This is a genomic window from Agrobacterium sp. DE0009, from assembly GCF_007680755.1.
GTDB lineage: Bacteria > Pseudomonadota > Alphaproteobacteria > Rhizobiales > Rhizobiaceae > Agrobacterium > Agrobacterium tumefaciens_B.
In genome coordinates, this window is sequence record NZ_VEIU01000005.1 from 1 (window position 1) to 230,686 (window position 230,686).

Here is a 230,686-nt window from a genome sequence, read left to right on the forward strand (position 1 = left end):
CGGCTCGCGCTCTTTCTCTTTCAATGGCTTCTGGCCATGGGATATGCGCTCCGCCTCGATCGCCCGATCCAGATCGGCCCAGTAATCCGCGCGCGACTTCTGGAGCAGGGCGAGATCGTATTTGCCCTTGTTGGCGTTGGCCTTCAGGTGGGTGGAATCCGTGTAGAGTACAGTCCCATCCACCAAGCCGTGCTTGATCGCCTGCTCGACAATCGCATCGAAGATGTCCTGGGCAACGGATGTGTCGTTGAAGCGGCGGCGGCGGTTCTGCGACAGCGTCGAGGCATCGAAGACCCGGTCAGTCAACTTCAGGCGCAAAAACCAGCGATAGGCGACGTTCACCTCGATCTCGCGCACCAACTGACGCTCCGAGCGCACTCCAAACAGGTAGCCGATGAACAGCGCCTTGAACATCAAGGTCGGGTCGAGCGGCGGACGACCATTGTCGGCGCAGTAAAGGCCTGCAACGCGGTCATGAATGAAGGAGAAGTCGATCACCGCGTCGATCTTGCGGAGCAGGTGATCTTGCGGGACCAGGCTATCGAGCGTCACCATCTCGAGAGCAGTCTGTTCGGGAGCAGGTTTCTTCAACATGTCCCAATGAATCACAAACCCCCAGCTCACGCCAGGGGTTTGTCAGCAGTCTGAGGCCGCGTAAACGCGGCCCAAAAGTCTTCGATCCAGAAACCGGCCTTACGCCACCGCACGCGCCAGCGCGCAGTGCGACCAAAGCTGGTGCAGTGCGCCAACCAGGTTTTCGATATCCGCATCGCTATGCAGCGGGGTCGGGGTGATGCGCAGGCGCTCGGTCTTGCGCGGAACGGTCGGGTAGTTGATCGGCTGCACATAAACACCGTGGCTATCGAGCAGGATATCCGAAATCCATTTGCACTTTGCAGCATCGCCAACCATGACCGGCACGATGTGGCTGGGATTGTCCATATGCGGAATGCCGCGAGCGTCGAGAAGCCCGCGCAGCTTGCGCACGCGGTCCTGATGACGGGCCCGCTCGAAAGGGCTCGCCTTCAGGTGCTGGATCGAAGCAATCGCGCCGGCGGCGAGCGACGGCGGCAGTGCCGTCGTGAAGATGAAACCGGAAGCGAAGGAGCGGATGAAATCGCAGACCGCGGCGGAGCCGGTAATGTACCCGCCCATGACGCCGAAGGCCTTGCCGAGCGTTCCCTCGATGATCGTCAGGCGATCCATCAGGCCTTCGCGCTCGGCAATGCCGCCGCCGCGCGGGCCGTACATGCCCACAGCGTGGACTTCGTCGAGATAGGTCATGGCGCCATAACGATCGGCGAGATCGCAGATTTCCCTGATCGGCGCGATATCGCCGTCCATGGAGTAAACGGATTCGAAAGCGATCAGCTTCGGCGCGTTCGGATCAGCGGCTTGGAGCTTGGCCTCGAGGTCCTCCAGATCATTGTGCTTCCAGATCACCCGCTCACAACGGCCATACCGGATGCCCTCGATCATCGAGGCATGGTTGAGCGCGTCCGAAAAAATGATCAGGCCAGGTATCTTCTGGCCGAGCGTGCCGAGGGTGGCCCAGTTCGAAACATAACCTGAGGTGAAGATCAGCGCCGATTCCTTGCCATGGAGGTCAGCAAGCTCGCGCTCGAGCAGGACGTGATAATGGTTGGTGCCAGAAATATTCCGGGTGCCTCCCGCACCCGCGCCACAGTGATCAATGGCGGCTTTCATGGCTTCGATGACTTTCGGGTTCTGGCCCATGCCGAGGTAGTCGTTGGAGCACCAGACGGTAACGTCCTTCCGCTCGCCATCGGCGTTGTAGCGTGTCGCGCGGGGAAAGTTGCCCTGCTGCCGCTCTATATCCGCAAAAACGCGATAACGTCCCTCAGAATGCAGGCTTTGCAGTTCCGTCGTGAAAAATGCCTCGAAGTCCATGCCATGCTCCAGAATTGACCAGATCGTTCTCTGCCTCGTTGCCGGGACCGTCAACCCTTGCGGGTCATTTTAGCCGCCACTGCGTCAATTCGCCGTTGTTTTGAACCATTCCAATAAACCGTTTATAGCCGCTCATGAAAAGCGCAAAATTGATTCACATCAAAAAAGCGGATTTTTGGAACCTTTTTTGCGCCGCGCCGTTGTTTGGGGCACAATCGATTTACGCTCGGAGGAATGCCTTGGTGGAGGCTTCCCTAAACGACATCGAATTGTTAGTTATCTGTGGCGGTCGGAGGTAGCAGTCGCCGCAGATAAATATGGGACGCCTACCGAGCCAAAGAGCTCATTGTAACGTTGGAGAGAGTTTCATGAAAAAGGCAATCATATTTGCGCTGGTCGGCCTGTCGCTCGCAAGCTGCACGCAGACTGAAAAGGGTGCTTCGATTGGTGCCGTTTCCGGCGCTGTCATCGGTGGCGCGGTCACTGGTAACGTTCGTGGTGCGGCTGTTGGCGCAGCGATCGGTGGCGTCGGTGGTGCTCTGATCGGCAACGCTTCCGAGCCTGGCTATTGCTATTATCGCGACCAGTACGGCCAGCGTTACACGGCACGTTGCCGCTAATCGCTTCGCGAATAACAGTTGCACAGAAGCCCCGGTCACCCGGGGCTTTTTGCGTTATTGGCTGCAAAACAGCTGCCCGAGGGTCCTCAAAGCCGTTTATTTATGATTAAATTGCAACGTTAACGGACAGGAAACGGGTTAGGGCGACAATAAAGCCTCAACCATAAAGCAGCTTATGCGAAGAACACGAACTAACCCGAAGACAGGTATTGCGTATCGGAAAGCTGGCACCGCTCTTGCGGTTGCTTTCACGTTCGTCCTGTATCCGGCGTTTGCGCGTGATGCCTTTGCCTTCAAGCTCTTCGGCGTCCGCCTCTGGGGTTCCGAGGAACCGGAGGTCGAAGTCATCAATCCCGTCGCTTTTTCCGTCACCCTGAATGCCCCGGACGCCGATGCATCCTTGAAGGAAAGCCTGGAAAACAGCTCTCTTCTTCTGTCAGACAAGGACAAGCCAGCCTCCGGCGACCTCGGCCTATTGATAAAGGCGAGGGACGACCGGGACAGGCTGATCGCGTCGCTCTACGAAACCGCCCGTTACGGCGGCCTCGTGAACGTGACGGTCGCCGGCAAAAATGTCGATGACCTGCCGCCCAACCCTGTATTCGATCATCGTGCGCCCGTTCCCGTTGTCATAACCGTAACGGCGGGCCCGAAATTCACGCTTGGGAACGTTCGCCTGGAAGGCGATGTCGCGGGCCGCAATCTCGAAGAATATGGCCTCGTCACCGGTGGCGATGCCGGATCGCTCGCGATCATCCGCGCCGGCAACAAGCTTATCGACGACCTGAAGGCCGAAGGAAGGCCGCTTGCCAAGTTGACGAAACGGGAAGCGGTGGCCAACCACGCGACGAACACGGTCGATATCACCATGGCGGCCGAAGGTGGCCCCGTCGCACCGCTCGGCACCGTTACCGTGACCGGCGAAAAGACCGTCGACGGCGATTTCATCCGCCGTTATTCCCGCCTCAATGGCGGCGAGCCCTATTCGCCTGAGAAGCTGCGAAAGGCTGCGGACCGTTTGCGTCAGCTTGGCGTCTTTTCCAGTCTGACGATCAAGGAAGCGGGAACCCTCGCGCGCGACGGCACCATTCCGCTGACAATCGAAGTGTCCGAAGGCAAACACCGTTATTTTGGGGCTGGCGCGCAATATTCCACCACGGAAGGCATCGGGCTTCAGGGATACTGGGGCCACCGAAACCTGTTCGGCCAGGCGGAATCACTGCGTATCGAAGGGTCCGTTTCCCGCATCGCCGAAGCATCAAGCGTCGACGGCATGGATTATTCGGCTGGCATCACCTTCACCAAGCCCGGCATGTTCAACCCGCGTACCACCTTCAAGACGAGCCTGATCGCGAAGACCGAGCACCCCGACACCTATGACGCGAAGACCGTGACGGGCACGGCCGGCTTTGCCTATGAACTGAACGATACCGATACGGCCGCAGCCGGCCTCGAGGTCCAATGGGCGGATACGGAAGATGCCTTCGGCAAGAACCAGTATCTGACGACATCCATACCTCTGGAGTTCGTGCGCGACGCACGTGACGACAAGCTGAATCCGACGGAGGGTTTTCGGGCATCGGTCGCCGCGAAGCCGAGCTACGAGGCACTCAACGGCACGTTCTTCTCCTCCTTCGAAGGCTCGATCACCGGCTACAAGGGCCTCGGCGCCGAAGACCGGCTGATCATGGCGGGAAAACTTGCCGGCGGCGTGCTGGTTGGCGGTAGCGATCTGCAGGACATTCCCACCACCAGACGCTTTTATGCTGGCGGCGGCGGCTCCGTCCGCGGCTACAGCTACCAGGAAATATCACCCTACAATACCGCTGGCGACGCAACCGGCGGCCGCTCGTATGTCGTGGGCTCCGTTGAAGCCCGCATCAAGATCACCGATACGATTGGCATCGTGCCTTTCATCGATGCGGGCGTTGTTTCAGACGAGGTAACCCCGGATTTTTCCGATATCCGGGCTGGTGCCGGTATCGGTTTGCGTTACGCAACACCGTTCGGGCCTCTGCGTCTCGATGTCGCCATGCCGCTTGAAAAATATGATGGCGGTAACAGTTTCGGCATTTATGCGGGCATTGGCCAGTCATTTTAAAAGCCGCAGTCGAACACCCTTACAATAGAGTGTAGTTTACTTTTGATGAGAACTTTGATTCGATTGCTGAAATGGTTGGGCTACGCTGCGCTCTGCGGCGTCGCGCTGGTCTTGCTTGCGGTTTTATTCATCGGCTTTACCCCGATGGGGGCGAGAATCGCAGCAAAACAGATTTCGTCGCTCATCTCGACGCCGGATCAAATGATCGCACTCTCGACACCGAGCGGTCTTCTGACAGGGCGACTGCGGCTCGACAATGTCACGCTCTCGGACCGGCAGGGCCCCTATGCCCGCATCAACGAGATCGCCGTCGACTGGTCGCCGCTTTCGCTGCTGGCCGGAACCTTCCATGCCGACCGGGTATCGGCCGGATCGATCAGTGTTGAGCGCAAACCGCTGCCACCTGAGCAGAATAACAGCAGCAAGAGTTCCAGCAGTTCATCGTTGCCCATCGAGATCACGGTCGATAGTTTCAGCTTCCCGGAGATCAGCCTCGGCGAACCGCTTCTCGGTCGCGCCTTCGATCTCTCCGCGGAAGGCAATCTCAAGGCTGCCCCGGATGACATGCGCCTTTCGCTTGCCGCACACAGACGAAATGCCGTCGATGCGGAAGTCAACGCCGACATCGCCTTCCTGCCGAACGAAAATGTCCTGAAGCTGAAGGCAGAGATGAAGGAGCCGGAAGGCGGCCTCCTCGCAACGCTGCTGTCGCTGCCGGGCACGCCTGCCGTAGCGCTGGACCTGAACGGCGACGGCCCTCTTTCCAGCTGGACGGGTACGCTGCGCGGCAGTGTCGCCGGCAACGCCGTCGTCAACGTGACCGGCCGCCACCTCCTCGGAGATGACGGCACGCGGCGGATCGAGATTGCCGGCGGCGGTCAGCCGGATATGCTTCTGCCTCCCGCCTTCCGCCAGCTTTTTGCTGGCGAGACGAAGCTCGATGCAAATGCAACGCTTTTCCCGCAGGGGCGCATCGAAATCGGCAGCAGCACCCTTGAAACCGGCACCCTGCTGTTGACGGCATCGGGCTCTGTCGATCCGAACGGTCAGAACGATCTTGCCGCGAACCTTATCGGCACTGCCGGCCCTGTGGATTTCCGCTGGCCGCTCGAGAATGGCGAAGTCCAGGCGCTGATTAACGGCCTCGATCTCTCTCTCAAGGGAAACGCTGACGCCGCGCATCTCGACACGACCGCTTCCTTGCGGAGCTTATCCCTGCCGCAGGGCAGGCTCGACGATGTCAAGCTGACAGCCGAGAGCGCCGATCTCAACATCGCCAACCGTAGCGGCACGATTGCAACCGTTCTGTCCATTGCGCAGTCGTCCTTCGTGAGTGCGGATATCGACCGGCTCGTGCGCGCTCCCCTCACCATAAAGGCGCCACTTGGCCTCACCTCCTCGGCCGTCAGCTTCAGTGGTGCAACGCTTGAGAGTGCAAGCGTCGGCGGCACGCTGAATGGCAGTTTTGATTTTGCCGGTAACCGCCTCACCTCCAGCGTTCAACTCTTCGCATTGCCTGCGACGCTTCCTCCAGCGCTCGCCGAAAAATTCGACAGCACCATCGCCCTTCAGGGTGATGTCGACGTGACGATCGGCGGGCGCACCAGTGTCGAGAACCTGGCTATCAAGTCCGGAACGATCGAGGCGGAAGGTAATGTCAGTCTCGAAAATGATGCGCTGAGCGCCAACCTCAAGGGCAAATTCCCGGCGCTGGAAAAGCTGACGCCCCAGGCGAAGGGTGTCGCCGATTTCACCATCGAAGCGAGCGGCGCGCTCGCCGCCCCTGACTTCAATGTGAGCCTGACGTCCGAAAGTGCGCTGCTTGCGGGACGGCGGCTAGAGGCCCTGACCGTCAACGCCTCCGGCAAGGCTGACCCGGCCGCGCCGCAGGCCAAGCTGACGGCGAGCGGAAGTCTTGACCGGCAGAAGATCGACGCCAATGCCAATGTGGTGCAGACCGAAAAAGGCACGGCAATACCGGAACTCAATATCACCGTTGGCCGTAACGTCCTGAACGGAAAGCTGGAATTTTCGCAGCAATTCCTGCCGACGGGCAATCTTTCCTTTAATTTTCCCGATCTTTCCCTGCTGGCGGCTCTCGCGGCTCAGCAGGCGGATGGCGACATCGCCGGCGATATCGCGCTAAGCAATATCGACGGCAAGATCGCCGCAACGATCAAGGCTAACGGCGGCAGCATTCGCCAGGGCACGACAACGATTTCAAAACTGGCCGCCGATATCGCCATCGACGACCTCAAGGCGCTCGCCATCAATGGCAGGATCAGTGCCGACAGCATCAATGCCGGTGCCGCCGCAATATCCGGCCTGAGCGCCACCATTGGTCATTCCGGCACGACGACGCAATTTGATGTCAACGGCCGGTATGACAATGCGCCGCTGGTGGTGAAAGGCAGTGCCGAAACCGGCGGATCGCCGATGACGGTCCGGCTCGACGCTTTCTCGGCGGCGCCAAGGGGCATTCCGGTGCGTCTGGACAAACCCAGCACCATCGCTATTCAGAACGGCACTGCCCGAATCTCCGGTTTGACCATCGTGACCGGCGACGGACGCATCGAGGTCAACGGATCGGCTGGATCGACGCTCGACATCAACGCCGAGATCAGTTCGCTGCCGGCCAGCCTCGCCAATGCCTTCGCCACCGGCCTGGATGCAGCAGGCAGCATTTCCGGCACGGTCAGTGCCAAGGGCGCAGCGTCCAACCCCTCCGTCGATTATAATCTGAACTGGGCCAATGCGGAGGTCGCGCAGACCCGCGCTGCAGGGCTTGCTGCGCTCGGCATCAAGGCCAATGGCCGTTTTACTGGCGGAAACCTTCAGATCGACACCAACGTCTCAGGCCAGGGCGGCATGTTGCTCTCCGGAGGGGGCTCGCTCGGCATCGCTGGCAACCGCCCGCTTTCTATGTCGTTTTCAGGCAGGTTGCCCTTCTCCGCCGTCGCAGCGCAGACCGCAGCGCAAGGGCTTGATGTCGACGGCACCGCAGCCATTGACGTGAAAATTTCCGGCAATGCTTCGGCTCCTGTTGTGACCGGCACCATCACCACGGACGGTGCGCGCCTGACCGACGTGCGCAGGAACCTCACCGTCAACGACCTTGGCGCGACCATCACTTTCGACCGCGACCGCGCCGTCATTTCCCGGTTGAGCGGCAGGCTGGCCGGTGGCGGAACGATCTCGGGAACGGGCAGCGTCGGCATATCAGGCGGCGGATTCCCGGCAGATATATCGATCAGGCTGGATCGTGCCGGTTACAATGACGGCACGCTGGTGACGACAGTGGTCAGCGGCACGCTGACGCTGAAGGGCCCTTTGCTGAATTCCCCTGTGCTTGGCGGTAATCTGACGCTGGACAGGAGTGCCATCACCATTCCGGAAAAACTTCCGGCCTCGCTGACGGAAATCGACGTCAAACACAAGAATGCGTCGCCAAAGGTGCGTGCACAGGCCAAGGCGCTTGGCGCTGATCAGGGTGGCAGCGGCAGTTCCTCGACGATCAATCTCGACTTGCAAGTGAACGCCCCGAGCGGAATCTTCGTTCGCGGACGTGGCATCGATGCAGAACTCACCGGTAACCTCACCATTCGCGGCACCGCTGCCGCTCCCGCCATTTCCGGCGGATTCGAAATGCGTCGCGGCCGGCTGGAAATCCTCACCCGTCGCCTGGATTTCACAACGGGCAATATCACCTTCGGTGGCGGGCTTGTTCCCGTTCTGGACATGAAGGCGGATTCGACGGTTGGATCGACAACCGTTACGGTGTCGGTGTCAGGCAATGCCAACGATCCAACCTTTGCCTTCTCTTCCGCCCCTGCCCTGCCGCAGGATGAAGTGATGGCACAGCTGATCTTCGGCCAGTCCATGTCGAAGCTATCGGCGCTGCAGATCGCGCGGCTGGCCGATGCCGCCGCTCAGCTGGCGGGCGGGCGCTCCACCTCCCTGTTCGATAAGCTCAGAAGTAATCTTGGCGTCGATGATCTCGATATTTCCACCGATTCCCAGGGACAGGCTCGCGTTTCCGCCGGCAAGTATCTCAATGAAAGAACCTATCTGGAACTGCAGCAGAGCGGCGATTCCGGTGCAAAGGCCATCATCAATCTTGATGTTGGCCGTGGTGTAAAACTGCGCGGGGAGGCCGGCGGCAACGGTGAAGGCGCGGCGGGCATTTTTTACGAGAAGGAATATTAGCCTTTCTAGTAAAACTGTGAAGCGGTTTTACGCAAGGACGCTGCGTAATATAAAAAAGGCTTTTTCCTGATCTGAAAAAGCGAAAAGTCTGCTTGACCGCTTCGCATTTAGGTTTGCGAAACCATCTCGTGCTACGACTCTGCCATTGAAGACGGAAATATTTTTTCCGGCTGTTCAGGCACCAGGCAGAACGCCAAATTCGCATTGCAAGTGTCGGTGCACTTGCGCCGGCCTCCACAGCGAGCATTGGGAAGAATTCTGATGGCAATGATTAACTCTACCAATTTTGGCGGTGAGACGCTCGAAATCATCGCATTCCGCCTGCATGATCAGGAATTCTGCGTGAAGACGACGACCATTCGCGAAATCCGCGGCTGGGCGCCTTCCACGCCCATTCCACACGCGCCGAAAGACGTCATCGGCGTCATGAACCTGCGCGGGTCGGTTATTCCGATCATCGATCTTGCACACAAGCTCGGCATGAAGAGCACCGTTGCCAACGAACGCAGTGCCATCGTGGTAGCAGAAGTGCACAACATGGTCATTGGCATGCTTGTAGACCGGGTGTCGGACATCCTCACGATCCCGGCAAACCAGGTTCAGCCGGTTCCGGAAATCTCGGCCTCTTTCGACAAGTCTTATTCTGAAGGCATCATTGCCAACGAACACGGCATGATCTGCTTCCTGAACCTTGCGAAGATGTTCAAGGGCACAGAGGCAGAAGACCTCGCAGCATAAGCGCACCTTGCCCGCTGGCAGCATCAAGTGTGACGACTGACCAATCCACACCGCCGGAGCCGCCGCCCGGCGGTTTAGTTTTATGCTGTCGAGGGCAACATTAAAATAAGAACATTTTAATATTATAGATATCTAATATTAAAAGCCATAGATCAGAACCGCGCCGACTTGTAATCGTATACGGACGATACCTGACCCAGGGCCGACATAGAGAAGTGCCTGCATCGCCGCTTCGCGGCAAACCTGTTCGTTGTTCAACGTGATATGGCGTGGCGCGCACCCGGGTGTGCAGCTTGCCGCGCCCTAGGGCTGATTTTGGGGGACGTGTAATGCTGGGTTTAGGGAAAAGTGCCGACAATAAAAACATGCTCGACGCCATTTCGCGATCGCAGGCGGTTATTGAATTCGATCTTAAAGGAAACATCCTGACGGCGAATAAGAACTTCTGTGCGGCGCTCGGTTATGAGCTCACCGAGATCGTCGGCAAACACCATCGCATCTTCTGCGACAACACGCTTGCCACGTCGCGCGCCTACGACGAATTCTGGGCATCTCTCGCCCGCGGCGAGTTTCAGGCCAAAGAGTATCGCCGTGTCCGCAAGGACGGCAGCGTTATCTGGATCGAGGCCTCCTACAACCCGGTTTTCCGCTCCGGCAAACCATACAAGGTCATCAAGATCGCCACCGATATCACCGCCAAGAAGATCAAGGCGGTGGACGATGCCGGCAAGCTTGAGGCACTGTCCCGCTCGCAGGCAACCATCGAGTTTCTGCCCGACGGCACCATCATCACCGCCAATCCCAACTTCTGCGCAACGGTGAATTACGATCTGAAGGAAATCGAAGGCAAGCACCATCGGATGTTCTGCGATCCTGCCTATGCCGCCTCTACAGACTACGCGAATTTCTGGCCGCGTCTGGCAAGCGGAGAGTTCATTTCCGACGAATTTGTTCGTTACGGCAAGAATGGCAAGGAAATATGGATTCAGGCGGCTTATAATCCCGTTGTCGATGATGCCGGAAAGGTTGTGAAGGTGGTGAAATTCGCCACCGATGTCACGCCGCGCATGAGCGCCATCAGCGCTCTCGCTGGAGCGCTGCGATCACTCGCCGAGGGCGATCTTGTCCAGCGCCTCGACACCAGTTTCGTGCCAAGCATGGAGAAGCTCAGAGCCGACTTCAACGAAGTAGTCGGCAAATTGCAGGCCACGATGCAGACCATCGCTCACAATGCCTCGACAATCGCCTCAGGCTCCGGTGAAATCAGGATCGCCGCCGATCAGCTCTCCCAGCGGACCGAGCAACAGGCGGCGTCACTGGAAGAGACCGCTGCCGCCCTTGAAGAAATCACCACCACCGTTGCCGATGCCAGCCAGCGTGCTGGTGAAGCGGGTAAGCTGGTGCTGCGGACAAGGGAACATGCCGAACATTCCGGCGATGTCGTGCAGCAGGCCATATCCGCCATGGATGCGATTTCGCGCTCGTCAGGCGAGATCACCAATATCATCGGCGTCATCGATGACATTGCTTTCCAAACCAACCTGCTGGCATTGAACGCAGGCGTTGAAGCGGCCCGTGCCGGTGAAGCGGGCAAGGGCTTTGCGGTGGTCGCGCAGGAAGTCCGGGAGTTGGCCCAGCGCTCTGCCGTCGCCGCCAAGGAGATCAAGTCGCTGATCAACACTTCCCGTCAGCAGGTTGCGAGCGGCGTCGATCTCGTCGGCAAGACGGGCGACGCGTTGCGCGATATTCAGTCGCAGATGGGAGAAATAGACGCCAACGTTTCAGCCATTGTTGAAGCATCGCGCGAGCAGGCAAACGGGCTGAAGGAAATTAACCAAGCTGTCAACATCATGGATCAGGCGACCCAGAAAAACGCGGCCATGGTTGAAGAAACCACGGCCGCCAGCCACGGCCTCGCCAATGAGGCAGACAATCTCTACGAGCTGCTGCGACAGTTCAAGATTTCCCGCGAGGCTGCAGCGTCATCTCATCAGCCTCTCGACAGAAAGGCCGCCACCGTTACACGCCTGCCGGCCCCCCAGCAACCACGATTCGCTCCGGCAAAAACATATGCAAACGCGGCTGCGGAATGGGCCGAATTCTAGAATATTTGCAGCCGCAGCGTATTCGCTTCGGCGTCGAACAATGCGGCAAAACAGGAAAGAGCATTTTCGGTAATCGCGTGATCAGCGGACATAATATGAGTCACCGACCTCACCAACGCACGGATCTTAAAAAATGATCCGGTCTAGACGGGTGAAGATTTCAAAATCTTCACCCCGGACCAGCGCGACAAGAGTAATCCCGGCTCTTTCCGCGGTCTCAATCGCCAGTCCGGTGGGCGCAGAAATGGCGGCCACCACGGGGCAGCCCAGGAGTGCGGTTTTCTGGACCATTTCCACTGAGAGGCGGCTGGTGACCACCACAATCCCGCTCGCTGCGGAGATGCCCGCATTCATGACGGCGCCCGCAAGCTTGTCGAGCGCGTTGTGGCGCCCGACATCCTCACGCGCGGCCCGCAGGCCGCTTCCCGGCTGGTAAAAGCCAGCGCCATGAACCGCTCTCGTCTCACGGTTCAATGCTTGAGCGTCATTCAAGGCTCTCATGGCGGCGACGATGTGCTCACTTCCAACCGACATCGAGATACCGCTGACATTGGGCACGAGGCGGACCGCCTGCTCTATCGACTCGATGCCGCAAAGACCGCAGCCAACGGGGCCAGCCATGTGCCGGCGGCGCGCGCGCAGCGCATCCGCCTCCGCGTCCATGAGATCCACCTGGACGTCGAATCCCTCTCCGGCTTCAACGACCTCGATGGCGTTGATATCGCCGCGCGCCGATATGATGCCCTCGGTCAGGCTAAAACCCACCGCGAAGTCTTCCAGATCTGCCGGGCTCGCCATCATTACGGCGTGGGTGCTGCCACCATAAGAAAACGCGATCGGCACTTCCTCAGGGACCGCACGGTCGCCTTCGGCCAGAATGCCGTCGCGCATGGCGGTTCTCGAAACGACCCGAAAGCTTGTTTGTGCCGACACCGGGACTCATCCTCCGTAAACATGAAGCGCCGCTTCATTCTGCGGTGGCAGCCACAGTGCCACCTGACCCTCGCTACAACATCTAACCCATAGTGCAGAAATTCGGAATCGATTTGGGAAGATTTACGCTGGTTCAATTTGTATCGGACTGATCCGGCCGCTGCCTCCCCAACTGCGCGGCGCTTGAAACAAAAAAGCGACCCTGAAGGCCGCTTTCTGCTTTATCTCTTTTGTGGGCAGTCATTCCGAAGAACCCGCCCGGTGCTTTCAAGCAGCAACGAGAACCTCATGCAGGTTCGTCAGTTCGTAAAGGTGCTTCTCAAGCTTTGTCAGATGCTCGTGGTGATGATTGCCTTCTTCGATTTCCGCCTTAGCCGCGTCGATGCGCCGCTGCAGCGTGTCGGGAGACATATCATCGGCCGAAACGGCGGATTCGGCAAGAAGCGTGCAGCCCGTCGGGAGAATATCGGCGAATCCACCGAAAACGACATATTTGTGCGTTTCACCGGAGGCGAACTTCACCGTTACCAGACCCGGCTTGATCGTGGTCATCGTCGGCGCATGGTTGGCCAGAACGGTCATTTCACCCAGCGTAGCCGGGATGACGACTTCCGTAACCGTTTCGGAAACGAGCAGACGCTCCGGGGAAACGAGATCGAATTTGAAACTGTCAGCCATGGCTATTCACTTCTTTTCAATTACGCGGGCGTCACGGACTTGTCTGTTACAATGCCGACAAAGCCTTTTTGGTTTCGCCATCATTGCCGGCAAGGCGCGCGGTTAAACCACGCGCCCGCCAATTCATCATCAGGCAGCTTCGCCAGCCAGCTTCTTTGCCTTTTCGATGGCTTCTTCCATCGAACCGACCATGTAGAAGGCAGCTTCCGGCAGATTGTCGTATTCGCCGTTGACCAGGCCCTTGAAGCCCTTGATCGTGTCTTCGAGAGCAACGAGCTTACCCGGAGAACCCGTGAAGACTTCAGCGACGAAGAACGGCTGCGACAGGAAGCGCTCGATCTTGCGGGCGCGGGCAACCGTCAGCTTGTCTTCTTCCGACAGTTCATCCATGCCGAGGATGGCGATGATGTCCTGAAGAGACTTGTAGCGCTGCAGGGTCGACTGAACCTTACGAGCCACTTCATAGTGCTCTTCGCCGACGATCATCGGGTCCAGCATACGCGAGGTGGAGTCGAGCGGGTCAACAGCCGGGTAGATGCCCTTTTCAGCGATCGAGCGCGACAGAACCGTCGTTGCGTCCAGGTGGGCGAACGAGGTGGCCGGTGCCGGGTCGGTCAAGTCGTCGGCGGGAACGTAAATGGCCTGAACCGAGGTGATCGAGCCCTTGGTCGTCGTGGTGATGCGTTCCTGCATCTGACCCATGTCGGTTGCGAGCGTCGGCTGATAACCAACGGCCGAAGGAATACGACCGAGAAGAGCCGACACTTCCGAACCAGCCTGCGTGAAGCGGAAAATGTTGTCCACGAAGAACAGAACGTCCTGGCCTTCGTCACGGAAGTTTTCAGCGATCGTCAGACCGGTCAGAGCGACGCGAGCGCGAGCGCCCGGCGGTTCGTTCATCTGTCCGTAAACCAGCGCAGCCTTGGAGCCTTCGCCACCGCCGAGCTTGTTGACGTTCGATTCGATCATTTCGTGGTAAAGGTCGTTACCTTCACGGGTACGCTCACCAACGCCGGCGAATACGGAGTAACCGCCGTGTGCCTTGGCAACGTTGTTGATGAGTTCCATGATGAGAACGGTCTTGCCAACGCCAGCGCCACCGAACAGACCGATCTTGCCGCCCTTGGCGTAAGGAGCCAGAAGGTCGACGACCTTGATGCCGGTGACGAGGATCTGTGCCTCGGTCGACTGTTCGACATAAGCAGGGGCGTCCTGGTGGATGGCGCGCTTGGAAGCGGTCACGATCGGACCAGCTTCGTCAACCGGCTCGCCGATGACGTTCATGATACGGCCGAGCGTTTCCGGACCAACCGGAACGGAGATCGGAGCGCCGGTGTTCGAAACGCTCTGACCGCGAACCAGACCTTCGGTCGAGTCCATGGCGATCGTGCGAACGACGTTTTCACCGAGGTGCTGCGCGACTTCCAGAACCAGGCGGTTACCGTTGTTCTCGGTTTCGAGCGCGTTCAGGATCGGAGGCAGTTCGCCTTCGAACGCCACGTCGACAACAGCGCCGATAACCTGGGTAACCTTGCCCGCGCCGTTCACCGCTGCGGTTTTCTTGGGGGTAGCTGCCTTAGCCATTATCCTTACCCTCTTTCCTTACCTCAGAGCGCTTCCGCGCCCGAAATGATTTCAATGAGTTCCTTGGTGATCTGAGCCTGACGCTGACGGTTGTAGGACAGCGTCAGCTTGTTGATCATCTCACCGGCATTGCGCGTTGCGTTATCCATCGCGCTCATCTTGGCGCCCATTTCGCCGGCAACGTTTTCGAGCAGAGCCCGGAAAACCTGAACCGAAATGTTGCGCGGAATAAGGTCTTCCAGAATAGAAGCCGCATCCGGCTCATATTCGTAGACGGCGTTCTGCGTTGCGGCATCCTCTTCCACAACGGGCGTTGCGGCGGGAATGAGCTGCAGGCCGGTCGGGATCTGGCTGATGACGGACTTGAATTCCGAATAGATCAGCGTGCAGACATCGAACTCACCGGCGTTGAAGAGCGAAATCACCTTCTTGGCGATCTGGTCGGCGTTTTCAAAACCGACCTTCTTCACGTCGCGCAACTCGATGCGCTCGATGATGTTGGCTGCAAATTCGCGACGCAGCGCGTCGTAACCCTTCTTGCCGACCGTGATGATCTTGACCGTCTTGCCTTCCGAAATCAGCTTGCGGGCGTGATCGCGGGCAAAACGGGCGATTTGCGAGTTGAAACCGCCGCAAAGGCCACGCTCAGCCGTGCAGACGACGAGCAGATGCACATCGTCCTTGCCGGTGCCGGTCATCAGCGCCGGAGCAACGTCCGCCTCAACCGCATTCGCGATATTGGCAAGAACGGCGCTCATGCGCTGAGAATAAGGCCGGGCGGCCTCCGCAGCTTCCTGGGCGCGCCGAAGCTTCGCCGCGGCGACCATTTTCATCGCCTTGGTAATCTTCTGCGTCGCCTTTACGGAGGCAATGCGGTTTTTCAGATCCTTTAGTGAAGGCATCCGTTATCCGTCCGAGTAAAAGAGCCCTGATTTAAGAGAAAGACTTGGCGAAATTATCAAGAGCGGCCTTGAGCTTGCCCTTGGTATCGTCGCTGATAGCCTTTTCCGTGCGGATGGTGTCGAGGATCGCCTTGCCTTCCGACCGGAGGTAGGAGAGCAGACCCTGCTCGAACTTGCCGACCTGTGCGACTGCAACCTTGTCGAGGTAACCGTTGACGCCGGCGAAGATCACCGCAACCTGCTCTTCCGTCTTGAGCGGCGAGAACTGCGGCTGCTTCAGAAGCTCGGTCAGGCGAGCACCGCGGTTCAGGAGGCGCTGCGTGGAAGCATCGAGGTCCGAACCGAACTGGGCAAAAGCGGCCATTTCGCGATACTGAGCAAGTTCACCCTTGATCGAGCCGGCAACCTGCTTCATCGCCTTGATCTGGGCGGCAGAGCCAACACGCGAAACCGACAGACCGACGTTAACAGCCGGGCGGATACCCTGATAGAACAGGTCGGTTTCGAGGAAGATCTGGCCATCGGTGATCGAGATCACGTTGGTCGGAATGAACGCCGAAACGTCGTTACCCTGGGTTTCGATGACAGGCAGAGCCGTCAGCGAGCCAGCGCCCATTTCGTCGGAGAGCTTTGCAGCGCGCTCGAGAAGACGCGAGTGGAGGTAGAAAACGTCGCCCGGATAAGCTTCGCGGCCCGGAGGACGGCGCAGCAGCAGCGACATCTGACGGTAGGCAACGGCCTGCTTGGAAAGGTCGTCGTAGCCGATGAGGGCATGCTTGCCGTTGTCACGGAAGTACTCGCCCATGGCGCAACCGGCAAACGGTGCCAGGTACTGCATCGGGGCCGGATCGGAAGCTGTCGCAGCAACGATGATCGAATACTGCAGCGCGCCGCGCTCTTCCAGAACCTTCACGAACTGGGCAACGGTCGACCGCTTTTGGCCGATAGCGACGTAGACGCAATAAAGCTTGTCGCCGTCAGGACCATTGTCGTGAATGGCCTTCTGGTTCAGGATCGTGTCGAGAATGATCGCGGTCTTGCCGGTCTGGCGGTCGCCGATGACGAGCTCGCGCTGGCCACGGCCAACCGGGATGAGGGCGTCGATGGCCTTGAGGCCGGTCGACATCGGCTCATGAACCGACTTGCGCGGAATGATGCCGGGAGCCTTGACGTCAACGCGCGAACGCTTGGCGGCATTGATAGGGCCCTTGCCGTCGATCGGGTTGCCGAGCGCGTCAACGACGCGGCCGAGCAGTTCCGGGCCAACGGGGACGTCAACGATAGCGCCAGTCCGCTTTACGGTGTCGCCTTCCTTGATGTCACGGTCGGAACCGAAGATAACCACGCCGACATTGTCGGCTTCGAGGTTGAGCGCCATGCCGCGGATGCCGCCCGGAAACTCGACCATTTCACCAGCCTGAACATTGTCGAGACCGTAAACGCGAGCAATACCGTCACCGACGGAAAGCACCTGGCCGACTTCCGAGACTTCCGCCTCGTTGCCGAAATTTTTGATTTGATCTTTCAGAATTGCGGAAATTTCCGCGGCGCGGATATCCATCAGCCAACCTCTTTCAGTGCAAGCTTAAGGGTGGAAAGTTTGGTGCGAAGAGACGTATCGATCTGGCGGGAGCCGACCTTGACGATCAGACCACCGAGGATCGAGGGATCGACGGTAACGGAAACCGCCACATCCTTGCCGGTAACGCTCTTCAGCGCCGCCTTCAGTTCAGTTTCCTGCGCCTCGTCGAGCGCATGTGCCGAGGTAACCTCGGCGGTGATTTCGCCGCGGTGGGCGGCAGCAATGGTGCGGTAGGCGTGGATCATGCCGGGAACGGCAAAGAGACGGCGATTATTCGCAACGACCTTGAGGAAATTCAGCGCGAGACCGTTGATGCCGGCCTTTTCGCAGATTGCGGTGATTGCCTTGAACTGGTCCTCGGCGGAAAATACCGGGCTCGCAACCAGACGCTTCAAATCATCGCTTTCGTCGAGAAGAGCGCCAAACTTGTCCAGTTCGGCCTGAACCGCTTCGACCGTACCCGCTTCCAAAGCAAGCTCGAAAAGCGACGACGCATACCTTTCCGCTACACCGGATGTTCCCTGGGAGGTCTCTGCCACGGGCACTTTTTCCCTGCTAATCGTCCAAGACCATCAGCGATGGGGCTCCACCGCATCAAATTCTTGAAATCGTTTCAATTTCCCCGAAAAAGACCGGAATTCCCCCCTGCCTTTTCCCAATTTCGCGGTCCGTCTAGCATAGGACGCCGGGACTCGCAACACGCGTAATAGCGGAAAGCGCCGTTTGGGCAAGGGGGAATGCGTTTTAATTTTCCGATTTCGCTCAGGATCAAGCGCCTGTGAGGCGCAAAAGCCAAAAAGCCGGTTTCAGACCAGCCCGAAGACGTAGCTCAACGAGAGTGCGGCGAGCAGAAAGTGCACAACCAGAAGTAAGAGATTCCGCATGCTTGCGCCACCATCAGAGAGGATGGAGAGTATCCCGCCGAACACGCTGAGGCCGAATGCCGCACCGAAGGCGAGATAGACCATGGGCTGGGCGAGAAGCAGGGCGGCGGCGCCGAGGCCGAGATAAAAGCCGGAAAGCGACGAGCGCACCAGCGCATAGCCATCCCGTCGTTCGCCGGCGGGCAGCAGACCGAAAGCCCGAAGCGTCAAGCCGGGTGCAAACATGAAAAACAGCCCGATGATGGCCGATACCAACGCCGCGCCGAAAGCCAACTGTTCGCCGAATTCGGCCGGAAAATAAAACTCCATATCGTTCCCCAATCGATTCTGTTGTTCGCTCGCCTTATGCCACGGTCGCGACAGCGGGAAAACGCCTGCGCCCGCAAAGTTCAGAGGAAACTTTGCGGATCGATATCCAGCTGCACATGCACGCTGCCGCGCTCCTTCGGACCATTGGCCAGAAGCGTGCGCAGAAACGACTGCATGTCGGAATTGCGCCGCCCGTGTACCAGCAACCGAAAACGGTGCCGACCGCGGATCAGCGCCAGCGGCGCTTCCGCCGGGCCAAGCAGCATGATGCCGGTTACCTGCGGGGCCGCAGCCCTCAGACCTCTCGCATGCGTTTCCGCTTCTCCGCGCGTATCGGCCGATACAATGATCGAGGCAAGCCGTCCGAAGGGCGGTAGCACGGCCTTTTCGCGCTCCACGATCTCCCTTTCGTAGAATGCAGAGGCATCACCGGAAACGATGGCCTGCATGACCGGATGTTGTGGCTGATAGGTTTGCAGCAAACCATGGCTCTTGCGCCCCGTTCTCCCGGCGCGCCCCGTTACCTGCGAAAGCAGCTGAAAGGTTCGCTCCGCCGCACGCGGATCGCCATTGGCAAGGCCGAGATCGGCATCAACGATGCCAACAAGCGTCATCAGCGGAAAGTTATGGCCCTTGGCAACGAGCTGCGTGCCGATAACGATGTCTGCTTCCCCTTTAACGATGGCCTCCAACTCCAGCCGCAGCCGCTTGACGCCCATCAGATCGGAGGAGAGCACGATGGTGCGGGCCTCGGGGAAATGTTTCTCCACTTCTTCGGCGATGCGCTCCACACCCGGCCCGCAAGCCACGAGATGATCAAAAGTGCCGCATTCCGGGCAATGATCGGGCGTTGGCTCGTTATGGCCGCACTGATGGCACTGCAACTGATTGCGGAACCGGTGCTCCACCAGCCAGCTGGAACATTGCGGACACTGGAAACGGTGGCCGCAGACCCGGCAAAGCGTCAGCGGCGCATAGCCGCGTCGATTGAGGAACAGCAGCGCCTGTTCACCCTTTTCGATCGTCTTGCCGATCCCACGCAGCAGGACGGGTGACAGAAACCCTCCGCGCTCCGGCGGGTGTCGGCGCATATCAACGAGATGAAGGTCCGGCATGGCCGCATCGCCAAAACGCGTGTGCAGGTGAATCGTGTTGTAACGGCCGGAACTGCCGTTCACCTGGCTTTCGACAGATGGCGTGGCCGAGACCAGCACGACCGGGAATTCGGCGATCCGCGCCCTCACAACCGCCATGTCGCGGGCATTATAGAAAACACGGTCTTCCTGCTTGTAAGCCGGATCATGCTCCTCATCGACAATGATGAGACCAAGATTATTGAAGGGAAGGAAAAGCGCCGAGCGCGCGCCGGCTACCACCTTCACCTCGCCGGTGACAGCCTGCCGCCAGACTTTTTCACGCATTCGGGGTGAGACGTCGGAATGCCATTCCGCCGGTTTTGCACCGAACCGATCCTGAAAGCGCTCCAGAAAGGCCGCTGTCAGGGCAATTTCCGGCAACAGGATGAGCACCTGCTTGCCTTGCCTGAGCGTTTCGGCCACGGCCTCGAAATAGACCTCGGTCTTTCCGGAGCCCGTCACGCCGTCGATCAACGAGACATGAAAACCGCCCCTGCGCACATCCTCCAGTATCTCCGAAGCGGCCTGTCTCTGCGGGCCCTCCAGACGCGGTTCGACATAATCAGGGTCAGGCTCGGGCACCACTGGCGGCGCGGGCAGGAAGATCGTCTCGAACACGCCCTGTTTCACAAGGCCGTCGATGACGCTGGTCGAAACGCCGGCGGCATGAGCAAGCCCGCTCTTCGTCCAGCCGTGCCCTTCGGCCGCCAGCTCCATCACCCGCTCGCGGGCGGGGGTCAGGCGCTCCGGCTTGCCTTCCGTCAGCCGCAGCCCCTCGATCATCGGCTCGGGATCGAAGGCGGCCGGCGCGCGCAATGCCATGCGCGCCACGAGACCGGGCGGAGACAGCGTATAGGCGGCAACCCAGTCCACGAAGCGGCGCATTTCCGTCTTCATGGGCGGGCACTCGAAACTCTTGGTAATGGGCCGCAACTTCTTCGGATCGACAGCTTTCTCTCCGGTTTCGTCCCACACCACGCCGAACACCTGCCGGGGGCCGAGCGGCACCTGAACGACGGAACCAGTTTCCACCACCATATCTTCAGGCACAGCGTAACTATAGGGCCCGGGCGCCGGCATGGGCACAAGAACGGGCACCGTGCGCGTGGGCGACGGCGGGTCGAACAGAGCCCCAAACAGATCGGACGAATCTTTTGCCATGATGTGGCGACCATGCCCCGGCGACAGGAAAAAGGAAACCGCCCGGATGTAGGGCGCTCGCCCCGCAAAGTCCACCTCTTAACCAAATGCTGACCATAGGCGCATATATTCACGCTGTGGAATGGAGCGCCGCGTGACCGAAATCCTGACATTTGCCGACCCCGATCTGCTCACCGAGCGCCAGGCCTGGCTGACGGCGCTTGGCGGTGAGCGCCGCCTTTCCGACAATACCGTCGAAGCCTATGAGCGCGATACGCGTCAGTTCCTGACCTTCCTGACAGGCTATATCGGCAAACCAGCCTCCATTGCGGATATTGCCGATCTTCGTCCTGTCGATCTGCGCGCCTTCTTGGCTAACAGGCGCAAGGAGGGCGTTGGTGCGCGTTCCCTCGGCAGGCATCTGGCGGGTCTGCGCTCCCTGCTCCACCACCTTCAGCGAAAAGGCCTTGTCAATGCCGCCGGCGCCACCGCCATGCGCGCGCCAAAACAACCGAAATCCCTGCCGAAACCGCTGACCGATCGGCAGGCGCTGAAGATCACGACATCAGAGGCACAGTTAAATGAAGAGCCATGGATCGCAGCCCGCAATGCGGCCGTCCTCTCGCTGCTCTATGGCTGCGGGCTGCGCATTTCAGAGGCACTCAGCCTCACGCCAACAGATTTTCCGCCCGGCGCACGCAGCCTGCGTATAACAGGCAAAGGCAACAAGACACGGATCGTGCCGCTTTTGGCCGTGGTCACCGAAGCGGTCGATACCTACAGGAAGCTCTGCCCCTATGCCCTGTCGGCGAGTGAACCGCTGTTCCTCGGCGCACGCGGCGGCAAGCTGCAGCCCGCCATCATCCAACGGGAAATGCAGAAGCTGCGCGGCGCGTTCGGCCTTCCGGAAAATGCCACGCCGCATGCGCTGCGCCACTCCTTCGCCACTCATCTTCTGGCCGGCGGCGGTGATCTGCGCACCATTCAGGAACTGCTCGGCCATGCGAGCCTCTCCACCACACAGGTCTATACCGGCGTCGATTCGGCAAGATTATTGGAAATCTACGACAACGCGCACCCTCGCGCATGACACAGGAAATGGTTAACCATAAACATTAACCAGACGTCCAAACGGCCGTTCTATAAGCGAGCGAGAACCGGATTGGACCGATGCAAAGCCTGATGAAACCTGAAAATCTGACCGCCACCCTCATGGGCAAAACCGGCGATGCCCTGCTCTGGCTGCTGGCCGCCCTGCATGTCACAGCCGTTGCCATCCTCCTCATGACCCTGCTGTCACTGGGCGAGGCGGAGGCCGCCGAGCAGAAGGTCACCTGCACGGGCAGCGATATTCTCGTAGACATGCGTAAAACCGATCCGCAAGCTTTCGCAAAGATCGAGCAGGAAGCGGCAGCGATCCCGAACGGCAAGGGCAACTTCTGGCGCATCGAAAAGGCAGGTACCCTCCCATCCTATCTTCTCGGCACCATGCATGTCACCGATCCGCGTGTTCTGGAGATGCCGGCCGCCGCCAGACCCGCCTTTGAGAAGGCAGCGACTGTCATCGTGGAGTCGGACGAAATCGTTGACGACAAGAAGGTCGCGGCGTCGCTGCTGAGCAAGCCTGAACTCACCATGTTTCTGGATGGCAAATCAATCACCGACATCCTGTCGCCCGAAAATGTTTCGCGTCTCGAAAAGGGCTTGAAAGAGCGGGGCATTCCGCTGAATGCGGTTTCGCGGATGAAGCCCTGGATGCTCTCGAGCTTCGTCGCCCTTCCTGCCTGCGAGTTCGCCCGCAAGGCAACGGGCCTCTCCTTTCTCGACAAGAAGCTTGCCGAAGACGCGGTTGCGAACGGAAAGCGCCTCGTCGGGCTGGAGACGATGGTCGAACAGCTGACGGCCATGTCCGAGCTGCCGATGGAATTTCATCTTCAGGCACTGATCGAAACGCTGGAACTGGGCGACCGCATGGATGACGTGATGACGACCATGACCGATCTCTACGTCGCCGGCGATATCGGCATGACCATGCCCATGCTGAAAAGCATCGACCCCAAAAAGACAGCGGCGGAAAGCGAACAGGGCTACGCCGCCTTCGAACAGCGCATTATCACCGACCGCAATCACGTCATGGCAGACCGCGCCACACCTGAGCTTGCCAAGGGCAATGTCTTCATGGCCGTCGGCGCGCTGCATCTGCCGGGCCAAGAAGGCCTTGTCGAACTGCTGCGCGCAGAGGGCTTCACCCTCACGCGGGTCGATTGACCCACTCACTTCCGGTGCTGACAGGCCGGACATTGGCGCAAAACGGTCGCATCGTCGCCGGCACAATACGACGGTGAAACGGCCCGACAGCAAGAAGATAGAGCCGTCCGAACAGATTCTTGCGCCTGACGATGGTGGTGACACTCACCAGCTGGTGGCTTCCTTTTTCTTCGAGATCAACGACGATCCGGAAATCGAGATGACGGTCATCGAAACCCAGCACGGTCCGCTCCCGGCTTGAGGAAAGAACCGGAAATCCACCCGCCGAAGCGCCGGCCACCAACTGGACCGTTTTTAAGCCGAAGAGCGAAACGACACGGTTTCGAAGCGCCATCAGCGCGCTAATCCATCCCGGGGGATGATCGAGGAGGAGCCTGCTCACATCGAGCGAGGTCGTTCCCGGCGTCATCATTTCGCCCTGAAAACAATCGCACCAATCGGCGCCCGCCAATATCTCTTCGATGTTTCGCATCCCTGAACCCCAGCCGCACGGTGCGGCAGGGGCCAGCATCTTCTTTTTCCAGCGGGGAGGAAACGCGACAAACCGCCGCTTGGACCCTAGCCGTGCGTCATGCGCCTCAGGAGATTGGTGCGCCAATAGAACTGGTGCACAAGGACAGCCACGACATGGCCCGCGATCAAAACCCACATCAGCACCTTGAACGGGCCGGAATGCAGATCGCCTGCCGCGCCCACGCCAAAGTAATAGGCAGCGATGCCGGAGAGTGGCAGGATGAAGAACAGCGCGTAAAGCGTAAAATGCGCCACTTTCGCGGCAATCTGCGCGACACGCGGCTCCTCAGGCGGATGTGGCGGCACGCCCTGCATCAGCCGCAGACAGAGGCGCACGACCGCAAGGAAAAGAACGGTGAAACCCACATAGGCGTGAATATTCGCCGATGACAGCTGATCCGGCGTCAATGCCTCTCCACGCCGCATCAGACGGTAGGCATGTTCCATGCCATCGGGAAACAGGAGGTTGAAGAGGATCAGAAGCGCCATCGCCCAATGGATGATGCGCTGTGGAACCGTGAAGGAAACTTGAGTGCGATACGCCATTTTATTGCCTTTTATCAAAAGGTTAGACAGGCTGTGTCGCGAGTATGAGAAACCCCGGCCTGCGTGGCAAGCCGGGGTTTAACAGATGACTGAAATTTAATATTTGAGCGTCAGGCTCAAACGTCGATCACATGTGGATCGGCTTGAAGAAGGTTGCGAGCGCCGCTTCCTTCACGGCTTCCGACATGGTGGGATGTGCATGGCAGGTGCGGCCGAGGTCTTCCGAAGAACCGCCGAATTCCATTAGCACCGCGATTTCGTGGATCATTTCACCCGCGCCGAAGCCGATGATGTGACCACCCAGAACCCGGTCCGTTTCCTTGTCGGCTAGGATCTTCACGAAACCGTCCGTCACCTGCATGGCGCGGGCGCGGCCATTGGCTGTGAAGGGAAACTTGCCGACCTTGTAAGCGACGCCCGCGGCCTTCAACTCTTCTTCCGTCTTGCCGACGGAAGCGACTTCCGGCTGGGTGTAAACGACACCGGGAATGACGTCGTAATTGACGTGGCCGTGCTGACCCGCAAGGATTTCAGCGAGCGCCACGCCCTCGTCTTCCGCCTTGTGCGCCAGCATCGGGCCCTTCACCACGTCACCGATGGCGTAGATGCCGTCGACATTGGTCTTGAAGTGGCCGTCGATTTCGACACGCCCGCGGCTGTCGAGCGTCACACCGGCCTCAGCGAGCCGGAGTCCCTCCGTGAAGGGCTTGCGACCGGTGGAGATCAGAACGACATCCGCTTCCAGGGTTTCGGCAGCGCCGCCCTTGACCGGTTCGAACACAACCTTCGCACCGGCGGCGGTCTTTTCAACCGCCGTTACCTTCGCGCCGAGCTTGAAATCGAGACCCTGCTTGGCAAGCAGACGCTGCGCCTGCTTGGACACTTCGGCATCCATGCCGCCGAGAATGGTGTCGAGATATTCGACGACGGTCACCTTGGCGCCGAGACGCGACCAGACCGAACCAAGCTCGAGGCCGATAACGCCACCGCCAACGACGATGAGCTTTTCCGGAACCTTGGAAAGAGCGATTGCGCCGGTAGACGACACGATGACGCTCTCATCGATATTAACCTGAACGCCTGGAATGCCGGCAACGTCAGAACCTGTGGCAATGACGATGTTCTTTGCTTCGATTTCCTGTGTCTCGCCCTTGTCGTTTGTGACGGAAACCTTGCCGGCGGAAACGACCTTGCCGGTGCCCTGGAAGGCATCGATCTTGTTCTTCTTGAACAGGAAGGACACGCCGTCGACATTGGCCTTCACCACGCTGTCCTTGTGGCCCATCATCTTTTCAAGGTTCAGTTTCGGGGCGGCAACTTCGATACCGAGCGAATCCACACCATGGGCGACATGCGCGAAGGTTTCGGACGCGTGCAGCAGTGCCTTGGAGGGAATGCAGCCGACATTGAGGCAGGTGCCGCCATAGGTCGCGCGCTTTTCGATGACAGCGACCTTCAGGCCGAGCTGTGCCGCCTTGACCGCGCAAACATAACCGCCGGGGCCGGTGCCGATTACAACTACATCATATGCCATGTTCTGGTTCCTGCTTTATAGGGGCAAGATATCGGATCATTGCCCAGCTTCCATTTGACCTGAAACTCAGGCCGCTTTTTCCGTTGCGAGTTTTATGCCGAGAGCGATGAAGACCACGCCACTGGTGCGGTCGATCCATTGGCTGGCGCGTTGAAATGCGGCGCGCATGCGCGGCGTCGTCATGAACAGGCTGACGCCGACGAACCACAGGATAAGGCAGCTTGCCATGACGAGCCCGTATCCGAACTTGATGCCAACGGGCGTATGCGCGTGAACCACCGTCGAAAAGATCGACAGAAAGAAAAACACCGGTTTTGGGTTGAGCGCATTGGCGGCGAAACCGAGCGTGAAGGCCTTGAGCCCGGTCTGGCTGCTTTTCGCCTGAACAGCCTCACCCTCGACGCCCGGCAACTCGGTCTTGCCGGCACGCAGCGCCTTGATGCCGATATAGATCAGATAGGCGACACCCAGCCATTTGACGATGTTAAAGAGATAGACCGACTGGTAAATGATGAGGCCAAGTCCGAGGATCGTATAGGTAACGTGGAACATCAGCGACGTTCCGACGCCAAAGCTGGTGATGATGGCCTGCCTGCGTCCATGAACCATTGCCTGGCGCATGACCATCGCAAGGTCGGCGCCCGGCGATACGATTGCGAAAGCGAAGATCGCCATCAGGGATGCAAGTTCGATAAGATATTGGTGCATCACATCAAGCCTCAGAACATCAACACGACAAACATCAGCGCAAGTCCGAGCATTGAACCCAACCAGACGAAAGACCGGATATAGGGCACACCTGCCAGATAGAGCGGAATATAGATGATGCGGCAGATCAACCACAACCACGCGCCGATAAGCGCAATTCCGGCCGGGTCACCCGCCATGATAACGCCGAAAGCCAGTGCCAGAAAAGCCGGATAGGTCTCCCGGAAATTGGCCGATGCGCGCGAAGCGCGACCGGACAGCTTGCCCTGTGGCTTCTGCTCGCCGTCTCTCGGACCGGCATTCCATTCGCGCCCCAACTCTCTGGTCGCCATCATCCCTTGCAACAGGACATGCGCCACGAGAAGAAGAACGCTTAGACCGATGAGCGGCAGAAAGGGGGAAGCGGCGAGAAATGTCGGCTGCACGTCTGCTCTCCAAGGTAGTGTTCCAGCGGAGTTTCACTTGAAACCCCGCTGAAACGAAAAGCAAGACCGATTAAAGATCGAGAACCAGACGTTCCGGGTCTTCGAGGCTTTCCTTGACGCGGACGAGGAAGGTCACGGCTTCCTTGCCGTCAACGATACGGTGATCGTAGGAGAGCGCCAGATACATCATCGGACGGATGACAACCTGACCGCCAATGGCGACCGGACGCTCCTGGATCTTGTGCATGCCGAGGATGCCGGACTGCGGGGCATTGAGGATCGGCGAGGACATCAGCGAACCGTAAACGCCACCGTTAGTGATGGTGAAGGTGCCGCCCTGCATGTCGGCCATGCCGAGCGAACCGTCGCGTGCTGCCTTGGCAAGACGGCCGAGTTCCTTTTCGACGCCAGCGATGGAAAGCTGGTCGGCATCGCGAATGACCGGAACGACAAGACCCTTGTCGGTGCCGACAGCCATGCCGACGTGACAATAGTTCTTGTAGATGATGTCAGTGCCGTCGATTTCAGCGTTGACGGCAGGCAGTTCCTTCAGCGCGTGCGTCACGGCCTTGGTGAAGAAGCCCATGAACCCGAGCTTGACGCCATGCTTCTTCTCGAACACGTCCTTGTAACGGTTGCGCAGGTCCATGACCGCGCTCATGTCCACTTCATTGTAAGTGGTGAGCATGGCGGCGGTGTTCTGAGCATCCTTGAGGCGCTTGGCGATCGTCTGGCGCAGGCGCGTCATCTTCACGCGCTCTTCGCGAACCTGATCCTGCTCAGCGGAAACGGGACGGGGAGCCGCAGCAACCGGAGCCGGAGCAGCGGCAGGGGCCGAAACGCCCTTCGCGACGGCAGCAAGCACATCGCCCTTGAGAACCTGACCACGCTTGCCCGAACCGTCAACCTGATCGGCAGACAGGTTGTTTTCAGCGAGCAGCTTGCCAGCGGCAGGTGCCGGCGGCATGGCGCTGGCGGCAGAAGCAGCGGGAGCCGGCGCGGCGGCTGCGGCAGGAGCTGGCTTTGCCGGTTCGGCAGCCGGTGCAGAGGTTGCAGCGCCCGCAGCGCCTTCGGCGATCTGGCCGAGAAGCGCGTCGAGACCGACAGTTTCGCCGTTCTGCGCCACGATTTCGGTGAGAACGCCGGACGCGGGCGCTGGGACCTCGACGGTAACCTTGTCGGTTTCCAGTTCAACGAGAGGTTCGTCGGCCTTGACGGTGTCGCCGACCTTCTTGAACCAGGTGCCGACGGTCGCTTCGCTGACGGATTCGCCGAGGGTTGGTACGCGGATTTCAGTGGCCATGATCTAGTTCCGTTATTCGGGTGTCTTTTATACGGGGCGATGCGGGAGAGTTCTCACTCTCCCAGCGCGTCTTCCAGGAACGCAGCAAGCTGCGCCAGATGCTTGGACATCAGGCCGGTCGCCGGAGAGGCGGCAGCCGGACGGCCCGTGTAACGGACCTTCTGGTACTTGGCGTCGATATGGGCCAGGACCCATTCCAGGTAAGGATCGATGAACGACCACGCACCCATGTTCTTCGGCTCTTCCTGGCACCAGACCATCTCCGCATTGCGGAAACGCGACAGCTCGTTGATGAGCGCCTTGGCCGGGAACGGATAGAGCTGTTCGACGCGCAGCAGATAGATATCGTCAATACCGCGCTTTTCACGCTCTTCGAGCAGATCGTAATAAACCTTGCCCGTGCACATGACGACGCGGCGAATCTTCGAATCCTTCTGCAGCTTGATCGGGCCGTCCTTGATGACCTCGGCATCGTCCCACAGGAGACGGTGGAAGGAGGACTCGCCTGCAAGCTCGGCCAGCGAAGACGTGGCGCGCTTGTGGCGCAGCAGCGACTTCGGCGTCATCAGGATCAGCGGCTTGCGGAAGTCGCGCTTCACCTGGCGGCGCAGGATGTGGAAGTAGTTTGCCGGCGTCGTGCAGTTGGCAACCTGCATGTTGTCTTCGGCGCACATCTGCAGCCAGCGCTCCAGACGGGCGGACGAATGTTCCGGACCCTGACCTTCATAGCCATGCGGCAGAAGGCAGACCAGACCGGACATGCGCAGCCACTTGCGTTCACCCGACGAGATGAACTGGTCGAACACGACCTGAGCACCGTTGGCGAAGTCGCCGAACTGGGCTTCCCAGAGCGTCAGCGCATTCGGACGGGCCAGCGAGTAACCGTATTCGAAACCGAGGACCGCCTCTTCCGAAAGCATCGAGTTGATGACTTCGTAACGGGCCTGCGTCGGCGCAAGGTTTGCCAGCGGGATGTAGCGTTCCTCGGATTCCTGATCGTAGAGAACCGAGTGCCGCTGCGAGAAGGTGCCGCGTTCGCAATCCTGACCGGAAAGGCGGATCTTGTGGCCCTCCACGACGAGCGAACCGAAGGCCAGTGCTTCCGCCATCGCCCAGTCGATGCCTTCGCCGGTCTCGACCATCTGCGAGCGGTTTTCCATGAAGCGCTGGATCGTGCGGTGGGCGTTGAAGCCTTCCGGAATGGTCGACAGCTTCTTGCCGATTTCCTTCAGCTGCTTCATCGGCACGCCGGTCTTGCCGCGACGCTGCTCATCGGCATTGTCGGCGGCGCGCAGGCCGGACCACTGACCGTCCAGCCAGTCGGCCTTGTTGGGCTTGTAGGACTGGCCCGCCTCGAATTCCTGCTCGAGATGAGCGCGCCAGTCGGCCTTCATCTTCTCGAATTCGCCCTCGTTGATCAAGCCTTCGGCGATCAGACGGTCGGCATAGATGCGCGCGACGGTCTTGTGGCCGCGGATGACCTTGTACATCTTCGGCTGCGTGAACGCCGGCTCGTCGCCTTCATTGTGGCCGAAGCGGCGGTAGCAGAACATGTCCACGACCACAGGCTTGTGGAACTTCATGCGGTATTCGGTTGCAACCTTGGCCGCATAGGTCACAGCTTCCGGATCGTCACCGTTGACGTGGAAGATCGGCGCTTCGATCATCTTGGCAACGTCGGATGGATAGGGCGACGAACGGGAGAAGGCCGGGTTCGTCGTGAAGCCGATCTGGTTGTTGATGATGAAGTGCATGGTTCCGGCAACGCGGTGACCGCGCAGACCGGAAAGACCGAGAATTTCAGCAACCACGCCCTGACCGGCAAAAGCGGCATCGCCATGCAGAAGCAGCGGCAGGACCTTGGCGCGTTCAGACAGCGGAATGATGTCCCCGTCCCACTGCTTGGCCAGCTGGTCCTGCTTGGCGCGGGCCTTGCCCATGACCACAGGGTTGACGATTTCAAGGTGCGACGGGTTGGCCGTCAGCGACAGGTGAACCTTGTTGCCGTCGAATTCGCGGTCGGAGGAGGCGCCGAGGTGATACTTCACGTCGCCCGAGCCTTCGACGTCGTCAGGCTTGAACGAGCCGCCCTTGAACTCGTGGAACACGGCGCGGTGCGGCTTGCCCATGACGTTCGTCAGAACGTTCAGGCGGCCCCGGTGAGCCATGCCGAGAACGACTTCCTCGAGCCCTTCCTGGCCGCCGCGCTTGATAATCTGCTCGAGCGCCGGGATGAGCGATTCACCGCCATCGAGACCGAAACGCTTGGTGCCCTTGAAGCGGACGTCGAGGAACTGTTCGTAACCTTCGGCTTCGACCAGCTTCGACAAGATTGCCTTCTTGCCTTCGGCTGTGAAGGCAACGCCCTTATCCGGACCTTCGATGCGTTCCTGAATCCAGGCCTTTTCTTCCGGGCTGGACATATGCATGAATTCGACGCCGATGGTGGAGCAGTAGGTGCGCTCCAGAATATCGATCATCTCGCGCACGGTCGCATATTCGAGGCCGAGCACGTTATCGATAAAGATCTTGCGGTCGTAATCGCTTTCCTCGAAGCCGTAGGACTTCGGCGAGAGCTCGTTGTAATCCTCGACGGCAACGGCAATGCCGAGCGGGTCGAGCTTGGCATGCAGGTGGCCGCGCATGCGGTAGGCGCGGATCATCATGATGGCGCGAACGCTGTCACGGGTCGCCTGCAGCACTTCGGCTTCGCTGACGGGCTTGCCGGTGTCGGCGCTCTTGGCCTCAGCCTTTGCCTGAACCTTCTTTTCGATGGCCTTTTCGACCGTGGCCCAATTGCCGTCCAGTGCGGAAACCAGGTCACCATTCGCCGGGATCGGCCAGTTGGCGCGCTTCCAGGAGGCGCCCTTGGCCGCCTTCTTCACATCTTCCGGATTATCGGACAGCGCTTTGAAGAAGCTCTGCCACTCCGGCGACACGGAAGAGGGATCCTCTTCGTACCGGGCATAGAGCTGCTCGATATAGGCTGCATTCGCGCCGTCCAGAAACGACGTGATCTGAAACTGCTCGTTCGCTTCTTGCCTTGCCATTGTGTTCTTGCGGACTTATCCGTCCGCCTCCTCGATGCCGTTAGGGCCGTTCGACCGGCCTGCCGCTTTGATAATTGCTGTCTGCCGCCGGGGCGGTATGCCGTCTGTCTGTCGTTCTTGCGGCATCGGGCAGCGCGAGCTTGAAGCCGCGCCGCCCGTCACCGTTTCATGTGGTCTCAGCCCTTGAGGACTTCAACCAGCGTCTTGCCGAGGCGCGCCGGGGAAGGCGATACCTTGATGCCCGCTGCTTCCATGGCAGCGATCTTGGATTCCGCATCGCCCTTGCCGCCGGAAACGACAGCGCCGGCGTGGCCCATGGTGCGGCCCTTCGGAGCCGTACGGCCCGCGATGAAGCCAGCCATCGGCTTCTTGCGGCCCTTCTTGGCTTCGTCGATCAGGAACTGTGCCGCGTCTTCTTCCGCCGAACCGCCGATTTCGCCGATCATGATGATCGACTGCGTGGCGTCGTCAGCGAGGAACATTTCCAGGACGTCGATGAACTCGGTGCCCTTGACCGGGTCGCCGCCGATGCCGACAGCCGTCGTCTGGCCGAGGCCCTCGTTGGAGGTCTGGAACACGGCTTCATAGGTCAGCGTGCCGGAGCGCGATACGATACCGACCGAACCCTTGCGGAAGATGGAGCCCGGCATGATGCCGATCTTGCATTCTTCCGGCGTCAGGATGCCGGGGCAGTTCGGGCCGAGAAGACGAGACTTGGAGCGGTCGAGGCGAGCCTTGACGCGCACCATGTCCATGACCGGAATGCCTTCGGTGATGCAGGTGATGAACGGAATCTCCGCATCGATGGCTTCGATGATCGCGTCTGCTGCACCTGCCGGCGGAACATAGATCACGGATGCATCCGCACCGGTCTTTTCCTTGGCTTCGGCAACCGTTGCGAAAATCGGCAGGCTTTCGCCCTTGGAACCGGTCCAGGTTTCGCCACCCTTCTTCGGATGAATACCGCCGACCATCTGCGTGCCGTAATAGGCAAGCGCCTGTTCGGTGTGGAAGGTACCGGTCTTGCCGGTCAGACCCTGAACGAGGATCTTGGTGTCTTTATTAACGAGAATAGACATTATTTCCGGTCCCTCAATTAGCCGTTGATCGCCGCGACGATCTTCTTGGCTGCGTCGTCCAGATCGTCAGCAGCCGTAATCGCAAGGCCAGATTCGTTCAGGAGCTTCTTGCCGAGCTCGACGTTGGTGCCTTCGAGGCGAACAACGAGCGGAACCTGCAAACCGACTTCCTTCACCGCGGCGATGACGCCTTCGGCGATGACGTCGCACTTCATGATGCCGCCGAAGATGTTGACGAGGATGCCCTCGACCTTCGGGTCAGCCGTGATGATCTTGAAGGCTGCCGCAACCTTCTCCTTGCCGGCGCCGCCGCCGACGTCGCAGAAGTTAGCCGGCTCCTTGCCGTAAAGCTTGATGATGTCCATCGTCGCCATGGCAAGGCCAGCGCCGTTGACCATGCAGCCAATGTTGCCGTCGAGCGCCACGTAAGCGAGGTCCCACTTGGAGGCTTCGATTTCCTTGGCGTCTTCTTCGGTCTCGTCGCGCAGCGCCTTGACGTCGTCATGGCGGAACATGGCGTTGCCGTCGAAGGAAACCTTGGCGTCGAGAACGCGCAGATGGCCGTTTTCCATGACGATCAGCGGGTTGATCTCGAGGAGAGCCATGTCCTTTTCGCTGAAGGCCTTGTAGAGGATCGGGAAGAGCGACTTGGCATCTTCGGCTGCAACGCCGTCAAGCTCAAGCGCCTTGGAGATCGCAGCAACGTCGGCATCGGAAACACCCTTTTCAGGGTTGATGGCGATGGTGTGGATCTTCTCGGGCGTGTCGTGGGCGACAGCTTCGATATCCATGCCGCCTTCGGTGGAAACCACGAAAGCCACCTGGCCGACCGAACGGTCTACCAACAGCGAGCAATAGAGTTCGCGGGCAATGTCGGCGCCGTCTTCGATGTAGAGGCGGTTAACCTGCTTGCCGGCATCGCCCGTCTGCGCCGTTACCAGCGTGTTGCCGAGCATGTCCTTGGCGTGGGAAACGACCTCTTCAATCGACTTCGCCAGACGAACGCCGCCCTTGGCATCCGGGCCGAGTTCCTTGAACTTGCCTTTGCCGCGACCACCAGCATGGATCTGGCTCTTGACGACGTAGAGCGGGCCGGGAAGCTGCTTTGCAGCAGCTTCGGCTTCTTCGACCTTGAGAATGGCAACGCCTTCTGCAACCGGCGCGCCGTAGCCCTTCAGAAGAGCCTTGGCCTGATATTCGTGAATATTCATGGAATAATCCCTGTTTGGAGCCGCTTGAGGCTATTACTTCAGCGACGGAGCGATGTTGACGCAGGCTTCGCAAAGCCCGGCGACGGCACCGACGGATTTCTGGAAGGCGGCTTCTTCTTCCTTGTTGAGTTCGATCTCGATGATGCGCTCGATACCGCCTGCACCAATGATGGTGGGAACGCCGACATACATGTCGTCCACGCCATACTGGCCCGACAGGTGGGCAGCGGCTGGCAGGACGCGCTTCTTGTCCTTGAGATAGGATTCAGCCATTTCGATTGCCGAGGCAGCTGGCGCATAATAGGCCGAGCCGGTCTTCAAGAGGCCGACGATTTCGGCGCCGCCGTCACGGGTGCGCTGGATGATCTGCTCGAGACGCTCGGCCGTCAGCCAGCCCATCTTGACCAGGTCGGTCAGCGGAACGCCGGCAACGGTGGAGTAACGGGCGAGCGGCACCATGGTGTCGCCGTGACCGCCGAGAACGAAGGCAGTGACGTCTTCCACCGAAACATTGAATTCTTCAGCAAGGAAGAGGCGGAAGCGCGCGCTGTCGAGAACGCCGGCCATGCCGACGACCTTGTTCTTCGGCAGGCCGGAGAACTTCTGCAGCGCCCAGACCATGGCGTCGAGCGGGTTGGTGATGCAGATGACGAAAGCGTTCGGCGCATATTTCTTGATGCCGGCGCCGACCTGCTCCATGACCTTGAGGTTGATGCCGAGAAGATCGTCGCGGCTCATGCCGGGCTTGCGGGCAACGCCCGCGGTCACGATGCAGACGTCAGCGCCTTCGATGGCAGCATAATCGGAAGCGCCGGTGAGCTTTGCATTGAAGCCTTCAACCGGGCCCGACTGGGCAATATCCAGGCCCTTGCCCTGTGGGATGCCGTCAGCAATATCGAAGAGGACGATATCGCCCAGTTCCTTCAGGCTGGCCAGATGCGCCAGCGTGCCGCCGATCATACCAGAACCAATAAGTGCAATCTTTTTGCGAGCCATCGAATGCTTCCTCTTGAGCTTCAATTCAATTTCACCGCGCCAAACCGGCAGCCAAATTGTCGCACTCCGATTAGACCCATTGACCAAAATAGGCAACAGATTCTTTTCTGCTTAGTATTTTCAATCGTTTAGATCATTATTTTCTTACGTAAACGTAAGACAATGCGTCACGAAAGTGTCAAACTTTCTGCCGTTTTTCTTGATGTAGTGCTAGATAATCGGCGCTACGCATCTCAAAAAGCCGCGACGCTGTGCGATCGAACTCAAAACCCTCGGTACCCTTGCGCTTTCCAAGGAGATCTTCCGGCATGGCAGCGGCAGAGGCGAAAAGCCTGACGCTATGATCATAGAGCGCATCGATGAGGATGATAAAGCGCTTGGTTTCGTTGCGCTTGTCGGCATTCAGCAACGGAATGTGATCTATGAAGATCGTATCGAACCTGTTGGCGATGGCAAGGAAGTCGGAAGCTCCCAGCGGCTTTTCACAGAGATCGGAAAAGGAAAAACGCGCGACCCGGCCGCTGGCGCGCGGCACGAGAATGGAGCGGCCCTTCATTGGGATTTCAGTTGGAGCGACGAGATGGCCGCCAGTCATATGCCGCCAAGCCATGTCCATGGCCTGATCCGCTGCGCCATCGAGCGGAGTCACGTAGACCGGCAGGCTTTCCAGCTTCTCCATCCGATAATCGGTTGGGCTGTCCAGCGTCACCACGTCAACATATTTCTTCAGCAGATCAACAAAGGGCAGGAACAGGCCGCGATTGAGGCCGTCCTTGTAGAGATTGTCAGGCACGACGTTTGAGGTTGTTACCAATGTACAGCCATGAGCGAACAATTCGGTGAACAGCCGCGCAAGGATCATTGCGTCGGCGATATCAGTGACGGAAAATTCGTCGAAGCACAGGAGTTCCGCCTCCGCCAGAAGCTGGGCAGCAACCGGCGGAATGGGATCGGCCTGCTTGGTTTCACCATTTTTCAGCTTCTGCCGGTGTGCATACACGCGATTATGCACGTCGGCCATGAATTCATGAAAATGGCAACGCCGCTTGGAAGAGACGGGCGCCATCTCGTAGAACATGTCCATCAGCATGGTCTTGCCGCGGCCGACGCTGCCATAGACATACAATCCCTTGACCGTCGTTGCCGGGCCGGACTTGCGTGCGAACATCCAGCCAAGGGCGCTCTTTTTCTTGGCGGGCTTGCGGGCCTTCAGATCGGCGAGAATTCTGTCGAGATGGGCCGCAACGCCAAGCTGTGCGGTATCAGCCTGCAGGGTGCCAGCTGCCGTCAATGCGTTGAGCTGTTCAACGACACTATGATTATAATCAGGCAATGGCTTCATGGAAAAGCACCTCGATCGCGGGCGCAACGAGGCACCCGCGACGAATGGAATGGCTTAGAGCAAAATGAACATTCCGGCCACACCGGACATGCTCATCGGCTGAGGCTGAGTGGCTGGCCGCTATTGGTCGTGCCGTCAAAGCGCGCATCGGCGCTCTTGTAGACGCGGCCGATCGTGTCACCAGAGCGGTTCTTGAAGACGACCATCTTGCCGGACACTTCCCAGGACCCCATCGCCGTCAGCTCGCCGGAGCAACCACGCGTGCCGCCACGCGAACCACCACCGAGGTTGGTGAGCGTCAGGAACATGTCGCAATTGGCGCCGCCATTGGAGACGCGCCAGTTGCCGACCATGGATTCCTTCGTGACGTCGAGGGCAGTTGCCGGAGGTGCGGCGGACGCGACATTGGTGCCGCCAGGGGCTGCCGAGGCAGGCGCCGACGGGAACTGGCCACCATTCGCGCCGCCGGGTGGCGGCAGGGCGCCAGACTGAACGGAGGGCACCGGCTGCGCCTGCAATGGTGGCGTATAGCCTGGATTGTTGCTCGCGTTGTTGTTGTAATCGTAGGAGGTACGTTGGCAACCGGCAAGGCCCATCACAACGGCAAGGCCCGTCACCACATATCTGAATTGCATATCAAGCTCCCGATTCTCTCGCTTCAGGAAAGACGATGATCAAACAAGAAGGCTGAATTATTACCAAAGCCTTATCTTGCGCAAGCGATGGCCGGGATAATTACCATTTCGGTCAATTTTTACCGAATTTTCCCACGCCGGGTTGAAAAAAGGGCCGCGGTCGAGACCGCGGCCCGCTAGATTTCTGGCCTCGGGCATCCGCCTTTAGACGCGGCGTTCGACCATCATCTTCTTGATTTCCGCGATCGCCTTGGCCGGGTTCAAGCCCTTCGGGCAAGCCTGCGCGCAGTTCATGATGGTGTGGCAGCGATAAAGACGGAACGGATCCTCGAGATTGTCGAGACGCTCGCCCGTCGCCTCATCGCGACTGTCGATCAGCCATCGATAGGCCTGCAGCAGAACGGCGGGACCGAGGTAACGGTCGCCATTCCACCAGTAGCTGGGACAGGAGGTGGAGCAGCAGGCGCAGAGAATGCACTCATAAAGACCGTCAAGCTTCAGGCGGTCCTCATGGCTCTGCTTCCATTCCTTGGCCGGCGTCGGCGAAACCGTCTTCAGCCAGGGCTCGATCGAGCGGTGCTGGGCGTAGAAGTTCGACAGGTCAGGAACAAGATCCTTCACGACAGGCATATGCGGCAGCGGATAAACCTTCACCGTCCCGTTGATCTCTTCCATGCCCTTGGTGCAGGCGAGCGTATTGGTACCGTCGATATTCATCGCGCAGGAACCACAAATGCCTTCGCGGCAGGAACGGCGCAGCGTCAGCGTCGGGTCGATATTGTTCTTGATGTAGAGAAGCGCATCGAGAACCATCGGCCCGCAATCATCGACATCGATGTAAAAGGTGTCGATACGCGGGTTCTGGCCGTCATCCGGGTTCCAGCGATAGATGCGGTATTCGCGCACATTCTTGGCGCCATCAGGCTTCGGCCAGACCTTGCCTTCGTTGATCTGGGAATTCTTGGGGAGAGCGAGTTCAACCATTTTTCGCCATGCCTTTCGCCATGAGCGCCAGTTCAATAGCAGGCGTCAGGTCGTTATTGTCTTCAATGCGCAGCATCCGAATATCCGTGACGGAAGGTGCGAACCAATCATACTCAAGTGTGAGACGCTGGACCGCGGTCTGGCATCTCACGCTATCGATCGTCTCATCGCCGAAATACACACTGCCTTGCTGACGGTCGAAACCCTGAGCGCGCAGAAATTTCGCAATATCATTATAAGCGTTTTGCCACGACGAGTTGTGATAGCTCTTTTTAAGAGTATCCGTATCGAGGTCGAACGAGATCGCATACATGGGGCCAAACCGCCTTCTATTATGTCCAATCATGTTCATGGCGATATCCTTTCACCGCCAAATTAACACAGTTTCGATTAGTAGACGCGCGCCTTCGGCTCGATCTTTTTCGGATCGATGCCGTCGGCGATGAGGTCGGTGTGAACCGGACGATAATCGAGCTTCACGTCGCCTTCCGGGTTAACCCACGCAAGCGTATGCTTACGCCAGTTCACATCGTCACGACCGCCGAACGGACCGTCGACGAAATCCTCGCGGGCGTGCGAACCACGGCTCTCCTTGCGCGCTTCCGCGCCGTAGACCGTGGTGATGGCATTGGCCATGAGGTTATGCAGCTCGAGCGTTTCGACCAGATCGGAATTCCAGACCATCGAGCGGTCGGTGACCTTGACGTCGGGCAGTTCCTTCCAGATCGCGGACAGACGGCGGCATCCGCTTTCGAGCGATTCCTGGGTGCGGAACACGGCCGCGTCGTCCTGCATGGCGCGCTGCATCTTGTCGCGCAGCACCGCCGTCGGCGTCGAGCCGTTGGCGTAACGCAGGCTGTCGAAGCGCTCCATGATCCTGTCGCAGGCAGCCGTATCGAGAGCGGGAATCGCCTCGTCACGATTGATGACCTGGGCGGCACGAATGGCGGCGGCACGACCGAAGACCACGAGGTCGATCAGCGAGTTGGAGCCGAGGCGGTTTGCGCCGTGAACCGAGGCGCAACCGGCTTCGCCTACCGCCATCAGGCCGGGCGCGATACGCTCCGGGTTGTCAGCATTGGCGTTCAGCACTTCACCCCAGTAGTTCGTGGGAATGCCGCCCATATTGTAGTGAACAGTCGGCAGAACCGGGATTGGCTCGCGCGTAACATCCACGCCTGCAAAAATCTTCGCGCTTTCGGAAATGCCCGGAAGACGCTCATGCAGGATCGCCGGATCGAGGTGATCGAGATGCAGGAAGATGTGATCCTTGTTCTTGCCGACGCCGCGGCCTTCACGGATTTCCATCGTCATGCAGCGGGAGACAACGTCACGCGAGGCAAGGTCCTTCGCGGAAGGCGCATAACGCTCCATGAAGCGCTCGCCTTCGGAGTTGACGAGATAACCGCCTTCGCCGCGCGCGCCTTCGGTAATGAGGCAGCCTGCGCCATAAATTCCGGTCGGATGGAACTGCACAAATTCCATGTCCTGAAGCGGCAGTCCCGCACGGGCGATCATGCCGCCACCGTCGCCGGTGCAGGTGTGGGCAGACGTCGCCGAGAAATAGGCGCGGCCGTAACCACCAGTTGCCAGCACCACCATCTTGGCGGCGAAGCGGTGAATGGTGCCGTCATCGAGGTTCCAGGCAACGACGCCGGTGCAGCGGCCATCCGGCGCCATGATGAGGTCGAGCGCGAAATATTCGATGAAGAATTCCGCGTTGTTGCGCAGCGACTGGCCATAAAGCGTATGCAGAATGGCGTGACCGGTACGGTCGGCGGCGGCACAGGTGCGCTGCACCGGCGGGCCTTCACCGTAATTCTGCATGTGGCCACCGAACGGGCGCTGGTAGATCTTACCTTCTTCGTTACGCGAGAAGGGCACGCCGTAATGCTCCAGCTCATAGACCGCCTTCGGCGCTTCCATGGCGAGATATTGCATCGCGTCAACGTCACCGAGCCAGTCGGAGCCCTTCACGGTGTCGTAAAGGTGCCACTGCCAACAGTCGGGCGTCATATTGGTGAGCGATGCGGCAATACCGCCCTGTGCCGCGACCGTATGGGAGCGCGTCGGGAAAACCTTGGTGATGCAGGCGGTCTTGAAACCCTGCTCGGCCATGCCGAGCGTGGCGCGCAGACCGGCACCACCGGCGCCCACCACGATCACGTCATAGGAGTGATCGACATAGGTATAGGCCTTGCCATTCTGGGAAGGTGAACTGATCGAAGCCATGGCGAACTTATCCTACGAATGCGATTTTCAGGATGGCGAAGATCGACAGGCCACCGATGAGGATCGCGAAAAATGTATTCAGCATCAGAAGAACGAGTTTCGAAACTTCGGCGTGAATATAGTCTTCGATGATCACCTGCATGCCGAGCTTCATGTGGATGAGGCCGGAAACCAGCACCAGAGCCATGATCACCGCGACCAGCGGATTGGAGAGTGCCGCGACAACTTCCGGATAGGGCGCGCCGGCATATTTGATCAGGAAGACAACAAAAAAGGTCAACAGCGGAATGTTCGAAACAGCCGTCAGGCGCTGGCGCCAGAAATGGTCGGTGCCTTCCTTGGCGGAGCCGAGACCGCGAACCTTACCGAGAGGTGTACGCATATCCATAAAAGTATCTCCTCAGCGCACGATCAGGACGATGATCCAGATCAGCGCGGTCAGACAGATCGACGCCACGAAGGAGGCCTTCGCCAGCTTGGTGGTGAAGTGCTTCTCGAAGCCGTGCCCGAGGTCCCACATCAGGTGGCGCAGGCCGCCGATCATGTGGTGGACCAGCGCCCATGTATAACCGATCAGGATGATCTTGCCGATGATCGTGCCCATCGCCCAGCTCACCCAGTCGTAATAGGCGGGACCGGACGCAAGCGCGATCAGCCACCAGGCAACAAGGAGCGTGCCGAAATACAGCGCACCGCCGGTGACACGGTGGATGATGGAGGCCACCATCGTCGGAATCGGCTTGTAAATTTGAAGATGCGGCGACAGAGGCCGGTTATTTGTCACATTCGCCATCAGAACCTCGCGGCGTTTTCCCGTGCGCCCGAAGGGCGCCCCCAAGCAACAGCACATGACGAAGGAATGTGCATTGCACCAACCGCGACGTTTAATCACATGGGCGCGTCACCACAAGCATATTTCATGGCCGTTTCCAATTTAATCGATTGGTGCGTTCACTTTTTTAGGAAATTTTTTGCGTCAAAATAAAAAATCCAACATTTCCAAGATTTACACCCCGAAAATATTTACCTTTACGTAATTCCGAAAAGGTGTAATTTACCATTTCTTAACGCGTAAATCCGGAGCATGACGCTCATGTTACAGCATCGAATCGCAGCCCTGATCATGATGGTCGCAGGCGGGATTTCAGTCTCCCTGCAACCCGCCGCGGCAGGCGATTTTCATAGCCGGAACTATACCACATATCGTCAGTCGCAGGTAAGTTTTTCGACCGATGGCCTCCCCTCCACGCTCCCCGGCGGCACCTACGTCGGAGGCATTTCCGCCCTGAGGGTCAGAGGCAATGGCAATTATTTCGCGGTCGGCAGCGGGATATCCGGGCAGATCGCCACAGACGGCTACCGCTCTTTGTTGGCACCCAAAGCAAAGATTATGACCATCGGCGCTGAAGCCGCGCGGGATGCCTGCGTCTACGAACACGGCGTCTGCGTCATCAGGCCCTGATCAAATGAAACGCCACACCGTCGTCTTCTTCACTTCACTGTCCTCAAGGGCGCGGCTGACGGCCACCTGGTAGGTGGCAAGCGCCTCAAGCCGCTGTTTCGGCAGGTAGGCCCTGCCCGGGTCGCCGACGATAACGCTGACGCCCGCTTCAGTGAGCTCGACGAACCAGGGCACAAGAAGATCGGCGAAGGTCCGGTCATAGAAGACATCTCCCGCCAGCAGAACATCGGCCTCGATGCGTCGACCGATCAGATCGGCACCCGTAAAGCCGATATCAACGCCGTTCAGCCCTGCATTCATCCGAACAGCCGTTTCCGTCCACGGATCTATATCGGCGGCAAGCACCGTCGCCGCACCGGCCTTCGCAGCCGCAATGGCAACCAGCCCGGAGCCGCTGGCAAAATCCACTACACGCCTGCCGCTCACGCATTCAGGATGATCGAGCACATACCGGGCAAGCCCCTGCCCGCCTGCCCAGGCAAAGGCCCAGAAGGGCGGCGGCAGACCGATCTCTTCCAGTTCCTCCTCCGTCTTCAGCCAGAGGTCGTGCGCTTCGGTGGCGAGATGAAGGGAGAGTTCCGGCACATGCGGGGGATGCATGATGCCGGTATTGTCGAGGATGAAGCGTTCGGGATCGGTCCTCACCGAGGCGTCAATCCGGGGATTTCGGAGGGTTGTTCAGCCCGCCCATGCGGCAGACCTCAAGATATTCCTCTTCCGTAACCGGCTGGACGGAAAGCCGCATTGAGGTGACCAGGGACATCTGCGCCAGTTTCGGATTGGCTTTGACATCCTTGAGGGACACCGGCTGCGGCATGTCGCAGACGGCGCGAATATCCACGCAGTCCCACTTCGGGTCGCCTTCGGCCGTTGAGTCCGGGTGCGACAGCGCGCAGACTTCGACGATGCCGACGACATCCAGCCCTTCATTGGAATGATAAAAGAAGCCTTTGTCGCCAATCTTCATGGCGCGCATGTTGTTGCGGGCCTGATAATTGCGCACACCGGTCCATTCTTCGCCGGCCTCGCCCTTGGCCTTCTGCATTTCCCAGGACCATTTGAACGGCTCGGACTTATAAAGCCAATAATTCGCCATGCCAGATCACGCTCCCGGGTTATTGAAGACCCAATTGTAAGGCTTTACATCAACGCTCTCGAACAGGCCGGCCTTGGCATAGGGATCGGCATCGGCGAGCGCCTTCGCCGCCTCGATATCGGCCGCCTCCACGATGACGAGGCTGCCATTCGGCTTTCCTTCGGCATCCAGAAACGGTCCGGCAATCTTCAGGGTGCCTTCCGCATTGAGTTTGTTCAGATGCTCCAGATGCGCCGGGCGGGTCTCCATGCGCACGTTCAGATGGCCGGGCTTGTCCTTGCAGATAAAGGCAAACAGCATTTTCGTCTCCTTGCTAGAGCATGTTTCCCAAAGCGATTGGCGTTTCGGGAGCGTAACATGCGTGAATCCTATGCGACCGCCCCACGCTCACTCGGTGGTGATGGGCCGCGTCATCAATTGTTGCATGGCGCTCGCCACATCGAGATTGCCGTCGATAATGGCAGCCACGGCTTCGGTGACGGGCATCTCGACACCGTACTGATGTGCAAGCCGGGCAGCGACGGCTGCCGCATAAGCGCCCTCGACCAGCCCGCCGGACATATCCTTGCCCTTGCCCTCGCCCAGGGCGATCCCGAAGCGAAGATTACGGGACTGATGGCTCGTCGCGGTCAGAACCAGATCGCCCAAACCCGAGAGCCCGCGCACCGTATCCGCCTTGCCGCCCATCGCAACGACCAGCCGCGACATTTCCGCGAGCCCACGCGAAATCAGCGCCGCGCGGGCAGAATCGCCAAGGCCCGCCCCTTCGACAATGCCAGCGGCAATGGCAAGCACGTTCTTCAGCGCCCCGCCAAGCTGCACGCCGATACGGTCGGTCGAGGCATAAAGCCGGAAGGTCCGGCCGGAAATCGATGTTGCCAGCCGTTCCGCGATCGCGGCGTCGTCAGCTGCAATGGCCATGGCCGTCGGCAGGCCGCGGGCAATATCAGCAGCAAAGCCCGGCCCCGAAAGCACGCCAATAGGATGATGCGGCAATTCCGCTTCGAGCAATGCCGTCAACAGGCGACCAGAACTGCGGTCGATGCCCTTGGCGCAGGTGACAATAAGCGACTGATCAGCCAGATAGGGGCCGTAATGACGGGCCGCATCCGCGTGAGATTGGGAAGGCATGGCGAAAAGCACGATGCCGGCATCGGCGAGGACATCCGGCTCGGCGGAAAATTGAAGCGTGTCCGGCAGCTCGACGCCTGGCAGCGCCGCATCGTGCACGCGGTCGCTCGTCAGGTCAGCCATCAGTGACGGGTCTCGGCCAAGCAGGGTCACATCGTGCCGGTTCTCCAGAGCGATGACGACGGCGAGAGCGGTTCCGAAGGCCCCGGCACCTATGACGACGATGTTTTCGCGCTGCATCACGCCTTGGCTCCCCTTTTACCGAAACCGATCAATGTCTCCGCGCGGCCATCAAGCGGCCAGCGCGAGCGTGGCGCGATTTCCAGCGGATCAGCGTCTCGACCATCAGCCATTCGCTCAAGCCCAGCCCAGGCGATCATCGCGGCATTGTCCGTGCACAGCCGGTGGGGCGGCGCGATGAAGCGGAAGCCGTTGCTATCGCACAGCGACTGCAAGGTCTGGCGGATTTCGGTATTCGCCGCGACGCCGCCAGCGACAACAAGCGCAGGCATCGTCTCGAGCTGCGGAAACTCCTGTTTGAACCGCAGGAGACCTCGGCCGATCCGGTCTTTCAAAGTGCGTGAGACAGCCTTCTGAAAGGACGCGCATATATCGGCGATATCCTGTTCGGACAACGGTGCGATAGCCGTCGCCGCCTGCCTCACCGCCGTCTTCAAACCGGAGAATGAGAAGTCGAGACGTGTTTCGCCGACCATGGGACGCGGAAGCGGAAAGCGGTTCGGGTCCCCTTTCGCGGCCGCCTTTTCAACCGCAGGCCCGCCCGGATAGGGCAGCCCCAGAAGTTTCGCGGTTTTGTCGAAGGCTTCCCCGAGCGCGTCATCGATGGTGGTGCCCCAGCGCTCATAGTCGCCCACGCCCCGCACCAGCACCAGTTGTGTGTGGCCCCCGGAGACCAGGAGCATCAGGTAAGGGAAAGAAAGACCGTCGGTCAGCCGCGCCGTCAGCGCATGCCCCTCCAGATGATTGATGGCGTAGAGCGGCTTGCCTGCCGCCTTGGCAATCGCCTTGCCCGTCATCAACCCAACCAACAGGCCACCTATCAGACCGGGACCGGAGGTGGCGGCGATGGCATCGACATCGGCGAGTGTGACTCCCGCTTTTTCCAGCGCCTCTTCGACGAGGGCGTCAAGCGCCTCGACATGGGCGCGCGCCGCGATTTCAGGGACGACGCCGCCATAGGCGCGGTGTTCCTCAAGCTGCGACAAAACGACGTCGGAGACGATCTCGCCACGCCCATCAGCGTGCCGAACCACAACGGATGCAGCGGTTTCGTCACAGCTTGTCTCTATGCCGAGAATACGAAGAAAGGGGGTCATCAGATCTGTTCGTTCATTGCGATCATGCGCTGAGTTGGTCTAAGACAACTCCGGTAACAATGGATAGACGCGGATGCAAACAAAACCTTTCCGAATCGGCACGCGCGGCAGCCCGCTGGCGCTTGCACAGGCATATGAGACGCGCAGCCGGCTCATGGCCGCGCACGGCCTGCCGGAAGAGATGTTCGAAATCGTCGTTCTCTCTACGAAGGGTGACCGGATCACCGACCGCGCCCTGTCGGAGATCGGCGGCAAGGGCCTGTTCACCGAGGAGCTGGAAAGCCAGCTTCTGTCGGAAGAACTTGATATCGCGGTCCACTCCTCCAAGGACATGCCCACCGTTCTGCCGGAAGGCCTCCATCTCTCCGCTTTCCTGCCGCGTGAGGACATGCGCGATGCCTTTATCGGCCGCACCGCGCCAAAGCTTCTGGAACTGCCGCATGGAGCCGTCGTCGGCTCAGCATCCCTGCGCCGTCAGGCACTGATCCGCCGCCTACGGCCGGACCTGAACGTCATCATTTTCCGCGGTCTGGTGGACACGCGCCTGCGGAAGCTCGAAGAAGGCCAGGCCGATGCGACCCTGCTTGCCTTCGCCGGCCTGAAACGGCTCGGTAAGGAGCATGTGCCGACAGAAATTCTCGATCCGAAAGAATTCCCACCGGCGCCGGCACAGGGTGCAATCTGCGTCGAAAGCCGGATCGGGGACAAACGCATGGACGCGCTGCTAGCGTCGATAAACGACCTGCCGACATTTGATGCCGTGACCTGTGAGCGCGCCTTCCTCGCAGCGCTGGATGGTTCCTGTCGCACGCCCATTGCCGGCTATGCCACCTGCGATGGCGAAGCCCTGCATTTTTACGGGCTTATTCTCACGCCCGACGGCCAGACGAGCCACGGCGTCGAGATTTCTGGCAATCGCGCCGATGCGGTGAAGCTCGGAAGCCAGGCTGGCGAAAAGGTGCGCGCGAGGGCCGGCAGCAGTTTCTTCGAAGGCTGGAGCTGAACGATGCGGATCGTCGTCACCCGGCCGCAGCGTTCGGGCGAAAGGACGGCCGCAAAACTCGAAGCGCTTGGCCACCGGCCCGTGCTTCTGCCGCTGTTTTATCCAGCCCACCATGGAACCCGCGCCGTCCCGGCCCTTTCGGATTCGCTGGGGGCAATTGCCGTAACCAGCGCAGAAGCAGTACGTGCATTAAATCCTTTCGCGGAACAATTGGCGCCCCACCTGTCGAAACCGCTTTTTGCGGTTGGCGGAGCTACCGCCGAGGCTGCGGAAAAAAGTGGCTTTCGGCAGATATTCACCGCCGCCGGAGATGCCGTATCGCTCGCCGCGCTCGTAAAAGCGCACCATTCACTTTTCTCTAAAGGGCAGCCACTGCTTTATCTCGCTGGCAGGCCCCGTGGCAAAGTCTTCGAAGAAAGCCTGGCTGCAGCGGGCATTCCGTTCAACTCCATAGACTGTTATGAAATGTTGCCCTCAACGATATCTGAAGAGGACCTCGAGACCGCGCTTGTGACGACGCCCGCCGATGTGGTGATGCTCTATTCTTCCGAGGCGGCACGGACCTTCTTTCATCACGTATCGGCGAAAGAATTGACGACCGCGCTCGCCGCGACACGCTTTATCTGCATCAGCCGCAACGTGCTTTCTCTGGTTCCGGCCATCTTCCGCTCGCAATCCTTTGCTGCCGAAGAGCCGAGCCAGGCGGCGATGTTTCAGCTTCTGGGCCGTCAGCCTGGAACCTAATTGGAGCTCACCTCTTTCCTTTGCCGCCGTCACTGACTAGGTTTAGATTACTGCAGGCAGAAATGAGGTTGTCATGGTATCGGGAAAGCCGCCACGCCACTCCAAGTCCAAAGCCGAACCGGTCACCATCGACCTGGACGCCAAAGACGTGAAAGCAATTTCCGCCGATGGGGACGCTGCGAAGGCGGACGAAAAGCCCGAGGAGGGCACGCCCGCTGCGACGACTGGAGCGAGCGCCTCCGAATCCAAGACCGATACAGCCGCAACTGCCACGACGGCACCGCTGTGGGAGACGAAGAAAACCAGCATCGAACCCGAGCCTAACGTGGGCAAACCGGCACCGGCAGCCGCTGCGGAACAGAAGGCGGAAACCGCTTCGGAAAAGCGGAAAGAGCCGCTGTCATCAGCTTCGACCGCGCCGAAAATCGACGCAAAACCTGAGGCGACCAGTGCAGCCGCGGCCGCAACGGCAGCGGCGGCTTCGAAACCAGCTTTTGGTCCGACATCGTCTTCCAGCACAGAGGGCAGCGCCTCTGCAAAGACATCAAGCGCCAACTCGTCGTCAGGACCAACCAAGCCGTCGGCTCCCCCGCAGACGGAACGCCGCCAGGCGGCAACCTCTGGTCTTATCGCCGCCGGTATCGTTGGTGGGCTTGTGGCGCTCGCCGCCGCCGGCAGCATGCAATATGCAGGCATCCTTCCCTCCGCCAACTCTGGACGGGCTGGTAACGATGAAATTGCATCCCTGAAAACGGATATAGCCAACCTTCGCCAGCAAATCGCCAATGCGCCAGCAGCGGACAGCTCGGCGCTTGAACAGCGTCTTGCCGCTCTCGAGGCGGCGAAAGGCGAGGCGCCGCAGGCGGACGGGCTTGCCGAAAAAATTGCCGCGTTGGAATCCACCCTTCAGTCCGAGCGTTCCGCGCAGGCCTCCGCGACTGCAGACCTGACGCGCCGCCTTTCGGATGCGGAAGCCAAGATCAACGAACCGAGAGACGATATTGAAGTGGCACGCGCCATTGCCTCGGCGGGGCTGAAAGCTGCGATCGACCGTGGCGGCCCTTTCCTGACCGAACTCGACACCCTTTCAAAGGTAACGCCTGACGATCCCGCAATCGCTTCCCTGCAATCGTTTGCCGCTACCGGTGTGCCGTCGCGCTCGGAACTGATGCAGAAATTTCCCGATGTCGCCAATGCCATGCTGTCCGCCATCAATCAGCCGGACCCCAATCAGGGCATCATGGAACGGCTGACCGAAAGCGCCTTGTCGCTCGTCAAGGTTCGCCCGGTCGGAAATATCGAGGGAGAGACGCCGGAAGCGATGATCGCACGCATGGAGAACAAGTTGCGCAATGGCGATCTGCAAGGCGCGGCCCTCGAGTGGAACGGGCTGCCCGAGGCCGCCAAGTCGGCCTCGGCCGACTATAAGAAGTCGCTTGATGCGCGTATCGAGGTTGAAAACCTGGTCGGCGGCACGTTGAACCGTGCCATCACCAGCACCGGCAAGCAGGGGTAAGGACATGACAAAAATCCTGACGTTTGTCCTTATCGTCCTGGCGCTTGGTTTCGGTTTCTCCTGGCTTGCCGACAGACCCGGCGTCCTTTCGATCGTCTGGCAGGGGCAGTTGATCGAAATGAGCCTGATGGTTGCCGCCGCCATGATCGCGGCCCTGGTTGCCGTCGTGATGCTTGTCTGGTGGGTTATCAACGCCATCTGGACATCGCCCAACGCCGCCCGTCGCTATTTCCGCGCCCGCAAACGCGACCGCGGTTATCAGGCGCTATCCACCGGATTGATTGCCGCCGGCGCTGGCAACGCCCTTCTCGCCCGCAAGATGACGGCCCGCACGCAGGGGCTGCTCAGCGCCGATCAGGAGCCGCTGATTCACCTGCTGGATGCGCAAGCCGATCTCATCGAAGGCAAATACGACGACGCCCGGCGCAAATTCGAGGCGATGGCCCGTGATCCAGAAACACGTGAGCTTGGGCTTCGTGGCCTTTATATCGAAGCCCGCCGGCAGGGCGCCTATGAGGCGGCCCAGCAATATGCAGAGGATGCCGCGGAAAAAGCACCTTACCTGCCGTGGGCAGCGCAGGCGACACTGGAAAATCGCTGCCGCACCGGTCAGTGGGATGACGCGATCCGTCTGCTTGACCAACAGAAGGCTGCACGCGTTATCGAGCGCGGTGAGGCGGAACGGTTAAAGGCGGTGCTTCTTACAGCAAAAGCCAGTGAAAAGCTTGAAAGCGATCCGGTCGGCGCACGCGAGGACGCAAAGCACGCCCTGAAACTTGCCAAAGGCCTCGTTCCGGCCGCGCTGGTTGCAGCAAAATCCTATCTGCGTGAAGACAATCTGCGCAAAGCAGCAGCTGTTCTCGAGCCTGTCTGGAAGAATGATCCTCATCCGCAGATCGCGGAGCTATATGTCCGCGCGCGCAGCGGCGACACCGCTATCGACCGCCTCAAACGCGCTGAGCGGCTCGAAAGTCTGAAGCCGAATAATATCGAGTCGCTGTTTGCGGTGGCGCAGGCAGCGCTTGACGCAAAAGAATTCGGGCGGGCGCGGGAAAAGGCCGAAGCCGCCGCCCGCATCGAGCCACGTGAAAGCATTTTCCTGTTGATGGCCGATATTGAGGAAGCCGAAACCGGGGACCAGGGACGCGTGCGGTATTGGATGGCGCAGGCACTGCGCGCGCCGCGTGATCCGGCTTGGGTCGCCGATGGCGTCGTATCGGAAAAATGGCTCCCTGTCTCGCCTGTCACGGGGCGTCTCGATGCCTTCGAATGGAAAGCACCTTTCGGCCAGCTCGAAGGGCCGGTTGAAGATATGACGATTGAAAATGCGCTTGCGGCAGCGCCGGCCAAGACCGAACCGGCTGCGAGAACAATCGTCGTTGAAAGCCCGCCAGAAACCAGAGCTGAGCCGAAGCCCGTACCCACGACAACGGTCGAGGTGAAGCCGGCCGCCGCTGCGGTAAAAGAGAAAAAACCTGCGACCATCGACGCACCGCCGCAGAACGGCGGGGCGGCCGCGAAGGCGGAACCCGTGCCGTTTTTCGGTGGGGCGCCGGACGACCCCGGCGTCAAGAAATCAGGTACGGAAGCCGAACCCAAAACCCGGCTTAAACTCTTCTGAGCGGCAGGCAATCGATGTTCCAGCAATTTCAGTCTTTCATCCAGAACCTCGTCGGCCCGAATGCAGGAGATTTCAGCCCGGATGATTTGCGGGTGGCCGTCGCCGCCCTCTGTTTTCAGGTGATGGAAGCTGACGGCACCGTCTCTAAAAGCGAGCGTGAGCGCCTGCGGGAAATCCTGCACGATTATTATCATCTCGATGGCGGCAAACTCGATGCTCTTCTCGCGGCCGGGCAGGAGGCGGGTAAGGAAGCCGTCGATTATTATCGCTTCACGGCCGATATTCGCCGCCACCTCGATGAGGATCAGCGTGTCGAGCTTATTGGCATATTATGGGATATTGTTTACGCTGACGGCGAACGAAGCGAAATGGAAGATCACGTGATCTGGCGCGTTGCCGATCTGCTTGGTGTTTCCGTGCGCGACAGGGTTCTGCAACGTCAGCAGGCCGCCACGAGGTCCGGCCCTGCTGAAGAAAGCGAAAACGAAGACGATGCTGTTTGACCCCTCCAGGCAACAGAAACAACAACCCTCGCTGCTTATTGTCCTGCACCAGGAACGCTCAACGCCCGGCCGCGTCGGCCAGATGCTGGTGGAGAAGGGATATCGTCTGGATATAAGGCGCCCGGCACTTGGCGACGACCTGCCGCCGACGCTGGCGCACCATGCAGGTGCCATCATCTTCGGCGGCCCGATGAGCGCCAACGACCCGCATGATTACATCAAAGCCGAAATCGACTGGCTGAAGGTGCCGCTGAAGGAAGACAAGCCCTTTCTCGGCATCTGTCTCGGTGCACAGATGCTGTCAAAACATCTGGGCGGCAAGGTTGAGGCAGACAGGGAAGGCAAGGTAGAGATCGGCTGGTATCCGCTCCATGCCACCGAACATGGCCGGCTTCTGATGCCGCACTGGCCGAAGATGGTCTATCATTTTCACAAGGAGGGGTTCGAGCTACCGCGCGGCGCCGAATTGCTGGCATCGGGCGAAACCTACCCTAACCAGGCCTATCGTTACGGAAAAAACGCCTGGGGCCTGCAGTTTCACGCCGAACTGACCCGTGCCATGATGCACAGCTGGGTGGTGCGCGGCGCGCAACGCTTTGGCATGCCGAATGCGCAGGTGGGCAGCCAGCATCTAGAAGGCCGCATGTTGTTCGACACGCCGCTGAGGGCCTGGCTCGGCAATTTTCTCGATCTGGTATTTGAGGGCAAGGCGCAGCGCTGATTCCTTATGGAATCAATGCGGCGCGTCCAGATTGTCGATCTTGCGCAGCTTGGAAAAACCAAGCGCCCAGATGACCGCCACCGCAAGCGTGCCAGCCCCGCCGATGACAACGGCCGGTACCGCGCCTACGACATGCGCCATGGTACCGGCGCGGAACTCGCCAAGCTCGTTCGATGCGCCAACGAAGACCATGTTCACCGCATTGACGCGTCCACGCACCTCATCCGGCGTCCAGAGCGCAATGAGGGTCTCGCGCACATAAACCGACACCATGTCTGAAGCGCCCATGACAACCAGCGCGGCGATGGACAGCCATGCGGTTTGTGACAGGCCGAAGACGACGGTCGAAACGCCGAAAAGGCCAACGCCGGCAAACATCAGCAGGCCCGCATGGTGGCGAATAGGCTTGAATGCGAGGATGACGGCGACGGTAATGGCCCCGATCCCGGGCGCTGCGCGCAGAAGACCCAGACCCCATGGGCCAAGCGTCAGCACTTCCTTGGCAAAGATCGGCATCAACGCAACCGCGCCACCCAGGAGCACCGCAAAGAGATCGAGCGATATCGCGCCGAGGACGATCTTCTCCTGCGAGATGAACTTGAAGCCGGCGAGCATGGTTTCGAGGCTGATCGCTTTTGCCGGACCGCGTTGTTCCGGCTTGCGGATCGCTATCGCAAGGGCTGCGGAGATCATGAAGAGCACAAGCGCAACGCTATAAGCAACCGAAGCGCCGAGGCCATAAAGCAGACCGCCGGCAACAGGCCCCATAATGGACGCCATCTGCCAGGACGAAGAATTCCAGGCGATCGCATTCGGCAAGTCCTCAACGGGCACGAGATTGGGCGCCAGCGACTGCACCGCCGGTCCCATGAAGGCGCGCTCGATGCCGAAGACGACAAGAATTGCGAAGACCGGCCATGGGGAAAAGCTGTGCGTCAGCGTCAGCGCCAGCAGAGCGACCGCGCAAAGCGCCGCAACCAGCAAGCATACGGACATGATGCGGCGGCGATTGTGCCGGTCGGCAACCGTTCCCGTCACAAGGATCAAGAGCAGCGAAGGCAGAAACTGGAAAAGACCGATCAGACCTAGATAAAAGGCATTACCGGTCACCTCATACATCTGCCAGCCGACGGAAACGCTGACGATCTGAATGGCGAAGGCCGAAAAAAACCGGGCGCTGAAGAAACGGCGATAAGATGAATGCCGGAATGCACCGAAACGGTTTTCGGCAGAAGGGAGAGACATCGGCTGGGTGCTCGCGAGGGAATATGGAGATGGCAATAAAGCGATATGACAGGAATGACCAGCCCTCATCGGCGGGAGAGCTGACAGTCCGAGCGGTTCCAGCCCGAAATCCGCCGGGGAGTCGTCGGTCAGATCACGATCATCGCCGGTGGGATTCGACCAATGATGATTACGATCTGGCGCAACACTTGCCGGTTCAGCGCCGAATGTCTAAATGTCTTGCAACCAAGATACGGAGATATTGATGCTTGCCCTGTTTCAGACCATCGATCTGGCCTTGAACCTCTACACCTGGGTGCTGATCGGCAGCGCCATCTTTTCCTGGCTTTACGCCTTCAATGTCATCAATTCCCGCAACCAGTTTGTCAACGCCATCGGCAGCTTTCTGTACAATGTCACGGAACCGGTTCTGCGCCCCATCCGCCGCGTTCTGCCCAATCTCGGTGGCATCGATATTTCGCCGATCATTGTGTTGCTGATCATCTTCTTCATCCGCTCCTTCATGTGGAACACGCTATACCCGATGGTCGCTTGAGCGGCTGCTGGCAAAAGCAGAATGATCATGTCCGCCTGACGGTGCGCCTCACGCCGAATGGCGGGCGTGACGCCATCGAGGGTGTGGATCGGGATGCAAACGGAAACGCGCATCTCAAGGCCCGCGTCAGCGCCGCCCCGGAAGGCGGCAAGGCGAACAAGGCGCTGATTGTTTTGCTGGCGAAAAAATTCGGCCTGCCCAAATCCGCCATCAGCCTCCTCTCAGGCGAAACAGCACGAAAAAAAACCCTCCGGATCGACGCCGACCCGGAGGATTTTGAAGAGCTGTTCAAAGAGCTTTAGCCGGGATCAACCCTGGGTCTTGTAGCGCTCGATGGCTTCGACGATCAGCTTCTTGGCGACGTCGACATCCTGCCAGCCGCCCATCTTCACCCACTTGCCGGGCTCCAGATCCTTGTAGTGCTCGAAGAAGTGCTCGATCTGCTTCAGCGTGATTTCCGGCAGATCGGTGTAGTTGTTGACCTTGTCGTAACGACGCGTCAGTTTCGGAACCGGAACAGCGAGGATTTTCTCGTCCTTGCCACCGTCGTCTTCCATGATCATCACGCCGATGGGGCGGACATTGATCACACAGCCCGGAACGAGAGGGCGGGTATTGCAGATGAGCACGTCGATCGGGTCACCGTCGTCGGACAGGGTGTGCGGCACGAAGCCGTAGTTGCCCGGGTAGGTCATCGGCGTGTAGAGAAAGCGATCAACGATCAGCGCGCCGGCATCCTTGTCCATCTCGTACTTGATCGGATGTCCGCCGACCGGCACTTCAACGATAACATTAACGTCTTCCGGCGGATTTTTGCCTACGGAGATTGCATCGATACGCATTCGCTTCCCTCATTCGACGGGTTGGATTTGGTTTTCGATACTGGGAAAGTCTGCGCATTGCAACACGGCTGTAGGCAGATAAGGCATAATGGATAAATTGGGTGCTAGCGGCACGCCATCATCGGACGCGAAACGAGGATCCCGGGAATTTGCATCGTCAGTTCCAGACGAAACCGACCTTGCGCAGGGATTTGCCACCGAAGTCTTCCATGCCTTCGGCAACATCCCGCCCGCCATGCGAACGGAAAAATCGGTTGGCGACATCGCTGTCCTCAAGGCACCAGACAACGATGCCGTTGCAGCCAAGCGACGTCAGCAGCCGGCGTGCTTCGGTGAAGAGCAGCGAACCCAGGCCGATGCCCTGATATTCCGGGCGGAGATAAAGTTCATAGATTTCGCCGTCATGCGGCAACCCGCGCGCCCGGCTGAGGCCGAGTGTCGCATATCCGGCAACCACACCGGCCACTTCCACTACCAGCATCGTCGCCGAACCCTTGGTGGCCTTTTTCCACCAGCCCTCGCCCCGGCGCTCAAGCATCTGCGTCAGCGGGCGATGCGGAATGAGCCCCGCATAGGCCTGCTGCCACGACAGACGATGCGCCTCGGATATGGCGCGCGCATCATGCGGCTCGGCACGGCGAACATCGATGGATAACGTTTTCATAACGCGATTCTGGCCCCGGCCACGGAAACTTACCAGTCATAAAGGTTAACGCCGGCAAGCTTACCCACAGCCTATTCATGTGGACGACCAGGAAAAATTAACGCATCCTTAACCTTTGGCAAAGCGCCTTTCGACTCATGCACACATAAAAAAAATCCAACAAAAAACCCGGCACGGGGCCGGGTTTTTCAAAAGCAGTCGATTTCGCCGATCAGCCGGCGGCAAGCTTGGCCTTTTCGAAGCGCTTACGGTCATTCGCATCGAGGAACATCTTGCGCAGACGGATCGACTTCGGCGTCACTTCCATCAGCTCGTCGTCCTGGATCCAGGAAAGAGCGCGGTCGAGCGTCATGCGGATCGGTGGCGTCAGCTTGACAGCTTCGTCCTTGCCGGCGGCACGAATGTTGGTCAGCTGCTTGCCCTTCAGCACGTTCACTTCCAGATCGTTGTCGCGGGAGTGAATGCCGATGATCATACCGGCATAAACCTTTTCACCCGGCTCGATGATCATCGGGCCGCGATCTTCCAGGTTGAACATGGCATAGGCAACAGCCTCGCCCGAGCCGTTGGACAGGAGAACGCCGTTCACGCGACCGGCAATCTGGCCCTTGAAGGGCTGATAGTCGTGGAACAGGCGGTTCATGATCGCCGTGCCGCGCGTGTCGGTCAGGAGTTCCGACTGGTAGCCGATCAGGCCGCGGGTCGGTGCGTAGAACTTCAGACGAACGCGGTTGCCGCCGGAAGGACGAAGCTCGGCCATTTCAGCCTTGCGCTCGGACATCTTCTGAACGACGACGCCCGAATGTTCTTCATCCACGTCGATCACGACTTCCTCGATCGGCTCCAGCAGGGCGCCGCTCTCATCCTTGTGCATCACGACGCGGGGACGCGAAACGGCAAGCTCGAAGCCTTCTCGGCGCATGGTCTCGATTAGAACTGCCAGCTGCAACTCGCCTCGGCCGGAAACGAAGAACGAATCCTTGCCTTCGGCTTCTTCGATCTTCAGCGCGACGTTGCCTTCGGCTTCCTTGAACAGGCGGTCACGGATGACGCGCGAGGTAACCTTGTCGCCTTCGGTGCCGGCCAGCGGGCTGTCGTTAACGATGAAGGACATCGTAACGGTCGGCGGGTCGATCGGCTGTGCCTGCATCGCCTCGGTAACGGACGGATCGCAAAAGGTGTCGGCGACGGTGCCTTTGGAAAGACCGGCAATGGCGACGATGTCACCCGCATGGGCCTCTTCAATTGCGGTGCGCTCGATACCGCGGAAGGCGAGGATCTTGGAAATTCGGCCAGTTTCGATTGTCTTGCCGTCCTGGCCGAGCACCTTCACGGCCTGGTTCGGCTTGATCGAACCGGACGCGATGCGGCCGGTGATGATGCGGCCGAGGAAGTTGTTGGCTTCAAGGATCGTGCCGATCATGCGGAACGGGCCCTCTTCAACCTTGGGCTCCGGAACGTGCTCAAGAACCAGATCGAGCAGCGGTGCGAGACCCTGATCCTTCGGACCTTCCGGGTTGACGTTCATCCAGCCATCGCGGCCAGAACCGTAGAGGATCGGGAAGTCGAGCTGTTCGTCGGTCGCATCGAGGTTTGCGAAGAGGTCGAAGACTTCATTGATGACTTCTTCATGGCGGCCATCGGGGCGGTCGATCTTGTTGATCGCAACGATCGGACGAAGACCAACCTTAAGCGCCTTGGAGACCACGAACTTGGTCTGCGGCATGGGGCCTTCGGAACTGTCGACCAGAACGATCGCGCCATCCACCATCGACAGGATACGCTCGACTTCACCGCCGAAGTCGGCGTGGCCGGGGGTGTCGACGATGTTGATGCGAACGCCCTTCCACTCCACCGATGTCGCCTTGGCGAGAATGGTGATGCCGCGTTCCTTTTCGAGGTCGTTGCTGTCCATGACGCGCTCTGCAACGCGCTGGTTATCGCGGAACGAACCGGATTGCTTCAGAAGCTCGTCAACAAGCGTCGTTTTTCCATGGTCAACGTGCGCGATGATCGCGATGTTGCGTAGTGCCATTGTTTAAAATCTCTGAGGTTGGGCGCTAAAATGATGAGAAGCGCCAATTTAGTTTGGCGCGCTCATAACCTTTTTTTTGCAAATGCGAAAGGGGGGCTCATGTCATAAGCCCCCTGCACCCAGCTTCTAGCTCAGAATTATGACAGTGTCTTATACGAGACCGCGCTTTGCGAGCATCGCATCGGGATTTGGCATCTTGCCACGGAAGGCGAGGTAGGCTTCCTCCGGATCAATCGAACCACCGACGGAATAGATATTCTCCTTCAGCCGACGCGCCATCTCGCCATCAAACGCATTGCCGGTTTCCTCAAAAGCGGCAAAGGCGTCCGCATCGAGCACTTCCGACCACATGTAGGAGTAATAGCCGGCTGAATAACCATCACCCGAAAATACATGCTGGAAGTGTGGCGTTGCATGGCGCATGACGATGGACCTGGGCATATTGAGGCGCGAAAGCACTTCATCCTGCACCGCCATCGGATCACCCACGCCGTCGCGGGTGTGGAACGCCATATCGACGATCGCAGACGAGGTGAACTCCACCGTGTTGAAGCCGGCGTTGAAAGTCTGCGCCGCCAGCACCTTGTCGAGCAAGGCCTTCGGCATAGGCGCACCGGTTTCATAATGCAGCGCGTATTTTTCCAGAATTTCCGGCACCGTCAGCCAATGTTCGTAAAGCTGCGACGGCAATTCCACGAAATCACGCGACACGCCCGTGCCCGAAACCGAGGGATAGGTAACATCCGACAACATGCCATGCAGGGCGTGACCAAACTCGTGGAACAAGGTACGCGCATCGTCGAGCGAGAGCAGCGCCGGCTTGCCTTCCGCTGGTTTTGCAAAGTTGCAGACGTTGTAGATGATCGGGATTTCCCCAACCTTGCCATTTTTCAGCGGCAACTTGTGCTGCGACTGGAAAGAGCTCATCCACGCCCCGGACCGCTTTGAAGGGCGGGCGAAATAATCACCGAGGAACATGGCCTTCAGGTTGCCCTTGTCATCGAGGATGTCGAAAACCCTGACGTCCGGATGATAGGCGGCGATACCCTTAACCTCGACGGCGCGAATGCCGAAAAGCCGCCCGGCCACATCGAAGCAGGCCTCGATGATCTTTTCGAGCTGCAGGTAAGGCTTCAGTTCAGCCTCGGAGAAATTGAATTTCTGAGCGCGGAGCTTTTCGGCATAGTGCCGCCAGTCCCACGGCAAAACCTCGTGGTTCTTGCCTTCCGCTGCGATGATGGCGGCAAGTTCAGTCTCTTCGTTGCCAGCGCGCCGCACCGCCTTCTCCCAGACCTGCCCGAGAAGACCGTTCACCGCGTCGGGGGTCTTCGCCATCGTATCGTCGAGCTTGTAAGCGGCGAAATTCGCATAACCGAGAAGCTTTGCTTTTTCCTCTCGCAACTCGAGAGTTCTACGGACAATCTCACGATTGTCGGTTTCGCCACCGTTCTCGCCCCGCGCTACCCATGCCTTGAATGCCTGTTCGCGCAGATCGCGGCGTTCGGAAAACGTCAGGAAAGGCTCGATGATAGAGCGGGAAAGGGTCACGGCAAATTTGCCCTCCTCGCCATGTTCGCGCGCTGCACCCGCCATGGCATCACGAAGAAAGTCCGGGACGCCGGCCAAGTCTTCCTCCGTCGTCAGCAGAAGCTTCCAGTTCTTCTCATCCGCAAGCACATTCTGGCCGAACTTCGCGCCGAGACCGGCAAGCTCTTCATTGATGGCCGCAAGCCGCTCCTGACGTTCCCTGGGCAGCTTGGCACCCGAGCGCACGAAACCCTTCCAGTGCCGTTCCAGAACCCGCTTTTCTTCGCCGGTGAGGCCAAGCGCGTCGCGCTGTTCCCAGAGCGCGTCGATGCGTTTGAACAGCGCCTCGTTCATGCCGATCTTCGAGTAATGTCGAGACATCTTCGGCGCGATTTCCCGCTCAAGCGCCTGGACGACATTGTTTGTATTGGCGCCCGCCCTGTTCCAGAACAGCGACGAAATACGGGAGAGATCATCACCCGCTATTTCGAGCGCAGTGACCGTGTTTTCGAAACTGGGCGCATCGGAATTTTCCGCAATGGCATCGATTTCCTGCTCATGGGAGAGAAGCGCAGCGTCGAAAGCCGGCGCAAAATCCTCATCCTTGATCGCATCGAATTTCGGGAGGCCATGATGGCCGTTCCAGTCAATAAGCGCGGGATAAAGAGCAGTCTTCGATGGCATTTCATCTTCCTTGTGCGATTTCGATCGAAGCCCATATGGGCATGCCTCCAGCCCCAATTCAATATGCCAAACGCAGCGCGGGGAGGCAGATGCCTGCCCGTGAATGTCGCAGCCGCCAGTCAAAGCCAATGGGAAGTGCGCCCCGCTGCGGTGCTGACGTATAGTTGAACCGATTTTCGAGAATATCGGTGTCGCAGCATTGATTATCGCCCGGTTTTTAGTAAGGCTGACTTACGAAAAGGCGACGAATGAGCACGAAACGCGAGAAAGATTCATTGGCATTTTTACTGAACAGCGGCGCACGCCTGCTGAACAGTGCTTTTGAACGTCGAATTTCCGAGGCCGGTCTTGGCCTTACCCCTGGCGAGGCCCGCGCCCTTCTGACGGTCGCCGCCATTGACGGCAGCAAGCAGTCGGATATCGCTGCGCGCCTCGGCATCGAACCGATGACCATCTGTGCCTATCTCGACAAGCTGCAATCTCTCGATCTCATCGAACGCCAGCAGGACCCCCAGGACAGGCGCTCGAAACGCATCGTCCTTACCCAGTCGTCCGCAGAGATGCTGGACGCCGTGCGGCAGGAAATCGAGGAGTTGGTCCGTCACGCCACGCAAGGCCTGAACGACGATGAAGTCGCACTCTTCCGCCATTTTCTCCAGACCCTTCGCGACAATCTGCAGCCGGAGCAGAACGGCTGATTACAATGTCGCCACAACCGATCATGTCGAGAAAACGCACGGCCATTCTCGGCGCTTTGCTGACGGCCTTGGCGCCGATTTCAATGTCGATCTACACCCCGGCCATGCCTGAACTCACGCGGGTTTTCGCCACCAACGAAGCGGCCATCAAGCTTAGCCTCTCCCTTTATTTTGCTGGCTTTGCCGTGGCGCAACTGATTGCCGGGCCTGCATCCGATGCCTTCGGCAGGAAAAGCGCCAGTCTCGCCTTCCTGTCGATTTTTCTGGGTGGTGGGCTGCTGGCGATCTTTTCTCCGACGATCGAGGTGCTGCTCTTTGCCCGGCTCATTCAGGGCATCGGCGCTTCCGTCGGCATGACGGTGGCGCGCGCCATTGTCCGCGATCAGTTCACCGGCGCAGAAGCCTCCAGCATCATGAACCTCATCGGCATCATGCTTGCTGTCGGCCCCGCAATGGGACCAACGATCGGAGGACTTTCGCTTGCCGCCTTTGGCTGGAAATCCGTATTTTTTCTCATGGCCGGGCTTGGCGGTCTTGCCATAGTCACGGTTGTTATCTTTCTGCGTGAGACGACCCGCCCGGACATAAGCCTTGTCCGCCCCCGCCGCCTTCTTTCCGCCTACGGCACCCTGTTGACTGAGCCGCGCTTTCTTCTGGCGGCCCTTGTGCTTGGCGGCTCCATCGGCGCGCTCTATGCGCAGGCGACAATGCTCACCTTCATCCTCATCAACACGGTCGGCATGACACCCACTGCCTTCGGCATCGGCATGCTGATGCAGACCGGCGCTTATTTCTTCGGTTCCATCGCGCTGCGCTATCTCGCGCCGCGACTGGGCGATCGCCGCTCGGTCATGATCGGCCTCTGTTTTTCGGGCACGGGCGGCCTGCTGATCCTTCTATCGGTTTTCCTGATACCGCCGTCATTTCTCTCAATTATGGGACCGGTGGCGGTCGCAACTGTTGGTATCGCCTTGCTGACACCCTCGATGGTAACGGCGGCGCTTGCGCCCTTCCCGCATATCGCCGGCTCGGCGTCGGCGATGATGGGCTTCATTCAGATGGGATCGGGCTTTGCGGGCGGGGCCGCCGCTGCGCTCATCGGTTCGCCGCTGACTGGGTTCGGTATCATCATTCCCCTGATGGAGTTTTTGGCCGTTGCGAGCTACTTCGGTTTGCGTATCGTCTCCAGAAAAGAAGCATAAAAAACCCGCCGGCGTCGCCGCCAGCGGGTCGCAATATCGTGCCAACAGCAAAATTACTTGCCGAGGTTGCGCTTGGCGAGCGTGCGCAGACGCAGGGCATTGAGCTTGATGAAGCCCGCTGCATCCTTCTGGTCGTAAGCGCCATGGTCGTCTTCGAAGGTCACCAGCGCGTCGGAATAGAGCGACTTGGCGCTCTCGCGGCCGGTTACCATCACATTGCCCTTGTAGAGCTTCAGCGTCACTTCGCCTTCGACATGCTCCTGGCTCTTGTCGATCAGGGCCTGCAGCATCTCGCGCTCCGGCGAGAACCAGAAGCCGTAATAGATGAGCTCGGCGTAACGCGGCATCAGCTCGTCCTTGAGGTGGGCAGCACCCCGGTCGAGCGTGATCGATTCGATGGCGCGATGCGCCGCCAGCAGGATGGTACCGCCGGGCGTTTCGTACACACCGCGCGACTTCATGCCCACAAAGCGGTTTTCGACCAGATCGAGGCGGCCAATGCCGTTTTCACGGCCATAATTGTTGAGCGTGGCGAGAAGCGTCGCGGGCGACATTTCAACACCGTTGATGGAGCAGGCATCGCCCTTGCGGAAACCGACCTTGATGACGGTTGCCTTGTCAGGCGCGGCTTCCGGGGAAATCGTGCGCATGTGGACATATTCAGGCGCTTCAATCGCCGGGTCTTCCAGAACCTTGCCTTCGGACGAGGAGTGCAGCAGGTTGGCGTCGACGGAAAATGGTGCTTCGCCCTTCTTGTCCTTGGCAACCGGAATCTGATGCTGTTCGGCAAAGTTCAGGAGGTCCGTACGGCTCTTGAACGTCCAGTCGCGCCAGGGGGCGATGATCTTGATGTCAGGGTTCAGCGCATAGGCGGAAAGCTCGAAACGGACCTGGTCGTTGCCTTTGCCCGTCGCACCGTGGGCGATCGCGTCGGCGCCGGTCTTCTTGGCGATCTCGATCAGGTGTTTGGAAATCAGCGGACGGGCAATCGACGTGCCGAGCAGATAGACCCCCTCGTAAACGGCGTTGGCGCGGAACATCGGGAACACGAAATCACGCACGAACTCTTCGCGGACGTCCTCGATGAAAATTTCCTTGATGCCCAGCATCTCGGCCTTCTTGCGCGCCGGCTCGAGCTCTTCGCCCTGGCCGAGATCGGCGGTGAAGGTCACAACTTCGGCGCCGAGTTCGGTCTGAAGCCATTTCAGGATGATCGAGGTGTCGAGGCCGCCGGAATAGGCGAGAACGACTTTCTTTACGTCTTTCGGAAGTGCCATAGTGATGTCCATCTGCATGATGACGGCATCGGGACACCGCCATTTCCTTGGGATTTCGGCACTTTTACAGTGCAAGCCGAAATGTGTGAAGCGCTTTTCCGTGAGATAAGCGACAAAACAATTGATGGGCGGGAGAGATGGAGGCGGTGACAGGTCACGCGGAGGGGAACGAAGCCATTGTCACATGCATTTAGAAATTTCGCGCTTTATCATGAAGCGGCGCGATCGACTTGAAGACCGTGAATGAAGCCACTCAGGTTCAGGCAACGTTGCAAACCGCTGGAAACAGCAGAAACGACGCGAAGGAGAAACCTATGACGACCATCCACCCCGCATTCAAGGAAGATAATGTCGCCGTTATCACCGGTGCTGCCTCCGGCATCGGACTGGCCGCCGCCCGCAAATTCGCCGGTTTCGGCATGAGCGTCGTGCTCGTCGATCTCGATGGCGAAAAGCTCGCCGCTGCCCATGCGGCTATTCTGACCGTCGCCAAGGACGGCGAAGCGCAGATCGTCGCTATCCCGACCGACGTCTCGAAACTCGATGAGCTGGAGGCGCTGGAACGCGCGGTTATCCAGCGTTTCGGGCGCGTTCACGTGCTCATGAACAATGCCGGCATCCAGCCCGGCAGCGCCATCTTCGGACCGCAGGCCAATTGGGACAGGACCATAGGCGTCAACCTGATGGGCGTCATCAACGGCGCCCGTGTCTTCTGTCAGGGGATGGTCGCCCATGGTGAACCCGCCCTCATCGTCAACACGGGCTCGAAACAAGGCATCACCACGCCGCCGGGCGATCCCGCCTACAACGTCTCGAAATCAGGTGTGAAAACTTTCACGGAGGCGCTTCAGCACGAGCTGCGCAATATGCCGAACGGCGCGGTTTCCGCTCACCTGCTGATCCCCGGTTTCGTCTTCACCGGCCTCACCGCCCATGGCAGGACTGAAAAGCCCGAGGGCGCCTGGACCGGCGAACAGACCGTCGATTTCATGATCGACAGCATTGTCCGCGGCGATTTCTATATTCTTTGCCCGGATGGTGAAGTTGACCGCCCGACCGACGAGAAGCGGATTCTCTGGGCAGCGCAAGACATCGTTGAGAACCGCCCGCCGCTCTCTCGCTGGCACCCCGATTACTCCGGGGCCTTCACCAGCTTTTTAAAGAGCTGACCTTCCTGCCGCCGTGCAGCACCGGGTGCGGCGGCCTCCTCCCTCCCGCGACTTTGCATCAGGCCATTGGCACAAACCCGAAATCGCGTTAAGCAACAAAAATCTCTGGATTTCACGGGTGCCGCGATGGATTTCGTTCCGAGCCTGCCAACACTTGCCGCCTTCACCGTCGCCATTTTGCTGCTGGCGGTCACGCCCGGGCCCGACATGACGTTGTGGATCAGCCGGTCCATACGTGAGGGCCGTGCTGCGGGTTTCATGACGCTTGTGGGAACCAATCTCGGCATCACCGTGCATACGATGCTGGTGGCTTTCGGCGTCGCCGCCCTCATCGTCGCATCGCCGACGGCTTTTCTGATCCTGAAGACCGGTGGGGCCGCCTATTTGGTCTGGCTGGCCATTCAGGCGATCCGCAAGGGCTCGGATTTCGTCATGGTCAAGACGACAGGCGAAAAACAGCAGTCGTCATTGAAATCTGCCCTGCTGAACGGCATCTGGGTCAATCTGCTCAATCCCAAGGTCATCATCTTTTTCATGACCTTCCTGCCGCAATTCGTTAGCGCATCCGATCCGCATGTGACCGGAAAGCTCATTTTCCTTGGCATCTGGTCCATCATCGTCGCACTGCCGATCGGCATCGGCATCGTAGTGGCGGCCGATGTTCTCTCCGCCTGGCTGCAGCGCAATCGCAAAGTTCTGCGCGGGCTGGATTACACGATCGCCGGTGTCTTCTCGCTTTTCGCGGTCAAGATTTTCCTCACGCAGACGCGATAAGGGACAAAAAAGGCGCCCGCTGGCGCCTTTCGGATCATTCATCAGCCGATCAACAACTCGTCATCATCGAGCGTCTGGCCGCGGATCTTGCGGAACATGTCGATGAGATCTTCGACCTGAAGACCCTTGCGGCTTTCGCCGGAGACGTCGAGTACGATTTCACCGGCATGCAGCATGATCGTGCGGGTGCCGTAATCCAGCGCCTGACGCATGGAATGGGTGACCATCAGTGTTGTGAGCTTGCGCTCCTCCACCACATTGCGGGTCAGCTCCATGACGAATTCCGCCATGCCGGGATCGAGTGCAGCCGTATGTTCGTCGAGCAGCAGAACGTCCGAACCCGAGAGCGTCGCCATGACGAGCGAGACCGCCTGCCTCTGACCACCCGACAGAAGGTCCATGCGGTCTTTAAGGCGATTTTCGAGACCGAGATTGAGGGAGGCGATGCGCTCCTTGAAGAAGTCGCGCCGGCCGCGGCCAAGCGCCGGCAGAAGGCCGCGACGCTCGCCACGGGATGCCGCAAGCGCCAGGTTCTCCTCAATGGTGAGCGCGCCGCAGCTACCGGCCAGCGGATCCTGAAACACACGCGCCACTCGCCCCGCCCGGCTGGCGGTCGGTTTGCGGGTGACATCAGCACCGCCGATCATCACCTTGCCTGCCGTCGGCAAGACATCGCCGGCCAGAACGCCGAGCAACGTCGATTTTCCGGCGCCGTTCGAGCCAATGACGGTTACGAAGGAGCCATCTTCAATGGTGAGGTCGATCTTGGCGAGAGCCTGCTTCTGCAGCGGCGTGCCGCGCCCGAAAACGACCTGAATATCGGAAAGCGAGATCATGATGTTGCTCCCCCGCGGCGCAGTCGCGGCAGGATAAGGGCAATGGCCACCAGAACCGCCGTTACGAAATTGAGATCGGATGCCTTGAGGCCCAGCACATCGCTCGACAGGGCAAGCTGGATGGCGAGACGGTAGGCGATGGAACCAAAGACGCAGCCGATCAGCGCGATCAGGATGCCACGGGCACCGAACAGCGTTTCACCGATAATGACGGCTGCTAGGCCTACGACAATGGTGCCAACGCCTGATGTCACATCCGCAAAACCATTGGTCTGGGCAAACAGCGCGCCGCCGAGGGCTACCAGGGCGTTAGAAAGCGCCATGCCAAGATAGATCTGGTTGCCCGTCTTCACACCCTGCGCCCGCGCCATCCGCGCGTTGGCACCCGTTGCCCGCATGGCCAGCCCCGCGTCGCTTTCCAGGAAGCGCCAGACGAGAATGACCGCGATCAGCACGAGCAAGCCAACAAAAAGCGGTCGCACCAGATATTCCGAGAGACCAAGCCCGTAAAACGGCGAGATCATCGTGTCCTGATTGAGCAGCGCCACATTCGGCTTTCCCATAACCCGTAGATTGACCGAAAACAGCGCGATCATCGTCAGGATCGAGGCAAGCAGGTTCAGAATTTTGAAACGCACGTTGAGCGTTGCGGTCACGATACCGGCAGCGGCGCCGGCAACCATGGCAATCGCCGTCGCAACCCAGGCATTCAAACCGGAAATGATCAGCACGGCCGCCACAGCAGCGCCGAGCGGAAAGGAACCGTCCACAGTCAGGTCAGGAAAATCAAGCACGCGGAAAGCGAGATAGACGCCGATCGCCACGAAAGCGAAGACCAGTCCCAGCTCCACGGCACCCCAAAAGGCGATTTGGCTCACGGTAATGTCCTTGTTATTGCCGCCGTTTGGCGGAGACGGGCACAGACAGTGCCACGTAAAACGGGCGGCGCATATCACGCCGCCCGGTTATTTATGCCGGTTTCGGTTTAGTCGATGACCTTGGTGGCGCGCTTCGTCACGCTTTCCGGAAAGCTAACGCCGACCTTTTCGGCGGCCTTCTTGTTGATTACCAGATCGGTGCCGACAGCAACGGTGGCCGGGATGTCGCCTGGCTTTTCACCCTTGAGGATGCGGACAACAACGGCACCGGTCTGCTTGCCGACGTCGAAATAGTTGAAGCCCAGGGCCGCAACCGCGCCGCGGGCGACCGAGTCGGTGTCAGCGGCATAAAGCGGGATCTTGGCTTCAGCCGCAACGCCGGCTGCCGCTTCGAAAGCGGAAACGATGGTGTTATCGGTCGGAACGTAGATCACGTCCGCCTTGCCCACCAGGGCGCGGGTTGCACCCTGAACTTCAGCGGACTTTGTCGCGACGGATTCGACAACCTTCAGGCCAGCCTTCTCGGCTTCCGTCTTGAGAAGCGCAAGCGTCGAGACGGAATTCGCTTCGGCAGAGTTGTAGATGAAGCCGATGGACTTGGCGTTCGGCGAGATTTCCTTGATGAGCGCGAGATGCTCGGCAACCGGCAACATGTCGGAAAGTCCTGTCACATTGCGGCCGGGTTTCTGCATGTCCTTGACCAGCTGTGCGCCGACAGGATCGGAAACCGCCGTAAAGACGACAGGAATGTCACGCGTGGCGGCAACGACGGCCTGCGCGGATGGGGTAGAGATCGGCACGATCACATTGGGAGCCTCGCCCACGAACTGGCGCGCGATCTGCGCTGCAGTGCCGGGGTTGCCCTGCGCGGACTCGTAGAGGAACTTGAGGTTGTCGCCTTCCTTGTAGCCGGCCTCGGCAAGCGCTGCCTTGACGCCATCACGGGCAGCATCGAGCGCCGGATGTTCGACAATGGCGGTAACGGCAACGGTGACGGTTTCAGCCTTTGCCGGCAGAGCGAGCGCTGTCGCTGCGGCAAGGGCCAGAATGAGTGCGCGCATGGGTTTCCTCCAGTTGGTTTCTTATTGCCGCTTTCTTAAAAACAAGACCGGCCGAAATCAATCGAAGAACAGCGCCAAAGCCAGCTTTATGGCCCAGTTTTGACTTATTCAGTCATCCGCGCCGTGGTTTGCGATCATCATGGCCTCGAAAGCCAGTCTTTCGGTCTTGCGCATCCGTTCCGATTCCGACTTCAACTGACCGCAGGCGGCGAGAATGTCGCGGCCGCGCGGTGTCCGGATCGGCGAGGCGTAACCCGCCTGATTGATGAAATCCGCAAACTTTTCGATCTGCGCCCAGTCGGAGCACTGGTAATTTGTGCCCGGCCACGGATTAAATGGAATGAGGTTGATCTTGGCCGGAACGCCCTTCAGCAGCTGCACGAGCATCTTGGCGTCCTCCAGGCTGTCGTTGACGTCCTTCAGCATCACATATTCGAAAGTGATGCGCCGGGCATTGGAGAGGCCCGGATAGTTGCGGCAGGCCTCGATCAGCTCTTTCAGCGGATATTTCTTGTTGATGGGCACGAGCATGTCGCGCAGCTCATCACGCACCGCGTGCAGCGAAATCGCCAGCATCACGCCGATCTCATCGCCCGTGCGGAAGATTTCCGGCACGACTCCCGAGGTGGAAAGGGTGACGCGTCGCTTGGAGAGCGACAGGCCGTCACCATCGGTGGCGATCAAAAGCGCGGTCTTCACATGCTCGAAATTATAGAGCGGCTCGCCCATGCCCATCATGACGATGTTGGAAACCTTTCGGCCTTCGCTCGGTACATAGGCGCCGACCGGCGTCGAACCGTCAGGAAAATCACCCAGCCGGTCACGCGCCAGCAGCAGCTGCGAGAGGATTTCCTCGGCCGTGAGATTGCGCACCAGACGCTGCGTGCCGGTGTGACAGAAAGAACAGGTCAACGAACAGCCGACCTGGCTTGAGATGCACAGCGTGCCGCGGCCTTCTTCCGGGATGTAGACCGTTTCAATCTCGACCGGGCGACCTGCCCCGCGCGGCGGAAAACGCATCAGCCATTTGCGGGTGCCGTCATTGGAGATCTGCTCCTCGACGATTTCAGGTCGGGCGATGGTGAAGGCGGCCTTCAGCTTCTCGCGAAGTTCCTTGGCAACATTTGTCATGTTGTCGAAATCGGAGACGCCGCGCACATAGAGCCAGTTCCACAACTGGCTGACGCGCATCTTCACCTGCTTCTGCGGCACACCGATTTCGGCCAATGCGTCGCCCATTTCCTCGCGCGTCATCCCGATCAGGGACGGCTTGCCGGACATGAGGTCGCTGTTGGCGATCAGCGGGGCTTTGACTGCCAGGCCGGCAGGAGCTTCCATAACGGACATTACATTATCCCATCGTTCCATGCGTCGCGCGACCGGCCTGTTAAATCGGCGGGAATTCGTCTGCATGTCGAGAAAATCAAAGGCGGAGCACGTTTAGCGCCTCCGCCTGTCAATGTTGCCGCGCCTTTAGCATCAAACTGGCGAAAACGCAAATGGCCGGTCATTGACCGGCCATTATAAAATCCGAGAGAGTCGGAATTACTTGCAGCTCTCGATCTGCTTGAGAGCGGCCGAAATACCCGAGAGAGAGTAGGAGTAGGACGTCGCTGTGCCGCGGCCGGAAACCGCCTTGACGGTCATCGACTTGCCGCCCTTCATCGCAGCCACGAGAGCAGGCTCTTCAGCCGCGTTTTCAACCCAGGCAGCCTTGTCCTTTGTGAACATGACGAAGTTCTTGTTGTCGATCGTCACATTGACCTTGGAACCCTGCTTCAGCGGGTAACCCACCATGGCCTGCGGCTCATACGAGATATTCTGGCCAGGGCGCTGTGAGACGATGAAGAAGATATCGCCGTGGTCGACGCTGGCCGGTTCCTTGGAGGTGGGGATGGAAAGAACGTAGCAGACGGTGCTGTTGCCCGATTTGTACGAATACGCACCCCAGGCATTGAACTGCTGGATACGCGTGGGCGACTGTGCAGATGCTACGCCGACGCTGGTCAGCAAAATGGCCGCTGCGGTTGCTACACTTCTTACAAACATGAAATTTCCTGCCGGGTTATTGTCTTCCATTGGCCCGAAGCATCGGCGAGCCCAGAGTCTGGATCGGCCACGTTCAGGTGCGGATCGTCTTTTCTCATTGTGGTCGGGAAGCGGTTACCAAACCGTCAACAACATGCATAAAAAGCCGGAAACGTCTTGCAGTGTTACAGATTGGCGACTCCCGACGCCCTGAGGAAAAGGGCGCAAATACGCCCTTCAGTCTTGTGTATGACACACAAATTCAGGCAAGAATTTGTCAGGCACCCGGCAGCACCATTGCGCGGCATCACAGAGGCGTTACTCCGCTTCCTGTTGCCTCTTCAACATGGCGTCGGCCGCATCGTAATGCTCCATCTTGATATGGGCGCGGATCATCGCGAGAGCTGCGGTGATGACTGCAATATCATCGGTAAAACCGACGACCGCCAGCATGTCCGGCACGGCATCGAATGGCATGATGAAATAGGCGAGCGCAGCCAGGATAATGCCCTTGGCGCGCAGCGGCGTGTCGCGATCGACTGCACAGTAATAGGCAGCGGCCGCATCGCGGGCAAACGGCACCTTCGCCATGACGCGCTTCAGTTTCGGCCAGAACTTGGCCCGAACAACCTCTTCGCGCTCACGCTGCTTGTCGGTTTCACCCGGCAGGAGAATTTCACCGATTTTCACATCATCCATGATCGACGGTCCTCTGGTCACGGCTATTATATGGGTCTGAAAGGCCGCCGTTCAATTCCCCCGCCCGGCCGCCGCTTTCTGCATGGCCTCCGCAAGAAGGAAATCCCGTTCCGTGACGCCCTGAGAGTCATGCGTGGTCAAACACACTTTCACGCGTGAATAGACATTCGACCATTCAGGATGATGATTGAGCTTCTCCGCGGCGAGCGCCGCCTCGGCCATGAAGCCGAAAGCTTCCGCAAAACTCGCGAACTTGAACGCACGGACAATGGCCGCGCCATCTTCTCGCAAAGACCAGCCTTCCAGCTTTGAAAGCCCCTGTTCTATGGCGTCAGGTTCCAGTCTGGGATATTTCATGAACTAACCTCCAATTCAGACCTCTTAACGCTTCAACGACCGGATCGACGCATCTTCCATGAAACATACAGCTATTCTTTTTGTCTGCATGGGCAATATCTGCCGTTCCCCGCTCGCCGAAGGCATTTTGAGAAAGCTGTGTGACGAGCCGGGCTTAAAGGGCCAGTATACCATCGATTCGGCCGGCACCGGCGGCTGGCACGCAGGTGACGCGCCTGACCCTAGGTCTATCGCCATCGCACGCCGGCACGAAACCGATATTTCACGGCAGCGGGCAAGGCAGGTCAACCAGACAGATTTCCAGACCTTCGATCTGATACTGGCGATGGACCGAACCAATCTGGCAAACCTGCTTCAAACAAGCGCGCCCGAGCACCGGCACAAAATCCACCTCTTCATGGAATATGCCACAGGCTGCTCGCAGGACGTCCCCGACCCCTACTATGGGGCCGAGAATGGGTTCCTCCGCGTCTACACCATGCTTTTGACGGGATGCAGATCGCTGCTTGAAAAGACGGAGCTCGACCGCGCCTCGTGGAGAGGGAAGGCCTCCTCAACGATGTAAGGCCCGCCGCCCACCGATTCCTTCGACGACATCAGCACGAAACGGCCGACCGTGAAGGGCGAGGTGCGGAAATTGCCCCGCCCCGAGAGGTAGTGGACGACATCATCAAGGCGCGACGAGCGAAGCCGCGCCAGGGTGACGTGCGGCATGAACTTGCGTGGATCGGGCGGGAGACCGATCCTCTGGCAGATTCTCTCGATTTCCGCCTGCAGCGCATTCATTTCCGGGGAAGGAGAAACGCCAGCCCAGATCGAATGCGGCTTCTTCGAGCCGAAGGAGCCCATACCGGTTAGGTTGAGCTGGAATTCCGGCCTGTCGATCCGGTCCAGCCTGTCCACGACCTCGTCGGCGGTGCGACCGTCGATGTCACCGATGAAACGCAGGGTTATGTGATAATTCTCCACATCAATCCACCGGGCTCCCGGCAGACCACCGCGCAACAATGAAAGGCTCATCGCCGCATTGCGCGGAATTTCGAGGGCGGTAAACAGTCTCGGCATGGCGAGCTCCCCGAATCTCTTGGCAGAACAATCATAGCGAATCATGCAATGCACACCGGCGCAAGTGCTTATTTTTTTTGCGCACCGATTGTGTTGATGAAGCTTTCAACAGCCGGCAAAGATTTCTCGACCATCATCGCTACACCTTTGGTGTTGGGATGCATCTTGTCATCCAGTTTCAACGCATCATCAGTCACCACGCCATCCAGAAAGAAGGGGTAGAGCGGAAGGCTGTATTTTTGGGCGAGCCTCTGAAAAATTGGATTGAAACGCTTGGCATAGTCGTCGCCCATGTTCGGCGGCGCCATAATGCCGACCAGCAACACGGCTATGTTGCGTTTCTGAAAACCGGAGATGATCGCATCGAGGTTTTTCTCGGTCTGCTCAGGCGGGATGCCCCGCAGCGTGTCGTTTGCGCCGAGTTCCAGAATGACGCCATCGGTGCCATCGGGAACGGACCATTCCGCCCGCGCCAGACCGCCCGAGGAGGTATCACCGGAGACACCGGCGTTGGTGATGGTAACCTTCATGCCCTTGGCCTTTAACGCGGCTTCAAGCTGGGCGGTGTAGCTGTCGGTCGGAGGAAGCTGATAACCAGCCATCAGGCTGTCGCCGAAGCCGACAAGTTGCAATGTCCGCTCCTGAGCCGACGCGGAAACGACGGAAAGCGCGCTTGCGATTATGACGATGAAGTGAAACAGGGCAGCTTTAAATCTCATCACGGCTTTCCTAACTTGGTTTCCATTGTCGTGAAACACCGAACGCATAGACCGCCAGACCGTTTCATCACCCTATATAGGAACGAGAATTGTGACGAAAAGCATCATAGAGCTGAAGAAAGCCGACCTCACGCTCGGCAATGCCGCCGCCTCCGTTCACGTTCTCAAAAATATCGATCTTTCCATCGGAGAGAGCGAGGCAGTCGGCATCGTCGGCCCCTCCGGCTCAGGCAAATCCACACTTCTGATGGTGCTGGCCGGCCTTGAAAGGCTGGACAGCGGCGAAATCATCATCGCCGATACCGAGCTGCACAAGCTCGGCGAGGATGCGCTGGCCGATTTTCGCGGCCGCAACATCGGCATTGTTTTCCAGTCCTTCCACCTCATCGCCAACATGACGGCGCTTGAAAACGTCGCCGTTCCGCTTGAACTTGCCAACGTCGCCAACCCCTTTGACATCGCCAAGCGCGAGCTCGTCGCCGTCGGTCTCGGCGAGCGCCTCAATCACTATCCCGGCCAGCTCTCGGGCGGCGAGCAGCAACGCGTCGCCATCGCCCGCGCCCTTGCTCCCTCACCGGCCGTTCTCATCGCCGACGAACCGACCGGTAACCTCGATACCGATACGGGCAGGCAGATCGCCGATCTGCTTTTTGCCAAGCAGGCCGAGCGCGGCATGACGATGGTCCTCGTCACCCACGATCCGTCGCTTGCGGCCCGATGCTCCCGGCAGATCAAGGTGCGTTCCGGCGAAATTGAGGGTGACAGCGCCCGCCCGCAGATGGCACGGGCGGTATCGGCATGATGGGATCCGTATTTCCGTCGTTCTCCAATATCAGAAATGCGGCTCGGCTGGCGCGACGGGAAATTCGTGGCGGCCTTCGGGGCTTTTACATTTTTCTCGCCTGCATCGCACTTGGAACGGGCGCCATTGCCGCCGTCAATTCCGTCTCGCGCGCCGTCACCAGCGCCATCGCCACCGAAGGCCAATCCATTCTGGCGGGCGATGTGCGCTTCGAGCTTCGCAACAGGGAGGCGACACAGGAAGAGCGGTCTTATCTCGACAGGCTTGGCACCGTTGCGGTCTCCACCGGGACGCGCTCCATGGCACGTCTCGCCGATGGATCAGAGCAGACATTGGCAGAAGTGAAGGCGGTCGACGGAGCTTATCCCCTCTACGGCACGTTTACATCGGAACCCAACCGGCCGCTGAGCGAGCTTCTGGCGGCAAACGGTGATGCCTATGGTGCGATCGCCGCACCGCTGCTGCTGGAGCGGCTCGGCATCAAGGTCGGCGATGAAGTCCTGCTCGGAAATGTGAAGCTGAGACTGACCGGCACCGTTGTCGATGAGCCGGATGCCCTCTCGGATGGTTTCGGTTTTGCCCCAAGACTGATGGTCAGCCGTGATGCGCTTTTTGCGTCCGGTCTTGTCCAGACCGGCAGCCTTGTCGAACATGCCTATAAGATCAAGCTGAACGACCCGGGAGCACGGTCAAACGTGACGGACGCGGCCAACAAGGCCTTTCCTGATGCCGGCTGGTCAATCCGCACCAGCGACCGCGCAGCACCCTCGCTTACCGACAATGTCAACCGTTTCTCGCAATTCCTGACCCTGGTTGGCCTCACGGCGCTCATCGTCGGCGGCGTCGGGGTCGCCAACGCCGTGCGCGCCTTCCTCGATTCCAAGCGAACGACAATTGCCTCGCTGAAATGCCTCGGCGCGCCGGCCTCCGTGGTCACCATGACCTATCTCTTCCAGATCGCTTTCATCGCTGCCGTTGGTATCGTTATCGGCCTTGCGGTTGGCGCCGTCGCGCCGCTTGTCGCCATGCGCTTTCTCGAAGGCGTGCTGCCCGTCCCGGCCGAACTCGTCTTCTATCCCCGAGCCCTTGGCCTTGCCGCCCTTTTTGGGCTGGTGACCACGCTCGCCTTTGCCATCGTGCCGCTTGGTCAGGCACGTGAAGTGCCGGCAACGGCACTTTTCCGCGAACAGGGTTTTGAAGAAGGCCGCTGGCCGTCATGGCCTTATCTGGCGGCAACGGTCATGCTTCTGGCGGCGCTCGCAGCACTTGCCATCTTTTCGGCGGAGGACCGTTTCATCGCATCGGTTTTCCTTGGCGCCATCGCCTTTGCCTTCGTGGTGTTGCGGCTCGTCGCCTCGGGCGTCAAGGCCATTGCCAAACGCAGCCCGCGGGTCCATTCGGCAGCCCTTCGTCTGGCGATCGGCAATATTCACAGGCCGGGCGCCCTCACGCCCTCGGTGGTTCTCTCGCTCGGCCTTGGCCTGACGTTGCTGGTGACGCTGACGCTGATCGACGGCAATCTGCGCCGCGAACTGACGGACAGCCTGCCGGAAAAGGCGCCGAATTTCTTCTTCGTCGATATTCAGGGCTCCGAGGTTCAGGGCTTCCGCGACCTGCTGAAGCGCGAAGCGCCAGCCGGCACCCTGACGGAAGTACCCATGCTCCGCGGCCGCATCCTTGCCCTCAATGGACAGGATGTGACCAAAATGGATGTCCCGTCATCAGGCCGCTGGGTTCTGCGTGGCGACCGCGGCATTACCTATTCCGAAACCATTCCCGAAAACGCGACGCTGACGGAGGGGACATGGTGGGCTCCCGATTACTCCGGCGAACCGCTGGTATCATTTGCGGCCAAGGAGGCCGGTGATCTGGGCCTCAAGATCGGCGACAGTGTCACCGTCAATGTCCTTGGCCGCAGCATCACGGCCAAAATCGCCAATCTGCGCAACGTGGAATGGGAATCGCTGTCGATCAATTTCGTCATGGTCTTTTCGCCGAACACGTTTCGCGGCGCGCCGCACGCGTGGCTGGCGACGCTCGCCGACCCTTCCGCATCCGCAGCCGACGAAGGCCGGATTCTGCGCGCCGTGACAAATACCTATCCGACGATCACCAGCGTCCGCGTGAAGGATGCGCTCGATGTCGTCAACCGGCTCGTCGGCCAGCTCGCGACCGCCATCCGCGCGGCAGCCGCTGTCGCGCTGATTGCGTCTGTTCTGGTTCTCGCCGGTGCACTTGCGGCCGGCAACCGCGCCCGCACGCATGATGCCGTCATCCTCAAAACGCTGGGCGGCACGCGGAACATGCTCATCCGCGCGTTCTCCTACGAATATATGATCCTCGGCCTCGCCACCGCCATCTTCGCGCTTTTTGCCGGCGGTGTGTCCGCCTGGTTCGTGATCGCCCGCATCATGAAGCTGCCCTCCAGCTTCCTGCCGGATGTGGCGATCGGTACGCTCGTCGCTGCGCTCGTCATGACCGTGGGCATCGGCCTCATCGGCACATGGCGCATTCTCGGGCAGAAAGCGGCGCCGGTTCTGCGACAGGCAGGCGAGTGACCATCGGTTGTGCACCGTTTAACTTTAGCGATTAATTCCTGGTAATGATCGCCAAAACGTGAGCGGTTTTCGCGCATATGGTGTTTTTTCGACCGCAAAAGGCCTTGTATCGAACACGTTCTGCCATCATATTCTCAGGCAGGCTTGCTGAAGCTCCGCAGCGGCGCCCGGGAGGTATCCCGACACCGTAGCAATTACGGAGCTCAAAAGAGGAAACAATGGCTGACTTTAATAACTACCAGAACCGGATGGCGCAGACGCGTGCACAATCTGGTGCGATGATCGACGAAGGTCTTCGCGCCTACATGCTCAAGGTTTACAACCTTATGGCGCTGGCTCTGGTCATCACGGGCGTTGCGGCGTTTGGCACATACACGCTCGCCGCTTCAAATCCTGCCTTTGCCCAGCTGCTTTTTGCCTCCCCGCTTCGCTGGGTCGTGATGCTGGCACCGCTGGCGCTGGTTTTCTTCCTTAGCTTCCGCATCCAGAACATGAGTGTTTCGGCCGCCCAGACGACCTTCTGGGTCTATGCGGCGCTGATGGGTGTATCTCTCTCGTCGATATTCCTGGTCTATACCGGCCAGAGCATCGTTCAGACGTTCTTCGTGACCGCTGCTTCGTTCGGCGCGCTCTCGCTGTACGGCTACACGACCAAGAAGGACCTGTCCGGCATGGGTTCCTTCCTGATCATGGGTCTGTTCGGCCTGATCATTGCCTCCATCGTCAACATTTTCCTGGCATCATCTGCCCTGCAGTTCGCAATCTCCGCGATCGGCGTGCTGATCTTTGCTGGTCTCACTGCCTATGACACGCAGAAGATCAAGGAAATGTATTTCGATGCGGATGATGTCGCTGTCGCCGGTCGCAAGGCCATCATGGGCGCACTGACGCTTTACCTCGACTTCATCAACCTCTTTACCTTCCTTCTGCAGTTCCTCGGGAACCGCGACGACTAAGGACAAGAGTCGTCGTTACAGAGATACGAAAGGCGGCCGCTTGGCCGCCTTTTTGTTTGACTTGGGTTTTGTCGATTTGATCCTGGCGCCGCCACGACACCGGTAGATGGGCCAGCGACCTTTTACTCGATCAGTTTCAGAACCTTGTCGAACACCTTGAGGACTTGCGGCAAATCGTGCCCGCGCTTCAGGATGCGCCCGTCCACATTCACGACACAATAAGCGCCCTGCTTGGCCGCCAGCTTGGGGTTTTTCTCTATCCTGTAGAGCGGCATTTCACCCGAACGCTTGAAGACCGAGAACACGGCCTTTTCCTTCAGATGATCGATGGCGTAATCGCGCCACTCGCCTTCGCCCACCATACGGCCGTAAATCCGCAGGATCGCGTCGAGTTCGCGGCGATGAAAGGTGACCGGCAGAGGGTCTTTATTTTTCTTGTATTCGCGGAGATCGATAACGGTGGAACTGTCGCGTGAAGCGGTCTGCACCTGCTGCACATCCGGTTGATCGGTCATCCAAAACCTCCGATTCCACCCAAATCATCAATGCAGTGTGAGCTTTGGGGGGCGAAATTGCAAGCCTTTGCGCACCCTTGCCTAACAGGAAGCGTTGGATCCACGCCAAGAAGTCATCAGTATTCAGATTGCATTGAAAATCGGAAAAACGCCTGCTCTTCTCTGCCGAAGTCAAAAGCAGGGGGTTAAGAATGGTAACCATTTAGGCAACCATTTTCATCGGCCTCGCCGTATTTCGGTCAAACCATGGCCTGAATTGAATGGAATAGTCCTATCGTCAATTGATGCCTAGGCACCAAGATGACCCGGTCCGGTGCATTGACCCTTTACCCCCAGCCCCCAATGCCCGGACCGGATCTTCCATCGCCAGAGTGGCGATTACGGATTTTCGTTCCCCAAGAGAATGCTTGCGCCGACAATTGCCGCGGGATCACCGCCGGCATTGGCGGTCTGCAACAGAACGGCGCAACCGCCCTTCTTGACTTTGGCCACAACGCTGGCCGGAAGTTTCACGGTCATGGCCGATCCGTCCCACATGCCGACCGTCTGCACGTCATAGACGCTGTGCCAATAGGAAATCTTCTTACCCTGATTATCGCCCTTTTGAACGTCGACCGTCTGCTCGCGGGTGAAATAGGCCACGACGACATCGGCCTTGCCACGACCCGCGCCAATGTCGATTTCCACCTCATCACCGGCAAATTTCGACGAAACCGGCACGCTCAGGCCTTTGCCCTCGCGCTTGAAGGCGTCGAGGCGATCATAGATACCGCGCACATCCGCGCCCTTGACGTGGTCGCGCCCGTTCAGGATAGCCTGAGGCGTATAGACCCCGTTGCGACCCAGCGCGCGCATATAGCCATATTGGCGGTCGGTATTTTCCTTCGACGCCAGCGAATCCGTCCAGCCCAGATAGTTCCAGTAATCGACATGGTAGGAAAGACCGACAACGTCGCCCTTCTGGATCATCTTGCGCAATGCCTCATCCGCCGGCGGGCACGAGGCGCATCCCTGCGATGTGAACAATTCGACAACGCCCTTCAGGGCCTCCTGCGCCTGCGCGGAGGTGGCGAGAAGCGTGCCGAGAAGACATATCGACAGGGGGAATTTCAGGGGCATTACAAAAACCTTTGTCCGGGCCATATCCACACGAATTGATGCAATCAATCCTGCCGGGATGTAAACCGGAAAATAACGTCGATTGCCCTTCAATAGAAAGTCACGAAGGGGTGAGCGAGCATCACAAAAAAGCGTCGCAAAATGGAAAGACGCCGGGATCGCTCCCGGCGTCTTCACCCATCAAACATCAGGCTGCGAGGTCGCGCAGAACAGTCTGCAGAATGCCGCCATTGTTCATATAGATCACCTCATCAAGCGTATCGATGCGGCAGAGAAGCGGAACCTCCTTCACCGTTCCGTCGCTGTAAGTGATCTTGGCGATCTTCTTTTCACGCGGCTTGATCTCGCCTTCGAGACCGTCGATCTCGACGATTTCATCGCCCTTGAGGTCGAGGCTTGCCCAGGACGTTCCCTCTTCGAAAACGAAGGGCACAACGCCCATGCCGACCAGGTTCGAACGGTGAATACGTTCAAAGGACTGCGCGATGACCGCCTTGACGCCGAGCAGGTTGGTGCCCTTGGCCGCCCAGTCGCGGGATGAGCCGTTGCCATATTCGACACCTGCAAAGATGACGAGCGGAACGCCCTCGGCCTTGTACTTCATGGCCGCGTCGTAGATCGACATCTCTTCCTTTGAAGGATAATGGATGGTGTAGCCACCTTCCTTGCCGTTCGGGCCGAGCATGTGGTTACGAATACGGATGTTGGCAAAAGTGCCGCGCATCATCACTTCGTGGTTGCCACGACGCGTGCCGTACTGGTTGAAGTCCGCAACGCCAACGCCATGCTCGGTGAGATAGGCACCGGCAGGCGATGCCGCCTTGATCGAACCGGCCGGAGAAATATGGTCGGTCGTGATCTTGTCGCCAAAGAGACCGAGAACGCGCGCGCCCTTGATATTCTTGAGACCCGAACCCGTCTTGCCCATGCCCACAAAGTAGGGTGGGTTCTGGACATAGGTCGAATTGTCGTCCCAGGCATAGGTCTGGCCCGGCGGCACCTGAACGGCCTGCCAGTTCTCATCGCCCTTGAACACGTCGGCGTACTTCGTCTCGTAAAGTTCGCGGGTGACGTATTTCAGGATGAACTCCTGAATCTCCTTGGAGGTCGGCCAGATATCCTTGAGATAGACCGGGTTGCCGTCCTTATCATTGCCGATCGGCTCCTTGGTCAGGTCCTTCTGGACCGTACCGGCAAGGGCGTAAGCAACAACGAGGGGCGGAGAGGCCAGATAGTTCGCCTGCACGTCCGGCGAGATACGGCCTTCGAAGTTGCGGTTGCCGGAGAGAACGCCGGCAGCAATGAGGCCCTTGTCGTTGATCGTCTTGGAGATCGGCGCCGGCAGCGGGCCGGAGTTACCGATACAGGTCGTGCAGCCGAAGCCGACGAGGTTGAAGCCGATCGCATCGAGGTCCTTCTGCAGACCCGACTTGTCGAGATATTCGGCAACCACTTGGCTTCCGGGCGCGAGCGATGTCTTCACCCATGGCTTGGAGGTCAGTCCCTTGGCAACCGCATTGCGGGCAAGAAGGCCGGCCGCGATGAGGACGGAGGGATTGGACGTGTTGGTGCAGGAGGTGATGGCGGCAATCGCCACATCGCCGTGACCAAGATCAAAGTCCTCGCCTTCGACAGCGTAGCGGCTCGAAAGCTGGCCGGGCTTCTTGTAGTCGTTTTCGAGAGCCGTCGCGAAATTCGGCGCGATGGTTTCTAGCGGGAGGCGGCCTTCCGGACGCTTTGGGCCGGCCATGGACGGTACGACGTCGCCGAGGTCGAGTTCGAGCGTGTCGGTAAAGACGAGGTCGGAGCCGTCGCCGGTGCGCCACATGTCCTGGGCCTTGGAGTAGGCTTCCACGAGGGCAATACGATCCTTCGCACGGCCGGACATGGTCAGGTAATTGATGGTTTCGCTGTCAACCGGGAAGAAGCCGCAGGTCGCGCCATATTCCGGGCCCATATTGCCAATGGTCGCACGGTCGGCCAGAGACATTGAATCAAGGCCGGGGCCGAAGAATTCAACGAACTTCGAAACGACGCCCTTCTTGCGCAGCATCTGCACGACGGTCAGGACGAGGTCAGTCGCGGTTACGCCTTCCTTCACCTTGCCGGTCAGCTTGAAGCCGATGACCTCGGGCAGAAGCATGGAAACCGGCTGGCCAAGCATGGCAGCCTCTGCCTCGATACCGCCGACGCCCCAACCGAGAACACCGAGGCCATTGATCATGGTCGTGTGGCTGTCCGTGCCGACGCAAGTATCCGGATAAGCGATGGTCTCGCCGTCTTCTTCCTTGGTCCAGACGGTTTGGCCGAGATATTCCAGGTTGACCTGGTGACAGATGCCGGTGCCCGGGGGAACAACGCGGAAGTTCTTGAACGCCTGCTGGCCCCATTTCAGGAAGCGATAACGCTCGCCATTGCGCTCATATTCAAGCTCGACGTTGCGGGCAAAGGCGTTCGGCGTACCGAATTCGTCAACGATAACGGAGTGGTCGATGACAAGATCGACCGGAACCAGCGGGTTGATCTTTTCAGGATCGCCACCGAGAGCCTTGAGACCGTCACGCATGGCGGCGAGGTCGACCACGGCGGGAACACCGGTAAAGTCCTGCATGAGAACGCGGGCGGGGCGGTAGGCGATTTCGTTTTCGGTGAGGCCCTTGTTGTTGAGCCATTCGGAAACCGCCAGAATATGGTCCTTGGTGACGGATTGGCCGTCTTCGAAACGCAACAGGTTTTCGAGCAGGACCTTCATGGAATAGGGCAGCTTGGAAACGCCCTTCAGGCCATTGGCTTCGGCCTTGGGCAGGCTGAAATAGACATAGTCCTTACCATCGACGGTAAGAACGGAACGACATTTGAAACTGTCGAGTGACTTGGGCATGGATAAAAACCCCGCTTACACTGATAGCCAACACGTTCGTGCGGACACCTATGCACTCATGCACATCAGGATGCGGGTACGACCATTTCCGCTGTCCGCACGTGAAAATTGCTCCTCGCAATCGTCAAGCCCGGCGCAAGATGATGTTCACGCCGGCCGCTGGCGTGTTGACACCCATATAGATAATTTCAGACAAACGTGCCAGACCATTCCACGACGCTAATCGATTTTTTTATGATCGAGCGGCAATTTTTAATCGGAACCGCAGCATGCATCTGACGGCGGAAAATCTTGGCGTGCGACGCGGCGAAGATTTCATATTCATGAATATTTCCTTCAAGTTAAGCGACGGCGAGGCACTGGTGCTGACCGGCCGCAACGGCTCGGGAAAATCGACGCTGTTGCGCACGGTGGCCGGCCTGTTGCGGCCCGAACAGGGCAGCGTAAAGATAGCCGGCGAAGGGATTGACGAGGAGATTCGGCCGTCAGAGGCTTGCCATTATCTTGGACATCGCAATGCGATGAAGACGGAACTGACAGTTTTCGAGAACCTGCGCTTCTGGAAGGATTTCCTTGGAGACTTTCGTGGTGCAGCTGGCATCAGCATCGATGAAGCAGCCGAGATCATTGGCCTTGCCGGCATTACCCACCTGCCCTACGGTTATCTGTCCGCCGGTCAACAGCGCCGTTTCGCGATGGCAAAACTTCTCGTTGCATGGCGCCCGGTGTGGATTCTCGACGAACCGACAGCCGCGCTCGACAGGGCGGCAGACGACATGTTTACCGATCTTGTGAAAGACCATTTATCGAAGGGCGGCATCGTGATTGCTGCGACACATCAGCCCCTGGGGCTAACGGATGCGCGGGAATTGCAGATGACGGGGTTTGCGGGTGTGGAGGCTTGGGCGTGATGGCGATGCGCACGCGGCTTACCCCACCGAGGTCTCAACAATGACCGCTCTCTTCCTCCGCGATCTCAAGCTCTCGATCCGCGCCGGCGGCGGCGCGCTGATCGGCGTGCTGTTCTTCATGACCGTGGTTGCCGTCATCCCCTTTGGCGTCGGCCCCGATCTCAACCTGCTCGCCCGCATCGGCCCGGCCATCGTCTGGATCGGTGCACTTCTGTCCGCCCTTCTCGGCCTCGACCGGCTGTTCCAGGCCGAACGCGACGACGGCTCCCTCGATCTCATCCTGATGCAGGAAACCCCGTTGGTGCTGACGGTTCTGGTCAAATGCATGGCGCACTGGGTATCAACGGGCCTCCCCCTGGTACTGGCATCGCCCCTTCTCGGCCTTTTCATGAATATGGACGAGGTGGCGATCGGCGCGGTGATGCTCACACTGCTTGCAGGGTCTCCCGCCATCACCTTCATCGGCGCGGTGGGGGCGGCGGTTGCCGTTGCCCTGCCACGCGGCGGCCTTCTGGTTTCCATCCTCGTCCTGCCGCTCGCCATTCCGGTGCTGATCTTCGGCGTCAGCGCGTCCTATGCAGCCGTGCAGGACCCGGCACCTTTCCTGCCACCCTTTCTCATTCTCTGCGCGATCACGTTATTTTCAGCCGTGACCGGGCCTTTCTTTGCCGCTTTGGCGCTGCGCAATGGTATGGATTGATGAAAGCGTCAATGTCCACGTTGCCCGGCGATGATTGACCGACCATCATTGACAAGGATCAATTGCGGGGCGTCCATTCTCGGGTTACACAAACGGCATGAACGAGCAGACTTTCTCCATCACCAGGTTCAGCGATCTCGCCAACCCGACGCGGTTTCTGGCGCTGGCGGCACGCATCCTGCCATGGCTCGCCGGCTTGACCGCGCTGGTGCTGGCGGCCGGGCTCTACATGTCCTTCACCTCAGAGGGAGATTACCAGCAGGGTTACACCGTGCGCATCATGTATGTGCACGTGCCCTCCGCATGGCTGGCGATGATGTGTTATTCCGTCATGGCGGTCTCCGCCATCGGCACCCTCGTCTGGCGTCATCCGCTGGCCGACGTCAGCCACAAGGCGGCAGCCCCCATCGGTGCGGCCTTCACGCTGATTGCGCTCATCACCGGCTCGCTCTGGGGCAAGCCAATGTGGGGAACCTGGTGGGTGTGGGACGCGCGGCTCACCTCCGTCTTCGTGCTTTTCCTGATGTATCTCGGGCTGATCGCCCTCAACAGGGCAATGGACGATCCCTCCAGAGCCGCCCGCGTCAGCGCCGTGCTGATTCTCGTCGGCTTCGTGAATATCCCAATCATCAAGTTTTCGGTCGAATGGTGGAATACGCTGCATCAGCCGGCAAGCGTCATCCGCATGGGCGGTTCCTCCATCGACGCGGAGTTTCTCTGGCCGCTTCTGACCATGGCGGCCGGTTTCACGCTGCTGTTCTTCACCCTGCATATAGCCGCGATGCGCAATGAAATCTGGCGCCGGCGCGTGGCCGCACAACGGCGGCTTGCCGCGCGCATCGCCAACCGGGAGGGCTGAGGGGATGACACACGCCTTTTACATCGGCATGTCCTATGCGACGACCGGCCTTGTCGTTCTCTGTCTCATCGCCTGGGTCGTCATGGACGGCCAGGCACGGAAGCGGGAACTGAAGGAACTCGAAGCCTCCGGGGTGCGCCGCAAGGTAAAAGCTACTTTCACGGGTGACGGGAAATGACGCAGGCCACCCAGAAACAGGAAGGCAAAGCGAGGACCACGGGCCGCGCAAGATATGCGCTGGCGTTGCTGCCGCTTCTGCTGTTCGGCGGCTTCGCCATCGTCGCCGGCAAGATGCTCTATGATCAGGACGTGAACGGCCTTGATATCAGCGCCATTCCCTCCGCCTTGATCGGCACGAAAGCGCCGACCCTGTCGCTGCCGCCGCTCGAAGGCTCGAACCTGCCGGCGCTCACCGATGCCGCCATCAAGGGCAAGCTGACGCTGGTCAATGTCTTCGCCTCCTGGTGCATTCCCTGCAGGCAGGAGCATCCGCTGCTGCAGGAGCTGGCGAAGGACAGCCGCATCAGGGTGGTTGGCATCAACTACAAGGACAAGCAGGATAATGCCCTGCGCTTCCTCGGCGAACTCGGCAACCCTTTTGCCGCGATAGGCGTCGATCCCACCGGAAAGGCGGCGATCGACTGGGGTGTGTATGGCATTCCTGAAAGCTATCTGGTCGGTAGGGACGGGACGATCCTGTTCAAGAAGGTCGGACCATTCGATGCGCGCAGCATCGAGCGTGACCTCATGCCAGCGATTGCGGCCGCAGCCGGACAATAGCGAGCCCGCAACGGATCACCTGCCGGAAATGACCCTGAGCGACGGTCCCTCAGCCGGCAACCGCGCGCCCTCCAGCACCACCTGATCACGACCACCACGTTTTGCGGCGTAGAGACTGTCATCGGCCCGTTTGATGGCATCGTGAATGGAGTGATCACCTCTTGCGATGGCTGAAACGCCGAAGCTCGCCGTGATCTGATCCAAGATGCCGCGGTTTTTCCAGTCGAGCGACGAAAACGCTGCGCGTATGGCATTCGCCACCTGACCGGCCGCCGCCGCCGTCTGTCTCGGCAGGAAGACCACGAATTCTTCGCCGCCGAAACGTGCCACCTGCGCACCATTGGAAGTATGCCTCCTGAGGAGATCAGACAGGCTAATCAGAACGATATCGCCTGCCGCGTGGCCGTAAATGTCGTTGATGCGCTTGAAGTGGTCGATGTCGCAGGTGATGACGGCTCCATCGGGTGTTTCGTTGCGGAAGTCGGGGACATGGCGATCAAAGCCGCGCCGGTTCAGCACATCCGTCAGCGGATCGTGTTCAGCCGCATGCTGGTGCCTGTCGACGGTGACCGAAACCTGGCTCGCAAGGACGGACAAAGCCAGCAGGAAACCGAAAATGCTGGCCGTCAGCTGCATGTAGAACGCGTAGTCGGATTCGAAGAATTCGCTGAGCTCAATCATCGATCCGTTCGGCGTCATGACCAGAAGCGCGCCGATGCGCACCAGCGTTTCCGCGACCACAAGAGCGGCAATTGCCACCATCATCCTGTCTACGAGCGTTACCGGCCGCTTGCGCACGACCCAAACCGGGATGGCAAGCAACAGGGCGCAAATGAGATCGCCGATCACAAGTTCACGCTTCAAATCCGGCGTCACCACAACGTGAAAGGAGACCAACAGCGCCGCGACGATGACGATTGACAGCCGCGCCTTGGTATAAAGCGGCTGCTCGAAATGCGTGAGCAATGCGTGGCCAAACAGAAAGAAGGCAGAAAAGAAGAGCAGGTTCGACAGGATCGCCTGCACTTCAAACGGCAGACCGCCCAAAACAAGCGGCGTCGCGAAACCGAAAGCCGCCGATAGATATCCGAAGCCCCAATAACGGGCCGAAGCATGGCCAATCCGCTGCAGGAACAGAAACACCACGCCGAATGTCAGCATGATGAAGGGAAGAAGATAGGCGAAATTATCTTGCAAGGGGGTTCTGCCGGATAAAGAGACGAGCTTTTGAACCCGAAGCTTAGCCGAACGCCATTAAGAAAACCTGCATATGATGAAATACTTTCGCGCAGTTCCCGCAGGAGGCTTGGGGCGGCGCCCGATCACATTTGCGGCAGCGCGTTCTGCCATTCCTTGATCGCGTCTACCGGCCAGACGAGCATGACCACATTGAGCGTCAGATTATCGCGGATCAGCCAGCCGGTGAAGATTTCAAAGAAGATGGCGATCAGGACCGTCAACCAGACCGGCACCCGAGCAGCGAAGAGGAAACCAAGGGCCATGAAAATCGTATCCATCGCCGAATTCAGGATACTGTCGCCCGTGTACCCCAGCGCCATGGTCGCGGTTCGGTAGCGATCGATGATGATGGGCGAATTTTCTAGAATTTCCCAAGCGGCCTCCACCAGAACCGCAAGGGAAAGCCGCATGGAAAGCGGCTTGTTACGGAACAGCAGCCACGCGAACCAATAGAAAAGGAAGCCGTGAATGATATGCGACGGCGTGTACCAGTCAGCGATGTGCTGGGAGTTGCCCGGCGTGTTCACGCCCGGTTCGAACAGCTTCACATAACCGCATTCACAGATAGGAATGCGACCCATGGCGTAGAGAATGATGATCTGCAGGAGAAGCAGCCCGGCGGCCACGCCGAACCATTTGAGCGAACGCGAACGGGAAGCCGGCATCTCCGCAACTGTCATTTCTCGTCCTTGTTAAGCGGCTCCACCGAGTGGCGCATGACGAGAGGCATCTGCGCCATGGTGAAGATGATGGTGATCGGCATCGTGCCCCAGACCTTGAAGGCTACCCAGGTGTCTGTAGAGAACATGCGCCAGACAACCTCGTTCAGCACCGCCAGAAAGAGGAAAAAGATGCCCCAGCGCAGGGTCAGCTTGCGCCAGCCTTCATCCGTCAGCTTGAAGGCGGAATTGAAGACGTAACCGAGCAGCGACTGCCCGAAGAACAGGCCGCCCAGCAGAATGACGCCGAATAGCGTGTTGACGATGGTCGGCTTCATCTTGATGAACGTGTCGTTCTGCAACCACAAGGTCAGAGCGCCGAAAACGAAAACAACGATGCCCGAAATCAGTGGCATGATCGGCAGCTTGCGCGTCAGCACCCACGAAACGGAGAGTGCGATCGCCGTCGCGATCATGAACAGGCCGGTAGCGATGAAGATCGGGCCACCGAACTCTGTCAGAACCGGAAAAGTAGTGGCAAGCCATTCGCCACGCGAATTGGCGAAAAAGAAGACGACGAGCGGGCCAAGTTCGAGCACGAATTTCAGGAGCGGGCTGATTTCCGCCACCATCTTTTCGCTTTCCTTGGAATTGCTTTCAATATCCATACTCAAACTCCCGCAATGGCCTTGGCGAAATCTTCCGCCTCGAAGGGCTCCAGATCGTCAATACCTTCACCCACGCCGATGAAATAAACCGGCAGCTTGTGTTTTGCAGCGATGGCGACGAGGATACCGCCCCGCGCCGTGCCATCCAATTTTGTCATAATCAGGCCAGAAACGCCCGCGACGTTGCGGAATATTTCCACCTGGTTCATGGCGTTCTGGCCCGTCGTTGCGTCCAGAGTCTGCAGCACGGTGTGCGGCGCATCCGGATCGAGCTTGCCGAGCACGCGCACGATCTTTTCCAGCTCTGCCATCAGTTCCGTCTTGTTCTGCAAACGGCCCGCGGTATCGATGATGAGCACATCGCTCTTCTGCGCCCGCGCCTGCTCGTACGCGTCATAGGCAAGACCAGCCGCATCCGCACCCAGCTTGGTACCGATGAATTCCGACCCGGTCCGATCTGCCCAAATTTTCAGCTGTTCGATGGCCGCTGCGCGGAACGTATCCCCCGCCGCCAGCATCACCTTGAGGCCAGAACCGGAAAGCTTGGCGGCGAGCTTACCGATGGTCGTCGTCTTGCCCGTGCCGTTGACGCCGACCACGAGAATGACATGTGGCTTGTGCGACAGATCGAGTTCCAGCGGCTTGGCGACAGGCTTCAGGACCTTGGTGATCTCGCCCGCCATGATGCGCGCCACATCCTCACCGCTTACATCCTTGCCATAACGCTCCGAAGAAAGGGCGCCGGTGATGCGCATGGCGGTCTCGACGCCAAGATCGGACTGGATAAGAAGGTCTTCGAGTTCGTCGAGCGTGTCTTCATCCAGCTTGCGTTTGGTGAAGAGTGCAGAAATCTGCGTGGTCAGCTGCGTAGAGGTGCGGGCAAGACCGGCCCGCAGGCGCTGGAACCACGTCAGTTTTACCTGAGGCGCGATAGGTGCCGGCTCCTGCCGATCACTGGCGGACGAAAAGCCTTTCGGCAGGGCTGGCGGAACCGTAGCCTGTTCAGGTGCGGTCGCTGCTTCCGCCTCGTCAAGCAGCGCATCCATCGCATCAGGATCAAGCACGACGTCGTCAGACTCTGGAGTGAGCTCGGCCTGCCCTTCGGCAGCGGCTTCCGCCTGCAGCAGCGACAGCGGCACCAGGCCCATATCACCAGAAAGCTCGGCGCCAGGTAGAAGCGGCGCGTCCTCGTCTTCATTTTCGCCGGAGGAAGCTAGATCTTCCGCCTCGTCAGGGGCCGGGCCGCCGGCCGTCTCCATTTCCAGTTCGGAAACCGGGTCCCTGTCGACGGGGTCATGCGTTTCAGCATCACTCAGCGCGGCTTCGAAGGAGGCGTTTTCATTGCCGTGCTTAAGCGCAGCATCCTCCTGCGGCCGCTCTTCCGCTTCGGCCTTGTCCTTGCCGAACGAAAAGACTTTTTTGATGAAGCCGAGGGCCATGGTTGTTCCCGTGTCTTTTCTCTTTGGTCGCCTCAGGCCGCATCCGCCGCCAGAAGCCTCATATTCAGATGTTTGCCGTTGTGGCCGGTAATCGCAACCCGCGCAAGAGTGCGCGGGGCAAGATCAGGTGCCGCCACCAGCGTGAAATTGTCGGTATGGGCAAAACCGTTGTTTTCGACGAGGACGGTCTGCACCGAATCGACCATTCCTTGCAGATGCGCCCGTCGCAGCGCCTCGCCGCGATCACGCAGCCTCGCTGCCCGCTCCTTCACAAGCGCGCGGTCCAGTTGCGGCATGCGTGCGGCAGGCGTGCCGGCACGCGGGCTGTAAGGAAAGACATGCAGGCTGGAAATGCCGCATTCTTCCGCAAGCGTCGCGGCGTTCTCGAACATCTCTTCCGTCTCGGTCGGGAAACCGGCGATCATATCCGCGCCGAAAGCGATCTCCGGCCGCAGCGACCGCACATCCCGGCAGAAACGGATAGCATCGGCACGTGAATGGCGGCGTTTCATGCGTTTCAAAATCATGTCGTCGCCATGCTGGAGGGACAGGTGCAGATGCGGCATGAAACGCGGCTCATCGGCAATCAGATCCATCAGATGGTTGTCGGCCTCGATACTGTCGATTGAGGAAAGGCGCAGGCGCAGAATGTCTGGCACCTGCTTCAGCAATGTCTTGGCGAGATACCCGAGGGATGGCTCACCCGGCAGATCGGCGCCGTAACTGGTCGCATCCACGCCGGTCAGCACGATTTCGCAATAGCCGCTTTCCGTCAGTCTACGGGCCTGATCGACCACCGCACCCATCGGCACGGAGCGCGAATTGCCACGGCCATAGGGAATGATGCAGAAGGTGCAGCGATGATCACAGCCGTTCTGCACCTGAATGAAGGCGCGCACATGCCCGTCTATGTGCTTCACCATCTGTGGCGCGGTTGCCTTGATGCTCATGATATCGTTGACGCGCAGCTTTTCTTCAGCTGAAACGCCAAAGTCCGGCAGCGCGCGATAGGAGGCGTTTTTCAGCTTCTCCTCATTGCCCAGCACGGCATCGACCTCGGGCATGTCAGCAAAGGTCTGCTTTTCGGTCTGCGCGGCGCAGCCGGTGACAATGATGCGCGCATGCGGATTGTCGCGCCGGGCGCGGCGGATCGCCTGGCGGGCCTGTCGCACCGCCTCCCCGGTCACCGCGCAGGTATTGACCAGCACGGCATTGTTGAGCCCGGCCTTTTCGGCTTCCGCCCGCATCACTTCCGATTCATAGGTGTTGAGACGACAGCCGAAGGTTATGACCTCGACGCCGCTCATATAGCCCCCCGCTCGACCGCATCTTGCGCCCAGGAACCGGTGACAGGGTCGACCGAACCTGACCATTCCCATTCAGCCGGGCCGGTCATGATGACGTGGTTATCCTCGCGCCAGTCGATGGTCAGCGGCACGCGGATGGGGCTTGAGGCGACATCGATGCTGACCTTGCGGCCGGTGCTGCCGGTGCGGGCAGCGGAAACAGCCGAAGCACAGGCGGCCGAACCGCAGGCAAGCGTCAGCCCGGCCCCGCGCTCCCAGGTGCGGGTGCGAAGCGCGCTGTCTGAAATCACCTGCGCCAGCGTGATATTGGCCTTTTCCGGAAACATCGGATGGTTTTCAAGAAGCGGCCCGAAGCGTTCGAGATCAAACGTCATGGGGTCACGATCAACCCAAAAGATGGCGTGGGGATTGCCCAGGGACATGACGGCCGGCGAATGCAGAATCGGCGCGTCGATCGGCCCGATCTGCAATTCGATACGGCTGGTGTCGTGGAACTCTTCCGAAAGCGGAATGTCGCTCCAGCGGAAACGTGGCAGGCCCATATCGACCGATATCATGCCGTCGTCATGCTCGACGGCGTTCAGGATGCCTGCCACCGTCTGGAAGGTGAAGCTGGCCTTTCCGGTTTCTGCAGACAGCGCCTGCACCACGCAACGCGTGCCGTTGCCGCAGGCCTGCGCCTTGGTGCCATCGCAATTGAGGATGTCGATATAGGCATCCGTTCCCGCGATACGCGGATCGTGGATGGCCATGATCTGGTCGAACTGAGTGGCAGGATCGGCATTGAGAGCAATTGCAGCTGCTGGCGTGACCATATCCTTGCGGCCGCGCATATCGACAACGAGGATCTTGTTGCCAAGCCCGTTCATCTTCGCAAATTCGACCGTATCCGCCATCGCTTTAAACCTGACACCGCTTTTCATACGGGATTTTCCCGTGCTTTCGCCCTATATGGCGGAAAGAGCAGCAAATTACCAGACTGTTGCGTCGCAAACGGGGCGGCTGTCAGGCGGAAGGCACGTCGAAAACCTCGCCGGGGTGCATCGGCCGGAAACGGCTCTCCTCCACCCCGTGTTCGGTCAGGGCTGCCTTGAGGGCCACAAGCGGCGCATCCACCGCCTCATCGGTGAGCTGTACCGTACCCCAATGGTGGCCGCAGACATGGGCCGCGCCGCAGAGCTTCATGCCTTCCACGGCTTCCGCCGGGTTCTGGTGCTGGCCCTTCATGAACCAGCGCGGCTCGTAAGCGCCGAAGGGTAGGTTGGCGAGGCGGAACTCGCCATGTTTCTTGCGCGCGGCATGGTAATTGAGGCCCTCGTGAAAGCCGGTATCGCCGATATGGTAAATCTTGCCACCCGGCGTTTCGATAACGAAGGCCGCCCAGAGCGCCATGCGCCGGTCATTCAGGCCGCGCGCCGACCAGTGGTGGCACGGCTCAAAGTGAATTTTCACCGCACCGGCATTCATCACATCACCCCAGTCCCCCACCTCTATACGGGCCGCCTCGACACCGGTACGGATGATGGCATCATTGCCGAGCGGCGTGATGAAAAGCGGCTTGTGCGCCACGTGCAGGCGCTTCAGCGTTTCCATGTCCAGATGGTCGTAGTGATTATGCGTTACCAGCACCAGATCGATGGGCGGCAGATCCTCGAAACGGATACCGGGCGGATTAACGCGTTTGGGCCCGGCGAATCTGAACGGGCTGGTGCGCTCAGACCACACGGGATCGATGAGAATATTCAGGCCCGCTGTCTGGATAAGAAAGGACGCGTGGCCGATGAAGGTGACACGAATATCCTTGTCCTCGACGCGACTGTCCGGTTTCGCAAAGGGAAAAGGGCTTGGATAACTTTCCGGCCACTTGGCGCGTTCACCATTGAAGCGCCATTTCAGCAGACCCATGAAGTTGCTGGGTGGCGTGCCGCCGGGATTGAAAAAACGTATCCCGTCGAAATGATCGGAGATAGGGCCGCTGTAATAGGCGCCGGCGCTCGAACGGCGAGCATAGAGGCCGCCGCCCGCCAGAGCGAGCAGACCGACAGCGGAAAAACGGAAAAATTTTCGACGGTTCATGAAAGATGTATAGGTGGCGCAGAAGCGCCCTTCAAGGAGGGCGCATTGCGGTCTGCTGACGATCACGCAAAGATGAAATCGGCGCTTTCGCAGCTGAAATCTGGCATCGCCTTGACTTTTCCCGCACTTTCCTGTTTATCCCGCTCATCAGCTGGCAGTTTCACGACTCCAAGCCGCCGACCGGGACCCGAAAAGGTATAAAGAGATCCCGGAGGTCAACACCCGACAGCGCGATGCGCCCTCGGGTGCTTTTTGGCTTTGCGTCTTGTTTTTGCCAGCGAAAGCACCGACGTTTCGGAAATCCCGGAACGAAGAAGGAAGAACCGATGTTTGAAAACCTCCAGGACCGCCTTGGTTCCATTTTGAATGGACTGACCGGCCGTGGCGCGCTGACGGAAGCCGATGTTGCCGCCGCCCTGCGCGAGGTTCGCCGTGCGCTTCTGGAAGCGGACGTAGCACTGGAAGTCGTTCGTTCCTTCACCGACAGGGTGCGTGAAAAGGCCGTTGGCGCGGCCGTCCTGAAATCCATCAAGCCCGGCCAGATGGTCGTCAAGATCGTCCATGACGAGCTTGTCGAAATGCTCGGCACCGAAGGCGTCTCGATCGACCTTCATGCAGCCGCCCCCGTCGTCATCATGATGGTGGGTCTGCAGGGCTCGGGTAAAACCACGACAACCGGCAAGATCGCCAAGCGCCTGACCGACCGCGACAAGAAGAAGGTGCTGATGGCATCTCTCGACACACGTCGTCCGGCAGCACAGGAACAGCTTCGCCAGCTCGGCGTTCAGACCGGCGTCGACACGTTGCCGATCATTGCCGGCCAGTCGCCGACGGATATTGCCGCGCGCGCCGTACAGGCTGCGAAACTCGGCGGCCACGACGTCGTCATTCTCGATACCGCCGGCCGCACACACATCGACGAACCCTTGATGCTGGAAATGGCCGACATCAAGAAAAAGTCTAACCCGCATGAAATCTTGCTGGTCGCGGATTCGCTGACCGGTCAGGACGCCGTCAATCTGGCCCGCAATTTCGATGAGCGTGTCGGCATCACCGGCCTCGTTCTCACCCGCATGGATGGCGACGGTCGCGGCGGTGCGGCCCTCTCCATGCGCGCCGTCACCGGCAAGCCGATCAAGCTCATCGGTATCGGCGAGCGCATGAACGAACTCGACGAGTTCCATCCGCGCCGTATCGCCGACCGCATTCTCGGCATGGGCGACATCGTCTCGCTGGTCGAAAAAGCCGCCGAAAACATCGATGCGGAAAAAGCCCGCGCCATGGCTGAGAAGATGGCCAAGGGCAAGTTCGACCTCAACGATCTCGCCGACCAGCTTGGCCAGATGAAGAAGATGGGCGGCATGGGCGGCATCATGGGGCTGATGCCCGGCATGGCCGGCATGAAGGATAAGATGGCTTCGGCCGGCATGAACGACAAGATGTTCGACCGCCAGATCGCTATCATCTCGTCCATGACAAAGGCCGAACGCGCCAATCCGGACATTCTGAAACACAGCCGCAAGAAGCGCATCGCCGCCGGTTCCGGCACGGATGCCGCTGAAATCAACAAGCTCTTGAAGATGCATCGCGGCATGGCTGACATGATGAAGGCCATGGGCGGCAAGGGCAAAGGCGGCATCATGAAGCAGATGATGGGCGGCCTTGCCGGCAAGATGGGTCTCGGTGGCATGATGGGCGGCGGCATGCCTGACCTTTCGAACATCGATCCGAAGCAGCTTGAAGCGCTCCAGAAACAGGCGGAAGCCGCCGGTCTGGGCAAGCCGGGTGGAATGCCCGGCCTTGGCGGCCTGCCGGGCGGATTGCCAGGTCTCGGTGGCGCAAAGCTGCCGGGTCTTGGTGGCATGCCGGGGCTTCCCGGTTTTCCGAAAAAGAAGTGAGGCACACCGGTGAACGACGTAGAGGTTAAGGCCCAGCTTTCCGAATACCGCCAGTCGATCGACAATATCGATGCCGCACTGGTTCACATTCTTGCCGAACGGTTTCGCTGCACCAAGGCGGTGGGCGTGCTGAAGGCAAAATACAGTTTGCCGCCGGCTGATCCGGCGCGCGAGGAATACCAGATCGAACGCCTTCGCCATCTGGCAAAGGACGCCAATCTGGATCCGGATTTCGCCGAGAAGTTCCTGAACTTCATCATCAAGGAAGTCATCCGGCATCATGAAGCAATCGCTGCCGAACATGGCGGCCTCGACAAGACCGCCTGACCGGCGGACAAGCCATCTTAAGGAGTATATCACATGGCACTGAAAATTCGTCTCGCACGCGGTGGTTCCAAGAAGCGCCCGTACTACCAGATCGTCGTTGCTGACGCCCGTTCGCCCCGCGACGGCCGTTTCCTCGAGAAGGTCGGTTCCTGGAACCCGATGCTTGCCAAGGACCACCCGCAGCGCGTTGAGCTGAAGGCTGACCTCATCAAGGAATGGATCGCCAAGGGCGCACAGCCGACCGACCGCGTTCTGCGCTTCCTCGCCGAAGCAGGCCTTGCCGAGCGCGCCGCTCGCAGCAACCCGGAAAAGGCAAAGCCGGGCAAGCGCGCTCTCGAGCGCGTTGCTGAAAAGAAGCAGAAGGCTGAAGATGCAGCCGCTGCTGCTGCCGAAGCCTCTGCTGCAGAATAATCTGCACGGAAACTTTTGAAGAACGGGTGGCGTGGTTTTCCATGCCGCCCGTTTTTTGTTTATTTTGGCGTCAACAGACCTTAAAGCTGACGCAACCAACACCAGAAGACGGACGGCCTGATGGCAAAGCTGGAAAACCCGATACTCATGGCAAAAATCGGTGGCGCGCAGGGTTTGCGCGGTGAAGTCCGTGTCAGCACCTACACCGATGACCCGCTGGCGCTCGGCGATTACGGCAATCTGGTCAGCGCCGATGGTCGCGTTTTTGAAATTCTGGAAATTCGCGAGGGCAAGAACGTCGTTGTGGTGCGCTTCAGGGGCGTCAACGACCGCAACGCGGCGGAAAGCCTGAACGGGCTCGAACTCTTCATCGAACGCGACAATCTGCCGGACGACGAACTTGACGACGACGAGTTCTATTATACCGATCTTGAAGGGCTGGAGGCCGTTGACGCCGAGGGGAAAAGTTACGGTGCCGTCAGTGCCGTCTATGATTTCGGTGCCGGCGATCTGCTGGAGCTAAAAGGTGCTGGCCGTCGCCCCGCCCTCATTCCATTTTCTGAAGCGGCCGTGCTGGAGATCGACCTCGAGGCCGGACGTATCCTTATCGACCCGATGGCCGCCGGCCTGATCGACAATCCCGACGACAAGGACGAAAACGGCATGCCGCCTTTCGGCAAGAAATAAATCATGACCTTCAAGGCTACTGTCCTGACGCTTTACCCGGAAATGTTTCCGGGCCACCTCGGATATTCTCTCGCCGGCAAGGCTCTGGAGCGGGGGCAGTGGTCGCTGGAGGCCGTGCAGATCCGCGAATTTGCGACCGACAGGCACAGAAGCGTCGATGATACGCCAGCCGGCGGCGGCGCTGGCATGGTGCTGAAGCCAGACATTCTGGCCGCGGCCATCGATCATGTTTCGAATGGCGACACCCGGCCACGGCTGCTGATGAGCCCACGCGGCAAACCTCTGTCGCAGACCCGTGTCCGCGAACTGGCGACGGGAGACGGCGCGATCATCGTCTGTGGCCGTTTCGAAGGTGTCGACCAGCGCGTCATCGACGCGCGTGGACTGGAGGAAGTGTCTGTTGGCGACTACATCCTCTCCGGTGGCGAACCCGCCGCCCTGACGTTGCTGGACGCTGTCGTGCGTATCCTGCCCGGCGTCATGGGCAATGATCTCTCGGGCGTGCACGAAAGCTTCGAGGGCGGGCTGCTTGAGCATCCGCACTATACCCGTCCGCAGGTCTGGGAAGGCCGCGATATCCCTGCCGTTCTCACCTCCGGCAATCACGCCGTCATCGACAAATGGCGTCATGAACAGGCGCTGAAGCTGACGAAGGAAAGGCGGCCCGACCTTCTTGAAAAGCCTCAGGTCGAGACGAAATAATAGGCTGTCAGCACCAGCCCGACGGCAATGACCAGCCAGCGAATGATCCATTGCGGCACGCGCCGCGCTGCGTGCACGCCCGCATATCCGCCGAGCCCGGCGGCGGGAAACATGATCAGCGCCGCCCACCAGGATACGACCCCGCCGCTGACGAAGATCGTAATCGCGATAATGGCAATAACCACCGATAGCAGGTTCTTGAGCGCGTTCAAATGATGATAGCTGCCGCCAGAGGTTACACCGAGGATGGCGAGCATCATGATGCCCATTCCGGCGCCGAAAAAGCCGCCATAGATGGATGCCAGCCCCTGGAAGATCAGGCTCGGTAAATTGCGGGGCGAGCGTTCAGCGCTCGCCTTCGGCCTCAACCATGGCCCGGCGGCAAAGACCGCCGTAGCGGCGAGAAGCAGCCACGGCACAAGCTGGCGAAAGGACGGATTGTCGAGCGACAGCAAAAGTAACGAACCGGCCAGCCCGCCAACGACGGAAACGCCCGACAGCAGGATCGCCTCGCGCCAGTGCGCACGGATCTCCGGCCCATAGGCGATGACAGATGTGATATAACCCGGAAATTGCACGATGGCCGAGGTGGCATTGGCGACAATGGGCGGCAGGCCCGCCAGCGTCATTGCGCCGAAGGTCAGAAACGTACCGCCGCCGGCAATCGCATTAACCACACCCGACAGAAAGCCGGTCGCAAACAGCGTGACAACGATGAATATGGACATGGCCCCTCCCAAGGTCCTCATGCCATAGCCGCCAGCAGCGTGGTTCGCAACTGCCATAAGCAGGTCGTCAATTTATAAAATATTGTCATGAAAGGGATGACAAATGGCGCCCGCTAGTATATGTGCGCGCTTGGAATTGGGGTTACACCCTTTAACCGCAAGCAAAGAATGGCGAACCCGCTCCTGCCGCAAGGCTAGGTCTGAAGGCATAGACCAACAGACGAACCGTTGAGCGCTCTGGCTGTTTCAGAAGAAATCAGAGGTTAACATGACCAATATCATTCAGCAGCTGGAAGCCGAACAGGCTGCCAAGATCGAAGCAAAGCGCACCCTGCCTGAGTTTTCCCCGGGCGACACGCTGCGCGTCAACGTGCGCGTTACCGAAGGTAACCGTACCCGCGTTCAGGCTTACGAAGGCGTTTGCATTGCCCGTTCCGGCGGCGGCCTTTCCGAGAGCTTCACCGTTCGCAAGATTTCCTACGGCGAAGGCGTTGAGCGCGTATTCCCGATCTACTCCCCGCTGGTCGAAGGCGTTGAAATCGTTCGCCGCGGTAAGGTCCGCCGCGCCAAGCTCTACTACCTGCGCGACCGTCGCGGCAAGGCTGCCCGTATTGTTGAAAACACCGGTACGCGCGCGCGCAAGCTGAACGAATCCGAGCGTCAGGCCGCTGCCGATGAGAAGGCACGTCTGGAAGCTGAAAAGGTTGCAGCAGCACAGGCTCTCGCCGCCGAAAAGGCAGCTGCCGAAGCAGCAGAAGCCAAGGCAGCGGAAGAAGCCGCAAAGGCTGCTGAAACTGCAGCCGAATAAGATTCCCCATTTGTTGGGATTTTGAAAAAGGCGGTCTTCGGGCCGCCTTTTTTGTTGCGTCTCCATAGCTTGCAGAGCGTCAGCCGAGCATGCATTTTCAGATAAGTCATTTCCGGAGACCCCAGATGTTTCTTAAACGCCTATTCCTTACCGCGCTTGCTGCCATGGTGATGACCCCCCTGCTGGCTGCCGAGCTGCCTGATCTAAAGCAGCGGACCGTCGTCGTCGTCACGGAGAATGCCTACCCTCCGCTGCAGTTCGTCGACCCCAAAAGCGGAAAAGCGATCGGCTGGGAATATGACGCAATGGAAGAGATCGCCAAACGTCTGAACTTCAAGGTCGAGTATCAGAACATTTCGTGGGATGCGATGATACAGTCGGTATCGGCAGGACAATACGACATCGGCATGACGGGGATCAGCATCAAGGACGATCGCAAGGAAAAGGTCGATTTCTCCGCACCCTATATGCGCTCGGAAATGTTCATGTTGGTGAGGGCCGACGAAAATCGATTTACGGATGCCAAAAGCTTCGCGGCCTTCGATAAGGGCCTTGTGGGGGCGCAGGCCGGCACAACGCCCTTTTACACCGCTGTCTATGATGTTCTGGACGGCAACGAACAAAATCCGCGTATCAGGCTGATGGAAACATTTGGCGCAAGCGTACAGGCCTTGAAGACCGGTGACGTGGATCTGGTGCTGACCGACGGCGTTGCGGGCAAAGGATATGTCGATGCCTCGGATGGTGGCCTCAAACTCATCGGTGGTCCGCTCGGCGGCGACGACTTCGGGTTCATCTTCAAAAAGGGTTCTGATCTCGTAACCCCGATCAATGCGGCGATAGCGGCACTGAAGGCCGACGGCACCTTCGCCAAGCTCGATAAGAAATGGTTTCTCGACTATAAGCTCGGCGAATGACGCTTCATCAGGCCACAACGGACAGGGCTTCGCCCGAAAGAGAAACTGAGGACTTTCCGTGGTGGCTCGTTGCCATCGCTTTTGCCGGCATCGCGCTTGCCGTATTGATCGCGGTCAATGGCGTTTACACGCAGGTTTTTACGACGGTGGCCAAGGGTATCGGCATCACAATCACCGTGACGCTGACTGCGTTTGGTCTCGCCGTCGTGCTGGGGCTCGGTATCGCGTTGATGGGAATGTCTGATCACATCGTTCTGCGACAAGCGGCGCGATGTTACATCGAAGTCGTGCGTGGCATCCCGATCATCGTTTTGCTGTTCTACATCGCCTTCGTGGGAACGCCGGGCTTGGTGTCGCTGTATAACTGGCTGATTACGCCGCTGGTGTCGAAAGAGTGGGCGGAGCCGCTGCTCGTGCGGGACGTCTCGTTGATCTGGCGGGCGATAATTGCCCTGACGATCGGTTACGCGGCCTTCATAGCGGAGATTTTTCGCGCCGGCATACAGGCCGTTCCCGAAGGCCAGATCGAGGCCGCCAAGGCTTTGGGGCTCAGCCGCTATCGGCTCTTCCGGCTGATCATCCTGCCGCAGGCAATCCGGACGATCTTTCCGCCGCTTTCCAACGACTTCGTATCAATGGTCAAGGACAGCTCCCTTGTCTCCGTCCTCGGCGTGACCGACATCACCCAAATGGGAAAAGTGTATGCCGCGGGGTCTTTCCGCTTTTTCGAGACTTACTCGATTGTCGCTTATGTCTATCTGGTTTTGACGATCGGTCTATCACTCATCCTGCGTCGGGTGGAAAAGGCGATGCGTTCGCGACGCGGGTGAGGAAAAGTGACAGCCGGCCCCCCGGCTGTCACCGTATTGGATATCAGGCAGCCTTGACCTGATTGCTCATTTTGCGTGTGGCGATAATCACCAGCACGCCTGCGAGCGCCAGGCAGAAGGCAAGGAAGAACATCGGCGCGATGGTGCTGCCTGTCTGGTCCTTGATCCAGGGCACCACGTTCTGCGCCACAAAGCCCCCGAGGTTGCCGACGGAGTTGATGGCGGCAATGCCAGCCGCTGCACCCGCGCCCTTCAGGAAGCGGCCGGGCAGGCTCCAGAACACCGGCTGGCCGGCAAAAATGCCAGCGGCTGCGATGCAGAGGAACGCGAACTGCAGGACCGGATCGCTGAGCAAGGCCGACATCAACAGGCAGAACGCACCGATGAAAGCAGGGCCGACGATATAGGGCGTCTTGTTCCTTGCCTTGTCGGCTGCCAGGGGCACGACGAACAGCGCGACGGCCACGATCACCCAGGGGATGATGTTGATGAAGCCGTTAGCGGTGTTGGATACGCCGAAGCTCTTGACGATGGTTGGAAGCCAATAGCTGAGGCCGTAGGCCGCCAGCGGAAAGCCGACATAGCAGAGCGACATGAACAGAACGCGCGGATTGATCAGCGCCTTGAAGCCATCTTCCGCATGCTCTTCCATACCCTTGTTCTCTTCGGCCAGCCGGTTTTTCAACCAGTCCTTCTCGTCCTGCGACAGGAATTTCGCCTTTTCGGGCGTATCATCCAGATAGAAGAAGGTAACGATACCGGCGATCACAGCCGGAATACCCGTCGCCAGGAACACCCACTCCCAGCCCGCGTAACCGAGGAATCCATCCAGATCGAGCAGCATGCCGCCGAGCGGCGCACCGATGGCATTGGCAAGCGCGCTGAAGATCATGAACAGGCCGATCATGCGGCCGCGATAATCGCGCGGGAACCACAGCGTCATCAGAAACAGCACGCCCGGAAAGAAGCCGGCTTCGCAGAGGCCGAGCAGGAAGCGCAGGATGTAGAACATCGTGGCGTTCTGCGTATAGGCAAGCGCGATGGTGACGGCGCCCCAGGAAACCAGAATACGGGCGAACCATTTGCTGGCGCCGAAACGGTTGAGGAAGAGGTTGCTCGGCACTTCGAAGATGAAGTAACCGATGAAGAACAGCGAAGCGCCTAGGCCATAGGCATATTCGCTGAGGCTCAGCGCATCGACCATCTGCAGCTTGGCAAAGCTGACATTCTGGCGATCGATGTAGGCGATGAGATAGAGAAGGCCAAGAAACGGCATCAGCCGCCAGGTGATCTTCGAGATAAGGGCCTTTTCGGATACCATATGCTTTCCTCCCTTCGATTTCTCGTCGAATGCAAATGATAAGGGAACCCATCTATATGTGCGCCGCAAAATAGGCAAGTTGCGTTGCACCATAAGAGACTCAGAGAGCGGTAGCCCAGCCTGTCTGGCCCTGATGAATTACACTTCGGAACATGACCCTGCCCGGTCACGCGCCAGATGCGCATTCATGTTGCTGTAAAACCATCCATCTGCTATGAAAGTTTCCATGGGATCTAAATTCGGATGTCTCGCGCAGAATGTTTATGTGCTGCAGGACCACAAGCGTCTGCCGGCACGCTTCTTCGCGCGCGTCTCCGGGGCGCTCACCAGCCGACTTAGGCTCGCCTGACAGCACCCTGCTGTCCAACGCCTTCCTGAACCCCCATCATCTTTTACATGACAAGGCATAGAGCCATGAGCGCACCCCGCACTTTGTATGACAAAATCTGGGACGACCACGTCGTCAACCGTGACCCTGACGGAACCTGTCTTCTCTATATCGACCGTCACCTCGTTCATGAGGTAACGAGCCCGCAGGCCTTCGAAGGCCTGCGGATGGCCGGTCGTCCGGTGCATTCGCCGACGCGCACGCTGGCCGTCGTCGACCATAACGTGCCGACCACCGCTGACCGTCTGGAAGGCATCAAGAACGAGGAAAGCCGCATCCAGGTGGAAGCGCTGGCGCAGAACGCCAGGGATTTCGGCGTCGAATATTATTCGGAGCGGGACAAGCGCCAGGGCATCGTTCACATCGTCGGCCCGGAACAGGGCTTCACCCTGCCGGGCATGACCATCGTGTGCGGCGACAGCCACACCTCGACCCACGGTGCTTTCGGTGCACTGGCGCATGGCATCGGCACCTCGGAAGTGGAGCACGTTCTGGCGACCCAGACCCTGATCCAGAAAAAGGCCAAGAACATGCTGGTGCGTGTCGATGGCAAGATTCCTGACGGCGTCACCGCCAAGGACATCATCCTTGCCATCATCGGCGAGATCGGCACCGCTGGTGGCACCGGCCACGTGATCGAATTTGCCGGCGAGGCGATCCGTTCGCTCTCCATGGAAGGCCGTATGACGGTCTGCAATATGACCATCGAAGGCGGCGCGCGCGCCGGTCTGATCGCGCCTGATGAGACCACCTTCGAATACATCAAGGACAAGCCGCGGGCGCCGAAGGGCGAAACGCTGGAACAGGCCATCGCCTATTGGAAAACCCTGAAGTCCGACGAAGGCGCCCATTACGACAAGGTCGTCATTCTCGATGCCGCCAATCTGCCGCCCATCGTCTCCTGGGGCTCATCGCCGGAAGATGTGACCTCGGTTCAGGGCATCGTCCCCAATCCAGATGATATCGATGATGAAAACAAGCGCTCTTCCAAGTGGCGCGCGCTCGACTATATGGGCCTGAAGCCCGGAACGCGGATCACCGACATCGCGATAGACCGCGTCTTCATCGGTTCCTGCACCAATGGACGCATCGAAGACCTGCGGGCAGCCGCCAAGATCGTCGATGGTCGTAAGGTAGCACCAACCGTCTCGGCCATGATCGTGCCCGGCTCCGGTCTCGTGAAGGAACAGGCGGAACAGGAAGGTCTCGACAAGATCTTCCTCGATGCCGGTTTTGAATGGCGTGAGCCGGGATGCTCCATGTGCCTGGCCATGAACGATGACCGCCTGAAGCCCGGCGAACGCTGCGCCTCGACCTCGAACCGCAATTTCGAGGGCCGTCAGGGCTACAAGAGCCGCACCCACCTCGTTTCGCCGGCCATGGCCGCTGCGGCGGCGATCGCCGGTCATTTCGTCGATGTGCGCGAATGGCAATAATCATCCCAGTTCGCTGATGGCAAAAACCCCGGAGCGATCCGGGGTTTCGTTTATTCGGAGATGATCTTGACACGCTGTCCGGGCTGGAGCGTGGCGGTTGCGCTCATCGCATTGATCATCCGGAACATGTCGAGCTTGCGCTCTGTGCCCATCATCCGGGCTGCCATCGTGGCCACGGTTTCGCCGGGCTTCACCGTCACCACCCGCACCCTCAGCGGCTTGAGCGACGCGATCTCCTGAGGAGTCATCTTGCGAAAACTGGTGCGCAAGGTGTTGGCGATGGAGTCGAGCTGCGTATTACCCTTCGGCACCGCCGTCAGGAACCGGAATATCTGGTCGCCGACGCGAATGACGGTTACGTCAAAATCCCATTTATCGGCACTTGCGCGGGCCGTTGCCGCCTCGAGGCCATTGATCTGCGTTTCCCTGACGGTCTCGGGCAGCAGGCCGGCAACCCAGCCGCTGGTCAGGTAGTTGCCAAGGCTCGTCTGCTTCGGGTCCGCCACGCCGTCAAAGCGGATTGCCACGTCACCCGGACCCGTCGCCAGCACGGCCTCGACTTTGTTGTCGATGACGAAACCTTCCGGCACATCGAAACGAATGCCGAGCGTGCCGTGCAGGAATGTCTGGCCGCGGACATAACCTTCCTGCGGACTGTCGCCGTAGAGCAGGCCGTCTATGCCATCGAGGAACCAGTCGCGGCCACGATCCCCGACCTGGCCTTCCTGGCCGAAGGCGCGCGCATGGCGGCGTGCAAGCTCGATGCGCTGCGGCGTGTTGGGGTGGCTGGAAAGGAAATCGAGGCTCTGATCGTTTTCAGGGTCGGCCGAGGAAAACCGCGCATAGGCCGCCATGGAATCCAGGAACCGAGGCGAAGCAAAGGGGTCGTAACCCGCCTCGCCAAGCATGCGCACGCCGATGACGTCCGCCTGCAATTCCTGCTGACGGGAAAACGCCGCGAGCCGCAGCTTACCGCGCGCCAGAGCCTGCTTGCCGGCGAGATCGCTCGAAAGCACCTCGGCGACGACGCGGCTGGCAATGACCTCCGCCTCTTCGCGGCGTTGGCGTTCGATGCCATGATTGGCGGTGACGTGGCCCATTTCATGCGAAAGCACGGCTGCCACTTCAGATGCATCGTTGGCAAGCGCAAGAAGCCCGCGCGTCACGTAGAGATACCCACCCGGCAGCGCAAAAGCGTTGATGGCTGGCGAGTTCAAGATGGTAATGCGGTAAGACTGCTGCGGATTTTCCGAGACGGCCGTCAGCGCCCCCGCAATGCGGGCGACAAGCCGCTCCGTCTTCGCATCGCGATATTCGCCACCGTAGCTCGCCACGATGCGCGGATGTTCGCGCGCGCCCATCTGGGCACGGGGATCGTTCTTCTGAACCTGTTCCACGGTCTGCGGATTGTCCGAAGGACGCAAGGTGGATTGGTAGGCAGGACTGAACAGGGACTGGCAGGATGATAGCAACACCGCGGACGCCGCCAACGCGGACCAGGCAGCAACCATTCTCCCGGAACGGCGACGTCCTGACCGGGAAATGAGCCCCCCCTGTGCAGTCATGCTATTTCTCATTCTCTCTGCCTGCCCCTAACGTTCCTGATCATCCGTTAATTGCAGACCAGAATAACAGATTCGCCCCAAAGGGCGATGAATGCCAAAACGGTAAAAACGATCCATCCAGTGCGGAATATTCCTGAAGAACCCAATAATTCCCATCTTTTCTCGGGCAACAACTAGAAACTGGCAAGTGCAAATTCGCGTCATTGAAGTCACCCGAAGCGATTGCCAGCGGCACGCGTCGAAAATAAGGCGGTCACCCGTTCAGGAAACTGTCAACCGCCTTCACATTTTGTGTGACAAAGAAATCTTGGGTCGACCCCGTATAGACAACGCGGCCTTGATCAAGAAAAACCACCTTCTGCGCCAGCTTTTTGATGTCTTCGGGATGGTGCGTGACAATAATCACTGTGTTTTTTGTTTCATGATGCAAGTCGAGCAGGAGCGACGTCATGCCGGCCCGCAGACCCGGATCGAGGGCCGCAAAAGGCTCATCAAGCAGCATGACCGGCTTTTTCCTCACCAGTGCGCGCGCCAGCGCCGCTCTCTGCTTCTCTCCGCCGGAAAGCGTGCCCGGCAGGCGTTTGTCGAACCCGGCAAGACCGACCCTTGCCAGCGCCACCTCGATCCGTTGCCGGTCTTCCGCTCGCAGTCGAAATCCAGGGCTCACACCCAAAGCGACATTGGTGAAGATATCGAGATGGGCGAAGAGATTGTTGTCCTGAAAGATCGATGAGACCGGCCGTTCGGAAGGATCAAGGCCTGTTACATCACGCCCATCGATCATCACGCGACCGGAATCGGGTTCCTCGAACCCGGCGACGAGATTGAGAAGCGTCGATTTGCCTGAACCCGATGCGCCGACGACCGCAACGATCTGCCCTTGCGGGAAGGTGCAGTCCAGCCGAAAATCCTGCGTTCCGAGTCGCAGCCTGACCTCCTCCAGCTTCACGGCGAAATCTTTCTCCGTCATATGTTTGCCCTTGCGGATTGGGATTGTCGTGAAACGCCGCCCGCGGCCAGCAGCAGGCAGACGACCCCGAGAAGGAAGGCATAGCCGGCCGCGTCGTTTGTCCGGTAGCTGCCCATGCTGCTATAGACCAGCCAGGGCAATGTTACAAAATCCTCCGAACCGAACAGCGCGACCGCGCCGAGATCACCCAGCGACAGAGCCATGGCGAAGGAGAACGCCATGGCGAGCGGTCGCCACAGGACCGGCAGATCGGCAATCCTTAATCGCCTCACGCCCTCAAGGCCAAGACTGGCAGAAAGCCGACCAGTGCGCAGGAAATGACTGGCAAAGGCTGGCTCCAGCACCCGCATGGCAAGCGGCAAAGCCATCAGCATGTTGATGAGCGCCACGAGAATGGGCGCCTGAAAGGTGGCATCGCCAATACCGCGCAACAGCAAAAACCACCCGCTGCCCAACACGACCGGTGGTACCAGCAGCACGAGCGAAGACCCGGCACCAAGCATGGCCGACAGGGCGCGAAGGGGCCACCACACCCGCCGCCTCGAGCCTATCGCCTGACGCGCGCCGATGATCGCCACGCAGCAGACGATAACGAACGTCGCCGAAAGCATGGCGATTGCAAGGCTTGTCATCGCCGCCCGCCGGAAAATTGGCGCGGACAGAAGGCGCGGCAGGTCGGAACTCAGTCCCGAGACGGCGATGGCGATAAGAGGCAGGCTAATGAAGAGAACGGCGAGAGTGATAGCCCCACCATCCCATAGATGGACACCAATGCCCCTGCCGTCGAACCGGCGAAGGGGCCGGCCAAGCGACGGAATCTCGGCCTCAGCGGAAGGAAGTAGCGCAAGAAGGCCAAGCAGAATGGCGGTGAGCGCAATCTGCAAAACAGACAGCGCGATCGCCCGCTGCGGATCGAAATCGAACCGCAGGGCCTGATAGATCGCCACCTCAAGTGTGGTGGCGGCCGGTCCGCCGCCTAACAGCAGCACGAGCGTGAAGCTGGTCGCGCACAACATGAAAACGAGGCCGGCGATGCCGGGCATGACCCGAGCGACCGCTGGCCATTCGATAAAACGGAAAGTCGAAACCGGCCCCATGCCGAGACTTGCCGCCATGCGCCAATATTCGCCCGGAATCCGCTCCAGCGTCGCCAGCATCAGCCGGATCGAAAGCGGAAGATTAAAGAACACATGGGCGATGAGGATGCCGGAAAGACCGTAAATGCTGAACGGCTCGTCCACGCCGGCGGACGTCAGGACTGTGTTCAACACCCCCTGCCTCCCCCAGATGGTGATAATACCGAAGGCGCCGACGATGACAGGCAGCCCCATCGGCACCGCCATCAGCCTGATCACCCAGATCCGCCCAGGAAAGGCCCGGCGTCGGCCAAGCGCCAACGCTACCGGCAGCCCCAATACCATAGAAAAAACCGTAGAGAGCGTTGCCTGATATAGTGTGAAACGCAGGATACGCAGCGTATAGGGATTTATCACCCCGGCGGCCGACCCTCCCGCATCGAAGGTAAAAAGGGCTGCGACAGCGAGCGCCATGAACAGGAAAACGGCGGCAAAAGCCGCCGTTCCGAGGATGATCGACCGTCGATAATCCCGACGCAACATCATGCGGAAGCGTGCCTCTTGCTCAGTTCATGCTCATGGCGGCAAGCCATTCGTCGATCCACACTTTGCGGTCCTTCGCCACCTCTTCCGGATCCATCAGAAATGTCTTCTGCGGCACCACAAGCTTTGAAAACGCGTCCGGCAGCGGCTTGGAGGTGGCCGCAGCCGGCATCATCCAGTTGTTTTCGGGAATGGCATCCTGAAAGCCCGGCGTGAGCGTGAACGCAAGGAACTGCTTTGCCAACTCCTTGTGCGGCGCTTTTTTGAGAAGGCCGGAAACCTCTATCTGGATGTAGTGACCTTCAGAGAACGGCGCGGCTTGGTACCGATCAGTTTTTTCAGCAACCATGTGATAGGCAGGAGAGGTCGTGTAGGACAGCACCATCGGCACCTCACCCTTGGTGAAAAGGCCATAGGATTCTGACCAGCCCGGCGTGACGGTCAAAATGCGCTTTCTGAGCTTCGCCCAGGCTTCAGGGGCCTTGTCGCCATAGACGGACTTTACCCACAGCAGCAGCCCAAGCCCCGGCGTGGAGGTGCGCGGGTCCTGAATGACGATTTTCTGCGAAGGATCCCCTTCCACCAGCTCCTTCAGGCTTGCCGGCGGTGTCTTGACGGTCTGCGTGTCGTAGATGACGGCGAAGTGACCATAGTCATAAGGTACAAAGACATCGTCCTTGTAACCGCCCGGCACCTTGGCAGCCGAAGCGTCGATGCCGCTGACATCAAAAAGCCCGGTCTGTTTGGCTTCCGCGATGAGATTTGTGTCGAGACCAACCACGACATCGGCTTTGGACCCCGTGCCTTCGAGCTTTAACCGGTTGAGCAGCGCGACACCATCCGCCACACCGACGAAATTGACCGTGCAGTTGCAGACCGTCTCAAAAGCTTCCTTCACTTTAGGGCCTGGACCCCACTCCGAAACAAAGCTTTCATAGGTATAAACAGTGAGCTCTTGCTTGTCTTGCGCCTCAGCAAAACCGGGCAGAAGCAGCAAAGCGGCGATGACAGAATTCGGGAAAAAACGACGGCGCACGGGTATCTCCTCAAACAAAAAGGGAAATAGCCGCCTGTCCAAAAGCCGTCTAATCCCTCCGCCGGTATGAACCGGATCAGGTTCTTCGGGTTGGCAAGCCTCTCAGCCTTCTGCACAAAAGCGCACAAGACACCCCGTTAGATCATGATGATGGTGTAGTCCCCTCGCCTTATCTTGGCAAGATGGCTCGTCTCAGCCCTGCTGCGTCATATGCACGAGTTCCCAGACATGCCCGTCGGGATCCTGGAAGCTGCCGGCATACATGAAGCCGTGGTCCTGAACCGGCTTCCAGCCGTTGCCACCAGATGCGAGCGCCGTTGCGATCATCCGGTCGATTTCCTCGCGGCTGCCGGCGGAAAGACAGGTTAACACCTCGGTGCTGCTTTTGGCGTCGGCAATCTCACCGTTGATGAAATCGCGAAAACGCTCTTCCTGAAGAAGCATCACGAAGATGTTCTCTTCCACGATCATGCAAAGCGTGCGGTCGTCGGAATATTCCGGATTGAAGCTGAAACCGAGTACCGTGAAGAAGTTTCTCGATACTTCGATGCTCTTAACCGGCAGGTTGACGAAAATCATGCGCATTTCAGACCTCCTCCATGAAGAGCGGGCATAGAACGTTAATTCCGCCTGTGTGTCAAAGCGCGGATGGACCCGTTACGCTGCATCAGCCCTCCAGCTCCTCGCGCAGCATCTCAAGCTCCAGCCATTCCTCTTCCATGGCCTCCAGCTTGTCACGCAGCTTTTCCATTTCCTGCGCCAGTTTGTTGAACGTCGTCTGGTCCTTGGCAAAGAGTTCCGGGTCAGCCATACGCTGTTCCCGTTTTGCGATCTCTTCCTGGGTCTTCTCCATCTCCTTCGGCAGATTTTCGAGCGCGAATTTCTGCTTGAAGGAGAGTTTCCCCTTCGTCTTTGCAGGCTCCTGCGATGCCGAGGCGGAAGATGACGCTTTCGCCTTTTCCTGCTTCTCCGCCTTGCGCTTTTCGTCCGCAGCACCCTTGCGCTGCGCCATCATGTCAGAATAGCCGCCGGCATATTCGATCCAGCGCCCGTCAGGCTGGTCGGGATTAACGGGCGCGATCGTGGAGGTCACGGTGCGGTCGAGAAAATCGCGATCGTGGCTGACGAGGATGACCGTGCCGGAGAAGCCGGCAACGATTTCCTGCAAGAGATCGAGCGTTTCGATATCGAGATCGTTGGTGGGCTCGTCGAGGATCAGAAGGTTGGTCGGCCGCGCCAGAATACGCGCGAGAATGAGGCGCGCGCGTTCGCCACCGGAGAGATTGCGAATGGGCGTGCGGGCCTGTTCCGGCTGGAACAGGAAATCTTTCATGTACCCAGTCACATGCTTCAACTCGCCGTTAACGAGCAGGTTTTCCCCGCGGCCATCGGTCAGATAATGCGCGAGCGTATCGTTCGGGTTGAGATCCTCGCGCTTCTGGTCGAGCGTCGCGATCTCCAGATTGGTGCCGAGCTTCACCGTGCCGCTATCCGGCTCGAGCTGGCCCGTGAGCATCTTCAGAAGCGTTGTCTTGCCTGCACCGTTGGGGCCCACGAAACCGATACAGTCACCGCGATGGACGCGCAGGGAAAACGGCGCGACGATGACGCGCTCGCCATAGGCCTTGGTGATGCTGTCGGCCTCGATGACGAGCTTGCCGGACTCGCGACCCTCCGTCACGGTTGCCTGGACGGAGCCCTGCGGCCCCTTATGGCCGCGATATTCCGCGCGCATTGCCTGAAGCTCGCCGACGCGACGCATGTTGCGCTTTCGCCTTGCGGTCACACCGTAGCGCATCCAGTGTTCTTCGCGCTCGATGGCCTTGCCGAGCTTGTGCTGCTCCAGCTCTTCTTCTTCCAACACCTTGTCGCGCCATTCCTCGAAATGGGCAAAGCCTCGGTTGAGACGGCGCGACTGGCCACGATCCAGCCAGACGGTAGAGGTAGAAACCTTTTCGAGAAAGCGACGGTCGTGCGAAATCAGCACCAGCGCACTGCGTGTCTGTTGCAACTCGCTTTCCAACCATTCGATGGTCGGCAGGTCCAGATGGTTGGTTGGCTCGTCCAGCATCAGAATATCGGGTTCCGGCGCCATGACGCGGGCCAGAGCCGCCCGGCGGGCCTCGCCGCCGGAAAGGCTCTCCGGATTTTCCTGTCCGGTAAGGCCAAGATGTTCGAGAAGATAGGTGACGCGATAGGGATCGTCGCCGGGCCCGAGCCCCGCTTCGGCATAGGCCTGAACCGTATCGAAACCGGCAAAGTCCGGGGCCTGTTCGAGATAACGGATCGTCGCGGCCGGATGCCGGAACACCTCGCCCGACTGCGCCTCGACGAGACCCGCGGCAATCTTCATCAGCGTGGACTTGCCCGAGCCATTGCGTCCGACAAGGCAGATGCGGTCGCCCGGCTCTACCTGGAGATTGGCGCCGTCGAGCAGCGGGGTCACGCCGAAGGTCAGCTTGATCTCATCGAGTTTCAGAATTGGGGGTGCCAAGGCATCAGGCTCCGGTCAGATCATAGGGGCGGGCAAGCACGATGGCTTTTCCGCTTTTCAGCGAGAAATGCACGAGCCCGCCATTCGCGACATTGGAAATAGTGCGGGAAGAGCCGAAAGCAAGCGCAAAATCGTCCAGCGGATAGCGCACATTGCCGATATCGAGCCCCTCAAGGGCCGTAAAGCCGGTAACAGAGAACAGCGAAGCGGGCGGCAGATCGATATCCATCGAACCGGGGAGCAAGGGGCGTGCCTCTTCTTCGCCGGATGTCAGTGTCACTTCAAGACCACGCTCGGCAAGCGCCACCGCATAAAGAAGGTGCTGAAGTGCATGGTCGCTGCGTGGGCCGCCCAATGCGCCAACGAGCACCAGCGACCGAGCGCCGCGGGAAAGCGCGTCCGAAACGGCAATCTCCCCATCCGTCACGGCTTTTGCGGCCGGATACGGCTGCCGTTTGACATCGGGCCAGGCGTCGAGCAGCGCCTGATTGGCAGAATCGAAATCGCCCACCCACAGTTCGGCTGTTAAACCAAGCGGCGCGGCATGGCGCATACCGCCGTCGGCAGCGATCACGCGGCTATTCGCGACGGCCTCTTTCAGGCGATTGGTAACCGTCACATCGCCGCCAAGCAGAATTGTGAAACGCGCATTATTCATGCCCTGCCTTACCGCACCTCGGCCGAAAATGGAAAGGCGAAAGCCTTATAAAACCGCCTATATTGATTTTCGCCAGCTTCGGGATTATGAAACGCCTCAGTGGTGATTTGCCGACCGGCTTGCAGCCACTTTAAAGAAGTCGCTAAAGGGTCGAGGAAAAGGGCAATTTCCTAAGACCGGTCGCGATTTCCGCTGCCGGTTTTTTTGTTTTCGCAACGTTCTTTACGTCATCCGGAAAAGAGAGTTCGACATGCCAATCAAGATTCCCGATACGCTTCCCGCCTTTGAGACCCTCGTTCATGAGGGTGTGCGGGTCATGACCGAAACGGCGGCCATCCGGCAGGATATCCGTCCGCTCCAGATCGGGCTCCTCAACCTCATGCCGAACAAGATCAAGACGGAAATCCAGATGGCGCGCCTCGTCGGCGCCTCGCCGCTGCAGGTGGAACTTTCGCTCGTCCGCATCGGCGGTCATCGCGCCAAGAACACGCCGGAAGAACATCTCCTCTCCTTCTACGAGACGTGGGAAGAGGTGCGTCACCGCAAGTTCGACGGTTTCATCATCACCGGCGCTCCCATCGAGCTCCTGGACTATGAGGACGTTACCTACTGGAATGAAATGCAGAAGATCTTCGAGTGGACCCGCACCAATGTCCATTCGACGCTCAACGTCTGCTGGGGCGCGATGGCCGCCATCTATCACTTCCACGGGGTTCCGAAATACGAGCTGAAGGAAAAAGCTTTCGGGGTCTATCGCCACCGCAATCTCTGCCCCTCTTCGATCTATCTCAACGGCTTTTCTGATGACTTCCAGGTTCCGGTCTCGCGCTGGACCGAGGTCCGCCGCGCCGATATCGAAAAGCATCCCGATCTCGAAATTCTGATGGAATCGGAGGAAATGGGTGTTTGCCTGGTGCATGAGAAGGCGGGCAATCGTCTCTACATGTTCAATCATGTCGAATATGATTCGACATCGCTTTCGGACGAGTATTTCCGCGACGTGCATGCCGGCGTGCCAATCAAGCTGCCGCATGATTATTTCCCGCACAACGACCCGGAACTTGCACCGCTCAACCGTTGGCGCAGCCATGCCCACCTGTTTTTCGGGAACTGGATCAACGAAATATACCAGACGACGCCCTACGATCTCGACGCTATCGGACAGATGGCCGCCTGAACTGCGGGATTGCGAATTGCCGGAAAATGACGCAACGTCCGCCCGGCAATTCGCGACACCAGGGAGAATGACGAGATGAGCGACGGCGCGGCACGGGAAGATTTCGGTTTCACGGCAACCGGTGAGAAGGTCGAACGGGTAACCATCTCGAAGGGTGGCCTTACGGCGAAGGTCATTACCTGGGGCGCCGTCATTCAGGATCTGCGCCTCGAGGGTCATCAGCCGCCACTCGTTCTCGGCTTCGACAAATTCGAGGATTACAAATATTCCTCCTATTTCGGCGCCACCCCCGGCCGAAATGCCAATCGCATCGGCAACGGGAAGTTCTCAATCGATGGCCACGACTATCAACTGGAACTGAACGAAAAAGGCGTAAGCCACCTGCATGGCGGCAGCGACGGCATGGGGAAGCGCAACTGGATGCTGATGGAACATGGCGAAAGCCACGTGGTCCTGCAGATCATCGACCCCGATGGCCGCGCTGGTTACCCCGGCAACTGCACGGTTACGGCCACCTATACAATCCTCGATGGTGGGGTGCTGTCGGTCGTTTACGAAACGGTGACCGACAAACCCACCATCGCCAATGTCTGCCAGCATTCCTATTTCAATCTCGATGGTGCGGATACGGCCCTCGGCCACGAGATCAGCATCGCCGCCGACTTTTATCTTCCGACAAACGAGCAGCAGATCCCAACCGGCGAAATACGCCCCGTGGACGGGACGGTGTTCGACCTGCGCCAGCCGACGCCAATGCGACGCGAGGAAAACGGCGAACAGGTGCTCTACGATCACAATTTCTGTCTGTCCCCCGAGCGTCGCGCCAAGTCCAAGGTCGCCCGCGCTTATTCTCCAGCCTCCGACATCGCCCTTGAGGTTCACACCACTGAGCCCGGCGTGCAGTTCTATTCCGCCTTCAAGCTAGACGTTCCGGTTCCTGGCCTTGATGGCCGCCGTTATGGCCCGTTCGCCGGCTTCTGCCTGGAAACGCAGATCTGGCCTGACGCCGTCAATCATCCGGATTTTCCGAACGCCATCCTGCGCCCGGGCGAAACCCTGCGTCAGGAAACGGATTATATTTTCAAGAAAGGCTGACGCGGCGCGAGCGATTTAATCCAGCACGCAGCCGACATAGCTGCCGGAGGCGCGGGCACGACGTTCAATAAGACCGGCGAGCCTTTGCAGTCCGCGCCCGGGCTTGCTTGCAACACGATCGATCGGATTGGGCAGCGAGACCGCGAGCAGTGCTGCCTGCCTGGAACTGAGTTTTGCGGCCGGCACTTTGAAATGGTGCTGGGCTGCGGCCTCGATGCCATAAATGCCCGGCCCCCACTCCGCGACGTTCAGATAAATTTCCATCATCCGCTTTTTCGACCAGACGAAGTCAGCCGCGATCGCCAACGGCAGTTCCAGGCCCTTGCGCAGGAAAGAGCGTCCATTCCATAAAAACAGGTTCTTGGCCGTCTGCATTGGAATGGTGCTGGCGCCACGGGTGGAGGCCCCGTCCAGCGCATCGGTCACAACGGACTGCATCTGGTTCCAGTCGACGCCGCCATGGAAACAGAATTGCCCGTCTTCAGACATCATCACCGACTGAACAAGGCGCGGCGAAATATCCTCGAGTGGCACCCAGCGCCTGTCGTAACCTTGAAAAGTCGCGAGATCGGCAAGCATCAGCGTGGACACCGGCCGGATGAATGGCAGCGCATAAACCGGGATCAGCAGATACGGCAGGATCAGCAATGCCAGCAAGGTCAGGATGATGCGCTTGGCCAACGTGCGAAAATCCACCTTCGGACTGCTCCGGTCTTGCGCCGAGACGGCGTAATCTGCGTCGCTTTCAGGCGTACTGCTCAATATTCGTCAAAGCCCCGCACCAATTGAAGCCCTTCATAGTCCATTGCAGCCTTCAAGGCGAGTCCGCCGGAAGGTTGCTCCCATGGAATCACGAAAAGGTTGCTTGCCCTCGCCCGGCATGCCAAAGAGCGCGGCATGGACGCTCAGATGATCGATTTCGAAATGCGGCTGCGTGAAAATGCGGCGAGGACCGAGGCCCTGCTCGGGCAACTGCTTTCCGGCGAAGCCCGCGCGGACGAGATAACGCGCCCGGAGAAGCTGCTTGCGGCCATACGCCATGGCGTGCTGAACGGCGGCAAGCGCCTGCGGCCATTCCTGGTCATCGAAAGCGCCGCGCTTCTAGGCGGAGATGCCGAGGCCGCACTTCACGTCGGCGCCGCGTTGGAATGCCTTCATTGCTACTCGCTTGTTCATGATGACCTGCCAGCCATGGACGATGATGACCTGCGCCGCGGCCAGCCGACCGTGCATCGCAAATTTGATGAGGCGACTGCCATCCTCGCGGGTGACAGCCTGTTGACACTTGCCTTCGACATCATCGCCTCGGACGAAAATCCGCTTTCACCCGATCGCAAAGTCGCGCTTGTGCTTTCGCTTGCCCGGGCGGCCGGGATCGGCGGCATGGCAGGTGGGCAGGCGCTTGATCTCGCGGCCGAAAAGAACCCGCCCGACGAGCCCGGAGTGGTTACATTGCAGGCTATGAAAACGGGCGCCCTGCTGCGCTTTGCCTGCGAGGCTGGCGCGCTGATTGCTGGCAGTGACCTATCCGAACGGCAAAGACTGCGCCTCTTCGGTGAAAAGCTCGGCTTGGCGTTCCAGCTGGCCGATGACCTGCTGGACCTGACTGCCGACGCCGCCACCATGGGCAAGGCAACTGGCAAGGACGCTGCCCGTGGCAAGGGCACGCTTGTGGCCCTGCGCGGCGAAGAATGGGCGCGCCGCAAGTTGCAGGAACAGGTGGGCGAAGCGAGCGAACTCCTGGCCCCCTATGGCGAAAAGGCCGCGATTCTCACCGCGGCCGCAAAGTTCATCGCTGAACGGAAAAGCTGACGAGGTTTTCGCGACGTTGCTCGGTCATGACGGACGAGATCCGGCATCCAGCGAATACGCGTTTGCGCCAGGGAAAGAGTTTTCAGCGATCAATGACTTGAGTGCACGTCACCCCGGAACAGTCCGGGGTGACGGCCTTAGCCTATTGCTTTAGCGGCGAAATCAGCACTTCAACGCGGCGGTTCTGCGCGCGGCCGTCGGGCGTTGCATTCGAGGCAATCGGTTGTGACGGACCGAAGCCTAGGGTCGAGATACGTCGCTGGTCGACACCGCGTGCGCCGAGATAATTTGCGACTGACGCCGCGCGACGCTCCGAAAGCGCCTGGTTGTGCGGCAGGCTACCGGTGGAATCGGTGTGGCCGTTGATGTCGATCAGCGTGCGGTTGAACTTGTTCAGCACGATGGCGACGGAATCGAGCGTCGGGTAGAAGGGCGGAATGACCTGATCCTGATCCGTCGCGAAGGTGATGTTCGATGGCATGTTGAGAACGATGCTGTCGCCACGGCGCGTCACCGAAACGCCGGTTCCCTGCAGCTGGGCGCGAAGCTCGGCTTCCTGGCCGTCCATGTAGTTGCCGATCGCACCACCTGCGAGCGCACCGATACCAGCGCCGATAAGCGCAGCATTGCGGCGACCGACCGGCGAACCGCCGACAGCAAGACCACCGAGAGCACCAACAACGGCACCGATGCCGGCGCCACCTGCCGTGTTCGACATCTTCTGCTCGCCCGTATAGGGATCGGTCGTGGTGCAGGCGGAAAGATAAGTGCCGCAAAGGGCGACGATCGCGATTTTTTTGATCATGTTTCTGGATGCTCCGAGAGGTTCAGGAGGTATGACAGTGGATTTCGGGCCATTGCAGCTTACGCATTATTCCGCCGCGTCTTTCCGGCCAAAACGCTTTTCGATGTAATCGATCACCAGCGCCTCAAAATCAGCGGCGATGTTGGGGCCGCGCAGGGTGAGCGCCTTTTCGCCATCGATGAAAACAGGTGCCGCTGGGCTCTCACCGGTGCCGGGCAGCGAAATGCCGATATCGGCGTGTTTGCTTTCGCCGGGGCCATTGACGATGCAGCCCATGACGGCGACGTTGAGCGCCTCGACACCGGGATATTTCTCACGCCAGATCGGCATGTTTTTACGAATGTCATTCTGGATGTTCTGGGCGAGCTCCTGGAAGACAGTGGACGTGGTCCGTCCACAGCCGGGACATGCCGCAACGACTGGAATGAACTGACGGAAACCCATCACCTGCAGCAATTCCTGAGCCACCTGCACCTCACGGGTACGGTCGCCATTCGGCTCGGGCGTGAGCGATACGCGGATCGTGTCGCCAATGCCATGCTGCAGCACATAACCCATGGCGGCGGAAGAGGCGACGATGCCCTTCGAACCCATGCCCGCCTCGGTCAAGCCCAGATGCAGGGCGTGGTTGGATCGTTCCGACAGCATCGAATAGACGGCGATCAGGTCCTGAACCTGACTGACTTTGGCCGACAGGATGATGCGATTGCGCGGCAGGCCGATCTCTTCGGCAAGCTCGGCGGAAATCAGTGCCGACTGAACGATGGCTTCCCGCGTGACCTGACGGGCGGAGAGCGGAAAACCCTGCTCCTTGTTCCTGTCCATCAGCGTCGTCAGCAGCTCCTGATCGAGCGACCCCCAGTTCACGCCGATGCGAACGGGCTTGTCATAACGGATCGCCATTTCGACGATTTCGCCGAACTGCTTATCCTTCTTGTCCTTGAAACCGACATTGCCGGGATTGATGCGGTATTTGGCCAGTGCCTCTGCACAGGCCGGATGATCGGCCAGAAGCTTGTGGCCGATATAATGGAAATCGCCGACAAGAGGTACGTCCATCCCAAGGCGCAGGAGCCGTTCGCGGATTTTCGGCACAGCGGCAGCGCTCTCGTCACGATCAACCGTAATGCGCACGATTTCCGAGCCGGCCCGGAAGAGCGCCGCCACCTGTTGCACGGTGGCGTCGATGTCCGCCGTGTCGGTGTTGGTCATCGACTGCACGACGACGGGGGCCCCGCCACCGACGATGACACCGCCGACGGCGACGGCGACGGATGCGCGGCGGGGCTTTGGATCGTAATCGGCAGGTGACGTCATGGCGGTCTCTGAAGCTTGCGGCAAGGTATGGCATTTGAGGTGAAACAGGCAAGCCTGCTTGTCAACACCCAACGCACGGGAGCTTCTACTTTACCGCAATCATGGCAAAATTCGAGACGCCTATTCCTTGCCCGCACCATCTGCGTGGCGGGCAAGCCGCGAAAGCAGGAGAACCACGACATGCAGAAGCGGCAGGAACAGGAAAACACTGGCGAGGCCGGTATGCTCGGCAATGAAGCCGATTGCCGACGGCGCCACCAGAATGCCCGAATAACCCATTGTCGTGACGACCGAAAGACCAATCCCCGGTGCCAACCCCGGCATGTTGCCGGCCGCCGAAAAGGCAATGGGCACCATATTGGAGATGCCGATGCCTGCAATCGCAAAGCCGATAATGGCGATGGTGGAATTTTCCGCAACACCGGCAATCAGGAGTCCGAGGATCGACATGGCCGAACAGAAGCGCAGCGTCGTGACGGCGCCAAAGCGATCGCGCACGAGGTCGCCAGCAAAGCGCATCGCCGCCATCGTCATTGAGAAGGCCGCAAAAGCGAAACCGGATTGCGAGACGGACGCACCGAGTTCATTGCGCAGATAAAGTGCACCCCAGTCAAGAATCGCCCCTTCCGGGATCATCGAGAACAAGGCCATCAAGCCGATGATCCAGGGCAACGGCGTCAGCGGCAGTCCGCCTTTCGGACGCTCCTCCTCTGGATGTGGCCGGTCCGCGAGGACCCGCGGCCAGGCGATGACCAGAAGCACAAGCGCGATGAGTGTAAGCGCAATGGCATGTCCCTGCACACCGATGGCCGTGATGAGGTAACCACCAAGACCCGCGCCGATCAGGCCTCCCAGGCTCCAGAAGGCGTGACAGGACGACATGATCGCCCGCCGCATATCCCGCTCCACCGCCACGGCGTTGGCATTCATCGCGACATCCATAGCCCCGGTCAGTCCACCGAACAGGAACACCGCGATCACGCCGGCCCAGACCGTGCCTGCCCAGGAGATGAAGAGCAACGTCGGCAGGAAGATCGCAGCCGTGACGAGGCTTACCGTCCTTGAGCCAAAACGGGCGATCTGGGAGCCGGCAATCGGCATGAAGACAAGCGAGCCGATGCCGAAGACGAGAATGATGAGGCCGAGCGCGCTTTCGCTCAACGAAAGCCGCGCCGCGAATTCCGGAATTTTGGGCGCCCATGATCCCATCATGAAGCCGTTCATCAGGAACAGCAGGGAAACGCCCAGCCTGTGCCTTGTCAAATAAGACGAGCGCTTGGCCGTCGGCGAAAATGTCGTAGGGCCATTCATCGGCACTATCCTTTAGACTTGACCAGTGGAAATCGCACAGCGTCACTCGCGCCGCAATCAACCTCGACGCCTTTTGCACGCAGCGTCTCGACCATGGCGCGGTCGGCATCCTGTTCGAGCACGAGGCTAAGAGGCGGGGAAAAATCATGCACGTGAAAAGCAGCCTTATGGCCGAGCTTTTCCGTGGTAATCGCGGCGACGATCCGCTGGCTGGCGCTGCAGGCAAGCCGCTTGAACACCGCGTCCTCGAAAACATCCGCCGAAAGCCCGGTCTCGGCAGCAGCGCCGCAGACACCGAGAACACACAGATCCGGCCGCATCAACTCCAGCTGCCGCAATGCCATGGCGTCGATTGCAGCACCAACGGCCGCATCGACCTTGCCGCCAATCAGCACGAGATCAATATCGGCACGCCCCGTCAGTTCGGCAGCGATGGCCGGGGTATTCGTCACCACGGTCAGGTTGAGACCGGCCGGGATCGCGCGGGCAATGGCAAGATTGGTGGAACCCGCATCGATGAAGACGACCTTCCCCGGCTCAAGCAGCGGCAGCACGGACCGCGCCAGCAGCGCCTTCCGGTCCTCATCCTCGGCAATCCGTGTCTTCAACGGAACCGTCTTGCTGTCCGAGAGCAACGCTCCACCGTAAACCCGATGACATTCCCCGCGCGCTGCCATTTCGCGCAGATCGCGGCGCACGGTATCTTCGGAAACGCCGAAGTTTTGCGCCAGATCCTGCGCGAGAACCCGGCCGCTTTGCCGCAACTGCTCGAGGATAAGCGCCTGCCGCTCACTGACAAAATGGTCGCTCATGAAAACTCATGCATAAACGGGAACAAACGTGTAAGAACATGCATAAACAAGTTTCTGCCGTAGCGCAATAAAAAACGCCCGCCGAGAAGGCGGGCGTCTACGAGTCTGTTCCCGGGAGGAGTTACGCCGTTATTCGGCGTAAGCGATCAACAAGTCCTTCGCGTCGATCTGGTCGCCTGGTCGTACCAAGACTTCGGCGATCTTGCCGTCGCGTTCGGCATGCAGCGCGGTTTCCATCTTCATGGCCTCGATAGAAAGCAGCACGTCGCCGGCCTTGACCTCCTGACCCTGGTTGACGAAGACCCGGCTGATGACACCCGGCATTGGCGCGCCAACATGCGACGCGCTTCCCGGTTCGGCCTTGCGGCGCGCGGCAGAGCCGGAAGCGCCATGAGCGCGATCCGGCACTTTGATACGGCGCGGTTGGCCGTTGATCTCGAAAAACACCGTGACCATGCCCTTGTCATCCGTGCCGGACGAGGCTTGATTGACGATAACAAGCGTCTTGCCGCGTTCAATATCGGCAAACAGCTCTTCACCATCCTCCATGCCGTAGAAATAGGCATGGGTAGGCAGAACGGAGACAGGGCCGTAGGTTTCTGCTGCCAGAGCGAAGTCGGTGAAGACCTTCGGATACATCAGGTAGGATGCAAACTCGAAGTCGTCGACCTTGCGCTCCAGTTTTGTCTCGATTGCCTTGCGCTCCGCATCCAGGTCGGCGTCGGGCAAAAGCGAGCCAGGACGAACCGTATAGGGCTCGTCACCCTTCAACGCCTTTTTCTGCAGGGCCGCCGGCCATCCGCCGGGCGACTGTCCGAGATCGCCCTTCAGCATCGACACGACAGAGTCCGGGAAGGATACTTCACGGTCGGGATTTTCGACATCCGCGACCGTCAGGTCCTGGCTCACCATCATCAGCGCCATGTCACCGACGACCTTGGAGGACGGCGTCACCTTGACGATATCACCGAACATCCTGTTCGCATCGGCATAGGCTTGCGCCACTTCGTGCCACCGGCTTTCGAGGCCCAGCGAACGCGCCTGTTCCTTGAGGTTGGTGAACTGGCCGCCCGGCATTTCATGCAGATAGACTTCCGAGGCCGGTCCCTTGAGATCGCTCTCGAAGGCGGCATACTGATTGCGCACGGCCTCCCAATAGAAGGAAATGCGGCGGATCCATTCGGGATCGAGGCCGGTATCGCGTTCAGATCCTGCGAGCGCCTCCACGATCGAGCCAAGACATGGCTGCGACGTATTGCCGGAGAAGGCGTCCATGGCCGCATCGACGGCGTCGACACCGGCATCCACGGCGGCAAGAACCGTCGCCGCCGATATACCCGACGTATCGTGGGTGTGGAAATGGATGGGCAGGCCCGTTTCTTCGCGCAGCGCCTTGAACAGGACTTTCGCCGCGGCCGGCTTCAACAGGCCAGCCATATCCTTGACGGCGATGATATGCGCGCCGGCCTGCTCCAGCTCCTTGGCAAGACTGGTATAATATTTCAGGTCATATTTCGGGCGGGCCGAGTTCAGTACATCGCCCGTGTAGCAGATAGTCGCCTCGCAGAGCTTGTTCTCTTCGGCGATGGCATCCATTGAAACCCGCATATTCTCCACCCAGTTCAGGCAGTCGAACACGCGGAAGAGATCGACCCCGCCCTTGGCGGCCTGCCGGACGAAGTATTTCACGACATTGTCGGGGTAATTTTTGTAACCGACGCCATTCGCACCCCGCAGCAGCATCTGCAACAGCAGGTTCGGCGCGCCTTCGCGAATGAGTGCGAGACGCTCCCAGGGATCTTCCGTCAGGAAGCGCATGGAAACGTCGAAGGTCGCACCGCCCCAGCACTCCAGCGACAAAAGCTGCGGCAGGGCCTTGGCGTAAACGCTGGCGACGCGGGCAATATCATGGGTGCGAACGCGGGTGGCGAGAAGCGACTGATGGCCATCACGCATGGTCGTATCGGTGATCAGAACGCGCTTTTCATTGCGCATCCACTCCGCAAAGCCCTTCGGGCCGAGCTTGTCCAGCAGCTGCTTGGTGCCATCTGGCGTCGGCGCATCGATGTAAGGCACGATAGGCTTTGCGGCCTTTTCGGGCGGTCTGGCGCGACCCTTGGTTTCCGGGTGACCATTGACGGTCACATCGGCCAGATAGGTGAGAAGCTTGGTGGCGCGGTCCTGACGCTTCACCTGCGCGAATAGCTCCGGCGTCGAATCGATGAAACGCGTCGTATAGGTGTTGTTGCGGAAGCTGTCGTGACCGATAATGGCTTCCAGGAAGGTAAGGTTGGTAGCCACGCCGCGGATGCGGAACTCGCGCAGCGCGCGGTCCATGCGGCTGATCGCTTCATCCGGCTGCGGCGCCCAGGCCGTCACTTTCACCAGCAGCGGATCATAATAGCGGGTGATGACGGCGCCCGTGTAGGAAGTGCCGCCGTCCAGACGGATGCCGAAGCCCGAGGCGGAACGATAGGCGGTGATACGGCCGTAATCGGGGATGAAGTTGTGTTCGGGGTCTTCCGTCGTGATACGGCACTGCAGCGCATGGCCGTTGAGGCGGATGTCTTCCTGGCGCGGAACGCCCGATTCCGCCGTGCCGATGGCAGCACCTTCAAGAATGTGAATCTGCGCCTTGACGATATCGATGCCGGTGACGACTTCGGTGACCGTGTGCTCCACCTGGATGCGTGGGTTCACCTCGATGAAGTAGAACTTGCCGGTATCGGCATCCATCAGATATTCGACTGTGCCAGCGCCGATATAGTTGGTGGCACCCGCAATCTTCAGGGAGTAGGACGCAAGTTCCTGCCGCTGCGCTTCGGTTAGATAAGGCGCGGGCGCACGTTCGACGACCTTCTGGTTACGGCGCTGAATGGAACAGTCGCGTTCAAACAGATGCACCACATTGCCATGTGTATCGCCGAGAATCTGACTTTCCACGTGGCGCGCGCGCTCGACCAGCTTTTCCAGATAGACCTCGTCCTTGCCAAAGGCGGCCTTTGCTTCGCGCTTGGCTTCCGTCACCTCGCGGGCAAGGTCTTCTCGTCTGCGGATGGCGCGCATGCCGCGACCGCCACCGCCCCATGAGGCTTTCAGCATCACGGGATAGCCGATTTCCTCGGCCATGCGCTCCACTTCCGTCATATCATCAGGCAGCGGATCGGTTGCGGGAACGACGGGAACATCGACCGAAATCGCCAGGTTGCGGGCAGCAACCTTGTTGCCGAGCTGGCGCATGGTGTCCGCCGTCGGTCCGATAAAGGTGATGCCGGCCTTGTTGCAGGCCTCCACGAATTCCGGGCTTTCCGACAGAAGGCCGTAGCCGGGATGGATCGCATCGGCCCCCGAGAGCTTGGCGACACGGATAACCTCCTCGATCGAAAGATAGCTCTCGATTGGCCCCATATCCTTGGCGAGATGCGGGCCGCGGCCAACCTGATAGGATTCATCCGCCTTGAAGCGGTGCAAGGAAAGCTTGTCCTCTTCCGCCCAGATCGCAACGGTTTTAATTCCAAGCTCATTGGCAGCCCGGAAAACGCGGATGGCAATTTCGGAACGGTTGGCAACAAGTATTTTCGATATCTTCAAGACGGTCTCCCCACACGCCAAAACAATATTCTGCTGCACTGCGGAATTAAGCAGCAAAACCCCGTCTTGGAAAGGGCAATTCCGGCGAGAATTGTTCTGTTTGCGTTAACTCAGCAGACCATGGCGAAAAGCAAGTGCTACCGTGTGCTGCCTGTTCTTGGCGCTGAAGCGTCGCTGGATTCCGTTTATATACCAGTCGACCGTATGATTGGAGATCGACAACTGACGGCCGATCTCCGTCGAGGTCATGCCATCAGCCATCAGTGCCAGCACTTCCATTTCGCGTCGCGTCAGTTCCAGCGCCGAGACCTCCGGTGCGTTGCTGAAACCCTCGCCTTGCCCGGAAAGATCGAGCAGCCGCCAGAAGACGGCACGCGTGGCGGAATCGAGTAGCTCCACCTGCAGGGAAGACAATTGCCGATCTTCTCCGCCAATGAACACCGCACCGATGAATCCCGCACGCCCATGCACCGGGAAAGCGTAGCCTCCCTGCAGGCCGTAACGGCTGGCATCGTGCAGGAAAACGCTTGCCCTTTTGCGATGCATTGCCCGCGGCAGCCCATCCAGCGCGTCCTTCCACTGGAACGGCTTGTGGACCATGCCGATTACCTTGCGGACGGGATCGACGAGATTGTACTTCTTGGCCCTGTAAACCTCCAGCCAGCCCTCCGGCAAATGCTGCGCAAGCACCTGACCGGTCGAGGCGAGCTCGCCCGTCATCCGTTTGCTGACCAGAAAATAGTCGAAGCCATAGTCTCGAATGAGCGACGAAAATTCGGAGCGGACGCGGTCGGCGCTTCCTGCCTGGTAACACGCAGAGATGAAGTGAAAAATATCTTGCATAAAGACACAGAGTCCGGACTAGGCTTGATGGGATGACACGGAGGACGTAGTCCCGCGATGACGTCATGTTACTCGGGCGCCGGTCGGCAAAAATTGAACATACCGTTGTTAGCAATCCCTAAAACGATAATGCGAAATCTTGTGACGGCACCGTGTGAAAGCTTCGGCTGCAGGCGGCGAACAACAGCGAGCGCGATCTGTTAAGCCGCCATTCAGACTGAAAGAGCGATAATTACACAAAATTCGCCGGACCATGCAACATTGCTAAAGTAGCTTTGTTCTGGTCCGAACACCAAACCGCTTGTAAAGACGCTCAGACTGGATTGAAAATTTGACCCTGTTTCAGGTTTACACGCGCGCCCTGCGCTATCTGACCGTTCATAAATGGCGTGTGGCTGTTGTCGTCATCGCCAACGTCATTCTTGCAGCGATCACCATCGCCGAACCCGTGCTGTTCGGCCGTATCATCGACGCCATCTCTTCCGGCTCCAACGTCACGTCCATCCTTATCCTCTGGGCGGGTTTTGGCGTCTTCAACACCGTGGCCTATGTCGCGGTTGCCCGCGAGGCGGACAGGCTTGCCCATGGCAGGCGGGCGTCGCTCCTGACGGAAGCCTTCGGCCGCATTATTTCGATGCCGCTTTCCTGGCATCATCAGCGTGGCACGTCCAATGCGCTGCATACCCTGCTGCGCGCAAGCGAAACGCTCTTCGGCCTCTGGCTCGAATTCATGCGCACGCACCTTGCGACCTTCGTCGCGCTGGTGCTGCTCGTGCCGACCGCCATGTCCATGGACCTGCGCCTCAGCTTCGTGCTGATCGGCCTCGGCATCGTCTACTGGTTCATCGGCAAGTGGGTGATGAGCCGCACCAAGGACGGCCAGGCCTCCGTGGAAGAACACTATCACAGCGTTTTTGCCCATGTCAGCGATTCCATCAGCAACGTTTCGGTCCTGCACAGCTACAACCGCATTGAGGCGGAAACGAAGGCTCTGAAGTCCTTCACGGAAAAGCTGCTGAGCGCTCAATATCCGGTGCTCGACTGGTGGGCCTTCGCCAGTGCGCTGAACCGCACGGCCTCCACTGTTTCGATGATGATCATCCTCGTCATCGGCACGGTGCTGGTAAAGAGTGGCGAAATCCGCGTCGGTGACGTGATCGCCTTCATCGGTTTCGCCAATCTGCTGATCGGCCGTCTCGACCAGATGCGCCAGTTCGTGACGCAGATCTTCGAGGCACGTGCCAAGCTTGAAGACTTCTTCGTTCTGGAAGATTCCGTGAAAGAACGCGAAGAACCCGGCGACGCCCGCGAATTGTCGAATGTCTCCGGTACGGTCGAGTTCCGCAACGTCAATTTCGGTTTCGCCAATACCAAGCAGGGCGTCCACGACGTGTCGTTTACGGCGAAGGCCGGCGAAACGATTGCGATCGTTGGGCCGACCGGTGCGGGTAAGACCACGCTCATCAACCTGTTGCAGCGCGTCTATGATCCGGATTCCGGCCAGATCCTGATCGACGGTACCGATATTTCAACGGTGACGAAAAACTCACTGCGCAATTCCATCGCGACCGTCTTCCAGGATGCCGGCCTGCTGAACCGCTCGATCCGTGAAAACATTCGCCTCGGCCGGGAGACCGCCACCGATGCGGAAGTGGTGGAGGCGGCAGCAGCCGCAGCAGCGACGGACTTCATCGACAGCCGCATCAACGGCTACCTGACGCAGGTCGGCGAGCGCGGCAACCGTCTGTCAGGCGGCGAGCGCCAGCGTATCGCCATCGCCCGCGCCATCCTCAAGAATGCGCCTATCCTTGTTCTGGACGAAGCAACCAGTGCGCTGGACGTTGAAACCGAAGCCCGCGTGAAAGCCGCTGTCGACGCGCTGAGAAAGAACCGCACGACATTCATCATCGCTCACCGGCTTTCCACGGTGCGTGATGCCGATCTCGTGCTGTTCCTCGATCAGGGCCGGGTTATCGAAAAGGGTACCTTCGATGAACTCAGCCAGCGCGGCGGACGTTTCACATCGCTGTTGCGCACCAGCGGCCTGCTGACGGAAGACGAAGCCCAGCAAAACCGGCCGAAGGCGATAGCCTCCTGAGGATTGGACCAGGGCGAAAGCGGGGGCGGACAGCGATGTCCGCCCTTTTTTATTCCTGCTTTATCTACGCGACGCATCGCTGCCTGCGGTCAAGGAGCACCAGTCAGCAAATTCGATAGCCAAAAGTCCGTCAGGCCAATAGGAAGAAAATTTCCCGAAAGCCGACAAAACGGCAGCGAGATAAAGTGTGCAATTCCAACAAGGATGCCCAGCGCGCGCCTGCCAACACGACAATGCCAGGCAAAGAATGGGCGAAAATGTGAGCACCTCGGCTTCTGTGAATGACGTGTTTGAAGGACAAAGATCGCTTTCTTTCGATCTTTCGAAGATGTCACCACCCCGCGGACGCGGACGGAAAGACGGCATTGCAAAATGGCTCACGCAGGTCCGCTTCGCCCGCAAAACGGGTGAGGCGAGGACGCACTCGCGAGGACCCGGCTTGTGAAAGGAGAGCGTGAATATCGTGACCTCGCCATGCAGTTCACTGATCTTGGCTCACGTGCTGCTTAGCGGGGCCTTCCAGCTCTAAAGTCTAAGGAGGCCGCGCTGGACCTGTTATCCGGCCACGCCCTGAAGCTGACCGGGAGGGCACCACAAAAAAAGGGCCCCTGCATCCCGCAGAGGCCCAGCATTAAGCGCGGACATGCGCTTGTCGCATCAGTCGAACGGTATCAACTTGTCACCGGCCGCCAGATCTTTTCCGTCGACGGACACGGTAATGTCCTCCGAGCCAGTCTTGCGTGTAACGGCAATATTTCTCGACTTACCGTCAAGCGTGACCTTTATCGAGAAACCGTCCCAGTCGGCTGGCAGAGACGGCGTGACATGCAGGTTACCGTCGGTGCGGGTAATGCCGAGAATACCCTCGACTGCTGCGCGATAGAGCCAACCGGCCGAACCCGTATACCAACTCCAACCGCCACGGCCCGCATAGGCGCCCTCGCCATAAACATCCGCGGTCACCACATAGGGCTCGACCCTGTAGGTTTCCGATGAGGCCGCATCGAGCGCGTGATTGACCGGGTTCAGAAGCTTGAAGCAGTTCCAGGCCTCTTGCGCCCTGCCCTGTTTGGCGAGCGCAAGCACCACCCAGGTGGCTGCGTGGGTATATTGCCCGCCGTTTTCGCGCACGCCCGGCGGATATCCCTTGATATAACCGGGATCATGCGGTGCACGTGAGAAGGCTGGCGTGAAGAGGCGGATAATGCCGGTCTCTTCATCGACAAGATGTTCCATGACGGCGTCCATCGCCTGGCGGGATCGCCCCTCTTCGCCTTCGCCGGACAAAACGCTCCAACTCTGGCCGAGGGAATCGATCCGGCATTCTTCGCTGCTGGCTGAGCCAAGCGGCGTGCCGTCATCAAAATAGCCGCGGCGATAATAGCTGCCATCCCAACCCGCTGTTTCCAGCGCATTGCGCAGCTTTTCCCGATGCGATGCCCATTTGCCGACACGATCCGTGTCCCCGCGCTTTTCCGCAATCTCGATGAAATCACGCAATGCCCCGGCCAGGAACCAGCCAAGCCAGACACTGGTGCCCTTGCCACCGACGCCCACCCGGTTCATCCCGTCGTTCCAGTCACCGCCAAGGATCAGCGGCAGACCGTTTTCCCCCGTCCGGTGAATGGCGAGATCAAGCGCGAGCGCAGCATGTTCGTACAGCGTCGCGGATTTGTCGCTGGTTTCCGGCTGGAAGAAGGCATCGTGCTGGCCAGGCATCAGCGCAGGCCCTTTCAGGAAGGGAATGCTTTCATCGAGGATGGCAACATCGCCGGTCGCGGAAACATACTGGTTGATCGCATAGGCGAGCCAGACAACGTCGTCAGAAATCGTCGTACGAACGCCCGCCCCCGTCAGCGGCAGCCACCAATGCTGGACGTCACCCTCCGGGAACTGCCGGCCAGCCGCACGCAGGATCTGCTTGCGGGCGAGATCCGGCTGGTACAGCAGGAACGCCAGCGTGTCCTGCAACTGGTCGCGGAAGCCAAAGGCGCCGCTCGACTGATAGAAGGCCGTGCGGGCTAGGATACGGCAGGCGAGCGCCTGATATGGCAGCCAGCTATTGACCATGTGGTTGAAGCCGGCGTCCGGTGTGGACACTTGCAACTGCCCGGTAAAGCCCGTCCAGAACGCCTTGTTCTCTTCGAGCACCGCCTGAAAGTCCGCCTGGCGAACGTCCTTTACCAGCGCTTCGGCTTCCCCTGCAGTATCGGCATCGCCGAGAATGAAGGTCATATGCCGTTCTTCGCCGGGCTTCAGGTGGATCTCCTGCATCAACGCTGCACAGGGGTCACCGTCGACTTCGGTGCTACCGCTCAGCGCCGCTCCCGACACGATGCCCTGCGGAGCCTGTGCGGAGCCGAAGCGGCCGATGAATTCCCGGCGGCTGGTCGTGAAACCGCTCGCCTCGCTGTCAAGCGTGAGGAACGCCGTGCGATCGCTGTAATCAATGCTGTAGGGGTTCGATGCAAAGATCGCATTGCTGCCGGCGTCGTGCCTGCTGAGGATGAACGGCGCAGATTTCTGACCGTTGGTTCCCAGCACCCATTCCACGTAAGCATACACTTTCAGGCGGCGGTTTTTCGAGCCCTTGTTGCGAACGATGACCTGCGAGAACTTGACCGGCTTTTCCCGGTCAACCGTTTGGGTCAGTTCCACCTCCAGCGTATCGGCCGTGCCAGTTAACACCGAGTAGCCGAGGCCATGACGGGTTTCGAACAGCGCTTCCGGATCGCGCGAGAGCGCGGCGCAGGGCGTATAGAGCTTTCCCGTCTCCACGTCAGCGACATAGAATGCCTCACCGGGCCGGTTGATGACCGGATCATTGCTCCATGGCGTCAGCTGATAATCGCGGGAATTGCGGCTCCAGCTGAAGCCGGCGCCTTCGGTCGAAATATGGAAACCGAAGTTCTCGTTCGAGATGACATTGATCCATGGGTGCGGCGTGGACTGGCCACCGTGCAGGCGCACAACATATTCCCGCCCGTCTCTGGAAAAGCCGCCAAAACCGTTCCAGAAATCGAGATCGTCAGCATCTTCGACCGGCTCCGCGACCGGGAAGGCCGGCATAGGGAGACGAGCCTGCGCAGCATCGCCGGTGCCGTCAGGACCGCGATGCGCCGCAAACAGCGACACGGCACGGTTGATCTGGTCAACGATCTTGCCGTTGCGAACGTGCAGCACGACGCGGGACGCGGCAAGAAGCGCGTTCCACGTCTCTTCGTCCATCAGGTCGCGGCGGACCGAGAAGACGTGCGGGCGACCGCCATCGGCAGGATTGATGCGGCGCTGCGCCTCGGAAATATGATCCAGAGCGTGCTGCATGTCCTGTGCGTAGGATGCAGCCCGCTCATTGACGATAACGAGATCGAAGATCACGCCACGCGACCGCAGATACTCGTGAGCACTCAGCGCCTCACGGGCAATATCCATATCCATGTCGTCATTGATGCGCAGGCTGAAGATCGGGAAATCGCCGGAGATGGCAAGCGGCCACAGCGCGCGCTGCGAGGCCAAGCCCGTCTTCAGCGTTTCCGAATCCGCCCGCAGGTGCATGTCGGGATAGGTCAGATAACGGCCGAGATGCTGGAAGGCGGCCGCCTGCTGCGAGGTGACGCCCACATGGCGCATCTGCACCTGTGTGCGCGTCCAGGCATGAACGAGTTCATGGGCGAAGGCATCCGGATGACGGTAACGGTCAATCGCCTTATCGACTTCCTCACGGCTCGGGGCGGCGATCGTCCAGAAGATCACGCTCACCTTCTTGCCAGCCGGCACGCGTACGGTGCGGCGGAGCGAGAGAATGGGATCGAGCGTGAACCCGTCCGTGCTGGAGAGCGTCGCGCCGGCATCGAATGCCGCCGCTTCACGCAACGAGCGTCCGCGGCCAATGAATTTGGCACGGTCGGTCTCGAATTCAGTCGGCCGCGACGGGCCGGCATTATCGGCGGCCAGATGCGCGATCATGGTACCCGGTTCGTTCGGGCTGCGACGGTTACGCCAGGCGCGAATGACATCGCCGCGACGTCCAATTTCCGTCTGGACGAACATCCGAGAGAAGAGCGGATGGGCATTGTCATCGTCTTCAGACGCGATGACCGGCTCCATGTAGGAGGTCACTTCAATGTAGCGATCCTCCGAACCCACGTTCAGCAGGGTGATCCGGCGCCCCTCGGCATCGTGTTCGGTTGCGACGATGCATTCGACGACGCTCTGCAGGTCGCCGATGGTCTTGTGAAACTCGGCCTTGTCGTCGGTGAAGACGGTCTTCGTCTTTTCACCTTCCGCCACGCGTGGTTCAGCCGTCGCACTCCACCATTGTCCGTTCGTTGTGTCGCGCAGGAAGATAAACGTTCCCCAGCGATCTTCTGTCGGATCGGCCTTCCAGCGGGAAATCGCCTGCCCGTTCCATTTCGAGTAACCTGCACCTGTCGCGGTGAGCATGGTGGAATAATGGCCGTTCGAAAGGAACACCACCTCGCGGTCACGCACGGCGGGATCGGCAATGGTGCGTACTTCGGCGCGCAGCAGATCCGCCTGTTCCTTGCCGGGGGTTTCCGGCTCGTATTTGGCGCTCATAACGGGCACTTCGCGTGGTGCTTTTTCCTGCAGCAGCAACTCGGCCGCCTCGATCACCGGATCGGAATGGAAGAGTTCGCGCAGCATTCCATCGAAGGCAACGTTGGCTACAGCCGCAATCGACATGCCATGGTGGTGGGCATAATAATTGTAAACCACCGCGCAGACCTTACCGTCCGGAACGCGTGTCGGCGTGAAATCCACCGCATCGTGGAAACCGTACTGGCCAAGTGCGCCAAGCTTGCGCAGCTTTTCCAGGTTTTCCAGCGCGCCATCAGGATCGTACTGGCTGGCCAGAATCGAGGCATAGGGGGCGATGACCGCGTTTTGGCCAAGCCCACGCTTCAGGCCAAGGGTCGGCACACCGAAGTTGGTGTACTGGTAGTTCATGTTGTGATCGCGGGCGTTGAACGCTGCTTCGGAAATGCCCCATGGCGTGCCGAGACGGCGGCCATGGTTCATCTGTTCCTTGACGATCAAATTGTTGGTCTGGTTGAGAATGCCGCCCTGACGCTCCTGCATGACGAGCGGCGGCATCAGATATTCGAACATCGAGCCAGACCAGGACACCAGCGCGCCCTGCGCACCGATCGGCACGACCTGACGGCCGAGACGATACCAGTGCTCTGTCGGCAGGTCGCCCTTGGCAATGGCGAACAAGCTGGTCAGGCGGCATTCCGACGCCAGAAGATCGTAGCAGGCCTCATCCAGCTCCTTGCTCTCGACGCGGTAGCCAATTGACAGAAGTCGACGATCCTTCCGGTAAAGGAAGGTGAAATCCATCGAGAAGGCGAGATCGCGGCTGCGGTCGCGTAGCGACGCAAGACGCTGGCGCAGCGGCTCCATGTTGGTGAGGTCGATGGCGCTATCGGAAATATGCGCCTCACAGCATTCCACCAGCAATTGCGCCCAGCGCGTCACTTCTGCACTTTGCGTCGAATTTACCTCGTGGTCCACATTGGTGGCGAGCTTCTGGATGTCGCGCGCCAGCACGGCGAGATTGATGACGCGGATCGAGGCGAATTCATGCTCCCGCTTGACGGAAGCCAGCGCATTGGAAAAGCCGATGATACGTTCTTCGAGACGCCGGTGCAGCGGACGCAGGGTCTTGCGGTTGTCGGGCAGGGCGTTCAGCGTTTCGCGCAGGATGCCGGCAACATCGCCAATGCCATCCAGATTGCCCTGCAGATGCGCGGAAGGCGCTTCCGCCCAGTCACGGCAGGCGGACGATACCGCTATCAGGTGGCCGGCGAGGTTGCCGCTATCCACCGCCGAAACATAGCGCGGTCCAAGCGTCTGCAACGTGTCTGTGTGATACCAGTTGTAGAGATGGCCACGATATTTTTCCATCTTCTCGACGGTCTGGATCGTGTTTTCGATCCGCTCCAGCGTATCGGCAAAGCTGATCCAGCCGAACTGGCGCGCCGAAATGACGGACAGAAGATAGACGCCGATATTGGTGGGCGAGGTGCGCGAAGCGACGATCGGCTCCGGCGTTTCCTGGAAATTGTCAGGCGGCAGATGGTTTTCCTGCGGCGTTACGAAAGTCTCGTAATAGCGCCATGTGCGGCGGGCAATCTTGCGCAACTCAAAGGAGACGTGCTCGGAAACGAACAGCCGGTCCTCGGTCTCCGCCGACTGGCTGACATACCAGGCGACGGCCGGTGACAGGACCCACAGGACTGTGAAGGGAATACCGATCAGGAAGGCATTGTCGCCCGGCAGCGCTGCAAACAGCAGGCCGAGCATCGCGACCACAGGCGCATGCCACATCTGGCGATAGTAGTCGATGATGCTTCCCTGCGCGCTGGACTGCATGCTGGCGGCCGTGCGCCACTCCAGCATCAGCTTATGGCTGACAAGCAGACGGTAAAGCGAACGGGCAATAGCGTCCGTCATCATGCAGGCGGCATCGGCAATGAAGACGATACGCAGCGCAACCTGTGCATTGGTCGCCCTGATTTCCGACCAGATGGTGTGGAAATGCGCCTGCGGAACGATATCGGTCGAACGCGGCACGAGGCCGGAAAGCAGCGAGAGCGTCGGCGCTACGAACAACGAGAAGATCAGCAGGATCTGCCAGATCAGCGCGCCCAGCGGGTCCATGAAATACCAGCCGAGGATCGACGCGAAGAACCAGGCGATCGGCGTGAGAGAGCGACGCAGATTGTCGACCATCTTCCACCGACCGATCGCAGTCACGCCACGGGCGCTGTCCAGAATAAACGGCAGGAGCTGCCAGTCGCCACGCGCCCAGCGATGCTGGCGCGACACTTCGACTTCGTAGCGGGTCGGGAAGTCCTCTACCAGCTCCACATCGGTCACCAGCGCGCAACGTGCAAAGGAGCCTTCGAGCAGGTCGTGGCTGAGGATCGCGTTTTCTTCGATACGGCCCTTCAGAGCCGCTTCGAACGCATCCACATCGTAAAGACCCTTGCCGGTGAAGGTGCCTTCCGAGGTGAGATCCTGGTAAACGTCAGAAACCGTGAAGACGTAAGGATCGATACCACGGTTGATCGAGAAGACACGCTGAAAGACGGACGCGTCCTTGCCTGTTGTGAGCGACGGTGTGACGCGCGGCTGCAGCAGGCCGTAACCTTCGACGACACGGCCCGATACCGGATCGATCTTCGGGCGGTTGATCGGGTGGTGCATCTTGCCCACAAGCTTTGTCACCGCATCGCGCATCAGGCGCGTATCGGCGTCCAGCGTCATGACATATTTGACACCTTCCGGCACGACGTTCGCGCCGCTGAGGAACGTCGTGTCCTTGTCACCGCGCAACAGCATGTTCAGCTCGTGCAGCTTGCCGCGCTTGCGCTCCCAACCCATCCAGCAGCCTTCCGCCGGATTGTAGATACGGCGGCGGTGCAGCAGGTAAAAACGGGTCTTGCCGTCAAAGGCATAGCGGCTGTTCAGCGTCGCAAGCTCGCGCTTGGCATAGTCGAGGATCTCGATATCGTCGTCTGACTGCTCGTACTGAGCATCGCGCCAGTCGCTCACCAGCGAGAAGTAAATCTCCCCATGCGGATTGGCGAGATAATGCACCTCGATATTGCGCATCATCTCATCGACACTATCGCGGCTGGTCAGCATGCACGGCACGGCGACGAGCGTGCGGGCATCCTCGGGAATGCCGCTCTTGAACTCGTACCCGACCAGGCGGAAGGGTTTGACGAAGAAGGTGACGAGTGTGTTGAAAAGGCCGGTCGCACCTTCCGATGCCGGTAGGGCAAACATCAGCAGGAAAGCGGTGACGACATACCAGGGCATTCCGGCATTGGCCAGGAACCAGCCGACGGCGAGCATGGCAAGGGCGGTAATCAGCAGCACAGGCGCCGCGATTGCCAGCCAGTTGAACTTGCGCATGGCGCGGACGATGTGCTGCGACACCAGCGGCCGATAGGCCAAAGCCTTTTCAAGCTCGAAGCGGCGTTGGCCGACGAGCACAGAACCGACGTTGACGCGATGTTTGTCGTCGGCGCCTTCGGGCGTATCCGCCCGCGCCATCTCAACGGCAGCGCGCGCCACCTCGACTTCGCTCTTGGGGGAGCGGCGGGCCAGAAGCTCGATGGTGTTGCGGTAGGTGTTGCGCGAACCGAAATCGAGAACCTCGTAGTCGGTCTCCTCGCGCAGGACCTTGTCGATATGGCTGACTTCCTCGAACCAGACCGACCACTCTGTATCGTCGATTTCACGCAAGCTCTTGACGATATTGCCCATCGTCACATTGCCGGATGCCAGACGGTTATGTTCCGACATCATGACGTTTTCAGCATCGGTGCCAGCGGCATGCAGACGCTCTTCGAGCCACGCGACGGCGAAGCCAGAGGTCTGCGAACCGTTGCGGAGACGATAGAGGAACTGCGTCGCGAAAGTCGGATCATCGACCAGCGAATCGACCTGTTTCAAAAGTGCCGCCGACGCTTCGGCATCGTTCAGCCGGATGATCTCGTCCACCACCTCATTCGCCTTCTGGCGCATGCGGCGCGAGCGTTCAACGCGGATCGAGATACGGCGAAGATTTTCGATGAGGACGAACCGGATGATGGAGGGCAGCGCCCACAACTCGCCGATCTGAAGCGTCTTCGATGTCTGGTAGCCATCAACCAGAGCCGTCATGTTTTCGCGCGACACCGTGCTGTGGGTATGGGCGACATAGAGCCAGCCGAGCGCCATGACCCGCGGAATCGTCACCCCGCCCACTGTCATTGTCGGCAGCTGACGATAGAATTTGCGCGGAAAATCGCGGCGCACCTCCTGGATCGCTTCTTCGATGACGTAATGGTTGTCCAGCAGCCACTCCGCCGCCGGCGTAATCGTCGCCCCGTTCTCCGCGTCGACGGCCGTGGTCCGATAGACCCGCAGGATTTCCTTCTCGTTTTCACGATGTCGCTCGAAGAAATCGAACGCCATGAAACCGGGGAGGCTGTCTGCGCCATCGCGCGACAGCGCGGCACCGGCATCATGCAGTTCCTCGATCGTCATGTAGGACGCGCGGATCGAATCGTTATGATCGATCTGCTTCGTCTCGGAATCACGGGCGGCGGCGGTCGGGGTGATATGAAATGACATCGGGCTCGTATTCTGAACTTAAGGGATACTTGTTCGACTTGACCGGCATTTCGTCCGTGGTGGGAACACACACGAAACGGGCCACGCTATATTTATGACCTATCCTGAACCTTCGGTGAACCGGGCGAAACCATTTAAAGGCCGGGACAGGGCACGGATGGCTTCAGCAGAGAAGGGTGTGTGGCGCAAGATTAACTGGATCGAGTGGCCCGGCCCTGCCGTTCCCTCTGGAAGTCGCGCACGCTCATACAGCGAAGATTGTTCGCGCAAAGTCCGATATTCCCCCGCTGATGACCTGAACGGCAACGCACGCCAAGGGGCGCGCGCTACATCCGAGGGAAGCTAATGCCCCAGACCATCAATAGTTCCATGCCACCGGTCGCGACGGGATGCAAGCGCTGAATCTAAAGGGCTTTCGCTATGGCGAAGGGCACTTTAGAATCCGTCGACATCCTGATATGTCCAAGGGGAAACGCACTGAAAAAGGACGGCGTAGCCAGGAACTTGCAAATGACCAGACAGACCGCAAACATTGCTTCCTTCGCCAATCACATGCCCGACGTGGTTGCCATTCGCCACCACCTTCACCGCAATCCGGAAATCGGCCTTTCGGAATTCAGGACTTCGGATTTCATCGCCGAACAGTTGGAAACAATGGGCTATGAGGTAACACGTGGTCTTGCCGGCACCGGCATTGTTGCGACGCTGCGAAACGGTGACAGCCAACGCACACTTGGCATACGCGCCGATATCGATGCGCTACCGATCCACGAAGAGACGGGCGCGGACTATGCGAGCATCAATCAGGGCGTAATGCACGCCTGCGGTCACGATGGGCACACGGCCATGCTGCTCGGTGCGGCGAAGATCATCGCCGAAAGAAAGAATTTCGACGGAACGCTGCACCTCATCTTCCAGCCGGCGGAAGAAAACTTCGGTGGCGCCCGCATCATGATCGAGGACGGCCTGTTCGAGCGCTTCCCCTGCGATGCAGTGTTCGCGTTGCATAATGATCCAGGCCTGCCCTTCGGCCAATTCGTGATGCGCGACGGACCGATCCTTGCCGCCGTCGATGAATGCAAGATCACCGTCAAGGGTTATGGGGGCCACGGTGCCGAACCACAGGACGCAGCCGATCCAATCGTTGCCGGCGCGAGCATCATCATGGCGCTGCAGACGGTGGTATCCCGCAACATCCATCCGCAATCATCGGCGGTGGTCACCGTGGGTGCATTCCATGCTGGTGCTGCCAGCAATGTCATTCCCGAAACAGCGGAAATGCTGCTGACCATCCGCTCTTTCGATCCGGACGTGCGTGACGAGCTGGAAAAGCGTATTCGTGCGATCGCCGAGGGCCAGGCCGCCAGCTATGGCATGAGCGTCACCGTCGATTACGAGCGCGGCTATAACGCCACCGTCAATCACAAGGCGGAAACGGATTATGTCGCCGACCTCGCCCGCCGGTTCGCGGGTGCCGAAAACGTGGCAGAGATGAAGCGCCCGTCGATGGGCGCGGAAGACTTCGCCTATATGCTGGAAAAGCGGCCCGGCTGCTATTTCTTCCTCGGCACCGCGCGCACCGAAAACGATCCGCCCTTGCACCACCCGAAGTTCGATTTCAACGACGAAATCCTGCCGCTCGGAACCGCTTTCTGGGTGGAACTGGCGGAGGATTATCTAAAGTCCCGATGATATAAAAAAAGCCGGTCGGAGGAGCGACCGAATTTTCAGCCCTGATGGCAAAATCGGGAGGATCAGGGAACGAGACCAAGAATGACGGCGGCGACGAAGGCCATGCAGACGCCAACGAGGGCCGCATGAACCGAATCTCTCCAGCTACGCGGCGACTGGGGCTGCGAGACAAAGTCTTTTACTTTTCCTGCCTTGGAATAAGACATTGTACACTCCCTTCCTGCTTGCCCGTCTGAAGCGGGCATCGCTCATCTTGGATCAACAATATCTCTCTTCCCCGCCGTTTAAGGAGAGATAGAATTCTATAAGAAGCGCCTGTCGGGAAAAATAGGGGTCGCCACTTGCCTCCCAACAAGCATCAATCTACCCAACGTCAAATATTAACGTGGCGGCAGGACGTTTGTTCAAACGCAATTTGCTTGGCAGGACGATATGACTGACATCGACGCCATCATCATCGGAGCGGGGGTCATTGGCCTTGCAATCGCCCGTGAACTGTCGATGCGTGGTCGTTCGGTCATCATTCTCGAAAGCGCGAATGAATTTGGCTCGGCAACCTCATCGCGCAACAGTGAGGTCATCCACGCGGGCCTTTATTACCCACCCGGCAGCCTAAAGGCGAAACTCTGTGTCGAGGGAAAAGAACGGCTTTATGATTTCTGCCGAACGCACGGCGTCGCGTATCGCCGTTGCGGTAAGCTCATCGTCGCTACAACCGATGACGAAACGCCGCTGCTTACCGCGCTGCGCGAAAAAGGCAGAGCCAATGGCTGCGACGATCTGCGACTGATCGAGGCAACGCACGCCCGTTCACTCGAACCAGCCCTTGCCTGCGTCTCCGCACTGCTGTCCCCTTCCACCGGTATCATTGACAGCCACGGCTATATGCTGGCGCTGCTCGGTGAGGCGGAAGACCATGGGGCGGCACTTGCTCTCAACGCGCCGTTCGAGAGAGCGGAAGCGAGGGGCGGTCACTATCGCGTTTTCGTGGGTGGCAGGGAGCCCGCCAGCCTCACCTGCCGGCTGCTCGTCAATTCCGCCGGGCTTGTTGCGCCCATGGTGGCAAGGGCGATAGAGGGACTGCCGGCGGAGGTGATCCCGCAGGCGCGTTTTGCCAAAGGCAGCTATTTTTCGCTAGCAGGCAAATCGCCTTTTTCGCGGTTGATCTATCCCGCGCCTCACGCACACGGGCTTGGCGTGCACCTGACGCTGGACCTTGCCGGGCAGGCCCGGTTCGGGCCTGATGTGGAATGGGTCGACGCCATAGACTACGCCGTCGATGCCCGTCGCATGGAGGGTTTCGGCGATGCGATAAAGCGTTATTGGCCAGGCTTGCCGCAGGATGCTCTTGCGCCTGCCTATGCGGGCATAAGGCCGAAGATTTCCGGGCCGGACGATCCCGCCATGGACTTTCGCATCGACGGAGCGGAAACCCATGGCATGCCCGGCCTGGTCAATCTCTTCGGGATCGAGAGCCCCGGGCTGACAGCTTCGATGGCAATCGCCGCGGAAGTCGCAAGACGGCTTGAAACCTGATCGCGCCGTCAATCAGCCGAAGCGGGAGATGGCGTCAGCCATGATCCCCGGATCGACGTTACCGCCTGACGCAACGGCAATCACCGTCTCGCTTTCCAGCTCATCGCCATGAAACAGCGCCGCAGCAAGTGCAACCGCGCCACCCGGTTCAACGACGATCTTCAGTCGGTTGAAGGCAAGAACCATTGCCCGCAGCGCCTGCTCCTCGGTGACGGCCAAGCCCTTGCCGCAATGCCCTACCATGATGGGAAAGGTGATGTTACCGGGTTGCGGCGTAACGATCGCATCGCAGATCGAACCGGATGTCGTTGCATTCCGCTCAATATTGCCTGCGGCCAGCGAACGGGCCACGTCATCAAATCGCTCCGGTTCTGCCGTTCTCACCTTGTACTTCGCGGCATTCACGGCAAGCGCAAGAGAGATGCCCGAGGTCAAGCCGCCGCCGCCGCACGGAACCAGAACCTCAGCGGCATCGATGCCGAGTTCGGCGCCCTGTTCGGCGATTTCAAGCCCGACCGTCCCCTGCCCTGCAATCACCAGTGGCTCGTCATAAGGCCTGATCAGCGTCAGCCCGCGCTCGCTCGACAAGCGGTCGCCAATGGCGTCACGGTCTTCATGCGCCCGGTCATAGAGCACCACCTCCGCGCCATAAGCGCGCGTATTGTCGATTTTGATCTTCGGCGCATCCGACGGCATGATGATGACGGCGGGAACGCGGTGCAGTTTCGCCGCAAGCGCCACGCCCTGTGCATGGTTGCCGGAGGAAAAGGCGATTACGCCCCTGGCGCGCTTCTCGGCCGGCAGGCCTGACACCGCCGACCAGCCACCACGAAACTTGAAAGACCCGGTCCTTTGCAGGCATTCCGCCTTCACGAAAAGCTTTCGTCCGGCAATTTCGTCCAGAAAGGGTGATGTGAGCAGCGGGGTCCGCACCGCCTGGTTGCCAATGCGCTGACGCGCTGCCTCAATCATCGAAATATCTGTCATGCCCTGCCCCAGTCCGCGAATGTCATGTGGATTCGCCGGTACATTAGGAGGTCAAAACAAATCGCGAAACCATCTCGAAAAGAAAAATCCCCGGTCTTGGCCGGGGACTTGTCATCGTCGTCAGTGATTGTGCCGGGGCATTTTCTCGGCAATCCGGCGGAAATCCGCAGCGCCTTCCAACACCGCCCCATCCGAAAGCTGCGTGACGGATCGGCGATAGATGCGTTGCCAGGGCGTCGCATCCGCAGGCACGACGGGAATGCCATCGGCCTTGCGGGCGTTTAGCTCTTCATCCGGCACCAGCGCGTTGCACTCACCCTTGTTGAAGTCGATGCGGATCACGTCACCGGTGCGCAGCCATGCCAGCCCACCGCCGGCCGCACTTTCCGGCGAGGCGTTGAGGATGGACGGGCTGTCCGCCGTTCCAGACTGCCGGCCGTCGCCGATCGTGGGCAGGCTGGTAATTCCTTTACGCAACAGGGCATCCGGCGGCTGCATGTTGACGACTTCGGCCGATCCCGGCCATCCAAGCGGCCCTGCGCCGCGAATGACGAGAATCGTGCGCTCATCGATATCAAGCGACGGATCGTTGATGCGCGCGTGATAGTCTTCCGAACCATCGAAGACCACACATTTGCCTTCGAAAATGCCTTCGCGGCCCGGCTCGCTGAGATACCGCTGGCGAAACTCCGCCGAGATCACGCTGGTTTTCATGATGGCGAAATCGAAGAGATTGCCCTTGAGCACGAGGAAACCGGCGCGCTCCTTCAGCGGCTGGTCGTAGGGCAGGATCACATCGCGGTCGGTCGATTCACGGCCTTCCAGATTCTCCGCCACGGTTTTGCCGGTCACCGTCGGACAGTTACCGTCGAGTTTACCAGCCTTCAGAAGCTCCCACATGATGGCAGGCGTGCCGCCGGCACGATGATATTTCTCCCCCAGCCATTTGCCGGCCGGCTGAACGTTCGCCAGCAACGGGATATCGTAGCCGTGGACCTGCCAGTCCTCTTCGCGGAGCTCGACGCCCGCATGTTTTGCCATGGCCGCCAGATGCGGCTGCGCATTGGTGGAACCGCCAATGGCCGAATTGACGCGGATCGCATTCAGGAAGGCTTCGCGCGTCATGATGTCAGAGGGCTTGATGTTCTCGACAACCAGTTCAACGGCACGACGGCCGGTCCGATAGGCCATCTGCCCTCGCTCGCGGTAGGCGGCGGGAATGGCGCCGCAGCCGGTGAGCGACATCCCGAGCGCTTCCGCAAGGGCGTTCATGGTGGAGGCCGTGCCCATGGTGTTGCAATGCCCTACCGAGGGCGCCGATTCGAGCGCCGCCTGCAAAAACTCCTCGCGGGTGATTTCGCCAGCGCCATACTTGCGGCGCATGCGCCAGATGACGGTGCCGGAACCCACAAGGTCGCCATCATGATAGCCGTCGAGCATCGGACCACCAGATAGGACGATGGCCGGAATATCGACGGTGCTTGCCGCCATCAGCGCTGAAGGCGTGGTCTTGTCGCAACCGGTGGTCAGAACGACGCCGTCAAGCGGATAGCCATAAAGCACTTCAACCAGGCTTAAATAGGCCAGATTGCGGTCGAGCGCGGCCGTTGGGCGCTTGCAGTTTTCAAACATCGGATGTGTCGGGAACTCGATCGGGATACCGCCTGCATCGCGGATGCCGTCCCGCACCCGCTTCACCAGTTCCACATGCACCCGGTTGCAGGGCGTGAGGTCGCTGCCGCTCTGGGCGATACCGATGACGGGCTTGCCGGAGCGAAGCTCTTCCGGCGTTACGCCATAATTCATGAAGCGCTCCAGATAGAGCGCCGTCATGTCGAGGTGATCAGGGTTGTCGAACCAGTCCTGCGATCGCAGCCGGCGCATGGGTGTCTTATCGCTCATGAGATCGCTTCAGCCCCGTTCGCGGTTGTTGAGTTTTTCGAGATAGAGAAGGATGCCGCTATGATCGATATCGGCCCCGCCGTCGCCAACGAAGTCATCGAATTCCCGCGTGACCTGCTGGGTGAGCGGAAGGTTGAGCGAGAGATCCTTCGCCGTTGCCAGAACGCCGTTCAGGTCCTTGAGCTGGAATTTGGACGGACCACCCGGCACGAAATTGCGCTTCACCATGCGCTCGCCATGGAGTTCAAGAATCCGGCTTTCGGCAAACCCACCACGAATCGCGTTGCGGAAACCTTCACGCGATGCTCCACCGGCTTCCACCAGCATCATCGCCTCGGCAACTGCGCCAATCGTGATGGCGACGATCTGCTGGTTGGCGAGCTTGCAGAGCTGGCCGGCGCCCGACGGACCGACATAGGTGAGCCGGCCCATTGGGGCGAAGACATCCGCAAGACCTGAGATCAACGCCTCGTCCCCACCGGCCATGATGGCGAGCGTCCCGGCCGTCGCGCCCGGCACACCACCGGAAACCGGTGCGTCGACGTGATGAATGCCGAGCGCCTGGAGACGCGACGAATGCTCCCGCGCGATCGGCGGCGCAATCGAACTGCTATCGATCACGACGGCACCCTTGGTCAGCGCCTCGGCCACCCCCGCCTCAAACAGCACCTCGCCGACGGCAGCGCCGTCGCTTAGCATGGTGATGACGATATCGGCGTTCTTCGCGGCCTCTGCCGGAGATGCGGCGACAACCGCACCGTCAGCGACAAGGGCTTCGGCCTTATCGGCGCTACGGTTCCAGACCGTCACCAAAAAGCCGGCGTTGAGCAAACGCCGCGCCATCGGCCCCCCCATCAGGCCAGTGCCGATAAAGGCGATTGACCGCTTCTTCTCCTCCCCGCTGACACTCATTTCAGGGAACCTCCTAGCTCGTCTTCGATGTGAACCTGAATGATTTCTTCGAAGGAGCTTTCGGCCGTAAAGCCCAGTTCGCGGGCGCGCTTGGCTTCGAAACCGGGGGCCCAGCCCTCGCACATGCGCATGATCATCTCGTTCGGCTCGCGACGAATGAGGGCGACGGCCTTTTCTCCAGCGACCTTGCGCAGTGCTTCGATCTGTTCGCCAACGGTAGCACTGAGGCCCGGCATCGACAGGTTACGGCGCGGACCGACCTTTTCCACGTCGATAGTCGCACCATGGATAAGGAAACCGACGGCGGAACGGGGCGAAGCGTGCCAGTGGCGAATGCTTTCCGGCACTGGCAGAACTGCTTCCTGACCAACCAGCGGCTCGCGAAGAATGTTGGAGAAGAAGCCGGAGGCGGCCGCATTGGGCTTGCCGGGGCGAATGCAGATGGTCGGCAGGCGGATGCCGATACCGTCGAAGAAACCGCGACGGCTGTAATCGGACAGCAGCAGCTCGCAGATCGCCTTCTGTGTGCCGTAGCTGGTGAGCGGCGTGGTATGGAATTCATCCGGGATCGGATAAGGAAGCGGCGCACCGAAGACGGCAATCGAGGAGGTAAAGACCACGCGCGGCTTGTAACCATCCTTGCCATGGGCAAGGCGGATGGCATCGAAGAGATAACGCGTGCCGTCGAGATTGATGCGGTAGCCCTTGTCGAAATCAAGCTCGGCTTCACCTGATACGATGGCGGCAAGGTGGAAGATGACGTCCGGGCGGGCTTCGACCAGCTGCTCAGCTTCTCCCGGCGCCGACAAATCGGCCGCGCGCGCGTCAACCGCACCGGAAAAACCGGCGGGCGCCTCAGGCTGGAACACGTCGATGAGCGTGAATTTCTCGATCGGTTTGCCGCCGAGCGCTCCGTCTTTCACGAGGCGCTGTGTCAGCTTGCGGCCAACCATGCCTGCGGCGCCGATGATTGCGATATGCATGTCTTCCTCCTCTTTGCCCCGGTCGTTCTCCCGAGACCGAAAAATACCTCACCGGCCGACAGACCGATAAATTAGCTTGTAAGGTTGTCTGATAACCTTATATGCTCCGGTTGAAAATAGTATTTTTTCGCAAACCGGCAAAAGCAAGGGCACCATCAAACACAATGGTACGGCTCTCGCCAATTGTCAGGGCGGATTGAACGGAGAGGGTGGAATGACGATCGGGGGCGAACACGATATCGAAAAGTTGCGGGTGTCGCTGAAGGAGAGGCTGGGTGAAGCTCTGCTGCTGACATCGCAGGAAGATATGCTGCGATATTGTCGGGACTGGCACGGCGACGTCACCAGTTCGGCGGTTGCGGTCATTCGCCCGCGCTCCACGCAGGAAGTATCCGACACCGTCCGCGTCTGCGCGGAACTCGGCCTCGCAGTCATTCCCCAGGGCGGCAATACCGGTCTGGTACTTGGTAGCATTCCCGATGCGCCCGACCATCAGGTCGTACTGAGCCTTGAGCGCATGAATGCCATCCGCACCATCGACAGCGACGATTTTTCTGCCGTGGTCGAAGCCGGCTGCATCCTCTCGGAGTTCAAGGATGCGGTGCAGGACAAGGGCATGTTCTTTCCCCTTTCGCTCGGTGCGCAGGGCAGCTGCCGCATTGGCGGCAATGTTTCCACCAATGCCGGCGGCATCAATGTGCTGCGTTATGGCATGACCCGCGAACTGGTGCTTGGCCTCGAAGTGGTCCTGCCGGATGGCACCATCTGGAACGGCCTCTCGACCCTGCGCAAGGATAATCGTGGCATCGACCTGAAGCAGCTTTTCATCGGCGCGGAAGGAACGCTTGGCATCATTACTGCCGTTGCGGTTAAACTCTATCCCAATCCAGAACATGTCGAAACGGCGCTGCTCGGCCTGAATTCGCTCGATGACGCCATCAAGCTTTACCGCCGCGCCCGCCGCGAATGCTGCGACCTGATGTCCGCCTTCGAATTCATGCCCCCGATCGCCTTCACGCTGGCGATCGAGGCAATTCCCGACCTCAAAATGCCAATCGCCGGTGATTATCCGGCCTATGTGCTGATGGAAATTTCAGGCTCCGGCCTGGTAGACACGGCCGACCTGATGGGGCGCTTCCTCGAAGGCGTCATGGAAGACGGGCTGGTGCTGGATGGCGTCATCGCCTCTTCCCGTGCCCAGGCGCAATCGCTCTGGCTGTTCCGGGAAGGGATGAATGAAGGACAGGCGCTGCGCGGCAGCCACATGCGCACCGATATTTCCGTGCCGTTGTCAAAACTGGCCGCATTTGTCGCAGAGGCAGAAGCGGAACTCGCGGAAAAGCTGCCGGAGTGCCTGGCGGTTTCGTACGGCCATGTCGGCGATGGCAACGTGCACCTCAACGTATTGCCGCCCAACGGCTCGACGCCGGACGAGCGCGAGGCCATTATCTACAAGTCGAAGACATTGGTGAACGAGGTGCTAGACCGTTATGTCGGCAGCATCAGTGCCGAACACGGCATCGGCCGCCTGAAGCGCTCCGATTTCGAAAGCCGGCTGTCCGACGTGCAGCGGCGGATGATCATGGGTCTGAAAAACGCCTTTGATCCGGCTCTACGCATGAATCCCGGTTGCCAGATAACCCTCCAACCGGATAGCTAATCGAGAAACGACGGGGCGGAGAACGCCGCCCCTTGAAATAGCGTGGACGGCGAAGGAGGAAGTCGCCTGCCGCGTGAACGGGCAATCATCGTTTCGGTCGAACGGGAGCAATCATGACGCTGGAGTTCAATCAGATACATCGCAATGACCACCTGCCGGGCCGGATTGCCGCGGAGATGGCGCGCGAAATCAATGATTCGAAACTCGGGCCGGGCGACAGGCTGCCGACCGAACACGTTCTCGCCAAGACCTTTGGTGTCAGCCGCTCGGTCATTCGCGAGGCGATCGCGCAACTACGCAATGAAGGCTTCGTTGAGACAAGGCAGGGCGTCGGAGCTTTTGTGACCGACCCGCGACAGCGACTGTCGATCCGGATCGAGCAATCCACCCTCAACGATCCCGAAAACTTTCGCGACCTGATGCAGCTTCGTATGTCGCTGGAAATCGATGCTGCCGGCCTCGCCGCGTTGCATCACAAACCCGAACATCTCGAAAGGTTCGACAAGGCGATTTACGGCATGCGCAATGCCGTCGAGTGGTCGAAGGACGGTGTCGAAGCCGATCTCGATTTCCACCGCACCATGGCGGAAGCGACCGGCAACGAATATTTCCTGATTTTTCTGGGCTTCATCGCCCAGCGCATCAGTTCCGCCATCAACACGGCGTTTTCGCGCGCTGTTTACGGCGAAATTCTCGAAATCACCATCAACGAGCACGTGGTGCTACGGGAGGCGATCGCATCCCGGGACGTTGCGGTGGCGCGAGATGCGATGCGTCAGCACATTTTAGGCGCTGCCCGGCGCCTGAACATCGATCTCGATATATTTTGAATTTTGGGCGTCGTTGACGCTGAAGTTATAGGACAGCTTCACCGCATGTGTTGTATGGCCGGTGTCAATCAAGGCGAATTTTTGTCTAACGGACCGCTAGACTCGCTGTAAAAGTCATACTAAGAAGAAAGAGATTAGGTTGTCAGACATCCAGACAATAAGACCGCAGGAGGCGGCCTGTCGGGTGTGAAGGGGAGGACTACATGGCCGGCACAAGGTCTATCGACGCTACCACAATTTTGCCTGACGATTTCGAAAACGCGCTTCTCGTCGGCCGCGTCTGGTCGAAGAGCGAGGACGGCCCGTGCCCTGTGCTGCTCAAGGGTGGCGTGCTTTATGACCTTACCTCGCTTGCCCCCACCATGTCGGAGCTTCTGGAGAAAACGGATCTGGTGACGCAACTCGTCGACACCGCCGCTTTTGTTGCGCTTGGCGCACTGGACGCGTTTCTGGACGGTTCCGCCGGCGAACTCCTTGCACCCAATGACATTCAGGCCGTCAAGGCCGCCGGCGTCACCTTCGCCGAAAGCATGCTGGAACGGGTGATCGAAGAGCAGGCCAAGGGCGATCCGCTGCGCGCGCAGGAAATTCGCGGCCGGCTGGCCCCGGTTCTCGGCGACAACCTCAAGGGCCTGGAAGCCGGCTCCGAAAAAGCGGCCGAAGTGAAGAAACTGCTCCAGGAAATGGGCCTCTGGTCGCAATATCTGGAAGTCGGCATCGGTCCGGATGCGGAAATCTTCTCCAAGGCGCAAGCCATGGCCTCGGTTGGCTGTGGTGCGCTGATCGGCGTTCACCCGAAATCGCAATGGAACAATCCCGAGCCGGAAGTGGTGCTGGCCATCACCTCTGACGGTCGCATTGTCGGCGCGACGCTTGGCAACGACGTCAACCTGCGCGACTTCGAAGGCCGTTCCGCCCTGCTGCTCAGCAAGGCGAAGGACAATAATGCATCCTGTGCGATCGGTCCCTTCATCCGCCTGTTCGACGGCAACTTTACCATTGAGGATGTGAAGAAGTCGCAGATCTCGCTTCTGGTCGAGGGCGAAGACGGCTTCACCATGACCGGCGTCAGCCCCATGGAAGCAATCAGCCGCACGCCGGAGAACCTCGCCTCGCAGCTCTTGAACCGCAATCATCAATATCCTGACGGGGCGGTCTTTTTCCTCGGCACAATGTTCGCGCCGGTCAAGGACCGTCACGGCCCCGGCCTCGGCTTCACACATTCCAAAGGCGACCGGGTCGAGATTTCCACACCCAAGCTCGGCAAGCTGATAAACTGGGTCACGACGACGGACGAATGCCCGGAATGGACGTTCGGCACCGCGGCCCTGATGCGCAACCTCGCAAAACGAGGATTGCTCTAAACATTTCTTCGGGAGGGGAAAATGCAAAAGACCATCAATCTCTTTTACCGGATTCTCGAAATCATTCTCGTCGCGCTGCTCGCTGGCATGTCGATCATGGTCTTCGTCAACGTCGTCATGCGTTACACGATGAATTCCGGCATCAATGTCTCGGAAGAGCTGTCACGCTACTTCTTCGTATGGCTGACCTTCCTTGGCGCCGTGCTGACCTTCCGCGAGAACAGCCATATGGGCATTGAAACGCTCGTGATGTTTCTGTCGCGCCGCGCCCGCATCATCTGCATGATCATCTCCAACATCATCATCCTGGCCTGTTCCGCCATCTTCTTCTGGGGCACCTGGAAACAATCCGGCATCAACGCCAGCATGCACGCACCGGTCACCAAACTCTCCATGATCTGGGTCTATGGTATCGGCATGTTCACGGGTGGTCTCATGTTCGTCATCGCGCTGGAGCGTCTCTACAGGCAATTGACCGGCCGCGTCACGGAAGACGAAATCGCCCAGTTTGCGGGCGAGAACCTGACGATCGAACAGCTTTCGGAGCGCTGATACCATGACACTTTTCGTTTTTGTCGGCTCTCTGCTCGGAGCCATGGCGATTGGCGTTCCCGTCGCTTTCTCGCTGATGTTCTGCGGCGTCGTGCTCATGTGGTACATGGGCATGTTCAACACCGCGATCATCGCGCAGAACATGATCTCGGGCGCAGACACCTTCACCCTGCTTGCCATTCCCTTCTTCATTCTGGCCGGCGAACTGATGAATTCCGGTGGTCTCTCCCGCCGCATCATCGACTTTGCGATCGCGCTGGTCGGCCATATCAGAGGCGGCCTCGGCATCGTGGCCATTGTCGCCGCCATCATCATGGCCAGTATCTCCGGTTCGGCGGCAGCCGATACCGCAGCGCTTGCCGCGATCCTCATCCCGATGATGGCGAAGGCTGGCTACAACATTCCGCGCTCCGGCGGTCTGATTGCCGCTGGCGGTATCATCGCCCCGGTCATCCCGCCATCCATGGCCTTCATCGTTTTCGGTGTCGCCGCGAACGTCTCTATCACCCAGCTCTTCCTCGCCGGTATCGTTCCCGGCATACTGATGGGCGCATCGCTTATCATCGCCTGGCTGATCGTTGTACGCAAGGATGACGTCAAGCCGCTGCCGAAAACCACGGCGAAGGAACGCGTGACAGCCACGGCTCGCGCCGGCTGGGCTCTCGGCATGCCCGTCATCATCCTCGGCGGCATCAAGGCCGGCATCATGACGCCGACGGAAGCCGCCGTGGTTGCCGCCGCCTATGCGCTTTTCGTCGGGATGGTGATCTACCGCGAATTGAAGCCGGCGGACCTATTCCACGTGCTCCTGCGCGCCGCCAAGAGCACCTCGATCATCATGTTCCTCGTCTGCGCGGCACTCGTTTCCGCGTGGCTCATCACCGCGGCGAATATTCCGAATGAAGTCGCCGGTTACATCGAACCGCTGATCGATCGTCCGATGCTGCTGATGGCCGTCATCATGGTGCTGGTCTTCGTCGTCGGCACCGCGCTCGACCTGACGCCGACCATCCTGATCCTGACGCCAGTTCTGATGCCGATCGTGAAGCAGGCGGGTATCGACCCGGTCTATTTCGGTGTCCTCTTCATCATCAACAACGCCATCGGCCTGATTACCCCGCCGGTTGGCGTGGTGCTCAACGTCGTCAGCGGCGTTGGCCGGATCCCGCTCGGCAAGGTCACGGTCGGTGTCTGGCCGTTCCTCGTTGCCGAAACCATCGTGCTGGCGCTGCTCGTGATTTTCCCGGACATCGTCCTCGTGCCTCTGCAGTACCTTCGTTAATCGAAACTTTTTCTCGACCACAATCCAAGGGAGGATATTATGAGAAAGCTTCTTCTGACCACCACGGCAATCGCTTTCGCGGTGGGCGCCGCAGCGCCGGCAATGGCCGAATTCAACAGCCGCAACATCCGCGTTTCGAACGGCATCAATCAGGACCATCCGGTTGGCAACGGCATCAAGGCGATGCAGGCCTGCCTCGACGACAAGTCGGGCGGCAAGCTGAAGCTGACAGCGTTCTGGGGCGGCGCACTCGGTGGAGACCTTCAGGCAACCCAGGCACTGCGCTCCGGCGTTCAGGAAGCCGTCGTAACCTCCTCGTCGCCGCTCGTCGGTCTCATTCCATCGCTCGGCGTCTTCGACCTGCCCTTCCTGTTCTCCAACGCCAAGGAAGCAGACGCTGTCATGGACGGCGCGTTCGGCGACATGATGAACAAGAAGCTGGAAGAGCAGGGCCTCGTCAACCTGGCCTACTGGGAAAACGGTTTCCGCAACCTGTCGAACTCCAAGCATGCCGTGAACAAGTGGGAAGATTTCTCGGGCCTCAAGGTCCGCGTGATGCAGAACAACATCTTCCTCGACACCTTCCAGAACCTCGGTGCAAACGCAACACCGATGGCTTTCGGCGAAGTCTTCTCGGCGCTTGAGACCAACGCGATCGATGCACAGGAAAACCCCTATGTGACGATCGACACGTCGAAGTTCTACGAAGTGCAGAAATACGTCACCGAGACGAACCACGCTTACACGCCGTTCCTCTTCCTCTTCTCCAAGCCGATCTTCGACAGCTACACGCCCGAAGAGCAGGCAGCCCTGCGTGAATGCGCAGTTGTCGGTCGTGACGAAGAGCGCAAGGTCATCCGCGAACTGAACCAGAAGTCGCTGGAAAAGATCAAGGCTGCCGGCCTCGAGGTGAACACGCTGTCTCCCGAAGAGCAGGCGCGTATCCGCGAAAAATCCATGGTCGTCTATGAAAAGCACAAGGCTGAAATCGGCGCCGACGTCGTTGACGCCGTTCTGGCGGACCTCAAGAAGATCCGCGGTCAGTGATCCCAACCGCATACGTTAAAAACACCCGGAGGTTCCGCCTCCGGGTGTTTTTTTGTAGAAAGCCGACCAAAAAGGCTGCCGAAGCAGCCTTTCCAAAAATCACGCTGTGCGGTTCTGTCGGTTGGCGATGAGGTCATCGACAACGGCCGGATCGGCGAGCGTCGACGTATCTCCGAGCGCCCCGAAATCATCCTCGGCGATCTTGCGCAGGATACGCCGCATGATCTTGCCGGAACGGGTCTTCGGCAGGCCGGGCGCAAACTGGATCTTATCGGGTGTCGCAACCGGCCCGATCTCGTTGCGCACGTGCTTTACCAGCTCTTCGCGCAACGCATAGTCGCCGTTCTGGCCCGCCATCAGCGTGACATAACAATAAATTCCCTGCCCCTTGATCGGATGCGGATAACCGACAACCGCCGCTTCCGAAACCTGATGATGCGACACCAGCGCCGATTCCACCTCGGCGGTGCCGAGACGATGACCGGAAACGTTCAGCACGTCATCCACGCGGCCGGTTATCCAGTAATAACCGTCCTCATCGCGCCGGCAACCGTCACCGGTGAAATATTTGCCCTTGTAGGTGGAGAAGTAGGTGTCGATGAAGCGCTGATGATCGCCATAGACGGAGCGCGACTGGCCCGGCCAGCTGTCGATGATGCAGAGATTGCCGTCCGCCGGCCCTTCCAGCACATTGCCTTCGGCATCGACCAGTTGCGGCTGCACACCAAAGAACGGCCGCGTCGCCGAACCGGGTTTCAGATCGGTCGCGCCCGGCAGCGGCGAGATGAGAATACCGCCGGTTTCCGTCTGCCACCAGGTGTCGACGATCGGGCTCTTGTCCTCGCCGACCACATGGTAATACCATTCCCATGCTTCCGGATTGATGGGCTCACCCACGGTGCCCAGCAGCCGCAGGCTGCTGCGCGAGGAACGCGTGACGAACTGGTCGCCTGCGCCCATCAGCGATCTCAGCGCTGTCGGCGCCGTATAGAAGATGTTGACCTTGTGCTTGTCGATGACTTCCCAGAAGCGGCCCTGATCAGGGAAGTTCGGAACGCCTTCGAACATCAGTGTCGTCGCGCAATTCGCGAGCGGCCCGTAAACGATATAGGAATGGCCGGTGACCCAGCCGACATCGGCGGTACACCAGTACACCTCACCGTCCTTGTAATCGAAGACGTATTCATGCGTCATCGACGTATAGACGAGATAGCCGCCCGTGGTGTGCAGCACGCCCTTTGGCTTGCCGGTGGAACCCGACGTGTAGAGGATGAACAGCGGGTCTTCCGCGCGCATCTTCACAGGCGGGCAATCCGGCTTCACGGTCGCGATTTCCTGATGGTACCAGATGTCACGGCCAGGCGCCCAGCCGGTCTTGCCGCCGGTACGCCGCACAACGAGAACTTTGTTGACGATGACATATTGCTTGGCGGCGATATCGATCGCCTTGTCGGTGTTTTCCTTGAGCGGGATCGGCTTGCCTCCGCGCACGCCTTCATCGCAGGTGATGACGAAGGTCGATTCGCAGTCAACGATACGGCCGGCCAGCGCTTCGGGCGAGAAGCCGCCAAAGACGACGGAATGCACGGCGCCGATGCGCGCGCAGGCAAGCATCGCGTAAGCCGCTTCGGGGATCATCGGCATATAGATGGTGACGCGGTCGCCCTTCTTCACGCCGTGCTTCTTCAGCACGTTCGCCAGACGGCAGACATAGTCGTAAAGCTGGTTATAGGTGATCTTCTTGTCGATATAGGGATTGTCGCCTTCCCAGATGATCGCCGTGCGCTCGCCATGGGTCTTCAGATGCCTGTCGATACAGTTGTAGGAGACGTTGGTCAGGCCATCCTCGAACCACTTGATCGGCACCCGCCCCCTGAAGGACGTGTTCTTGACCTTTGTATAGGGCTTGAACCAGTCGATCCGCCGACCGTGCTTGTCCCAGAATTTTTCCGGATCCTCGACGCTCTCCTGGTACCATTTCTGGTAACGCTCATTGTCGATGAGCGTGCGGGCTTTCGCCGACTTGAGCACCGGGTAGATTTTGGCAGACATGAACTCCTCCTGGAACCGGGTATGGCTTCTGACGCGGCCCGAGACTCCCACCTCAGGCATGTGTTGAATTCATAGCAGGTCAATTGCGCACGGCAATTAGACAAAGGTCATTTGTTTCGCAAAGAATTGCAATTATGATGCAATCCGGTTATAGAGCGGCAATATCCCGGAAATCAGTGGTTGATACCACGCCCGCGACACCGGCGCGGACGGACAGAAGGACTGTATCTATGGCTCAACAATTGCTCATGCCAAAGGCAACGGCTGTATGGCTGGTTGACAACACCGCGCTGTCGTTCGATCAGATCGCCACGTTCTGCAAACTGCATCCGCTTGAAGTCAAGGCAATTGCCGACGGTGAAGCCGCGCAGGGCATCAAGGGCCTCGACCCGATTGCCACCGGACAGCTTTCCCGCGATGAGATCGCCCGCGCCGAAGGCAACCCGAACCATAAGCTCAAACTTTCCGAGCCGAAGGTTCGCGTTCCGGAATCCAAGCGTCGCGGCCCGCGTTATACGCCGGTTTCCAAGCGTCAGGATCGTCCGAACGCCATTCTCTGGCTCGTTCGCAACCACCCGGAACTGAAGGATGCGCAGATTTCGCGTCTCGTCGGCACCACGAAGTCGACCATCGAGCAGATCCGCGACCGCACGCACTGGAACTCGGCCAACCTCACGCCGATGGACCCGGTCACCCTCGGCCTCTGCAGCCAGATCGATCTCGACCTCGAAGTCGAGCGCGCCTCCCGCGGCCGTCCGCTGCCGACTGCGGAAGAACTGGATAACACGCTGCAGCCGGCGACCGCGACGGAAGGTCTCGATTACAACTTCCAGCGTGAGGAAGACGACCAGATCGACGCCGATGCCGTCTTCAAGAAGCTGTCGTCGCTGAAGTCCACGCAGAAGGATGAAGACGAGGACGATCAGTACTGATCGACGTTGTCGAATGCTTGAAAAACCCGGCTCAGTGCCGGGTTTTTTGTTTAAGGCTTATCGCGCGCCAAAGATCGCCGAGCCCACGCGAACACTGGTCGCACCGAATTCCACGGCCGTTTCAAAATCGCCGGACATGCCCATCGAAAGCTTCTTGAGGCCGCATTCCCTTGCAAGCTTTGCGAGGAGCGCAAAATGCGGGCCCGGGTTTTCCTCCGCCGGAGGGATACACATCAGCCCCTCGACCGGCAGCTTAAGTTCATCCCGGCAGAGTGTCACGAACGCAACGGTTTCGCGTGGATCGATGCCCGCTTTCTGCGGTTCCAGCCCGGTGTTGACCTGAACGTAAAACCGCAGACTGCGAGCCTGCTTTTCGCATTCTTCAGCAAGCACACGCGCTATCTTCTCACGATCGACGCTTTGCACGACATCGAAAAGCGCCACGGCGTCGGCAGCCTTGTTGGATTGCAGCGGCCCGATCAGGTGCAGCTCAATGCCGGGCGTCTTTTCTTTCAGCGCCGGCCATTTGCCCTGCGCTTCCTGAACACGGTTTTCGCCGAAGACACGCTGACCCGCATCGATGACCGGCTGGATCGCTTCCGCATCAAATGTTTTGGAGACGGCGACCAGGGTGACATCCCCAGGCCTGCGGCCCGATTTTTCCGCCACATGCGCGATACGCTGCCTGACATCCTCAAGACGAGCTTCGATTTCCATCACAGGACCTTTTTAAACGTTCGAACCGCTAACTAGACGCCGAATCCCTTGATGCCAAGCGACTTTAGCACCATTTGAGGCACGCTGGCCAAGATTGCACTACCGAACGCCCCGCCAAACTTGACGCCCCGGTCGTTTCATGGTGAAGGTCAGCGCACATTTTTCCCCTCGATACCCGGAATTTTAGACAATGGCCATCGAACGTTACAATCCTCGCGACGCCGAGCCGCGCTGGCAGCAGAAATGGAACGAAGACAAGGTCTTCGTGACAGACAACAGCGATCCGCGTGAGAAATATTACGTTCTAGAGATGTTTCCCTATCCGTCGGGTCGCATCCACATGGGCCATGTCCGCAACTATGCCATGGGTGACGTCGTCGCCCGTTACAAGCGCGCCCGCGGCTTCAACGTGCTGCACCCGATGGGCTGGGACGCTTTCGGCATGCCCGCCGAAAATGCGGCCATGCAGAACAAGGTCCATCCCAAGGACTGGACCTACCAGAACATCGCCACCATGCGCGGACAGCTGAAATCCATGGGCCTGTCCTTGGACTGGACCCGCGAATTCGCCACATGCGATGTGGAATATTATCATCGCCAGCAGGCGCTGTTCGTCGACTTCATGAAAAAGGGGCTGGTCTACCGCAAGCAATCAAAGGTCAACTGGGACCCGGTCGATCATACCGTTCTGGCCAATGAGCAGGTCATCGATGGCCGCGGCTGGCGCTCCGGCGCGCTGGTCGAACAGCGCGAACTGACGCAATGGTTCTTCCGCATCACCGATTTCAGCCAGGACCTGCTGGACGAGCTGGACACGCTGGATCAGTGGCCAGAAAAAGTGCGCCTGATGCAGAAAAACTGGATCGGCCGTTCCGAAGGCCTGTCGCTGCGCTGGCAGACCGTTGCCGACACGGCACCGGAAGGCTTTTCTGACATCACGGTTTACACCACGCGCCCCGACACACTGTTCGGCGCTTCCTTCCTGGCCATTGCCGCCGACCACCCGCTGGCGAAAGAATTGTCGGAAAAAAATTCCGCCATTGCCGAATTCTGCGATGAATGCCGCCGCCACGGCACGTCTCTGGCCGCGTTGGAAACGGCTGAAAAGAAGGGCATCGATACCGGCGTCAAGGTCGTGCATCCGCTGGATCCGACGTGGGAACTGCCGGTTTATGTCGCCAACTTCGTGTTGATGGATTACGGTACCGGCGCGATTTTCGGCTGCCCCTCCGGCGACCAGCGCGACCTCGACTTTGCGCGCAAATACGGCCTGCCGGTCGTGGCTGTGGTCGCCCCCGAAGGCCCGGATGCGGAAAGCTTCACGGTCGATGACACCGCCTACACCGACGACGGCGTCATGATCAACTCCGGCTTCCTGAATGGCATGAAGACGACGGATGCCTTCGAGGCGGTCGTGCAGAAGCTGTCGGCGCAAACGCTCGGCAACGCACCCCAAGCCGAGCGCAAGGTAAACTTCCGCCTGCGCGACTGGGGCATTTCCCGCCAGCGTTACTGGGGGTGCCCGATCCCGGTTATTCATTGCGAAGTCTGCGGCGTCGTGCCGGTTCCGAAAAAGGACCTGCCCGTGAAGCTGCCCGACGACGTGACGTTCGACGTGCCAGGCAACCCGCTGGATCGGCACCCGACCTGGCGTCACGTCTCCTGCCCGCAATGCGGCCATGACGCGCGTCGCGAAACCGACACGATGGACACCTTCGTCGACTCCAGCTGGTATTACACGCGCTTCACGGCACCCTGGGAAGATGCACCGACCGATCCGAAGGTTGCCAATCACTGGCTGCCGGTGGATCAGTATATCGGCGGCATCGAGCACGCGATCCTGCACCTGCTCTATTCGCGCTTCTTCACCCGCGCCATGCGCGAGACCGGTCATGTGGATGTGAAAGAACCCTTCAAGGGCCTGTTCACCCAGGGCATGGTAGTCCACGAGACCTACAGCCGCGGTGAAGGCACGGCGCGAGAATGGGTGCCGCCGGCGGACCTGCGGATTGAGGAAACGGACGGCACGCGCCGCGCCTTCCTGCTTTCCTCCGGCGAAGAGGTGAAGATCGGCTCTATCGAGAAGATGTCGAAGTCGAAGAAGAACGTGGTCGATCCCGACGATATCATCGCCTCCTATGGCGCGGATACCGCGCGCTTCTTCGTGCTGTCGGACTCGCCGCCGGATCGCGATGTGATCTGGTCCGAATCGGGCGTTGAGGGCGCAAACCGCTTCGTCCAGCGCGTCTGGCGCATCATCGGTGAAGCTGCCGACGAGCTCAAGACGGTCGAGCCGAAGCCCGCGACCGACGGTGAAGGTCTTGCTGCCTCAAAGGCCGCTCACAAGACGCTGAAGGCGGTTCAGGAGGATCTGGACAAGCTCGCCTTCAACAAGGCAATTGCGCGCATTTACGAACTCGTCAACGCGCTGGCCGGCCCTCTGGCCGACGTTGCTTCGGGCGGCAAGTCCAACGACGCAAAGGCGGCAGCGCGTGACGCCGTTGAAATCCTGATCCGCATCATCGCCCCGATGACGCCACATCTCGCCGAAGAATGCTGGGCGGCACTGGGCAACGAGGGTCTGGTGGCCGAGACGCCATGGCCAACCTTCGTGCCACCGCTGGTGGAAGAAAACGACGTGGTCATGCCCGTGCAGGTCAATGGCAAGAAGCGCGGCGAATTGACAATCGCGCGCGATGCGGATCAAGATGCGGTCCGCGCGGCTGCCCTTGCTCTGGATGCCGTCAAATCTCTTCTTGCCGGCGGCGAGCCCAAGAAAGTCATCGTGGTTCCGCAGAGGATTGTGAACATTGTTGTCTGACGTTTTTTCGAGATGGAGCCGCGTCGCGGCAGCAATTTCCGTCGTGATGATGGCTGGTCTTCTGGCGGGCTGCCAGGTACGCCCGCTTTATGGCGAAGCTTCCGGAACAAAAGAAAGACTGGCAGCAGTCAGCATTGCGCCGATAGGCGGACGTGCCGGGCAGGAAGTCCGTAACCAACTGATCTTCCTGATGGCTGGTGGTGCAGGCGAGCCTGCGACGGCTCAATATACCCTCAAGATCGGCGTCAGCTCGAGCGCCAGCTCGACCGAAGTGCAGAATTACGACCTGACGACGCGCACAAACAACAATTACGACGGGCCGTACCCCGGTCGTGTCGTGATGGCCGGTCAATATGTGCTGACGCGCGTATCCGACGGTCAAATTCTGCGTTCAGCGCGCCGCAGCGTCACCGCGCAGGTGGATCTGCCACAGCAGGAATTCGCCAAGATCAGGGCGATCCGCGACGCTGAGAACCGTGCGGCCCGCGAGCTGGCCGAGATCATCCGCACCGATGTCGCCGCCACGCTCGGCCGCTGAGAGCGGCGGCCGTGGCGGAGATAAAGTCCCATGAATTCGAGCGCTTCGCCGAGAATCCGGCGGAGCGCTTTCGCGTTTTCGTCCTCTACGGGCCGGATCGCGGTCTTGTTTCGGAGCGGGCAGGCGTCATCGCCAAAAAGACGGGTATCGATCCCGACGATGCTTTTGCGTCACTGAAACTGACTGCATCCGATCTGCAGGGCGACCCGGGGCGTCTGCTGGATGAGGTGAACGCCATTGGTCTTTTCGGCGGCGAAAAACTCGTCTGGGTCAAGGGCGCATCAGCCGAAAAGGCGCTCGTGGATGCCCTCCAGATCCTGGCGGAGACGCCACCGGAATCGAGCTTCCTGATCATCGAAGCAGGTGACGTGAAAAAGGGTACCGGCCTGCGCAAGATCGCCGAGCCGGCACGCTCGATTGCCGCGATCCCGTGTTACGCCGATGACGCCCGCTCGCTGAATGCGCTGATCGATCAGGAACTCTCCGCAGATCATCTGCGCATCGCACCCGCTGCCCGACAGAGGCTGATCGAGCAACTCGGCGGCGACCGTATCGCGTCGCGCAATGAAATCCGCAAGCTTGCCCTCTATTGCCGTGGTGCCGAGGTGATCGAAGAGGATGACGTGATGGCCATTATCGGCGATGCCAGCACGGTTTCCGCCGACGACGCCGTGGATGCCATCCTCAAGGGCGACAGGAACGCCTTTTTTCACGCCACCCAGAAGATCATTTCCTCAAAAACGCCGATCTTCCTCGTGCTGCAGGGGTGCCTCAAGCAATTTCAGCTGCTCGATCAGATGCGTGCAGAGATGGATGAGAAAAAGCAGCAGGCCGGGCAGGTCATGCAGACACTCGGGCGTCATATCCATTTCCGCCGGAAACCGGTCATCGAAAGAGCGCTGCGCACATGGCAGCCAGCGGCGATCGCCCGCGAGATGAACCGGTTGCAGGCAGCCATCCTGCAAAGCCGTCAGCGGCAAAGCCTGGAGGAAAGCGTGGCGCTTCTGACCCTGCTGTCCACCACGCTGCAATCCGGCCGCGGCGGATAAACGAAAGCCCTCGTGAAGGTACAACGAGGGCTTTTGAATTTGTGAAAGAGGATGATGCGATCTCGGATCAATCGCCTTTGCCAGGCTCGGCGGAGAAATAGAGCTCCAGCTTGCCTTCGACACCGTCCATTTCCTTGGCTTCCGGCATCGGATCACGCTTCACCGTGATATTTGGCCAGATGGCCGCATATTCGGCATTGAGCTTCAGCCACTTGTCGAGACCCGGCTCCGTATCGGGCTTGATAGCCTCGGCAGGACATTCCGGTTCGCACACACCGCAATCGATGCACTCATCGGGATTGATGGCGAGGAAATTTTCGCCCTCGTAAAAGCAGTCGACAGGGCAGACCTCAACGCAATCGGTGTATTTGCAGCGGATGCAATTGTCGGTCACGACATATGTCATGATGAACTCCAGAATATGCAGGCCGGGTCTTTGGGCTTCGGAACACAAGCCGTCGCCCGGAATTCAGACAGGGCAATTTCGCAAGTGACGTAATGCCTTTGCTTGCAGATAGCAAGGATAAACAATTCTGAAAAACGGGTGCGGCTTGGAGGTTTATTCTAATCTTCGCTGCCGTCACTGTCCGACAGAAACCTGTCGAGCGCACGGCGCTCTTTTTTGGTGGGGCGTCCGCTGCCGGGCAGGCGCATCGCCTGTTCAAGCGGCGTCAGCCTGTCGGAAGGCGGTCGAGCCGGTGTCTGGTCGTCGTAGAGAAGCCTTGCTTCCTCATAGGGGCCGCGGCGCGTTCCGCCGGCTTTGACGATCAGCACCCTGTCCATTCGCTCGAAGCTGATTTCCAACCTGTCGCCGGCCTTCAGTATGTGGCTCGGCTGGCGCATGGGGGAGCCGTTGACCTTCACATGCCCAGACTGGATGTAGTTCTGGGCCAGTGACCGAGATTTCGCCATGCGGGCAAAGAACAGCCACTTGTCGAGACGCTGACGCGCGCTTTCCAGTGGCTGCTCGTTGCTACCCATGGACTTACTTCTTCAGCTGCTCCTTGAGAGCAGCGAGCTTTGCAAAAGGTGAGTCCGGATCGAGCGGCTTTTCCTTGCGCGGCGGCTTGGCTTCGAAACGCTGCTGACCCTGAGGCTTTCCACTACGGTCATTGCGCTCCGGACGATCCTTACGCTCGCCACGATCGTGACGGTCGTTGTTGCGGTTGTTGCCACGGTCCGGCCGACCACCATCACGCTTGCGCTCGCCATCGCCATTGCGATTGGCCGCCTCGCGATTGCCGCCATCGCGGTTATCGCGACGGCCTTCGCCACGACGCTCGCCTTGCTCGCGAGCGCCCTCGCCACGGCCTTGACCGCGGTTGCCGGGACGGCGGTTGTCACCGCGCTGATTGTCGTTACGACCACCTGGACGCCACAGAAGAACCGGCTTGGGCTCGGCGGCCTCTGCCCCTTCCGGGGCAGCTTCGGCGGCGACGACCTCCGGGCTGACAGCCTCAGCAACAGGTGCCTCGGCGGCGGCTTCGCCTTCCGCAACGGCTTCGGATTGTGACGCCTGCTCTTCTGACGCCGTCTCTTCCTGCTCGCCTTCTGCGCCTTCCTCTTCAACCACCGCCGCGTCTGCAGCAGCAGGAGCCGGCGTGCCGGCATGGCTGGCGAGGAACGCCTGGGCCTCTTCCGCCGTCACCTGATCCGCGCGGTAGCCAAGGCCCTTCAGGATTTCTTCCATATCATCGAGCGTCGCGCCCAGAATGGAAAGCATCGCGGTGGTGGTCGTGAAACGGCGACCATCATAGGCGCCTTCAGGACGCGGCTGCTGGCCAGGCTTCCACTGCAGCAGCGGGCGGATGAGATCGGCCAGGCGCTCGAGAATGTCGATGCGCACGGCGCGCTTGCCGAGGAAGCGGAACCCGGCGAGCTTGTAGAACATGCGCTCGAAGCTTGCATCCGTGACAACGGACGTGCGGCCGGCTGCGAGAACCGGAATGAGGTCGCCATACCCGGGCTTGCCGAGACCGTCGTTTTTCAGTGCCCAGAGCAGCGTCACAAGCTCCGCCGGGGCGGGCTTCAGAAGCGCTGGCAGGAACACATGATAGGCACCGAAACGCACACCGTAGCGGCGCATGGAGGCGCGCGCATCCTGATCGAGCGACTTGACGTCGTCAGCGACATCACGGCGGAACAGCACACCCAGATTTTCGACCAGCTGGAACGCCAGGCCCTTCGCGAGACCTTGGAGGTCCTCGGCACGGGAAATATCGTCCAGCGGCTTCAGCACGGTGGCAATCTGGTGATTGACGAAACGCTCGACCCGCGCCAGCGCGTGATCGCGGGCGTTGCCGCTCAGCTGGTCGTCAGCCAGCAGGATCACCCGCGGCTTCATGATATTGTCGCCGGACGAAAGGCGGGCCACCGGCTCGCCCAACCAGCGAACCAGACCATCGGAGCTCAAAGCAAGATCGCCATTTCCACTGGCGTGCAGACGCGCGGCCCGCGCCTCGTATTCGAGAGCGAGCGCCTTTTGGGCAGCACCTTGCACGGCCTTCTGATCCGGCCCTTCCATTCCCGGCACCGGCGTGAACCGGAACCCGGCCAATTGGCCGACGTGATGACCTTCTACGAAGACATCACCATTTACACTGATTTCAGCTTCAAGCATCGCATTCTCTCTCAGGCGCCTCATGAGCACAGATGTCCTGCGATCAACAAAGCGTTTCGTCAACCTTTCATGTAGCGCATCGGACAATCGATCCTCGATTTCCCGAGTCTTTTCTTGCCAGTGTGTCGGATCGGCAAGCCATCCTGGGCGGTTCGATACATAAGTCCATGTTCTGATCTGCGCAATCCTTGCAGACAAGGTATCGATTTCACCATCCGTGCGGTCGGCGCGGCGCACTTGCTCGGCCATGAAATCCTCGTTCACCGTCCCGCGTTTGACGAGGTCGAAATAGAGCGTGGAGATCAGATCGGCATGCTGTGCGGGCGCGATGCGGCGATAATCGGGCAGCGCGCAGGCCTCCCAGAGTTTTTCCACCCGGGCATCCGTTGTCGTCACATCGATGATCTCAGGGTAGCGGGAGAGATATTCGAGCGCCTGTTGGTCGATCGCTGGCAGGGCGCGTGAAAGGCCCTGTATCGACGGTGCGGCATCAAGGCTGGCGCGCAGATTGGCGATGGATGAAAAATCGAAATTCTTCGTCCGCCATTGCAGCACCTTCACCGAATCGAACTGATGGCTTTCGATCCGCTCCACAAGCTCGTCATCGAACGGGTCGACGCGACCCGTCACGCCGAAGGTGCCATCGCGAAGATGACGGCCGGCACGGCCCGCAATCTGCCCGATTTCACCCGGGTTGAGATTACGGAACTGGTAGCCGTCGAATTTTCGGTCCTGCGCGAAAGCGACGTGGTCGACATCGAGATTGAGGCCCATGCCGATGGCATCCGTCGCCACCAAATATTCGACATCGCCGGCCTGGTAGAGGCCCACCTGGGCATTGCGCGTGCGCGGCGACAACGCCCCCAGCACGACAGCCGCACCACCGCGCTGGCGACGCACCAGTTCGGCGATGGCGTAGACCTCATCGGCGGAGAAAGCCACGATTGCGGTGCGCTGCGGCAGGCGCGTAATCTTCTTCTGGCCGGCATAAAAAAGCTGCGATAGACGCGGCCGCTCGACCACCGTTATGCCGGGCAGCAGCTTTTCAAGAATGGGGCGCATCGTGCCCGCCCCCAGAAGCAGCGTTTCTTCACGCCCGCGAAGATGCAATACCCGGTCGGTGAAAATGTGCCCGCGCTCAAGATCGCCGGCCAGTTGCACCTCGTCGATCGCGACGAAGGCGGCCGTCGTCTCGCGCGGCATGGCTTCCACGGTGCAGACCGAATATTTGGCTTTGGGCGGTGCGATTTTTTCTTCGCCGGTTATCAGCGCCACATTTGGCGCACCGACCTTCTCGACAAGGCGCGTATAGACCTCGCGCGCCAGCAGACGCAGCGGCAGGCCAATGACACCGCTGCCGTGTGCGACCATCCGCTCAATGGCGTAATGGGTCTTGCCGGTATTGGTGGGGCCGAGAACGGCCGTGACACCGCGGCCGCTCAGGATCATGGGGCGAAAATTCAACGTACTATCCGCGAATCGACTTCAATTGCTTGTCGCGCCCCTTCCATTTCAGATGCAGGCCGAACCCACCACACATGGCAACGCCTGCGGACAAAGGCAATAGCGCTTCTCCGCAAACTGTTCCGGCAGAATGACTGCGGCGAATTTCATGTGCATATTCAGCATGTTGAAGGCACAAAAAGAATCCGGCAAATCGGCAATCGATTTGGTAACGGAACAGTCTGCGAACGAATCGAATACGAATCGCAGACTCCTGCCGATTCAGCTTTTGTTCTCCGCAACATCTGGGTCCCGGTCACACAACTCATACAAGATTATGAATCCAGGTAAGTCTTTGGCCGGATTCAGCTTTGTAAGCGCGCACCAGAACAGAATCGGCTGTCAAGCATCAAGGTCGATATAGCGCCTCACGCTATCGACAACCATTGATCAAAGCGCCTCGCCGGCGAGCAGGCGCGGTCCATTGGCGCCCGTGGTGCCGGCGGCTTGATCGATGAAATAGGATTTCAGACCCGGCAGACGGTCCACGACCCCCAGGCCAAAATCCCTTATGATACGGATAGGTCCGATATCGTTGGAGAAAAGCCGGTTCAGCACGTCGGTCGTCACGCCCATCCGCAACGTGTCAAAGCGGCGCCAGGACTGGTAACGCTCCAGAACGTTGAGAGAGCCGATATCAAGCCCGAGGCGGTCGGCTTCGACCACCGTCTCGGCAAGAGCCGCCACATCCTTGAAACCAAGATTGAGGCCCTGACCCGAGATCGGGTGGATGCCGTGGGCGGCATCGCCCGCAAGTGCAATGCGTGGCGCAACGAATGAACGCGCCAGCGTAAGCCCGAGCGGGAAGGCGCGCCGTGGTCCGACGGGACGGATGGGGCCAAGCTTGTGGCCGAACCGTCGCTCCAGTTCCTCTTCGAAGACCAGATCGTCGGAAGCGACCAGCCTGTCCGCATCGGCCGTGCGTTCGGTCCATACCAGCGAAGACCGGTTGCCCTTCAGGGGTAGAATGGCGAAGGGTCCGGATGGCAGGAAATGCTCCTCGGCGCAGCCCTCGTGCGACCGCTCGTGCTCAACGGTCGTCACGATGCCCGACTGGTCATAGGCCCAGTGCACGGTCTTGATCCCAGCCATATCCCGAAGAGCCGAGCGGACACCGTCGCAGGCAACGAGCAATCGCGCATCAAGCGAGGAGCCATCGGAAAGGCTGATCGCTGTCGATTGCGGACCGGCAGTAAAGCCGGAGACGCTGAGACCATGGCGAATTTCAATGCCCAGACGCTCACACAGGCCGCGCAATGCGCCGACGAGCGCGACGTTAGGAACCATGTGGGCGAACGGCCTCCCCTCCTCTACGGCCCCATCAAAGGTCAGAAAGACGGGGCGTACAGGATCGGCGGTTTTCGAATCGGTCACGATCATCCTGTTGATCGGCTGCGCTTCCGTTTCGATGTCGCTCCAGATTCCGAAGACCTCGAGCATACGCGTGGCCGCTGCAATGATCGCCGAGGCGCGCACGTCCTTCTTCCAGACCTCCTCGGGAGCAGCCTCGACAACCTGCACCTGAAGGTGCGGCGCCGCCTGCTTGATGGCGACAGCGACGGAAAGACCGACATATCCGCCACCTGCAACCACAACGTCCAGCATCGCGCTTCTCCTCAAATCTTGTGCACGCATCATCTGGGCACTATAGACCATGTGACGTCTTCCTACAGCCGGAGCAGGCCGAAAAAATGTCGCATCCCTTGCAATCGTCAGACCCGATGGCAAATCTTATCGCCACGCTCGATCTCGAAAAGCTGGAGGAGAACCTCTACCGGGGCGAAAGCCCGCAGATCGGCTGGCAACGGGTTTTTGGCGGCCAGGTGATTGCGCAGGCCCTGATCGCCGCGCAGAGAACCGTGGATGACGACCGCTTCGTGCACTCGTTGCACGCTTATTTTATGCGCCCCGGTGACCCGGTGGTGCCAATCGTCTATCAGGTGGAGCGCATCCGCGACGGCGCCAGTTTCTGCACCCGCCGGGTAGTGGCGATCCAGCACGGCAAGGCAATTTTTTCCATGTCGGCGTCGTTTCAGATATTCGAGGACGGCTTTACCCATCAGATGCGGATGCCGGATGTGACGCCGCCTGAAAAACTGATGAGCGAGGAACAGATGCAGGCGGCCTTCCTCGCAAAGGCGCCCGCTTCGATCCGCAACTACTGGAGCAACAAGCGGCCGATCGAGATCAGGCCTGTCTCGCTGACCCACTATATCTCCAAGGAAAAGCTGGAGCCACAGCAGGATATCTGGGTCCGCGCCGTTGGAACCGTGCCGGACGATCCGCGCCTGCAATCCGCCATTCTCGCTTATCTCTCTGACATGACCCTGCTCGACACCTCGCTTTATGCCCACGGGACGACCATCTTCGACCCGTCCATTCAGGTAGCGAGTCTCGACCATGCCATGTGGTTCCACCGCCCTTGCCGGCTCGACGACTGGCTGCTTTACACACAGGATAGCCCGAGCGCATCCGGCGCCAGGGGGCTCACCCGTGGCAATATTTTCACCAGAGAAGGCGAACTGATCGCCTCTGTCGCGCAGGAGGGTTTGATCCGCAAAAGGGCAAATGATTAAATAATGCGCTTTTTGGAAAAATCGCACATTTTATAGACGCTTTTTTGGGCGACAAATGCACCTTTTTCAGACGCCCGACACATAAACATTACATTTCAATAAGTTAGATACACACTCAAAACTGGCACGCCCTTTGAATGTATGTCCGCAGTCGCTGTTACTGATCTGCCAGCGGCAGGAGGTTCGGCTCCGCGCCGAGGACAAACAAAGGATGGGAAACCAGATGAAAATTGTGATGGCCATTATCAAGCCGTTCAAGCTGGATGAAGTGCGTGAAGCGCTCACTGGCGTCGGCATCCAGGGCCTGACCGTGACCGAGGTGAAGGGTTACGGGCGCCAGAAGGGACATACCGAGATTTATCGCGGCACGGAATATGCGGTGAGCTTCCTTCCCAAGCTGAAGATCGAGATCGCAGTTCCATCCGACGTGGTCGACAAGGCCGTTGAGGCGATCGCATCTGCGGCTAAGACCGGGCAGATCGGTGACGGCAAGATCTTTGTCTACTCTATCGAACAGGCCGTGCGCATCCGTACCGGCGAAACCAACACAGAAGCGCTTTGAAGCACGGCTGACAGGGGAGTTTTCCAAACATGCTACTCAACAAGTTTTTGACGCTCGGCAAGCTGGGCGCCGCAGCGACGGCCCTGATGGCACCGGCCATCGCCTTTGCCCAGGATGCAGCGCCGGCAGTGGCCGCGGCCGCTCCCGTTCCGGAAAAAGCCGATACCGCATTCATGTACGTCGCGACCATCCTCGTGCTGTTCATGATCCTTCCGGGTCTGGCCCTTTTTTACGGCGGCCTCGTCCGCACCAAGAACATGCTCTCCGTCCTGATGCAGTGCACGGTCATCACGGCCGTCATGATGCTCGTATGGGTCATCTACGGTTACTCCTTCGCCTTCGGCGGCGGCACCGGCCCCTATTTTGGCGGTTTCGGCAAGCTGTTCCTGAATGGCGTTACGCTTGACAGCACCTCGGCAACCTTCTCCCAGGGCGTCGTGATCTACGAATACACCTTCATCGCCTTCCAGATGACCTTTGCGGCGATTACGCCTGCCCTGATCATCGGCGCTTTCGCGGAACGCGTGAAGTTCTCGGCAGTCATTCTTTTCACCATCCTGTGGGCCACCTTCGTTTATTTCCCGGTCGCACATATGGTGTGGGACGCAAACGGCCTGATCTTCGGCATGGGCGCTCTCGACTTCGCTGGCGGCACGGTCGTTCACATCAACGCCGGTATCGCCGGTCTGATCGGCGCGATCATGGTCGGCAAGCGTACTGGCTTCGGCAAGGACATGATGGCTCCCCACTCCATGACGCTGACGCTGGTTGGCGCAGCCATGCTGTGGTTCGGCTGGTTCGGTTTCAACGCCGGCTCCAACCTGGAAGCATCCGGCGGTGCGGTTCTCGCAACCATGAACACCTTCCTCGCCACCGCAGCAGCAATCGTTTCCTGGTCGCTGGTTGAAAGCTTCACCCGCGGCAAGGCCTCCATGCTGGGTGCCGCTTCGGGCATGATCGCCGGCCTCGTTGCCGTCACGCCGGCTGCAGGCTCTGTGGGTCCGATGGGCGCCATCGTTCTCGGCCTTATTGTCTCGCCGATCTGCTACTTCTTCGTCTCCGTTGTGAAGAACAAGTTCGGTTACGACGACACCGCTGACGTCTTCGGCGTCCACGGTATCGGCGGCATCATCGGCGCACTCGGCACCGGCATCTTCACCTCGCCTCTGCTCGGCGGCACTGGCAAGCCTGAATTCTCCATCGCCTCGCAGGTCTGGACGCAGTTCGTTGCCGTCGCCATCACCATCGTCTGGTGCGCCATCGTCTCCGCGATCCTTTACAAGATCGTTGACGTGATTGTCGGGCTGCGTGTTCCCGTCGAAGCCGAGCGCGAAGGTCTCGACCTTGCGACCCACGGCGAAGCCGCTTACCACTCCTGATATCGGGAAAAGGGGTTCTCCATCCCCTTACCCAAAAGAAGGCCCGCTTCGGCGGGCCTTTTTCTTTGTCGTAAATCCGGAGGCCGCCGCAAAAAGGCGCATGGTTAACACGACATTAACCAGCAACCGGTTAGCTTTCCCTGTCAATCCGGGATTCGGTCACCAGCCGATCTTGCCGAAACCAGAAAAAGCGACGGGTTCAGGGACATGGGCAGAATGCATTCTCCGACATTCGATGGTCGTCACACACGCTTCGTGTTGACGGCGTTTTTCGTGCGTCAGATCATGGCTCTCGCCGGTTTTGCTCTTTTGGCGACGATTGCGCTTGGCATTGCCGCACTCGCCACATGGAATGTGGCTGATCCGAGCCTGTCCTATGCCACCGGCAACCAGCCCACCAATCTTCTGGGTTACAGCGGCGCGATCTTTGCCGATATCGTGATGCAATTCTTCGGGCTTTCCGCGATCATCTCGTTCCTGCCCATCATCGCCTGGGCGATCGCGCTGATTGCCGGGCGACGGTTCAATCGTATACCCGCCCGCCTCGTCGCGTGGCTTGCAGGCGCCATCGTCTGCGCCGCCTCGCTCGGCTGCTTCCCCGCACCCATCACCTGGCCCCTGCCCAACGGCATCGGCGGGGTGATCGGTGACATGATCCTGCGTTTCCCCGCACTCTTTATCGGCGCCTATCCCACAGGCACCATTGCGACGGTGCTTGGCGTTATTTTCGCTGCGCCGGCAGCCTGGCTGATGCTGTTTGCCGCCGGTATTGTCGGTGGTCTCGACGAGGAACTGGAGCGCGAAGAAGTCGCGCCTGTTGCCACAAGCAAGGCGCGCGCCGCCCGGCAAGCGGAAGAGGATGATGAAGACGACGGCGAAGGCTTCTTCGCCAACATGCTCGCCTTTGGCGCAATCGCCCATTACTGGTACATCACCCAGGCACGCTTCCGCCGCCTGTTCGGGCTGAAGTCGAAATCCCTGCACGACGACTTCGAGCATCCCTATGATTTCAACGAATATGAATTCGGCACGCTGAACGAGCCCTCGCGCCTCAAAACCGCGATCAACCGCCTCGACCAGCGCGCGGAACCCTCCTTCGAAGAACGCGCCGCATCCCGCCGGCAGATGTCGCCTCCGTCGATCGCGCTCGATCACGACGATGATATGGACGATGAACCGTCTTTCGATGCGGATGGACGCGGACTGCCGAACGGTATTCTTTCCGGCGACGAAACCGACCAGAAATTTACCGCCCGCCAGGCACCGGGACGTGGGCAGCCCAGAATAACTGCCGCCTCCGCCCGCCCGAAACCGAGTGAGCGCGTGGCCAGGGAGGCGCAGGCCTCGTTCATCGCCGCCGATGGTTTCCAGCTGCCGACCGTCCATCTTCTGGCAGAACCGAAAAATGTCGTACGTGACAACATGCTGAGCGAGGAAGTGCTGGAGCAGAATGCCCGCCTTCTGGAAGGCGTTCTCGAGGATTTCGGCGTCAAGGGCGAAATCATCCACGTCCGCCCCGGCCCCGTCGTCACGTTGTACGAACTGGAACCGGCGCCCGGCATCAAATCGTCGCGCGTCATCGGCCTTGCCGATGACATCGCCCGCTCCATGAGCGCAATCGCTGCCCGCGTCGCGGTCGTTCCCGGTCGCAATGCCATCGGCATCGAACTGCCGAACCGGACGCGCGAGACTGTGTTCCTGCGAGAACTGATCGGAAGCCGCGACTTCGAAAACAGCAAGGCGAAGCTTGCCATGGCGCTCGGCAAGACCATCGGCGGCGAACCCGTCATCGCCGATCTCGCCAAGATGCCGCACCTGCTGGTTGCCGGCACCACCGGTTCCGGCAAGTCCGTTGCCATCAACACCATGATCTTGTCGCTACTTTACCGCATGTCGCCGGAACAGTGCCGCCTGATCATGATCGACCCGAAGATGCTGGAACTGTCGATCTATGACGGCATTCCGCATCTGCTCTCCCCCGTCGTTACCGATCCGAAGAAGGCCGTCGTGGCCCTGAAATGGACCGTGCGCGAGATGGAAGAGCGCTACAAGAAGATGTCGAAGATCGGTGTGCGCAACATTGACGGCTTCAACAGCCGCGTGCAGCAGGCGCTCGACAAGGGCGAAATCCTCACCCGCACGGTGCAGACGGGCTTCGACCGCCAGACCGGCGAGGCGATCTACGAGACGGAAGAATTCGATCTGAAGCCCCTGCCCTATATCGTCGTCATCATCGACGAGATGGCCGACCTGATGATGGTCGCCGGCAAGGACATCGAAGGCGCGGTACAGCGTCTGGCGCAAATGGCGCGTGCGGCCGGCATCCACGTCATCATGGCCACCCAGCGTCCTTCGGTCGACGTCATCACCGGCACGATCAAGGCCAATTTCCCAACCCGCATCTCGTTCCAGGTCACCTCGAAGATCGACAGCCGCACGATCCTCGGAGAGCAGGGCGCCGAACAGCTGCTCGGCATGGGCGACATGCTCTATATGGCGGGCGGCGGACGCATCCAACGCGTGCACGGGCCCTTCGTTTCCGACAACGAAGTCGAAGAGATCGTTTCCTATCTGAAGACACAAGGGTCGCCTGAGTATCTGGAAGCAATCACCGAAGAAGAAGACGAGGACGGTGCAGGCGCGAGCCCGGCCAGCGGTGGCAGCTTCTCTGATTCCGAAGACCCCTACGATCAGGCCGTGGCCGTCGTACTTCGCGATGGCAAAGCCTCAACCTCCTATGTGCAGCGCCGTCTCGGCATCGGCTACAACCGCGCCGCCTCGCTGATCGAACGGATGGAGCAGGAGGGCATTATCGGCCCCGCCAACCACGCCGGAAAACGCGAAATCCTCGTCCCGACCGAAGCAGATATCATCGAGCGGTAAGTCCGCAACCAAGCGGGGCGAAGAAGCGTTATTACACGCTTTCAACGTCATGAAGCCGCCGCCTTTTATGCGGACAATCGCTGCGATGAAGGAGAATAGAATGAACGACCTCACCACCGGCGACACGGCCATCGCAAACGCAACACAAAACGGCGTGACGCGACGTGGCGTGCTGACAGCGTTTTCAATGGCTGCGGTTATCGCCGGCCTTTCGCCGCTCGACGCATTTGCCCAGGCGGCTGGCAATACCGCAACGGCGCAAAAAATCGCCAATCACTTCTCTTCCGTCAAAACCATGATGGGTGAATTCGTGCAGTTCGGCCCGCGCGGCGAACAGACCGGCGGGAAATTCTATATCGAACGTCCCGGTAAACTCCGCTTCAATTATGAAGATCCTTCGCCCATGCGCGTGATTTCCGATGGCAAGAATGTCGTCATCGGCAATATGAAGCTGAAGACATGGGACCTCTATCCGCTGTCGAAGACCCCGCTTAGCCTGCTTCTTTCCGACAGGATCGATCTGAGCAACCAGAAAGTCCGGAACGTGAAGGAGGAGTCCGATCTGACCACCATCGTGCTCGGAGACAAGAGCGTGTTCGGTGATTCGACCATCACCCTGATGTTCGACCCCAAAACCTTCGATCTCAGACAATGGACGACGACGGATGCCCAGAACAAGGACACCACGGTCATGATCTTCAATGTCCAGACCGGCGTGAACCTCGATGAACGCGTCTTCAACATCAATTATGAGGAAGTACGCAAGCGCGGCTAACGTTGCTTATCCATGTATACTGTGAAGGCGGCTCTCAGGCCGCCTTTTTCATTTTGCCGCTAAAATACATTCCAGTTTTCGTCACGATGTTATAAGCCTGCGCCCCGGAACCAACCTCGAAGCCTGCTTCGAGGCGATAGGAACGGAGCCCTTGTATGTCGTTTTCGATAACCACCTGGAACATCAACTCGGTCAGGCTCAGAATGCCGATCGTCGAACAGTTTCTGGTGCGTTACAAGCCCGACATTCTCTGCCTACAGGAAACCAAGTGCCCGAACGGTGAGTTTCCGATGAAGCCGTTGAAGGCGCTGGGTTACGAGCACGTCATCATCCACGGCCAGAAAGGCTATCACGGCGTTGCTATCGCCTCGAAAGTGCCGTTGATCGAAGACCACCGGCAGGACTACTGCGGTGTTGGCGATGCGCGGCATATTTCCGCGATTTTTCAGGTCGGATCGCGCCGTATCCGGTTGCATAACTTCTATGTGCCTGCTGGCGGCGACGAGCCGGACCGGTCGATCAATCCCAAATTCGGCCATAAGCTCGATTTCATCGAGGAAATGAAAGCGCTTCGCGCCGATGGCGTTCCTGGCACTTCCTCGATTCTCGTCGGTGACCTCAACATTGCGCCGCTTGAAAATGACGTCTGGTCGCACAAGCAGCTTTTGAAGATCGTCAGCCATACGCCGGTCGAAACCGAAGGCATGCTCGAGATCATGAAGCAGGGCAACTGGCTCGATCTGATGCGGCTCAACGTGCCAGAGACGGAGAAGATCTACACGTGGTGGAGTTACCGCGCCAAGGACTGGGAAGCGGCTGATCGCGGCCGTCGCCTCGACCACATCTGGTCGTCGCAGGATCTCGGCGCCTCACTGGATAAAATCGACATATTGCGCGAAGCCCGCGGCTGGAACCGGCCATCGGACCATGTTCCAGTCACAGCCCACTTTCGCTTCTGAACGAGGGCTGTCAGGCGAAGCGGTTCTGTAAACGGGCCGCACCCGCCGCCAGCGCCGCAATATTATCGCGAATGCGCGCCGAGACGATATCGGCAACCTCAGGAAATTCCTCCACCAACCGGTGGAAGAGGATGCGCGTGATGCGGATGACCTCGGAATCTTCGGCAGCAATGGCCGTAAATTTTCGCTCGCATAGCGTAAACAGCGCCAGCTCGGACAGCAGCGCGCCCTTGCCGGGCGTCGCCTGCAGCACAGGTTTGCCATCCCGTCCGGCCGTGAACAACTCGAAACGCCCCGAGGTCACCGCAAAAGCGCACTCGGCCGGCGAATGTTCCCGAAACAATGTCTGACCGGCCGACACCCGCCGGCGTTCAGCACCAAAGGCGATAAGCCGCAACTGATCGTCGCTGAAGCCTGCGAATAGCGGCACTTGCCCCAGCAGAATGATATCGTCTGTCAAGGCCATGTCGATTACTACTCCGGAAAAACGCCTGCACCACTATAGCGGTTTTCCAATATCGGCCCTCAAAATACAAGATATTAGAACGCCGCGCTTCTTTCACGATGCGCGGCGCGAGTTTTGCAGCGATGAACGAGCCCCGTCTCAGGGAACGATCTTGTATCCACCGTTCTCGGTCACCAGGATTTCGGCGTTGGAAGGATCCCGTTCGATCTTCTGGCGCAGGCGATAGACATGCGTTTCGAGCGTATGCGTCGTCACACCGGAGTTGTAACCCCAGACCTCTTCCAGCAGAACATCACGTGTCACCACCGTGCTGCCGGCGCGGTAAAGGTAACGGATGATCGCCGCTTCCTTTTCCGTCAGACGAATTTTCTTGCCGTCTTCCGTCGTCAGCAGCTTCTGGCTGGGCTTGAACTGATAAGGACCGACGGTGAAAACCGCGTCCTCGCTCTGTTCATACTGGCGCAGTTGCGCCCGGATGCGCGCAAGCAGCACGGCGAAGCGGAACGGCTTCGTCACGTAGTCGTTTGCGCCGGCTTCCAGCCCTAGAATCGTATCGGAATCGGTGTCGTGCCCGGTGAGCATGATGATCGGCGCCTTGAAGCCGCCTTTGCGCAGAAGCTTCACCGCCTCGCGCCCATCCATATCCGGTAGACCGACATCCATGATGAGGAGATCGACCTGCGCGGTCTTTGCAGTCTGCATCGCCTGTGCCGCGTTCGCGCCGCTCAAAAGCGAGAATTCCTCATAGGGAGAGAGTTGCTCGGTCAGCGTCTCACGAAGATCGTCGTCATCGTCCACAAGAAGGATAGTACGAGCCGTCATTCGGATTCTCAGCCTTTCTTACTTTAATCGTCAGCCAATTCAGCGATTTGCCGGTAAAAGGTCAACCCATTGCCATCATATGATGAAGTGCTATGACTTCACGTTAAATAACCTGCAAAGCAAAATCTCGTGAAAAACATGAGCAAACGCCCCACGGAACAACGTAAACGCGTATCGACACTCATGGTTCGGCCGGCTCCCATGAAAATCAGCCGGGCGATCGTGCAACTTGGGCATCTTACCTTTCCCGCCGCCATCGGGCGGCATGGCCGCACCGCACTGAAACGCGAGGGAGACGGCAAATCGCCGATTTCAATGACCCGCCTGATGCACGGCTTCTATCGCGGTGATCGCTTGACCGGTTTCACGACGGCCCTGCCGATGCAACGAACGCAGAAATCCATGCTGTGGTGCGACGAGCCTCGCAATCCCAATTACAACAGATTGGTCAAGGCACCCTTCAAAGCAAGTCATGAAGAAATGATGCGCAAGGACGGCCTCTATGACGTCTGTCTGGTGCTGGACTGGAACATCACCTCACGAGGCCGCAACCGTGGCTCGGCGATCTTCATGCACATGATCCGGCAGGGATATGAGCCAACCGCGGGCTGCGTAGCCCTCCACCCCCGCGATATGAGGCGCATCCTGCCCCATATGCGCAAAGGCACGAAAATCCGCATCCTGTGATGCGCGCGCAGCCGATAAGGCAACAAAAAACCCGCCATCAAGGCGGGTTTTTTTAGAAGGAAAAGCCGTTATTAAGCGGCTTCGTCCTGAGAATCGTCCTCTTCAACAGTCTTGCCACGCTTGGGACCCTTGGCAAGGTTGACTTCCACCAGGCGAACGGCCTCGGTTTCAGACATTTTGTTGACGGCGGCAATTTCGCGCGCCATGCGGTCGAGAGCAGCTTCATAAAGCTGACGCTCCGAATAGGACTGCTCCGGCTGGTTTTCCGCACGGTAGAGATCGCGTACAACTTCCGCAATCGCGATGAGATCGCCGGAATTGATCTTCGCATCGTATTCCTGCGCGCGGCGCGACCACATGGTCCGCTTCACGCGTGCCTTGCCCTGCACCACTTTCAGCGCCCGCTCGACAAAATCGCCTTCGGAAAGCTTGCGCATGCCGATGCTGACGGCTTTGGCGACGGGAACTTTAAGACGCATCTTGTCTTTTTCGAAGTCAATGACAAAAAGCTCAAGCTTCATGCCGGCGACTTCTTGTTCCTCGATGGCAGAAATGGTACCGACACCATGAGCGGGATACACAATCGCTTCACCGGTTTTAAAGCCGTGATGTGCTGGAGATTTCTTCTGCTGGGTCGTCATTCGTTCTAAAAACTCCCTGTTACATACCCGGGGATGCCGGGGTTGGGTCGGTCAGGCCCTGATGAGACGGGGGAACCGTCAGGTGACTCCGCACTGGTCCAGCCGTGCACGCAAAAAAACACCTACCCGTCTTGCGGGGTTCGATAACGTAAACGCTCGATATGTCACGGAAACCGCGTGCAAAAGAGGTGTTGCTTTCGTGGTGTTTTTGGGCACACAAATGCCACGCTGTGGATCAGTGTGATTGGTGTACCACAAAAATAGACGCGAATCAATAATTTGCTTCAACCGTGGCCACAACATCACATGGCCGTCCGAGAACCGCCTAAAAATTAGCCGCAAAAATACTTTCGTAAGCTTCTAGACCGAGCCGCTTGATAAAAGAAGCAAAAAAATTTCACTTACCGCCTAAAGAAATACAAAAGCCTCTTAAACTCTTCGTAATTCCACGCCAATATCCGATTCGACTGAAAAGGCAAAATCCGCAAAATGGCGATGCTTTTTTACATTAAAGTGTGATTTTTGGAGGAATCCACGTCAAATGGGCTACAGAAATAATCCAAAACGCGAAAAACAGATCGAAAAAGCGCGTCAGCACGCAATTGCCGAAAATGTCGAATTTCTTGATCCTGGTATTCTGTATGGAAGGGCAAGCGCCGACGATATAGAATATTATTCCGCAGAGATGCTGGCGGCGAGTGCCGCCCACAGTTTTGAGGCACTCTCGCGGTGGACCGGTGATGCGCCCTATATCAGCATTTCCCAGGTTGAGGGCGTTTCGCCGCGGGATGTACCGGTGACGGTTCTGACCATCATTGGTCGGAACATGCCGTTTCTCTACGATTCCGTCATGGGCGAAGTGACCAGCAGCTATCGCGGTCTTTACCTCGCCGTGCACCCCATTCTCGTGCGCTCCGGTGATGTAAAGGGCGGCTACCGGCTTGCAGAGCCAGAGGATGATCCTGCCGGCAACATCAGCCTCATCCAGCTGCATATCGCGCCGCTTTCTCAGCAGGCGGCTTCAGCCCTGGGAGAGCGGCTTCGCTTTGTGTTGAAACAGGTGGAATCCGCCTATCGCGACTGGCGGCCGATGCTGGCGAAGCTCGACGAGGCACTGGATGAATTGTCGGAACGCGGTTCATCGCGGCGCAAAACGGAACGCAAGGAGGCCGTCGAGTTTCTCAACTGGCTTCGCAACGACAATTTCACCTTCCTCGGGATGCGTGACTACACCTATTCCGGCAAAGGCAAGAATGCCAAAGTCGAGCGCGGTGACGGCGTTGGCCTTGGTAGCCTGAGTGATCCCGATGTCCGCGTGCTGCGTCTGGGCAAAAACGCGGTGACGACCACGCCGGAAATCCTCGCCTTCCTCGACGGCCCGGATTTCCTCATCGTCACCAAGGCGAATGTGAAATCCATCGTCCATCGCCGCGCCTATATGGATTACATCGGCATCAAGCGCTTCGATGAAGACGGCAACGTTGTCGGCGAATTGCGCATCGTCGGTCTCTTCACGGCGACAGCCTATACACGCTCGGTTAAGCAGATACCGCTGCTGCGCGCCAAAGTGGCTGATGTGGAGCGGCATTTCGGGTTTGATCCGAACAGCCACTCCGGCCGTATCCTGCAAAACACGCTGGAAGCCTATCCCCGTGACGATCTCTTCCAGATCGAGACGGATCTTCTGATCCGCTTCGTCGAGCAGATCATGGAACTGAGCGACCGTCCGCGCGTGCGTGTCCTTGCGCGCATAGACCGTTTCGACCGCTTCGTTTCGGCCATTATTTTCGTGCCCCGTGAAGAGTATAACTCCTATGTCCGCGAGAAGATCGGCGACTATCTAAGCCGGGTCTATGACGGGCATATCTCCGCCTATTATCCGGCCTTCCCCGAGGGCGCGGTCGCCCGCGTGCATTTCATCGTCGGCCGCACCGAAGGCAAGACGCCGCGCATCGCTCAGGATAAGCTGGAGGAAGCCGTCAGTGATATTGCGGCGCGCTGGATAGATCATTTCGTCGCTCTCTCCGAACCGGGCGCACCGGTACTAGAGGTCGATCAGGCCTATCAGGAAGCTTTCACGCCCGAAGAGGCAATCGGCGATATGCCGGATATTATGGGCGCGGCAAAGGGTGAACCGGTCCGCATCGAGTTCTACCAGCAGGAGGGCCAGTCAGCCGACACGCTGTCGCTGAAAATCTTCCACCGTGACGGCCACCTGCCGCTTTCGCGCCGCGTGCCCCTGCTCGAAAATCTCGGCTTTAACGTCATCAGCGAACGAACCTTCGATATTGGTGTCGTTTCGGAAGGCGAAAAGCGCGACCTCGTGCTGCATGACATGGAACTATCGGTCGCAGCCGGCGCGACACTCGATCTGCCGCACTACGGACCGAAACTCGAAGAAGCTTTCCTTGCCGCCTTCTCCGGCAGGGTGGACAATGACAACTTCAACCGCCTGATCCTGGCCTGCGGCCTCAATGTGCGCGAAGTCTCCGTGCTGCGTGCCTATGCCCGTTATCTGCGCCAGACCGGTATCGTCTATTCGCAGGAGCATATTTCCGAAACCCTCTATAAATATCCCGACATTTCCCGGAATATTTTCGCGTTGTTCAAGGCCGGCTTCGATCCGTCGATCGAAGAGAAGAAGCGGCTGAGGAAACTCGCAGAAATTCACAAGGCCATCGAAGCTGCGCTGAGCGGTGTTCCCAATCTCGACGAGGACCGCACGCTGCGGCGCTACGTCAACGCTATCGATGCGACGCTGCGCACCAACTACTTCCAGAAAAATGCCGACGGCACACCGCCTGACCTCCTGGCGTTCAAGTTCGATCCCAAACATCTGGACGGCCTGCCCGATCCCCGTCCCTTCCGCGAAATCTTCGTTTACGGCACCGAGGTCGAAGGCGTGCATCTGCGCTTCGGCAAGGTGGCCCGCGGCGGTCTGCGGTGGTCGGATCGCGGCCAGGATTACCGCACGGAGGTGCTCGGTCTCGTCAAGGCGCAGCAGGTGAAGAACGCGGTCATCGTGCCCGTCGGTGCAAAAGGCGGCTTCTTCCCGAAGAACCTCCCCGCCGGCGGCTCCCGCGACGAGGTGTTCAATGCTGGCCGGGAGGCCTATAAAACCTATATCCGTACGCTGCTCTCGATCACCGATAACATCGTCGACGACGCCATTGTGCCGCCGCCCGACACGTTGCGGCTTGATGGCGACGACCCCTATTTCGTCGTTGCCGCCGACAAGGGAACGGCCACCTTCTCCGATACCGCAAACGGTCTTGCGCATCAGGCTGGCTTCTGGCTGGACGACGCCTTTGCATCGGGTGGGTCCGCCGGTTACGACCACAAGAAGATGGGCATCACCGCACGCGGTGCCTGGGAAACGGTAAAACGCCATTTCCGTGAAATGGATACTGATATCCAGACCACGCCCTTCACTGTTGCCGGCGTTGGCGACATGTCCGGCGACGTTTTCGGCAACGGCATGCTGCTTTCGGAGAAGATCAGGTTGATCGCTGCCTTCGATCATCGCGACATTTTCATCGATCCGGATCCCGATACGGACAAGTCCTTTGCCGAGCGCAAGCGGCTGTTCGACCTGCCGCGCTCCAGCTGGCAGGACTATGGCCGCTCGGCCCTCTCGGCCGGCGCGATGATCATCTCGCGTTCCGAAAAATCGGTGACGCTGACGCCGGAAGCCGTGGCTGCCATTGGCCTCGACAAGTCAGTCGCCACGCCCTTCGAGATCATGACCGCCATTCTGAAGGCGCCGATTGATCTCCTGTGGTTCGGCGGCATCGGCACCTACATCAAGGCGGCGGTGGAAACCAATGCCGAGGTGGGTGACAGGGCAAACGACCCGATCCGCGTTAATGCTACAGAGCTGCGCGCCAAGGTCATCGGCGAAGGCGCCAATCTCGGCATCACCCAGAAGGGGCGCATTGCCTATGCCCTTGCCGGTGGGCGATGCAACTCCGACGCCATCGACAATTCGGCGGGCGTGAACTCCTCCGACGTTGAGGTCAATATCAAGATCGCGCTTGCCTCCGCCGTTAATAGCGGTCGCCTGACGATGCCGAAACGCAACCAGCTTCTCGCTTCCATGACGCCTGATGTGGCGCAGCTGGTACTGCGCAACAACTATCTGCAATCCCTAGCGATCTCGCTCACGGAGCGGCTGGGGCTTGCCAACCGCGAGGAACTTGGCCGCCTGATGGGCGCACTCGAGGCAACCGGGCAGTTGAACCGCAAGGTTGAGACGCTGCCCAACAATGCCGAGTTCAGTGAAAGATATGCCTCTGGCAAGCCGCTAACCCGGCCGGAAATCGGCGTGCTTCTCTCCTACGCAAAGCTGACCCTGTTCGATGCGCTGGTGGCGAGCCCGCTACCAGACGAGCCCTACCTCCAGCATCTTCTGCTCGATTATTTCCCTGCGAAGATGCAGAAGAATTATGCTGACGATATCAAGGCACATCGCCTGCATCGCGAGATCGTCGCGACGGCGCTGGCCAATGCCGTGGTCAACCGCGGCGGCCCGGGCTTCGTGCAAAAGCTGGCCGATGCAAGCGGCCTGCTTGCCGCAGATGTCGTCAAGGCGGCTGTTATCGTGGAAGATGGTTTTGGCCTCAAACGACTGTGGAGCGAGGTCGATGCGCTGGACGGAAAGATCGGCGGCGAGGTCCAGAACGGACTTTACGCCACCATCGCCCGAATCTACGCCGACGCAAGCAGGCTCTACCTGCAGACCGGCAGCACGGGGCTGACAACGGGGGACATGGCGAGCGAAATCGATCGCCTGAAAACAGCCATCAAGACGCTGTCGCCGGCCGCAGCGAAATATCGCCGCGAGCTTGGTGCAACGGAAATCGAAGGCGTTCCCCCGGCCATTCTTGAAGAGCTGGATACGCTGTCGCTGCTTGTCTACGTGCCTGAAATCATGCGCATTGCCGAAAGCGCTGGCACTACGCTTGCCCGCGCCGCCGAAAGCTATGCAACCGTCTCCTCGACCTTCCGCGTCGCACGCTTGCTGGATGCCAGCCAGCGCATCACGCCGGCGGATCACTATGAAAGTCTGGCGCTGCTGCGCAGTCAGGACCAGATTTCCTCATCACGCCGCCGAATCGTCATCTCGGCACTCACGGAGTATGCGAAGGAGAAGGACCCGGTTCAGGCCTGGTATGCGGCGGACCGCGTCCGCGTCAACCGCATCGTCTCGGAACTTGGTGCGCTCAGCGAAAGCGGCGACACCAACCTCGCCCGCCTCACCGTCGCGGCGGGGCTTCTCGGCGATATCGTTCAGTCGCGCTGACCGACGCAAAATGCCACCCGGTTAAGCTCTTCCGGGTGGCGGCACCTATCGCGATACGCTAACCTCGTCGGGCCTGCCGAGCTACTGTTCCCTATAGGATTCTGAATGACTGTGCCTCCTCCGAACGTGGAAACAGTGGTTGCCAAACGCGGCATCTGGGGTTGGATCATGTTCGACTGGGCGGCGCAGCCCTTCTTCACCGTCGTCACCACCTTCATTTTCGGACCCTATTTCGTTTCCCGGCTCACCGATGATCCGATTTCGGCACAGGCGACATGGAGCAACATGGCGACGGTCTCGTCGATCATCATCGCCCTCTTCTCCCCCATTCTCGGCTCCATCGCCGACCAGTCCGGTGCACGCAAGCCGTGGATCGCCTTCTTTGCGATCATCAAGATCACCAGCCTGTGTCTCCTTTGGTATGCGGCACCGGGATCGCCGGTCATTCTGCCCGTAACCTGCATGATCCTCGCCTCCATCGCGGCGGAATTCTCGATTGTCTTCAACGATTCCATGATGCCGCGGCTCACCAATCCGCAAAATGTCGGGCGCATTTCCAATCTGGCCTGGGGCCTCGGCTATCTCGGCGGCATGGTGGTGCTGATTGCGGTCGTCACCCTGCTGGCGGCAAACCCCAAGACCGGGCTTACGCTCGTTGGAATCACGCCTCTTTTCGGCCTCGATCCCGCCTCCGGGCAGGACGCGAGAATAACCGGACCATTTGCTGCGCTCTGGTATCTCATCTTCATTTTGCCGATGTTCTTATTGACCCCGGACGCGAAAAAGGGCCTGCCCTTCGGGGCTGCCATTCGCTCTGGTCTAAGAGAACTGAAGACGACCTTGGGTGAACTTCGCCACCGCCCATCGCTGTTGCGATTTCTGATTGCGCGCATGCTTTATCAGGACGGCGTGAATGGCGTCCTTATCCTAGGCGGAGCATTTGCGGCTGGGATGTTCGGCTGGGCAACAATGGAAATCGGCCTCTTCGGCATTCTTCTCAATGTGGTCGCCATTGCGGGCTGCTTTGCCGCCGGCCGCCTCGATCAGACCCTCGGTTCGCGCGTCACCATATTGATCAGTCTGGCGCTGCTACTGGTCGCGACGGTCGGTATCGTTTCCACGGAAAAGAGTTCTACGCTGTTCGGCTGGATACAACTTTCTACCGCCGACAATAGCGGCATCTTCGCCACCGGCGCTGAAAAGGCTTACCTGCTTTATGGGGTGCTGATCGGCCTGGCTTTCGGCCCGGTTCAAGCCTCATCGCGATCCTATCTTGCCCGCAACATCAGCGTGGCGGAAGCCGGGCGCTATTTCGGCATCTATGCACTTTCCGGGCGCGCCACGAGTTTCATGGCGACACTGTCATTTTCCATAGCCACGACGGTAAGCGGCTCCGCCCATATCGGCATGGCAACGCTGATTGTCTTTCTCGGAGCCGGTTTCCTGATTCTCCTGCGCGTGCCGGAACGGACGGCAGGCTGAAGGCGCAAGTGAGGCCGACGCCTTGTTCAAGTCGAGCATCGGCCGGTTGGCGCCGGCTCAGAGCTGGTCGAGCTTTTGCTGCAATGCGCGCAACTGCGCCTTCAGCTCGTCGATTTCGGACGGATTTGGCTTGCGGGTTTCCTTGGGCGCCTGCGGTGCGGCAAAAGGTGTGAAACCCTGCATCGCCTGCCGAAACAGTTCCGTGTTACGGCGAATCTGCTCTTCCATCATCTGCAGCGGCGCCTGAAAATTGCGGGCGAGAGAACCGTCACCGAAGGCCTTGGCCATATGTTCCTGCATCTGGCTCTGCTGGTCGGAAAAGGTCTTCATCGAATGTTCGAGGAATGTCGGCACGACCGTCTGCATCTGGTCGCCGTAGTAGGAAATCAACTGGCGCAAAAAAGCCGTGGGCAGCAGCGTGTTGCCGGTTTTGGCCTCCTGCTCGACGATGATCTGCGTCAGCACGGCATGGGTGATATCTTCCGACGACTTGGCGTCCTGAACCTTGAAGTCTTCCCCGCGCTTGACCATTTGCGCCAGGTCATCAAGCGTCACATAGGTGCTTGTACCGGTGTTATAGAGCCGCCGGTTCGCGTATTTTTTAATGATAGTTTCGCCGTCGTGTTTCGCCATGCCCGCCTCCTCGCGATGATGGTATTTTCTTTTTTTTGGTGTTCTTGCTCTTCCCAATACAAAGTGTATGCGCAAAACGCGCTGTCTGACAAATGTTTTGTGCATCGCAACAGTCTGTTTTTTGCGCAGCAATTTTTCGAAAGATATAAGCTAAAATTAGCAACATCTTTTAAAGCAACTTTCGGCATTTGACTTGTATTCAAAGCTTTGCCAGTCTCCGCCCGCAAGTGAGGAGAAAAGAGATGACCCTGCCTTCAATCGTGATCGCCAGCGCCGCCAGAACCGCGGTCGGCTCCTTCAACGGCCACTTTGCGAATACGCCGGCGCACGAACTTGGCGGTACGGTTATAGGCGCGGTGCTGGAGCGCGCTGGCGTCGAGGCGAACGAAATCAACGAGGTCATTCTCGGCCAGGTTCTGACGGCAGGTGAGGGACAGAACCCCGCACGGCAGGCGGCAATGAAGGCGGGCATCCCCCAAGAGGCCACCGCCTTTGGTCTCAATCAACTGTGCGGGTCCGGCCTGCGCGCGGTGGCCCTTGGCATGCAGCAGATCGTTACAGGCGACGCAGACATCGTGATTGCCGGCGGACAGGAATCCATGTCCATGGCTCCGCATTGCGCGCACCTGCGCGGCGGCGTGAAGATGGGCGACTTCAAGATGATCGACACCATGCTGAAGGACGGCCTGACCGACGCCTTTTACGGCTATCACATGGGCATCACCGCTGAAAACATCGCTCGGCAATGGCAACTGTCCCGGGATGAGCAGGACCAGTTCGCCGTTGCATCGCAAAACAAGGCCGAAGCCGCCCAGAGCGCCGGTCGCTTCGCTGACGAGATCGTCGCCTTCACGGTCAAGGGCCGCAAGGCTGATATCGTCATCGACGCAGACGAGCATATTCGTCACGGCGCATCGCTTGAGACCATGGCCAAGCTACGTCCTGCCTTCGATAAGGAAGGTACGGTGACCGCCGGCAATGCCTCCGGCCTGAATGATGGCGCGGCAGCGACCCTTTTGATGTCTGAACAGGAAGCCGCACGGCGTGGCATCCAGCCACTCGCCCGTATCGCGTCCTGGGCCACGGCGGGTGTCGATCCACAGATCATGGGCACTGGTCCCATCCCCGCTTCCCGCAAGGCGCTCGCCAAGGCCGGCTGGTCGATCAACGATATCGGCCTTGTTGAGGCCAATGAGGCCTTTGCAGCGCAATCCTGCGCGGTCGTGCGCGAACTGGGTCTCAATCCCGAAATCGTCAACGTCAATGGTGGGGCAATTGCCATCGGCCACCCCATCGGCGCTTCTGGTGCGCGCGTCTTAAATACGCTGATTTTCGAGATGCGCCGCCGCAATGTGTCGAAGGGTCTCGCGACGCTGTGTATCGGCGGCGGCATGGGTGTCGCCATGTGCATTGAAGCGCTCTGAAGCGAAGCCGTGACCTGTCAAAAAGCAATTCCGGTCCAGCCCGCGATAGGGTAGAAGCAGCCTCCCATTGGCCTCATTTCTGTGGCCGTTGAGCACAACGAAACGTCTGCAACATTGGAAGAGCCTCCTGGGCGCGGGCGCTTCACTGACAGGTCATGGAGGCCGATATGAGCCGGGTTGCTTTGATTTCCGGCGGGACGAGCGGCATAGGCGCCGCCATCGCCCGCACCCTGCAGGCATCCGGCTATCGCGTCGCGGTGAATTACGCTTTCACCAGCGACAGGGCGGAAGCATTTCAGGCTGAAACCGGCATTCCGGCTTTTCAGTGGGACGTGCGTGACTACGACGCCTGCCTTGAGGGCATCGAGAAGGTGGAGAAGGCTTTAGGTCCCGTTGAAGTCCTTGTAAACAATGCCGGCATCACGCGCGACGCGATGTTTCACAAGATGACGCCACAGCAATGGCGCGAGGTCATCGATACCAATCTGACCGGCGTCTTCAACATGACGCACCCCGTCTGGCCAGGCATGCGTGAGCGCGGCTTTGGCCGTATCGTCAATATCTCCTCCATCAATGGTCAAAAGGGTCAGGCAGGGCAGGCGAACTACTCTGCCTCCAAGGCGGGGGATATAGGCTTCACCAAGGCGCTCGCCCAGGAAGGCGCAAGCCGCAACATCACGGTCAACGCCATCTGCCCCGGCTACATCGGCACGGAAATGGTGAGAGCGATCCCCGAGAAGGTTCTCTCCGAACGCATCATTCCGCAAATTCCCGTTGGCAGGCTTGGCGAGCCGGAAGAGATCGCGCGCTGCGTCCTGTTTCTGGTGTCTGACGAGGCCGGGTTCATTACCGGTGCCACCCTGACCGCCAATGGCGGGCAATATTTCGCGTGAGGGCCCTCGCTCCGGGGCGGCGACCGGCCCATGACCGATCACAATCCCGTGATAACAACGGGTTAGTTGAGTATTTTCTTATATTTCAAGGGTCTTTCTCTAATCATTTTGAACAACTAAACAATTGAAAATACGATATTTTTTGTCTAGTTTAGAAAAGATCTAAAATCATGGCTGGCGGTCGCTTCGGATGTTTTTCTTGACAGCCACTGTCCTGTTTTGGTTTAAGAACGAAAACAACGTGTTGCGTCATACAGGCAGTTTATCATGCTGGTTTGCAGCTGCAATTACATCACTGATCATGAGATCAAGGACGTTATCAACGAGCTCCTCGACGAGGACTGTTGGCAGCTCATCGTCCCCGCAAAAGTGTATCATGCCATGGAAAAACGTGGTCGCTGCTGCGGCTGTTTTCCCTCCGTTGTTGACCTGATCATCAAAACCACGGAAGAATATCACGCCCGTCGCCACTCGACGGAGGCCGATGTTTTTGATTTTATGTCCCGCCTAAAGCGATTCCATGAAGAGAATAGGAGAGCGGACATTGAAAGGCGACAAAAGAGTCATCGAGCGGCTTAACGAGGCACTGTTCCTCGAACTCGGTGCAGTAAATCAATATTGGCTTCACTATCGTCTTCTGAACGACTGGGGTTACACCAAGCTCGCAAAGAAGGAACGCGCTGAGTCCATCGAGGAGATGCAGCACGCCGATAAGCTGATCGACCGCATCATTTTCCTTGAGGGCCACCCGAACCTTCAGACCGTGGCGCCTCTCCGGATCGGCCAGAACGTCAAGGAAGTTCTGGAAGCTGATCTGGCAGGTGAATACGATGCCCGCGCGTCTTACAAGCAGTCCCGTGACATCTGTCACGAAGCCGGAGACTACGTCTCCATGAAGCTGTTTGAAGCGCTGCTGATCGACGAGGAAGGCCATATCGACTTCCTCGAAACCCAGCTTGAGCTGCTCGCAAAGATTGGCGAAGAGAAATACGGTCAGCTTAACGCCGATTCCGCCAACGAAGCGGAATAAGCTAGCGACACGGAAAAGGCGGCCCAGGCCGCCTTTTTATCTGCCGGAGAGATGCCGGAACTCGGCAACCACCTGTTCGTAGACCCCGCGTTTGAAGGGCACGATAAGTTCAGGCAAACTCTCCATTGGCTTCCAGGCCCAGGCATCGAACTCAGCCTCATGTCCTGTCGGCGGCGGGTTGATCTGGATTTCGCTCTCGTTGCCTTCGAAGCGGAAGGCGAACCAGCGTTGTGCCTGCCCCCGATACTTGCCCCGGAGGCCGATACCGATCAGTTCGGGCGGAAGGTCATAGTGAATCCAGTCGCTCGCCTCGGCAAGAAGGCTCACCGTTTTCATTCCCGTCTCTTCGTAAAGTTCGCGAATGGCGGCCGCCAGCGGCTTTTCGCCGTCGTCGATGCCACCCTGCGGCATCTGCCACAGATGCGGTGAGCCATCATATTCGGAATTGCCTTCCCTGATGCGCCGACCGGCCCAAACGAGGCCGTCCCCGTTCAGAACCATGATCCCGGCACAGGGACGGTAGGGCAAATCTTCTGCTTTGACTGTCATGGGAACCCGCAATTTCTGGTGGACGCAATGGCTGCAGCGAAGGTTTACTGCCCCGCTTGACCGGAAACAAGCGCAGAAACACCGACGATTTCGATACCGCGGCCTCCGGCCTCCCGCGACCACTTTGATATGGCAGCAACGCTTTCATCGAAAGCCGATGCAACGCCGATCGCCTGGCCGTCGCGGCGTGCAATTCGCTCCAGTTCGTCCAGCTTGCGCAGGACGGAAGCCTCGGTGACTTCACCATCCAGCAGCACGTCCGCAAAACCCTGCGGTGCGGAAATGGCCTTTGCGATACCTCCGCTTAGCGACTGCGCTGAAGAGCCGTCATCCAGAAAAAGCAGGCCGCGCTTGCCGATATCGCGCATGACTGGCTCCAGAGCGGCCTGCTCCGCCAGAAAACGACCCCCAAGATAATTCATGATGCCGGTGTAATTGGTGATCTTCGCCATCGAGCGATGCAGACGATCAAGATTGATCTTGGCGGGATCGCTCGCCAGCAGCGTGTCAGGGCCGGGATTGGTGCCGGGGTAACCAAAGGGCTCCAGAGGTATCTGGAGGAGGATTTCATGGCCCTGCCGGCGGGCTTCCTGCATCCAGCGCTGCAGGCTGTTACCGCTGGCAGCAAAGCCCAGCGTCACCTCCGGCGGCAACTCACGGATTGCCTTCTGCGACCCCGTTTGACTGAGACCAAGACCACCAACGACGATCGCAATGCGAACGCCGCGCGTTCCGGACCACGGCCGCGCATATTGTTCCATGGGCCGCAGACCATCGGCCCCGACAACCGGCAGCTGGCCAAACGCCGTCTCTTCCACGAGTTCTTCATTCGGCCGCGCCGCCATGCGGGGGTCCTGGCCATAGGTCTGGCCGCTCATCAGCACCGGCCCGGTCCCGTCGCGTGGCCGCGGCGAATAGACAGAAACGACATTGCCGTCCGACATCGTCTCACGGCTGATATTGGCGCCGGATTTGCCACTCTGCGGCTGCAGGCCAGCCGTGTCCTCCGAAGCCGCGTTCCCGGGGCCGTCTTTTGCGGCTGTCTGTTCCGCGAGCTTCGGGGAGACGTCCTGCCCCGGCGACGTCTTCTGAAGATTACCGGGGGATAGTGCCGCATAGATCGACAGACCACCTATCGACAGGGCAGCGAGCGTCGACAGCACCAAAATGACGGAAAAGCGCCGGTTGATACCGGCGCTTTTTTTCTGGCGACCCAGAAGCGGTTTCCGCAGATCCGAAGGCAATGAACGACCTGTCCAGATTGGGCAAGAAAGACAATGCGCCGGCTGGTGGCCGGCGCATCGATCTTACTGCTTGTTGACCACAGCCTTGTCCGGGTTCGGCGGGAAGGAGGGATCGGTCTTGACACCACGCAAGAGATCCAGCGCGTAGTTCAACTGGATATCGTCCTTTGCTTCCGGCGGCACGTAGGCCGAGGAGCCGGAACCTTCATCCGTCTCGCTTTGACCCTTGATGTGGCCGGACAGGCTGGATTCACCCTCGGTCGTCAGCTTGCCCTGCAATTCAGGGGGCAGGGGTTGTTCGACCTTGATGTCAGGCTCGATGCCTGTGCCCTGGATGGATTTGCCCGATGGCGTATAATAAAGCGCGGTCGTCAGTCGAAGAGCCCCAGCCTCGCCAAGCGGGATGATCGTCTGAACCGAACCCTTGCCGAAGGAACGCGTGCCAACCACGGTCGCGCGACGCAGATCCTGCAGCGCACCAGCCACAATCTCCGACGCCGAAGCGGAGCCGCCGTTGACCAGCACGATCACAGGCTTGCCATCGGTCAGATCACCGGCAGTCGCATTGAAGCGGCGGGTCTCGTCCGGGTTACGGCCTCGGGTCGAGACGACTTCGCCACGCTCAAGGAACGCGTCGGACACATTGATCGCCTGATCGAGCAGACCGCCCGGATTGAGGCGCAGATCGAGAACGTAGCCCTTCAGCTTGTCGGCCGGCACATCGGCCTTGATCTTCTTGATCGCCTTTTCGAGGTCGTCATAGGTCTTCTCGGTAAAGGAGATGACGCGGAGATAACCGACATTGTCGCCTTCAACGCGCGACTTCACGGCGCGAACGGCGATGACATCGCGCACGACGGTGATTTCCAGCGGCTTGTCTGCACCCTTGCGGATAACCGTCAGCTTGATCGGCGTCTTGACCGCGCCGCGCATCTTTTCGACCGCCTGTTCCAGCTTCAGGCCGCGAACCGGCGTACCGTCGATTTCCGAAATGTAGTCACCGGCCAGAATGCCTGCACGAGAGGCCGGCGTGTCGTCCATCGGCGAGATAACCTTGACCAGCTCATTTTCCATGGTCACTTCGATGCCGAGACCGCCGAATTCACCCTTGGTCTGGGTGCGCATGTCGTTCGCATCCTTGGCATTCATGAAGCTGGAATGCGGATCGAGCGAGCTCAGCATGCCATTGATGGCATTTTCCACGAGCTTCTCGTCATCCGGCGGCGTCACATATTGCGCGCGAACGCGTTCGAACACGTCGCCAAAAATCGACAGTTCCTTATAGGTCGAAGGCCCGGCTGCCTGTGCCGGCATGCTCGCCGAATAAATCACGCTCATCGCCGTGGCGCCCATAAGCCCACCGATAAGGAGAAGCGAAACCTTACGAATCATTGTGCGCCCTTCCGGTATTTTTTGCGGTCCACCACGGTTGAGAATCAACCGGCACACCATCTTTCCTAAACTCAATGTAGAGCGTTGGCCGGTCGGTTTCCAGCGCCAATGCTGCTGCACTCGCTACTCTTTTTGCACCCATGGAGGCGATGGGCTCTCCCGAGAACACGAACATGCCCTGCCGCGTCCTCACATTGTCCATGCCCGTCATGACCACATGGTATCCATCACCCGTATTCAGGATGATCATCCGGCCGTAACTGCGGAAATCTCCGGCAAATACAACAAAGCCATCCGCAGGTGCCGTGACGATGGCTTCAGGGCCGCTCGCAACGACAATCCCCTTGGAAAAGTGGCCCGTTCCGTCCGCATCGCCGAAACGTCGCAACACGTCGCCCGCCACTGGAAGCTCCAGCTTTCCCTTCAGACTCGCGAAGGGATATGCGGGCGCAATGCGGTTTTTATCGGGCATTCCCGCCTCGGCCGCGGCACGCTCTTTTTCACGTTCCGCCTCGGAAAGCCGGGCCAGCCGTTGCTCTTCCGCACGCGCCTTTTCCTTCGCCTCCCGCACCGAGGTAATCTCATTTTCAAGCGAACTGACGAGCCCTTCAAGGCTCGTCGCCTTGCCTGCAAGCTCTTCGGATCGCTTGCGTTCAGCCTCCAGCGCCGCCGCCGTCTGGGAGTTCTTGCGGTCGTTCTCGGCAATCAGCAGGTCGAGGCGCTTTTCCTCTTCCAGACTGGCCGTCATCATAGCCGTAAGATCGTCCTTTTCGCGAGCGATTGCCTGTCGGACATCGGTCAATTCTTTGAGAGCGGCGATCAGCTTGTCCGTCTCTCCCCTGATGCCGGGCACGACAGCGCCAAGAAGAATGGCGCTTCGCACCGAGGCCAGCGCATCTTCAGGCGAGACAAGAAGGGCGGGCGGTGGATTTCTGCCCATGCGTTGCAGGGCAGCCAGAACCTCGGCAAGAACGCCGCGTCTCTCCCGCAGTGACGCCTTGACCGCGTCCTCACGCACCGAAAGTTTGGCAAGCCTGTCCTCACCGTCGCTGATCTTGGTCTCCAGCGCCTTGCGCCGGGAAGCCGAAGCGATCAACTCCTCCCGAATGCGCGCGCTGTCCTGGTTAAGGGCAGCAATGCTCTCTTCGAGCTTTCTCGTCTTGTCTTCGGAAAGACCGATGCTGTCGACAAGCTCTTCAAGATCTTGCCGGTTCTGGTCGCGGCGCTGCTCCAACGCCTGCAACGCATCGGGTGACGAGTCCTCGCTGGTTCCCGGGGCAGCCCCGGCATCGTCGCGCGACCAAACCGGAGCTGCCGCCATGAGGAAAGCAGCAACAGCTGCGCCTGCAAGCGCAACGTGCCGTTTTCGTTGAGGCGTCATGTCCATAGGAGCTTTCTTTATGCCGAAGCAGGAGCGGCAATATTACGGATTTTACCGCGATCTTCCAAGAGGCCTGAGAGGCCGCCGCCAAAGCCGGGTTCAACGAGCGATGTCGCGAAGCTTCATGTTGAAATTGAGACAGTTATTCGATCAAGAGACATTCAAACGCGATGATAGGGATGCCCTGAAAGGATGGTGACGGCCCGGTAAAGCTGCTCGGCAATCAAGATACGGACGATCTGGTGCGGCCAGGTCAGTTTGCCCAGATTGAGCACCGCCGCCGCCCTCTCGTAGAGTGCGGGATCAAGGCCATCAGCCCCGCCGATCGCGATCACGAGATCACGTCGGCCGCTATCGCGCAAGTCGCCGAAAAATGAGGCGAAGGCCGGGCTATCGAGCGCCTTGCCGCGTTCATCCAGAAGAACAAGCGCCGCGCCGTCGACCAGATGCTTTTCCAGCATCGCGGCCTCTTCGCGTTTGCGGGTCTCGGCATTCGAGGCTCGGCTTTCCGCCACCTCGATGACCCGCGAAAATTCGAGCCCGATTGCCGGACCCGTCTTGGCGAGACGGTCGATATAACGGGCCGCAAGATCCTTTTCAGGGCCGGATTTCAGCCGTCCCACCGCAAAAATTGAAATCCGCATCGCAAACCTGCATCCGTCGTGACCCATAGGGTCCCGCTCTTAACAGCATAACACACGGATTCCTATGCGGTCGGCCCGATTTCCGGCCGAGCTAGGAAGCCCGAAGTCACTTATGATCTTCGGCAAAACAACGCCCGTTCAACGACTCACCGCGTCAATGCAGCGTCTCTTCCGGCATGTCCGGCGTCGCCCACATTTTCTCAATGTTATAGAAGGCGCGGATTTCCGGTCGGAACACATGAACGATGATATCGCCGGTATCGATCAGCACCCAATCTCCGGTCTCGAGACCTTCAACGCGGGCATTGCCGAACCCTTCATCCTTCATGTCTTTGAGAAGATGCTCGCAGATCGCCGACACATGCCTGTTCGAGCGCCCGGAAACCACAACCATGTAGTCCGCAAGCGCCGACTTTCCGGCAATGTTGAGAGAAACGATATCTTCAGCCTTGGAGTCCTCGAGGCTCGCGAGGACGGTTTCGAGGGCGTGGCCGGCGGCATCGGCGCCACTGTCCTGACCCTTCGGGATAGCAACAAATGCTCTTCCCTTGGCGTGTACTGTTGTCAGAGGTTTTCCTTTCAAAGAATGACAAAACAGGCACTGTGCAACGCGATTCTCTGCGTCACACAATAAAGGTGGCATCAAAGCATTAACTTTTCAAGATATGGAGCCTTCGACGGCGGTCACATACATCATTTGTGATCGGCCCCTTCATTTACGGCCGTTACGCAGCGCCGTGGAGCTGAGCGTGGAACGCGGTCCGTGAATGAATACCCACGCTGGCGCTGGTTTCTTCCACAAGACACCAGCATCGTCCTCATCGATTCGCGCCTGGCTGAAGGCCTGCGCCATGGTGGAGGAGAGGTAGGAGAGCGTCGAACCCGGCCGATCGATCACCGCAATCGGGAAAGTCTCCGCGATGGTGCGCCATTTCTGCCAGTGGTGGAAACTCTTGAGATTATCCGCACCCATGACCCAGATGAAGCGCACGTGCGGATTTTTCGCCTTCACCTTGGCGAGCGTATGAGCGGTATAGCTTATGCCCAGCGACTTTTCGAAAGCCGTGACCTTGATCCGAGGATCGTGCACAAGCTTTTCACATGCAGCGATGCGATCTTCGAGGGAGGCCAGCTCCAACCGACTCTTTAACGGATTGCCTGGCGTCACCATCCACCAGAGCTGGTCGAGACCCAGCCTGCGCAGTGCGATTTCCGCCACAAGAGCATGGCCGGCGTGCGGCGGATTGAAGGATCCGCCGAAAAGCCCGACGATCATGCCGCGCTCCACATGCGGCATGGTGAGATAACGTCTGTCGAGGCGCTGATCAGCCGGCAAATATCACGTCCGTGTCTGGCCGGTGCCATGCACACGGTATTTGAACGACGTCAGCTGCTCGACGCCAACGGGACCCCGCGCGTGCATCTTGCCTGTGGCGATACCGATTTCCGCGCCCATGCCGAATTCGCCGCCATCAGCAAATTGCGTCGAGGCGTTGTGCAGCAGAATGGCCGAATCGAGTTCGTTGAAGAACCGCTCGACCACGGATGGGTCCTCAGCGATCACCGCCTCCGTGTGGTTGGACGAATAGGTGCCGATATGATCAATCGCACCGGAAATACCATCCACCACGGTGACCGAAATGATCGCATCGAGATATTCGGTACGCCAGTCCTCTTCGGTCGCAGCCTTCAGACCGTCGACGACATCGCGAACTGCCTGCGAACCGCGCACTTCGCAACCTGCTTCAATCAAAGCTTTGACCAGCGGTGCGAGATGGGTGGCAACGGCGGCGGCATCCACCAGAAGCGTCTCTGCGGCTCCGCAAATGCCGGTGCGGCGCATCTTGGCGTTGACAACGATGCGTTTCGCCATGTCCAGATCGGCGGATTTGTCGACATAGATGTGGCAAATGCCTTCCAGATGCGCGAAGACCGGCACGCGGGCTTCCGTCTGTACCCGGGCCACGAGGCTCTTGCCGCCGCGTGGCACGATGACGTCAACCGAGCCATTGAGGCCACCGAGAAGCGCTCCAACCGCTGCCCGATCGGTCACCGGCACCAGCTGAATGGCGTGCTCGGGAAGACCGGCGATCTTCAAGCCCTCCACAAGGCAGGCATGGATAGCACGCGATGAATACTGCGAATCCGAACCGCCGCGAAGGATCACGGCATTACCGGCCTTGAGGCACAAAGCGCCGGCATCCGCCGTCACATTCGGACGGCTTTCATAGATCACGCCGATAACGCCAAGCGGCGTGCGTACGCGCTCGATCTTTAGCCCGTTGGGTCGATCCCAGGCGGCGATCACTTCTCCGACAGGATCGGGCAGCGCCGCGACCGAGCGAATACCTTCGGCTATACCGGCAATCCGGGCATCGGTGAGTGTCAACCTGTCGATGAAGGAGGGCGCAAGGCCTGCCTGATCCGCCGCGGCCAGATCTTTGCGGTTAGCGGCAAGGATCGCTTCCTTCGAAGCCTCAATCGCGGCGGCCATGGCGAGCAGCGCGCGGTTCTTCTGGTCCGCTCCGGCGATGGACAACGGTCGCGAAGCAGCTTTCGCCTGAGCGCCGATGGTCAACATCAGTGCTTCAATGTCGTGGCTCTGCTTCACGGCCTGTTCAGGCATGGACCTCATCCTTTTTTGCATTCTTAACTTTCACGGCGGCCCCGGTCATGACGAGGTCGTCGCGATGGATCATCGCTGCGCGTCCGACATAACCGAGGATCGCCTCGATCTCGTTGGACTTGTGGCCAATGATGAGACGCGCTTCTTCGGCATCGTAACCGGCAAGACCGCGCGCGACCTCACGACCTTCCGAACCGATAATCGCAACAGCGTCGCCGCGTCCGAAATTGCCCTTCACCTGCCGCACACCGGCGGGAAGCAAGCTTTTCCCGGCATAAAGCGCTTTCTCCGCACCGGCGTCCACGTGGATCTCGCCGGCGGGCTGCAACTGCCCGGCGATCCAGGTCTTGCGCGCCGTCACCGGCGTACCCGAAGGCGCGAACCAGGAGGAACGCGCGCCGTTTTCAACAGCCTTCAGCGGGTTGAGCGTCTTGCCTGACGCGATGATCATGCCGCAGCCGGCAGCGGTTGCGATCTTTCCCGCATCGATCTTGGTTCGCATGCCGCCGCGCGAAAGCTCGGAAGCTGCCCCGCCTGCCATGGCTTCGATTTCGGGGGTGATATCGGCAATCGTTTCGAGGAACTTGGCTTCCGGATCAAGATGCGGGGGAGCCGTATAAAGCCCGTCAATATCCGAAAGCAGCACCAGCAGATCGGCGCCCGTCATGGTCGCAACACGCGCCGCCAGGCGATCATTGTCGCCATAACGGATTTCTGTGGTGGCCACGGTGTCGTTTTCGTTGATGATCGGAATAGCGCCGATCTTCAGGAGCTGATTGATGGTGGCGCGTGCATTGAGATAACGGCGGCGCTCTTCGGTGTCGGAAAGCGTCAGCAGAATCTGGCCGGCAACGATGTCGTGCCGCGACAGGCTTTCCGACCATGCCCGCGCGAGCGCAATCTGGCCGACGGCCGCCGCCGCCTGGCTTTCCTCCAGCTTCAGCGCGCCCGAGGGTAGGCCGAGCACGGTGCGGCCAAGTGCAATGGCGCCCGAAGACACCACCTGGACATCCGCGCCGTTTTTCTTCAGCGCCGCGATATCCTCGCAGATGGCGTCCAGCCAGTCATTTTTGAGGCCGCTTTTCCGGTCCACCAGAAGCGCCGACCCGATCTTGATGACGATCCGGTGGTGGCTCGCCAGCGGCTTGCGCGTCAGGCTCATAGGCGGTCGTCCTCTTCTTCGACCTCGCTCTCATGCGGCATCGACCGGTCGGGAAGGGCGGTTTCGCCGCCATTGCTTGCAGACACGATAATGTCGCGAAGGGCGCGAAGGGCTTCCGTCATGCCGATATGCGCGGCAGCGGACAGAAGAAGCGGCGGACGGCCGCAGGCCTTTTCCAGTTCCTTGGCCTTCTTTTTCAGTTCTTTTTCATCGAGCACGTCGATCTGCGACAGCGCGACGATCTCCGCCTTATCCGTCAAGCCACCGCCATAGGCGTCCAGCTCGGCCTTCACAGTTTTGTAAGCCTTACCGACCTTTTCTTCCTGCGCGGAAACGAGGTGCAGCAGCACACGCGTGCGCTCCACATGGCCGAGGAAGCGGTCACCGATGCCCACACCCTCATGCGCCCCTTCGATCAGGCCGGGAATATCCGCCAGCACGAATTCACGGCCATCGATGGTCGCGACACCAAGGTTCGGATGCAGCGTCGTGAACGGATAGTTGGCAATCTTTGGCCGCGCGCGTGTCACGGTTGCAAGGAATGTGGACTTGCCCGCATTTGGCAGGCCGACGAGACCGGCATCGGCAATCAGCTTAAGCCGCAGCCAGACCGTCTTTTCCTCACCAGGCAGACCCGGATTGGCGTGGGTTGGCGCCTGATTGGTCGACGACTTGAAATAGGCATTGCCGAAACCGCCATTGCCGCCGGCCGCAAGGCGAAAACGCTGGCCTTCCTTGGTAAGGTCGACAATCAGCGTCTCGTTGTCTTCTTCGAAAATCTGCGTGCCGACAGGCACCTTCAGCACCACGTCCGAACCCTTTGCGCCGGTACGGGTCTTGCCCATGCCGTGCTGGCCGATCGAGGCCTTGAAATGTTGCTGGAAGCGGAAGTCGATCAACGTGTTGAGGCCATTGACGACCTCGACCCAGACATCGCCGCCGCGTCCACCATCACCACCATCAGGGCCGCCGAATTCGATGAATTTTTCACGCCGGAAGGACACGGCGCCTGCGCCGCCATCACCGGACTTGATATAGACTTTTGCTTCATCGAGAAATTTCATCGGACTGCCGTTCTATCGGTTTGCGGGCGCACCATCCAATTGTGCCGCGCCAAACAAAAATATCGTCGTTTCGAATACAAGCGCTTCTTCACGAGGTCAAAGACTATCGTGCGGGAAGCTCCTGTGCGAGACAAGGCCGGCTTTGATCAAACCGGCTTCGCTTAACGCATCGGGCCGAAAACTTGTCTGTTTTCGGCCCGATGCTCCTCAGTGTCAGCGGTGCGGCCGGATGAAGTCCTCAGCCGTGATCACCGTATCGATATGCGCCACCATCGCGGCGCGCGCCGTGGCATAGATCTGGTGGCAACCGGTCACCCGGAAGCCGAGTTTCTCCTGCACACGCAGCGAAGCGGGGTTATCCGCAAACACGCCGGAATGCAGAGCCACTCCGGGCATGCGCCGGAAAAACCGCTCAACCACGGCGGCGACAGCTTCGGTCATGTAGCCCTTGCCCCAGTAGAAGCGGTTCAGCCAGTAGCCGAGATGCCAGCCGCCGTGCCGCAATTCCACGGAGACAACGCCGATCAGGGTATCGTCACCGCTGGTGATGGCGAAATCCCAGTCGGGCAGGGTGCCAGATGTACGCAGCACCAGCCATTCAAGTGCGTCCTGCTTGTGATAGGGCGCAGGAACGCGGGCCAGCATCCTGGTGACCGCGAAATCACCAAGCGTTTCCGCAATGCTGCCGGCATCGGAAAGCCGCTGCGGCCGCAGCACCAGACGCTTTGTTTCGATGACGGGGCAGGGGCCGGGCGGCGCAACGGTCGCAGCGGCCCGCCGATGGGTCAGTTCGAGCGTGCTCATCCCATGTCCCCCCAGCTCTTCAGCGAAACCCAGGTCTTGCGGTCCAGCCGGTACCATTCAACCGGGACCATGCCGCCCAGCGCCAGCGAACCGACCATGCCGGATCCCTGAAACTGGAACCCGCACTTCTGGATGACGCGACGCGACGGTATGTTGGTCACCCGGCACCGCGCATCGATCTGATCGATTTCACGTGTGCGGAAGGCCATGTCAATCAGCGCATGCGCCGCTTCCGTCATGTAGCCACGGTTCCAGTAGGGTTCACCCAGCCAGTAACCGATCTCCAGCGTCTTTTCGTCTTCCTGGGGTTCGAGCGCGCAGCAGCCCAGAAACTCGCCATTGTCCATGCGGGTAATTGCATAGACGCACTTGCCAATCTCGCCAGCTTTGGAGCGTCGCACAAAATCCGCGGCGTCTTTGGCCGTGTAGGGGTGCGGCATACGCGACACCATGGTCGCGATATTGGCATTGTTGGCAAGATGGGCAAGGGCGTCGATGTCTTCTTCGTGGGGCTTGCGTAAAACCAGCCTCTGCGACAGTAAAACGGGGCAATCGCTCCTCGACCGATCGGGCCTAGGCCGCTCTTCGGGTGACCGTGATTGGTCGACCCTCAACAATTCAGCTTGCATGGTTCAGTCCCTCCATGAGGTTAAAGAAAAAGGGGAGTTGGGTGGTGCCCCATCTCCCCTGTTTTCTTGACTGAACCTGATACGTCTCAGCCGGGTCGATGGGACACCGGCTGCATATGACGCTTACCGGCTTATTCTGCGGCTTCCGCTTTCGGTGCCACGGATACGAATACGCGGCCATTGGCCTTCGTACGGAAGTTCACGTTACCTGCGGTCAGTGCGAAAATCGTGTGGTCCTTGCCGATGCCAACATTGGCGCCCGGATGCCACTGCGTGCCGCGCTGACGCAGAATAATGTTGCCTGGAATGACAGCTTCGCCGCCGAACTTCTTTACGCCAAGGCGCTTGGATTCGGAATCGCGACCGTTACGCGAGGAACCGCCAGCTTTTTTGTGTGCCATTGGAGTTCTCCTTTAAACCTTGTTTCCCGTGTCGCGCCGATTAGGCAGCAACGATGTCCGTGATGCGGACGACAGTGTGATGCTGACGATGGCCGCGCGAACGCTTGGAGTTCTGACGACGACGCTTCTTGAAGGCGATGACCTTCTTGCCGCGGTTGTGCTCGACAACTTCAGCCTTGACGATGGCACCCTTGACGAAGGGAGCACCGAACTTGGCGTCGGCACCTTCGCCAACAACGAGAACTTCGGTGAATTCTACAGTTGCGCCTGCCTCTGCTTCCAGCTTTTCGATGGTCAGCACGGCGTCGGCCGCTACGCGGTACTGCTTACCGCCGGTCTTGATGACTGCGAACATTTTTTATCCTTTCATGTTCGTTCCGGCTCTGCCCGCCAAAGCAAGCTGGCCGTCTTTTTATCAGTCGGAGTAGCGGAAATCCGTCAGGGCCGAATGCCCGTGGAATGTCTGCCGGTGAAACCGCCATTTGAAAGGCGGCATAAACAGAAGGCGCACTACGCCATCAATTTGGGTGCCGATTACGCGAGACGCCGGTTTATGTCAAGATGAAGACGGCTTGAAAAGTAACTGTAATGCCGAGAATTTCATGCTTTTTCGGCAGCTGCGGCAGTCAGGTCTCGAAATTTGTTCAGCAAGTGTTTATATGGGCCTTCCAACAAGGAGCAGAAATGGCCCGCATAGACAAGACCGACGATTGGCGGGACCGCCACGCGCCGACACTTTCCGCCTTTGAGTCGCTGGCGATCGAGGCATATGGCCACCTGCCGGAAGAATTTCGCGCACTGACCAAGGATCTCATCATCGAGATCGCCGATTTTCCGACCGACGACGTGTTCGAGGACATGGCGCTCGAAACGCCATTCGACCTGCTCGGCCTTTTCGAGGGGCGCGGCATCTCCGAGCGTTTCACCATGGAAACCGGCGAGATGGTAAACCGTATCACGCTGTATCGCCGCCCCATTCTCGACTATTGGGCCGAGAACGAGGAGACGCTTGGCGATATCATCACCCATGTCCTCATCCATGAAATCGGCCATCATTTCGGCCTGTCGGATGACGACATGGAACGCATCGAAGAAAGCGCCGACGAGGCCGCCGCCGATCGCTGATCGGGGCGGCTACCATCAGTTATTGCTCTCCGAGCTTCATGTCCGGATGGTATTCCTTGCCCTCGACGACCTTGGTCACCGCCTGGCCGCAATGCATGACACCTGCTGCCGCATTGAATGCGTAGCTTGGTGAACCCGCCAGTTCCCAGCCCTTGTTCAAGGCTTCGGTAACGCGATGACAAAATTTGGCGTCGTCAGGACCGGTGATGAAACGATAGACCTTCACGTCTCTTTTTCCTTTCTCGCGGCGATGATATCGGCCATGGCGACCAGCCTCTCGGCCTCAGCCACATGCAGCCGCTCGATCATGCGTCCGTTCATGTTGATGACGTTCAATTCCGCAGATTCGGGCGTTGTGAAAGCGGCAATGATCTGGCGTGCATCCCTTATCGTCGTCTCATCCGGACCGAAATAACGATTGGTGGCATCAATCTGGGCAGGATGGATCAGCATCTTGCCGTCGAAGCCCATGGCTCGACCCTGTTCACATTCAGCTTCAAAAGCTTCCATATCGCGAAAATCATTCGACACGCTGTCGATGACATCCAAACCGTAGGCACGGGCGGCAAGCACGACCTGCATCATCCAGGGGATGAGGTAGGTGCGGGCCGGCGCGGCCGGAACCCGCGTTTCCTTGCGCAGATCGTTAAGACCGATGACAAAGGCTTCAAGCCGCGAATCCGGCGTATGCGCAGCATCCGCGATTGACGCGGCGTTCAGAACACCAAGGGGCGTCTCGATCATCGCCCAGATTTTCAGCACCTCAGGCGCATCGGCCTCGGACAGCAGATCGGCCAGATCATGGATGGCAGCAGGCTGCTCCACCTTCGGCAACAGCACCGCATCCGGCTTGCAAGAGAGGACCAACTGCAGATCCGCTCTCCCATCCGGTGTCGAAAGCGGATTGATGCGGATGATCGCTTCCCGCAAACCGAACGATCGCTGCGAGAACAGCTTTTCAAGATTATCCCGGGCCTTCCCCTTCATCTCGGGAGCAACGGAATCCTCGAGATCGAGGATGAAGGCATCACAGTCGAGCGTCGGGATCTTCTCCAGCGCGCGTTCGTTGATCGCTGGCACCGAGAGAATGGAACGGCGCGGTCTCGCAAGAATATTTTCTGAAAAACTGACCATGCCGCACTTGTGTCAAGCTTTTGTGACATCTGCAAGCTGACAATCCACCGAATCCTCTTGCAAGCCGGAAGAAGAAGGCCCACATTCGTCTGGAAAGAAAGGTTGAATCATGCAAGGCATCCGTTCATTTTTCATCGCCGCCTCCGGTATCGCGATTCTGGCCATGGCAGCTCTTTTCACGGCCTCGCTCACGGTGGCTTTCATCGGCGTGCTCGCGGTTATCAGCGCAGCGCGGATTTTGACCGTGCGTTTGAAACCAGCTCCTATTCCGGTCAAGACCCGCAACCAGCGCGACATGCGCGTCTGGAACGACGGTAAGGGCACCATCATCGATCTCTGAGGTCGGTTAACCGGGAAAAATGCCGGTGCGCCCCATACGGCGTACCGAAGAGCCCCTGTTTGCGCTTCTAAAGTTCCGCGTTTTAGAGTAATTCGAGGCTTGAACGTCGGGAAGCCGCCGCTGGCTCTAAGCCCGTTCATGGAAAACACGGAAAGCGACAGATGGAAAAATTCACCAAGCTGACGGGCGTCGCCGCGCCCATGCCGGTGGTCAATATCGACACCGATATGATCATTCCGAAAGACTATCTGAAAACCATCAAGCGCACCGGCCTTGGCAAAGGCCTTTTTGCCGAGTCGCGTTATCTTGAGGATGGCTCGCCTAATCCGGATTTTGTCCTGAACAAGCCCGCCTATCAAAATGCTCAGATTCTCGTCGCTGGCGACAATTTCGGCTGCGGTTCGTCGCGCGAGCATGCGCCGTGGGCGCTTCTGGATTTCGGCATCCGCTGCGTCATTTCCACCAGCTTCGCCGACATCTTCTACAATAACTGCTTCAAGAACGGCATCCTGCCTGTCGTCGTCAGCCCGGAAAACCTCGAAAAGCTGCTGGACGACGCTTCCCGCGGATCGAACGCCGTTCTTTCGATCGACCTGGAGCGTCAGGAAATCAGCGGCCCCGATGGCGGCACGATCACCTTCGAGATCGATGAGTTCAAACGCCACTGCATGCTGAATGGTCTCGACGATATCGGCCTGACGCTTGAGCATGCGGGCGCCATCGATACGTTTGAAAAGACCAATGCCTCGGCCCGCCCCTGGGCCTGAGCCTGTTCGACGCCTTTGAAAAAGCCGATCCTGTACAAAACCGTACCGGATCGGCTTTTGCTTTGCTTGAAAAGCCCCTGAGGCGGAGATAAGAAGCCGTCGAACCGTCCGGCCGATGACACGCTCTGGCATGGACGCAAACGAGTTTGACGCCGCGCTCGCCGTAATCGAAAGACCCACCCGGTCCTTCAGGCGTGCGCCCAAGGAGGGGTCCCCATGACAGTCCGTTCGCTTTTCCTGCTACCCGGTGATGGTATCGGCCCTGAAGCCATGGCCGAGGTCCGCAAGCTGATCGACTATATGAACAGCGCGCACAATGCAGGTTTCACCGTTTCGGAAGGCCTCGTCGGTGGTTCGGCTTACGACGCCCATGGTGTGGCGATTTCCGATGCGGATATGGAAAAGGCGCTTGCCGCCGATGCAATCCTGTTCGGCGCCGTCGGCGGTCCGAAATGGGATGGCGTTCCCTATGAGCATCGTCCGGAAGCCGGCCTGCTGCGCCTGCGCAAGGATCTCGAACTGTTCGCCAACCTGCGGCCGGCCATCTGCTATCCCGCGCTCGCATCCGCCTCGTCGCTGAAGCCGGAACTGGTCGAAGGCCTCGATATCCTCATCGTCCGCGAGCTGACAGGCGGCGTTTACTTCGGTGAACCGAAGCAGATCATCGATCTCGGCAACGGCCAGAAGCGCGGCATCGATACGCAGATCTACGACACTTTCGAGATCGAGCGTATCGCCAGCGTCGCTTTCGAACTGGCGCGCACCCGCGATAACCGCGTCTGCTCGATGGAGAAGCGCAACGTCATGAAATCGGGCGTGTTGTGGAACCAGGTTGTCACCGAAACCCATGCTGCCAAGTTCAAGGACGTCCAACTTGAACATATGCTGGCGGATGCCGGCGGCATGCAGCTGGTGCGCAAACCCAAGCAGTTCGACGTGATCGTCACCGACAACCTGTTTGGCGATATGCTCTCAGACGTTGCCGCCATGCTGACAGGCTCGCTCGGCATGCTGCCATCCGCTTCGCTTGGCGCCCCCGACGCCAAGACCGGCAAGCGCAAGGCCATGTACGAGCCGGTCCACGGCTCGGCACCCGACATTGCCGGCAAGGGCATTGCCAACCCGATCGCCATGATCGCCTCCTTCGCCATGTGCCTTCGCTACTCGTTTAACATGGTGGACGAAGCTTCCAGACTGGAGACGGCGATTGCGAATGTGCTCGACCAGGGCATCCGAACGGCCGACATCATGGCCGATGGTTCCCGTCAGGTCAGCACCGCCGAGATGGGCGACGCGGTTCTGGCCGAATTCAAGGCGCTTTCGGCATAAGATTTGAAACAGGCTGGGCAGGCGGCACCGTCGCCTGCCCATCTTCCTTCGGGAGAAGATGCTCGTAACGCCGGTCAGTCAGCGTCTTCAGAAATGCCACGATGGCGTCCACCCGCTTATCGTCCAGCGCCGGTGCCGATGTCAGCTCCGTCATGGCGATATTCTCAGGCACCTCGGGTGCATCCCAGGTCTTGCCGGTTTCCGGATTGATCTGACGGCTGGGCTTTTTGCTCTTATATTTCACATAGAACAGCACGACCGTGCGCAAATCCTTGAACACACCATTGTGCATATAAGGACCGGTGACGGCGACGTTGCGGAGCGTCGGCACCTTGAACTTGCCGCGCTGGGCAGGATCGCCGGCGACGGCTGGGTTCTGCGCCAGACCGAGATCGACTGCGCCGGGCTTCGAACCATTCACAGCCCTGACGGATGTATTGGCAGGAACGCCGATGTTAAAATATTTGTGGTTGGTGAAGAGGCCGTCTTCCAGACCCTTGGCACCACGGATTTCATGGCAGGTATTGCAATTGGTGAACTGCGTCGAGGAAATCAGCACGCGACCCAGTTCCTCCTGATCGGTAAGCTTTTCTTCGCCGCGCAGGAAACGGTCATATTTGGAATCGAAGGTTGAGAATTCGGCCGAACGCTCGAAGCTCGCCAGCGCCCTGGTCATCGCGGCATAGGCGGTTTCGTCGCTATGGAACACATCCTTGCCGAACTGCGTGCCGAAGGCCGCGACATAGTCGGGGTTTTCCTTCAGACGTTTGACAACGGATGCCATGTCCGGCATGCCCATTTCGATGGGATTGAGTGGCGGTCCGGCTGCCTGATCCTCAAGCTGCGAGGCGCGACCGTCCCAGAATTGTCCGCCGACATACTCTCCTGCTGCATTCTTGCCGAAAGGTGGCGTGAACTTCGCGTAGGCCGCCGTTGGCGCATTGCGATCGCCAAGGGAGATGCCGTCATCGCCGAGCGAGACATCCCGCCCCACCTTGTCGCTCTCCCGCGCATCGGAAAAGCCGGCGGCCTGCATATGGCAGGTGGAACAAGCCATCGTCCGGTTCATCGAAAGATTGGGATCGTCGAAGAGCGCCGCGCCGAGCTTTTCCAGTGTCGCATAGTCCTCACCCCCGTGCGCATCCATCGCTGAATGGCCGACTGGCACCATCGAGATGCTCATAACAAGGACGGCAAAGACGAGAAAACCGGGTTTGACCATAGGCAGGCACGCTCGATATAAATGCGCGATATCAATTTCGGGTTGGACAATGCAGTGGGCCTAGTCGCTCACCGTCACCGGCCACGAAGAACGCAATACCGCGGTTCCCCATAGGCTCTTGCAGACCTATAGCACTTTCCCGTGATCGGCACATAGAAACTTTCGCTGGGCGCTCCACTTTGCCGCAGCCGCACCGATTCAATTCATCAATTGCCTCTGGCGATCGCGTGGAAAAATGTGCCGGAGACACTTCCTCTCCTGCCGCCCGATGGCCCGAGCGGCCGGCCCTGCCCATCGGCAATCTGGGCAAATGGCTCATCACGACCGGGATCGGTGACGCGGGCGTAATGAAATTCGTGGCCGCGCAGCACAACACCGGCCGTACCAAGCGACCCATCTGCCGCAATGGTCGCCTGCCGGTAGCCAAGGTTCATCTTGCGCGTGGCAAAGCTGGTGGCATGCGACAGAAGCCCGGTCATCGGGTGGTTGACGCCGTCGGCATCCTCCAGCGCCTCGCCGAGCACCATGTAACCGCCGCACTCGCCATGAACAGGCTTTGCCGCAGCAAATCTGGCGATCCCCGCCTTGAAACCAGCGGCATCGGCGAGCTTGCCGGCATGAAGCTCGGGATAACCGCCCGGCAGCCAGCAGATATCACAGCTCGCGTCGGGCGCCTCGTCCGCAAGCGGCGAAAACGGAATGATCTCTGCACCTGCTGCGCGCCAATGCGCTTTAATGTGCGGATAGAGAAAGGTGAACGCTGCATCCTCGGCCAGGGCAATGCGCTGGCCGGGCGGAGCGATGGCCATCTCTCCCGAGCCGGCAGGAACATTCACCGGTGCCGCAAGGGACAGCAGAACGTCGAGATCGATGGACTTCTCCATCACATCCGCCAGCCGTTCGATGTGGGCTTCAATTTCCGGATGTTCGCTGGCCTGTACCAACCCCAGATGTCGTTCAGGAAGGACGAGCGACGGGTCTCTCAGCACACATCCGGCGACGGGAAGGCCGATCTTTTCGATGGCCTCCGTGCACAACGTCCGGTGTCTTTCGCTGCCCGCCCGATTCAACACAACGGCGGCCATGGTCACCGCAGGATCGTAGTGGGCAAAGCCATGAGCAATGGCGGCCGCCGTTTGCGACTGGCCGGACACATCCAGCACCAGAAGCACGGGAATGCCGAAGAGCCGCGCCAGATCCGCCGCCGATCCGGTGCGATTTTCCGCTCCCGGGATGCCGTCGAACAGGCCCATGGCGCTTTCAATGAGAACAAGCTCCGCATCCCCTGTCTGTCCGGAAAACAGATAGCACAGCAAGTCCGGCTGCATGGCCCAGCTATCGAGATTAAGGCCAGGTGTGCCTGTCGCAAAAGCGTGGAACCCCGGATCGATGTAATCCGGGCCGGTCTTGATGCCGCGCACCTTGATGCCGCGTCGGGCAAAAGCGCGAAGCAGGCCGATCGTCACGCTTGTCTTGCCTGAGCCGGAGCGTGGAGCGCCAATGATGATTGCCCGCGTCGTCATGAACCGATAACCCCGAGGCGCGACCGCATCGAAACGATCTCGCCGATAACGATCAAAGCCGGCGCTTCGAAATTTTCCCGGATTGCATCGTCAGCTATGCTCTCCAGCTTTCCGATGAATATCCGCTCCTGCGGAGTGGTGGCGGACATGATGACCGCGACCGGCGTGTCGCCGGAACGTTCACCCTGCATCAGAAGCCCGGCAATCGTGCCGATATTCTTGAGCCCCATGTAAACGACGATGGGTTCGCGGGTCTTCGCCAGTGCCAGCCAATCGAGGTCCTCTTCTGTGCCCGCTGCATGGCCTGTCGCCAGCGTCACGGCGCGGCTGATGCCGCGCATCGTCGCTGGAATTCGCGCTGACGCAAGGGCGGTGAAGGAGGACGTCATGCCAGGCAGAATACGAAAAGGGATGTCGGCGGCAACAAGCGCCTCTGCTTCTTCACCCCCACGTCCGAAAACAAACGGGTCACCGCCCTTCAGCCGCAAGACCTTCTTTCCCTGGCGGGCAAAATCGATCAACGATGCAGTGATATTGTCCTGTGTCGCGGAAGGCTTGCCGCCCCTTTTGCCGGCAAAAACGATCTCGGCCTGCGGCCCAAGGGCAACGACATCATCACTGACCAGCGCATCGCGCACGATGACGTCGGCCTGGGAGAGCGCCAGTGCCACTTCCAGCGTCAGATACCGCACATCACCCGGCCCGGCGCCTGCCAGCCAGACGTGCCCGCCCTCGAAAACGGGGCTGTTTGCGGCGATGCTGTTTATGATCTTCGGTATCGACATTCTTCCCGGCTGCTTTTTAACGATGACTGAAAATGCCGTCGCGGCTATAGAAATTCACATGGATACGGATGGAAAGACCCTTCGCCGCGGCTGGACCACGGGAACCTGCGCGGCGGCAGCCTCGAAGGCGGCCTGCGCCGCCCTTCTGACCGGCGAGTTTCCTTACCCTGTCGAGGTCGAACTTCCAAGCGGCGCACGACCTGCATTTTCCCTCGCCACCGAGGAAAGGGGTAAAAACTTCGCCCGTGCAGGCGTGATCAAGGACGCGGGCGACGATCCCGACGTTACCCACGGTGCGTTGATCGAAAGCACGGTGCGGCCGGGGAGGCTGGGAAGCGGCGTCACTTTCAAGGCAGGCAAGGGCGTCGGTACCATCACCCGTCCGGGCCTGCCGCTGCCGCCCGGGGAACCCGCTATCAACCCTGTACCGCGACGGATGATCGAGGCCGCCATTCGCGAGGTCGCGGGAGACAATGCCGATTTCGAGGTGGAGATCTCCGTCCGCGATGGGGAGCGGCTGGCTCAAAAAACCCTGAACGGCAGGCTCGGCATCGTTGGCGGAATTTCTATCCTCGGCACCACGGGTATCGTCATTCCCTTTTCCTGCTCGGCCTGGATTCATTCCATCTGGCGCGGCATCGACGTCGCGCGGGCAACCGGCTGCACTCATCTTCTCGGCGCTACCGGCGATACCTCCGAAAAAGCCGGGCAGGCGCTTTACGATCTGCCGGAAACCGCGCTGATCGACATGGGCGATTTTATCGGCGGCATGTTGAAGTATCTGCGCAGCCATCCGGTCGAGCGGGTGACGATTGCGGGTGGCGTTGCAAAGATGACCAAGCTCGCCCAAGGGATGCTCGACGTGCATTCCAAAAAGGGTCTGGCTGATCTTGATGCGCTGGCGGAACTGGCGACAGAAGCCGGGGGGGACGAAAATCTCGCAATGGCCATCCGTGAAGCCAACATGGTCGCGCATGCCTTTCAGCTGGCAGACCGGGCCGGCATAGACCTCGGCGCAATTGTCGCGGAAAAAGCGTGGGTGACTGCGGCGGCAGCGCTGAAAACCCCCGCCATTGCTCTGGATATTCTTGTATTCGATCGTCAGGGTGCACTGAAGGGGCGCACCGCCTCCACACCGTCGCATCAGTCCGCGGCATCCTCCTTTGGAGACCGGAACCGCCGAACATAATCGGCGCTATAAAGCGCACTTTCGCGAAAATCCGTCGCGGCAAGTCCGCGACCGACGAAGATCAGCGCGGTGCGCTCCACCGGCTCGGCGGCGAGCTTTCCCTCAATATCGAACAGCGTTCCCCGGATAATGCGCTCATCCGGCCATGACGCGCGAACGACGATGGCGACCGGACAATCGGAGCCATAAAGCGGTGTCAGCTCTTCCACCACCTTGCCGATAGCATGAATGGCGAGATGGATGGCGAGCGTCGCGCCCGTTTGGCCGAAAGCCTTCAGCGTTTCACCGTCAGGCATTTTCGATGCGCGCCCTGAAATACGCGTCAAAACAAGGCTCTGCGCCACTTCGGGCACCGTCAGCTCCCGCTGCAGGGTGGCGGCGGCGGCGGCAAAAGATGGCACGCCCGGCGTCACGGTGTAGTCGAGGCCAAGCCGCTCGAGACGACGAATCTGTTCACCCATGGCGCTCCAGACGGAAAGGTCGCCGGAATGAAGCCGCGCGACATCCTTGCCAGCTTTTGCAGCAGTCACGAATTCCGCCTCGATCTCATCGAGCGAAAGAGCTGAAGTATCAACGATACGGGCACCGGTCGGGCAATAATCTATTAGCGCTTTCGGAACCAGCGAGCCCGCATAAAGGCACACCGGGCTGGCCGCGATAAGATCGCGTCCGCGTACCGTGATGAGATCCGCAGCGCCCGGACCAGCGCCGATGAAGTGAACGGTCATTCTTTTTCTCCCTCTTCGATGGCGCAACCATTCTCGGTTAAGACACCATCGGTCGTCGCCATCGCCACTGTTATGTTGCCAGCCACGAGACGCGGCGCGACCAGCCTTGCATTCTTTCCCGCTGCGGCAAGCGCTGCCGCTTCACTGACACTGGGCGAACCGGAATGATCGAGGCTCGCACGCGATTGCGTGAATGTTTTAGATGCAACGGCATCCAGCCGCGCCTGCGGGATGATTTTCAGCGGCAGCGACAGGCGTTGGGCCGCCTCCACCAATCCGGCCTCCCCGGCTTTGAGCGGGGCCGATGCCAGACACTCGGCCGCCATGCCAAAGGCGTTTTCCGCAACGCGGATGGCGGCGACGACGGCATCGGCGCTCACGCCCTTGCGACAACCTATGCCGGCCACGGTCACCATGGCTTGACCCAGCTCCACTGCGTCACCGGCATTGCCGGGCGCCAGCCCGACATGGTGCCGACGGGCGTGACCCGCGCCACGTCGAGCCGGATCAACGAACCGCCAAGCCGGGCATGGGCGGCAAGCAACATGGCTTCCATCTCCAGCGTCACCGCATTGGCAACCAGCCGCCCGCCGGGCTTCAAGGCCGCCCGCGCAGCGTCCATCACGCCCGCTTCACTGCCGCCGCCGCCGATGAAGATCGCGTCCGGCGCGGGCAAGCCTTCAAAGGCTTCAGGGGCCGTTCCGATCAGGACTTCGAGCCCCGGAACACCGAAGGCCTCAGCATTGCGGGCCACACGTTCGGCCCTATCTGGGTGCTGCTCGATGGCGATAGCGCGAAGCGAGGGGTGCGACAACATCCACTCGATGCCGATTGAGCCTGAACCGGCACCTACATCCCACAGCAATTCGCCCCGCCGGGGAGCGAGTGATGACAGTGTCACGGCTCGAATTTCACGCTTGGTGATCTGCCCGTCATGTTCAAACAGGGCGTCATCGAGACCGCGGCCAAACGGCAGGACACGCGCACCCTTGGCCTCGACAACCTCAATCGCGACCACATTCAGCGGGTCTATGTCTTCAAGGGCGAAATCGGCCGCCCTGACCTGCCGCCGCTGCTCTCGCTCTCCGCCGAGCGCTTCGAGCAAGATGAATTTCGATTGGCCGAAACCGAGGTCAGACAGCAAATTGGCAATCAAAGCCGGGGCATGCGCGTCAGACGTCAGGGCAATGATGCGCGCACCCGCATGGAGATGCGGCCGCAGAAGATCGATGGAACGACCGTGCAACGAAACGCACTCAGCTGATTGCAGGGCCCAGCCAAGCCGCGAAGCCGCGAGCGAGAAGGCAGAGGGCGAGGGATGGCAAACCGTCTCGTCAGCCTCAATTTGCCGCAAAAGTGTGACGCCGACCCCAAAAAAGAACGGATCGCCTGACGCTAGCACACAGACTCGCCTGCCGCGCAGCGCAACGACATCGCTTACCTCAGTATCAAACGGCACCGGCCAGCGCTGAGCTTCACCGCGAATAGCCGCGGCTGCCAACTCCAGATGGCGTTTGCCGCCGAAAACCACCTCGGCCGCTTCAATCGCCGCAATCGCCTTGCTGCCCAGTCCTGTCAGCCCATCTTCACCTATGCCGACGATGGAGAGCCACGGCTTTTCTTTCTTTTCTTTGGACGCCCTATTTTTTATGGAAGCTCGTCCCGTTCCGGAATATTCAGACATCATGACACGCTCCATACTCATCCTTGGCGGCACGGCGGATGCCCGGATACTGGCAGGCCGGCTGGCGCAGGAATCCGGTTACCGTATTCTGCTCTCCATGGCTGGCAGAACACTTTCGCCTGTCGAACAGCCGGTGCCGATGCGCAGTGGTGGCTTTGGTGGCGCCGGCGGTCTTGCGGATTTCCTTCGCAGCGGGGGTTTCGACATTCTCGTGGACGCAACTCATCCCTATGCGGCGAGAATTTCCGCCAATGCCGTTGAGGCGGCGCGGTTCGCCAAAGTTCCGCTTGTCGTCCTTTCCCGGCCTGCCTGGCAGCGCCAGCCGGGTGACATATGGCATGAGGTGAGCAGCGTCGAACAGGCTGTGGCGGCGATCGGGAGCGAAAGCAAACGCGTGTTTCTGGCTTTGGGACGGCAGGAGCTTCTTCCTTTCGAAGCCGCACCCCAGCACCATTATCTCATCCGCAGCGTCGACCCCGTGGATCCGCCTTTGATCCTCCCGCAGGCGCGGTACATGACCGCGCGCGGTCCCTTCGCGCTGGAGGATGAAATCCGCATGCTCGCCGAGAACCGGATCGACATTCTGGTTTCGAAAAACTCGGGCGGCAGTGCGAGCTATGGCAAGATCGATGCTGCGCGGCGGCTGGGCCTGCCCGTGATCATGATCGAGCGGCCGCAGCAGCGAAGCGACCCATCCACGAGTGCCGTCACGGTGTCGGACATTCCCGCTGCGCTCACCGCCATTGCCCATCATCTTTCTCTTTTCGAAGAACGCGGTGAATAAACGAGCAGGTCCTTGCCGGGACGTTCAATCAGCCGGGTTTCCACCGAGCCAACGATGATACAGGTGGCCATGTCAGCCATATCGCTCGCCGCATCGATGAGCGGCACGACGCGGATACGCTCGTCTTCCCGACCAGCGGCACGGCCGAAGATAACCGGCACCGACCCCGGCAAATGCGCCCGCAACAGATCAAGGGCGGCGGCAAGCTGATGCGGCCGGGCTTTGCTAACGGGATTGTAGAAGGCCATGACGAACCCGGCTTCCGCCGCCGCGATCAGCCGTTTTTCGATAATGCCCCAGGGTTTCAGATTATCCGACAGCGATATGGCGCAGAAGTCATGTCCGAGCGGCGCGCCGGCCCTTGCCGCAACCGCGAGCATCGCCGTCACGCCCGGTATGACGGAAAAATCGATCTCGCGCCATTCGGCTGGCCCCTTTTCAATGGCCTCGCAGACCGCAGCCGCCATGGCGAAAACACCGGGATCACCGCCCGAAACCACGCAAACCTTGCCGCCCTCGGCCGCAAGCCGCAGAGCCTGCTCGGCGCGGGAAATTTCCTCTCGATTGTCGGAGGCATGGCGACGCTGGTTCGGCCGAAGCGACAGCCGCTCGATATAAGGAAAATAACCGAAAAAATCCTCGGAATCCTCGACGGCAGCGAGCGCTTCCGGCGTTATCTGGCCCCGATTGCCTGGGCCAAGACCGACGACGACGAGCCTGCCCGTCATGGCTTTTCACCAGCCAAGGGTCTTGTTTTCCACCCAGGAACCAGAACCAGCGAAAAATATGGCGCAGGCGATGCATCTCGATCGACAAGCCGCACCGCATGGCTGTTGGTCATGGTGCCACGCTCGACGTAAAGCGCGTCGTCGAGTTTACCGGCCTTTTCCAGCGCCCGGCGGATTTTCGGCAAATTGCGTCCGACCTTCATGATCACCGCCCCATCCGTGCCGGACAAGCGGTCCGTCAAGACGTCTTCGCCGAGCGTGCCGGGAAGCACGCTTAAAATGTCGTCGCCTTGCACCAGCGGCAGTCCAGCCATGGACCAGCATCCCGACATGGCGGTGATGCCAGCCACGACCTCCGCGGGATAAGACGGCGCCAGCCGTAGATGCAGGTGCATATAGGAACCATAAAACAGCGGATCGCCTTCGGAGAGCACGGCAACATTGCGCCCGGCCTCGAGATGCAGGGCAATATCCTTCGCCGACTGATCGAAAAAAGCCGCGATCGCATCCCGGTATTCCTCACCGTTTTTGTCGCTTTCGACGGTGACAGGGTAAACCAGCGGCATTTCCAGCGTGCCGGGACGAATAAAAGCTTCGACAATGCCGCGACCGTTCCCGCTGCTTCCCTTTTTGCAGAAAAAGGCAAGAACATCGGCATTTTCGATGGCCCGCACGGCTTTCAGCGTCAAAAGCTCGGGATCGCCTGGACCGGTGCCAACGCCAACAAGCTTGCCCACGGGGCGTTCGAGAAGTGCCGCGCTCAAAGGCCTGCCCTCGCAACCGCGTTGATCGCAGCGGCGGTCATGGCCGAGCCGCCCAGGCGCCCCTTGACGATAGCATAGGGAATAGCGAGCGAACTTGCCTCCAGCGCGTCCTTCGATTCTGCCGCACCCACAAAACCAACGGGCATGCCAATGATGGCCGCCGGGCGGGGAGCGCCATTTTCCAGCATCTCAAGGAGATAGAACAGCGCAGTCGGCGCATTTCCGATAGCGACCAGCGCGCCGTCCAGCCTCTCCGCCCATAGATCAAGTGCGGCGGCGGACCGTGTATTGCCGATCCGTTTTGCAATCTCGGGCGTGCGCGCATCGCGGAGGGTGCAGACAACCTCATTGCTTGCCGGGAGACGGGCGCGCGTCACGCCGTGGGCAACCATTTCCGCATCACAGAGAACAGGTTTGCCGGCTCGTAGAGCACCGCGTGCAGCGGCGACGAAATCCGGTGAAAAGCGGAAGTGGGCTGCCGCTTCCACCTGCCCACAGGCATGGATCATGCGAATGGCGATATCTGCCTGTTCATCGCTGAAGGCGGACAAATTCGCTTCTTCACGGATGATGGCGAAGGAGCGCTCATAGATCGCATTGCCGTCGTGAATATAGTCATAGTGGGTCATCAGTCATCCTGTCGAAGCGCCGCAACGATTACCCCTTTGCCCCGCCGGGCAAGAAAGGCAGCGGCGTTTTCTCCGGGCTTATGTTCTTTTTCGTAAAGACGGGCAAGTCGCGAAAGCGCCGTCCTGCGATGCTGAAAAGGCAAAATGCCGTGAGGCAAGTCGCCGGCACGGCCCGAAATGGAAAATGCCAGGCCTTCGGCGTTGCCGGAAAGTGTCAGAAGCGCCGTTCCGGGATGCGCACATCCCTTGCCGCAGCCGGAAATATGAAGCGTGAAAGAGCCATCCAGCAGGGAAGGGCATTCTTCAGCCGCAAAGGCTGCAAGCTCATGGGTCGGAAAGAAAGCAGACCCGCATCTGGGTGCCCCCGCGCACACGGCAACCGAAGAGCGCGCGTCCCGAACAGCAGTGATAAAACCCGTCTCGCGCGCCACCGCAAGCAAGTGGCCGCAGGCCGTCACAGGACCGAAGAATAGCAGGTTATGGTTCGGCGATGGCCGCAACGTTTCGATACCGAGCGCATCAGCCTGCTCGCAGAGCTTCGCCAGCTCGGAAGCCGGGAGTTGTCCGAAAGCAGGGGCTATACCCAAACCAAAGCAATCCACTGCCGTCGTCATCAGTCCCAGTGGCATAGACTTATCAGCGGTTTCATCGGCAACGTCCACATCCAGCAGGCAATCGCCACAGATCGACCTCATCGAAGCATGATCCAGATCGCGGCCGCGGGCAAGCGGTCCTCGGGCAGCCAGATGGACAAGCAGGGAGACGACGACATCCGCCGCCGCTTGCGTCTCCACCAGTCCCACTCTCGTTGCCGTTGGCTCCGGCCCGCCGAGCATCAATTGCCAGAGGGTTTTGCCGCTGAGCGATGCTGCCTTCAGGCGAATATCGGCGACCAAACCGCCCATGGGCAGGCGGCCGCCCCCATCAACGACAACCGACATCTTGGCGGCAAGTTTTTCATGAAGTCGAAGCCTGCCAGCCTCTTGCCGAATTGCTGCGGCGAGCGGGCGGGCATCGATAACTTCCGTATCATCCCGACCGGCGAGAGGCGAGGTCTCTACCGCAAGTCCGTGACGAAGCGGCAGGTCCAGCGCCAGCACGTCCTTCTCCAGCGCAATCGCACTGTCGGGCGTCAGACCGCGAAATTGCAGACCGCCGCGGGCGGTGATGTCGATCAATCCGTTGCCATGTCGCTCAGCAAGTAGGCAAAGCGCCGTCATCTCCCGCGGGGAGATATCGGCCTCAAAAGCAATTCGCGACAAAAGTCCGTCGCCGGTCCGCATGGGGGCGGAAAGGGCGGGGCAGACCCCACGGCGGCGAAACGGCTGAACGATATCGGCGGCGACGGCCATCAGGCCTTTCTCCTTTCGGAAAAGGGCAGGATCAGCATCTCCAGTTCGGCATCAACCGCATTTCGGCGGCTGTGCCACAACCCACGACGGCGTGCGGATAAAAAGCGTTCTGCCATGACCCGCGCGGCTGTCGGGTTTTCCCGCAGAAGAAAGTCGCGCACGGCTTCGTCACCCAAATAGGCGTCATAGAGGGATTCGATCAGAGATGAGGACACGACATGCGTCGTCTCCGCAAATCCGATCAGACGGTCGACGGTTTCAAGCAGTTCTGCGGCCCCCCGCGGCCCATGCCGCATCTGGCCGGCGATGAAGCGCGGGTTGACGGCGCGTGCGCGCACCACCCGCGTCAGCGCCTGGGAGATCGTCCGCGCACGCGGCCGGGCCGGGTCGGTCGTATCCAACGCGACGATGTCGGCAATATCTCCGAGCGCAGCCTTCGCCGCGGAAAAACCGCCGATGAAGGCGACATCGGAAGAACCGTCGAGCAGATCCCGACCGGGATCATCGCCGGTGTGAACGAGAAGATCGGCCCGGCGCACCAACTCGGTAAAGCCGGCATCTTCAACGATGTCGAGCCCATCGGCGCCGCCAAAAGCATGGTTCGCAGCCTCGAGATATGCCCGCCCCAGCTCCTCGCGTTCATCCCAGGTACCGCTCGCCAATTTTTCCTCGATACCGGCGCCATAGGTGCCGGGCGCAGAACCGAAGATGCGCGGGGGAATACGCCCGAGTGCCGCGGCCTCTTCCGCCAGAGGATTATCGCCCGGCGCTTCATCCCGGCGCGCGACTGTTTTGGCAGCGGCGTCGAGAAGCGCGATCAGCGCTGGAAACATATCGCGGAACAGGCCGGAAATGCGGAACGTCACATCAACGCGCGGTCGCCCGAGGCTGGCAGGCGGCAGAACCTCGATACCGGTCACGCGGCCGGTCGCGGGATCATGCATCGGACGTGCCCCCATCAGATGCAACGCCTGCGCCACATCTTCGCCGCCGTTGCGAAGACTGGCGCTGCCCCAGAGATCGAAGACGAGGCTTTTCGGCCACTCACCATGGGTTTGCAGATGATGACGCAATATCTCTTCCGCTGCCATTTTACCGAGTTCAAATGCCGTCGGCGTCGGCATGGTGCGGGGATCAGCGGCATAAAGGTTGCGACCGGTAGGAAGCACATCAAGCCTTCCGCGCGCGGGTGCACCGGAAGGCCCGGGCACGATATGGCGGCCGTCGAGCGCGGCAAGCAGGGCGGCTTTTTCCGATTCGGCGCTCTGCCACCTCAAAGGATCGGTCTCATCCTCGTCACAACGTCCGAACACATGCTGGCCGTCCTTGATCGCGAAGTCCTTGAGGTCGCATAGAAAGGCATCGATGCGCGACAGCGCCGCATCCGGATCATCCTTCGCGGCCACACCCGCATCGGCCGCAAGCCCGGTCTCCAGCGCCTTTTCAACAATCAGTTTTGCCAGCCGGTCACGCCGGCGTCGATCCAGCCCGTCAGCCTGCGCATACTCATCGACCAGTTGCTCCAGCGCCGACTGCTCCGGCGAAAGCCCGGCATTGACGAGCACGGGAGGAACATGCCCGATCGTTACGGCCGCGATCCGCCGCTTTGCCACCGCCGCTTCACCAGGATTTGACACGATGAAAGGGTAGACGACAGGCAATGAGCCGGTGACGATTTCGGGGAAACAATCTCGCGAAAGCGCCACCGTCTTGCCAGGCAACCATTCCAGCGTGCCGTGCGCACCCACATGGACGATGGCATGGGCATCGGCCACCCGCTGCATCCATACACCGAAAGCAACAAGGGCATGCCGGGGCGGGAGCGCCGGGTCATGATAATCCACCCGTCTATCCTCATTGCGCCCGCGGTCTGGCGCCAGCGCCACAATCACATTGCCGAAACGGGCGGCCCGAAACCGAAAAGCGCCTTCCCTCAACCCCTCGTCATCGCCTGCAGCGCCCCACGTTGCAGTAATTGAAGCGGCGGCTGCCGGCGGTAGTCCGGAAAGAAACTCCTCATAAATGGACAGATCGACCGTAGCTTCCTGCGCGTCGACCCGTTCGAGCAGTGTTCGAGCCGTTTCGGGAATGTCCTCCACCGCATAGCCCGCCTGCTTCAGATCGCGCAATATTTCGAGAACGCTTTGCGGCACATCGAGACCGACGGCGTAGCCGGTTCGCCCCGGCGCGGCACCGGGATAGTCAGGCATCAGGACAATGATCCGGCGATCCCGAGCAGCAGCACGCCGCAAGCGCAACAAAGCGGCAATGCGGTTTGCCACTTGTTCGACACGGTCAATCTCGGGGACATTGATCAGGCTGGTGCCACCCATGCGCGCCTGTTTGAATGAGATCGCACCGGCGAGGATCCGGCCATCCAATTCCGGCAGGACCACATGTATCGCAAGATCGGAAGGGTTCAAACCGCGGGCGTTTTCCGCCCAGCCATCCCGTCGCGTCGTTGCCATCACCACTTGAAACACCGGAATACCCATCCGGTCGAACAAGGTTGCCCCTTCATCATCCGTCTGACTGGCAAAAGCGGTCGCCGCAACGATGGCGGCGGGCGCGATATCGGGCAACACGGTCCCGAGAAAGCCGGTCGCCTCGCGATCCTTCAGGCCGCTGACAAAAATCGGAACGGGCGCAAAGCCACGGCGCGACAGCGCCTCGTATAGGGCATCCACGGGCGCGACATCATTCGCCAAAAGCATGGAGCGATAAAAGAGAATGGGCAGAAACGGCGCGCCGACGGCAAAGCCGGCACAGGCTTGCAACCTGTCCACCACGCCTGAACCCGGGCGGTAAAAACCGACTCTTGGCAACGGTTCGGCCATGATCTCCGGCCAAACCCCACCCCTTGCTAGGGCAGCAAGACCGGCGGCAAGGCGGCGCATATTTTCCTGCCCGCCCTCGCGGAAGAACGAAAGAGCGGACACTAAAATGTCTTGACCGACGCTTGAAGCAACCTCCAGTTTTTCGTCCCGCTCGCTGCATTCGCCCGGCAGGAGCAGAAGCCTGATGCCACGTCGCCGCGCGAGCATGGAAAGCTGGTCGACGCCGTAACGCCAGCGCTCCGCGCCGCCGAGAATCCGGATAAGGATGACGCGCGCGTGCTCCGCCGTCTTTTCGATCCACAGATCGACCGACATGGGATGCCGAAGTTCGGACAAGTTGGCGCAGGAGAGGGTGGTCGACGCTTCCTCCGCCTGCCGCCAGGCCTGTTCCAGCCCTGCCAGATCGCTTGCTGAAAAAGACAGCATCACCACATCTGAGCGAGGCTGGTTGAGGTCAACCGGCTCTATCAGGTCGTCTAGAGACGATGATGTGGTGGCAAGAATATGCATCTAAAGCATGTCCATCAGACGTCTGTCGCTGCTTGCGCCCAGATAAATGCGTGTGTCAGGCAGCCAGCATCTGCTCGATCTTCTCACGGTTGATGCCCTTTTCGCCGATGACGACAAGGCGGCTGCGGCGCTCTTCACCTGCGGCCCACGGCCGATCGTAATAGTGGTTCACGCGGCTACCGACGGCTTGCACCTGCAACCGCATCGGCTTGGTGGATACCTCGATGAAGCCCTTGATACGCAGGACATTCTCAGCCGCTGCCGTTTCGGCAATGCGGATCGCCAGGGCTTCCGGATCGGTCACGGCAGGCAAATCGATGACGAAGCTGTCGAAGTCATCATGCTCGTGGTCAAGTTCGCCGTCATGGTGGGTGCGGCGGTTTTCAATATCGTCTTCGACGGCAAGGCCAAGGCCGATCAGCACGGCAGGGTCGATGGCGCCATTGGAGGCCATGACGATCTTTGCCGCCTTCGGCAGATGGTCGAGAATATGCGCCTTGGCCTTTTCCAAGCCAGCAACGTCAAGAAGATCAGCCTTTGTGAGCACGATGAGATCGGCGCAGGCGACCTGATCCTCGAAAACCTCTTCGACAGGGTCGTCGTGGTCGAGCGCTTCGTCATTGGCGCGCTGGGCGGCGAGCGCCTCCATGTCGTGAGCCACCTGGCCCTCGGCAAGCGCAGCCCCATCCACCACGGCCACCACGGCATCGACAGTAACCCGGCTCTTGATGGCCGGCCACTGGAAGGCGTGTACCAGCGGCTTGGGCAAGGCGAGACCCGAGGTTTCGATGAGAATGTGCTCCACCTTCGGCTGGCGGCTGAGGATCTGTTCGATCGCAGGCTGGAAATCATCCGCCACCGTGCAGCAGATGCAGCCATTGGCCAGCTCGACGATGTTTTCCTCGGGGCAGCTTTCAATGCCGCAGCCTTTGAGGATTTCGCCGTCAATGCCGATGTCGCCGAACTCGTTGACGATGATGGCGAGCCGCTTGCCGTCAAGTTTTTCGAGAAGGCCGCGCAGCAGCGTGGTTTTGCCAGCCCCCAGAAAGCCGGTAACGATGGTGCAGGGAACGCGGTCCAGAAGGGTGCTCATGATCTCTCCTCGGTAAAATCGAAAGGCGGAATGCGCGCGACCATGCCGCGCTTTAAGGATTCGGGGCGGCCGCGCCACGGCATCAGGCCATCGGAGGCGGCAGCAAGCAGTTTCGCCCCGGCCAGCAAATCATCAGCGCCGTCGGTTGTCAGCCCGCCAAAGACGTAGGACCAGCCGTTGGCGCTGCGCAGCACGGCGCTGAGGCCGCGCTTGCAATTGGCAAGGCAGTTGACGGAACGAACGGTGACACCCGCTTCCTCAGCCTTTGCCATGACGGCTTCGACGAGGCGCGAACCCAGGCGCGGTTCCGCATTGGGATCGGCTTCATCACGGCAGCTTCTGCAAATGAAAACGGTCACGCCGGGCGCCGTTTCGTCCTGCGAATTTCCGCTGGTGGAAGAAGATGTCGCTGAAATATCCAAGCCGTATCGTTTCCCGCGCCTTGCAAAAATCTTGGGGTGCGGATGTCGAAGACGGCACGCGGGTGGCCGCAAGCCGAACCTTCGAACGAACCGACTGACCGGAGCACCCCGCCCGGCAGACGTTTTTCCTGAAACGGCAGGTCTCCTGGCTCGCGGCTTGACGCCTTGGCACCGCCTTCCCGAACCCCTTGCGGGTCCAGTGGCTTTACGGTGCGGGCTTACCGCTTACAGTTGCGGGGGCAGCCACGGAATGACCCAACGTTGGGGTGGAACCGTGTTCCCTCTTAGCTTTTCCCGTTGCCGGGAAAAGACCGTCAGTCCCTTACCCTTAGGCTGAACGGAAGCATGGGTCAATGCCGCGAGCCATCGGCACGGCAGATTGCCGGGTGCGGCAAATTGGGTATAGTCGCCGCTCCTGTGGCGGGCGACTCCGCACAGGTGGAAGAAGAGGAAACCGAATGACACGCGACATCAGCGCCAGCGAAGCCGAGCGCCACCGGCAGAAAATGGTCAATCGCAAGACGGTGCAGGACGCCGAGGTTGCTGAAAAGACGATTGAAAAAGGTCTGCTGATGATCAATACGGGTCCCGGCAAGGGCAAGTCCACAGCGGCCTTCGGCCTTGCCCTGCGAATGCTCGGCACCGGGCGAAGGGTCGGCATCGTTCAGTTCATCAAGGGTGCCTGGTCGACAGGCGAACAGCAGGCCCTGAGCTTGTTCGGCGACAGGATCGTGTGGCGCACCATGGGCGAAGGTTTCACCTGGGACACGCAGGATCTGAAACGTGATGTCGCAGCGGCGACAAGGGCATGGGAGGAGGCCAAGGCTCTGATGGCCGATGAAACGATCGGCCTTCTGGTTCTGGACGAACTGAACATCGCCTTGCGTTACGATTACCTGCCGTTGGCGGAGGTTGTTGAGACACTGTCCAGCCGCCGGCCGGATCTGCACGTCATCGTCACCGGCCGCAACGCCAAGCAGCCGCTGATCGACGCGGCGGATATGGTGACGGAAATGACCCTCGTCAAACACCACTTCAAGGCAGGCGTGAAGGCGCAGGCGGGGATTGAATTCTGACATGGTTGCACGGGTGCTGATGTTTCAGGGAACGGGCTCGGATGTCGGCAAATCGCTGATGGTGGCCGGCCTTGCCCGCGCATTCACCCGGCGTGGCCTCTCCGTCATGCCGTTCAAGCCGCAGAACATGTCGAACAATGCCGCTGTCACCGCGGATGGTGGCGAGATCGGCCGTGCGCAGGCGCTACAGGCGCGGGCAGCGGGCGTGCCGCTTTCCGTGCACATGAACCCGGTGCTGCTGAAGCCGCAGAGCGAAACCGGCGCACAGGTGGTCGTGCAGGGCAAGATCATCGGTAACGCCAAGGCGGCCGATTATCAGCATATGAAGGCCGGGCTGATGCCGCGCGTGCTTGATAGTTTCGAGCACCTGAAACAACAGGCCGATCTGGTGCTGGTGGAAGGGGCTGGCAGCGCGTCCGAAATCAACCTGCGTGCCAACGACATCGCCAATATGGGTTTTGCCCGCGCGGCCGATGCGCCGGTGATCCTGATCGGCGATATCGACCGCGGCGGTGTCATCGCCAGCCTCGTCGGGACCAGGGCGGTGCTCGACGTCGATGACGCGGCGATGATCGAAGGTTTCATCGTCAACCGTTTTCGCGGCGATCCGGAGCTGTTTTCCGATGGCATGCGGATCATCGCGGAAAAGACCGGCTGGGCCTCCATCGGCCTTCTGCCGCACTTTGCCGATGCGAGAAAGCTGCCAGCGGAAGATGCGCTTGGACTTTCCGGCCCGGCAGAGCCAAAACAGGGCGCAAAAATCCGCATCGCGGTGCCAATCCTGCCGCATATCTCCAATTTCGACGATCTCGATCCCCTCGACATGGAACCGGATGTAGAACTGATCCGCGTGCGGCCAGGTGAGACGATCCCCGCCGATTGCCGGCTGGTTTTGCTGTGCGGTTCGAAATCCACCATTGCCGATCTCTCCGTGCTGAAAGATGCGGGCCTGGACATTGATATAAAGGCGCATGTGCGCCGCGGCGGCTACGTACTCGGCCTTTGCGGCGGATACCAGATGCTTGGAAAAACCGTTGCCGATCCTGACGGCATCGAGGGACCGCCGGCGACTGTCGAGGGGCTCGGCCTGCTTGATGTCGACACGGTTTTGACGGGTGACAAGCGGCTCGTTTCCGTTCACGGCGCAAGTTTTGATGGCGTTAGTTTATCCGGCTATGAAATGCATGTCGGGGAAACCACGGGAGCAGCAGGCAATCTGGCGTTTTCGACGATCGACGGGCATTACGATGGAAGCATCTCACCCGACGGCCGTGTCTTCGGCACCTATATTCACGGTCTCTTTGCGGATAACAGCCAGCGCAGCGCGTGGCTGGAGCGTCTCGGCGGGCAGGGCACCGACCTGAATTATGATGCGCAGGTGGATGCGGTTCTCGACCGTCTGGCTGCTCATATGGAGCAGCACCTCGATCTCGACAGGCTGCTTGCTATAGCGCGATAAGGATCGCCAGAAGTCCGAACAGGCCGATCAGCAACAGATCCGCAATCCGCGCCAGCCGCAATGCTTTGCGAATATCACCGGCAACCAGCTCCGACCTTCCGCCTTCGCCCATGAAACGCGCTTCGATCATCTGCCCACCATAAGAGCGGGGGCCTGCGAGCGCAAAGCCGAGCGCGCCGGCCATGGCCGCTTCCGGCCAGCCGGCATTGGGGGAGCGATGATGGTGCGCGTCGCGGCGTATCGCGGCAATGGCATCGCGAGGGGATGCGCCCTCCACGAAAAATGCTGCGGCAACGAACAGAAAGCCGCTCAGTCTCGAGGCCGGCAGATTGACGAGATCATCAAGACGGGCGGAGGCCCAGCCGAAGGCCTCGTGACGCGGGGACCGATGGCCAATCATGCTGTCGGCCGTATTGATTGCCTTATAGGCCGCACCGCCCGGCAGGCCCAGCAGACCAAGCCAGAGGGCCGGCGCAACGATACCGTCGGAGAAATTCTCCGCCAGACTTTCGATCGCTGCGCGGCAGATTGCAGCCTCATCCAGCCGTTGCGGATCGCGGCCGACAATCATCGACACCGCCTTACGGCCGCCTTCGATACCCTCCCGCTCCAAAGCGGTGGCGACAGCCTCAACATGCTGTTCAAGACTCTTCTGCGCCGGGAGCGACGCGCCGAAAACGGCAAGCAGCAAAAGACCCAAGGGCAGAAAAAGCAGAACGGACTGAGCAGACCAGGCGATGAGGAGCGTCAGCCCGACAAAAACCGCGAGCGCCGCCACACCTGCAGTTTTGCGCTGTGAAAATGACGCACTCTCCCGGTTCCATTTTCTGTCCAGCAGCGCGATAAGCGAACCGATCCAGGTCACGGGGTGCCCGATGCGCCGGAACAGCCAGTTCGGATAGCCGGTGACGCGTTCGATCAAGAGCGACAGGAAAGCGAGAGCAAAGAACATGGGCGAGACAGTACCAGATAAGGCGAAAGCTGCGATCCGTCACGGCGGCAATCTCGGCAAGGCGCGTCTGATGTTTCCGGAAGCGCCTGAACCGTGGATCGACCTTTCGACAGGGATCAACCCGCACTCCTACCCGCATTCGCCCCTTCCCGCCAGCGCATTTGCCCGCCTGCCGGAACCCGACGTCGCCGAAAATCTGAAGCGAATTGCCGCAGACCATTTCGGAGCGCGCTCGCCAGAACATGTGGCACTCTCCCCCGGAACCCAGATGCTGATGCCTTTGCTGGCTCAGATCGCTATCACCCGCGGCGCAAAACGCGCCGCCGTGCTCTCGCCTGCCTACGCGGAACACGCCCGGACGGCGCAAATGGCGGGAGTGGCAGTCAGCGAAGTGAAACACATGGAAGAGCTGTCTGCACACGACTACGCCGTGGTGATCAACCCGAATAACCCCGATGGTCGGATCATCGACAGGGAGGCGCTGCTGAAGCTCGCTGAGACCATGGGGCGCAAGGGCGGCTTGCTCGTGGTGGACGAAGCCTTTATCGAGACCGGATGCGGCGAAAGCCTCGCAGATGCGGCCGGGCGGACCGCTTTGGTGGTCCTCCGCTCTTTTGGCAAGTTTTACGGCATGGCGGGTGTCCGGCTGGGTTTTGCGATTGCGCATCCCGATATCGCGTCTGAACTGGAAGCAAGGCTTGGGCCCTGGGCCGTTTCCGGCCCGGCACTGCATATCGCGACAGAGGCTCTGGCAGACGAGAAGTGGCGATCAGCCATGCGGCTCACACTTGCGGACGATACCCGGCGGCTAAAGCGCATTCTGGAGAAAACAGCAGTCGAGATAGCCGGCGGCACATCGCTTTTTACGCTCGTGCGCAGCCCTTTCACGCCGGACCTTTTCAACCATCTTGGCCGTCGCGGCATTCTGGTGCGTATCTTCGATGAAAGACCTGATGACATGCGTTTCGGCCTTCCCGGTAGCGAAGCGGAATGGCAGCGCCTCGAAGAAGCGCTGCTCGCCTTCCGTCATCCTTCGAACGTGTAGGTCTCAATCGACTCCGGCTTCATTTCGATGGAGAAGCCCGGCAGTTTCGGCGGCATGTAAGCGGCGTTTCTGATGTCGCAGGGCTCGATGAAGTGCTCGTGGAGATGATCGACATATTCGATCACGCGGCCCTCCTTGGTGCCCGACACCACCAGATAGTCGATCATCGACAGGTGCTGAACATATTCGCAGAGGCCGACGCCGCCAGCATGCGGCCAGACCGGTAAATTGTATTTGGCGGCGATCAAGAGAACCGCCAGCACCTCGTTCAGGCCACCCATGCGGCAGCTGTCGATCTGGACGACATCAATCGCGCCCTCGGCGATGAACTGCTTGAACATGATGCGGTTCTGGCACATTTCACCGGTTGCCACCTTCACCGAGCCAATAGCGGCACGGATCTTGCGATGGCCGGCGACATCATCCGGGCTGGTAGGCTCTTCGATGAAAAAGGGCTTGGAAAAAGCGAGCTTATTCACCCATTCGATCGCCTGATCCACTTCCCATACCTGATTGGCATCGATCATCAGGTATCGGTCGGGACCGATCACCTCACGGGCAATGGTGAGGCGGCGAATATCGTCCTCCAGATCGCGGCCGACCTTCATCTTCACATGGTTGAATCCGGCATCGATGGCTTCCTGGCAAAGACGGCGCAGCTTGGCGTCGTCGTAACCCAACCAGCCAGCCGACGTCGTATAGCAGGCATAACCTTCGTTCTTCAGCGTCTCGATACGTTCCTTCTTGCCCGCCTCGGCCTTTCTGAGGATCGCCAGTGCATCATCGCGGGTCAGCACGTCGGTGAGGTAACGATAATCAACAATATCGGCGATTTCTTCCGGGCTCATGTCGGCCACGAGCTGCCACACCGGCTTGCCGGCCTTCTTGGCCAGCAGGTCCCACACGGCATTGACCACGGCACCGGTGGCGAGATGCATCGCGCCCTTGTCCGGACCGATCCAGCGCAGCTGGCTATCACCCGTCAAATGCCGCCAGTATTTGCCGGGGTTTTCGGTGACGGTGGCAAGATCCGTGCCGACGACCAGGTGCCGCATCGCTTCGATGGCCATACAGCAGATGTCATTGCCACGGCCGATGGTGAAGGTTAGGCCATGGCCCTTCAGGCCCGGCTCGTCGGTGTCGAGAATGACGTAAGCCGCCGAATAATCCGGGTCGGGGTTCATCGCGTCAGAACCATCAAGGCTCTGGGAGGTCGGGAAACGCAGGTCGAAAACACGCAGATCTGTAATTTTGGTCATGGCCGGTTACTCGCGGTCAGTGTCAAAGAAAATCGTTCAATCGAGGTGGAAGGTCTCTTCCATCATCGCCCACCACTCGCCTTCCTTTCGGCTTTCGAGCGGTTGCTGGCAGGGAATGGTGAAAGACCACCATTCCTGGTTCTTGGGGCTAGCCGCCATTTTCGCCATGTCGGCGCTGAAATCTTTGCCGTGATATTCCCAATAGCCGAAAAGCAGATTTTCCGGCTCACGCAGGAAGATCGTGTAATTGCGGATATTGCAGTCGCTGATCAATGCCAGAACCTCCGGCCAGACAGCGGCGTGCAGCCTTTTATATTCCGCGATCATCTCAGGCTTGACGCCGATGACCATGCCCATTCGCTGCATGAAAACCCCGTTATTGCTTGATGGTGGCAAGCGCCGCGCGCAGCTTTTCCTGCGGCACGTTCAATTCCAGCCGTTCTGCCGCGGCAATGACCGGGGCAAAGCGGCGGCGCTTCTTTTCGTTGTGATTGCCGGCGATATCGGCGATGCGATGCGCGAGAAAGGGATTGCGCAAGCGCTCCCTCAACTGACCGATATAGGCCTTTGCCTCATCTCCCATGCCTTCTGCCGCAAAGACCGGCAGAACCTCGTCCCGCCAAAGCGCTTCCAGATCCGCAACGAGGGCATCATCCGCCATTGCCTGACGCACCGTTTCATCTTTCCCACGCCCATCCCGTGTCCAGCATTCTGCTAGATAGGAGTGACCGAGATTGAGGAGGAACAGCTTCAGCTTTTCATAGCGGTCGAGATCGTCGGTCAGCACCACGGCGGGGTGCGTGCAGGGAAGAACGAGACCTTCCTGTTTCTCGATCGCCCAGAGGGCATAGGGTTCCGCGACTGCGCCGACGGGATCGATGGGTTCAGACACGATGCGGTCCACCAGACTATTGGCGAAACGGCACTTCTCATTCAGGTAGAAGGCAAAACCCGCCGGCAATTGCCATTCGTCTGCAAGCCGGCGAATGACTTGGCTCAGCTTTTCGCCGTTGCGCGGCACCAGCTCGCAGGGAAAGATCGATAAAGGCGCTTCGGGGTTCCGCTGAAAACGCTCCAACAACAGCATGCAGAGCTTGGCCGGAAAGCTTTTCGGCACAATCGTGAAATCGGCAGCAAGCGCGGCTCCATCCGTCGAATCCAGCTCATAACCGCGGTCGCCGGTATTGGACAGAATGACCTGCGCCTCACAGGCAAGGCGGCGGACTTCCGCCCAGTCGGTCGTAGCCGTCAATGCCCCTGCAACGGCCTTACCTTGAACTTCCTCGTCCACTTCCTGCCCGTCGCTGATACCGCGAATGCGCACGGGATAAGGTGCGCCGCTGTTCAGCGCCGCCACACGTTTCAGGCTCTCCGCATTGCCGGTCGTCTGAACGATTGTAATGCGCCCCAGCGCCTCTCCCTTGTCCAGGGCCTGCGAAACGAACAGGTCCGCATGGGCGAGGAGAAAGCGGCTGGTGCCAAATTGCAGGATGGGCGTATCGGACGTCATGCGACCTCCACCATACCCTTGATGACGCCGGCTTTAGGATCGGTCAGGCCGGCGAACCTTGACGGCACATCGGCAAGTGTCATGCGATGGGTGATCAGCGCGTCAGGCACTTTCCCTTCGCGCAAGGCGCGAAGCACGCGCTCGAAATCATCAGGCGTCGCGTTGCGGCTGCCGAGCAACGTCGTCTCACGCTTGTGAAACTCCGGATCGTTAAAGCTGATATCGCTGGCAACAATGGACACGAGGACATAGGAGCCGCCGTGACCGACGAAGGAAAACCCGCGCTCCATGGCTTTCGGATTGCCTGTCGCATCAAAAACCGCATCGAAGAAATCGCCAGCGGTGATTTCGGACAGACGATCCTTGTCACCGTCGCCGAGGTCGACAATATGAGCGACACCGAGGTGTTCCTTGCAGAAATTGAGCCGGTCGGTGCGACCGTCGATCATCGTCACTTCCGCACCATCGAGAACGGCGAAGACAGCAACCGCCATACCGATCGGGCCGGCACCGACGATCAGGACCTTCTGCCCTTTTTCAACGGCACCGCGCCGCACCGCATGCGCGCCGATCGCCAGGAATTCCGTCATGGCCGCCTGGTCGAGGCTCAACCCCTCCGCCTTCAGCACGAATTGCTGCGGTACGCTCAGATATTCCACCATGCCGCCATCGCGATGGACGCCGAGCACACCGATATTGCGGCAGCAATTGCTCTTGCCTTTCAGGCAGGCATTACATCTCCCGCAGGACATATAGGGGATGATGGTCACCACATCGCCGGCGGAAAGATGGCTGCCTTCGGGCGCCTCATCAACCGTGCCGGAAAGTTCATGGCCCATGATACGTGGATAGGAGAGATAGGGCTGGTTGCCGGTGAAGATATGCAGATCCGTACCGCAAACGCCGATCCGGCGAATACGCACCAGCACTTCACCTTCGCCACGCACGGGTTTCGGCAAATCCTTGGCGGTTAGTTGACCGGGAGTGTCACAGAAAATCGCCAGCATGCATCACCTGTCAGTAAGGGAGTAAAAACGAATGGCGTTGCCGCCGAAAACTGCCGCATGGTCCTTGGCCGGCACGATGTCGCGGCAGAAATCCAGCCAGGCCTGATAGTCACCCGCAAGGCGCAGCACTGGCCAGTCACTGCCGAAGATCACGCGATCGCCACCGAATAGGTCCATAATGGTCTCGGCGTAGGGCCGCACCGCTTCCGGGCGTTGCTCACCACGCTCGGTGAGGAGGCCGGATAGCTTGCAATGGACATTGGGAAGGGCCGAGAGAGCCGCCATATCGCGCCGCCAGGCAATATAGTGACCAGTGGCAATCAGAGGCTTCGCGCCATGATCGATCACGATTGGCAACTCGGGATGCCGGCGCGCGAAGGAGAGGAGATGCGGCAGATTGGGCGGTAGAACCAGCGCGTCAAACACCAGACCGTGCTTCACAAGCGCTTCAACGGCAGCATCCAGCGCGGGATCGTCAATCCAGGCGACATCTTCCATGCCCTGCAGCATGGGGCGCACGCCTTTGAAGGCAGGATGTTTCGCCCGGCGGGCGATCTCCGCGGTCACTCCGGCAAACTTCATATCCACCCAGCCGACCACGCCCTTGATGAAATCGGTCTTTTCCGCCAGCGCCAGCATGAAATCCGTGTCGGCCGCAGTCTCCATCGTCTGCACCAGCACCGTTCCGGAAACCCCGGCGGCATCAAGCAATGGCGACAGATCGGGCGGAAGAAAATCCCGGTAGATGGCGGCCAGCGACGGCGGCGGCCATTGCCCGGCGCGATCCTTCATCAGCCAGAAATGCTGGTGGGCGTCGATAAGCATTGCCTCAGGCCTTTCCACCGGGCACGGGCGCACCGTCGGCAATCAGGCCGCGCTTGTGCAGCTCGGACCAGAATTCATCCGGGATGGACTGCTCGAACCATTCGATATTGGAAGCGAGCTGCTGCGCATTGCGCGCGCCTGAAACAACCGTGACCGCCGCCGGATGGGCGAGCGGAAACTGAAGTGCGGCGGCCTGAAGCGAGACACCCAGTTCCTCGCAGACGTTGTGCAGCGCGTCCACGCGCTTGAGGATATCGGCAGGCGCATCGGCATAATTGAATTTGCGGTTGCCAGCGAGAATGCCGGAATTGAAAGCGCCGGCGACAACGATGGCGACGCCGCTTTCAGCGCAGCGGTTCATGAAAGCAAGGCTTTGCTGTTCGAGCAGCGTATAACGGCCCGCCAGCATGGCGACATCGATATCGAAGACATCCATGGCGTCATTGATGATTTCCCATTCGTTGACGCCGAGGCCGACAGCCCCGGTCGACCCTTCCTCGCGCAACTTACCAAGTGCACGGAAACCGCCACCGCTGGTCAGCTGCTCCCAGTAGTGCCGATGCTTCTCGCCATGGGTATGAGAACCGATATCGTGCACATAAAGAATATCCGGCTTCAGGATACCCAGCCGCTGCTGGCTAGCCTCGAAGGAGCGCAGAATACCGTCATAGGAATAATCATAGACCGGGCGGAACGGCAGGGGCGCGATATAGGCATCCTCCTCCGGACCCACGGTCTCATCCGGCACCATGACACGGCCAACCTTGGTGCTGAGCGTATAGTCGCCGCGATCATGCTCGGTTACCATCGTGCCCAGGCGACGCTCCGACCGCGTATAACCGTAAAACGGCGCGGTATCGAAATAACGCATGCCGCTCTCCCACGCCTTATCGAAAGCGCCCTTGGACTCTTCGTAGGGCGTGACGCGGTAGAGATTGCCCATCTGGGCGCAACCGAGGCCCATGACGGTGACGTCAACAGCGCGGCGCGGCAATTTACGTGTATCGGAGACTTTCATCGCAGGGACTTTCCAGTTTTTGGAAGGACGCGCCGCCGCAAAGCGGCGCATCATCACGCAATCAGTAGAGAACGTTCTTGGCTTCTGGCTTTTCGATATTGTCCTTTGTGACAACAACGACGCCGGTGTCGACGAACTTCTCGACCTTTTCCTTGTTGATGAGCTTCGTCACGGTTTCCACGCCCTTTTCGCCCATCTGGTAGGAACCCTGAACGACGATGCCGGCCAGCGTGCCGTCCTTGACGAAGTTCTGGAGGTCCTGGTTACCGTCAAAGCCGATCGCGACGACCTTACCGGCCTTGCCGGACTGGGCAAGCGCGCGGCCAACACCGATGGCGGTTGGCTCATTGGCGCCGAAGATGCCCTTCAGGTCGGAATTGGCGGCCAGAACGTCGGTGGTTTGGTTCAGCGCCGTCGCCATCTGCGACTGCGAATAGAACGGCCCAACGATCTGAAGCTTCGAATGCATCTGGATGTAATCGGTGAAACCGCCAACGCGGCCGATTTCGGAACCGGCACCGGCGACATAGGACATGACGGCAATCTTGCCTTCCGTGCCGACCTTGTCGATCAGCGCCTGCGCGGCCAGTTCGCCGGCTTTCTTGTTATCGGTCGCCAGGAAGGACTGATAATATTGCTCCGAACCCTTGGCGAGCTGCGAGTCGATCAGAACCACCGGGATACGGGCTTCCCAGGCCTTCTTGACGGCAGGCACCAGCGCATCCGGATCGGAAGGCGCCAGAACGATGCCCGCAACCTTACGGTTGATGGCGTTTTCGACCATGTTGACCTGGTCGGCAATCGCCGATTCGGCGGCCGGGCCCTGGAAGGTCATCGTGTTGCCGGAGGAATTCTTCATCGCCGCGTCAGCACCTTTCTGGACGTTCTGCCAGAAGGTGGAGTTGACGGTCTTGACGATGACGGCGATTTCCCCGGCCTGCACAGTGGAAACGCTCCACAGCGCGATTGCGGATGTCAGAAGGGCAGTCGTAATTTTCTTCATTTCTTCCTCCGTGATGTCGGCATCCGGGCCTCCCCTGCCGATCTTGTTTGCGGAAAGGGTCCGCAGCCCTTTTGATCAGCGGCGGTTGCGCAGCTGGTCGATCCAGACGGTGACCAGAATGACGAGGCCGATGATGATCTGTTGTGTGAAGGCGGAGACGCCATTCATATTGAGACCGTTGCGCAAAATGCCGATGACAAAGGCGCCGATAGCCGTCCCGGAAATCGTGCCCACGCCACCGATCAGCGACGTGCCGCCGATGACCGCACTGGCAATGGCATCCAGCTCATACATCACACCTTCGTTCGGCTGTGCGGTGACGAGGCGGGACATCAAGACGCAGCCCGTCAGACCGGCAAGCGTGCCCGACAGAATGTAGGTGAAGTTGGTAACGCGGGCGACATTGACGCCGGACAGGCGCGCCGCGTCCGCATTGGAGCCTACGGCATAGATATGACGACCGAGGATGGAGCGGTTGAGCATGAAGGACACTGCAAGCGCAATCACCACCATCAGGATGACCGGATAGGGAATGCCGGGAAATACGACATTCGGGAAACCGTCATCACCGATAGTGACGATTCGGAACAAAGCGCCGTTGCCGAGCTCACCGAAGGATTCGCCAAGGCCGGATACGGCACGCGCACCGGTAATCTGCAACGCCACACCACGCGCAATCAGCATCATGCCGAGCGTTGCGATGAAGGGCGGCAGCTTGAAGCGCGTTACCAGAAGACCGTTGATGAGACCACAAAGCGACCCCGTCAGAATGCCGAGCAGCATGCCGACCGGCACCGGCATGCCGAGTTCCTTCACCGCAAGGGCGGCGACGACACCGGCGAGCGCCAGAACCGAACCGACGGAAAGGTCGATGCCGCCGGTGATAATGACACAGGTGGCCCCGATGCCGAGCAGCGCAATGGACGTCACCTGCAGCGCAATCGTCATACCGTTGTTGACGGTAAAGAAGGCGTTGCTGGTGGCGGAGAAGACCGCAACCAGCGCAAACAGGCTGCCGAGCGCAGCAAACTTCTGGATGATGTCCTTCTGGCGATCGCTGACGGCGAAGCCTTTCTTGGGTTCTGCAATATTGGCCATGTCGTTCCTCACTGCGCGGCCCGGCCGTAACCGGACGCATACCGCATGATTTCTTCTTGATTGGTCTTGGCGGTTTCGAGCACGCCGGTGATACGGCCCTGATGGAACACCGCGATACGATCTGTCAGTCCCAGAATTTCCGGCAGCTCCGAGCTGATGAGGATGACGCCGATGCCCTGTGCGGCCAGTTCGTCCATGATCTTGTAGATCGCAAACTTCGCGCCGACATCGATGCCGCGCGTCGGCTCGTCGAAGAACAGGATGCGCGACTGGCGGAAGAGCCATTTGCCGATGATGATTTTCTGCTGGTTGCCGCCCGAAAGCAGCCGCACCGTCTGCTCGATCGAGGGGGTGCGGATATTCAGAAGGTCGACGTAGCGCTTGGTGACCTCATCGTGCTTCTTGAAGTCGATCAGCCCAAAACGGTTGGAAAGTTGGCCGAGATTGGCAAGCGTCGTATTGGCCGCCACCGACATCTTGATGGCGAGGCCATCGCTTTTGCGATCTTCCGAGAGATAGGCTATGCCCTCTTCAATCGCATCTTGCGGTGAATTGATCGACAGCTCGCGCCCATTAAAAACGATCTTGCCGGCATCCAGGGGATCGGCACCGAAAATGGCGCGAGCAACTTCCGTTCGACCCGCACCCATCAGTCCGGCGAAACCGAGGATTTCGCCGCGCCGTAGCGAAAAACTGACGTCGCTGAACACGCCATTACGGGTCAGCCCTTCGACGGAAAAGAGAGTATCGTCCGTCGGGCGCGAGGTTCGCTCGGGGAATTTGTCCTCCAGCGAACGCCCGACCATGCGCGTGACAATGTCATCAACGGTGATCGAGGCAAAATCGTCGGTCGAGATATAACGTCCGTCGCGCAGCACCGTCACACGATCGACGATCTCGGCCATTTCATCGAGGCGATGGGAAATATAGACGATGCCGACCCCGGAAGCCTTGAGATCACGGATGACCTTGAACAGAAGTCGGGTTTCCTGCTCGGTCAGCGAAGAGGTCGGCTCATCCATGATGAGCACTTCGGCATCGAGAGAGAGCGCCTTGGCGATTTCCACCATCTGACACTGAGCGACCGACAGGCCGCGAACCATCTGGTCTGGGTTAATATCGACACCCAGCCGGTCGAGGCAGCGTTTGGCATCCAGCCGAAGCTTCTTGCGGTCGACGAGAAAACCGCGACGTGGTTCACGCGCAAGGTAGATATTTTCGGCAACGGAGAGATGCGGAACGAGGTTGAGTTCCTGATGGATAATGGCGATGCCGGCGGCTTCGGATTCCAGCGGAGATGCGTATTGCACCTTCACGCCCTTGTGCAGAATCGTCCCGTCACTTGGCTGATAAACCCCGCTGATGATCTTCATCAGCGTCGATTTCCCGGCTCCATTCTCACCACATACGGCATGCACTTCGCCACTGCGCAGGTCGAAATGCACATTGGACAGTGCTTTGACGCCGGGAAATTCCTTGCTGATATTTTCAAGACGCAGGAGGCTCGAACGCTCCACGCGCGCCATCTCCTCTGGCGAATAGTCGCCACGAATTGTCGATGCGCCCTGCGACATCTGGAAACCTCCACCCTGTTCCCCGCTCCACCGGGGTCATGAACAGGGCAAATGGTTAGGCCGGTTTTTTACGATGGTCAAGCCAATTTCTCCGGATTTGATCTAGCACGGTTTTGCATCCTCTCAACCAAGTCACTAAGTTCGCATATTTACCCCATAAACTCAAGTAGTTATGTAATTCCTTGCGTATCGAGGCGCTTGGCGTTACGGTAAGGCCAAATATTAGTTACAGACGGGACGCTTCGAGAAGCAGATGAGTGGTCAGGCCAAAATAGCGGAGCCGCGCAGGCTTTATCAACAGATTGCGGACCAGATACGGGAGCTCATCGACGGCGGTGAATTCGTACCCGGCACGCGCCTTCCCGCGGAAAGGGAGCTGGCCCAGAAGCTCGGCGTCTCGCGGCCTTCCCTGCGGGAGGCGTTGATTGCACTCGAAATCGACAACACCGTTGAAATCCGCATGGGCTCGGGCGTCTATGTCTCGGCGGAGGCGCTCCAGACGGCCCATCACACCAAATCGCTCGGCGACAGCCCTTCCGAACTGATGCAGGCACGCGCTGCGCTGGAAGGTGCGACGATCGTGTTGGCCGCCAGCCGCATGACCGATGAGACAATTGCCACCCTTCGCCAGATACTCAATACGATGGAGAAAGAAATAGAGGCCGGTCGCAAACCGCTCGATCAGGACCGGTCGTTTCACGTCACCATCGCCGAACAATCCGGCAACAGCGTTCTGGCGCGGATGGTGGCGAGCCTCTTCGATGAGCGCCACAGCCCGATTTCGGCCCAGTTCCGGGTGAAGTTTGAAGACCGGGATACTTGGACGCAGGCCCTTCAGGAACATGAAGCCATTCTGGCAGCACTGGAACTCAAGGACCCGCTGCTCGCGCAGGCGGCCATGCATATCCATCTTGAAGGCTCGAAGAGGCGCTGGGTCGAAAACTGATCCGGAAACATAGCAGACAATATTTCGGGAGGAGGATAACCCGTGAGTGAGAATTCCGAGGCAACCATTTTGCTGAACGCCAACGACAATGTCGCGGTGGCGCGTCGGTCTATCCCGGCCGGTGGCGCCACGGGCAGGGGCGATCTGGCAGCGCTCGAGCTGATCGGTCGCGGGCACAAGGTGGCCCTCAAGCTAATCAGATCGGGCGAAGAAGTGCT

The 230,686-nt window shown here is 59.5% G+C and carries 206 protein-coding genes and 3 riboswitches (1 of these 209 cut by a window edge); of the genes, 78 read left to right on the forward strand and 128 right to left on the reverse strand.

The features are described 5' to 3' along the window. On the reverse strand, window positions 1-594 hold a 594-nt coding region (locus FS804_RS17445; RefSeq protein ID WP_144578140.1), incomplete at its 3' end, for a transposase. Between the two features lie 99 nt (window positions 595-693). Then, window positions 694-1,911, reverse strand: coding sequence for a 5-aminolevulinate synthase (gene hemA / locus FS804_RS17450; RefSeq protein WP_063948362.1), 1,218 nt, complete (start codon window positions 1,909-1,911; stop codon window positions 694-696). Window positions 1,912-2,279: 368 nt separating this feature from the next. Here hemA and FS804_RS17455 point away from each other — a divergent pair, with 368 nt between their 5' ends. The 5 genes from FS804_RS17455 (at window position 2,280) to FS804_RS17475 (ending at window position 11,681) form a co-directional block, all read left to right on the forward strand. After that, complete coding sequence (locus FS804_RS17455; RefSeq protein ID WP_004443753.1) at window positions 2,280-2,531, forward strand: YMGG-like glycine zipper-containing protein; 252 nt, start codon at window positions 2,280-2,282, stop codon at window positions 2,529-2,531. Window positions 2,532-2,706: 175 nt separating this feature from the next. After that, on the forward strand, window positions 2,707-4,632 hold the full coding sequence (locus FS804_RS17460; protein WP_144578142.1) for an autotransporter assembly complex family protein: 1,926 nt from the start codon (window positions 2,707-2,709) through the stop codon (window positions 4,630-4,632). 45 nt (window positions 4,633-4,677) lie between these two features. Beyond that, complete coding sequence (locus FS804_RS17465) at window positions 4,678-8,838, forward strand: translocation/assembly module TamB domain-containing protein (RefSeq protein ID WP_144578144.1); 4,161 nt, start codon at window positions 4,678-4,680, stop codon at window positions 8,836-8,838. A 261-nt stretch (window positions 8,839-9,099) separates the two neighbouring features. Continuing rightward, on the forward strand, window positions 9,100-9,576 hold the full coding sequence (locus tag FS804_RS17470; protein ID WP_003504949.1) for a chemotaxis protein CheW: 477 nt from the start codon (window positions 9,100-9,102) through the stop codon (window positions 9,574-9,576). A 365-nt stretch (window positions 9,577-9,941) separates the two neighbouring features. Further along, window positions 9,942-11,681: a methyl-accepting chemotaxis protein gene (locus tag FS804_RS17475; RefSeq protein ID WP_186376905.1), complete on the forward strand. Its 1,740-nt coding sequence runs from the start codon at window positions 9,942-9,944 to the stop codon at window positions 11,679-11,681. Window positions 11,682-11,807: 126 nt separating this feature from the next. On the opposite strand, the gene fdhD is transcribed toward FS804_RS17475, so the two are convergent. The 8 genes from fdhD to FS804_RS17515 form a co-directional block, all read right to left on the reverse strand. Then, window positions 11,808-12,572, reverse strand: coding sequence for a formate dehydrogenase accessory sulfurtransferase FdhD (fdhD, locus tag FS804_RS17480; protein WP_144578148.1), 765 nt, complete (start codon window positions 12,570-12,572; stop codon window positions 11,808-11,810). A 309-nt stretch (window positions 12,573-12,881) separates the two neighbouring features. After that, window positions 12,882-13,292, reverse strand: a complete 411-nt coding sequence (locus tag FS804_RS17485) for a F0F1 ATP synthase subunit epsilon (RefSeq protein ID WP_004443766.1) — start codon at window positions 13,290-13,292, stop codon at window positions 12,882-12,884. A 129-nt stretch (window positions 13,293-13,421) separates the two neighbouring features. Then, entirely contained in the window at window positions 13,422-14,876 is a 1,455-nt protein-coding gene (atpD, locus tag FS804_RS17490) for a F0F1 ATP synthase subunit beta (RefSeq protein WP_063948353.1), read from the reverse strand. Window positions 14,877-14,899: 23 nt separating this feature from the next. Next, on the reverse strand, window positions 14,900-15,778 hold the full coding sequence (locus FS804_RS17495) for a F0F1 ATP synthase subunit gamma (protein WP_063948352.1): 879 nt from the start codon (window positions 15,776-15,778) through the stop codon (window positions 14,900-14,902). 31 nt (window positions 15,779-15,809) lie between these two features. After that, window positions 15,810-17,339 carry a F0F1 ATP synthase subunit alpha gene (gene atpA, locus FS804_RS17500; protein WP_063948351.1) on the reverse strand — a complete coding sequence of 510 codons (1,530 nt, stop codon included), beginning with the start codon at window positions 17,337-17,339 and terminating at the stop codon, window positions 15,810-15,812. Next, a complete protein-coding gene (locus FS804_RS17505) occupies window positions 17,339-17,905 on the reverse strand; it encodes a F0F1 ATP synthase subunit delta (protein WP_186376873.1) in 567 nt (188 codons plus the stop codon). Before FS804_RS17505 ends, atpA begins: the two co-directional genes overlap by 1 nt. Before the next feature lie 261 nt (window positions 17,906-18,166). Continuing rightward, complete coding sequence (locus FS804_RS17510; protein ID WP_144578152.1) at window positions 18,167-18,553, reverse strand: phage infection protein; 387 nt, start codon at window positions 18,551-18,553, stop codon at window positions 18,167-18,169. 80 nt (window positions 18,554-18,633) lie between these two features. Next, a complete protein-coding gene (locus FS804_RS17515) occupies window positions 18,634-20,850 on the reverse strand; it encodes a primosomal protein N' (RefSeq protein WP_144578154.1) in 2,217 nt (738 codons plus the stop codon). 121 nt (window positions 20,851-20,971) lie between these two features. Here FS804_RS17515 and FS804_RS17520 point away from each other — a divergent pair, with 121 nt between their 5' ends. Together FS804_RS17520 and FS804_RS17525 are read left to right on the forward strand one after the other, a co-directional pair. Continuing rightward, entirely contained in the window at window positions 20,972-21,919 is a 948-nt protein-coding gene (locus FS804_RS17520; protein WP_144578156.1) for a tyrosine recombinase XerC, read from the forward strand. Window positions 21,920-21,999: 80 nt separating this feature from the next. After that, window positions 22,000-23,097 (forward strand): TraB/GumN family protein, encoded by a 1,098-nt coding sequence (locus tag FS804_RS17525; RefSeq protein WP_144578158.1) that lies wholly within the window; start codon window positions 22,000-22,002, stop codon window positions 23,095-23,097. On the opposite strand, the gene FS804_RS17530 is transcribed toward FS804_RS17525, so the two are convergent. From FS804_RS17530 to sdhC, 17 genes are all read right to left on the reverse strand, one after another. Further along, a complete protein-coding gene (locus FS804_RS17530) occupies window positions 23,081-23,569 on the reverse strand; it encodes a DUF2867 domain-containing protein (protein ID WP_186376875.1) in 489 nt (162 codons plus the stop codon). The two genes, FS804_RS17525 and FS804_RS17530, sit on opposite strands and share 17 nt — an antisense overlap. An 86-nt stretch (window positions 23,570-23,655) precedes the next feature. Further along, window positions 23,656-24,156: a cytochrome b gene (locus FS804_RS17535; RefSeq protein ID WP_144578162.1), complete on the reverse strand. Its 501-nt coding sequence runs from the start codon at window positions 24,154-24,156 to the stop codon at window positions 23,656-23,658. Window positions 24,157-24,283: 127 nt separating this feature from the next. Beyond that, on the reverse strand, window positions 24,284-25,690 hold the full coding sequence (lpdA, locus tag FS804_RS17540) for a dihydrolipoyl dehydrogenase (protein ID WP_144578164.1): 1,407 nt from the start codon (window positions 25,688-25,690) through the stop codon (window positions 24,284-24,286). Between the two features lie 66 nt (window positions 25,691-25,756). After that, window positions 25,757-26,398 (reverse strand): LysE family translocator, encoded by a 642-nt coding sequence (locus tag FS804_RS17545; RefSeq protein WP_144578166.1) that lies wholly within the window; start codon window positions 26,396-26,398, stop codon window positions 25,757-25,759. A gap of 11 nt (window positions 26,399-26,409) precedes the next feature. Then, window positions 26,410-26,823, reverse strand: coding sequence for an MAPEG family protein (locus tag FS804_RS17550; RefSeq protein WP_144578168.1), 414 nt, complete (start codon window positions 26,821-26,823; stop codon window positions 26,410-26,412). A gap of 70 nt (window positions 26,824-26,893) precedes the next feature. Then, the gene (gene odhB, locus FS804_RS17555; RefSeq protein WP_063948331.1) at window positions 26,894-28,126 is read right to left on the reverse strand and encodes a 2-oxoglutarate dehydrogenase complex dihydrolipoyllysine-residue succinyltransferase; all 1,233 of its coding nucleotides are present in this window, start codon (window positions 28,124-28,126) and stop codon (window positions 26,894-26,896) included. A gap of 53 nt (window positions 28,127-28,179) precedes the next feature. Next, on the reverse strand, window positions 28,180-31,176 hold the full coding sequence (locus FS804_RS17560; RefSeq protein WP_144578170.1) for a 2-oxoglutarate dehydrogenase E1 component: 2,997 nt from the start codon (window positions 31,174-31,176) through the stop codon (window positions 28,180-28,182). Window positions 31,177-31,352: 176 nt separating this feature from the next. Then, window positions 31,353-32,255, reverse strand: a complete 903-nt coding sequence (gene sucD / locus FS804_RS17565; RefSeq protein ID WP_003492390.1) for a succinate--CoA ligase subunit alpha — start codon at window positions 32,253-32,255, stop codon at window positions 31,353-31,355. A 17-nt stretch (window positions 32,256-32,272) separates the two neighbouring features. Then, window positions 32,273-33,466 carry an ADP-forming succinate--CoA ligase subunit beta gene (gene sucC / locus FS804_RS17570; RefSeq protein ID WP_004443803.1) on the reverse strand — a complete coding sequence of 398 codons (1,194 nt, stop codon included), beginning with the start codon at window positions 33,464-33,466 and terminating at the stop codon, window positions 32,273-32,275. 33 nt (window positions 33,467-33,499) lie between these two features. Next, window positions 33,500-34,462, reverse strand: coding sequence for a malate dehydrogenase (mdh, locus tag FS804_RS17575; RefSeq protein ID WP_003523512.1), 963 nt, complete (start codon window positions 34,460-34,462; stop codon window positions 33,500-33,502). 178 nt (window positions 34,463-34,640) lie between these two features. After that, window positions 34,641-35,804, reverse strand: coding sequence for a cell division protein ZapE (gene zapE, locus FS804_RS17580; protein ID WP_144578172.1), 1,164 nt, complete (start codon window positions 35,802-35,804; stop codon window positions 34,641-34,643). 92 nt (window positions 35,805-35,896) lie between these two features. Then, window positions 35,897-36,439, reverse strand: coding sequence for a protease inhibitor Inh/omp19 family protein (locus FS804_RS17585; RefSeq protein ID WP_063948324.1), 543 nt, complete (start codon window positions 36,437-36,439; stop codon window positions 35,897-35,899). A gap of 204 nt (window positions 36,440-36,643) precedes the next feature. Next, the gene (locus FS804_RS17590) at window positions 36,644-37,423 is read right to left on the reverse strand and encodes a succinate dehydrogenase iron-sulfur subunit (RefSeq protein ID WP_144578174.1); all 780 of its coding nucleotides are present in this window, start codon (window positions 37,421-37,423) and stop codon (window positions 36,644-36,646) included. Further along, the gene (locus tag FS804_RS17595; protein WP_246665904.1) at window positions 37,416-37,775 is read right to left on the reverse strand and encodes a virulence factor; all 360 of its coding nucleotides are present in this window, start codon (window positions 37,773-37,775) and stop codon (window positions 37,416-37,418) included. Before FS804_RS17595 ends, FS804_RS17590 begins: the two co-directional genes overlap by 8 nt. Window positions 37,776-37,813: 38 nt before the next feature. Then, entirely contained in the window at window positions 37,814-39,655 is a 1,842-nt protein-coding gene (sdhA, locus tag FS804_RS17600) for a succinate dehydrogenase flavoprotein subunit (RefSeq protein WP_144578176.1), read from the reverse strand. Window positions 39,656-39,662: 7 nt separating this feature from the next. Beyond that, the gene (gene sdhD, locus FS804_RS17605) at window positions 39,663-40,043 is read right to left on the reverse strand and encodes a succinate dehydrogenase, hydrophobic membrane anchor protein (RefSeq protein WP_113382040.1); all 381 of its coding nucleotides are present in this window, start codon (window positions 40,041-40,043) and stop codon (window positions 39,663-39,665) included. A gap of 12 nt (window positions 40,044-40,055) precedes the next feature. Then, window positions 40,056-40,448, reverse strand: coding sequence for a succinate dehydrogenase, cytochrome b556 subunit (sdhC, locus tag FS804_RS17610; protein WP_063948317.1), 393 nt, complete (start codon window positions 40,446-40,448; stop codon window positions 40,056-40,058). A gap of 300 nt (window positions 40,449-40,748) precedes the next feature. On the opposite strand from sdhC, the gene FS804_RS17615 reads away from it, so the two are divergent. Further along, window positions 40,749-41,117: a hypothetical protein gene (locus FS804_RS17615; RefSeq protein WP_186376876.1), complete on the forward strand. Its 369-nt coding sequence runs from the start codon at window positions 40,749-40,751 to the stop codon at window positions 41,115-41,117. Here the strand turns inward: FS804_RS17615 and FS804_RS17620 are convergent, their stop codons facing one another. From FS804_RS17620 to tsaD, 5 genes are all read right to left on the reverse strand, one after another. Next, complete coding sequence (locus FS804_RS17620; protein WP_144578179.1) at window positions 41,118-41,762, reverse strand: methyltransferase; 645 nt, start codon at window positions 41,760-41,762, stop codon at window positions 41,118-41,120. 7 nt (window positions 41,763-41,769) lie between these two features. Further along, complete coding sequence (locus FS804_RS17625; RefSeq protein WP_063951401.1) at window positions 41,770-42,213, reverse strand: EVE domain-containing protein; 444 nt, start codon at window positions 42,211-42,213, stop codon at window positions 41,770-41,772. A 6-nt stretch (window positions 42,214-42,219) separates the two neighbouring features. Further along, complete coding sequence (locus FS804_RS17630) at window positions 42,220-42,513, reverse strand: YciI-like protein (RefSeq protein WP_006310800.1); 294 nt, start codon at window positions 42,511-42,513, stop codon at window positions 42,220-42,222. An 87-nt stretch (window positions 42,514-42,600) separates the two neighbouring features. Then, the gene (locus tag FS804_RS17635; RefSeq protein ID WP_144578449.1) at window positions 42,601-43,584 is read right to left on the reverse strand and encodes an NAD(P)H-dependent glycerol-3-phosphate dehydrogenase; all 984 of its coding nucleotides are present in this window, start codon (window positions 43,582-43,584) and stop codon (window positions 42,601-42,603) included. Beyond that, a complete protein-coding gene (gene tsaD, locus FS804_RS17640) occupies window positions 43,584-44,681 on the reverse strand; it encodes a tRNA (adenosine(37)-N6)-threonylcarbamoyltransferase complex transferase subunit TsaD (protein WP_144578182.1) in 1,098 nt (365 codons plus the stop codon). The genes FS804_RS17635 and tsaD overlap by 1 nt, the downstream gene beginning before the upstream one ends. A 73-nt stretch (window positions 44,682-44,754) precedes the next feature. On the opposite strand from tsaD, the gene hemC reads away from it, so the two are divergent. The 6 genes from hemC (at window position 44,755) to FS804_RS17670 (ending at window position 50,789) form a co-directional block, all read left to right on the forward strand. Further along, window positions 44,755-45,684 (forward strand): hydroxymethylbilane synthase, encoded by a 930-nt coding sequence (gene hemC / locus FS804_RS17645; protein ID WP_144578184.1) that lies wholly within the window; start codon window positions 44,755-44,757, stop codon window positions 45,682-45,684. 3 nt (window positions 45,685-45,687) lie between these two features. Continuing rightward, complete coding sequence (locus FS804_RS17650) at window positions 45,688-46,428, forward strand: uroporphyrinogen-III synthase (RefSeq protein WP_144578186.1); 741 nt, start codon at window positions 45,688-45,690, stop codon at window positions 46,426-46,428. A 73-nt stretch (window positions 46,429-46,501) separates the two neighbouring features. Beyond that, on the forward strand, window positions 46,502-47,944 hold the full coding sequence (locus FS804_RS17655) for a COG4223 family protein (protein ID WP_144578188.1): 1,443 nt from the start codon (window positions 46,502-46,504) through the stop codon (window positions 47,942-47,944). 4 nt (window positions 47,945-47,948) lie between these two features. Next, window positions 47,949-49,565: a heme biosynthesis protein HemY gene (locus tag FS804_RS17660; protein WP_144578190.1), complete on the forward strand. Its 1,617-nt coding sequence runs from the start codon at window positions 47,949-47,951 to the stop codon at window positions 49,563-49,565. Window positions 49,566-49,579: 14 nt separating this feature from the next. Next, window positions 49,580-50,068: a TerB family tellurite resistance protein gene (locus FS804_RS17665; RefSeq protein ID WP_063951408.1), complete on the forward strand. Its 489-nt coding sequence runs from the start codon at window positions 49,580-49,582 to the stop codon at window positions 50,066-50,068. Further along, a complete protein-coding gene (locus tag FS804_RS17670; protein ID WP_144578192.1) occupies window positions 50,058-50,789 on the forward strand; it encodes a glutamine amidotransferase in 732 nt (243 codons plus the stop codon). The genes FS804_RS17665 and FS804_RS17670 overlap by 11 nt, the downstream gene beginning before the upstream one ends. A 12-nt stretch (window positions 50,790-50,801) precedes the next feature. On the opposite strand, the gene FS804_RS17675 is transcribed toward FS804_RS17670, so the two are convergent. Continuing rightward, window positions 50,802-52,034, reverse strand: a complete 1,233-nt coding sequence (locus tag FS804_RS17675) for an MFS transporter (RefSeq protein WP_144578195.1) — start codon at window positions 52,032-52,034, stop codon at window positions 50,802-50,804. A gap of 244 nt (window positions 52,035-52,278) precedes the next feature. Here FS804_RS17675 and FS804_RS25005 point away from each other — a divergent pair, with 244 nt between their 5' ends. Continuing rightward, entirely contained in the window at window positions 52,279-52,569 is a 291-nt protein-coding gene (locus FS804_RS25005) for a YggT family protein (RefSeq protein ID WP_063951411.1), read from the forward strand. Beyond that, entirely contained in the window at window positions 52,566-52,871 is a 306-nt protein-coding gene (locus FS804_RS25010) for a DUF167 domain-containing protein (RefSeq protein WP_186376878.1), read from the forward strand. Before FS804_RS25005 ends, FS804_RS25010 begins: the two co-directional genes overlap by 4 nt. A 6-nt stretch (window positions 52,872-52,877) precedes the next feature. Here the strand turns inward: FS804_RS25010 and ppa are convergent, their stop codons facing one another. The 4 genes from ppa to FS804_RS17700 all read right to left on the reverse strand — a co-directional run bounded on the left by ppa (window position 52,878) and on the right by FS804_RS17700 (window position 58,321). Next, window positions 52,878-53,411, reverse strand: coding sequence for an inorganic diphosphatase (ppa, locus tag FS804_RS17685; RefSeq protein ID WP_063951413.1), 534 nt, complete (start codon window positions 53,409-53,411; stop codon window positions 52,878-52,880). A gap of 157 nt (window positions 53,412-53,568) precedes the next feature. Further along, window positions 53,569-54,075 (reverse strand): GNAT family N-acetyltransferase, encoded by a 507-nt coding sequence (locus FS804_RS17690; RefSeq protein WP_063951414.1) that lies wholly within the window; start codon window positions 54,073-54,075, stop codon window positions 53,569-53,571. A 211-nt stretch (window positions 54,076-54,286) separates the two neighbouring features. Then, a complete protein-coding gene (gene typA, locus FS804_RS17695; RefSeq protein WP_063951415.1) occupies window positions 54,287-56,110 on the reverse strand; it encodes a translational GTPase TypA in 1,824 nt (607 codons plus the stop codon). Between the two features lie 150 nt (window positions 56,111-56,260). Next, the gene (locus tag FS804_RS17700; RefSeq protein ID WP_144578197.1) at window positions 56,261-58,321 is read right to left on the reverse strand and encodes a M3 family metallopeptidase; all 2,061 of its coding nucleotides are present in this window, start codon (window positions 58,319-58,321) and stop codon (window positions 56,261-56,263) included. Between the two features lie 248 nt (window positions 58,322-58,569). On the opposite strand from FS804_RS17700, the gene FS804_RS17705 reads away from it, so the two are divergent. Further along, window positions 58,570-59,019, forward strand: a complete 450-nt coding sequence (locus FS804_RS17705; RefSeq protein ID WP_144578199.1) for a MarR family winged helix-turn-helix transcriptional regulator — start codon at window positions 58,570-58,572, stop codon at window positions 59,017-59,019. Between the two features lie 5 nt (window positions 59,020-59,024). Beyond that, entirely contained in the window at window positions 59,025-60,221 is a 1,197-nt protein-coding gene (locus FS804_RS17710) for a multidrug effflux MFS transporter (RefSeq protein WP_186376880.1), read from the forward strand. A 53-nt stretch (window positions 60,222-60,274) separates the two neighbouring features. Here the strand turns inward: FS804_RS17710 and FS804_RS17715 are convergent, their stop codons facing one another. Continuing rightward, window positions 60,275-61,498 (reverse strand): argininosuccinate synthase, encoded by a 1,224-nt coding sequence (locus FS804_RS17715; RefSeq protein WP_144578201.1) that lies wholly within the window; start codon window positions 61,496-61,498, stop codon window positions 60,275-60,277. Window positions 61,499-61,812: 314 nt separating this feature from the next. Between FS804_RS17715 and FS804_RS17720 the strand changes: the two genes are divergently transcribed. After that, window positions 61,813-62,667 carry an SDR family NAD(P)-dependent oxidoreductase gene (locus FS804_RS17720; protein WP_144578203.1) on the forward strand — a complete coding sequence of 285 codons (855 nt, stop codon included), beginning with the start codon at window positions 61,813-61,815 and terminating at the stop codon, window positions 62,665-62,667. A 126-nt stretch (window positions 62,668-62,793) separates the two neighbouring features. Next, on the forward strand, window positions 62,794-63,441 hold the full coding sequence (locus tag FS804_RS17725) for a LysE family translocator (protein ID WP_144578205.1): 648 nt from the start codon (window positions 62,794-62,796) through the stop codon (window positions 63,439-63,441). A 41-nt stretch (window positions 63,442-63,482) separates the two neighbouring features. On the opposite strand, the gene FS804_RS17730 is transcribed toward FS804_RS17725, so the two are convergent. The 7 genes from FS804_RS17730 to FS804_RS17760 form a co-directional block, all read right to left on the reverse strand. Continuing rightward, complete coding sequence (locus tag FS804_RS17730; protein ID WP_144578207.1) at window positions 63,483-64,277, reverse strand: ABC transporter ATP-binding protein; 795 nt, start codon at window positions 64,275-64,277, stop codon at window positions 63,483-63,485. Continuing rightward, on the reverse strand, window positions 64,274-65,155 hold the full coding sequence (locus tag FS804_RS17735) for an ABC transporter permease (RefSeq protein WP_144578209.1): 882 nt from the start codon (window positions 65,153-65,155) through the stop codon (window positions 64,274-64,276). Before FS804_RS17735 ends, FS804_RS17730 begins: the two co-directional genes overlap by 4 nt. Before the next feature lie 107 nt (window positions 65,156-65,262). After that, window positions 65,263-66,216 carry an ABC transporter substrate-binding protein gene (locus FS804_RS17740; protein WP_144578211.1) on the reverse strand — a complete coding sequence of 318 codons (954 nt, stop codon included), beginning with the start codon at window positions 66,214-66,216 and terminating at the stop codon, window positions 65,263-65,265. 108 nt (window positions 66,217-66,324) lie between these two features. Then, on the reverse strand, window positions 66,325-67,563 hold the full coding sequence (gene rlmN / locus FS804_RS17745; protein WP_186376883.1) for a 23S rRNA (adenine(2503)-C(2))-methyltransferase RlmN: 1,239 nt from the start codon (window positions 67,561-67,563) through the stop codon (window positions 66,325-66,327). A 198-nt stretch (window positions 67,564-67,761) separates the two neighbouring features. Continuing rightward, complete coding sequence (locus FS804_RS17750) at window positions 67,762-68,265, reverse strand: invasion associated locus B family protein (protein WP_063951424.1); 504 nt, start codon at window positions 68,263-68,265, stop codon at window positions 67,762-67,764. A gap of 297 nt (window positions 68,266-68,562) precedes the next feature. Then, window positions 68,563-68,943, reverse strand: coding sequence for a YkvA family protein (locus FS804_RS17755; protein ID WP_144578213.1), 381 nt, complete (start codon window positions 68,941-68,943; stop codon window positions 68,563-68,565). Between the two features lie 51 nt (window positions 68,944-68,994). Further along, on the reverse strand, window positions 68,995-69,300 hold the full coding sequence (locus FS804_RS17760) for a 4a-hydroxytetrahydrobiopterin dehydratase (protein WP_063951426.1): 306 nt from the start codon (window positions 69,298-69,300) through the stop codon (window positions 68,995-68,997). Window positions 69,301-69,358: 58 nt separating this feature from the next. On the opposite strand from FS804_RS17760, the gene FS804_RS17765 reads away from it, so the two are divergent. Beyond that, window positions 69,359-69,865 (forward strand): low molecular weight protein-tyrosine-phosphatase, encoded by a 507-nt coding sequence (locus FS804_RS17765; protein ID WP_144578214.1) that lies wholly within the window; start codon window positions 69,359-69,361, stop codon window positions 69,863-69,865. Here FS804_RS17765 and thpR read toward each other — a convergent pair. Together thpR and FS804_RS17775 are read right to left on the reverse strand one after the other, a co-directional pair. Continuing rightward, on the reverse strand, window positions 69,772-70,365 hold the full coding sequence (gene thpR, locus FS804_RS17770) for an RNA 2',3'-cyclic phosphodiesterase (RefSeq protein ID WP_144578216.1): 594 nt from the start codon (window positions 70,363-70,365) through the stop codon (window positions 69,772-69,774). The genes FS804_RS17765 and thpR overlap by 94 nt on opposite strands. A gap of 68 nt (window positions 70,366-70,433) precedes the next feature. Beyond that, window positions 70,434-71,084, reverse strand: a complete 651-nt coding sequence (locus tag FS804_RS17775; protein ID WP_144578218.1) for an arylesterase — start codon at window positions 71,082-71,084, stop codon at window positions 70,434-70,436. 91 nt (window positions 71,085-71,175) lie between these two features. Between FS804_RS17775 and FS804_RS17780 the strand changes: the two genes are divergently transcribed. The 3 genes from FS804_RS17780 (at window position 71,176) to FS804_RS17790 (ending at window position 75,400) form a co-directional block, all read left to right on the forward strand. Continuing rightward, window positions 71,176-71,886, forward strand: coding sequence for an ABC transporter ATP-binding protein (locus tag FS804_RS17780; RefSeq protein WP_063951429.1), 711 nt, complete (start codon window positions 71,176-71,178; stop codon window positions 71,884-71,886). Next, complete coding sequence (locus tag FS804_RS17785; RefSeq protein WP_144578220.1) at window positions 71,883-74,444, forward strand: ABC transporter permease; 2,562 nt, start codon at window positions 71,883-71,885, stop codon at window positions 74,442-74,444. Before FS804_RS17780 ends, FS804_RS17785 begins: the two co-directional genes overlap by 4 nt. A 218-nt stretch (window positions 74,445-74,662) precedes the next feature. Continuing rightward, window positions 74,663-75,400 (forward strand): Bax inhibitor-1/YccA family protein, encoded by a 738-nt coding sequence (locus FS804_RS17790; protein WP_065656928.1) that lies wholly within the window; start codon window positions 74,663-74,665, stop codon window positions 75,398-75,400. A 122-nt stretch (window positions 75,401-75,522) separates the two neighbouring features. Here the strand turns inward: FS804_RS17790 and FS804_RS17795 are convergent, their stop codons facing one another. From FS804_RS17795 to acnA, 3 genes are all read right to left on the reverse strand, one after another. Next, the gene (locus FS804_RS17795; protein ID WP_063951431.1) at window positions 75,523-75,915 is read right to left on the reverse strand and encodes a DUF2794 domain-containing protein; all 393 of its coding nucleotides are present in this window, start codon (window positions 75,913-75,915) and stop codon (window positions 75,523-75,525) included. A gap of 378 nt (window positions 75,916-76,293) precedes the next feature. Next, window positions 76,294-77,034, reverse strand: coding sequence for a thioredoxin family protein (locus FS804_RS17800; protein ID WP_063951605.1), 741 nt, complete (start codon window positions 77,032-77,034; stop codon window positions 76,294-76,296). A gap of 187 nt (window positions 77,035-77,221) precedes the next feature. Then, window positions 77,222-79,915, reverse strand: a complete 2,694-nt coding sequence (gene acnA / locus FS804_RS17805) for an aconitate hydratase AcnA (protein WP_144578222.1) — start codon at window positions 79,913-79,915, stop codon at window positions 77,222-77,224. 269 nt (window positions 79,916-80,184) lie between these two features. Between acnA and ccmA the strand changes: the two genes are divergently transcribed. The 5 genes from ccmA to FS804_RS17830 all read left to right on the forward strand — a co-directional run bounded on the left by ccmA (window position 80,185) and on the right by FS804_RS17830 (window position 83,165). Then, complete coding sequence (ccmA, locus tag FS804_RS17810) at window positions 80,185-80,826, forward strand: heme ABC exporter ATP-binding protein CcmA (protein WP_144578223.1); 642 nt, start codon at window positions 80,185-80,187, stop codon at window positions 80,824-80,826. 40 nt (window positions 80,827-80,866) lie between these two features. Continuing rightward, window positions 80,867-81,526, forward strand: a complete 660-nt coding sequence (ccmB, locus tag FS804_RS17815) for a heme exporter protein CcmB (protein ID WP_144578225.1) — start codon at window positions 80,867-80,869, stop codon at window positions 81,524-81,526. Window positions 81,527-81,623: 97 nt separating this feature from the next. Further along, complete coding sequence (locus FS804_RS17820; RefSeq protein WP_144578227.1) at window positions 81,624-82,385, forward strand: heme ABC transporter permease; 762 nt, start codon at window positions 81,624-81,626, stop codon at window positions 82,383-82,385. A 4-nt stretch (window positions 82,386-82,389) separates the two neighbouring features. Then, window positions 82,390-82,563, forward strand: coding sequence for a heme exporter protein CcmD (ccmD, locus tag FS804_RS17825; protein WP_144578229.1), 174 nt, complete (start codon window positions 82,390-82,392; stop codon window positions 82,561-82,563). Beyond that, entirely contained in the window at window positions 82,560-83,165 is a 606-nt protein-coding gene (locus tag FS804_RS17830; protein WP_144578231.1) for a DsbE family thiol:disulfide interchange protein, read from the forward strand. The genes ccmD and FS804_RS17830 overlap by 4 nt, the downstream gene beginning before the upstream one ends. A 15-nt stretch (window positions 83,166-83,180) precedes the next feature. Here FS804_RS17830 and FS804_RS17835 read toward each other — a convergent pair whose 3' ends face one another. The 7 genes from FS804_RS17835 to FS804_RS17865 form a co-directional block, all read right to left on the reverse strand. Next, window positions 83,181-84,362: a diguanylate cyclase gene (locus FS804_RS17835; RefSeq protein WP_186376885.1), complete on the reverse strand. Its 1,182-nt coding sequence runs from the start codon at window positions 84,360-84,362 to the stop codon at window positions 83,181-83,183. 125 nt (window positions 84,363-84,487) lie between these two features. After that, complete coding sequence (locus FS804_RS17840; protein WP_144578233.1) at window positions 84,488-85,084, reverse strand: DUF2585 domain-containing protein; 597 nt, start codon at window positions 85,082-85,084, stop codon at window positions 84,488-84,490. Beyond that, entirely contained in the window at window positions 85,081-85,731 is a 651-nt protein-coding gene (locus FS804_RS17845; protein WP_063951440.1) for a septation protein A, read from the reverse strand. The genes FS804_RS17840 and FS804_RS17845 overlap by 4 nt, the downstream gene beginning before the upstream one ends. A 2-nt stretch (window positions 85,732-85,733) precedes the next feature. Then, complete coding sequence (gene ftsY, locus FS804_RS17850; protein WP_144578234.1) at window positions 85,734-87,170, reverse strand: signal recognition particle-docking protein FtsY; 1,437 nt, start codon at window positions 87,168-87,170, stop codon at window positions 85,734-85,736. Between the two features lie 32 nt (window positions 87,171-87,202). Then, window positions 87,203-88,477, reverse strand: coding sequence for a tRNA (N(6)-L-threonylcarbamoyladenosine(37)-C(2))-methylthiotransferase MtaB (mtaB, locus tag FS804_RS17855; protein ID WP_144578236.1), 1,275 nt, complete (start codon window positions 88,475-88,477; stop codon window positions 87,203-87,205). After that, complete coding sequence (gene dapF / locus FS804_RS17860; protein ID WP_144578454.1) at window positions 88,474-89,373, reverse strand: diaminopimelate epimerase; 900 nt, start codon at window positions 89,371-89,373, stop codon at window positions 88,474-88,476. The genes mtaB and dapF overlap by 4 nt, the downstream gene beginning before the upstream one ends. A gap of 109 nt (window positions 89,374-89,482) precedes the next feature. Next, window positions 89,483-90,553: an MBL fold metallo-hydrolase gene (locus tag FS804_RS17865; RefSeq protein ID WP_144578238.1), complete on the reverse strand. Its 1,071-nt coding sequence runs from the start codon at window positions 90,551-90,553 to the stop codon at window positions 89,483-89,485. 326 nt (window positions 90,554-90,879) lie between these two features. Between FS804_RS17865 and ffh the strand changes: the two genes are divergently transcribed. The 5 genes from ffh (at window position 90,880) to trmD (ending at window position 94,578) form a co-directional block, all read left to right on the forward strand. Then, complete coding sequence (gene ffh / locus FS804_RS17875) at window positions 90,880-92,451, forward strand: signal recognition particle protein (RefSeq protein ID WP_144578240.1); 1,572 nt, start codon at window positions 90,880-90,882, stop codon at window positions 92,449-92,451. Between the two features lie 9 nt (window positions 92,452-92,460). Next, window positions 92,461-92,778 (forward strand): chorismate mutase, encoded by a 318-nt coding sequence (locus FS804_RS17880; protein WP_063951446.1) that lies wholly within the window; start codon window positions 92,461-92,463, stop codon window positions 92,776-92,778. A gap of 33 nt (window positions 92,779-92,811) precedes the next feature. Then, window positions 92,812-93,189, forward strand: coding sequence for a 30S ribosomal protein S16 (gene rpsP / locus FS804_RS17885; RefSeq protein ID WP_063951447.1), 378 nt, complete (start codon window positions 92,812-92,814; stop codon window positions 93,187-93,189). Window positions 93,190-93,309: 120 nt separating this feature from the next. Then, a complete protein-coding gene (rimM, locus tag FS804_RS17890; protein WP_063951448.1) occupies window positions 93,310-93,876 on the forward strand; it encodes a ribosome maturation factor RimM in 567 nt (188 codons plus the stop codon). A 3-nt stretch (window positions 93,877-93,879) separates the two neighbouring features. Further along, a complete protein-coding gene (gene trmD / locus FS804_RS17895) occupies window positions 93,880-94,578 on the forward strand; it encodes a tRNA (guanosine(37)-N1)-methyltransferase TrmD (protein WP_144578242.1) in 699 nt (232 codons plus the stop codon). On the opposite strand, the gene FS804_RS17900 is transcribed toward trmD, so the two are convergent. Then, complete coding sequence (locus FS804_RS17900) at window positions 94,560-95,306, reverse strand: sulfite exporter TauE/SafE family protein (RefSeq protein WP_144578244.1); 747 nt, start codon at window positions 95,304-95,306, stop codon at window positions 94,560-94,562. The two genes, trmD and FS804_RS17900, sit on opposite strands and share 19 nt — an antisense overlap. A 268-nt stretch (window positions 95,307-95,574) precedes the next feature. Between FS804_RS17900 and rplS the strand changes: the two genes are divergently transcribed. From rplS to FS804_RS17915, 3 genes are all read left to right on the forward strand, one after another. Continuing rightward, window positions 95,575-96,114: a 50S ribosomal protein L19 gene (rplS, locus tag FS804_RS17905; protein ID WP_063951451.1), complete on the forward strand. Its 540-nt coding sequence runs from the start codon at window positions 95,575-95,577 to the stop codon at window positions 96,112-96,114. Between the two features lie 125 nt (window positions 96,115-96,239). After that, window positions 96,240-97,031 carry a transporter substrate-binding domain-containing protein gene (locus FS804_RS17910; RefSeq protein WP_144578245.1) on the forward strand — a complete coding sequence of 264 codons (792 nt, stop codon included), beginning with the start codon at window positions 96,240-96,242 and terminating at the stop codon, window positions 97,029-97,031. Further along, window positions 97,028-97,861, forward strand: a complete 834-nt coding sequence (locus FS804_RS17915) for an amino acid ABC transporter permease (protein WP_144578247.1) — start codon at window positions 97,028-97,030, stop codon at window positions 97,859-97,861. Before FS804_RS17910 ends, FS804_RS17915 begins: the two co-directional genes overlap by 4 nt. Window positions 97,862-97,904: 43 nt before the next feature. Here FS804_RS17915 and FS804_RS17920 read toward each other — a convergent pair whose 3' ends face one another. Next, window positions 97,905-99,182 carry an MFS transporter gene (locus FS804_RS17920; protein ID WP_144578249.1) on the reverse strand — a complete coding sequence of 426 codons (1,278 nt, stop codon included), beginning with the start codon at window positions 99,180-99,182 and terminating at the stop codon, window positions 97,905-97,907. 414 nt (window positions 99,183-99,596) lie between these two features. Between FS804_RS17920 and leuC the strand changes: the two genes are divergently transcribed. Next, window positions 99,597-101,006: a 3-isopropylmalate dehydratase large subunit gene (gene leuC, locus FS804_RS17930; protein WP_063951455.1), complete on the forward strand. Its 1,410-nt coding sequence runs from the start codon at window positions 99,597-99,599 to the stop codon at window positions 101,004-101,006. A 50-nt stretch (window positions 101,007-101,056) separates the two neighbouring features. Here the strand turns inward: leuC and FS804_RS17935 are convergent, their stop codons facing one another. The 7 genes from FS804_RS17935 to FS804_RS17970 all read right to left on the reverse strand — a co-directional run bounded on the left by FS804_RS17935 (window position 101,057) and on the right by FS804_RS17970 (window position 109,348). Next, entirely contained in the window at window positions 101,057-102,517 is a 1,461-nt protein-coding gene (locus tag FS804_RS17935; RefSeq protein WP_246665908.1) for a M48 family metalloprotease, read from the reverse strand. Between the two features lie 307 nt (window positions 102,518-102,824). After that, complete coding sequence (gene thiQ, locus FS804_RS17945; RefSeq protein ID WP_144578255.1) at window positions 102,825-103,541, reverse strand: thiamine ABC transporter ATP-binding protein; 717 nt, start codon at window positions 103,539-103,541, stop codon at window positions 102,825-102,827. Then, the gene (gene thiP, locus FS804_RS17950) at window positions 103,538-105,163 is read right to left on the reverse strand and encodes a thiamine/thiamine pyrophosphate ABC transporter permease ThiP (protein ID WP_144578257.1); all 1,626 of its coding nucleotides are present in this window, start codon (window positions 105,161-105,163) and stop codon (window positions 103,538-103,540) included. The genes thiQ and thiP overlap by 4 nt, the downstream gene beginning before the upstream one ends. Before the next feature lie 19 nt (window positions 105,164-105,182). Then, on the reverse strand, window positions 105,183-106,196 hold the full coding sequence (gene thiB / locus FS804_RS17955; RefSeq protein ID WP_144578259.1) for a thiamine ABC transporter substrate binding subunit: 1,014 nt from the start codon (window positions 106,194-106,196) through the stop codon (window positions 105,183-105,185). A gap of 36 nt (window positions 106,197-106,232) precedes the next feature. After that, window positions 106,233-106,343, reverse strand: a riboswitch (TPP riboswitch). A 45-nt stretch (window positions 106,344-106,388) separates the two neighbouring features. Further along, a complete protein-coding gene (locus tag FS804_RS17960; protein ID WP_144578261.1) occupies window positions 106,389-106,781 on the reverse strand; it encodes a VOC family protein in 393 nt (130 codons plus the stop codon). 82 nt (window positions 106,782-106,863) lie between these two features. Beyond that, window positions 106,864-108,690, reverse strand: coding sequence for an ABC-F family ATP-binding cassette domain-containing protein (locus FS804_RS17965; RefSeq protein ID WP_144578263.1), 1,827 nt, complete (start codon window positions 108,688-108,690; stop codon window positions 106,864-106,866). Between the two features lie 4 nt (window positions 108,691-108,694). Next, window positions 108,695-109,348: a thiamine diphosphokinase gene (locus FS804_RS17970; RefSeq protein ID WP_144578265.1), complete on the reverse strand. Its 654-nt coding sequence runs from the start codon at window positions 109,346-109,348 to the stop codon at window positions 108,695-108,697. Between the two features lie 89 nt (window positions 109,349-109,437). Then, window positions 109,438-109,514: riboswitch (SAM riboswitch) on the forward strand. An 84-nt stretch (window positions 109,515-109,598) separates the two neighbouring features. On the opposite strand from FS804_RS17970, the gene metA reads away from it, so the two are divergent. Next, window positions 109,599-110,525 carry a homoserine O-succinyltransferase gene (gene metA / locus FS804_RS17975; protein ID WP_063951463.1) on the forward strand — a complete coding sequence of 309 codons (927 nt, stop codon included), beginning with the start codon at window positions 109,599-109,601 and terminating at the stop codon, window positions 110,523-110,525. Window positions 110,526-110,600: 75 nt separating this feature from the next. Further along, window positions 110,601-111,620, forward strand: coding sequence for an aldose epimerase family protein (locus FS804_RS17980; protein ID WP_063951464.1), 1,020 nt, complete (start codon window positions 110,601-110,603; stop codon window positions 111,618-111,620). A 15-nt stretch (window positions 111,621-111,635) separates the two neighbouring features. Here FS804_RS17980 and mtgA read toward each other — a convergent pair whose 3' ends face one another. Continuing rightward, a complete protein-coding gene (gene mtgA / locus FS804_RS17985) occupies window positions 111,636-112,382 on the reverse strand; it encodes a monofunctional biosynthetic peptidoglycan transglycosylase (RefSeq protein WP_077225177.1) in 747 nt (248 codons plus the stop codon). Between the two features lie 135 nt (window positions 112,383-112,517). Here mtgA and FS804_RS17990 point away from each other — a divergent pair, with 135 nt between their 5' ends. Further along, window positions 112,518-113,432 (forward strand): polyprenyl synthetase family protein, encoded by a 915-nt coding sequence (locus FS804_RS17990; protein WP_144578266.1) that lies wholly within the window; start codon window positions 112,518-112,520, stop codon window positions 113,430-113,432. Window positions 113,433-113,574: 142 nt separating this feature from the next. On the opposite strand, the gene FS804_RS17995 is transcribed toward FS804_RS17990, so the two are convergent. The 6 genes from FS804_RS17995 to FS804_RS18020 all read right to left on the reverse strand — a co-directional run bounded on the left by FS804_RS17995 (window position 113,575) and on the right by FS804_RS18020 (window position 122,111). Continuing rightward, complete coding sequence (locus tag FS804_RS17995) at window positions 113,575-114,237, reverse strand: OmpA family protein (protein WP_063951465.1); 663 nt, start codon at window positions 114,235-114,237, stop codon at window positions 113,575-113,577. 66 nt (window positions 114,238-114,303) lie between these two features. Further along, window positions 114,304-115,554 (reverse strand): flavodoxin-dependent (E)-4-hydroxy-3-methylbut-2-enyl-diphosphate synthase, encoded by a 1,251-nt coding sequence (gene ispG, locus FS804_RS18000; RefSeq protein WP_144578268.1) that lies wholly within the window; start codon window positions 115,552-115,554, stop codon window positions 114,304-114,306. Between the two features lie 120 nt (window positions 115,555-115,674). Further along, window positions 115,675-116,865 (reverse strand): MFS transporter, encoded by a 1,191-nt coding sequence (locus FS804_RS18005; RefSeq protein ID WP_063951467.1) that lies wholly within the window; start codon window positions 116,863-116,865, stop codon window positions 115,675-115,677. Between the two features lie 5 nt (window positions 116,866-116,870). Continuing rightward, on the reverse strand, window positions 116,871-117,677 hold the full coding sequence (locus tag FS804_RS18010) for a DeoR/GlpR family DNA-binding transcription regulator (protein WP_144578270.1): 807 nt from the start codon (window positions 117,675-117,677) through the stop codon (window positions 116,871-116,873). A 129-nt stretch (window positions 117,678-117,806) separates the two neighbouring features. Beyond that, window positions 117,807-121,268 carry a pyruvate carboxylase gene (gene pyc, locus FS804_RS18015; RefSeq protein ID WP_144578272.1) on the reverse strand — a complete coding sequence of 1,154 codons (3,462 nt, stop codon included), beginning with the start codon at window positions 121,266-121,268 and terminating at the stop codon, window positions 117,807-117,809. Window positions 121,269-121,373: 105 nt separating this feature from the next. Next, a complete protein-coding gene (locus tag FS804_RS18020) occupies window positions 121,374-122,111 on the reverse strand; it encodes a LuxR family transcriptional regulator (protein ID WP_144578274.1) in 738 nt (245 codons plus the stop codon). A gap of 331 nt (window positions 122,112-122,442) precedes the next feature. Here FS804_RS18020 and FS804_RS18025 point away from each other — a divergent pair, with 331 nt between their 5' ends. Beyond that, window positions 122,443-124,209: a glucan ABC transporter ATP-binding protein/ permease gene (locus FS804_RS18025; RefSeq protein WP_144578276.1), complete on the forward strand. Its 1,767-nt coding sequence runs from the start codon at window positions 122,443-122,445 to the stop codon at window positions 124,207-124,209. A 657-nt stretch (window positions 124,210-124,866) separates the two neighbouring features. On the opposite strand, the gene FS804_RS18035 is transcribed toward FS804_RS18025, so the two are convergent. Then, window positions 124,867-133,362, reverse strand: coding sequence for a GH36-type glycosyl hydrolase domain-containing protein (locus tag FS804_RS18035; protein WP_144578278.1), 8,496 nt, complete (start codon window positions 133,360-133,362; stop codon window positions 124,867-124,869). Window positions 133,363-133,872: 510 nt separating this feature from the next. On the opposite strand from FS804_RS18035, the gene FS804_RS18040 reads away from it, so the two are divergent. After that, window positions 133,873-135,054 carry a M20 aminoacylase family protein gene (locus FS804_RS18040; protein ID WP_186376888.1) on the forward strand — a complete coding sequence of 394 codons (1,182 nt, stop codon included), beginning with the start codon at window positions 133,873-133,875 and terminating at the stop codon, window positions 135,052-135,054. A gap of 62 nt (window positions 135,055-135,116) precedes the next feature. On the opposite strand, the gene FS804_RS18045 is transcribed toward FS804_RS18040, so the two are convergent. Beyond that, window positions 135,117-135,260, reverse strand: coding sequence for a hypothetical protein (locus tag FS804_RS18045; protein ID WP_077225180.1), 144 nt, complete (start codon window positions 135,258-135,260; stop codon window positions 135,117-135,119). 226 nt (window positions 135,261-135,486) lie between these two features. Here FS804_RS18045 and FS804_RS18050 point away from each other — a divergent pair, with 226 nt between their 5' ends. After that, the gene (locus FS804_RS18050) at window positions 135,487-136,590 is read left to right on the forward strand and encodes an NAD(P)/FAD-dependent oxidoreductase (RefSeq protein WP_144578280.1); all 1,104 of its coding nucleotides are present in this window, start codon (window positions 135,487-135,489) and stop codon (window positions 136,588-136,590) included. A 12-nt stretch (window positions 136,591-136,602) separates the two neighbouring features. Here the strand turns inward: FS804_RS18050 and FS804_RS18055 are convergent, their stop codons facing one another. From FS804_RS18055 to denD, 4 genes are all read right to left on the reverse strand, one after another. Further along, window positions 136,603-137,577, reverse strand: coding sequence for a threonine/serine dehydratase (locus FS804_RS18055; protein ID WP_144578283.1), 975 nt, complete (start codon window positions 137,575-137,577; stop codon window positions 136,603-136,605). A gap of 120 nt (window positions 137,578-137,697) precedes the next feature. Further along, the gene (locus tag FS804_RS18060) at window positions 137,698-139,479 is read right to left on the reverse strand and encodes an IlvD/Edd family dehydratase (protein ID WP_144578285.1); all 1,782 of its coding nucleotides are present in this window, start codon (window positions 139,477-139,479) and stop codon (window positions 137,698-137,700) included. 9 nt (window positions 139,480-139,488) lie between these two features. After that, window positions 139,489-140,391: an NAD(P)-dependent oxidoreductase gene (locus FS804_RS18065; protein ID WP_144578286.1), complete on the reverse strand. Its 903-nt coding sequence runs from the start codon at window positions 140,389-140,391 to the stop codon at window positions 139,489-139,491. Further along, window positions 140,388-141,374 carry a D-erythronate dehydrogenase gene (gene denD / locus FS804_RS18070; RefSeq protein WP_063951477.1) on the reverse strand — a complete coding sequence of 329 codons (987 nt, stop codon included), beginning with the start codon at window positions 141,372-141,374 and terminating at the stop codon, window positions 140,388-140,390. The genes FS804_RS18065 and denD overlap by 4 nt, the downstream gene beginning before the upstream one ends. A gap of 214 nt (window positions 141,375-141,588) precedes the next feature. Here denD and FS804_RS18075 point away from each other — a divergent pair, with 214 nt between their 5' ends. The 6 genes from FS804_RS18075 (at window position 141,589) to FS804_RS18100 (ending at window position 148,109) form a co-directional block, all read left to right on the forward strand. After that, window positions 141,589-143,034: an FAD-binding oxidoreductase gene (locus tag FS804_RS18075; protein WP_144578288.1), complete on the forward strand. Its 1,446-nt coding sequence runs from the start codon at window positions 141,589-141,591 to the stop codon at window positions 143,032-143,034. 113 nt (window positions 143,035-143,147) lie between these two features. Further along, window positions 143,148-143,864 (forward strand): FadR/GntR family transcriptional regulator, encoded by a 717-nt coding sequence (locus FS804_RS18080; protein ID WP_144578289.1) that lies wholly within the window; start codon window positions 143,148-143,150, stop codon window positions 143,862-143,864. A gap of 203 nt (window positions 143,865-144,067) precedes the next feature. Next, window positions 144,068-145,228, forward strand: a complete 1,161-nt coding sequence (locus tag FS804_RS18085) for a fumarylacetoacetate hydrolase family protein (protein ID WP_144578291.1) — start codon at window positions 144,068-144,070, stop codon at window positions 145,226-145,228. Window positions 145,229-145,249: 21 nt separating this feature from the next. Beyond that, window positions 145,250-145,780 carry a TRAP transporter small permease gene (locus tag FS804_RS18090; protein ID WP_144578293.1) on the forward strand — a complete coding sequence of 177 codons (531 nt, stop codon included), beginning with the start codon at window positions 145,250-145,252 and terminating at the stop codon, window positions 145,778-145,780. A gap of 4 nt (window positions 145,781-145,784) precedes the next feature. Beyond that, a complete protein-coding gene (locus FS804_RS18095; RefSeq protein ID WP_063951482.1) occupies window positions 145,785-147,062 on the forward strand; it encodes a TRAP transporter large permease in 1,278 nt (425 codons plus the stop codon). Between the two features lie 39 nt (window positions 147,063-147,101). Next, the gene (locus FS804_RS18100; protein ID WP_063951483.1) at window positions 147,102-148,109 is read left to right on the forward strand and encodes a TRAP transporter substrate-binding protein; all 1,008 of its coding nucleotides are present in this window, start codon (window positions 147,102-147,104) and stop codon (window positions 148,107-148,109) included. A gap of 99 nt (window positions 148,110-148,208) precedes the next feature. Here the strand turns inward: FS804_RS18100 and acs are convergent, their stop codons facing one another. Continuing rightward, complete coding sequence (gene acs, locus FS804_RS18105) at window positions 148,209-150,161, reverse strand: acetate--CoA ligase (RefSeq protein ID WP_063951484.1); 1,953 nt, start codon at window positions 150,159-150,161, stop codon at window positions 148,209-148,211. Window positions 150,162-150,391: 230 nt separating this feature from the next. On the opposite strand from acs, the gene FS804_RS18110 reads away from it, so the two are divergent. After that, the gene (locus FS804_RS18110) at window positions 150,392-151,093 is read left to right on the forward strand and encodes a DUF1013 domain-containing protein (RefSeq protein ID WP_063951485.1); all 702 of its coding nucleotides are present in this window, start codon (window positions 150,392-150,394) and stop codon (window positions 151,091-151,093) included. A 57-nt stretch (window positions 151,094-151,150) separates the two neighbouring features. Here FS804_RS18110 and FS804_RS18115 read toward each other — a convergent pair whose 3' ends face one another. Beyond that, window positions 151,151-151,810: a YggS family pyridoxal phosphate-dependent enzyme gene (locus tag FS804_RS18115; RefSeq protein WP_063951486.1), complete on the reverse strand. Its 660-nt coding sequence runs from the start codon at window positions 151,808-151,810 to the stop codon at window positions 151,151-151,153. 190 nt (window positions 151,811-152,000) lie between these two features. Here FS804_RS18115 and leuS point away from each other — a divergent pair, with 190 nt between their 5' ends. From leuS to holA, 3 genes are read left to right on the forward strand one after another with little or no spacing between them, the layout of a single operon-like run. Next, window positions 152,001-154,631 (forward strand): leucine--tRNA ligase, encoded by a 2,631-nt coding sequence (leuS, locus tag FS804_RS18120; protein ID WP_144578295.1) that lies wholly within the window; start codon window positions 152,001-152,003, stop codon window positions 154,629-154,631. Further along, window positions 154,624-155,169 carry an LPS assembly lipoprotein LptE gene (gene lptE / locus FS804_RS18125; protein WP_246665905.1) on the forward strand — a complete coding sequence of 182 codons (546 nt, stop codon included), beginning with the start codon at window positions 154,624-154,626 and terminating at the stop codon, window positions 155,167-155,169. The genes leuS and lptE overlap by 8 nt, the downstream gene beginning before the upstream one ends. 11 nt (window positions 155,170-155,180) lie before the next feature. Then, on the forward strand, window positions 155,181-156,218 hold the full coding sequence (holA, locus tag FS804_RS18130) for a DNA polymerase III subunit delta (RefSeq protein ID WP_144578296.1): 1,038 nt from the start codon (window positions 155,181-155,183) through the stop codon (window positions 156,216-156,218). Between the two features lie 67 nt (window positions 156,219-156,285). Here holA and fdxA read toward each other — a convergent pair whose 3' ends face one another. From fdxA to FS804_RS18155, 4 genes are all read right to left on the reverse strand, one after another. Beyond that, a complete protein-coding gene (fdxA, locus tag FS804_RS18135; protein WP_063951609.1) occupies window positions 156,286-156,624 on the reverse strand; it encodes a ferredoxin FdxA in 339 nt (112 codons plus the stop codon). 158 nt (window positions 156,625-156,782) lie between these two features. Next, window positions 156,783-157,199, reverse strand: coding sequence for an RNA-binding S4 domain-containing protein (locus tag FS804_RS18140; protein ID WP_144578298.1), 417 nt, complete (start codon window positions 157,197-157,199; stop codon window positions 156,783-156,785). A 4-nt stretch (window positions 157,200-157,203) separates the two neighbouring features. Beyond that, window positions 157,204-160,287 carry a helicase-related protein gene (locus tag FS804_RS18145; RefSeq protein WP_144578457.1) on the reverse strand — a complete coding sequence of 1,028 codons (3,084 nt, stop codon included), beginning with the start codon at window positions 160,285-160,287 and terminating at the stop codon, window positions 157,204-157,206. 444 nt (window positions 160,288-160,731) lie between these two features. Further along, window positions 160,732-161,976, reverse strand: coding sequence for a ubiquinone biosynthesis hydroxylase (locus FS804_RS18155; RefSeq protein ID WP_077225216.1), 1,245 nt, complete (start codon window positions 161,974-161,976; stop codon window positions 160,732-160,734). A gap of 56 nt (window positions 161,977-162,032) precedes the next feature. Between FS804_RS18155 and tesB the strand changes: the two genes are divergently transcribed. From tesB to FS804_RS18185, 6 genes are all read left to right on the forward strand, one after another. Next, complete coding sequence (tesB, locus tag FS804_RS18160) at window positions 162,033-162,917, forward strand: acyl-CoA thioesterase II (RefSeq protein WP_063951493.1); 885 nt, start codon at window positions 162,033-162,035, stop codon at window positions 162,915-162,917. 211 nt (window positions 162,918-163,128) lie between these two features. Continuing rightward, on the forward strand, window positions 163,129-163,479 hold the full coding sequence (locus tag FS804_RS18165; RefSeq protein WP_004444057.1) for a P-II family nitrogen regulator: 351 nt from the start codon (window positions 163,129-163,131) through the stop codon (window positions 163,477-163,479). A gap of 29 nt (window positions 163,480-163,508) precedes the next feature. Beyond that, window positions 163,509-164,858 carry an ammonium transporter gene (locus FS804_RS18170; protein ID WP_144578300.1) on the forward strand — a complete coding sequence of 450 codons (1,350 nt, stop codon included), beginning with the start codon at window positions 163,509-163,511 and terminating at the stop codon, window positions 164,856-164,858. 216 nt (window positions 164,859-165,074) lie between these two features. Beyond that, window positions 165,075-167,741 carry a DNA translocase FtsK gene (locus FS804_RS18175; RefSeq protein ID WP_186376890.1) on the forward strand — a complete coding sequence of 889 codons (2,667 nt, stop codon included), beginning with the start codon at window positions 165,075-165,077 and terminating at the stop codon, window positions 167,739-167,741. A gap of 49 nt (window positions 167,742-167,790) precedes the next feature. Then, window positions 167,791-168,516, forward strand: coding sequence for an outer membrane lipoprotein carrier protein LolA (locus FS804_RS18180; RefSeq protein WP_063951495.1), 726 nt, complete (start codon window positions 167,791-167,793; stop codon window positions 168,514-168,516). Window positions 168,517-168,671: 155 nt separating this feature from the next. Beyond that, entirely contained in the window at window positions 168,672-169,475 is an 804-nt protein-coding gene (locus FS804_RS18185; protein WP_063951496.1) for an exodeoxyribonuclease III, read from the forward strand. A gap of 10 nt (window positions 169,476-169,485) precedes the next feature. Here FS804_RS18185 and FS804_RS18190 read toward each other — a convergent pair whose 3' ends face one another. Together FS804_RS18190 and FS804_RS18195 are read right to left on the reverse strand one after the other, a co-directional pair. Continuing rightward, window positions 169,486-169,941 carry a cyclic nucleotide-binding domain-containing protein gene (locus FS804_RS18190; RefSeq protein ID WP_063951497.1) on the reverse strand — a complete coding sequence of 152 codons (456 nt, stop codon included), beginning with the start codon at window positions 169,939-169,941 and terminating at the stop codon, window positions 169,486-169,488. Between the two features lie 138 nt (window positions 169,942-170,079). Continuing rightward, a complete protein-coding gene (locus tag FS804_RS18195; protein ID WP_003505216.1) occupies window positions 170,080-170,763 on the reverse strand; it encodes a response regulator transcription factor in 684 nt (227 codons plus the stop codon). A 183-nt stretch (window positions 170,764-170,946) separates the two neighbouring features. Here FS804_RS18195 and FS804_RS18200 point away from each other — a divergent pair, with 183 nt between their 5' ends. After that, window positions 170,947-171,450 carry a L,D-transpeptidase gene (locus FS804_RS18200; protein ID WP_144578458.1) on the forward strand — a complete coding sequence of 168 codons (504 nt, stop codon included), beginning with the start codon at window positions 170,947-170,949 and terminating at the stop codon, window positions 171,448-171,450. 71 nt (window positions 171,451-171,521) lie between these two features. On the opposite strand, the gene FS804_RS18205 is transcribed toward FS804_RS18200, so the two are convergent. After that, window positions 171,522-172,091: a CarD family transcriptional regulator gene (locus FS804_RS18205; protein ID WP_003505223.1), complete on the reverse strand. Its 570-nt coding sequence runs from the start codon at window positions 172,089-172,091 to the stop codon at window positions 171,522-171,524. Between the two features lie 541 nt (window positions 172,092-172,632). Here FS804_RS18205 and FS804_RS18210 point away from each other — a divergent pair. After that, window positions 172,633-177,393: an NAD-glutamate dehydrogenase gene (locus tag FS804_RS18210; protein ID WP_144578304.1), complete on the forward strand. Its 4,761-nt coding sequence runs from the start codon at window positions 172,633-172,635 to the stop codon at window positions 177,391-177,393. A gap of 105 nt (window positions 177,394-177,498) precedes the next feature. Continuing rightward, a complete protein-coding gene (locus FS804_RS18215) occupies window positions 177,499-178,875 on the forward strand; it encodes an MFS transporter (protein WP_144578306.1) in 1,377 nt (458 codons plus the stop codon). 57 nt (window positions 178,876-178,932) lie between these two features. Here the strand turns inward: FS804_RS18215 and phaR are convergent, their stop codons facing one another. Then, window positions 178,933-179,508, reverse strand: a complete 576-nt coding sequence (gene phaR, locus FS804_RS18220; protein WP_063951501.1) for a polyhydroxyalkanoate synthesis repressor PhaR — start codon at window positions 179,506-179,508, stop codon at window positions 178,933-178,935. A 242-nt stretch (window positions 179,509-179,750) separates the two neighbouring features. On the opposite strand from phaR, the gene FS804_RS18225 reads away from it, so the two are divergent. The 4 genes from FS804_RS18225 (at window position 179,751) to bfr (ending at window position 182,855) form a co-directional block, all read left to right on the forward strand. Next, window positions 179,751-180,932 carry an acetyl-CoA C-acetyltransferase gene (locus FS804_RS18225; RefSeq protein WP_144578308.1) on the forward strand — a complete coding sequence of 394 codons (1,182 nt, stop codon included), beginning with the start codon at window positions 179,751-179,753 and terminating at the stop codon, window positions 180,930-180,932. A gap of 167 nt (window positions 180,933-181,099) precedes the next feature. Beyond that, on the forward strand, window positions 181,100-181,825 hold the full coding sequence (gene phbB / locus FS804_RS18230; RefSeq protein WP_144578310.1) for an acetoacetyl-CoA reductase: 726 nt from the start codon (window positions 181,100-181,102) through the stop codon (window positions 181,823-181,825). 267 nt (window positions 181,826-182,092) lie between these two features. Then, the gene (locus FS804_RS25450; protein WP_077225190.1) at window positions 182,093-182,404 is read left to right on the forward strand and encodes a (2Fe-2S)-binding protein; all 312 of its coding nucleotides are present in this window, start codon (window positions 182,093-182,095) and stop codon (window positions 182,402-182,404) included. Then, on the forward strand, window positions 182,370-182,855 hold the full coding sequence (gene bfr, locus FS804_RS18240; protein ID WP_063951504.1) for a bacterioferritin: 486 nt from the start codon (window positions 182,370-182,372) through the stop codon (window positions 182,853-182,855). The genes FS804_RS25450 and bfr overlap by 35 nt, the downstream gene beginning before the upstream one ends. A gap of 36 nt (window positions 182,856-182,891) precedes the next feature. Here bfr and FS804_RS18245 read toward each other — a convergent pair whose 3' ends face one another. The 14 genes from FS804_RS18245 to rplU all read right to left on the reverse strand — a co-directional run bounded on the left by FS804_RS18245 (window position 182,892) and on the right by rplU (window position 195,106). Continuing rightward, window positions 182,892-183,404: an RNA pyrophosphohydrolase gene (locus tag FS804_RS18245; protein ID WP_144578312.1), complete on the reverse strand. Its 513-nt coding sequence runs from the start codon at window positions 183,402-183,404 to the stop codon at window positions 182,892-182,894. Window positions 183,405-183,448: 44 nt separating this feature from the next. After that, window positions 183,449-184,648: a divergent polysaccharide deacetylase family protein gene (locus tag FS804_RS18250; RefSeq protein ID WP_144578314.1), complete on the reverse strand. Its 1,200-nt coding sequence runs from the start codon at window positions 184,646-184,648 to the stop codon at window positions 183,449-183,451. Between the two features lie 63 nt (window positions 184,649-184,711). Next, complete coding sequence (locus tag FS804_RS18255) at window positions 184,712-186,040, reverse strand: S41 family peptidase (protein WP_063951507.1); 1,329 nt, start codon at window positions 186,038-186,040, stop codon at window positions 184,712-184,714. After that, on the reverse strand, window positions 186,030-187,427 hold the full coding sequence (locus tag FS804_RS18260; protein WP_063951508.1) for a murein hydrolase activator EnvC: 1,398 nt from the start codon (window positions 187,425-187,427) through the stop codon (window positions 186,030-186,032). The genes FS804_RS18255 and FS804_RS18260 overlap by 11 nt, the downstream gene beginning before the upstream one ends. 155 nt (window positions 187,428-187,582) lie before the next feature. Beyond that, window positions 187,583-188,065: a 23S rRNA (pseudouridine(1915)-N(3))-methyltransferase RlmH gene (gene rlmH / locus FS804_RS18265; protein ID WP_063951509.1), complete on the reverse strand. Its 483-nt coding sequence runs from the start codon at window positions 188,063-188,065 to the stop codon at window positions 187,583-187,585. Window positions 188,066-188,219: 154 nt separating this feature from the next. Beyond that, window positions 188,220-188,708, reverse strand: a complete 489-nt coding sequence (gene rsfS / locus FS804_RS18270; RefSeq protein ID WP_077225196.1) for a ribosome silencing factor — start codon at window positions 188,706-188,708, stop codon at window positions 188,220-188,222. 69 nt (window positions 188,709-188,777) lie between these two features. Continuing rightward, window positions 188,778-189,362, reverse strand: a complete 585-nt coding sequence (locus FS804_RS18275) for a nicotinate-nucleotide adenylyltransferase (RefSeq protein WP_144578459.1) — start codon at window positions 189,360-189,362, stop codon at window positions 188,778-188,780. A 42-nt stretch (window positions 189,363-189,404) separates the two neighbouring features. Continuing rightward, the gene (locus tag FS804_RS18280) at window positions 189,405-190,691 is read right to left on the reverse strand and encodes a glutamate-5-semialdehyde dehydrogenase (protein WP_186376894.1); all 1,287 of its coding nucleotides are present in this window, start codon (window positions 190,689-190,691) and stop codon (window positions 189,405-189,407) included. After that, window positions 190,684-191,853 (reverse strand): glutamate 5-kinase, encoded by a 1,170-nt coding sequence (proB, locus tag FS804_RS18285; protein ID WP_144578316.1) that lies wholly within the window; start codon window positions 191,851-191,853, stop codon window positions 190,684-190,686. Before proB ends, FS804_RS18280 begins: the two co-directional genes overlap by 8 nt. Further along, window positions 191,850-192,917, reverse strand: coding sequence for a GTPase ObgE (obgE, locus tag FS804_RS18290; protein ID WP_063951511.1), 1,068 nt, complete (start codon window positions 192,915-192,917; stop codon window positions 191,850-191,852). Before obgE ends, proB begins: the two co-directional genes overlap by 4 nt. A gap of 213 nt (window positions 192,918-193,130) precedes the next feature. Next, window positions 193,131-193,721: a GNAT family N-acetyltransferase gene (locus FS804_RS18295; RefSeq protein ID WP_144578318.1), complete on the reverse strand. Its 591-nt coding sequence runs from the start codon at window positions 193,719-193,721 to the stop codon at window positions 193,131-193,133. Beyond that, window positions 193,718-194,350 (reverse strand): GNAT family N-acetyltransferase, encoded by a 633-nt coding sequence (locus FS804_RS18300; protein WP_004444125.1) that lies wholly within the window; start codon window positions 194,348-194,350, stop codon window positions 193,718-193,720. Before FS804_RS18300 ends, FS804_RS18295 begins: the two co-directional genes overlap by 4 nt. 131 nt (window positions 194,351-194,481) lie before the next feature. Continuing rightward, window positions 194,482-194,751 carry a 50S ribosomal protein L27 gene (gene rpmA, locus FS804_RS18305; protein WP_003492686.1) on the reverse strand — a complete coding sequence of 90 codons (270 nt, stop codon included), beginning with the start codon at window positions 194,749-194,751 and terminating at the stop codon, window positions 194,482-194,484. Between the two features lie 40 nt (window positions 194,752-194,791). After that, window positions 194,792-195,106 carry a 50S ribosomal protein L21 gene (gene rplU, locus FS804_RS18310; protein WP_003492690.1) on the reverse strand — a complete coding sequence of 105 codons (315 nt, stop codon included), beginning with the start codon at window positions 195,104-195,106 and terminating at the stop codon, window positions 194,792-194,794. A 329-nt stretch (window positions 195,107-195,435) separates the two neighbouring features. On the opposite strand from rplU, the gene FS804_RS18315 reads away from it, so the two are divergent. Then, window positions 195,436-195,876, forward strand: coding sequence for a metallopeptidase family protein (locus FS804_RS18315; RefSeq protein ID WP_063951514.1), 441 nt, complete (start codon window positions 195,436-195,438; stop codon window positions 195,874-195,876). A 19-nt stretch (window positions 195,877-195,895) separates the two neighbouring features. On the opposite strand, the gene FS804_RS18320 is transcribed toward FS804_RS18315, so the two are convergent. Both FS804_RS18320 and FS804_RS18325 read right to left on the reverse strand, forming a co-directional pair. Then, window positions 195,896-196,102: a DUF1737 domain-containing protein gene (locus FS804_RS18320; protein ID WP_063951515.1), complete on the reverse strand. Its 207-nt coding sequence runs from the start codon at window positions 196,100-196,102 to the stop codon at window positions 195,896-195,898. Further along, window positions 196,099-197,010, reverse strand: coding sequence for a CoA ester lyase (locus FS804_RS18325; protein WP_144578320.1), 912 nt, complete (start codon window positions 197,008-197,010; stop codon window positions 196,099-196,101). Before FS804_RS18325 ends, FS804_RS18320 begins: the two co-directional genes overlap by 4 nt. A 109-nt stretch (window positions 197,011-197,119) precedes the next feature. Between FS804_RS18325 and FS804_RS18330 the strand changes: the two genes are divergently transcribed. The 3 genes from FS804_RS18330 to leuB all read left to right on the forward strand — a co-directional run bounded on the left by FS804_RS18330 (window position 197,120) and on the right by leuB (window position 199,446). After that, window positions 197,120-197,350, forward strand: coding sequence for a hypothetical protein (locus FS804_RS18330; RefSeq protein WP_144578322.1), 231 nt, complete (start codon window positions 197,120-197,122; stop codon window positions 197,348-197,350). A gap of 161 nt (window positions 197,351-197,511) precedes the next feature. Then, entirely contained in the window at window positions 197,512-198,117 is a 606-nt protein-coding gene (gene leuD / locus FS804_RS18335) for a 3-isopropylmalate dehydratase small subunit (protein ID WP_144578324.1), read from the forward strand. A gap of 216 nt (window positions 198,118-198,333) precedes the next feature. After that, on the forward strand, window positions 198,334-199,446 hold the full coding sequence (leuB, locus tag FS804_RS18340; RefSeq protein ID WP_144578326.1) for a 3-isopropylmalate dehydrogenase: 1,113 nt from the start codon (window positions 198,334-198,336) through the stop codon (window positions 199,444-199,446). On the opposite strand, the gene FS804_RS18345 is transcribed toward leuB, so the two are convergent. From FS804_RS18345 to cobA, 3 genes are all read right to left on the reverse strand, one after another. Then, a complete protein-coding gene (locus FS804_RS18345) occupies window positions 199,427-200,668 on the reverse strand; it encodes a cytochrome-c peroxidase (protein ID WP_144578328.1) in 1,242 nt (413 codons plus the stop codon). The two genes, leuB and FS804_RS18345, sit on opposite strands and share 20 nt — an antisense overlap. Before the next feature lie 206 nt (window positions 200,669-200,874). Further along, entirely contained in the window at window positions 200,875-202,191 is a 1,317-nt protein-coding gene (locus FS804_RS18350; protein ID WP_144578330.1) for a cobyrinate a,c-diamide synthase, read from the reverse strand. Further along, window positions 202,188-202,976, reverse strand: coding sequence for a uroporphyrinogen-III C-methyltransferase (gene cobA, locus FS804_RS18355; protein ID WP_144578332.1), 789 nt, complete (start codon window positions 202,974-202,976; stop codon window positions 202,188-202,190). Before cobA ends, FS804_RS18350 begins: the two co-directional genes overlap by 4 nt. A gap of 58 nt (window positions 202,977-203,034) precedes the next feature. Here cobA and FS804_RS18360 point away from each other — a divergent pair, with 58 nt between their 5' ends. Then, window positions 203,035-204,165, forward strand: a complete 1,131-nt coding sequence (locus FS804_RS18360; RefSeq protein ID WP_063951523.1) for a cobalt-precorrin-5B (C(1))-methyltransferase — start codon at window positions 203,035-203,037, stop codon at window positions 204,163-204,165. On the opposite strand, the gene cobM is transcribed toward FS804_RS18360, so the two are convergent. From cobM to cbiE, 3 genes are read right to left on the reverse strand one after another with little or no spacing between them, the layout of a single operon-like run. Then, window positions 204,120-204,893 carry a precorrin-4 C(11)-methyltransferase gene (cobM, locus tag FS804_RS18365; RefSeq protein ID WP_144578334.1) on the reverse strand — a complete coding sequence of 258 codons (774 nt, stop codon included), beginning with the start codon at window positions 204,891-204,893 and terminating at the stop codon, window positions 204,120-204,122. The two genes, FS804_RS18360 and cobM, sit on opposite strands and share 46 nt — an antisense overlap. Further along, window positions 204,890-205,309: a cobalamin biosynthesis protein gene (locus FS804_RS18370; RefSeq protein WP_144578336.1), complete on the reverse strand. Its 420-nt coding sequence runs from the start codon at window positions 205,307-205,309 to the stop codon at window positions 204,890-204,892. Before FS804_RS18370 ends, cobM begins: the two co-directional genes overlap by 4 nt. Continuing rightward, on the reverse strand, window positions 205,303-206,580 hold the full coding sequence (cbiE, locus tag FS804_RS18375; protein ID WP_144578338.1) for a precorrin-6y C5,15-methyltransferase (decarboxylating) subunit CbiE: 1,278 nt from the start codon (window positions 206,578-206,580) through the stop codon (window positions 205,303-205,305). The genes FS804_RS18370 and cbiE overlap by 7 nt, the downstream gene beginning before the upstream one ends. Here cbiE and FS804_RS18380 point away from each other — a divergent pair. Beyond that, a complete protein-coding gene (locus FS804_RS18380; protein WP_144578340.1) occupies window positions 206,579-207,361 on the forward strand; it encodes a cobalt-precorrin-6A reductase in 783 nt (260 codons plus the stop codon). The two genes, cbiE and FS804_RS18380, sit on opposite strands and share 2 nt — an antisense overlap. Here FS804_RS18380 and FS804_RS18385 read toward each other — a convergent pair. From FS804_RS18385 to FS804_RS18415, 7 genes are read right to left on the reverse strand one after another with little or no spacing between them, the layout of a single operon-like run. Continuing rightward, a complete protein-coding gene (locus FS804_RS18385; protein WP_144578342.1) occupies window positions 207,328-208,089 on the reverse strand; it encodes a precorrin-3B C(17)-methyltransferase in 762 nt (253 codons plus the stop codon). The two genes, FS804_RS18380 and FS804_RS18385, sit on opposite strands and share 34 nt — an antisense overlap. Beyond that, window positions 208,086-208,853: a precorrin-2 C(20)-methyltransferase gene (locus tag FS804_RS18390; RefSeq protein WP_144578343.1), complete on the reverse strand. Its 768-nt coding sequence runs from the start codon at window positions 208,851-208,853 to the stop codon at window positions 208,086-208,088. The genes FS804_RS18385 and FS804_RS18390 overlap by 4 nt, the downstream gene beginning before the upstream one ends. Then, window positions 208,850-209,482, reverse strand: a complete 633-nt coding sequence (locus tag FS804_RS18395) for a precorrin-8X methylmutase (RefSeq protein WP_144578345.1) — start codon at window positions 209,480-209,482, stop codon at window positions 208,850-208,852. The genes FS804_RS18390 and FS804_RS18395 overlap by 4 nt, the downstream gene beginning before the upstream one ends. Continuing rightward, complete coding sequence (cobG, locus tag FS804_RS18400; protein WP_144578347.1) at window positions 209,482-210,834, reverse strand: precorrin-3B synthase; 1,353 nt, start codon at window positions 210,832-210,834, stop codon at window positions 209,482-209,484. Before cobG ends, FS804_RS18395 begins: the two co-directional genes overlap by 1 nt. Beyond that, window positions 210,834-214,181, reverse strand: a complete 3,348-nt coding sequence (cobN, locus tag FS804_RS18405) for a cobaltochelatase subunit CobN (RefSeq protein ID WP_144578348.1) — start codon at window positions 214,179-214,181, stop codon at window positions 210,834-210,836. The genes cobG and cobN overlap by 1 nt, the downstream gene beginning before the upstream one ends. A gap of 55 nt (window positions 214,182-214,236) precedes the next feature. Continuing rightward, window positions 214,237-215,274 carry a cobalamin biosynthesis protein CobW gene (gene cobW, locus FS804_RS18410; RefSeq protein WP_144578350.1) on the reverse strand — a complete coding sequence of 346 codons (1,038 nt, stop codon included), beginning with the start codon at window positions 215,272-215,274 and terminating at the stop codon, window positions 214,237-214,239. Next, window positions 215,271-215,696: a DUF1636 family protein gene (locus FS804_RS18415; protein WP_144578352.1), complete on the reverse strand. Its 426-nt coding sequence runs from the start codon at window positions 215,694-215,696 to the stop codon at window positions 215,271-215,273. The genes cobW and FS804_RS18415 overlap by 4 nt, the downstream gene beginning before the upstream one ends. 117 nt (window positions 215,697-215,813) lie before the next feature. After that, window positions 215,814-216,027, reverse strand: a riboswitch (cobalamin riboswitch). Between the two features lie 127 nt (window positions 216,028-216,154). On the opposite strand from FS804_RS18415, the gene cobO reads away from it, so the two are divergent. Together cobO and FS804_RS18425 are read left to right on the forward strand one after the other, a co-directional pair. After that, a complete protein-coding gene (gene cobO / locus FS804_RS18420) occupies window positions 216,155-216,772 on the forward strand; it encodes a cob(I)yrinic acid a,c-diamide adenosyltransferase (RefSeq protein WP_144578354.1) in 618 nt (205 codons plus the stop codon). Window position 216,773: 1 nt separating this feature from the next. Next, window positions 216,774-218,231: a cobyric acid synthase gene (locus tag FS804_RS18425; protein ID WP_144578461.1), complete on the forward strand. Its 1,458-nt coding sequence runs from the start codon at window positions 216,774-216,776 to the stop codon at window positions 218,229-218,231. Here the strand turns inward: FS804_RS18425 and cbiB are convergent. Then, window positions 218,218-219,183: an adenosylcobinamide-phosphate synthase CbiB gene (gene cbiB / locus FS804_RS18430; protein WP_144578356.1), complete on the reverse strand. Its 966-nt coding sequence runs from the start codon at window positions 219,181-219,183 to the stop codon at window positions 218,218-218,220. The genes FS804_RS18425 and cbiB overlap by 14 nt on opposite strands. Between cbiB and cobD the strand changes: the two genes are divergently transcribed. Continuing rightward, window positions 219,182-220,228, forward strand: a complete 1,047-nt coding sequence (gene cobD / locus FS804_RS18435; RefSeq protein WP_144578358.1) for a threonine-phosphate decarboxylase CobD — start codon at window positions 219,182-219,184, stop codon at window positions 220,226-220,228. The two genes, cbiB and cobD, sit on opposite strands and share 2 nt — an antisense overlap. Here the strand turns inward: cobD and FS804_RS18440 are convergent. From FS804_RS18440 to FS804_RS18480, 9 genes are all read right to left on the reverse strand, one after another. Beyond that, window positions 220,210-221,487 (reverse strand): L-fuconate dehydratase, encoded by a 1,278-nt coding sequence (locus tag FS804_RS18440; RefSeq protein WP_144578360.1) that lies wholly within the window; start codon window positions 221,485-221,487, stop codon window positions 220,210-220,212. The genes cobD and FS804_RS18440 overlap by 19 nt on opposite strands. 36 nt (window positions 221,488-221,523) lie before the next feature. Beyond that, window positions 221,524-221,853, reverse strand: coding sequence for an L-rhamnose mutarotase (locus FS804_RS18445; protein ID WP_144578362.1), 330 nt, complete (start codon window positions 221,851-221,853; stop codon window positions 221,524-221,526). A 10-nt stretch (window positions 221,854-221,863) separates the two neighbouring features. After that, on the reverse strand, window positions 221,864-222,997 hold the full coding sequence (locus tag FS804_RS18450) for a mannitol dehydrogenase family protein (RefSeq protein WP_144578364.1): 1,134 nt from the start codon (window positions 222,995-222,997) through the stop codon (window positions 221,864-221,866). After that, entirely contained in the window at window positions 222,994-224,004 is a 1,011-nt protein-coding gene (locus FS804_RS18455) for a zinc-binding alcohol dehydrogenase family protein (RefSeq protein ID WP_144578366.1), read from the reverse strand. The genes FS804_RS18450 and FS804_RS18455 overlap by 4 nt, the downstream gene beginning before the upstream one ends. A gap of 3 nt (window positions 224,005-224,007) precedes the next feature. Further along, window positions 224,008-224,829: an amidohydrolase gene (locus FS804_RS18460; protein WP_144578367.1), complete on the reverse strand. Its 822-nt coding sequence runs from the start codon at window positions 224,827-224,829 to the stop codon at window positions 224,008-224,010. A 4-nt stretch (window positions 224,830-224,833) separates the two neighbouring features. After that, window positions 224,834-225,847, reverse strand: coding sequence for an aldo/keto reductase (locus FS804_RS18465; RefSeq protein ID WP_144578369.1), 1,014 nt, complete (start codon window positions 225,845-225,847; stop codon window positions 224,834-224,836). A gap of 61 nt (window positions 225,848-225,908) precedes the next feature. Further along, window positions 225,909-226,850, reverse strand: a complete 942-nt coding sequence (locus FS804_RS18470; RefSeq protein ID WP_063951544.1) for an ABC transporter substrate-binding protein — start codon at window positions 226,848-226,850, stop codon at window positions 225,909-225,911. 75 nt (window positions 226,851-226,925) lie between these two features. Further along, a complete protein-coding gene (locus tag FS804_RS18475; RefSeq protein WP_063951545.1) occupies window positions 226,926-227,948 on the reverse strand; it encodes an ABC transporter permease in 1,023 nt (340 codons plus the stop codon). An 8-nt stretch (window positions 227,949-227,956) separates the two neighbouring features. Further along, complete coding sequence (locus FS804_RS18480; protein WP_186376896.1) at window positions 227,957-229,522, reverse strand: sugar ABC transporter ATP-binding protein; 1,566 nt, start codon at window positions 229,520-229,522, stop codon at window positions 227,957-227,959. 253 nt (window positions 229,523-229,775) lie between these two features. On the opposite strand from FS804_RS18480, the gene FS804_RS18485 reads away from it, so the two are divergent. Together FS804_RS18485 and FS804_RS18490 are read left to right on the forward strand one after the other, a co-directional pair. Next, the gene (locus tag FS804_RS18485) at window positions 229,776-230,468 is read left to right on the forward strand and encodes a FadR/GntR family transcriptional regulator (RefSeq protein ID WP_144578371.1); all 693 of its coding nucleotides are present in this window, start codon (window positions 229,776-229,778) and stop codon (window positions 230,466-230,468) included. Window positions 230,469-230,510: 42 nt separating this feature from the next. Further along, window positions 230,511-230,686: the start of a UxaA family hydrolase gene (locus FS804_RS18490; protein WP_144578372.1), read on the forward strand. 1,357 nt of this gene lie beyond the right edge of the window; the window shows 176 of its 1,533 coding nt (coding positions 1-176); the start codon lies at window positions 230,511-230,513; the stop codon falls past the right edge of the window.

Excerpts from the sequence above, each read along its gene's own strand:
- FS804_RS18095 (WP_063951482.1), top strand. The coding sequence starts at position 145,785 with ATGACACTTTTCGTTTTTGTCGGCTCTCTGCTCGGAGCCATGGCGATT.
- metA (WP_063951463.1), top strand. The coding sequence starts at position 109,599 with ATGCCAATCAAGATTCCCGATACGCTTCCCGCCTTTGAGACCCTCGTT.
- FS804_RS18455 (WP_144578366.1), bottom strand. The coding sequence starts at position 224,004 with ATGCTGGCGATTTTCTGTGACACTCCCGGTCAACTAACCGCCAAGGAT.
- FS804_RS17915 (WP_144578247.1), top strand. The coding sequence starts at position 97,028 with ATGACGCTTCATCAGGCCACAACGGACAGGGCTTCGCCCGAAAGAGAA.
- ispG (WP_144578268.1), bottom strand. The coding sequence starts at position 115,554 with ATGACGTCACCTGCCGATTACGATCCAAAGCCCCGCCGCGCATCCGTC.
- FS804_RS17660 (WP_144578190.1), top strand. The coding sequence starts at position 47,949 with ATGACAAAAATCCTGACGTTTGTCCTTATCGTCCTGGCGCTTGGTTTC.
- FS804_RS18170 (WP_144578300.1), top strand. The coding sequence starts at position 163,509 with ATGCTACTCAACAAGTTTTTGACGCTCGGCAAGCTGGGCGCCGCAGCG.
- dapF (WP_144578454.1), bottom strand. The coding sequence starts at position 89,373 with ATGGCGGATACGGTCGAATTTGCGAAGATGAACGGGCTTGGCAACAAG.
- FS804_RS17560 (WP_144578170.1), bottom strand. The coding sequence starts at position 31,176 with ATGGCAAGGCAAGAAGCGAACGAGCAGTTTCAGATCACGTCGTTTCTG.
- sucD (WP_003492390.1), bottom strand. The coding sequence starts at position 32,255 with ATGTCTATTCTCGTTAATAAAGACACCAAGATCCTCGTTCAGGGTCTG.
- FS804_RS17545 (WP_144578166.1), bottom strand. The coding sequence starts at position 26,398 with ATGCACCAATATCTTATCGAACTTGCATCCCTGATGGCGATCTTCGCT.
- ppa (WP_063951413.1), bottom strand. The coding sequence starts at position 53,411 with ATGCGTATCGATGCAATCTCCGTAGGCAAAAATCCGCCGGAAGACGTT.
- ccmB (WP_144578225.1), top strand. The coding sequence starts at position 80,867 with ATGACCGCTCTCTTCCTCCGCGATCTCAAGCTCTCGATCCGCGCCGGC.
- FS804_RS18440 (WP_144578360.1), bottom strand. The coding sequence starts at position 221,487 with ATGACCAAAATTACAGATCTGCGTGTTTTCGACCTGCGTTTCCCGACC.
- FS804_RS18080 (WP_144578289.1), top strand. The coding sequence starts at position 143,148 with ATGACGCTGGAGTTCAATCAGATACATCGCAATGACCACCTGCCGGGC.
- FS804_RS17830 (WP_144578231.1), top strand. The coding sequence starts at position 82,560 with ATGACGCAGGCCACCCAGAAACAGGAAGGCAAAGCGAGGACCACGGGC.
- acnA (WP_144578222.1), bottom strand. The coding sequence starts at position 79,915 with ATGCCCAAGTCACTCGACAGTTTCAAATGTCGTTCCGTTCTTACCGTC.
- FS804_RS18100 (WP_063951483.1), top strand. The coding sequence starts at position 147,102 with ATGAGAAAGCTTCTTCTGACCACCACGGCAATCGCTTTCGCGGTGGGC.
- leuC (WP_063951455.1), top strand. The coding sequence starts at position 99,597 with ATGAGCGCACCCCGCACTTTGTATGACAAAATCTGGGACGACCACGTC.
- FS804_RS18350 (WP_144578330.1), bottom strand. The coding sequence starts at position 202,191 with ATGACGACGCGGGCAATCATCATTGGCGCTCCACGCTCCGGCTCAGGC.
- cobA (WP_144578332.1), bottom strand. The coding sequence starts at position 202,976 with ATGTCGATACCGAAGATCATAAACAGCATCGCCGCAAACAGCCCCGTT.
- FS804_RS18060 (WP_144578285.1), bottom strand. The coding sequence starts at position 139,479 with ATGAGCGATAAGACACCCATGCGCCGGCTGCGATCGCAGGACTGGTTC.
- FS804_RS17845 (WP_063951440.1), bottom strand. The coding sequence starts at position 85,731 with ATGGATATTGAAAGCAATTCCAAGGAAAGCGAAAAGATGGTGGCGGAA.
- FS804_RS18275 (WP_144578459.1), bottom strand. The coding sequence starts at position 189,362 with ATGCCGCATGTGGAGCGCGGCATGATCGTCGGGCTTTTCGGCGGATCC.
- FS804_RS18470 (WP_063951544.1), bottom strand. The coding sequence starts at position 226,850 with ATGAAGAAAATTACGACTGCCCTTCTGACATCCGCAATCGCGCTGTGG.
- FS804_RS17635 (WP_144578449.1), bottom strand. The coding sequence starts at position 43,584 with ATGCAGCGCGAAAACATCGTCGTCATAGGTGCCGGGGCCTTCGGAACC.
- FS804_RS17795 (WP_063951431.1), bottom strand. The coding sequence starts at position 75,915 with ATGACCGATCAACCGGATGTGCAGCAGGTGCAGACCGCTTCACGCGAC.
- cobN (WP_144578348.1), bottom strand. The coding sequence starts at position 214,181 with ATGCATATTCTTGCCACCACATCATCGTCTCTAGACGACCTGATAGAG.
- FS804_RS18475 (WP_063951545.1), bottom strand. The coding sequence starts at position 227,948 with ATGGCCAATATTGCAGAACCCAAGAAAGGCTTCGCCGTCAGCGATCGC.
- FS804_RS17670 (WP_144578192.1), top strand. The coding sequence starts at position 50,058 with ATGCTGTTTGACCCCTCCAGGCAACAGAAACAACAACCCTCGCTGCTT.
- FS804_RS18360 (WP_063951523.1), top strand. The coding sequence starts at position 203,035 with ATGGATACGGATGGAAAGACCCTTCGCCGCGGCTGGACCACGGGAACC.
- cobW (WP_144578350.1), bottom strand. The coding sequence starts at position 215,274 with ATGAGCACCCTTCTGGACCGCGTTCCCTGCACCATCGTTACCGGCTTT.
- ffh (WP_144578240.1), top strand. The coding sequence starts at position 90,880 with ATGTTTGAAAACCTCCAGGACCGCCTTGGTTCCATTTTGAATGGACTG.
- FS804_RS17520 (WP_144578156.1), top strand. The coding sequence starts at position 20,972 with ATGGAGCGCCGCGTGACCGAAATCCTGACATTTGCCGACCCCGATCTG.
- FS804_RS17510 (WP_144578152.1), bottom strand. The coding sequence starts at position 18,553 with ATGGAGTTTTATTTTCCGGCCGAATTCGGCGAACAGTTGGCTTTCGGC.
- FS804_RS17525 (WP_144578158.1), top strand. The coding sequence starts at position 22,000 with ATGCAAAGCCTGATGAAACCTGAAAATCTGACCGCCACCCTCATGGGC.
- FS804_RS17715 (WP_144578201.1), bottom strand. The coding sequence starts at position 61,498 with ATGGCACTTCCGAAAGACGTAAAGAAAGTCGTTCTCGCCTATTCCGGC.
- FS804_RS18090 (WP_144578293.1), top strand. The coding sequence starts at position 145,250 with ATGCAAAAGACCATCAATCTCTTTTACCGGATTCTCGAAATCATTCTC.
- FS804_RS18385 (WP_144578342.1), bottom strand. The coding sequence starts at position 208,089 with ATGACGGGCAGGCTCGTCGTCGTCGGTCTTGGCCCAGGCAATCGGGGC.
- tsaD (WP_144578182.1), bottom strand. The coding sequence starts at position 44,681 with ATGACCCCCTTTCTTCGTATTCTCGGCATAGAGACAAGCTGTGACGAA.
- FS804_RS18055 (WP_144578283.1), bottom strand. The coding sequence starts at position 137,577 with ATGACAGATATTTCGATGATTGAGGCAGCGCGTCAGCGCATTGGCAAC.
- atpD (WP_063948353.1), bottom strand. The coding sequence starts at position 14,876 with ATGGCTAAGGCAGCTACCCCCAAGAAAACCGCAGCGGTGAACGGCGCG.
- FS804_RS18210 (WP_144578304.1), top strand. The coding sequence starts at position 172,633 with ATGGGCTACAGAAATAATCCAAAACGCGAAAAACAGATCGAAAAAGCG.
- rsfS (WP_077225196.1), bottom strand. The coding sequence starts at position 188,708 with ATGCCACCTTTATTGTGTGACGCAGAGAATCGCGTTGCACAGTGCCTG.
- FS804_RS25450 (WP_077225190.1), top strand. The coding sequence starts at position 182,093 with ATGCTGGTTTGCAGCTGCAATTACATCACTGATCATGAGATCAAGGAC.
- rplS (WP_063951451.1), top strand. The coding sequence starts at position 95,575 with ATGACCAATATCATTCAGCAGCTGGAAGCCGAACAGGCTGCCAAGATC.
- FS804_RS18195 (WP_003505216.1), bottom strand. The coding sequence starts at position 170,763 with ATGACGGCTCGTACTATCCTTCTTGTGGACGATGACGACGATCTTCGT.
- FS804_RS17750 (WP_063951424.1), bottom strand. The coding sequence starts at position 68,265 with ATGTTTGTAAGAAGTGTAGCAACCGCAGCGGCCATTTTGCTGACCAGC.
- mdh (WP_003523512.1), bottom strand. The coding sequence starts at position 34,462 with ATGGCTCGCAAAAAGATTGCACTTATTGGTTCTGGTATGATCGGCGGC.
- FS804_RS18260 (WP_063951508.1), bottom strand. The coding sequence starts at position 187,427 with ATGGACATGACGCCTCAACGAAAACGGCACGTTGCGCTTGCAGGCGCA.
- FS804_RS17455 (WP_004443753.1), top strand. The coding sequence starts at position 2,280 with ATGAAAAAGGCAATCATATTTGCGCTGGTCGGCCTGTCGCTCGCAAGC.
- FS804_RS18480 (WP_186376896.1), bottom strand. The coding sequence starts at position 229,522 with ATGTCGCAGGGCGCATCGACAATTCGTGGCGACTATTCGCCAGAGGAG.
- FS804_RS18050 (WP_144578280.1), top strand. The coding sequence starts at position 135,487 with ATGACTGACATCGACGCCATCATCATCGGAGCGGGGGTCATTGGCCTT.
- FS804_RS18140 (WP_144578298.1), bottom strand. The coding sequence starts at position 157,199 with ATGGGTAGCAACGAGCAGCCACTGGAAAGCGCGCGTCAGCGTCTCGAC.
- FS804_RS18465 (WP_144578369.1), bottom strand. The coding sequence starts at position 225,847 with ATGAAAGTCTCCGATACACGTAAATTGCCGCGCCGCGCTGTTGACGTC.
- FS804_RS17980 (WP_063951464.1), top strand. The coding sequence starts at position 110,601 with ATGAGCGACGGCGCGGCACGGGAAGATTTCGGTTTCACGGCAACCGGT.
- lpdA (WP_144578164.1), bottom strand. The coding sequence starts at position 25,690 with ATGGCATATGATGTAGTTGTAATCGGCACCGGCCCCGGCGGTTATGTT.
- sucC (WP_004443803.1), bottom strand. The coding sequence starts at position 33,466 with ATGAATATTCACGAATATCAGGCCAAGGCTCTTCTGAAGGGCTACGGC.
- FS804_RS17630 (WP_006310800.1), bottom strand. The coding sequence starts at position 42,513 with ATGCTGTTTGCCTTTATCTGCAAGGACAAGCCCGGCCATCTGAACGTG.
- FS804_RS18205 (WP_003505223.1), bottom strand. The coding sequence starts at position 172,091 with ATGACGACCCAGCAGAAGAAATCTCCAGCACATCACGGCTTTAAAACC.
- FS804_RS18110 (WP_063951485.1), top strand. The coding sequence starts at position 150,392 with ATGGCTCAACAATTGCTCATGCCAAAGGCAACGGCTGTATGGCTGGTT.
- FS804_RS17485 (WP_004443766.1), bottom strand. The coding sequence starts at position 13,292 with ATGGCTGACAGTTTCAAATTCGATCTCGTTTCCCCGGAGCGTCTGCTC.
- FS804_RS18190 (WP_063951497.1), bottom strand. The coding sequence starts at position 169,941 with ATGGCCTTGACAGACGATATCATTCTGCTGGGGCAAGTGCCGCTATTC.
- FS804_RS17865 (WP_144578238.1), bottom strand. The coding sequence starts at position 90,553 with ATGAACCGTCGAAAATTTTTCCGTTTTTCCGCTGTCGGTCTGCTCGCT.
- rimM (WP_063951448.1), top strand. The coding sequence starts at position 93,310 with ATGGCAAAGCTGGAAAACCCGATACTCATGGCAAAAATCGGTGGCGCG.
- FS804_RS17625 (WP_063951401.1), bottom strand. The coding sequence starts at position 42,213 with ATGGCGAATTATTGGCTTTATAAGTCCGAGCCGTTCAAATGGTCCTGG.
- FS804_RS17840 (WP_144578233.1), bottom strand. The coding sequence starts at position 85,084 with ATGACAGTTGCGGAGATGCCGGCTTCCCGTTCGCGTTCGCTCAAATGG.
- FS804_RS18115 (WP_063951486.1), bottom strand. The coding sequence starts at position 151,810 with ATGGAAATCGAAGCTCGTCTTGAGGATGTCAGGCAGCGTATCGCGCAT.
- FS804_RS18245 (WP_144578312.1), bottom strand. The coding sequence starts at position 183,404 with ATGACAGTCAAAGCAGAAGATTTGCCCTACCGTCCCTGTGCCGGGATC.
- FS804_RS17595 (WP_246665904.1), bottom strand. The coding sequence starts at position 37,775 with ATGAACATGATTGGACATAATAGAAGGCGGTTTGGCCCCATGTATGCG.
- FS804_RS18155 (WP_077225216.1), bottom strand. The coding sequence starts at position 161,976 with ATGCGTGCACAAGATTTGAGGAGAAGCGCGATGCTGGACGTTGTGGTT.
- FS804_RS17820 (WP_144578227.1), top strand. The coding sequence starts at position 81,624 with ATGAACGAGCAGACTTTCTCCATCACCAGGTTCAGCGATCTCGCCAAC.
- FS804_RS17655 (WP_144578188.1), top strand. The coding sequence starts at position 46,502 with ATGGTATCGGGAAAGCCGCCACGCCACTCCAAGTCCAAAGCCGAACCG.
- FS804_RS17675 (WP_144578195.1), bottom strand. The coding sequence starts at position 52,034 with ATGTCTCTCCCTTCTGCCGAAAACCGTTTCGGTGCATTCCGGCATTCA.
- hemA (WP_063948362.1), bottom strand. The coding sequence starts at position 1,911 with ATGGACTTCGAGGCATTTTTCACGACGGAACTGCAAAGCCTGCATTCT.
- FS804_RS18280 (WP_186376894.1), bottom strand. The coding sequence starts at position 190,691 with ATGCCTGAACAGGCCGTGAAGCAGAGCCACGACATTGAAGCACTGATG.
- FS804_RS17650 (WP_144578186.1), top strand. The coding sequence starts at position 45,688 with ATGCGGATCGTCGTCACCCGGCCGCAGCGTTCGGGCGAAAGGACGGCC.
- FS804_RS17475 (WP_186376905.1), top strand. The coding sequence starts at position 9,942 with ATGCTCGACGCCATTTCGCGATCGCAGGCGGTTATTGAATTCGATCTT.
- FS804_RS17900 (WP_144578244.1), bottom strand. The coding sequence starts at position 95,306 with ATGTCCATATTCATCGTTGTCACGCTGTTTGCGACCGGCTTTCTGTCG.
- cobO (WP_144578354.1), top strand. The coding sequence starts at position 216,155 with ATGACACGCGACATCAGCGCCAGCGAAGCCGAGCGCCACCGGCAGAAA.
- FS804_RS17495 (WP_063948352.1), bottom strand. The coding sequence starts at position 15,778 with ATGCCTTCACTAAAGGATCTGAAAAACCGCATTGCCTCCGTAAAGGCG.
- FS804_RS17465 (WP_144578144.1), top strand. The coding sequence starts at position 4,678 with ATGAGAACTTTGATTCGATTGCTGAAATGGTTGGGCTACGCTGCGCTC.
- FS804_RS17755 (WP_144578213.1), bottom strand. The coding sequence starts at position 68,943 with ATGGATGATGTGAAAATCGGTGAAATTCTCCTGCCGGGTGAAACCGAC.
- ccmD (WP_144578229.1), top strand. The coding sequence starts at position 82,390 with ATGACACACGCCTTTTACATCGGCATGTCCTATGCGACGACCGGCCTT.
- FS804_RS17910 (WP_144578245.1), top strand. The coding sequence starts at position 96,240 with ATGTTTCTTAAACGCCTATTCCTTACCGCGCTTGCTGCCATGGTGATG.
- FS804_RS18215 (WP_144578306.1), top strand. The coding sequence starts at position 177,499 with ATGACTGTGCCTCCTCCGAACGTGGAAACAGTGGTTGCCAAACGCGGC.
- FS804_RS18255 (WP_063951507.1), bottom strand. The coding sequence starts at position 186,040 with ATGATTCGTAAGGTTTCGCTTCTCCTTATCGGTGGGCTTATGGGCGCC.
- acs (WP_063951484.1), bottom strand. The coding sequence starts at position 150,161 with ATGTCTGCCAAAATCTACCCGGTGCTCAAGTCGGCGAAAGCCCGCACG.
- FS804_RS17705 (WP_144578199.1), top strand. The coding sequence starts at position 58,570 with ATGAGCACGAAACGCGAGAAAGATTCATTGGCATTTTTACTGAACAGC.
- FS804_RS17760 (WP_063951426.1), bottom strand. The coding sequence starts at position 69,300 with ATGAAATATCCCAGACTGGAACCTGACGCCATAGAACAGGGGCTTTCA.
- FS804_RS18370 (WP_144578336.1), bottom strand. The coding sequence starts at position 205,309 with ATGGTGACCGTGGCCGGCATAGGTTGTCGCAAGGGCGTGAGCGCCGAT.
- FS804_RS18045 (WP_077225180.1), bottom strand. The coding sequence starts at position 135,260 with ATGTCTTATTCCAAGGCAGGAAAAGTAAAAGACTTTGTCTCGCAGCCC.
- thiQ (WP_144578255.1), bottom strand. The coding sequence starts at position 103,541 with ATGACGGAGAAAGATTTCGCCGTGAAGCTGGAGGAGGTCAGGCTGCGA.
- FS804_RS17615 (WP_186376876.1), top strand. The coding sequence starts at position 40,749 with ATGTTACAGCATCGAATCGCAGCCCTGATCATGATGGTCGCAGGCGGG.
- FS804_RS18185 (WP_063951496.1), top strand. The coding sequence starts at position 168,672 with ATGTCGTTTTCGATAACCACCTGGAACATCAACTCGGTCAGGCTCAGA.
- FS804_RS18380 (WP_144578340.1), top strand. The coding sequence starts at position 206,579 with ATGACACGCTCCATACTCATCCTTGGCGGCACGGCGGATGCCCGGATA.
- FS804_RS17700 (WP_144578197.1), bottom strand. The coding sequence starts at position 58,321 with ATGCCATCGAAGACTGCTCTTTATCCCGCGCTTATTGACTGGAACGGC.
- mtaB (WP_144578236.1), bottom strand. The coding sequence starts at position 88,477 with ATGAGCGGCGTCGAGGTCATAACCTTCGGCTGTCGTCTCAACACCTAT.
- leuB (WP_144578326.1), top strand. The coding sequence starts at position 198,334 with ATGACAGTCCGTTCGCTTTTCCTGCTACCCGGTGATGGTATCGGCCCT.
- FS804_RS17995 (WP_063951465.1), bottom strand. The coding sequence starts at position 114,237 with ATGATCAAAAAAATCGCGATCGTCGCCCTTTGCGGCACTTATCTTTCC.
- denD (WP_063951477.1), bottom strand. The coding sequence starts at position 141,374 with ATGCATATCGCAATCATCGGCGCCGCAGGCATGGTTGGCCGCAAGCTG.
- FS804_RS17665 (WP_063951408.1), top strand. The coding sequence starts at position 49,580 with ATGTTCCAGCAATTTCAGTCTTTCATCCAGAACCTCGTCGGCCCGAAT.
- FS804_RS18225 (WP_144578308.1), top strand. The coding sequence starts at position 179,751 with ATGACCCTGCCTTCAATCGTGATCGCCAGCGCCGCCAGAACCGCGGTC.
- FS804_RS18345 (WP_144578328.1), bottom strand. The coding sequence starts at position 200,668 with ATGGTCAAACCCGGTTTTCTCGTCTTTGCCGTCCTTGTTATGAGCATC.
- FS804_RS17530 (WP_186376875.1), bottom strand. The coding sequence starts at position 23,569 with ATGCGAAACATCGAAGAGATATTGGCGGGCGCCGATTGGTGCGATTGT.
- leuD (WP_144578324.1), top strand. The coding sequence starts at position 197,512 with ATGGAAAAATTCACCAAGCTGACGGGCGTCGCCGCGCCCATGCCGGTG.
- hemC (WP_144578184.1), top strand. The coding sequence starts at position 44,755 with ATGCAAACAAAACCTTTCCGAATCGGCACGCGCGGCAGCCCGCTGGCG.
- odhB (WP_063948331.1), bottom strand. The coding sequence starts at position 28,126 with ATGGCCACTGAAATCCGCGTACCAACCCTCGGCGAATCCGTCAGCGAA.
- FS804_RS17515 (WP_144578154.1), bottom strand. The coding sequence starts at position 20,850 with ATGGCAAAAGATTCGTCCGATCTGTTTGGGGCTCTGTTCGACCCGCCG.
- FS804_RS18040 (WP_186376888.1), top strand. The coding sequence starts at position 133,873 with ATGACCAGACAGACCGCAAACATTGCTTCCTTCGCCAATCACATGCCC.
- FS804_RS17535 (WP_144578162.1), bottom strand. The coding sequence starts at position 24,156 with ATGGCGTATCGCACTCAAGTTTCCTTCACGGTTCCACAGCGCATCATC.
- fdhD (WP_144578148.1), bottom strand. The coding sequence starts at position 12,572 with ATGCGCGACGGCATTCTGGCCGAAGGCGACCGTGCGGTCCCTGAGGAA.
- cobD (WP_144578358.1), top strand. The coding sequence starts at position 219,182 with ATGGGCGAGACAGTACCAGATAAGGCGAAAGCTGCGATCCGTCACGGC.
- sdhD (WP_113382040.1), bottom strand. The coding sequence starts at position 40,043 with ATGGATATGCGTACACCTCTCGGTAAGGTTCGCGGTCTCGGCTCCGCC.
- FS804_RS18010 (WP_144578270.1), bottom strand. The coding sequence starts at position 117,677 with ATGAGCGACCATTTTGTCAGTGAGCGGCAGGCGCTTATCCTCGAGCAG.
- ccmA (WP_144578223.1), top strand. The coding sequence starts at position 80,185 with ATGCATCTGACGGCGGAAAATCTTGGCGTGCGACGCGGCGAAGATTTC.
- FS804_RS17775 (WP_144578218.1), bottom strand. The coding sequence starts at position 71,084 with ATGAGATTTAAAGCTGCCCTGTTTCACTTCATCGTCATAATCGCAAGC.
- rplU (WP_003492690.1), bottom strand. The coding sequence starts at position 195,106 with ATGTTCGCAGTCATCAAGACCGGCGGTAAGCAGTACCGCGTAGCGGCC.
- FS804_RS17740 (WP_144578211.1), bottom strand. The coding sequence starts at position 66,216 with ATGCGCGCACTCATTCTGGCCCTTGCCGCAGCGACAGCGCTCGCTCTG.
- FS804_RS18165 (WP_004444057.1), top strand. The coding sequence starts at position 163,129 with ATGGGAAACCAGATGAAAATTGTGATGGCCATTATCAAGCCGTTCAAG.
- FS804_RS18035 (WP_144578278.1), bottom strand. The coding sequence starts at position 133,362 with ATGTCATTTCATATCACCCCGACCGCCGCCGCCCGTGATTCCGAGACG.
- FS804_RS18075 (WP_144578288.1), top strand. The coding sequence starts at position 141,589 with ATGACGATCGGGGGCGAACACGATATCGAAAAGTTGCGGGTGTCGCTG.
- rlmH (WP_063951509.1), bottom strand. The coding sequence starts at position 188,065 with ATGCGGATTTCAATTTTTGCGGTGGGACGGCTGAAATCCGGCCCTGAA.
- FS804_RS18330 (WP_144578322.1), top strand. The coding sequence starts at position 197,120 with ATGCAAGGCATCCGTTCATTTTTCATCGCCGCCTCCGGTATCGCGATT.
- FS804_RS18460 (WP_144578367.1), bottom strand. The coding sequence starts at position 224,829 with ATGCTTATCGACGCCCACCAGCATTTCTGGCTGATGAAGGATCGCGCC.
- rpsP (WP_063951447.1), top strand. The coding sequence starts at position 92,812 with ATGGCACTGAAAATTCGTCTCGCACGCGGTGGTTCCAAGAAGCGCCCG.
- FS804_RS17585 (WP_063948324.1), bottom strand. The coding sequence starts at position 36,439 with ATGCAATTCAGATATGTGGTGACGGGCCTTGCCGTTGTGATGGGCCTT.
- FS804_RS25005 (WP_063951411.1), top strand. The coding sequence starts at position 52,279 with ATGCTTGCCCTGTTTCAGACCATCGATCTGGCCTTGAACCTCTACACC.
- FS804_RS17960 (WP_144578261.1), bottom strand. The coding sequence starts at position 106,781 with ATGCGCATGATTTTCGTCAACCTGCCGGTTAAGAGCATCGAAGTATCG.
- cobG (WP_144578347.1), bottom strand. The coding sequence starts at position 210,834 with ATGGCCGTCGCCGCCGATATCGTTCAGCCGTTTCGCCGCCGTGGGGTC.
- FS804_RS18200 (WP_144578458.1), top strand. The coding sequence starts at position 170,947 with ATGGTTCGGCCGGCTCCCATGAAAATCAGCCGGGCGATCGTGCAACTT.
- FS804_RS18065 (WP_144578286.1), bottom strand. The coding sequence starts at position 140,391 with ATGAGTGTCAGCGGGGAGGAGAAGAAGCGGTCAATCGCCTTTATCGGC.
- rpmA (WP_003492686.1), bottom strand. The coding sequence starts at position 194,751 with ATGGCACACAAAAAAGCTGGCGGTTCCTCGCGTAACGGTCGCGATTCC.
- trmD (WP_144578242.1), top strand. The coding sequence starts at position 93,880 with ATGACCTTCAAGGCTACTGTCCTGACGCTTTACCCGGAAATGTTTCCG.
- FS804_RS17920 (WP_144578249.1), bottom strand. The coding sequence starts at position 99,182 with ATGGTATCCGAAAAGGCCCTTATCTCGAAGATCACCTGGCGGCTGATG.
- FS804_RS18325 (WP_144578320.1), bottom strand. The coding sequence starts at position 197,010 with ATGGTCAGTTTTTCAGAAAATATTCTTGCGAGACCGCGCCGTTCCATT.
- ftsY (WP_144578234.1), bottom strand. The coding sequence starts at position 87,170 with ATGGCCCTCGGCTTCATCAAAAAAGTCTTTTCGTTCGGCAAGGACAAG.
- FS804_RS17800 (WP_063951605.1), bottom strand. The coding sequence starts at position 77,034 with ATGCCCCTGAAATTCCCCCTGTCGATATGTCTTCTCGGCACGCTTCTC.
- phbB (WP_144578310.1), top strand. The coding sequence starts at position 181,100 with ATGAGCCGGGTTGCTTTGATTTCCGGCGGGACGAGCGGCATAGGCGCC.
- FS804_RS18005 (WP_063951467.1), bottom strand. The coding sequence starts at position 116,865 with ATGAATGGCCCTACGACATTTTCGCCGACGGCCAAGCGCTCGTCTTAT.
- sdhA (WP_144578176.1), bottom strand. The coding sequence starts at position 39,655 with ATGGCTTCGATCAGTTCACCTTCCCAGAATGGCAAGGCCTATACCTAT.
- FS804_RS18020 (WP_144578274.1), bottom strand. The coding sequence starts at position 122,111 with ATGCAAGATATTTTTCACTTCATCTCTGCGTGTTACCAGGCAGGAAGC.
- FS804_RS18300 (WP_004444125.1), bottom strand. The coding sequence starts at position 194,350 with ATGCAAGCTGAATTGTTGAGGGTCGACCAATCACGGTCACCCGAAGAG.
- zapE (WP_144578172.1), bottom strand. The coding sequence starts at position 35,804 with ATGAAGCCATTGCCTGATTATAATCATAGTGTCGTTGAACAGCTCAAC.
- tesB (WP_063951493.1), top strand. The coding sequence starts at position 162,033 with ATGTCGCATCCCTTGCAATCGTCAGACCCGATGGCAAATCTTATCGCC.
- cbiB (WP_144578356.1), bottom strand. The coding sequence starts at position 219,183 with ATGTTCTTTGCTCTCGCTTTCCTGTCGCTCTTGATCGAACGCGTCACC.
- fdxA (WP_063951609.1), bottom strand. The coding sequence starts at position 156,624 with ATGACATATGTCGTGACCGACAATTGCATCCGCTGCAAATACACCGAT.
- FS804_RS17710 (WP_186376880.1), top strand. The coding sequence starts at position 59,025 with ATGTCGCCACAACCGATCATGTCGAGAAAACGCACGGCCATTCTCGGC.
- FS804_RS18485 (WP_144578371.1), top strand. The coding sequence starts at position 229,776 with ATGAGTGGTCAGGCCAAAATAGCGGAGCCGCGCAGGCTTTATCAACAG.
- FS804_RS17970 (WP_144578265.1), bottom strand. The coding sequence starts at position 109,348 with ATGAATAATGCGCGTTTCACAATTCTGCTTGGCGGCGATGTGACGGTT.
- atpA (WP_063948351.1), bottom strand. The coding sequence starts at position 17,339 with ATGGATATCCGCGCCGCGGAAATTTCCGCAATTCTGAAAGATCAAATC.
- FS804_RS17720 (WP_144578203.1), top strand. The coding sequence starts at position 61,813 with ATGACGACCATCCACCCCGCATTCAAGGAAGATAATGTCGCCGTTATC.
- FS804_RS17765 (WP_144578214.1), top strand. The coding sequence starts at position 69,359 with ATGAAACATACAGCTATTCTTTTTGTCTGCATGGGCAATATCTGCCGT.
- thiP (WP_144578257.1), bottom strand. The coding sequence starts at position 105,163 with ATGATGTTGCGTCGGGATTATCGACGGTCGATCATCCTCGGAACGGCG.
- proB (WP_144578316.1), bottom strand. The coding sequence starts at position 191,853 with ATGAGCCTGACGCGCAAGCCGCTGGCGAGCCACCACCGGATCGTCATC.
- rlmN (WP_186376883.1), bottom strand. The coding sequence starts at position 67,563 with ATGTCCGTTATGGAAGCTCCTGCCGGCCTGGCAGTCAAAGCCCCGCTG.
- FS804_RS18085 (WP_144578291.1), top strand. The coding sequence starts at position 144,068 with ATGGCCGGCACAAGGTCTATCGACGCTACCACAATTTTGCCTGACGAT.
- FS804_RS17990 (WP_144578266.1), top strand. The coding sequence starts at position 112,518 with ATGGACGCTCAGATGATCGATTTCGAAATGCGGCTGCGTGAAAATGCG.
- sdhC (WP_063948317.1), bottom strand. The coding sequence starts at position 40,448 with ATGGCGAATGTGACAAATAACCGGCCTCTGTCGCCGCATCTTCAAATT.
- FS804_RS17590 (WP_144578174.1), bottom strand. The coding sequence starts at position 37,423 with ATGGTTGAACTCGCTCTCCCCAAGAATTCCCAGATCAACGAAGGCAAG.
- FS804_RS18450 (WP_144578364.1), bottom strand. The coding sequence starts at position 222,997 with ATGACGTCCGATACGCCCATCCTGCAATTTGGCACCAGCCGCTTTCTC.
- obgE (WP_063951511.1), bottom strand. The coding sequence starts at position 192,917 with ATGAAATTTCTCGATGAAGCAAAAGTCTATATCAAGTCCGGTGATGGC.
- FS804_RS17935 (WP_246665908.1), bottom strand. The coding sequence starts at position 102,517 with ATGGTTGCTGCCTGGTCCGCGTTGGCGGCGTCCGCGGTGTTGCTATCA.
- FS804_RS18180 (WP_063951495.1), top strand. The coding sequence starts at position 167,791 with ATGAAGCCGCCGCCTTTTATGCGGACAATCGCTGCGATGAAGGAGAAT.
- leuS (WP_144578295.1), top strand. The coding sequence starts at position 152,001 with ATGGCCATCGAACGTTACAATCCTCGCGACGCCGAGCCGCGCTGGCAG.
- cobM (WP_144578334.1), bottom strand. The coding sequence starts at position 204,893 with ATGACCGTTCACTTCATCGGCGCTGGTCCGGGCGCTGCGGATCTCATC.
- FS804_RS18425 (WP_144578461.1), top strand. The coding sequence starts at position 216,774 with ATGGTTGCACGGGTGCTGATGTTTCAGGGAACGGGCTCGGATGTCGGC.
- FS804_RS18295 (WP_144578318.1), bottom strand. The coding sequence starts at position 193,721 with ATGAGCACGCTCGAACTGACCCATCGGCGGGCCGCTGCGACCGTTGCG.
- FS804_RS17690 (WP_063951414.1), bottom strand. The coding sequence starts at position 54,075 with ATGAAAACGTTATCCATCGATGTTCGCCGTGCCGAGCCGCATGATGCG.
- FS804_RS17730 (WP_144578207.1), bottom strand. The coding sequence starts at position 64,277 with ATGATCTCGCTTTCCGATATTCAGGTCGTTTTCGGGCGCGGCACGCCG.
- phaR (WP_063951501.1), bottom strand. The coding sequence starts at position 179,508 with ATGGCGAAACACGACGGCGAAACTATCATTAAAAAATACGCGAACCGG.
- FS804_RS17460 (WP_144578142.1), top strand. The coding sequence starts at position 2,707 with ATGCGAAGAACACGAACTAACCCGAAGACAGGTATTGCGTATCGGAAA.
- cbiE (WP_144578338.1), bottom strand. The coding sequence starts at position 206,580 with ATGATGTCTGAATATTCCGGAACGGGACGAGCTTCCATAAAAAATAGG.
- FS804_RS18445 (WP_144578362.1), bottom strand. The coding sequence starts at position 221,853 with ATGCAGCGAATGGGCATGGTCATCGGCGTCAAGCCTGAGATGATCGCG.
- FS804_RS18315 (WP_063951514.1), top strand. The coding sequence starts at position 195,436 with ATGGCCCGCATAGACAAGACCGACGATTGGCGGGACCGCCACGCGCCG.
- FS804_RS17790 (WP_065656928.1), top strand. The coding sequence starts at position 74,663 with ATGGCTGACTTTAATAACTACCAGAACCGGATGGCGCAGACGCGTGCA.
- FS804_RS18145 (WP_144578457.1), bottom strand. The coding sequence starts at position 160,287 with ATGATCCTGAGCGGCCGCGGTGTCACGGCCGTTCTCGGCCCCACCAAT.
- FS804_RS17725 (WP_144578205.1), top strand. The coding sequence starts at position 62,794 with ATGGATTTCGTTCCGAGCCTGCCAACACTTGCCGCCTTCACCGTCGCC.
- FS804_RS18395 (WP_144578345.1), bottom strand. The coding sequence starts at position 209,482 with ATGACCCACTATGACTATATTCACGACGGCAATGCGATCTATGAGCGC.
- thpR (WP_144578216.1), bottom strand. The coding sequence starts at position 70,365 with ATGCCGAGACTGTTTACCGCCCTCGAAATTCCGCGCAATGCGGCGATG.
- FS804_RS17470 (WP_003504949.1), top strand. The coding sequence starts at position 9,100 with ATGGCAATGATTAACTCTACCAATTTTGGCGGTGAGACGCTCGAAATC.
- typA (WP_063951415.1), bottom strand. The coding sequence starts at position 56,110 with ATGGCACTACGCAACATCGCGATCATCGCGCACGTTGACCATGGAAAA.
- FS804_RS17785 (WP_144578220.1), top strand. The coding sequence starts at position 71,883 with ATGATGGGATCCGTATTTCCGTCGTTCTCCAATATCAGAAATGCGGCT.
- FS804_RS18175 (WP_186376890.1), top strand. The coding sequence starts at position 165,075 with ATGCATTCTCCGACATTCGATGGTCGTCACACACGCTTCGTGTTGACG.